The organism is Streptomyces sp. NPDC017246, from assembly GCF_044331325.1.
Lineage (GTDB): Bacteria > Actinomycetota > Actinomycetes > Streptomycetales > Streptomycetaceae > Streptomyces.
The window spans coordinates 55,781-285,356 of sequence record NZ_JBIRMW010000008.1; the positions used below are offsets into that span (position 1 = coordinate 55,781).

Sequence of the window (229,576 nt, forward strand, 5' to 3'; positions counted from 1 at the left end):
TGCCCTCGAACTCGTACTTGCCGTCCTTGTAGAACTCGGACGCGGCGACGTCGAGCGCGAGCGCGACGTCGGTGCCCGGGGTGTAGCCGGCCTCCTTGATGGCCTCGAGGATGAGGTCGAGGGCGGCGCGGTTCGACTCCAGGTTCGGGGCGAAGCCGCCCTCGTCGCCGAGGCCGGTGGAGAGGCCCTTGCGCTTCAGCACGCCCTTGAGCGTGTGGTAGATCTCGGCACCCCAGCGAAGGGCCTCGGAGAAGGACTCCGCGCCGATCGGGGCGATCATGAACTCCTGGATGTCGACGTTGGAGTCGGCGTGCGACCCACCGTTGAGGATGTTCATCATCGGAACGGGCAGGAGGTGCGCGTTCGGGCCGCCGAGGTAGCGGAAGAGCGGCAGGTCCGAGGCCTCGGAGGCGGCGTGGGCCACGGCGAGCGAGACGCCGAGGATGGCGTTGGCGCCGAGGGATCCCTTGTTCTCGGTGGCGTCCAGGTCGAACATCGCCTGGTCGATCAGGCGCTGCTCGGTGGCGTCGTAGCCGACGAGCTCCGGGCCGATCTGCTCGATGACGGCGAGGACGGCCTTCTCGACACCCTTGCCCAGGTAGCGGTTGGGGTCACCGTCGCGAAGCTCGATGGCCTCGAACGCACCGGTGGAGGCGCCGGACGGAACAGCAGCACGGCCGGTGCTGCCGTCGTCGAGGCCGACCTCGACCTCGACCGTGGGGTTGCCTCGGGAGTCCAGGATTTCCCGGGCTACGACGACGTCGATGGACGGCACGAGCATCTCCTTTTTGGGATGTGACGCTGGATGTGACGCATGGCCGGTGCAGGGTCGATCGGCCTTGCGACAAGAGCCTAACCGGCTCGGAGGCTCCGGCCAGCCGGGCGCCCGCCCCCTGGGACGAAAAAGGACCCAAGGGCATGCATCTGGGGACGAAGGCCCCCGGAACTACTGGACAGTAACCACAAAGACCCCGGAAATGGGGAACCCCGGCCCGGCGCGCACGGGGGAAGGGCGCGCCGGGTCGGGGTGGTCACCGCGGGAGGGTCGGAGGGGTCGCGCGAGCCGCCGGACTCACGCGATCCGCCGGGCCTACTTCAGGTGAAGCTGCTGGCCCGGGTAGATGAGGTCGGCGTTCTCGACGACGTCCTTGTTCAGCTCGAAGAGCTTGGCCCAGCCGCCCTTGACGCCCTGCGCCTGAGCGATCTTGCTGAGGGTGTCGCCGGCGACGACCTTGTACTCGCCGTCACCCTTCTTGACCTTCTTGCCGGTCGGGGTGGTGACCGTCTTCTTGGCGGCGGCCTTCGGCGCGGCCTGCGGCTGCGCGGCCTTCTTCGGGGCCTGGCGCTGCTCGCTGCGGGTGGTCGGCTGCTCGGCCTTCCGCTCCTGCTGCTGGGGGGCGCTCTGCTGGGGGGCGCTCTCGGCGGCGCCGCCGTCGTAGGAGGCACCGGAGAGACCCACGCCACAGGACGGCCAGGCGCCCTTGCCCTGGCCCGCGAGGACCTTCTCGGCGATGGCGATCTGCTGGGACTTCGACGCCTGGTTGGCGGTCGAGGCGTAGGCGGTGCCGCCGTACGCGGCCCAGGTGGAGGCCGAGAACTGCAGGCCGCCGTAGTAGCCGTTGCCCGTGTTGATGGACCAGTTGCCGCCGGACTCGCACGCGGCGACGGTGTCCCACTCGGAGACCGTGGCGGCCGAGGCGGTGCCCGCTGTCATCAGCGGGGCGGCCACGGCGACACCGGTGACGCCGACGAGCGTGACGACCTGGGTGGCCTTGGAGGGACGGCGGTGTTTGCCCTTACCGGAAAACAGCATGGAGATTCTCCTCACCGACGCCTGTGAGGTGAGCTGTCGGGTTCGGGCCGGAAGAGTTGCCCGGCCGCGTGTCCTAGCACGCGGCTTCACCCCAAGCCGGTCATCGGCCGTCTGTCTCAACGGCCGGGCCCGGCACTTACCTTGGGTCCCCCACTCCTGCCTTCGGCGCTTACGCGACGACTGTTCCCATCGGCCGACGGCAGGATTCGGCGTTTCGGTCGACGGGGCCCGCGGTGGCGAGCGGTGATGACCGTAGACACAGACCCACCGGAAGTTCAAAGAGGCGTATTGCGGAAATATCGCCCCTACTTGCCTTCCGGCGGGGGGTGTTTATGCAGGTGGGAGGTGACGGGAGCAAAGTTTGCGGGCGTGACACGCCAGTTGGGGCGAAGAGACCCATGTCTCACTTGCCCAGAACCGGACATTCAACCCCGAATCACTTCGCCTCGGTCAGCGAACCGTTCGTCAGGTCAAGGCTCTGACCAGGGAGGATGAGGTCCGGGTCGACGCCCACGGTCTTCTTGTTGGCGTCGTAGAGCGCGGTCCAGCCGCCGGGGAGTTCGTTCTGCTGTGCAATGTCGGACAGGCTGTCGCCCGGCTGCACCGTATACGGGTCCGACTTGCCCTGACTGTCCGTTGCGTCCGCATTCTTCGCTTCGTCAGCCACCGGCGTCACGTCGGGGTTTTCCGCGAGGTTGTCCTTGCCCGAGGCATGTCTACCGGATTCGGTAGAGCTGTCCTTCTTGTCGGTTTCCTCCGGAGCGGCGTCACCCCGGTGCTTACCGGTGCCGGGCGTGGCCGACGTCTCGTCACCCTCGGGCGTACCGGGCGTAAGGGACGTATCGGGCGTGCTAGGGGTGGTCGGAACCGTCGGGTCGGACGGGTCCGTCGGCGCGGAGGGACTCACCGGGGCCGTCGGCGAGACGGGGGTGGTGGGCGCGGTCGGCGACGCGGGCGCGGTCGGCGAGACCGGCCCCTTGGCCTTCCCGGCGGCCTCGTCGGCCTCTGTGGGGCTCTTGGAGGCCTCGGAGACGCCCGTGTTCCAGCTCGACTCGGGGACGGGGACCGCGGGGGTCGTGGGGACGGAGGTCGGACCCGGGTCCACCCCGGTGCCCTTCCCGTCGTTCTTCAGGCCGGCGATCGGCGCACAGGTGGCCCACTCGGTGCTGCCCTTGGCGAAGGCCTTCTCGGCCACCGCGATCTGCTGGGCGCGGCTGGCCAGGTCGGCGCTGGGCGCGTAGGCGAGGCCGCCGTTGCGCTCCCAGCTGTCCTGGGTGAACTGGAGCCCGCCGTACATGCCGTTGCCGAAGTTGGCGCTCCACTGACCGCCTGACTCGCATTCGGCGACGCGGTCCCACGTGGCCGCGTCGGCGGCGGACGCGGATCCGGTGGCGAGCAGAGGCAGCGCCATGGCGGATCCGGTCACGCCCGCGGCGACGACGATGGCGGGGGCCTGACGGGGGCGACGGTGTCGTCCGTTCCCGGAACGCATAGGAGCGCCTTTCGCGTGGCGGCTGAGACTGCGGCGAAACGTAGCCGCATTCGAACACTCATCACAAGTCGATGGACCCACGATCACGCGAAGATCACATTTCTGATGAGCCGTCAGCTCAAGAGATCCTCAACGGAGCCGTACGGAAGGGGTGAACTCCACCGGAAGCGTGCGCAATCCACGCATGATGAGCCCTCCGCGCCACCGCAGTTCGGCCGGATCGGCGGCAAGTCGCAGGTCCGGCAGACGAGTCAGCAGGGTGGCCAGCGCGGTCTGCCCTTCGAGGCGCGCGAGCGGTGCGCCCAGGCAGTAGTGGATGCCGTGTCCGTACCCGAGGTGCTGGTTGTCGCGCCGGGCGAGATCGAGGGTGTCGGGCCCCTCGAACCGCTCCGGGTCGCGGTCGGCGGCGGCGAGGACCACGAGCACCGGGTCGCCCGCCGGGATGTCCTGCCCGCCGATGGCCAGCGGCTGCGTCGCGTACCGCCAGGTGGCCATCTCCACGGGCCCGTCGTACCGCAGCAGCTCCTCGATGCCGGTCTCCAGGAGCCCGCTCTCCCCCGCCGCGACCGAGTCCTGGAGCCGCTCGCGCTGCTCGGGGTGGCGCAGGAGCTGGTACATCCCGTTGCCGATGAGGTTGACGGTGGTCTCGAAGCCGGCGAAGAGAAGGATGAAGGCCATGGCGGCGGCCTCGTTCTCGGTGAGGTGCTCGCCGTGGTCGGAGGCCTTGATCAGTCCCGAGATCAGGTCGTCCCCGGGCTCCTCGCGCTTGCGGTGGATCAGCTCGGCGAGATAGCCGCGCATCTTCTTCACCGACCGCGCGACCCCGCCGCGCGGCCCGCCGCCGTGCCGGATCATCATCCCGGCCCAGTCGCGGAAGTCGTCCTGGTCCTCCTCGGGCACGCCGAGCAGGTCGCAGATGGCGTAGATGGGGAGCGGGAACGCGAACTCGTGGATGAGGTCCGCGCTCCCCTTCTCCACGAAGGAGTCGATGAGCCGGTCGGTCAACTCCTGTACGCGCGGGGCGAACTCGGCGACCCGGCGCGGGGTGAAGGCCTTCGAGACGAGCCGGCGCAGCCGGGTGTGGTCCGGCGGGTCGATGTTGAGCAGGTGGGTCATCAGCTCGGCCTTGCGCTCGCCCGGAATGCCCGTCTTGCCCTTGGCGTGCGGGGACTCGGCGTGGTGCGCCGGGTTCTTGGAGAGCCGCTGGTCGGCCAGGGCCTGCCGGGCGTCCCCGTACCGCGTCACGAGCCAGGCCTCGACGCCGCTGGGCAGGGTCGTCCGGCGCACGGGCGCGTGCTCCCGGAGCCAGGCGTACGCGGGGTACGGATCGGCGGCGAACTCCCAGGTGAAGAGCTCGGGCGCGGGCTCGGGCGCGGGGCCCGGAAGCGGCTCGGACGCGGGGTCGGAAGCGGCGCCCGACGCGGGCTCGGAAGGGGGTTCGGAGGCGGGGCAGGTGCCGGGGGTGGTGCTCACCCCCCGACCGTACAGGGCGGCCCGGAAGCCGAGTTATGTGGAGATCCTGTGATCGTGGAGGGGGGCCGTGCCCTAGATTCTTGTCGGTGGATCCTCAGATGCTCAGAAGCACGTTCGCGGTCGTCGAAAGACGGGCCGAACACGCCGTCACCTTCTTCTACTCGCATCTTTTCTGGAACAACCCCGCCATGCGCGAACTGTTCCCCGAGGACATGCGGCCCCAGCGGGACCGGCTCTTCGCCGCGCTCACCCATGTGGTCACCCATGTGGAGGACCCGGGGCTCGCGGAGTACCTGGGCCGGCTCGGCCGCGACCACCGCAAGTTCCTCGCCTCCCCCGCGCTCTACGCCGCCGTCGGGGCGAGCCTCCTCGCCGCCTTCGCGCACGCCGCCGGGGCCGCCTGGACGCTGGAGGCCGAGAAGGCCTGGACCGAGGCGTACGGCCATGTCGCCGACCTCATGCTGGCGGGCGCCGAGGAGGCCGTCCGGGACGGGGAGCCGGCCTGGTGGGACGCGGACGTCGTCCGCCACGAGCGGTACGGCGAGGATCTGGCCGTCCTCACCCTGCGGCCCCGGCAGCCCCTCCCCTTCCTCCCCGGGCAGTACGTCAGCGTCAGCTCGCTGCGCGTCCCGCGTGTCTGGCGCACCTACTCCCTCGCCGACGCGCCCCGCCCGGACGGCACGGTCGAACTGCACGTGAGCCGGATCCCGGGCGGCGCGATGAGCACGGCGCTCGTCGACGAGACGGGCCCGGGCGAGACCCTGCGGCTCAGCTCCCCCGGCGGCGTCCTCACGGCGCGGACGGAGCCGGGCGGACTTCGTGCCTACATATGCGCCGGTACGGGCTGGGCGCCGGTGCGGGCCCTCCTCGCCGAGGCGGCGGAGGCCGAGCCTGAACTGAAGGGCCGGCTCTTCGTCGTGGCGCGCTCCAAGGAGTACCTGTACGGGCGGCGGGACGCCGAGGAGCTGAAGGAACGTCTCGGGGGGCTCAGCGTCACCTACATCACCTCCGCGCCCGGCCATCGCAAGGACCAGGCGACCGAGCGGCTCCTGCAGGCGCTGCGGGCCTGCGTCCACTGGGCCTCGCACGACGTCTACCTCGCCGGACCGCCGGGCTTCCTGACGGAGGTCGCCGAGGCGCTCGTGGAACTCGGCACCGATCCGGCCCGCATCCACCACGACATCCTGCCGCCGGTGGGCCGCTTCGCCGTCCGCCCGAACACCGCGGCCGAACGCCTCCTGGGCCCGCCCCCGCCGCTCTGGCACAACCCGGGGGCCCGGGTCCCGCGCGAACGGTAGCCGGGCATCACGCCGGTCAGGCGGGGACGCCCTCCGCCGCGCGGATCGCGTCACGGTACGTCCGGGCCGCCGCGCGCAGTGCGGCCTCCGGGTCCACTCCGGCCGCCTCCGCCCGGACCGCGAGGCCGAGCAGCTCGTACCCGATGTCCTCGCCCGCCGGCAGGTCCACGTCGAGACCCGCCGTCCGCACCCGGCCGCCGAGCTTCGCGGCGAGCGCGAGCCCCGGCTGTCCGAGCGGCACGCCGTCGGTGACGGACTCGCGCTGCTTCTCCACCGCCTTGGTGCGCAGCCAGTGCGCCTTGACCTCTTCCGGGGTCTCGGCGGTGTCGTCGCCGAAGACGTGCGGATGGCGGTGGATCAGCTTCTCGACCAGCGTTCCGGCGACATCGTCCACGGAGAACGGCTCCTCCGGGTCCTCCTCGGCGATCCGGGCGTGGAAGACGACCTGGAGGAGGACGTCCCCGAGCTCCTCGCGCAGCGCCTCCCGGTCACCGTCCTCGATCGCCTCGACGAGTTCGTACGCCTCCTCGACGCCGAACTTCACCAGCGCCTCGTGGGTCTGCTTCGAGGACCACGGGCACTCGCGCCGGATGCGGTCCATGATCTGCACGACGTCGAGGAGCCGGGCTCCGGGCAGGTCGTACGAGCCGGGCAGCAGCTCCAGGTCGGGCATGGCGAAGCGGCCCGAGCCGGCGAGCCGGGCGAGACCGTCGGTCAGCGCCCGGTCGCCCTCCCCGGAGGGCAGCAGCAGAACGGTCCGGTCCCCCGCGCAGGCCTCGACGAGCTCCTCGGCGGTGGGCCGGAGGTGCTCGACGGCGACCCCGGCCTCCCGCAGGTACGGCAGCTGGGGGTGGTGCTCGTCGGGGCAGAGCACCCGGTCCGCGGAGCGCAGCGCCTGCCAGGCGGGCCAGGACAGCAGTCCGGGCGCCACACGGTGGCTGGCGGTGAGCAGAACGATGCGGCCGGGGCTCTCAGAAGTCACCCCTTGAACTTACTCCGCCCCACGCACCGGCCGGGACGGGGCCGGTGCCCGGTGGGACGGGGCCGGGCGGCGCCCGGTGCGGGTCAGGCGACGCCCGGGACGGCCCCCGGGTCCTGGGTGAGCTGGCGGAGCCAGGGCGCGTCGCTGTTGGCGAGGCGGACCTGGGCGTCGTCCCAGGCGCCGTAGCGCGGGTTCACGTCGATGGCGAGGGCCTTGGAGGCGGCGGAGAAGACCTCCGTCAGCTTCTTCTGGCCCTCGGGGGTGTCCGTGACACCGAGCTTGGCGGCGATCTTGTTCATGAGGACGTTGCGGCGGACGACGTCGTCGATCTCGCCGGGGGCCACGCCCTGCTCCTGGAGGAGGACGGTGGCGAGCCGGTCCTCGCCGCCGCTCTCGCGGACGAAGGCGGTCCTGGTCTGCTGGAGCTCGCCGCGGGTGGCGGTCACGCCGTTGTCCGCGGCGACCTTGTCGACGACCCGGTCGAAGATCATGACGTTGAGCTTGCGGCGGGGCAGGTCGCCGGTGGCCTGGACGAGCTGGGCGGCCTGCGGGGAACGCTCCTGCGCGGCGCGCACGTCCTTCACCTGTGCCTGAAGGCTGGAGACGTCGATGCGTTCACCGCCGACGACGGCCGCCGCTCCTGGATGGGCGTCACTGCCGCAGGCGGTGAGCAGCGGGGCCGCGGCGAGCAGTGCGGCGGAGACGGTGAGCGCAGTGCGGCGGTGCAAAGGAGCCTCCCGGGCTGGTCGTGCGTCAGTTGAACGACCTTGCGGTGATCGATGGTAGGGAGTCGCCGGGGCCGGAGCCACTACTTCGGTGCGACTGTTTCCCACAACGACTCACCCGTACGCCGGGTGTCGGCCCGTACCAGTCCTGTCCCGGGCCCCTCGGGCGTCCCGCCGTGCGTCCCCTCGTGGGTCTCCTTCACCAGGTAGTGGGGCCGCCGCTTGACCTCGTAGTAGATGCGGCCGACGTACTCGCCGATCAGTCCGACCATCACCATCTGGACGCCGGCGAGGGCGGTGACGGCGACGAGGAGGGTGACGTAGCCGGGAGTGTCGACGCCGTTGACCAGGGCGTCGCCGACGATCCAGGCCGCGTAGCCGAGGGCGACGAGGACCAGCAGGAAGCCGAGGTGGACGGCGGCCCTGAGGGGTTTGTTGTTGAAGGAGAGGAGGCCGTCGAGGCCGTAGTTGAGGAGTTTGCCGAAGGTCCACTTGGAGCGGCCCTGCTCGCGGACCGCGTTCTCGTACGAGAACGTCGTCGTCCGGAATCCGACCCAGGAGAAGAGGCCCTTGGAGAAGCGGTTGTACTCGCCGAGGCCGAGGACCGCGTCGACGGTGCGGCGGGAGAGCAGCCGGAAGTCCCCGACGCCGTCGACGAGCTCGACGTCCACGAGGCGGTTGATCGCCCAGTAGTAGACGCGGGCGGTCAGGGTGCGGGTGACCCGGTCGCCCTCGCGGGTGCGGCGGGCGACGACCTGGTCGTACCCCTCGGCGTGCAGCGCGACCATGCGGTGCACCAGCTCGGGCGGGTGCTGGAGGTCGGCGTCCATGATGACGACGGCGTCGCCCGCGGCGTTGCGGAGGCCGGCCAGCATCGCCGCCTCCTTGCCGAAGTTGCGGCTGAAGGAGACGTACCGGACGTGTCGGGGGTCGCGCGCGGCGAGCTCCTGGAGGAGGGGGAGCGTCCCGTCCCGGCTTCCGTCGTCCACGTAGACGATCTCGAACGCGCCGTCGAGCTTGGCGAGTTCGTCGGTCACGTGGTCGTGGAAACGGGCGAGGACGTCCTCCTCGTTGAAGCACGGGACGACGATCGAGAGCAGCACGCGCCCCACGACAACGGAGCGGGGTGACCCGGCCGGTCCACCGGGATGGCCTTCAGACGACCATTCCGTGAACTGGGTGTCGGGGCCACCGTTTTCCCCCGCGGGCGCTGGCATATTCGAACCGTCATGCCGAACACGAAACGCCCGTACCCGCTCGCCGCCCTCCTCGCCGTGGTCGCCGTCTGCGGCGGGGACGCCGTCGCGCGGGTCTTCCCCTTCGGGCCGCGCCACCGGGCCGTCAACGACCTCGCGAACCAGTTCGTGCCGTTCCACGCGCACCTGTGGGACCTGCTGCGCGGCCGCGCCGACGGCGGGCTGCTGTTCGACTGGCAGGCGGGCTGGGGAACCGGCTTCCTCCCCGACTACGGCACCTATCTGTCGAGCCCCTTCGCCCCGCTGGTCGCGCTCTTCCCGCGCGGGGACATCGAGTACGCCGTGTACGCGATCACCGTCCTGAAGACGGCGACGGCGGCGGCCGCCATGACGTTTCTGCTGCGCCGCCTCGGCCCCGGCGTCTGGTGGTGGGCTTCGGTCCTGGGCGCCTCGTACGCGCTGTGCGGCTGGTCGCTCGCGGAGGGCACGTACAACCCGATGTGGCTGGACGGGCTGATCGCCTTCCCGCTGCTCTGTCTGGTGGGCGAGTGGGCGCGGGAGGGCCGGCGGCCGCTCCTCGGCCCGCTGGTGGTGGCGGTCTGCTGGATCGCCAACTTCTACACGGCGTACATGGCGACGCTCGGCGCGGCCCTCGTCCTCCTCGTCCGGCTCGCGGCGCCGGCCGCCGCCCACGGGGACGGCCGCAACGCCGGCACCGGAGACAGCCCCGCCGCCAGCCGCGGCACGGGCCTCGGGGACGGCCGCGGCCCCTCCCGGGGTGCCGTCGCCGGCCGTACGGTGCTGCGGGCCGCGCTGACCACCGGCATCGGGATCGCCCTCGCCGCCCCGGTCCTCGTCCCCGTCCTCCTCGGCTCCCGCCACGCCCACCCGGGCCTGGTCAGGGAGTTCGACCCGGCGCCCGCCACCGACGTCCTCGCCCGGCTGCTCCCGGTGACGTACAGCTTCGCGACCCCGGCGGCCTTCGTCTGCACGGCGGTGCTGCTCCTCGCGGGCGCGCTGCTGTTCCGCCGTGACGTCCCCGGCCGGGAGCGGTGGCTGTGGGCGGGCCTGTGCGGGGTGGTCCTGGCGTCGATGCAGTGGGGCCCGACCCATCTCCTCTGGCATGCGTTCGCCACCCCGAACGGCAGCCCGTACCGCCAGACCTTCGTCCTCTCCGGCGTCCTCGTCCTCGCCGCGTGGACGGGCTTCGCCCACGGCCTCCCGGACCGCCGGGCGCTCCTCGGCGGGGCGGCGGTCGTCCTCGCCCTGGCGGCCGGGGCGCTCCCGAGCCCCTTCCTCACCCCCTGGGCGCTGCTGCTCACCGGGGTGGGCCTGGCGGTGGTGGCGGGCGCGCTGCTGCTGCCGGGGCGGGGCCGGTACGGGGTGCTCGCCGCGTTCCTGGTGACCGGCACCCTGCTCGGGCAGGCGGCGGCGACGACGGCGTACGCGGACCGGGAGCGGCTCGTCCGGCTCGACGACTACCCGCCGTGGGGCGCGGAGCAGGAACGTCGGGCGGCGGCCCTCGCGGCGGCGGACGGCTGGCCCGCGTACCGCACGGACGCGGGGCTGCCCCGGGTCGCGGGCAACGACCCGCTGCTCCTGGGCGGCCAGGGTGCCGCGTACTACAGCAGCCACACCCCGGCGGTGCTGACGGAGACGCTGACCGCGCTGGGCGGCGGCTGGACCTCCCGGGGCCGGAACCTGCTGAGCCTGGACAACCCGGTGACGGACGCGCTGTTCGGGGTGGGGGCGCGATGGCGGGACGGGCGGACGGTCCGCTCGGAGCCGCTGCCCCTGGTGACGGTACGGCCGCCGGGCCCGGCCCCGGCGTACGGCGCGTCCCCCTTCCGCAACCAGGAACTCCTCCTGGGCGCCCGGGTGTACGGGGCTCCCCGGGCGGGCGCGTGCCCGGTCGGCACGGAGGTCTTCCTCTGGGCGCCGGACGTGACGGGCACGGCCCGCCTGGGCACGTACGAGACCCGTCTGCTCGGCGGGCCGCCGAAGCGGCGGGCGGCGCTGGTCTCCCTGGGAGAGCAGCGGGTGCCGGGGGCGAAACCCCTCGTCCCCGCTCCCGGCGGCGAACTCGCCTGTCTGGACCACGACCGCCTCCGTACGGCCCTGACGGCACTGCGGGCGCGGGCGGCGACGTCGATCACGATCACGTCCGACGGCCTCACGGCCACGCTGCCGCCCGGCACGACGGGCACGGCGGTGGTGGCCGCCCCGCGGATCGCGGGCTGGCACTGCGAGAACGCGGAGGCGGGGTCGTACGGCGGCCTGCTCGCGATCGGGGTCCACCCCGGCACCACCACGCTGACCTGCGCGTTCCGCCCTCCGGGTCTTCGGGCGGGGCTCGCGGCGGGGGCGGCGGGCCTGCTGCTCCTCACCCTGCGGACATGGCTCGGCGCCCGGTCGCGCCGGAGACCGGGCGACCCCGCGGAGGACGAAGCCCCCGGCCCCGCTCAGCCCGTGATCGTGACGACGCGCCAGCCCAACGCCCCCGAGACACCGGCCTGACCGTCGACGGCGAGCGAGAACTCGGCCGGCGCGCTCGCGATCCGGTGCGTCACGGGAACGCCGTCGCACCGCACGGCCCCCAACTCCTCACCACCGACGACGGGCACGATCGCCCCCTCGCCGGCACAGACGAGGGCCAGTTGGTAGGCGGCCCCCTTCTCCAGCGGGGAGCGGTGGTGCACCCCGTCCTCCACCCGCTCGGTCCCGGATTCCACGAACTCCGGATCGTCGGGGGAGATGGTGTCCAGCGCGTCCTTGACGCGCCTCTCGTACGCCGCTGCCACCGCAACGCCACCAGGCGGTGCGGATGCGGCGGGCGAGGCGGGTGCCGTGGACGCCGGAGCGGAGGACACGGGCGCGGCCGAGTCCGCGCCCGGGCCGGTGCACCCGACGCCTCCGATCCCGAGAAGCCCGAGTGCGGCCCCTGTCAGCAGATACGCGCGCAGCCTGGTCATCAGCAGCTCTCCCCCGTGTACGGATGTCCCCGAACCACGACGCTAGGCCACACCCCTCGGGCGCCGGACGGCAATACGGCTTCTCTGAGCAAGATTTGAGCAGCCGCCGGCCATCGACCACCCGACCCGCGACGGCCTTTCGGCCGTCAGGAGATGCGCCGCTCCCAGCGGACCTCGCCGTCCTCCACACGGTCCGTGGGTGTGAGGCCGGCCGCGCGGGCGACGGCCGCGGAGGCCGTGTGGCCGGGGTGGACATGGGCCACGATCGTCCGGGCGCCCCGCTCCACGAGCAGGGCGACCAGCGCCCCGGCCGCCTCCCGGGCGATCCCGCGCCCCTGCCACTCCGTGCCGATCACCCAGGCGACCTCCGCGACCCGTCCGTCCTCCGTGACCGTCGCCTGGACGGTCCCGGTGAGCCGGTCCTCGGCCCGGAGCCGTACGACCCAGTTGCACCAGACCGTCTCCGGGTCCGGCGAGCCCGCGACCAGGCGCTCGTACCTCGCCCGCAGTTCGGGCCCGGTGAGCGGGGCGCCGCCGATGAAGGCGTGCAGCGCGGGGTCGGCGAGGACCCCGGCCATCTCGTCGGCGTGCGCCACGGCCAGCGGTACGAGCTCCAGTCGCCCGGCGGGCACGGCCGCGGCCGCCTCCGCCCCGCTCACACGTTCCCCAGGAAGCCGGGGTCGGCCCCGTCGAGCCCCCTGCTCGTCTCCCGCTCGAACCCCAGGACCTCCGCCATCGTCACGATGCTCCGGCTGGTCGCGGCCAGGTCCCGGTGCGCCTCCTCCGACCACAGCGGCGGGTAGAGGGTGAGTCCCCGGTCGCCGTCCAGCTCACGGACCTCGTCCTGCCAGCCGGGCCAGCGCAGCCCCTCGTAGAACTCCGCCGTGCCGCCGGCAAGCATCCACGAGAGCCAGGCCGCGTATCCGGCGCCCAGCGCGTCCCAGCTCAGCGTGTCCGGCGCGAAGTACACCATCTCGCCGGGCTGCCCCGGCAGTCCCACCTGATCCGCGGGCCCGCCCTGGATGGCGAACACCCCGCCCAGGACGTCATGGGCCACGACGAGCCCCGCCTCGGGCCGCCGGCCGGGGTCGGCCTCGGTGGGGTAGCCGTTGACCCGCGCCAGAGACGGCATCCGCCGGGCGTTGTCGTCGGCCGGGCTGCCGTACACCCGCAGCCAGCCGTCGTCGACGAGCACCCCGCCGCTGTGCAGCACGAGCGCTCCCAGGAACGACCGCGCGGTCACCTGTGTCTGGAACAGGGCCGCCGCGCCGTGCCCGGCGTCGGCGTCGAGCACCTCGACGGGGACGGACGCCGCCCGCAGTCTCTCGTCGAGGGCCGGCCACGCCGGGTCCTCGACCTCGATCAACTCACTCAGTTCACGCATCCGGGCATGCTCGCACGCCCACCTGCTCCCGGATCCACGTCCCAGACTCCTTGATCGTTCCGCTTCCTCATGAGATCCCCCGTCGCCGTCGTGTCCGAACGAACAGCTCCGAGCCTAGGAAGGTCATGATCAGCGGGCTGTGCGCCCGGTGCGCGGATCCTTGACGCTCGGCGCACCGTCCGGCCGGTTCCGCAGCGCGCACGCGCGGAACTCGCTGGGGCTCACCCCGTACGCCTCCCGGAAGGACCGGCTGAACACCGCCGGACCGCTGAACCCCCACCGCGCCGCGATCGCCTGCACGGGCCACGTGCGGAACTCGGGCCGTTCCAGCTCGTCGCGACATCGTTCGAGCCGCCGGCGCCGGATACGGGCCTGCACGGTCTCCCCCTCCCCCGTGAAGAGCTGGTGGAGCGTGCGCACCGACAGGCTGTGGTGGGCCGCCACGGCGACGGGGGTCAGTTCCGGGTCGCCGAGGTTGTACTCGATGAAGACGTGGATCCGGCGGATCAGCGCCCGCGCCCGCACCTCGGCGGGGAGCCGCTCCTCCGTGTCCGTGCCGTGCGCCAGACAGGCCGCCGCGAGGTCGATGGCGGTGGTCCCCAAGCGGCGCAGCTCGTCCGGCGCGCACTCGCCGCCGTGTGCGACGAGCGAGCGCAGGAAGGCGACGAGGACCGCCGCCACGCCGCTGTCGCCCGGTATGCGCCGGGCGAGCAGCCCGTCGAGGCGGTTCGCCCGCACCGGCAGGACGTCGCGGGGCAGTTGCAGGATCACCAGCTGCCCGGGATCGCCCTCGGAGACGTACCGGGCGTCGGAGGGGCGGGAGGTGTCCCAGAAGACGAGGTCCCCGACCGCCGCGTCGCAGCTGTTCCCGTTCTGGACGAGGCTCATCGCCCCCTTGGTCACCAGTCCCAGCTGGTACTGCTCGGGATCACCCCGCCGGATCAGCGCGGGTGTGCGCCGCGAACGCAGCGGCGAGTAGGCGACCTTGGACACCTGGAGCTCGCCCAGGTCGAGGAGGGCCGCCTCGGCCGAGAAGTCGGCGGGCCGCTCGCTCGTCAGCATGGTGGGCATCACCTCCCGCGAGATCATGTCCGCGAACCACTCGAACCGCTCCCCGTGGGGCAGCTCCCCCGACGACACCACCGACCACATCTCTCGACTCCCCCGACTCGATCGTTACGACGGCGGCCAGGATGCAGGGGCACGAACGTATTCGCCTCAGGTTTTCGCGACCGGCGTGGCGCCGAGGTCCCGGGAGGTGCGATCCGGGCCGGGCGCTCACGGGGTCACCGGGGGCCGTGATCGGGGCGGGCGCTCAGAGGGTGTGGTCCGGCCAGGGGACGTCGGTGGCCACCGGGGCCGTGTAGTCGACGCCGGGCACGGAGAACCCGTAGAGGCGTCGGACCTCGGCGCGGAACCAGTCGAGGTCGGCCAGGCCGGAGACGGTCGCCGTGGTGGCGGTCTCCCAGCGTTCGGCGACGGCCGCCTGGATGTCGTCGGTCAGCTCGAAGGTGTCCAGCCGGACCCGGCCCTCGTCGTCCAGGGCGAGCGGCGCGGCGCCGGTGAGCTGGTCCCAGAGGGCGGCGAGCTGGTGGATCGGCGGGACGAGGCCGTCGCCGAGGACTCCGCGCAGCAGGCCGGTGTAGAGGGCGATACCGGGGATCGCGGTGGAGGACTGGGTGACGGCGGCGCCGTTGACGGAGGTCACGGCCCGCCCGCCGACCGTCTTGCCGAGCCGCTCGTCCAGGGTGCGGGCGGTGGCCTCCAGATGGGCCTTGGCCGCGCCGATGGTGCCCTGCCGGTAGATCGCCGCCGTCAGCGACGAGCCGATGTACGACAGCGCGGCGGTGGAGAAGCCGTCGGCGAGCAGTCCCCGCCCGGCGAGGTGGTCGATCCAGCGTTCCCAGTCCGCGCCGCCCATCACGGCCACGGTCTGCTCCACGTCGTCGCCCTCGGCCGGCCCGGTCTCGACCTCGCGGACCTCGGGAGCGCCCTCGTCGTCGAAAACGAGGGTCTTGGTGCGGTTCACCCCGCCGATCGGCTTGAGGACGGAGGCGTACGTGGTGCCGGTGTCGGGGTCGGTCCGCCGGGGCGCGGCCACGGAGTAGATCAGGTAGTCCAGCCGGCCGCCGAAACGCCGTTCGAGGAGGTCGGCGACCTGGTCCTTCATCGCGTCGGAGAACGCGTCGCCGTTGAGGAGGACCAGGTCCCGCCCGGCGGCCCTGGCGATGTCGGCGGTGGCGGCGGTGCGGTACCAGCCGGCCGTCGCGGTGCGCCGCGCGGTGGGGGCCTTCTCGAAGGAGACGCCGATACCGCGGACACCGGCGCGCTTGAGTCCGGCGAGGGTGGCCGCGAGGCCGTATCCGGCGGAGGAACCGATGACGAGGGCCACCGGCGCGTCGCCGTCCGGCGCGGCGACGGGCGCGGGGCAGGCCTCCCACATGTCGGCCACCGACTGCCCGCACCCTGCCGGGTGGGAGTCGAGAAAGAGGAAACCCCGATTGCGGGGAGTGAGAACGCGCTCGTTCACGATGGCAGTCCTTGGGTCGCCGGAACAGGGACACGGCGGCCGGCCGGGGCCCCGCGCCCTGCAAGTCTGCGCGAGCGGGCGCGCGGGTGGTTGCCCCGTCGGTAACAACGATCATGAGCCGGTCTTGGAGTGTTCCCACCACGGGCGGCCGGCGTCGCCGGGATTTCCGGCCGACGCTTCGGGGTGTCCGGCCGACGGTTCCGGGGGTTGGCGGGGGACGGTTCCGGGGGTTGGCGCCGTCCCCCGGCGTACGCCCCGGGCCGGGCCGGGCCGGGGCCGACGGGCCCGTGACAGGGTGACCGGATGACGACCGAACACCGGGCGGGTCCGCCCGGTCCCCCCGCGGCCCACGGAGATCTCCTCGCGGCGAGGACGCTCGTCTACGACCCCTGCGGTCTCGCCCTCTCCCCTCCCGTACCCGAACCCGAGTCCGCCGACTACGCCGCCCACGCCTTCACGCTCGACGGCCGCTCCGTACGGTTCCGGGTGGCGAAGACGACTCCCGCCAAGGCCGGTCAGTTCGTCACCGTGTGGAAGCGGTCCGCGGCCGGTCCCATCGAGCCGTTCGACGCACGGGACGGCATCGACCTCTTCGTCATCAGCTGCCGGGACCGGCACCACTTCGGTCAGTTCGTGTTCCCGGCGGAGGCACTCCGCCGGCACGGCGTGGTCGCGGAGAACGGCTCCGGCGGGAAGCGGGGATTCCGCGTCTACCCGCCCTGGGCGACCACCACGAACCGCCAGGCGGACCGTACGCGGACCTGGCAGCTGGACCACTTCCTGCACCTGCCGGAGGACGGCCGGCCCGTCGACCTGGCGCGGGCCCGCGAGCTCTACGGCCGCTGAGTCGTACCGCGCGGGCCGCCCGGCCGCCCGGTCATCGACGGCGCATCGCGCCGACCGTGGCGACGACCCACGCCACGACCCAGACCGCGCCGACCGCGAGGGCCACGAGCGCGGGTCCCGCCACGGGCGGCTGCGCCCCCAGTGAGGGGGCCACCCCGGCGGCCCGCGCGCCGAAGCCGACGACTCCGGCCGCGATCATCGCGATCCCGGCCCAGGAGACGCCGAGGACGCCCCACCGCACGTACCGGTGACGGAGCGGGCGGAGGAGGAGCAGCGCGACGAGGGCCATGGCGAGCCCGAGACCGGCGTTCCCCGACTGCGCGAGCATCACGTCGCCGACCTCGGCGTACGCCTCCGGGGGCGCGGGGAACCCGGGCATCCCGAGCTCGCCGCGCAGGGCGAGGTCGACCTTGGAGACGGTGTAGGCGAGGGCGCCGGCGGAGGCCGTGAGGGCGGCGACCCGACGGGCCGTCGTCGCGGATCCGGCCGGGGTCGGAGCCGGGGGGTCGGGGTCGACGAGCGGCACACGGTCGGGGTCGGCGGCCGGCGGCCGGCGGGTCACGGTGGGGGTCGGTGTCATGGCACGAGTCTCGGCGCGGCGCCCCGCACCCGGCATCGTCCCCACGGCCGGACCGCCTCCCCCGCACGGCGGAGGGAGGCGTCGTACGAGGCCGGCGCCACCACCTCACCCGACCCCGCCCCCTCGCTACCCGACCCCGCTCACGCCCCCTCGTGACCCCACCCCGCTCACGCCCCCTCGTGACCCCACCCCGTTCAGGCCTCGCGTCTGATCCCCGCGAGCAGGACGTCCAACGCGTTCACCGTCCGTTCCAGTGCCTCCGGGCCCTCGCTCCTGGCCAGCCACAGCGCCGCCTCGTTCATGGCGCCCGACAGCAGGCGCGCCAGCGGCTCGACGGGCTGTTCGGTGACGATGCCGGCCTCCACCAGGGCCTCCAGCGCTTCCGTGAGGTGCCGCGCCGAGGACTCCTCGTCCAGGGCTCGCCACTCCTCCCACCCCAGGACGGTCGGCGCGTCGACCAGCACGATCCGTCGTACGGCGGGGTCCGCGCCGGCCGCCAGGAAGGCCCGGCATCCGGCCCGCAGCTGCTCCCAGGGGTCGGCCTGTTCGTCCGCCGCCGCGGCGACCCGCTCCCCCAACTCCCCCTGGACCTCGGCGACCACCGCCCGGAAGAGGCCGGCCTTGCTGTCGAAGTGGTGGTAGGCCGCGCCCTTGGTGACCCCCGCGGCCCGGGCCACCTCCGCGAGGACGACGCCGTGGTAGCCGTCCTCGGCGAACCGCCGTCGCCCTTCGGCGAGGAGGGCCCGCCGGGTCGCCTCCCGCTGCTCCGCCCGGTTGCCCGCCGCCCGTTCGTCCGGCACAGCCGCACCACCCTTCCCATTTCGCATACCCGAGGTATGTTAGTCCCGACGGTTCACATACCTCGGGTATGCGAAAGCGGGCGCGCGGGCGCGCCGACGACGACGAGGAGTCATCCCATGACGACCGGACTCACCGGCTTCTATCCCGTGATCCGCACCGGCGACGTCGCCGCCGCGCGCGACTTCTACACCCGCCACCTCGGCTTCACCACGACCTTCGAGGCCGACTGGTACGTGAGCCTGCACCGCCCCGACGCGCCGCACTACGAGCTCGCCCTGCTCGACCACAGCCATCCGACGCTGCCCGAGGGCCACCGCACCCCCACCCGGGGCGGCCTGCTGCTCAACTTCGAGGTCGAGGACGTCGACGCGGAGCACCGCAGACTGATCGGCGAGGCCGGGCTCCCCGAACTCCTCTCCCTGCGCACCGAGGACTTCGGCCAGCGCCACTTCATCCTCGGCGCCCCGGACGGCGTCCTCGTCGATGTCATCACCACGATCCCGCCGACCGGGGAGTACGCCGCCCAGTACACCTCCACCGGCACGGGCCAGGCCTGATCGGCACGGGCGAGGCCTGATCGGCGGGGCGCCTCGGGAGAGCGCGTCGGCGTTCAGCGCGGCATCTCCTCAGGCCCTGGTCGCGCTGCCGAGGATCTTGGCCGGCGTGACGCGGACGACCACGCGTACGTGCTCCGGCGGGGCCTCCTCGTACTCCTTGCCGCCGCCCGGCCCGAGATACTCCTCGGCGATACGGACGGCCACCGCCCGGCCGGCGTCCTCGGTGACGGTGGCCGTGCCGCGTATCTCGACGTACAGGTCGGGGTCGGCGGGGTCGAAGACGGTCAGGCCGACGCGGGGGTCCCGGAGCATGTTCAGCGTCTTGCGCCGGCTCCGCGTGGTGGAGATCAGCAGCTCGTCGCCGTCGCGACTGACCCAGACCACCGAACTCTGCGGGCCGCCGTCGGGGTTGAGGGTGACCAGGACGGCCATGTGCGGCGCGTCGAGCAGACCGCGCACGGTGTCGTTCATCTCAAGAGGCATACCAGGGAGGCTAATCAGGCGGGCGGCCGAGGGCGCCGCCTCCCCGGCCTCCGGCGATCTCACGCACCGCGCATCGCGCGTCGCGCATCGCGGGCGTATCGCGGGCGTATCGAAAATCGCATACGCCCCCGCAACGGCCCGCCGTCTTCCATGGGGGCATGAACCACAACGCGTCCCTGACGGCACCGCCCCGCCGCACGCGCGGGATCGTGCTCCTCGGCCTGGCGGTCCTCGGCCTGGCGAGCGCCCTGTTCGTGGTGCGGCGGCCGCTCCTGATGTCCGCTCCGATGTGCATGGCCGGGCGGTGGCACGGCTGCTTCGACACGTTCAACGGCGTGGTGCTCATGACGCTGGTCACGCTGCCGCCGGCCGGGCTGGTGGCGTGGGCGCTGGCACGCCGCCGGCGCGCCGCCGGGGTCGCGTCGGCGGGGCGGCTGTCGCTGGCCGAGGTCGGCATGGTCCACGGGACGGTGCCGTTCCTGTGGCTGATCCTGATGCCGGGGGCCGCGCCCGGAATCGCGCCCGCCCGGGTGAGCCTGGTGCCGCTGCGGGACCTGGTCACGATGGGGTCGCTCGGGATCGCCGGCAATCTGCTGGCCTTCGCGGCGCTGGGTTTCTTCGCCCCGATGCGGTGGGCGGCCCTGGCGTCCGTACCGCGGATCCTGGCGCTGGGGGCGGGCTGCTCGGTCCTGGTCGAGACCGCGCAGTACGTCCTGCGGCTCGACCGGGTGTCCTCCGTGGACGACGTGCTGGTCAACGCCACCGGCGCCGTACTGGCCGGGCTGGCGTCGCGCCGCTGGTGGCGCACGGCGGCGGAGACGCCGTCGGACCGGCCCCGCCCCGTGACGGCACCGGTGGGCTGAGGCGGGCCTCCGGTGCGCACCCGCCGTCGTGTGCGTCGCATACGTCGGCGATATGCCGTGCTGCTTAGGCTTCCCCCATGCGCGTACTGATCGTCGAGGACGAGCCCTATCTGGCCGAGGCCGTCCGTGACGGTCTGCGTCTTGAGGCGATCGCGGCCGACATCGCCGCCGACGGCGACTCCGCCCTGGAGCTGCTCGGCGTCAACTCCTACGACCTCGCGGTCCTCGACCGCGACATCCCCGGCCCCTCGGGCGACGAGGTCGCCCGCCGGATCGTCGCCTCCGGCAGCGGCATCCCGATCCTGATGCTCACCGCCGCCGACCGGATCGACGACAAGGCCTCGGGGTTCGAGCTCGGCGCCGACGACTACCTCACCAAGCCGTTCGAGCTGCGGGAGCTCGTCCTGCGGCTGAGGGCACTCGACCGCAGACGCGCGTACGCCCGGCCCCCGGTCCGCGAGATCGCGGGCCTGCGGCTCGACCCCTTCCGCCGGGAGGTCTTCCGTGACGGGCGCTTCGTCGCGCTCACCCGGAAACAGTTCGCCGTGCTGGAGGTCCTCGTCGCCGCCGAGGGCGGGGTCGTCAGCGCCGAGGAGCTCCTCGAACGGGCCTGGGACGAGAACGCCGACCCCCTCACCAACGCCGTACGCATCACCGTCTCCGCCCTCCGCAAACGGCTCGGCGAACCATGGGCCATCGCCACGGTTCCCGGCGTCGGCTACCGGATCGACACCGGTCAGGACACGGGAGCGGGCGCCGGTCCGGACGCCGCGACGGGCGGTGCGGCCGAGGGCACCGGCGCGGCCGAGGACACCGGCGCGGCAGCCGGTACGGACGCCACCGGCCCCGGCCGGGACGCCACCGACCCCGGCCGTCCGCGTGGATAGACGCCCGGGGCCCAGCGCCCGGCTGAAACTGGCCCTCAGCTACGCCGGGTTCCTCGCCGTCGCCGGCGCGCTCCTGCTGGCCGTGGTGTGGGTGTTCCTGCTGCGCTACGTCCCCGACAACTCCCAGGGTCTGCTCGGGATCTCGCCCAACCGCTACCTCCTCGTGCGCACCTTCTTCCCCGCCGCGGCCGTGGCGATGGCCTTCCTGCTGGTGTTCGGCCTCCTCGGGGGGTGGCTCCTCGCCGGCCGGATGCTCGCGCCCCTCACCCGGATCACGGACGCGGCGCGGACGGCCGGGAACGGCTCGCTGTCCCACCGGATCCGGATGCCGGGCCGCCAGGACGAGTTCCGCGAACTCTCCGACGCGTTCGACTCGATGCTCGGGCAGCTGGAGTCCCACGTCGCCGAGCAGCAGAGGTTCGCGGCGAACGCCTCGCACGAACTGCGCACCCCGCTGGCCATCTCACGGACGCTCCTCGACGTCGCCCGCAAGGACCCCACGCGGGACCGGGACGAGCTCATCGAGCGCCTGCACACCGTCAACACGCGGGCGATCGACCTCACCGAGGCCCTCCTGCTGCTCAGCCGGGGCGACCGCGGAACCTTCGTCCGCGAGAGCGTCGACCTCTCCCTCGTCGCCGAAGAGGCCGCCGAGACGCTGCTGCCCGTCGCCGAACAGCGCCGGATCGCCCTCGACGTCACCGGCGGGGCGGCCCCGGCCTGCGGCTCCCCGGAGCTCCTGCTGCGCATGGTCGAGAACCTCGTCCAGAACGCCGTCGTCCACAACCTCCCCGCCGGCGGCACCGTGACGGTCCGGACCGGGACGGACGGCGACACGAGCGTGCTGCGGGTCGAGAACACGGGCCGCCTGCTGCCGCCGGAGCTGGTCCCGACCCTCACCGAACCCTTCCAGCGCGGAACGGAGCGCGTACGCACCGACGAGCACGCCGGTGTCGGCCTCGGCCTGGCCATCGTGCACAGCATCGTCCGCGCCCACGACGGGACCCTCGATCTCGCCCCCCGGCCGGCCGGCGGCCTCCTCGTCACGGTCCGGCTCCCGGCCGGCACCGGCCCCGCGAGGAACACCCCTTAGGCCTTCGGCCGGGAGCGGACACCGCCGGGGTCAGGCCGCGTGCAGGTCCGCCGCGTCCGCCGCGCAGTCCGGGCACTGCCCCGGTTCCGGGGCGCGGAAGGCCCGGCCGGGTGCTTGAGCGTCTCCGGGAGAGAGGCGAGCAGGGTCCGCCGTACGGCCTCCGGGGTCGCGCCCCGGGCGAACCACGCGTCGACGCCCGGGGCCAGGTGCCGCACGTCCCGCGCGGAGAGCAGCATGCGGGGATCGTGCCGCCGCAGGTCGAGAAGAAGCTCGGCGGCGGGCCCGTCGGGGAGGGCGCCCCCGGGCACGGCGCGGGTGGAGGCGGGCGCGGGTCCGGGTGCGGCGGGGGCGGGCGCGGGTCCAGGTCCGGCGGGCGCGGCCTCGCGTGCGGCCGTGGCCAGGGCGGCGGACCGGGCCTCGGGCGCGGCCGCGGGCGTGGGCACGGCTCCGCCCGCCGGCACACTCTCGGGCACCGGCCCGCCGTCGGGCACCAGCCCGGCCTCGGGCGCCCGCCCGGCCTCGGGCGCCCGCCCGGCCTCGCGTGCCCGCCCGCGCCCCGGCTCCACCCGCCCCCGCCCGTCAGCATCGGCCCCGGCCGTCACCCCGCCCGGCTGGTTGTACGACACCGTCCGGGTCTTGATCTCGCCGTTCGGCTGGCGCTCGCGCGTCCGGGACAGGTAGCCGTGCGCCTCCAGCTCGCGCAGGGCCCCGGCGATGCGCATCGTCCCCTCGGGGAAACGCCCGGCCAGGGCCTTGATGCCGACCGGCGAACCGGCGGGCAGCGACTGGATGTGGAGCGCCAGGCCGATCGCGAGCAGCGAGAGGTGCTCGCGCTGCGCGAGGTGGTTGCCGACGATCGTGTAGCGCGTGGTCTGCGGCAGGTTGGCGTGGATGACGCCCGTGCGGGAGGGGTGCGCGCTAAGGTGCTGAGTATCCATCGGGAAGTTGCTGCTTCCTGTGTGGTCAGGCCCTCGCCCAGGATTCCGAGTCCGGTCGAGGGCCGAACCATGTCCGGTCCGATCCAGGTCGCCGCGAGCACATGCCAGGCAACCACCCCAAGATCCAGCTCAGTTGGCAGAGTTCGCTCGTGTGGGTGACGCCCCCTCAGCTGGACCACTCACAGCAGGTGGGGAGGGGTGGGTACTTGCCCTCGGTCATTAAAAGGACGTCCGGACCGACCGGGTCGCGGCCCCCGACGACCCGGTCGCGAGCCCCGCGGAGTGCACACGCTGAGCGACGTACGCGACACTCTCCGCAGCATGACCAGTTGGAGTTACGAAGACGCCGGCCTGCCCACGGACGCGCTGCGGATCGAGAGCCTCACCCTCACCCCGGACCCGCCCGAGCCGGGCAGCGAGGTGAGGATGCTCATCAAGGGCACCGTCCAGGAGGCCGTCGAGGACGGCGCCTTCTACAACCTCACCGTCAAGCTGGGACTCATCAAGCTGCTGCACAAGCAGGTCGACCTCTTCGAGGAGATCCGCGAGGGCGCGCTGTCGGTGTCGCCCGACCCGGCCGGCGGGCCGATCAAGACGGGCGACGTGGAGCTGACGTACACCCTGAACCTCCCGAGGGAGACCCCGAGGGCCAGGTTCACTCTGGGGGTCCTCGCCTACAACGCCAACGAGGACGACCTGGCCACCCTCAAGTTCCGGGCCGACTTCACCCCGCCCCGCCCCTGAAGAGACGCTCACTCCCACGGCGCGGACGGCACGGAGACGGCCGTGCGCCCCGCGTACACGGCGGGCGGTCCGATGCGGAGGCGCCGGCCCGGCGGAAAGATTCCCGGTCCGGGTCGCAACCTCGGGGGGTGACGCACGTCTGGTGGGTTGAAGGCGCCCTTCAGCCGCTCCACCAGACCGTGTCCGTTCCACCTCGGGAGAAGCCCATGTCCAGCCACGCCAAGCGGAACCTCCGCCCCCGACCCAAGGTCCTGGGTGTCGTCACCGGTGTCGCGCTGCTCCTCGGCGGCGGCTTCGCCGCGCAGGCCTTCGCCGACTCCGGCGCCACGCCCGCCCCGGCCGCACCGAAGGTCACCGCTCCGGAGGCGGCCCCGGCGCCGGCCGCCGCGCCCGCCGACGCCCCGACCCCGGCCGCCGCCCCGAAGGTCGTCACGCCCGGCAAGCCCGCACCCGTGGCCGCACCCGCCCCCGCGCCGGCCCCCGAGCCGGTGACCGCACCCGCCCCGGCTCCGGCGGCTCCGGCCCCGGCGGTCCAGCCGACCGCCGCCCCCGCGCCCGCCCCGGCCGAGGACGCGCCCCGCGTCATCAAGCCCGGCACCCGCGTCGGGAAGTAACCCACAGCGGTAGCACCAGGAGGTGGCGACCGGGTCGGCCCGGGCTCGCGCGGGTCCGGGCCGGGCCGGTCGCCCCTCCCTCCCGCGACGGATCGAGGACAGCGCAGTTGTCGTACGCCATACCCGCCACCGCCACCGCCCCGCCGGGCACCGCCGTCGCGCCGTCGTGGTGGTCCCGCCTGCTCGCCCGTGTCTCCCGGACCGAGGACGCCCCAGGGCGCGTACGGGGGCGGCATCTGCGTGCGGTGGACATCGCCGCCGACCACGAGCCGCCGCCCACCCTCACCGAGCTCTACCGGGCCCGGCGCCTCGACATGGTGCGGCTCGCGCTCTTCCTCGTCGACGATCTGCACACCGCCGAGGACGTCGTCCAGGACGCCTTCGCCGCCGTGTGCCGGACGTACGGCACCTCCCTGAAAGGGCTCCAGGACCCGAGCGCGTACCTGCACACCGCCGTGGTCAACGCGGCCCGCTCCGTGCTCCGCAGGCGCCGCACCGCGCGCGCGTACACCCCGCCCCACCCGGGTGCCGAGGCTCCCGTCGACGAGGGCCTGCTGCTCGCCGAGGAGCACCGGAACGTGCTCGACGCGCTCGCGCGGCTGACCCGGCGCCAGCGCGAGGTCCTGGTGCTGCGCTACTGGTCCGAGCTGTCGGAGGCGCAGATCGCGCAGACGCTCGGGCTGTCGCGTGGCACGGTGAAGTCCACCGCGAGCCGTGCGCTCGACGCCCTGGAGAAGAAGCTGGAGGCGGGCCGATGAGACCGCGGGCCGAGGACTGTTCCACCACCGCCGAGGAGCGGCTGCGCGCCGCGTTCGCCGCCCGCGCCGCCCTCGTCACCCACCGGGACCTGCGACGCGACGCGCCCCCGCGGGGACGGAGTTGGGGACTGCGCCGGGTGCGGGGGGTCGCCCTCGCCGGGCTCGGGGCGGCCGCGGCCGTGGCGGCCGCGTGCCTCCTCGTCCTGGTGCCCGGCGTCGCGCCGGACCCGGCCCCGGTGCCGCCCGCCCGTTCCCCGGGGGTGGACGAACCCCAGGTCAGGCCCACACCGGCCCCCGCCCCGGCCACCCCGTCCGTCGCCGAGCCGGGAGCACCGGACCCCAAGCCCGTCGAGGAGCCGTAACGCGCGGGCGGGCACCCGTACATGCGAGAAGGGCCGGAACCCTGAGGTTCCGGCCCTTCTCGCAGATCCGGGATTCCGGTCGCGCGAACTACTTCGCGGGGACCTCTTCCAGGCAGAGCACGAACTTGTCCGACTCCAGCTGCTGCGCGAGCGCCGACAGCTCCGTGCCGCACTTGTTCACGTCGAAGGTGTCGTCGATGACCTTGACGACCTTGAACAGGTCGGCCTTGCCCGAGGAGCAGTCCGTGGTGTCGACCTTCGGGTCGTTGTCGGGACCCGTCACGGTGACGCACTCGCCGGCCTTGGCGTGCACGGGGGCGTCGCCGGTGAGGTACGGAAGACCGAGCTTCACGGCGAGGGCCACGGCGATCGCGACGACGACACCGCCGACCTTCTTGAGGAGGGCGCTGCCCTTCTTGGCCGGGGCCGCGGGCTGCTCGGGGGCGGCGGCGGGCTGCTCGGGGGAGAGGGGCGCGGACGGCGTCGTCATGAGGGATTCCTTGGGGACGCGGACATGATCAGACGCGAACGTTACATGCGCCAAATCCGACAAAAAGGATCATGAAGATCCAACTGCCGATCAGATGCCGAGTCGTGACCCTGCCAATCCGTCAGGAACGCCGCCCCAGCTGCCGCTGGTGCTCCAGCACCCTCCGCAAGTCAACCGGAAGCGGGTGATACGGGCCGTACGCGCGCTCCGCGTCGAACAGCAGCCGCTGGAGCTGATCCTGACCGGCCGCGTACTCACCCGTCGCCACCAGCAGCAGCGCGATCCGCTGACGGATGTCGAAGGACCTGGCCGGATCGCCCTCGCAGTACGGCAGCACCGCACGGAACTCGGTGAGCGCGGCCGCCGTCTCCCCCGACTGCTCCAGACAGAGAGCCGCGTCATAGCGGAACTGCAGGGTCTGCGGATCCGCGGGACCGGCCTCCGCGTCCCGGTCCGCCGCGAGCCGGCGCAACTCCGGGAGCGCGCGCCGGTACTGACCGTCGTCCATCAGCGTCGACGCGTACTGCTTGCGCAGGATGTGGACGATCGGCGACCGCTCGCCGTGCTCGGCCGCCGCGGCGGGCAGGATGCCGCCCAGGATGTCCACGGCCTGAGTGAGCGCCCCCTCCCCCAGCAGCCGCTTGACCTCGTCGACGGCGGCGGCGACATCGGGGCGGGCGGGGGCGGCGGGAGCAGGGGCCGGGGCGGGAACGGGAGTGGCGCCGGGGCGGCCGGCGGGCGGCGCGTACGACGACCTCGGGTCGGTCCGGGGGGCGGCGGGCGGCACGGCGGGCGCGAGGGGCGCCGGGGCCCGCACCGGAACCGCCGCCACGGGAACGGCCGCGCCGGCGAAGGCCGGTGCCGCCGTCGCCGGCCGGTCGGGCCAGGGCGCGTGCGGGCGGAGGAACGGCCGGGTCGGGTCCATCGGTCCCGCCGGGGCCCCGCGCGCGGGAAGCAGCGGCAGCAGGTGCTCGTACACCTCGTGCGCGCCGGAGGGCCGCTCCCGCGGATCCTTCGCGAGGAGCCGGAGGACGAGCGCTTCGAGGGGCTCGGGGACCTCGGGCCGCAGCTGCCGGAGCGCCACGGGAGCCTCGTACAGATGGCGGTGCAGGACACCGAGCGCGGTGGAACCGGCGAACGGCACGTTCCCGCTGAGGAGTTCGTGGAGGAGCACACCGAGCGCGTACAGGTCGGTGGAGGGTCCGACCGCGCCGCCCATGGCCTGCTCGGGCGCCATGTAGGCCGGACTGCCGATGGGGGAACCGGTGTGGGTGAGACGGGTGGTGTCACTGTCCAGGACGGAGGCGACACCGAGGTCCAGGACGAGGACCGACCCGTCGGGTCGGACCATCACGTTCCGCGGCTTGAGGTCGCGGTGCACGATCGGCACGGCATGGACGGCGGCCAGCACGGCGCACAGCTGCGCGGCGACGCTGACCGCCCACTCCCACGGGTACGGGTCGTGCTCGGCGAGATGGTCCGCGAGGTCGGCGCCGTCCACGTACTGCATGACGAGGAACAGGTCCTCGCCCTCGCTGCCCGCGTCGTGGACGGTGACCAGACCGGGGTGGTCGACATGCGCGGTCACCCGGCACTCGCGCACGAAACGGCGCCGCAGCTCGTCGGCGGCGGTGGCCGGGCCCGTCATGGTGGCCGGCCGGAGCAGCTTCACCGCGACCCGGCGGTCCAGCCTCCGGTCGTACGCCGTCCAGACCTGCCCCATGCCGCCCTGCCCGATGACGGTGGCGAGCTCGTAACGCCCGCCGATCACCCGCCCGTTCACGCCCGTCCCTCACCCTCTCCGGTGTGCCGGAGAAGATCGCTCAGCTCGTCGAGCTCGGCACGGACCTGGTCGATACGCGGGGCGCCGGGAGCGGGGACCGGGGCGGGGGCCTGGCCCGGCGCCGGAGCCGTCACGGCGGGCGGCGGATATCCGTAGCCGTACCCCGGCGGTGTCCCGTAGGGGTACGCCGACGGCGGGTGCGGCGGCGGGTGCGGCAGCGACAGGTGCGGCGGCGACGGAACCACGATCACGACCGGGGCGGGCTGGTGGTGCCGGATGTCGACCACCAGGAAATAGCAGGTCACGATCGCCATCTGCACGAGCAGGACCACCATGCCGACGGTGTTCATCCACGTGCCGGCGAACCGCTGCTCCAGCGGCACCACACAGCCGACGTTGAGCACCAACTGGACCCAGAAGAGCGCCCAGTCACGCCCCGCGCGCCGCATGATCGCGATCCGGAGCATCGCGACCCACGCGAGGAACCCCAGCGACAGCACGACCAGGACCGTGATCAGGACCCGGACGGTGACCGTGGCCGCCGACGGGCCCGCGGCCCGCGGAGGTGCGGGTGTGGGCACCTGACCGTACATACGACGCTCCCCCGGGACGGATGATCAGGCTATGAGGGTATGACGGTCTTCACCCGGGCTCCACACTTCCGTCGGCGAGACCGTCGTAGAGCCCCTGGACCAGCTGCTCGCCGAGCCGGGCGGCGAGACGCAGCGCCTCCTCGAACTCGGCCAGCGACCTGAAGTGGGCGCCGTGGCGGCGCTGGTCGGCCAGCGGCAGCCGGGGCAGCTGGAGACGGCGCACGTCCAGCCGGGCCGCCGTCGAGGCGAAGCTGCTGGCCTGCCGGTTGTTCGCGGTGCCCCGCAGGAAACCGGCGAGGAACCAGGGGTCCAGGGCGGCCGGGGCGGGCCGCAGCAGCTGGAGGTTGCGGCCGAGGGCCGCGCCCGCGGTGGCCGCGTCGACGACCCGGGCGACGGAGCCGCCGCCGAGGACGGGCACCACGACGTCTCCCTCGGCGACGAGAACGGGCTCCTCCGCCGGGCCGCCGCCGGGCAGCGCCCCGGACGGCGGGCCGCCGGACAGGACGTCGTGCTCGGTGAGGACGGGAACGTCTCCGCCGCCGACGGGCGCCGTGCCCGAGCCTCCGGTACGGAGCTGGAGGGCGCCGGTGCGGGCCAGTTCGCCGACGGTGGTGAGCGGGCGGGGCGCGGGGCGCGCGGGGACGGGAGTGGGGGCGAGGCCCTGGGTACGGCGCAGGGTCTCGTCCAGGCGGTCGCGGACGGCGGCCAGCTCGGGGGCGGTGCCGCCGGCGGCGGGGGCGGTGAGATAGCGCGCGGGGGCGAGGTCGACCTCGTCGTCGAGGAGTTCGATGACGGGGACGGCACGGGCCACGGACTCCTCGCCGCCCCGGCCCGCCCACGCGTCGAGGACCGTGTTCCGCAGGGTGGTCCAGGGGAGCTTGTCGCGGCCCGCGTCCGGGACGAGCCCGGCGGTGTCCACGAACAGGGTCTCCGCCGGGGGCCGCTGGTCGGCCCCGGGGCGGACGAGGACCCACAGGTGGAGCGGGATGCCGTACGGGGGTGCCGCCCCGGCCGGGAGGGCGACGACGGCCCGGAGCGCGCCCCGGCGCAGGAGGTCGGCGCGGATGCGGCGGCCGGAGCGCCGTGAGGCGACGGCGGGCGGCATGAGGAGGACGGCGGCTCCGCCTTCGCGGAGCCGGGCGAGCGCGTGCTGCACCCAGGCCAGTTCGGATTCCGTACGGGCCGGGAAGCCGTACTCCCAGCGGGGGTCGTAGGCGAGTTCGTCGTGCCCCCAGGTCCGCTCGTTGAACGGGGGGTGGCACAGGACCGCGTCGGCGGCCAGCTGCGGGAAGGCGTCGGCACGGAGGGTGTCGCCGGTGGCGGAGCGGATGTCGGCGTCGCCGTGGAGGGCGAGGCGCAGGGCCGTGAGGGCGGCCAGGTCGTGGTCGGTGTCCTGGGCGAACAGCGCGGTGGGATGCGGGACGGCGCGCAGTAGGCCTCCGGTGCCGCAGGCCGGGTCGACGACGGTGCCGAGGGGACGGCCGTCGGGGGCCGCGGCGGCGGCGAGCTCCGCCATGAGCTCGGCCAGCGGGGGCGGGGTGAGCGTGTACTGACGCGGGTTGGCGTCGAGGTGACGGCCGAGCAGGAACTCGAAGGCCTGGCGGGCGCCGCCCAGCTCGACGGCCAGCTCGACGGCGGCACGGAGCAGGGGGACGGCGGGGACGGTGTCGGCCGGGGTGGGGGTGTGAACAGACCTCGGCACGCCGAAGCGGGCGGTGAGGACCTCCTCGAAGACCCCGGGCAGGACCTCGCCGAGGCGGTCGTCGGGGAGCGCGGCCAGCTCGGTCCAGGCACCCGGCCGCTCCCGGAGGAGGAGCAGGACGCAGCCGGTCTGCACGAGGCCCGCGACGGTGCCGGAAGGGTGGCCGGCGAGCTGCTGCGAGACGCGCTCGCGGAGCGGTACTTCGGCGAGTTTTCCCTGCTCACGGAGCCACTTCTCGACATCGGCGAGGGAGAAGGAGGGACTGGTCTCGGTGCCGCCGACGGGCTTGGGGAAGTCGGCGTGGCGCCGGCGCCAGTTGCTGACGGCGGCCCTGCCGACCCCGGCGAGCCGGGCGATACCGGCGGCGGTGACCTCTGCCGTGCTCTCTTCGGGCACCTGTCCGTCTCCCCTCGTACGTGTGTGAACACACCGAGCATAGCGCCCGACCCGATTCACGGTGTGAGTGAACTCGAAACGCGTGCACGGTGTTGACTCGGTTCACAGCTTCTGCTGTGATTACTCCATCGGAACACGGAGTCCCGACAGTGGAGTCCTCACAGCGCCCGGAAGGTGCCACAGCCATGTCTCAGCAGCAGCGCAACTGGTTCGCCCGCCACAAGGTCCTCACCGCCGCCGGCGCGGTCGTCGCGGTCATCGCGATCGGCGCGGCGATGGGCGGGGGAGGCGACACCGAGTCCCCGAAGGCCGGCGCGAAGCAGGAGCAGCCCGCCAAGCAGGGCGGCGACAAGAAGGCGCAGGACAAGCCGAAGGTCGTCACGATCGACGGCGACGGCGACTTCGAGGTGGGCGGCGACGTGAAGCCCGGCCTCTACCGCTCCACGGGCAACAAGGACGCGGGATGCTACTGGGAGCGCGCCAAGGACGCCTCGGCCGACACCGACTCGATCCTCGCCAACGACAACGTGACGGGCACGAGCTACGTCGAGATCAAGGCGACGGACAAGCTCTTCAAGTCCTCGGGCTGCGGCACCTGGGAGGCCGTCGACACGAAGGCGAAGGGCACGCCGGGGACGACCCTCAAGGGCGACGGCGGCATGTTCAAGGTGGGCGTGGACATCGCCCCGGGCACGTACAGGTCCACGGGCAACAAGGACGCGGAGTGCTACTGGGAGCGCGCGAAGGACGCGACCCACGGCACGGACTCGATCCTGGCGAACGACAACGTCACGGGCACGGCGATCGTGAAGGTCAGCGCCTCCGACGGCTACTTCAAGTCCTCGGCCTGCGGCGACTGGAAGAAGACGGGCTGACACCCGACCGGGCCGGAACCCCCGTCGCCCGGGACCGAGATCGCCACGCGCCGGTCGCCGCTCCACCCGACGGCGAAGCCCCGCGCCCGGGCCCGGGCCGCGATCTCACCGGTGACGGACCGGACGCGGCCTAGGAGACATCGCATCGGGTCAGCGCGGAGACGTATTCGGCGCCGTGTGACCCGCACTCCACGAGGAACGCGCGGAAACCCGCGCCGTCCCGCCCGACGAGACCCGGTGCCCGCTCCCGAAGGGACCGCTCCAGCTCGCCGAAGTACCGCGGCCGCCCGAGGTCGACCCCGCTCGTGTCGAGCTGCCGGTCGACATGCCCGGCGAACCGGTCGCACCACTCCGCGAGCGGAACCGGAGCGTCGTCCGGCAGGTCACCCGTCGCCGACCTGCCGTACAACTCGATGAGCTCGGCGGCCTTGAAGGGGTAGTAGGTGCTCCCCGTCGGCTCCTCGTCGAAGAGATCCAAAAGCTCTTCCAGGGATTCCAGGAGCGCCTCGATCTCGTCGAGTCCCACGACGGCGTCCGGGGCGGCCAGGGTGGCGAGCACCGCGACGAGCCGGCCCGCACCGCAGTACCCACCCACCACCCCGTCCCACTCCGCGGAGAGCCCGGCCCCGACGACCGGGCCGAACCTGGCGCTCGCGCATCGCACGCTCCGGATCCGCACGGCACGGTCGTCACGCACGAGGCCCCTCCAGAGACAGCTCCGGCCGGCCCAGGTCGAGCAGGTCGGGGTCGTGGCGGACGAGCGCGCGCTCGAACGCCTCCCAGCCCTCCCAGCCCTCCCGCCCGACGAACGCGGCCTCGCGGTCCCCGACGGGCATCAGCACGGCCATCCCGCAGGCTCACGCCCTCTCTCTTCCACTGTTCTTCCGGTCTCTTCCGGCCGATGCCCCCAGCACAAAGGCCGTCCACCCGGTGTTCCGGATGGACGGCCCCATGTTCTCAGCTCTCAGCAGGACGCGACCGGGGTCAGTTCAGGCTCTCCAGGATCTCGGCGGGGGCCGGCACGTGCTCCCGGGCCTCGCCGTCGACGGTCCACGAGCCGTTCCACTCGATCCGCCGGACCCGCCCGTGACAGTTCTCGTACTCCACGAAGCTGCCCGGCGCGCCCTCCAGGAGCTCCAGCTCCCGGAGCAGCACGTCGGGGGTGGTGAAGCCGCGGAGGTCGCCTTCGCTGCCTCCGCCGGTCCTCGTGTTGTCGAACTCCATCCGGAGGAACGGAACGGCCTCACGGGTCATGTCCGCCGTGGATCTCGGGCTGGACGGCCACCACGGCGTCGAAGTCGTAACCTGAGTGGGAGAACCCGGGAACGACCTCGAACGCTCGGGGGTTCTCCCCGAGCCCGGCACGGTGCTCACCCGTACGGCCTGCTCGACGTCGACGGGGCGGGACGGGGGCGTACGGGTCACGGGGGGGGCTCCTCGAACGGTCGGAGGGCACCAACCTAGACGCGGAGAGGCTCCGCCGGCGCATGTGCCGGCGGAGCCTCTCCTGGGGTGCGGTGCGGAACTACTGCGACGGGATCGTCGCGACCGTCACCTGCCCGTCCATCAAGCACTCGACGAGGACGGAACTCCCCAGGGGGTGGATCCAGAAGTGCGGTCCGGCGTCGAGGATGTCGAGTGCGTGCCGCACCGCCACGCTCGCGGGCATGGTCACGGTCGGCATCAGCAGGTTTCCCCACATGACGGCCACCCGCTCCTCACGCTGCACGTACGGTGCGAGCAGTTCCGCCGCCATCCTCGTCCAGTGCTCCTCGTCGTCCCACAAGAGGCGGTCGTCGAACGGAGCAGACTCGAAGTCGATCACGTCGCCGGAGGCAGCCGGGAATCTGTTCAGCGTCGCCGCCGCCAGGGCGCGGTTCTCCGCGAGATCAAGCTTCACCACCTGTCGGCCGTCATCGTCACGGGGGTCGTTCACGAAGTCCGGAAGGTATTCAGGACGGCTCCCGTAAGGACTGTCTCCAGCCACGCGTTCCGCCTCCATGGGTCGAGATGCCTGCAACGGAAAAGGGCGCGCCCTGTGGGACAGGGCGCGCCCTCTTCATGACACGCCGGCCACCTCGGAGGTGGCCGGCCGGCGACGGTCAGCCGACCGTCATCCTTCGTTCTCCGCTCGGAGGACCTCCGCCTCGTCGAGGTTCATACCGATCATGTGCCGGAAGAAATCCGGGAACGACGGGTACCTCTCGACCTCCGCGCCGGCGATCCAGATCACCGGTGCCGGTCCGTCTCCCGACGTCACGGGCATCACGAAGAAGTCGATCGTCGTCGTAGACGCGGCGATCGGCAGGAGGGCGTCCCGATCGAGCCCGGAGCGCGTGAGCGCGTCGGGCTCCATCGAGTCCAGCAGCATCCGCGCCGTCTCCATGGCCGGGGAGCCGAGGAGCTCCCCGGTGCCGAAGACGTCGATGTCCTGGAAGAGCGCAGGCCATCCGTCGGCGGCGAGGAGGAACGACACGTAAGCGCCGTCGAGCTCGTGCCCGAGCCTCCCGGCCACCTCGCGGAGACGTTCCGCGTCCGCCGGGGGACGCGCCTCCTCGAAGCGCCAGAGCTCATCCGTGTCCGATGCCCGCACGCGTTCCTTGGCGGCCCGCATGCGGCGCATCTCGTCAGGCCAGTCGGTCATGGCGTATTCGCTTGATTCCTGTTGTCGACGATGACGAACTTCTTGGGCTTGCAGCCCACGGGACAGCGCTGCCCCTGGCCGGAAAGGCTGCTGTTGACCTTCAGGTCCATGTCGATCCAGGTCGGCGGCGTACCGTGACCCAGCCACATGGCGTCAGGCGCGTGCCCGGCCACCCCAGTGTAGGGAGTGCCCGCGGCTTCGGCCCGCTTGCGCTCCTTCTTCGCCTGCCGGGCCGCGTCGGCGCGGATCGCGCCTCCGGTGGAGACACGGCCCGTGGGGGACATCTTCCCCTTGGCGATGGCGTCGTTCGTCGCGTCCACGTACGCCTTGAACTGGTCCGCCTGGTCGTCCGTCGCCCATTCGGGGATACGGACCTCGGCCTCGCCGTTCACGTTGCAGTTGTGGACGAGGACCGCGGAGCCGGGATCGGCGCCGCCGGAACCGGACGCCGCGTCGGCGGTCGTCACCGAATCGCCCGCGAACACGAAGTACGTGTGCAGGCCCTCGATGCTCAGGTCGTACGTGGTCCTGTCGGCCGTGTACGACTTGACCTCGACGATCGCCGTCGGGCCGCCCTCGCCGTTCTGGAGCTTCTGGCCGACCCGGAGGTCGCCCGCCTGCGTCCAGGAGTTGCGGGTGGACTCGTAGAACTGGTGGTGCTTGGTGGTCTCGATCGTCTTCCGGCCGGCCTTCGCGACGATGGTGACGTCGACGTAGTCGCGGTCGGTCTTGGTGACGATGACCTGCTTGACCTCGTGGATCTCCTTGGTCTTCTTGCCGGGCTCGGCCGTGATGACCTTGTCGCCCGCCTTGACCTTGGAGATCTCCTTGGTCGTGCCGTCCGCCAGCAGGACCGGCGTCTTGCCGGTGAAGCTGTGCGGGGTTCCGCCGCGACGGATCGGGCAGCCGGGACCGGACGAGGCGCCCGGCGAGTCCTTCGCCTTCGGGCCCTTGCCCTTGCCCTTGGCTCCGAACGCGCCGCCCATGACGGCACCGATCGTCGCCGCCTTCGCGGCTCCGGCGACCGAGCAGCCCTCCTCGCTGTTGACACAGGAGGTGCCGTACTCGACCGCGCCCGAGAGGGCTTCCTCACCGGCGTTCTCCGCGACGTTCGTCGCGATCCTGCCGGCCGCGCCGGAGAGCAGCTTGCCCGCGGCGCTCGCCGCGAGACGGCCGCCGACGCCACCGGCGGCACCGGTCACGGCGCCGATGGCGACCGCGCCGAGGAATCCGCCGACCGACTTCGGGCCGTCGCTCATCGCGTAGCCGACGGCATTGCCCGCGGCGCCCGCGAGGGCGGCGCAGCCGATGGCTCCGACACCGGCCGTGATCGCGGTGCAGCCCGCGAAGACGGCGATTCCGACGGCGACCGAGGCGATGGTCGAGGCATGCTGCTTGACGAAGTTGGCTGTCGCCTTCGCCGCCTTCTTGACGGCTCTGCCGACCTTCTTGGCTGCCTTGACCACCTTGTTGGCGACGTGTTTGACGGCCTTGGCGACCTTGCGGACCGCCTTCTTCACATGCTTGACGACCTTGTGGGCGACACGTTTCACGGTCTTGTAGACCCGCTTGACGTATCTCTTCACCTTTCTGACGCTGTCGGCCACGTACCGGACGGTCTTTCTCACCGCCCGCTTGGCCCGCTTCACCACCTTCTTGACGGCCCTCTTGACGACCTTCGCGGCCTTCTTGACGACCTTGGCGACCTTCTTGACGGCCTTCTTGACGTGCTTGTAGGCCGACTTGACGGTCTTGGTGACCTTCTTCTTGACCTTCTTGACGATCTTGTCGGCCCAGCCCGGCCAGTGGCCGGTCGGGTCCATGCCCGTCATCGGGTTGCCGTCCGCGTACGCGTACCGGTTCGCCGAGATCGAGTTCGGGACCCCGCTGAGGGAGACGGTGTCACGGCTGTTGAACTGGCCGGTCTCCGGCGAGTACCAGCGCGCGGCCATGTTGACCTTCGCGGTCTCCGGGTCGGTCCAGCCGGACTGGTAGCCCAGCGAACCGAGCATCGACGCGGACTGGACGACCTTGCCGAACGGCGAGTAGGTCGTCGAGCCGGTCAGTGCCTCGCCCGTGGTGGTGAACTGCGCCACCACGTCCGTGTGCAGGTCGGTCAGCGCCAGCGCGGAGCTGACGGCGTTCTTCACACCGACCACGGCGCCCCCGGCGTCACGGCTGTAGGTCGACAGACCGTCCGAGGCCACCTCGTTGCCGTCGCCGCTGTACTTGAAGGCGTAGAGCTCGGTGCCCGTCTCGTCCTTGGCGTTCAGCACCCGGTCGAGACCGTCGTAGGTGTAGGTGCGGTTCCCTTCCTGGATGACACGGTTGAAGGCGTCCACCTTCATGGTCGTGACCCGGCTGGCCTCGTCCGTCACCGAGCTCAGCGTGCCGCGCGCGGTGTACGTGTAGGCGCTGTGGCCGTCCGACGTGAGCCGGTTGCGGGCGTCGTACGTGTAGGTGTCGCCACCCACCCGGGTCCGGTTGCCGGACGCGTCGTAGCCGTAGACCTCGTTCGTCGTCCCGTTGTTCCAGGACATGACGCGGTCGGCCCAGTCGTACGTGTACGTGTTGGCCGACGAACCGGCGAGCCCCGTCGTCGTCTTCGACGTCAGGTTGTCACTCGCGTCCCACCCGTAGGTGAAGGACGCGAGCGTCTTGCCGGTCGGCGAGGACAGCGTGTCGGTGGTCGGGCGCTCCAGCTTGTCGTAGCCGAAGCTGCGCTTCGCCTTGCCCGTGCCGTAGTCGATCGACGTCACGTTGCTGTTGACGTCGTAGCCGTACGTCGCCGTCGAGCCCGTCAGTCCGTCGTTGGCCGTCTTCAGGCGGCCGGCGGTGTCGTAGCCGAAGGTCGACGTGCCCGAGGCGTCGGTGCGGGAGGTCATCCCGCCGTCGCCGTCGTACGCGAAGGACGAGGAGCCCGAGGGCCCGTTCGCCGTGAGGAGCTGACCCCGGTCGTCGTAGGAGAAGGTGTTCTTCTCCGTGCCGAGTCCGGCGACGGCCGTGACCCGGTCGTCGGCGTCGTAGTCGTACGTGTGGTCGGCCGTGACGGCCTCCGCACCCGTACCCGACTGGCGGACCAGTCGGCTCTTCGCGTCGTACTCGAAGGAGACGTTCACCCCACCGGGAGAACGGGACTCCTTGATCCGGCCCGCACGGTCGTAGACGGCCGAGAAGGTCCGGTCCGCGAGGTTCGGATGGGTCGGCGTCGACGGCTCGATCTGCGACTCCGGCAGACCCCACGTGTTGTACGTCGTCAGGAACGGGTTGTTCCGTCCGTCGCTGAAGCGGGTCTGGTTGCCCGCCGCGTCGTACCCGTAGGTCGTGGTGATCGACTCGGTCGCGGAGACAGGCTCGACGACCTTCGTGATCAGACCCGAGGAGTCGTACGTGAAGGTCTTCGTGTGACCGCGGTGGTCGGTGGCCGAGACCATGTTGCCGGCCCGGTCGTAACCGGTGCTCGCCGTACGGAGCACGGCACCCGTCTCGTCCAGGTCGTCCGTCTTCACCAGCTGGCCGAAGCCGTCGTACGTGTTGCGGGTGCCGGTACCGTCGGGCTCGGTGACCGTGAGCGGCTGCCCGTCCATGTCGTAGGTGAAGCGCGAGACCTTGCCCGCGCCGTCGGTCACCTCGGTGACCTCACCCTCGGCGTTGTACTTGTACGACTCCGTGACGCCCTGCGGCGACACGATCCGGGACAGCTCGCCGCCCGGCGCGTTGTACTCGTTGATCGCCGTGTACGCCCGCTGGGTCGGCTGGCGCACGATGTCCGTGCTGGTCAGCTCGCGGCCCAGGTAGTCGTACGTCATCTCCTGGCGGGCGCCGTTCGGCCGGGTGGCCGACAGCTGGTCGCCGTTGGTGGAGTACGTGTACTTCGTCGTACCGCCGCCCGGCTCGCTGACCGAGGCCAGGTCTCCCAGCTGGGTGTACGAGTAGGTGGTGCGGTTGTCGAGCGGGTCGACCTCCGCCGTCACCTGGCCGAGCTTGTTGTACTCGTTGTACGAGGTGGCGCGGATCGGGGCGGACGCGCCCGGCGCGAGGTAGTCGGGAGACGTCGTGGACAGCTCCTGGCCCTCCGCGTCGTACGCCGTCGTCACCACGTTGCCGAGCGGGTCCGAGGACTCCGTCGGCTCACCGAACGTGTTGTACCCGGTCATCGTGACGGGCCGGACGGAGACCGGGGTCCCGCCGTTCTGCTCCGCCATGACGGCCGGCTCGGTGACCGAGGTCTGCTGGCCGAGCTCGTCGTAGCCGTAGTCGGTGACGTTGCCCGCGGTGTCCGTCTGGGACAGCGGCAGACCGCGCTGGTCCAGCTTCCAGGAGGTGGTGCGGACCGTGCTGCCCGCGGCCGGCAGGGTGCCGCCCTTGAGGGCGGTGATCTGCGCCGGGGTGAGCGCCTCCCCGTAGACCTGGACGTCGTCCAGGCCGCCGAGGTGGTTCTCCGCGTAGGTGCCCTTGTACCAGCGGCGGCCCAGCTGGAGGGGCCCGGTGGCCTCCCACGGGGTGGAGAAGGTCGCCGGGGTGCCGCTCGCGACACCGTTCACGTACAGCCGGATCTGGGAGCTCGCCTGGTCGTAGACGCCGACCAGGTGGGTCCAGGTGTTGACCGTGACGGCCGCGGTGCCCGACGAGGCACGCACGATGACCGGGTCGAAGGTGTCGGTGGCGTGCCGGTTGAAGGTCCAGCCGGAGGCGGTCGAGTAGTACAGCTGGAAGCCGGAGGCCTCCTTGCCGTCCTGCGCGACGAAGGTCCGGTTGGCCGCCGTGGAGGTCAGCTTGACCCAGGCGGAGACCGTGAAACTGCCGGTCGTGTTCACGACCGGCCCGGTGGTCTGCGCCCACGAGTTGGTGTCGCCGTCGAAGGCGGCGCTGCCGCTCCGGTCGGTGTTCCAGTGCATGCCGGTGCCGTGGCTGCCGGTGTTGTTGGCGCCGGAGGAGTCCGCGAGGCCGAAGCCCGTGGTCTCGTCCAGCTTGTAGCGGGCCACCGGGGCCGTGGTGCCGTCGTGGCTGGTGGTTCCGGTGATGTTGCCCAGCGCGTCGTACCGGGTGTCCGTGGTGGACACGGCACCCGTCGCCGGGTCGCGGTCCGTCTCGGTCACCACGTTGTCGTCGGGGTCGTAGCCGGTCTGCGTGGTCCTGGCGAGCCCGTTGGGGTCGAGGATCTCGGAGACCGTACGGTCGGCCGCGTCGACGGTGAAGGTGCTGCGGGTCTGCCCGTCGTTGGTGACCTGCTCGGTCAGGTTGCCGTCGGCGTCGTAGGTGTTCGCCTGCTCCGTGAAGGACTTGCCGGTCTGCGGGTCCTTGCGGACCACGGTGGCCGACAGGCCGTCGTCGGTGTAGGTGTACGCCGTCTGCCAGCCCATCGAGTCGGTGATCGACGCGAGGCGGCCGGCCGGGTCGTAGGCCCGGGATTCCTGGACGAGCGTCGTCGGAGCCGTCGGGTTGAACGGGTCGCCGGTGTAGTTGAGCAGGTTGGTGGTGAGCGGACGCTGCTCGCCGTCGAAGGTGTAGGTGTTCACGGTCCCCGCGGGGTCCGTCTCCTTCACCTTGTTGCCGTAGACGTCGTACTCGAACGACGTGGTGTCGCCGCCCGGGTCCGTCCTGGTCGCCAGCTGGTTGGTGGCGTCGTACGTCATCGATGTGACGCGCGCCGTGTCACCGCCGGTGAGGTCCTGGACCGACTGCGACAGGATGTTGCCGTCGGGGTCGTACCCCGTGGTCGTCTTCGCCTGGTGCTTCGCGCCGGTGACCCGGTTGGTGACGGACGGGGTCGTCTCGGTGAGGACCTGGTCGTTCTTGTCGTACGTCTGCGACGTGACGAGACCGCCCGGGTTCGCGTCCGAGACCTCCTTCTTGGAGATCTCCCGGCCCAGCTTGTCGTACGTGTACTCCACCGTGGCGCCGTTGGCGTCGGTGATCTTCGCCAGGTCTCCGTTGGCGAAGTAGGTGTACGTGGTCTTCCGGCCGCCGGGGGTGGTGACCTGCGACACGAGACCCGCCGGCGTGACCGCCGTACCGCCCTCCGCCGCCGGGGTGGTGGCGGTGGTGTACGTGGTCGAGGCGGTCCGGCCGTTGGGGTGACCGGCCACGGGGGGCGTGGTCACCGACAGCAGGTTGCCGCCCGTGTCGTAGGAGTAGCTCGTGAGGTAGGTGTTGTCCGTCGGACCGGTCGAGCGCCCGTCCCGCTCCGTGAGGATCAGGTCGTTGCGCAGGTCCATGGCCGGGAAGGCCGTGGTCGAGTCCGGGTAGAAGGTGTAGTAATCCGTCGAGCACTTGTTCGCGGCCGTGTCCTGGCAGGTGGTCTGGGAGACCGCGTTGCCGCGCACGTCGTGGCCGGTGATCGAGCGGTTGCCGTTGGCGTCCGTGATGGTGTGGAGGAAGCCGCCGGTGTCGTAGCCGTAGGTGGTGCGCTTGCCCTCGGTGTCGATCGCGGCGAGCAGGCGGTTGCCCATCTCGGCGTCGTAGACGTAGGTGAGGGTCTTGTCCTTCGGGTCGGTCAGCTTGACCGTCCGCACCGGGGCGACACCGGAGGACGCCTTGTAGGCGGACCAGTGGGTGGCGACGTCGGCTTCGGTGAGGCCCTTGGAGTGGACCGCGACCTCGGCGATGGAGCCGGTGAAGTAGCTGACGGCACCCGGCGAGCTGTACCAGTTGCTGCCGAAGCCTGCGCCGATGAACGTCCGCGAGGTCGTCTGGTCGTTCGGGGCGCCGGTGCAGGTTCCCTGCTGGACGCCGTCCAGGTAGAGCGCCTGCGTGGTGCCGGTGGCCGACAGGACGGCGTGGTGCCACTTGTCGTCCGTGACCGTGCCCGTGGAACCGAGGGTCGCCGCGCCGTTGCAGGTGGAGCTCCACCAGTGGCCGTGCAGCTTGTTGTCCGCGCCGACGTAGAGCAGGTCGCTCCAGCTGCCGGTGGGGGTGGTGGTGCTGTTCGGCGCGACGCTCTGGTCGCTCATGATCACGCCGGGTTCGGCCGTCTTGAACCAGAGCTCGACCGAGCGGTCGGGCTTGGCGTGCAGCGGTCCGTAGGGGATCTCCAGGAAGGAGTCGGTCCCGTCGAAGGTCGCCGCGGTCACGTCACCGACGCCGAAGGGGCCTTCGGTTCCCTGGATGACGTTGTTGTAGGTGCCGAAGCCGGTGTTGACCTGGTTGGCGGCCTGGGCCGCGGCCTGGGTGTCGTCCAGGCGCCAGTAGCCGGCCGGGGCGGTCCCCATCACCGCGGAGCGGTAGACCTGGGAGGAGCCGGTGATCGTGGCCGGGTTGAGCTTCCACGTACCGCCGTTGCCGTCGGTGGCCTGGAGGACCACGTCGTCGGTGGTGCCGTAGACGACCGAGGCCTGGGTCTTGCCGCCCGGGGTGGTGATCGACTGCAGCAGTCCGGCGGGCCGCTTGGCGGCCTGGTACTGCGTGGCGATCACGGAGGCGGTGAGCGGCTCGGAGAAGACGGCGACCTCGGCCATCTGGCCCGCGAAGTGCCCGAGCTGGTCGTTCGGGTTCATCGACGGCCAGCCGTCGGTGTTCACGCCCGCGCCGAGGGTGATGTAGGGCTGCACCCAGTCGTTGATCGTGCCCGCGAGGGCGCCCTGCGAGACACCGTCGAGGTACAGGGTCTGGGTGTTGGCCATGCCCGTGAGGACGGCGTTGTGCCACTGGCCGTCGGTGACGGTCGCGGTGGACGTGATCGTCGACATGCAGCCGGGCGACATGGCCAGGCAGCCGCGGAGCTTGCCGTCCGTGCCGACGTAGACCGCGGGGGTGTTCTTCGTGGTGTTGGCGACCGGGTTGGGGTCGCTCAGCGGCTTGTCGCCGTAGTAGAAGAGGACACCGCCGGCCTGTGTGGTCTTGAACCACAGCGAGACGGAGGTGTAGGAGGGCGTCGCGCCGGGGGCGCTCGGCATCTCCACGTACGACGTCGTGCCGTTGAAGGCGGCCGTCTTCTGGGTGGATCCGGCGAGCACCGAGGAGCTGCCCAGCGTCACGTTCTTGTACGTGGCGTTGTACTGGCCCTGGTTGGCGTCGATCGCGTCGGCCGCGAGCGTGCCGGAGGTCTCGCCCAGACGCCAGTAGGCGAACGGGTCGGCGTCCAGGACCGTGGTGCGGTAGTGGTTGCCGGTGGCGTAGGTGTACACGGTGCACTTGGACCAGTCGGCGGGCGGGCACACCTTGGTGAGCTGGTCACCGGTGTAGCCGTACTGCCAGGTCTGGGCCGTGTTCGCGTCGCCGGCGGTGGACGGGTCGGTGGCGACCGTCTGGACGTGCCAGGCGGTGGAACCGGCCGGCTGCGACCAGGCGAGGGTGAGCGAACGCTTCGACGTGTCGTTGGTGATCTTCGTCAGCCGCTTGTTCGCGTCGTACGCGAACGTCTCGGTGCGGCCGCCGAAGTCCTTGATCGCCTTGATCGCGTACGTACCGGCCGTCGCGGTCGCCTGGGTGAGCGCGTACTCCGTGAAGTCCTTGTCCGTCAGCGTGAAGCCGACCGCCGGGGAGACGGCGGGCGCCAGCCGGGCGTAGCGGCCCAGCGGCGGCACGAAGGTGCCGTCGGTGTTGCGGCCGAACGCGACCTGCTCACCACCGGGGTAGGTGATGACCACACTGATGACCGTGCCGGCGCCGTCCTTGACCTCGGTCGCCTTCATGTCGGCGATCGTCGACCAGCCCGCGCCGAAGGCGCCGTCGAGCCGGGGGTCGAGGCTGTTGTAGGAGCGGTCGATCTCCAGGGACGGGCCGATGACGGGAACGTCCGCGTCGGTGTCCTCGGTGGTGTAGTTGCCGTCCGACGGGTCGAACTCGTGGCCGTCGGTGTTCATCGACAGGCCCGAGGTGACCGGCGGCTGCGGCACGGCGGTGGTGAAGCGGCTCGAGTGGACGATCTCCGTCGTGCCGTCGCTGACGCCGACGAGCCACTCGTAGTTCTTCGACCACTTGAGCTTGCCCGCCGGGATCTTCCAGTTGCTCTTGGTCAGAGCGCCGGAGCTGACGACGAGCGCGGAGGTGTCACCGTCGTAGACCTCGAAGGTGTACGCGAGCGGGCTCGGTCCCTTGTCGGCGTCGCTCGCGTAGACGAGCAGCTCCGGCTGGAGGGTGTTGGCCTGGAAGTTCTCCGGCGGGTACGAGGCGTTGACCTGCGGCGCGGTGTTGGCCGTGTACGTCAGGTCGAGGGCCGGGCGGAAGCCGGCGGTCGCCGAGTTGTCGGAGTGGAACTTCTTCCAGTGCAGCATGTCGTTGGTCGGCGCGGTGAGCGCCAGACCGTAGTTCGCCGCACCGCCGGCGACCTGGTTGAACCAGGTCGTGTTCAGGCTCACCGGCATCTTCACGCCGACGGAGGCCGAGTTCGCCGTGTTGGAGCAGGAGGCTCCGGGGGCGGGCGTCGCCGATCCCATGGCCGCGCCGAAGCTCGGGCCCGGGTAGGCGGTCACCCCGGACGGCGTCCAGGACTGGGTGACCGGGTGCACCGAGAACGACTGGGCGGCGCAGGTCGAGGACCAGAGCGCGTAGACGTTCAGGGTGGCGGCGGTGACGCGCTTCCCGGCGAGCGTGGTGCCCAGCGAGGAGAACTGCAGGAACGAGTTGGTCTTGTTCGTGCCCGAGTCGTAGGAGCCGACCTTGATCTGCGTCTCGGTGGAGTGGTCGCCACCGATGGTGTTCTGCGTGTACGTGGAGTTCGACGCGGTCACCGTGGGGTCGACGGTCACCGGGTAGACCCGGGCCGGGTCGTCCAGCCACGCGCGGTCCGCGGTCATCCGCAGGGCCGGTGCGCCGTCCACCGTGACGAGCTCGTAGGTCACGGCCCGCGACCGGGCGGGGTCGCCCGAGCGGGGGTCGATCTTGGAGTCCTCCATGAACGCGTGCGGGACGGTCGCGGTGACCTTTCCGTTCGCGTCGGTGAACTCGACGTCGCCGTCGGCGGCCAGGCGGGGCGTGAGCCCCTTCACCGCGAGCGGGAAGGTCCAGGAGTTCCGCGCCTGCGGCGAGCGCAGGACGATGTTCTCCTTGAAGCCCTCCGCGAGCGGCACGAGCTGCACGTCGGTCTCGGGCAGGACGCCCGTGTAGGTCGCGGTGCCGTTGGCCGCGACGGTGGGCTCGGTCGTCGCGGCGCCCTGCAGGGCGTACGCGAGCGAGCGTCCCGCGCCGAAGTCGACGGAGGCGAGCTGCTCGTCGGCGGAGTCCGGGGCGAACTCGACGTCGAGGGAGTTGGCGGTCTGCTGGAGACGGCCGTCCTTGTCCTCGGTCAGGCGCGTGTCGATCGGCTTCCAGGAGCCGTCGGTGCCCTTGAAGTTCGTGCGGCCGGGGAAGTGGCGCACGGTGGTGGAGCCGTCGGCGTTGACGTAGAAGTCGGAGGTCGCCGTCGACTTCTTCGCGTCCCGCTTGCTGGTGCGGGCGTCGAAGCTCTTGGCGGTGCCCTTGGCGGCGCCGGTCTTCGAGGTGCCGGGGCTGTCGGTCTCCCGCTCGAACAGGGGGAGTTCGCCCTTGCCCTTGCCGGGCTTGCGGCCGGCGTCACCCTCGTTGCTGGTGACGTCCGACGAGGCCTGGTGGCTCTTGCCCCGGGCGGTGCCGCCCTGCTGGTCGGGGGTGTCGAGGGGGTTCTCGTGGAGCCACTTCCAGAGGCCCGAGAGGGACAGCTGAGGCATGCGCACCGGTTCGAGCGTGACGCCCGCGGCGAGCGCCGACTCGGTGGTGAGCATGAGGAACAGGGAGATCAGTACGGAAAGAGCCGTAGCCCTCAACCTGCGTCTGCCGGTGCGACCCGGCGGGAACAGGCGAGGGCTACGGACCCGGCGTATACGCATGGGCCAGCCTTTACTAACGCGATGCTTACAAAGCTTCGCGAGCCTGCCCGATGACCGATCGTCTGTTCACACCAGGGTCCCGATCTTTACTGGTGCTTTACCTTTAGGAAGGAACCCTTCCGGATGTATCGCCCGCAGGGGGATCAACCCTCGGCGGCCAGGCGCTCCACCGTCGACGCGATGTCGTCCTTCAGGGACGCCCCGGACGCCACCCGCACCAGGTTGTCGTGCGCGGCACCGCTCTTCCCGCCGACCGTCACGAACCGGACCTTCGGGTTCTTCTCCACCGCCGCCTCGGCGGCCGCCACCTGCGGGGCGCCCGAGGCCACGACGATCTCGCAGTCCCGCTGCACCAGACCGTTGAGGAACGGGCGGGCGTTCTCCACCGACTTCTCCCCCGTCACGGGCACGAACGTCACCCGGATGCGCTTGTCCAGGGACGCCGCCTGCATGCCCTCCCAGACGGGGGCCGCCGGCGCTCCGGTCACGATCCCCCGCTCGTCGGTGAGCAGACAGGCGTCGAAGTCCTCGTAGGCGCGGGCCCGTGTGTCGGGCGGGGTGCTCCGCGTCTCCGACCCGACGAACAGCCAGGTGCCGACGAGACCGAGGGCCAGGACGAGCACGGCCCCCAGGGCCCAGCCGGCCCGGCCGCGCAGCGCCCCCGCGGTGGCGGCGAGCAGACCGGAGACCCGGTTCCCGGACTCCGCCGCCTCCCTCTTGGCCGCCTCCCGCTCGGTGGCGCGCCAGGCACGACGGGTCTTCACCGGTCGGTCTCCTTCACGGTGAGGCAGTGCGCCGCCGCACCCAGGGTGGAGGTCGCGAGCAGCACGACGTCGAGGAGGTACGGGACGCCGTGGGTCTCCTCGGGGGTCAGCGCGATCTGGAAGCCCCAGCCGACGGAGACCGCCGTGAACAGCAGCGCGGCGAGCCAGTCGCCCCGCGCCCCGCGCCGGAAGGCGAGGGTGAGCGAGGGGACGAAGCCGAGGACGCCGAGACTGAGCAGCGGCACGAACACGAGCGCGATCCGGGCCGGCCGGCCCGGCAGCTCGTTGCGGCGCGGGGGCTCCGCGCCCTTGTCCAACTGGACGGCCTGGTTCACGATGCGCGAGACCTCTCACGGATGCGCACGCCAGGGGCGGGGCGCACGGGTGTACGACGGGGGACGCCGTACGGTACATCCCCCGCCGTGAAGATCACCCCCGGGGTCCGCTCCCCGGCGGAACCCCGTACGGGTCAGAGGGCGTGCCGCACCCACACATTGGGCTCGACATAGACCGCGTAACCGCGCGAGGCCTCGCAGTGGACGGGGACGAGCGCGCCCTCGACCTCGACCGGGCCGTCGGTGTCGAAGGGGAGGCCGGTCCACTTGCGCCACTGCTCGACGGAGCCGGAGACGGTCATCGACGCCGGGGCCACCGCCTCGATCACGCCGCCCGCGCGGACGTGGACGCGGAGCCACGGGTCGTGCGGCAGGCCGTCGGCCTCGCGGGTGCGGAAGGCGTACTCGTGGATGGAGGACTCGGCCTCCAGGTGCTTGCCGTTGGGACGGACCGGGGCGACCAGCTCGGAGAATCCGCGCCGGGCGACGTTGTCCCGCATGGCGGCCAGCATCCGGTGCGAGATGCCGTGGCCGAGGGCGCTCGTGTCGACCGTGATCTCGATGGCGCTGACGGTGTCCGCCTCCCGGCCGTGCTTCAGGTCGGAGAACGCCCAGAGCAGCACCTCGTCCCAGCCGCGGGCGGGCAGCTCACGGCGCCCGTCCACGTCGAGCCGGAAGGGGACGCTGAAGCCCCGGGCGACGACCTTGCCCTCGGTGTCGGTGGCGACGAGCACGAACTCCGGCAGCTCACGCACGATCCGTCCGATGTTCGCCCAGCCCACCGGGTCGTACATCATGAACTCGGGCCAGAGGTCCCGCATCCCCCACATCGGCCCTTCCAGTTCGGGGCGCTCGGCAAGGGTCGATATGTTCAGGTCCATGCGGGCATCGTAAAGATCATTTACGGCGCCGCCAATCGATTTTCCTGGATCTCGCGCGCCCTACGGGAGCTTCTGCTGCGGACAGCCGGCGAGGACCCGCTTCATCGCGTCCCGCTCCCCGCCCGTCACCCACACCCCGTACTTCTTCTTCACCGCGATCTGCCGGGCCACGTAGGTGCAGCGGTACGCCTTGTTCGGCGGCAGCCAGGTCGCCGCGTCGCCGTCGGACTTGCGGCGGTTCGTGGACGCGTCGACGGCGAGCAGGTTGAGCGGATCGTTGGCGAACCGGCGCCGTGTCCCCGCGTCCCACTTCTGCGCGCCCTTCTGCCAGGCGTCGGAGAGTGCGACGACATGGTCGATGTCGACCTTGCTGCGGCCCCGGACGTAGCCGACGGTCGTGCCGGTGTACGGGTCGTCGGTGAGGGTGCCGGAGGCGACCTTGCAGTGGCCGTCCGTGAACCGGACGCCGGCCAGGTCGCGCTTGAGGATGTCGTCACGGGTGCCGCAGCCGTTGCCGTCGACGTCCGCCCAGGCGCGGCCGAACTTCTCCCGTTCGTAACCGGTCTTCGGGGCCCGGCCCTTGACGGTGAGCGTGTCCACGGCGGCGAGGGCGCTGCCGCGCACGGCGGGCTTCCCGGCGCCCCTGCCGCCGGATTCCGGGGTGTCGGCCCCGGGCGAGCAGGCGGTGGTTATGAGCGCGGCGACGGCGAGTGCCGAGGCGGTCAGGGTCTTTCGATACGTCAACACCCTGGAATCCTAGGCCGGTCGACATCGGGGCCTTCGTACCCTTGGTCCCGAATCGGGCGGGTCGAAGGCCCCATCGGCCCGTCCCGTCACACCTTGCCGATGCCGAGGGTGTTCTCGGAGGGCAGCAGGCCGGAGCCGATCGCGGCCAGCCAGGGGCCGCCGAGCAGGTCGGCGAGGCGGGCGGTGCCGTCCGGTCCGAGGGCGTCCCAGGGGGCGGTGGCCAGCTCGTCCGTACGCCGCTCGACCTCGGCGCGCAGGGCGCGGCCGGCCTCGGTGGCCGTCCCGTCCGGCCGGAGGAGACCCCGGCCGGCCAGGCGGTCCCGGGCGGCGGCCCACTCCTCGCCGCTCCAGCCGCGGCTCTCGAAGACCGGCTCGGGCGCGGCGCCGATCGCCGCGAAGGAGACGAGCGCCTCGACGGGGTCGAGGCGGGCTTCGGCGAGCGCGGCGAGGTGCCCGTCGCCCCGGTGCTCACGGAGGATCGTCGCGGCCTGCCAGAGGGCGAGGTGCGGGGCCTCGGGCCGGGGCAGGGCGGCGTTGGCGGCGGCGAGCGGGCGGCCGTCGAGGGGGTCGGGGGCCGCCGTCGCCCCGTCGGCGGCGGTGCGGGCGAGGGCGGCGGCCTCGGCAAGTTCGGGGCTCGCGAGGAGCTCCTCGCCCAGGACGGCGCGGTACGTGCGGTCGACGGCGCGGAGCCGGGCGGCGAGGACGTCGGCCGGGGCGGCGGTCTCCCAGGCGGCGGGGACGTACCGGGCGGTCATCGCGGGGCTGAAGCTGTAGAAGGCCTCGGTGACCCGGTCCGCGCCGGCGGGGCCGAGGGGCGCGGCGCGCCAGGCGAAGTAGGAGGGCCAGCGTTCGGCGGTGTCGTAGCCGAGGGCGGCGGCCTCCTCGAAGGCCTCGGGGCCGTAGTAGAGCAGGGCGTGCAGGGGTTCGAGCAGGTGCCACATCTGACGTACGCGTCCGGGTTCCACGGTGCGTCCCTCCCGATATCTTGTCACTGACTAGATACTGCGCTCCCGCTCCGAACTTGTCAATGACTAGATAGGGGATACGCTGCTGCCCATGACGAGCCGGAGCACCTACCACCACGGCGACCTGCGGCAGGCCGTCCTCGCCGCCGCCCTCGACGTCATCGCCGCCGAGGGCCCCGGGGCGCTCAGCCTGCGCGACCTCGCACGCCGCGCGGGCGTCTCCCACGCCGCGCCCGCCCACCACTTCAAGGACCGGACCGGGCTCCTCACCGCCCTCGCCACCGAGGGGTACGAGCTCCTCGCCGCCACCCTCGCCGCCGCGCCCGACCTGCGCGAACGCGGCGTGCGGTACGTGCGCTTCGCGGTGGAGCACCCCGCCCACTTCCAGGTCATGTTCCAGCCCGGACTGCTGCGCGCCGACGACCCCGGCCTCCTCGCCGCCAAGGAGCACGCCTCCGCCGAACTCCGCGCCGGCGTCGCCGGCCTGACGTCCGCCGGCGACGCCCGTACGGCGGGCATCGCGGCCTGGTCCCTCGCCCACGGCTTCGCGACCCTGCTCCTCACCCACAACGTGACGGGCGCGGTGGGCGACCGGGACCCCGAGGAGTACTTCCGCTCCCTCACCGGCCTGCTCTTCACCGGCCAACTCCCGTCGGAGGGGCTGCCGGAGGGAAGTCCGGAGGAATAGCCGCGGGATGGCCGCCGGAAGATCACGACGACAGGCCGGCCCGGGAATAGCCCGCGCCGGTCAGCAATTGACGGATGACATGAGAACCACGAACACCCTCCGTCGCACCGCCATAGCCCTGCTCACCACGGCGACCATCGCCTTAGCCCCCACCGCCCTGGCCACCCCCGACCACGCGGGATCCGGATCGCCCTGGCGCGGCGCCTGGGCCGCTTCCCCGCAGGCGCCGAGCGCGCCGCTCGGCCCCAACTGGTCGCAGCAGGGCTTCGACAACCACACCGTGCGGCAGGTCGTCCGCGTCACCGCCGCCGGTACGCGGGCCCGGATCGAACTGAGCAACCGTTACGGCACCACCCCGCTGCGCATCACCGGCGCGACCGTCGCCCGTACGGCCGAGGGCGGCGCGGTGCGGGCGGGTTCGGTCCGCACCCTCCGCTTCGACGGACGGGCGTCCACCACGATCCCCGTCGGCGGCACGCTCCTCAGCGACGGTGCGCCGTTCCCGGTCGAGGCCTTCGAATCGCTGACCGTCACCCTGTACCTGGCGGGCGAGACCGGGCAGGCCACCTTCCACCAGTTCGCCGGGGCGACCTCCTACCGGGCCGACGGCGACCACCGCGCGGACGTGTCCGGCACGGCCTTCAAGGAGACCGGCACCTCCTGGTACTTCCTGTCGGGCGTCGAGGTCACGGGCGGCCGCGACACCGCCCGCCGCGACGGCATCGTCACCTTCGGCGACTCGATCACCGACGGCGTGGGCTCCGCGACCGACGCGGACAACCGCTACCCGGACGAGCTCGCCGAGCGCCTGGCCGCCGCGGGCAGCCCGCGCGCCGTCCTCAACCAGGGGATCGCCGGCAACCAGGTCGTCAACGACACGACGTGGGCGGGCGAGAAGGCCCTGACCCGCTTCCGCGAGGACGTACTGAACGAGCGGGGCGTCCGTACGGTCGTCCTCCTGGAGGGCATCAACGACATCGGCGGCAGCACGGTGAGCTTCCCCGCCGCGCCCACCCCCGACGTCTCCGTGGCCGCCCTGATCAAGGGCCACCGCACCCTGATCCGCCAGGCCCACGCGAAGGGCCTGAAGGTGATCGGCTCGACCCTGACCCCGGTCAAGGGCTCCTTCTACGACTCCCCCGCCAACGAGGCCAAGCGGGACGCCTTCAACGACTGGGTCCGCACCTCCGGCGCGTACGACGCGGTCGTCGACTTCGACCGCGCGGTCGCGGACCCGGCGGACCCGGACCGCATCCTCCCCGCCTACGACTCGGGCGACGCCCTCCACCCGAACGACGCGGGCTACCGCGCGATGGCCGCGGCGCTGGACCTGGACGAGCTGTAGTCGCCGGTCGGGGTGCACGGCGACCAGCCGCGCGCCCCGACCCGCGCGGCCTACAGCCCGCGCACCCCGACCCGCGCGGCCTACGACCCGAGGATCGTCGTCAGGAACTCGCCCGTCCACGCCAGCAGTTCGCGGCCGACCACCGGCTTTCCGCCGATCTTGCCCGCCGTCGGGCGCGGCACCAGGATCTGGTGGACCGCCGGCTTGATGACGGTCCGCGGGTGGAGCCGCTTCAGCCGCAGTTCCTGGGACTCGCGCAACTCCACCGGGGCGAAGCGGATGTTGCTGCCCTGGAGGACGATCTCGCCGACGCCGCACGCGCGGGCCAGCATCCGCAGGCCCGCCACCAGCAGGAGGTTCTCGACCGGCTCCGGCAGCTTGCCGTAGCGGTCGGTGAGCTCCTCGCGGACCGCCCTGATGTCCTCCTCCGAGTTCGCCGAGGCGATCGAGCGGTAGGCCTGGAGGCGGAGCCGCTCGCCGGGGGCGTAGTCGTGGGGCATGTGGGCGTCGACCGGGAGCTCGATCTTGACCTCCAGCGGGGCCTCCTCCTCCACCCCGCCCTCCATCTGCGCCCGGTAGTCCGCGACCGCCTCGCCGACCATCCGTACGTACAGGTCGAAGCCGACGCCCGCGATGTGGCCGGACTGTTCGCCGCCGAGCAGGTTGCCCGCGCCGCGGATCTCCAGGTCCTTCATCGCCACGTACATGCCGGCGCCCATCTCGGTGTGCTGGGCGATCGTCGCGAGCCGCTCGTGCGCGGTCTCGGTGAGCGGCTTCTCCGGCGGGTACAGGAAGTACGCGTAGCCCCGCTCCCGGCCACGGCCGACGCGACCGCGCAGCTGGTGGAGCTGCGAGAGGCCGAAGTTGTCGCCGCGCTCCACGATCAGGGTGTTGGCGTTGGAGATGTCGATGCCGGACTCGACGATCGTCGTGGAGACGAGGACGTCGAACTTCTTCTCCCAGAAGTCGACGACGACCTGCTCCAGGGCGGTCTCGCTCATCTGGCCGTGCGCCGTCGCGATCCGCGCCTCCGGCACGATCTCGCGCAGCCGCGCCGCCGCCCGGTCGATGGAGTCGACCCGGTTGTGGATGTAGAAGACCTGTCCCTCGCGCAGGAGTTCACGCCGGATCGCGGCGCCGATCTGCTTCTCCTCGTACGGGCCGACGAAGGTGAGGACGGGGTGCCGTTCCTCCGGCGGGGTGGTGATCGTGGACATCTCGCGGATGCCCGTCACCGCCATTTCGAGCGTACGGGGGATGGGCGTGGCCGACATGGTGAGGACGTCGACGTTGGCGCGGAGCTTCTTCAGCTGCTCCTTGTGCTCGACGCCGAAGCGCTGCTCCTCGTCGACGATGACCAGGCCGAGGTCCTTGAACTTGGTCTCGGAGGCGAAGAGGCGGTGGGTGCCGATGACGACGTCGACCGAGCCCTCCCGCATCCCCTCCAGGGTCGCCTTCGCCTCGGTGTCCGTCTGGAAGCGCGACAGTGCCCGCACCTTCACCGGGAACTGGGAGTACCGCTCGCTGAACGTGCCGAAGTGCTGCTGCACGAGCAGCGTCGTCGGGACGAGGACCGCGACCTGCTTGCCGTCCTGGACCGCCTTGAACGCCGCCCGTACCGCGATCTCCGTCTTGCCGTAGCCGACGTCGCCGCAGATCAGACGGTCCATGGGAACCGTCTTCTCCATGTCCTCCTTCACCTCGGCGATGGTGGACAGCTGGTCGGGCGTCTCCGCGTACGGGAAGGCGTCCTCCAGCTCGCGCTGCCACGGGGTGTCGGAGCCGAAGGCGTGGCCGGGGGCCGCCATCCGCGCCGAGTACAGCTTGATGAGGTCGGCGGCGATCTCCTTGACGGCCTTCTTGGCGCGCGCCTTCGTCTTCGTCCAGTCCGCGCCGCCGAGCCGGTGCAGGGTCGGCGCCTCGCCGCCCACGTACTTGGTGACCTGCTCCAGCTGGTCGGTCGGGATGTACAGCCGGTCGCCGGGCTGGCCGCGCTTGGCGGGGGCGTACTCGACGAGGAGGTACTCGCGGGTCGCGCCCTGCACGGTCCGCTGGACCATCTCCACGTACCGGCCGACACCGTGCTGCTCGTGGACGATGTAGTCGCCGACCTCCAGGGTCAGCGGGTCGATCGTCTTGCGGCGCTTGGCCGGCATCCGCTGGCCGTCCTTGCCGGCCGCCTTCTGGCCGGACAGGTCGGTCTCGGTGAGCACGGCGAGCTTGAGTGCCGTGTCGACGAAGCCGTAGTCGATGGAGCCGCAGGCGACGTGGACGACGGCCGGGGCGATCTCCGTCAGGTCCGCGTCGAGCCGGGCGGCGATGCCCTCGCCGCCGAGGACCTCGACGGTACGGGTGGCGGGGCCGTGGGCCTCCGTCACATAGACCGTGCGCCAGCCGTCGGCCAGCCAGCCCTTGGTGTCGGCGAGCGCGCGTGCGGTGTCGCCGCGGTACGACTCGGGGGCGCGCATCCCGAGGATGAGGGTGTCCGCGCCGGAGTCGTCGGCCGTCGCGTCCGCCGCGAACGGCGACACCGACCACCAGGCCATGTCCAGCTCGCGCGCCCGGTCCCGTACGTCCGCGATCCCCCACAGCGAGGCCGCGCCGACGTCGATCGGCGCCTCGCCGCCGCCGGCGGTGGCCGCCCAGGAGGCCTGGAGGAACTCCTGCGAGGTGGCCACCAGGTCCGCGGCCCGGGTCCGCACCCGCTCCGGGTCGCAGACCACCGCCATCGCGCCCTTCGGCAGCACGTCGATCAGGAGTTCCATGTCGTCGACGAGGACCGGCGCGAGGGACTCCATGCCCTCGACCGCGATCCCCTCCGCGATCTTGTTCAGGAGTTCGCCCAGCTCGGGGTGGGCCTCGGCCAGTGCCGCGGCCCGCTCCCGCACCTCGTCGGTGAGCAGCAGCTCACGGCAGGGCGGCGCCCACAGTCCGTGCTCGGCCACTTCCAGGGACCGCTGGTCGGCGACCTTGAAGTAGCGGATCTCCTCGACGTCGTCGCCCCAGAACTCGATCCGGAGCGGGTGCTCCTCGGTGGGCGGGAAGACGTCCAGGATGCCGCCGCGCACGGCGAACTCGCCGCGCTTCTCGACCAGCTCGACGCGCGAGTACGCGGCGGCCGCCAGGCCCTCCACGATCTCGTTCAGGTCGGCGGTCCCGCCGGACCGCAGTGCCACCGGCTCCAGGTCGCCGAGGCCCTTGACCTGCGGCTGGAGCACGGAGCGGATGGGCGCGACGACGACGCTGACGGGGCCGGCCGCCGGGTCGTCGTCCCTGGGGTGGGCCAGGCGGCGCAGTACGGCGAGCCGCCGGCCGACGGTGTCGGAGCGGGGGGAGAGCCGCTCGTGCGGCAGGGTCTCCCAGGAGGGGTACTCGGCGACGGTGTCCGGGTCGAGCAGCGTGCGCAGCGCGGCGGCGAGGTCCTCGGCCTCCCTCCCGGTCGCGGTCACCGCGAGCACCGGCCGCCCCGAGTCCCGGGCGAGCGCGGCGACGGCGAAGGGCCGTGCGGCCGCAGGGCCGACCAGGTCCACGTGCGGGCGGTTGCCGTCGGCGGCGGCCTTCACCGCCTCGGCGAGTGCGGCGTCCTTGACGACGGCGTCGAGCAGACCGTGCAGGCTCATGAAGCTTTCCATCCCGGTGGGTGACGGGGGCGGGCAACGCGAACAGCCCGACACGTGTCACGGGCCGGGGTGGTCCCGGACGCGTACGGCCCGGTGCGCCCCAGCCTACGACGTGCCACTGTCACGCGCCCGAAGGAAAGGTGCCACTCGGGAGTGACCCGGCCGGCACGCGGTCCGCGCCGGCCCCGGAACCGGACCCGGGCAGCCGTACGGCCCCGGTGGACCTGGCAGGGTCCACCGGGGCCGTACTCCCCCGTTCCGTCCCGTGACCGCTACTCGCTCGCGATCGCGTTCAGGACGTTCATCCGGCCCGCCCGGAACGCCGGCACCAGGGCCGCGAACAGGCCCACGAAGGCCGAGCCGACGAAGACGGTCAGGATCGTCGGCCAGGGGATCTCCAGGACCCCGAGACCCTCCAGGGCGAGCAGCTTCTGGGCCGCCGTGCCCCAGCCCATGCCCAGACCGAGGCCGAGCAGGGCGCCGAAGAGCGCGATGACCACCGACTCCAGTCGGATCATGCGGCGCAGCTGGCGGCGGGAGAGGCCGATGGCCCGCATGAGGCCGATCTCCCGGGTCCGCTCGACCACCGACAGCGCCAGGGTGTTCACGACGCCGAGGATCGCGACGACGATGGCCAGGGCGAGGAGCCCGTACACGATGTTGAGCAGCTGTCCGACCTGGTCCTTCAGCTCCTCCTTGTAGTCGGCCTGGTTGCTCACCTTGTACTGCGGGTACGGCGCGAGCGCGTCCTTGAGGGCCTGGTAGGCCTGGGTCTCCTGGCCGTCCTTCGCGCTGGCGAGGAGGAGCAGGCTCTGCGGCATCCGCTCGGCGGGCACGTACTCGGCGAGGGTGGTGACGTTGATGTACATCGCCCCCTTGTCGACCTGCCCGGTGTCGGCGGTGATCGCCACGACCTTCAGCTTCGCCTTCTCGCCGCCCTTGAAGGCGAGGGTCAGGACGTCGCCGAGCTTCACGCCGTGCTCGGTGGCGTAGTCGCTGCCGACGGACATCGCGCCCTTGCCGTAGGCGTCGGCGAGGGTGCCGGCGGTCGTCTCGCGGCGCAGGTCCTTCATGTACGACGGGTCGGTGGCGGCCAGGTCGGCCTTCGTGGTCTTCCCGCGCGGGTCGGTGACGGTGGCGTCGACCCACTTGTACTCGCTGACGTGGTCGATCCCGGGGGCCTTCTCCAGGGCGGCCTGGGCCTGCGGCACGACCGGCTGCCCGGTGCCGGACTGCACGATGAAGTCGGCGCCGACGGACCGGTCGAGCTCGTCGGTGGCCGAGGCGACCATCGAGGAACCGACCACCGACAGACAGGCGACGAGCGCGAGGCCGATCATCAGGGCGGCGGCGGTGGCGCCGGTGCGGCGCGGATTGCGGAGCGCGTTCCGCTCGGCCATCCGGCCGACCGGGCCGAAGATCCGCAGGACGACGACGCCCAGGGCGCGGACGACTCCGCCGGCGAGGAGCGGGCCGATGACGACGAAGCCGAGGAGGGTGAGGACGACGCCGAGTCCGAGCCAGAGGGAGCCGGGACCGGCCTCCGCGGCACGGGAGGCCGCCACCAGCGCGGCCGCTCCGGCGGCGGTGAGGGCGAGACCGATTCCGCCGCGCACCCGGCCGGCCCTGCCGTCGGCGGGGGTGCCCGCGTCGCGGAGGGCGGCCATCGGGGAGACCTTCCCGGCGCGGCGGGCCGGGATGTAGGCGGCGAGGACGGTGACGACGATGCCGAGGGTGAGTCCGACGACCGGGGTCGTCCACGCGACGGTGAGGTCGCGGGTGGAGAGTTCCATGCCCACCGCGGACATGAGCTTCATGAGTCCGACGGCGAGGCCGACGCCGGCTGCGACTCCGGCGACCGAGCCGAAGAGGCCGAGGAGCAGCGCCTCGACGAGGACGGAGCGGTTGACCTGCTTGCGGCTGGAGCCGATGGCCCGCATGAGGCCGATCTCGCGGGTGCGCTGGGCGACCAGCATGGAGAAGGTGTTGACGACGAGGAAGATGCCGACGAGGAAGGCGATGAAGGCGAAGCCGAGCATCGCGTACTTCATGACGTCGAGGAAGCCGGCGACGTCCTCGCGGCCCGCGTCGGCGGCCTCGGCGGCGGTCTGCAGCTTGTAGCCGTCGCCGATGGAGGCGGCGATGTTCCGCTTCAGGGTGTCGTCGCTGACGCCGCCCTTGGCGTCGGCCGTGACCTGTGTGAACAGGCCCTCCTTGCCGAGGAGTTCACGCTGCGCGGTGGCGGTGTCGAAGTAGACGATGGTGGCGCCGGGGTTGGTGACCTTGAACTCGACGATGCCGGAGATCTTCGCGGTGAAGTCACCGGTGACGGAGACCGTCCGCAGCTCGTCGCCGAGCTTCAGTCCGTGCTTCTCGGCGGTGGCGCCGTCGACGATCACCTCGGTGGGGCCGCGCGGCTCGTGGCCGGAGGCGATGTCCACCGAACGCAGCTCGTTGGTGCTCCAGTTGACGGCGATCGTCGGGGCGCCGCTGGTGGGGCCGACGTTCTTGTTCTTCGCGTCGACGACGGTGACGCTGGTCGAGATGACCGCGCCCTGCGCGGCCTGGACGCCCTCGGTCTTCCGGACCTTCTCGACGAGCGAGGCGGGGAAGGACTCGGGGCGGCCGGACTGCGGGGTCCCGTCCTCGACCGCAGCACCCTTGGGGCTGACGGTGACGTCGGAGGCGGTCGAGGCGAAGAGCTTGTCGAACGTCGTGTTCATGGTGTCGGTGAACACCAGGGTGCCGCTGACGAAGGCGACGGAGAGCAGGACGGCGACGGCGGAGAGCGCCATCCGCCCCTTGTGCGCGAAGAAGTTGCGCAGCGAGGTCTTCAGGACACTCATGACGTCCGCCCGCGCGCGTCGAAGTCCTTCATGCGGTCGAGGACGGCGTCGGCGGTGGGCCGGAGCATCTCGTCCACGATCCGCCCGTCGGCGAGGTAGAGGACCCGGTCCGCGTAGGAGGCGGCGACCGGGTCGTGGGTGACCATGACGATCGTCTGGCCCAGCTCGTCGACCGAGGTGCGGAGGAAGCCGAGGACCTCGGCGCCGGCCCGCGAGTCCAGGTTTCCGGTCGGCTCGTCCCCGAAGATGATCTCGGGCCGGGCGGCGAGCGCGCGGGCCACGGCCACACGCTGCTGCTGGCCGCCGGAGAGCTCGTTCGGGCGGTGCTTGAGCCGCTCGGAGAGGCCGACGGTGTCGACGACCCGGCGCAGCCACTCGGTGTCCGGCTTGCGGCCGGCGATGTCCATGGGGAGCGTGATGTTCTCGATCGCGCTCAGGGTGGGCAGCAGGTTGAAGGCCTGGAAGATGAAGCCGATCCGGTCCCGGCGCAGCTGCGTGAGCTTCTTGTCCTTGAGCCGGGTGATCTCGGTCTCGTCGAGGAAGATCTCGCCGCTGGTGACGGTGTCGAGTCCGGCGAGGCAGTGCATCAGGGTCGACTTGCCGGAACCCGAGGGTCCCATGATCGCGGTGAACTGTCCGCGGGCGATGTCGACGTCGACGGAGTCCAGCGCGACGACCCGGGTCTCCCCGGAGCCGTACGCCTTGACGACCTGACGCGCCCGCGCGGCGACGGCCGTACGCCCTCCAGTACCCCCGTGCCTGGGGATGGTCACAGCCGTGGTCACGGTCTTCTCCTCGGAGCAGTAAGCGGGTGGCGCACCGGGTGGTGTCGCGGTGCGTGGTGGAGCCGGTTTGTAAGTTCAAGTTAAGAAGCCGGATCGGCTCTTCTCCTCCTCCGCCGGGACGAACGGCCCCTGGCCCGTATGGGGGAGATGCCCCTAGGGGTTCCTCCACCCGTGGTCCGAGTGGGACCCTGAGCCGACACATTTAGGTGTACGAAGAATGGAGTTACGCGGTGACGGAGCCGTACGTGAAGGGAGTCGCGACCACGGGACCGGCCGCCCCACCCGCACGCCGCGGCCCGGTCGTCGCCGCACTCATGCTCGGCATGGGTCTCGCCGCCATCGACGGCACGATCGTCTCCACCGCCGTCCCCCAGATCGTCGGCGACCTCGGCGGGCTCGCCGTCTTCTCCTGGCTGTTCTCCGGCTATCTGCTCGCCGTCACCGTCACCCTGCCGGTCTACGGGAAGCTCAGCGACACCTTCGGCCGCAAGCCCGTCCTCGTCGCCGGAGTCGTCCTCTTCCTCATCGGCTCCCTGCTCTGCGCGGCGGCCTGGAACATGGCCTCCCTCATCGCCTTCCGCGTCGTCCAGGGCCTCGGCGGCGGCGCCCTCCAGGGCACGATCCAGACGATCGCCGCCGACCTGTACCCGCTGAGGGAACGCCCCAAGATCCAGGCGAAGCTCTCCTCCGTGTGGGCCGCCTCCTCCGTCGCGGGCCCGGCCGCCGGCGGCCTCCTCGCCGGGTACGCCGACTGGCGCTGGATCTTCCTCATCAACCTGCCGGTGGGTCTGGTCGCCCTCTGGCTGATCGTCCGTCACCTGAATGAACCGGAGCGGGTGGCGCCCCGCCCGCCCGGACAGCCCCTGCGGATCGACTGGGCCGGCGCCCTCGCGATCTTCGCCACCGGGGCCCTGCTCCTGACCGCGCTCGTCCAGGGCGGCGTCGCCTGGCCCTGGCTGTCCGCCCCGTCCCTCGGCCTCCTGGCCGGGGCGGCCGTGCTCGGCGCGGTGACGGTGCTCGTCGAACGGCGCGCGGCGGAGCCGATCATCCCCGGCTGGGTCTGGCGCCGCCGCACGATATCCGCCGTCAACCTCGCCCTCGGCGCGCTCGGCCTGCTCATGGTCGCGCCGACCGTGTTCCTGCCCACGTACGCCCAGTCCGTCCTGGGCCTCGGGCCGATCGCCGCCGGGTTCGTGCTCTCGGTGATGACCCTGAGCTGGCCCATCAGCGCCGCGTTCTCGAACCGGGTCTACGGCCGGATCGGCTTCCGCCTCACCGCCGTCATCGGCATCTCACTCGCGCTGGCCGTCCTCCTGGCCTTCCCGTTCCTGCCGTTCCCCGGGGAACCCTGGCAGCCCGCCCTCCTCATGCTGCTGCTCGGCGCGGCGCTCGGCCTCTTCCAACTCCCGCTGATCGTCGGCGTGCAGTCGACCGTCCCCTACGAGGAACGGGGCACGACCACCGCGTCCGTCCTGTTCTGCCGTCAGGTCGGCCAGAGCGTCGGCGCGGCGGTGTTCGGCGCCGTGGCCAACGGTGTCCTCGCCGCCCGCCTCGGCGGCAGCGGCGACCTGGACACCCTGGCCCGCGCCCTCGACGACCCCGCCTCCCTGACGGCCGAGGCCACGGACCACCTGCGTCGGGCGGTCGACGCGGCCGTGGACTACGTCTACCTCGGCGCGGCGGGCGCCGCCGCCCTCGCCCTCCTGGTCCTCCTCTTCCTCGCACCGCGCCGCTTCCCGGTCCTGAAGGAAGTGACGGGCGACGACCGGAACGAAGAGGCGCACGCCTGACGCGCCGCTCAGATGTCGCCCCGCACCAGGGCGTGCAGATGCTCGTCGTGCCACCCGTCGGCATGCAGCAGCGCACTGCGCATGGTGCCTTCGAGGGAGAATCCCGCCTTCTCCGCCACCCGGCAGGAGGCCGTGTTGGCCACCGAGTGACACAGCCGCAGGCGATGCAGGCCCAGATCGTCGAACGCCCACCGGCTGACCCGCCCGGTCGCCTCGACCGCGACGCCCCCGCCCCGCGCGGAGGGCAGCAGCCAGTAGAAGATCTCGGCCGTGCCCCCGGCGAGATCGATGTCGCCCCAGCCGATCAGCCCCGCCGCCGCACCGCCCGGCCGGGCGACGGCCCAGATCGCACTGAGCTCGTCCCGCCACCGCCCGCGCATGCGCTCGATCCTCTGAAGCGCCGCCTCGGGGGACTCCACCAGGAGACGGTTCCAATGACGGATCGCCGGGTCCCGGCCCGCCGCCACCAACGCGTCGGCGTCACCGGGCTCCCAGGGCCTCAGCTCCCACCCGCCGGGCAGCCCGAGCACGGGCTGCTCCATCCCGGCGAGACGACCGGCGGGAACGACGGGCGGCGGTACGGGCGAGGAGGAGATCATCGCGGCATCGTGCCACAACCCCTCGCGTACAGAAGCCTGCTGTACTACCCCGCCGAGGCGAGCCCGACGAACCCGGCCCACGCGTCCCGCGAGACCCGGAGGGCCGGACGGGCCACGTCCTTGGAGTCACGGACGTGGACGGCTCCCGCGCCGGCCGCGACCTCGATGCACTGGCCACCCTCGGTTCCGCTGTAGCTGCTCTTGAACCAGGCGAGGGAATCCGTGTTGTTCATAGCTCTCCCAGCAACTTCTCGATGAACTCAAGCGACTCTCGCGGGGTGAGAGCCTGCGACCGGATGATCCCATAGCGGGCGGAAGCAAGAACCGTCTGTTCGGGGTCGGTTGCCAGCGAGCTGGTGTTCTGCGCCTCGACGTAGAGGAACTTCTTGCCTTCCTTCCGCGTGACGACCGTGAACGGTCCGTTCACACCCGCGTTGTCCTCGCAGTCGGTCGGCATCACCTGGATCTCGACGTTCCGTCGCTGCCCGATCAGCAGCAGGTGCTCCAGCTGGCCGCGGAGGACACCATTGCCGCCGTACCGATGGCGCAGCACCGACTCATCCATGACGAAGCTCAGCAAAGGAGCGGGACGCCGGTCGAAGATGTCCTGTCGCGCGAGTCGGGCCGTCACTCGCTGTTCGATCGTCTCCTGATCCAGCGGTGGGCGTCGCATGGCCAGGAGGGCACGCATGTACTCCTCCGTCTGGAGCAGACCGTTGACCACCATCGTGTCGTACATCAGCAGCTCTATCGCCCGCTTCTCCAGCTGCGCCATCCCCTGGAAGAACGCCGGGTACTGCGCGTTCTCCAACTGTTCCTTCCACACCGTCAGCAGCCCGCCCGCGTCCAGCACTTCGTCCGACCGGTCGATGGCACGCGGTGGCGGAATCCTCCGGCCCTGCTCGAACGAGGCGATGGTGGAGGCCGAGTAGCCCACTCGCTTCCCGAACTCCTCCCGCTCCATCCCCGCCCGCGTGCGCAGCGTCTTCAGACTCTTCCCGAACGCCGCCACGACGCCCTGCCCGGACTTGTCCGCCGCCCGGCCACCGTCCGCCTCCGCTCCCGCCTCCGACGCCCCGCCCGCCTGCTCCTCCGCCACCGCGCCCCACCTCTCGTACCTGCACCGACACGGCACGTACAAGGTGATCACGTCGGTGCGTCACCACTGGTCACGCTACGCCACCAAGAGGAGCTTGGTGGGCATGACGAGTGACATCGACAGCCCCACGGACACCACCCAACTCTCGGGTGTCTCGCCTTACTTGACCGGCAGGATCTTCGCCCTGCGGTTCACCTCGACCGCCCGGGGCGCACGGCTCGCCCGCCGCCTCGTCGCCGTCCGGCTGGACGAGTGGGGCGTCCCGTACGGGACCGGGGCGCACGAGACCGTCGTCCTGGTCGCCGCCGAGCTGGCGACGAACGCCGTACGGCACGGGCACGTGCCGGGACGGGACTTCCGCCTCTCCCTGCGCGTCACCGACGGGCTCGCGCGGATCGAGGTGAGCGACACGCGGGCGGAGCGCGTACCGCCACGGCCCGGAGAACTCCCCGGCCCCGGTCCGGAACTCGCGGACGGGGGCCGGGGGCTGCTGCTCGTCGAAGGGCTCGCCGACCGCTGGGGCTGGTGCCCGAGGGTCGGTGCGCCGGGAAAGACGGTGTGGGCGGAGTGCGCCCTCACCGCCCTCACCGCCCGGCCCGACGGGCCTCGGACGGGCTAGAACGCGATGCCGCCCCGCCGCTTCCTGGGTGAGAGGCAGAACGGGTGCCCCGCCGGGTCGAGGACCACCCGCCACAGTTCGGGCCGGGGTTGGGGTTCCGGCACGGTGGCACCCCACTCCACGAGCCGGGCCACCGCCTCGTCCAGATCGTCGACGTCGAAGTCGAGGTGCAGCTGCTGCGGCACGTCCTGGCCGGGCCAGGACGGCGGCCGGTAGCCGTCGACCCGCTGGAACCCCATGAGCGGCCCGTCCTCACCACCACCGAGCCCCGCGAACTCCCCGTCCGAGCGCTCGTGGAGCGGAAGTCCGGTGGCCCGTCGGTAGAAGTCGGCGAGGGCCAGGGGATCGGCGCAGTCGAGATTGACCGCCGTCAGCTTCATGATCATGCCACCGAGTCTAGAAACGCCCGCCCGCCACAACCGAACTTCACGAGGGGCCGACCGACGCCCGGGGGCCGGAGGCCGAGCCGAGAGCTGAGGGCCGGGGGCCGAGGGGCCGAGAGCCGGGGCGGAAGGTCAACGTCCGGGGTACGCGAGGGGGCGCCCGGGCTGTCGCCCCCGGCGCCCGGCCCCCGCGCCCTACGCGTCCGCGTCCCCGGGCCCCGCCTCCGGGTCCGGCGTGCCCACCCGCCCCGTCAGCGCCGCCAGCGAGTTGCGGATGTGGTCCATGTGCGCGTGGATCTCGTCCCGCGCCTCCTCGTGCTCCCGCAGCACCCGCTCCGTCTCCCGCTCGGCCCGCTCCGCCTTCATCCTGGCCTCCGCGAGCAGTTCCGCCGCACGGGCCTCCGCGTTCTCCTGGCCGTGCCGGGCCTCTTCCTCGGTCTTCGCGAGCGACCGCCGGGCCTCCCCGAGCTTCGATTCCGCGGCGCCGGTCAGCTCCGCGTGCCGGGCGTCGAGCTCCGCCGCCCGGCCCTCCGCCGCACGCTCCGCCTCGTCCCGTACCGCCGACTGCTTCGCGCTCTGCTTCGCCAGGAGCTCCGCCGCGCGCCGTTCGGTCTCCTCGAAGACCTCCCGCGCCCCGGTCCTGCGCTCCTCGGCCTCGCGGCCCGCCTCCGTCGTCAGCTCCTCGGCCCGCCCCCGCGCCGTCTCCAGCGTCGTGCGGGCGGCCGCGTCGGCCGCCGCCCGGACGCCGTCCGCGTACGCCCGCGCCGACTCCGCCGCCTCCCGGCCCGCCGCCTCGGCGGCCTCCGCGAGGGACTGCGCCTCGGCCTCGGCGGACCGTACGAGCGTCTCGTCCTCCAGCTCGGCCAGTTCCAGGATCTTCCGCGCCCGGTCGCCGAGGGACTCGTACCGCTGCGGTGCGAGGGCCTCGACGGCCTCCCGCAGCCGGAGGGCCTCGGCCTCCATCTCCTTCACGAGGACGGTGAGCCGCGCCGCCCGCTCCCAGGCACCGTCACGGTCCCCGGACAGCGCGGCCAGGAGGCGGTCGACCTGCTCGGGCCGGTACCCGCGCCCCCGTCCTACAGCGAAACTCATTCCTGGCGCCCCTTCCCTGTGACCCGAACGTCCAGGATGCTTCATCAGAACGGACAAAAGGCGCCCAACGTGCATACACGTCGAGCGCCTTTCATCACATTCTGTCCAGGGGCGTCAGCGGGAAACCCCAGCCACTCCCCCTACAGCAGGCCGTCCCACATCTGCTCCAGGAGCACCGACCACCAGTTCTCCGGCGACGACAGCGCCGCCGGGTCCAGCATCGCCAACTGCGCCTGGAAATCGACCGTCCAGCGGCCCGCCTGCTCCGGGTTCAGCCCGAACCGCAGCCGCCACATCCGCCCGAGCAGCGCCATCGCACGCGTGAACTCCGGCAGCCCGGTGTTCACGAACTGCGGCGGCACCGACTGCCCGCCCGGACCGGCCTCCACCGGAACCGCCACGATGTGCGCCGTGCCGTACTGCACACAGATCGCCCGGCCGAAGTCCGAACCGAGCACCAGGTACGAGCTCGCGTCCGGCGCCGCCTGCACCTGCCTCTGCGCCGCCAGTTCGGCCAGCGTCGGCACCACGGGCACCGCGGGCTGCGCCCAGAAGAACGGCCCGAAGTCCGCCGGCAGACCCGCCCACACCAGCGTCCGCGCCACCAGCTCGGGCACACCCTGCCGGGACACCGCGCGCTGGTCGAATCGGAGCACGCCAGGACCGAACGCCCCGGCCAGCTCCTGCGCGATCGCCTCCGGCGGAACCGGCGGCGCCGGCTGCACCTGCGGCAGCGGCGCCCGCACCGGGGCGGGCCGCGCGGGACCGTCCGCGACCTGATGCAACTCACCCTGGTGGGTGAGAAGCTGCCGCATGCCCTGCTGACGGCCCGTGTGATCACGGCCGTACGGGGCGATGCTGGTGATCCGCGCCTGCGGCCAGGTCTCCCGGATCATCCGCGCGCAGTAACCGCCCGGCAGCTCACAGGACTCCAGCTCCGTGTGCAGTTCGAGCACCTGCTGCGGCGGCACGTTCATCGCGCGCAGCTCGTGCAGGATCTGCCACTCCGGATGCGGGGTGCCCGGCGCCGAACGCCGGATGATCTGCGCCTCGGAACCGTCGGGCGCGCGATAGCGCAGCACCGCCTGGTACCCGGGACCGACCGTCGGCTGACCCGCCGGCTGCGGATACCCGTACGCGGGGGGTACGGGACCCTGACCCGGCACCGGACCCGGCGCGGGCGGCGGTACGTGCCCACCGTGCACCGGCGGCGGCGGAGCCGGCGGCCCCGGAGGCCGCGGAGCCGCCGGACCGGCCGGACCCGGGTGGGCCAGCATCGTCGCGGCGTGCTCCATGCCGCCCGAGGACCCGCCGGGCACGCCCGGCGGCGGCGGGGGCGGCGGAGGCGCGCCCGGACCGCCCTGGCCCGGGTGGGCCAGCATCGTCGCGGCGTGGTGCACCGGCTGCGGCGGCGTCGGCGGACCGGGCGGGGCCGGAGCGGGCGGCGGACCGGGAGGACCCGGCCGGGCGGGCGGCTGAGGGCCCTCGGGCCCCAGCTGCGACACCAGTTGCGTGGGGATGTACGCCCCGGCGCCCGAGGAGCCACCCGGAACACCGGGCGCACTCGGAACACCCGGCGCACTCGGCGCACCCGGAACACCCGGGGCTCCCGGCGGCGGAGGCGGGGTCCCCGGACCGCGCCCGCCCTTCGGCGACAGCGCGGCCTTGCTGGTCGCGGCGTCCGCGATGTCCCTCGCCCCGCCCGGCGCGGAGGGCGCGGGCGGCGGAGGCGGCGGCACACCGGGACCGACCGGACCGGCCGGAGCCGCGGGACCGGCCTGCGGGGGCACGGGGGCCGGAGGGGCGGACGGAGCCGCCTGGACTCCGCCCGGCGCCGACGCGGCCGGATCGAGCCGCGGCGACACGGCGGTCGGGGGCAGCGCGCTGCCCCCCTTCATCAGAGCGGTCGGCGCGTCGGCACCCACCTGCGGCGGCGGGGTGTCCTCGTCGTCCGCCCCGGACAGCGCCGGCGCGAACACGGTCGCGGGCAGCGGCACCGCCCCGTCCGCGCCGCCGGAACTCGCGTTGGCGTCGGCCCACGGGCTGGGCGCGGGCGGAGGCGTCGCGGAGGCCGGGGCCACGGGCGCGGCGGCCGGCACGGGCGTGGGCACGGGCACGGGCGTCGGCGCGGGCGGAGCCGGCGGCGCGACCGGGGCAGGCGCCACAGGCGTCACAGGAGGCACGGCAGCCGCAGGAGGCACGGCAGCCGCAGGCGTCTCCGCCGGGACCCCGTCCATCGCCGTCGGCTCGTACGCGACACCGCCCGGCACCACGGAGACCCCCGCACCCTCCGACGCGGCGGAGGACACGGACAAGGACGACAGCGAAGACGAGGCCGAGGACGCGGAGGACGCCGACGAGGCGACCGAGGCCGAAGACCCCGCCTCCGCCACCGCCACCGGCTCCGACACATCGTCCACCGGAGCCGACGAACCCACGCTCTCCTGCGACACGTTCGGCTGCTTCGGCAGCCCGATCTTGTCCGCCGCGTCCTGCAACCACTCCGGCGGACTCAACAGGAACGACGTCTGGTTCAGATCGATCCGGGCCGCCGGAACGGCCGCCTGCGCCGGAACGTCCTCGGCGGTCCCGTACTCCTCCTCGTACCGGCGGATCACCTCGCCCACCGGCAGCCCCGGCCACAGCGTCGCCTCACCGCTGTCCCGGGCGATCACGAGCCGCTGACGCCCGCCGTCCGACGTCGGACCGCCCTCGCGGTCCTCCGCCCACACCACGAACCCCAGCTCGAACTCCCGCACCCGCACCTCACGGTGCTGATACGACGGAAGCTCACCGTTGATCCATTCCTCGGCGCGCTCCTGCGCCTGCGCGAACGTCACCACAGCCCACTCACTCCCCCACCGGGACCACGGGCACCGCACGCGCGAAGCCACCGTCCACCATCAGGTTCGCCACCGTCTCCAGCTCCGGCGGATTGCCCGCCAGACGCTGCAGAAACGCGTCGAAGTCCGCACCACAGGGCAGCAGCAGGCGCTCCACCCGCTCACCCACCGACCAGCCGGCCGCCACCTCGCCGGAGTCCCGGGCGTCGTCGTACGCGCAGAACCACACCGAACCGACCCCCTCACCCCGCACCTTCAGCGCGATCAGACCGCCCTGGACGAACGCGACGCCCAGATAGTCCTTGGTCAGGTGGTCACGGAGACACTTGTTGACATAGACGAGGTCGTTGACACCCGCCTCCTCCCGCACCGTGAAGAACGGCTGGTCGACCAGGAGCCCCAGCTCCGCGTCGAGCGCCGCACCCGCCGGAGCGCAGCCGCCCGCCGCCTTCAGGAACGAGCGGTACGCCCCCGGAAGCCGGTAGCCGAGATCCTCCTCGACCCCCAGAAGCTGCTGCTCCGACACCGACACCAGCCCCTTCGGCAGCCCGAAGTGCACCGGCCGGGTCTCCTGCAAGGGGCGCGTACCCCGCTTCGTGTGGTCCACGGCAGCCGTCGCCACCCCGCCGTGATGACGCAGCAGGGCCTTCACCTCGACCGGCACCAGCTCCATCCGGCGACTGCGCGCCACGTGGTGCCAGGTCCAGCCGTGCGGCGTCGCCACCGACGGAATCGTGTCCCACAGCTCATGACCGGTCGCCGCGATCGCCGCGTTCGCCGACACGTAGTCCGTGAGCCTCAGCTCGTCGACACCGAAACCCTCCGGCGGGTCGGCGATCTCCGCCGCCGCGCGCGCGTACGGCGAGAAGTCCGGGTGGCCGTACTCGTCCACCCGCACCCCTCTCGGGTGACGGGAAGCACGGACCGGGTCCGGGAAGTGCACGACCTGCCCGGCATAGGCCGCGTTCGGTGGCGCGGTGTCCTGCCCGAGCCGACCTGTCGTCATGGCGGTTGCCCCCTGCACTGGCGTCGCTGACTGCTACTACCCGCAGCCGCTGGCTGCTCCTGACTGATGCCGCACAGCCTATGCGCTGCCACAAGAGCCCGAACCGGCCCGATCCGACGGTGACCAAGTGTCACGACGCCATGACAGGTGCACCATGATTCCGACACACCGAAGCCACGTTTACGCGCCCCAGCTTCCCCATATGGCTCCCTATTTGGCAGGCTGTCCACGCAACTCGGGGGATTGCAGGAGGGGAAGAAACGCACCATGCACGCAGCACCTACGCCCACACAGGGTGACCCACGCCTCAACTGGAGCAGCAGCGCCGAAGCCACGCGCGCACCCTTACTGCGTCAGCGCCGTGACGGCATCCTCCCCACCGTCGGAGCCGCCCTCTCCGTACGCGGCGAGACGACCCTCACGTGCACCGCGGGCCGCGGCGACCGCCCGCCGGCCCTGCACGCCCTCGTCCAGGACTTCCTGGACACCCTCACCAGCGGCCAGCGCGAACGCTTCACCGGCCGCTGCCCAGAGGCGATCCTGCTCTCCCGGCACCTCACCGCCACCGAGAACGGACGCTCCAGACGAGCCCAGCGCAAACCACTCACCCCCGGCGAGGCCCGCCGCTCCCTCAAGCACGCCAAGCTCACCGCCCGACGCATCCGCGAGGACGGCGACCCCCTGCACGGCAGCTACGCCGCACCCTGCCGCTCCTGTACGGCGATGCTCGCCCACTTCGGCGTCCGCACCGTCGACCCCACCACGCCTGTCGAGAACGGCTGACCGCACTCCCATGCCCGACCACCTGAGCACGACGCGCTTCCCGGTCAACGTCGACGCCGCCCTCCGCGAGGCCGGCTGGCAGCCCGGCCGCTGGGACATCAAGCTCGCCGAAGAATGGGCCGACACCCTGCGCGCCCACATCTCCCCCGCGGGACACCGGCACAGCGTCTTCCCCGCCGCCGTCGAGGCTTGGGCCGAATTCGGCGGCCTGCGGATCACCGCGCCCGGTCACGGACGCCAGATAGCGCCCGCGGCCGTACGCTTCGACCCGCTCGCCGGACTCCACCTCTCGCGCACCCTCGCGGACCTCGGCCGCGCGCTGGAGACCGAACTCGCGCCGCTCGGCGAGGAGGGCGACCACCAGGCGATCCTCGCCATGGACGTCGAAGGGCGCGTCTACAGCCTCGACCACGCCGGCGACTGGTACCTCGGCAAGGACATCGACGCGGCGCTCTCGACCCTGATCACGGGCGCCCAGCCGCCCCGCCTGACGGCGGGGTGACCGTCACCCCCCGATGACCGGGGGCAGCGGCGCGGGACGGCCCGCTCAGTCCGCCGTCGCGGGAAGCACGGCCGACACCTTGAACCCACCGGCGTCGGTCGCCCCAGACACGAACACACCTCCGAGGCGCAGCACCCGCTCCCGCATCCCCACGAGCCCGTTCCCACCGCTCGGCAGACCCACATCGGCGGCCCCCGCGTCCGAAGGACACGGACCGTTCTCCACCTGCATCGCGACCTCGGCACCCCGGTGCGCCAGCCGCACCACGACCTCGGCACCCGCCGCGTGCTTGTGGACGTTCGTCAGCGCCTCCTGCACCACCCGGTACGCCGTCCGCTCCACCTCCGGCGGATACGCGCGCGCCTCCCCCGTCACCACGAGCTCCACGACCGCCCCCGCGAGCCGCGACTGCTCGCACAGGGCCTCCAGCGCGTCCAGACAGGGCCCGTCCTCCGCGGCGGCCTCGGCGGCGGCCGCGGCGGCCCGCCCCACGGCGGCCAACGGCACCGGGGCGGGGCCCACCGGAGCGGACCCCTCCCTCAGCACCCCCAGCATCTCGCGCAGCTCGGTCAGCGCCTGCCGCCCCATGTCCCCCACCAGAGCGGCGTTCCGCACCGCCTTCTGCGGATCCTTCAACGCCACCGCCTGCAGCGCCGCCGCGTGCACCACCATCAACGACACCCGGTGCGCCACGACGTCGTGCATCTCGCGCGCGATCCGCGTCCGCTCCTCCTGCCGCGCCCACTGCGCCCGCTGCTCCGCCCGGTCGGCGAGCAGCGACAGTTCCTGCTCCAGACTGTCGGCCCGCTCCCGCAGACTCTCCATGAGCCGGCGGCGTGCCCCTATGTAGAGGCCGAAGAGCAGCGGCGGCGCGTTGAGCCCGAGGGTCATGAACAACCCGACGACCGGCACGTACCAGCCACTGGGATCGAAGTCCTGCTGATCGACGTCGGCCTGCGCGACGTCCTGGCGCAGCCGCACCACGGTCACGACGAACACGGCCACCGTCGACATCCCGGCCAGCAGGGCGGTGATCCGCCGCGGCACCTCGGAGGCGGCGAGCGAGTAGAGCCCGACGATCCCCATGAGGAAGCCCATCTCGGCGGGCGCCACGGCGATCGAGACGAGCACGACACAGATGGGCCAGCGTCGCCGTACGAGCAGCACGGAGCCGACGACCAGCCCGAACAGCACTCCCAGGGGAACGGGCAGCGAGGCCTGCTCGGCGAACCCGACCCCTTCGAGTCCGCACTCGACCGCGGACAGCAGGGCGAGCCCCACGTCAAGAACGACGCTCCGCCGTCTCCCCCACCACCACCAGCTCCCCGCAGGAACGCTCACCGCGTCCCGGTCCGCCCCCGTTGTGGTCATACCCACCACCCTACGGGCGAGCCCCGGGCGAGTGCGGGGCTATACCGTCGCACGGAAGGTGCCTGGTACGGCATAGTGGAGGCCGCCGGGGAACGGGACCGACCTGATGTCCGTTTCAACCCTGTACGCCATCCCCTGTGGTGTAATTGGCAGCACTGAGGCTTTTGGTGCCTTATGTCCGGGTTCGAGTCCTGGCGGGGGAGCTTCTTCACTCGGGTCCTGACCGTCACGGTCAGGACCCGCACTCATGTCCGCCACCCTGCCCCCCGGTATCCTTCGTGCGTCCACCACCCAAAGCCGAAGGGCAATCCCGTGAGCGCCAATCGCCCGGCAGCCGTCGTCGTCCTCGCAGCGGGTGAGGGCACCCGCATGAAGTCGAAGACCCCCAAGGTCCTGCACGAGATCGCCGGCCGGTCCCTCGTCGGGCATGTCGTGTCCGCCGCACGGGAGTTGGAGCCCGAGCACCTCGTCGTGGTCGTCGGGCACGCCCGTGAGCAGGTCCGGGGGCACCTGGAGGAGCACTACGCCGGGACCCGTACCGCCGTCCAGGAGGAGCAGAACGGCACCGGACACGCGGTGCGGATGGCGCTGGAGGAGCTCGGGCGGGCGCCCGAGGGGACCGTCGTGGTCGTCTGCGGCGACACCCCGCTGCTGTCGGGCGAGACCCTGCGGGCCCTGGCCGACACCCACGCCGCCGACGGCAACGCCGTCACCGTGCTGAGCGCCGAGGTCCCGGACTCCACGGGGTACGGGCGGATCGTGCGGGACGGCTCCGGCGCCGTGACCGAGATCGTCGAGCACAAGGACGCCTCCGACGCGCAGCGCGCCATCCGCGAGATCAACTCCGGTGTGTTCGCGTTCGACGGGCAGCTGCTCGCGGACGCCCTGGGCAAGGTGCGGACGGACAACAGCCAGGGCGAGGAGTACCTCACCGACGTGCTGTCGATCCTGCGCGAGGCGGGACACCGGGTCGGCGCCTCCGTCGCGGCCGACCACCGCGAGATCCTCGGCATCAACAACCGCGTGCAGCTCGCCGAGGCCCGCGCCCTGCTGAACGTGCGGCTGATCGAGCGGGCGATGCTCGCCGGTGTGACCGTGGTCGACCCGGCGTCGGTGTTCGTGGACGTGACGGTGACCTTCGAGCCGGACGCCGTGATCCTGCCGGGAACGCAGCTGCTCGGTGCGACGCACATCTCCGAGGACGCCGAGGTCGGGCCGAACACCCGCCTGAAGGACACCCGCGTCGGCAGGGGCGCCCGGGTGGACAACACCGTCGCCGACTCCGCCGTGATCGGCGACAGCGCCTCCGTGGGGCCGTTCGCGTACCTCCGTCCGGGCACGAACCTGGGCGCGCGGTCCAAGGCCGGCACGTACGTCGAGATGAAGAACGCGACGGTCGGCGAGGGCACCAAGGTCCCCCATCTGTCGTACGTCGGTGACGCGACGATCGGCGAGTACACGAACATCGGCGCGGCGAGCGTCTTCGTGAACTACGACGGCGAGGCGAAGCACCACACCACGATCGGCTCCCACTGCCGGACCGGTTCGGACAACATGTTTGTGGCTCCCATCACGATCGGGGACGGTGCGTACACCGCCGCCGGGTCCGTGATCACCAAGGACGTGCCGGCGGGTTCGCTCGCCGTCGCCCGGGGCCAGCAGCGGAATATCGAGGGTTGGGTGGCCCGGAAGCGTCCCGGCAGCGCCGCCGCGCAGGCCGCTCAGGCCGCCGCTGGGGAGTCCGCCGGCGAAAGCTGACCGGAAACGGGTACGTCGAACTCGGCGTACCGTGATACGTGCACACAAATTCGGCTGGCTCGCACACGCGCACGACAGCTCGTGGATGGCGACCAGACAACACGTCTGAGGAGACAGTGCTGTGACCGGGATCAAGACGACCGGCGAGAAGAAGCTGATGCTCTTCTCCGGCCGCGCCCACCCCGAGCTGGCCGAGGAGGTCGCGCACCAGCTGGGTGTCGGCCTCGTTCCGACCAAGGCGTTCGACTTCGCCAACGGTGAGATCTACGTCCGCTTCCAGGAGTCGGCCCGTGGCGCGGACTGCTTCCTGATCCAGAGCCACACGGCTCCGATCAACAAGTGGATCATGGAACAGCTGATCATGATCGATGCGCTGAAGCGGGCCTCGGCCCGCAGCATCACCGTGATCATCCCGTCGTACGGCTACGCCCGCCAGGACAAGAAGCACCGCGGCCGCGAGCCGATCTCGGCGCGTCTGGTGGCGGACCTGCTGAAGACGTCGGGTGCGGACCGCATCCTGACCGTGGACCTGCACACGGACCAGATCCAGGGCTTCTTCGACGGCCCGGTGGACCACCTGTCGGCGCTGCCGGTGCTCGCGGACTACGTGGGTGCCAAGGTCGACCGTTCCAAGCTGACGATCGTCTCCCCGGACGCGGGCCGCGTGCGGGTCGCCGACCGCTGGTGCGACCGCCTGGACGCGCCGCTGGCGATCGTGCACAAGCGTCGTGACAAGGACGTCGCCAACCAGGTCACCGTGCACGAGGTCGTCGGTGACGTGAAGGGCCGCGTCTGTGTCCTGGTGGACGACATGGTCGACACCGGCGGCACGATCTGCGCCGCCGCCGACGCGCTGTTCGCGCACGGCGCGGAGGACGTCATCGTGACGGCCACGCACGGCATCCTGTCGGGTCCGGCCGCGGACCGTCTGAAGAACTCCAAGGTGAGCGAGTTCGTCTTCACGGACACGCTGCCGGTGCCGGGCGCCCTGGAGCTGGACAAGATCACGGTGCTGTCGATCGCGCCGACGATCGCGCGCGCGGTGCGTGAGGTGTTCGAGGACGGTTCGGTGACGAGCCTCTTCGAGGAGCACTGAGCCACGGCGCACAGCTGAGCCGCGAGGGCCGTTTCCCCGTTCGGGGGAGCGGCCCTCCGCCGTGTCCGGGAGGGGTGCCGGTGATCGAATTGGGTGGTGGGGCGGTGGGCCGGTAGACTGCCGTAGTTGCTCGGCGAGGGAGGCCGTACCCGTACGGATGTACAGGGTCACGGCGGTCCGTTATCGACGCGCTCTTCGTAGCAGGCCATCGCCAGTCGTGGCCGGGTGACCACATTTGTCGTCACCTTTCTACGAGGAGTGCACCATGTCCGAGGTCAAGCTCGCCGCTGCCGTCCGTACCGAGTTCGGCAAGGGCGCCGCCCGTGCGATCCGCCGCGCCAGCCAGGTTCCCGCCGTCGTCTACGGCCACGGCTCGGAGCCGGCGCACGTGACCCTCCCGGCCCACGAGCTGGCCCTGGCGCTGCGCACGCCGAACGTCCTGCTCTCCCTGGACGTCGACGGCAAGAACGAGCTGGCGATCCCGAAGGCCGTCCAGCGTGATGCCATCAAGGGCTTCCTCATCCACGTCGACCTGCTCCTCGTCAAGCGCGGCGAGAAGGTCACCGTCGAGATCCCCGTCCAGGCCGAGGGCGAGCTCAAGGCCGGCGGCAACCTGCTGGAGCACGTGCTCAGCACCCTCTCCATCGAGGCCGAGGCCACCCACATCCCCGAGGCCGTCACGGTCTCCGTGGAGGGCCTGGAGGCCGGTGCCTCCATCCTCGCCAAGGACATCGAGCTCCCCAAGGGCTCGACCCTGGTGACCGACGCCGACGCCGTGGTCCTGCAGGTCCTGGCCGCGCAGGCCGAGGAGCCGGCCGCCGACGCCGAGGCCACCGAGGGTGCCGAGGCCTGAGCCGTAGGCTCTGCCTGACGTGACGGGGTGACGGGCCGCACGGCCCGCCACCCCGTTTTCTCGTATGTGGACGTATCTGGACGAGGAGACCCGACGCACATGACCGACGACGCGAACGCGCCCTGGCTGATCGTCGGCCTGGGCAACCCGGGGCCCGAGTACGCGGCCAACCGGCACAACATCGGGTTCATGGCGGTGGACCTGCTCGCCGAGCGGATGCGCGGCTCGTTCAAGCGGGCGGGGAAGGCACAGGCGCAGGTCGTGGAGGGCCGGATGGGTCCGCCGGGGCCGGCGAGCCGTCGGGTGATCCTCGCGAAGCCGATGTCCTACATGAACCTGTCGGGCGGACCGGTGACGGCGCTGCGCGACTTCTACAAGGTGCCGACGGCGCACATCGTGGCGATCCACGACGAGCTGGACATCGACTACGGGGTGCTGCGGCTGAAGATCGGCGGCGGCGACAACGGGCACAACGGTCTGAAGTCGATGACGAAGGCGATGGGTGCGGAGTACCACCGGGTGCGGTGCGGGATCGGGCGTCCGCCGGGCCGGATGCAGGTGGCGGACTTCGTCCTGAAGGACTTCTCGTCGACGGAGCGCAAGGATCTGGACTGGTTCGTCGACCGGGCCGCGGACTCGGTGGAGTGCCTGGTGGCGGAGGGCCTGGAGCGGGCGCAGTCGGCGTACAACTCCTGACCTCGTCCCGCGCGGCGGGCGGACGGCCGCGGAGGCCGGAGGGCCTCTTGCGGTACGACTGTACGATCCCGGGTCATGACGCACGTCCGTAACGCCGCCATGGCCCTGGTCGCCCTTCTTCTCGTCGTCGCGGGCGCCTGGGCCTCCTGGAGCTCGGCCCAGCACGTCCTGCTCGCCAAGGGGCGGGAGCACGGCACGCTGACGGTGACCGGCTGCACCGAGGAGACGTGCAGCGGCCGCTACACCCCGGAGGACCCCTCCTCGACGCGCCGGTCGCTGACGATCGCGCGTTCGGTCGCGGCCGAGCCGGGCGTGACGATCCCGGTGGTGGTGAAGCCGGGGACGGACGAGGGTGTGCGGACGGGCTGGGGCGGCGGTCTGCACGCGTGGCTGCCGCTGGGCGGAGCGCTGCTGCTCGCGGCGCCCCTGATAGGCGGGGGCCTGCGGCTGCCGAGGACGGCGTGGTCGGCGGCGGGAGCGGGCGGGGCGCTCCTGGTGGCGGCTTTCTTCGCGCTCTGAGGGTTGCGGCCGGATGCCACCAGAACCCGGCGTGATCGTTATGGGCCTCTGGCATGGGGGCCGAGTCGGGCGATGGATAGGCTGCCCCCCTGCCACCCCCCACGGCATCCCTCATCCCATAGATGGACGACTGCACATGCGACGTTCTCTCATACCCGCCGCCGCGTTTGTCGCGGCCATGGCAGGCTCTCTCGCCCTCGCTCCCCTGGCTTCCGCGTCGGAGGGCCCCCAGCCGCTCCCGCTGCACCAGATCGAGGACCTTCCCCTGACCGCCGGGGAGTTCGGCGAGAAGGGCGACTGCCCGACCGTGCCGGCCGGCAAGGACGGCTGGCACTTCGTGCTGCCGGGCAGCGGCAAGGGCGACTCCGCCGTCTTCACCAAGCTGACGGTCGAGTTCCAGCCGGGTGGCATCCAGACCATCACGACCTTCGGCCCGCCGAGCGACAAGCACGCCTACGCGAGCTCCGAGCCGGGCGCCAAGCTGGTCGCCGCCTCCGCGGAGGTCTCCGGCCAGGTCAAGCAGGGCTGGTTCAACCTGTCCCACACCTGCCCCGCGACCCCGACCCCGACCGGCACCCCCTCGGGCACGCCGTCCGGGACTCCCTCGGGCACCCCGTCCCAGACGCCGTCCGAGACTCCCTCGGGCACCCCGTCGGAGACCGCGTCCGTGACCCCCACGGGCACGCCGAGCGAGTCCGTCTCCCCGACCGGGACCCCTGGCGCCTCCGAGACCCCCGGCGGCACCGGGTCGCCGTCCGCGACCACCCCCGGCACCGGTGCCACGGGCGGCACCGGCGGCACCGGCGGCGACCTCGCCGAGACGGGCTCCAGCGCCCCGGTCGGCGTCCTCGCCGCCGTCGCCGTGGCCCTCGCGGGTGCCGGCGCGTTCCTGGTGAGCCGTCGTCGCAAGGCCCAGCAGCACTGACGTACCCCGTCATGACGGTGCCCCCGTGGAGAGAACTCCACGGGGGCACCGTCCTGTGTACGGCAGGCGTCAGCCGGTGTTGCGGAGGCCCGCGGCCACGCCGTTCACGGTGAGGAGCAGGGCCCGCGCGAGCAGCGGGTCCGGGTCCTCGCCGCGCTCGGCGGCGGTGCGCTGGCGGTCGAGCAGGGCGACCTGGAGGTAGGAGATCGGGTCCAGGTAGGCGTCGCGGATGGCGAAGGTCTGCTGGAGGACCGGGTTGGAGTCCAGGAGCGTCTCGCCGCCGGTGACCTTGAGGACCTCGGCGACGGTCAGCGCGTGCTCGGCCTCGATGGTGTCGAAGACGTGCTTGAGCTCGTCGGGGACCAGGGTGTCGACGTAGTGGCGGGCGATCCGCAGGTCGGTCTTCGCGAGCGTCATCTCGACGTTGGAGAGGAAGTTGCGGAAGAAGCCCCAGCGCTCGTGCATCTCGCCGAGGACCGGGTCGAGGCCGGCCTCGCGCAGGGCCTTGAGACCGGAGCCGACACCGAACCAGCCGGGGACGATCTGGCGGGACTGGGTCCAGCCGAACACCCAGGGGATGGCGCGGAGTCCGTCGAGGGAGACGCCTGAGCCGGGGCGGCGGGAGGGCCGTGAGCCCAGGTGCAGGTCGGCGAGCTGGTCGACGGGGGTGGAGGCGAGGAAGTACGCCGGCAGGCCGGGGTCCTCGACGAGCTTGCGGTACGCGGTGTGGGCGGCGTCCGAGACGGTGTCCATGGCCGCGTCCCAGCGGGCCAGGGCCTCGTCGGACTGGCGCGGCGCGGTGTGCAGGGCGGAGGCCTGGAGCGTGGCCGCGACCGTCAGCTCCAGGTTCTCCCTGGCCAGGGACGGGATGAGGTACTTGTCGGAGATGACCTCGCCCTGCTCGGTGACCTTGATCTCGCCTTCGAGGGTGCCCCAGGGCTGGGCGAGGATCGCGTCGTGCGAGGGGCCGCCGCCGCGGCCGACGGTGCCGCCGCGGCCGTGGAAGAGGCGGAGCCGTACGCCGTAGCGGTGGGCGACGTCGCGCAGCCGGCGCTGGGCGCGGTGGATCTCCCACTGGGAGGTGGTGATGCCGCCGAACTTGGAGGAGTCCGAGTAGCCGAGCATGACCTCCTGGACGTCGCCGCGGAGCGAGACGAGGCGCCGGTAGGAGGGGTCGGCGAGCATGCCGTCGAGGATGACGTCGGCGGCCTTGAGCTCGTCGGTGGTCTCCAGGAGCGGCACGATGCCGATCTTGGCCCAGCCGCCGTGCAGGTCGATCAGTCCGGCCTCGCGGGCGAGGACGGCGGCGGCGAAGACGTCGTCGGCGCCCTGGCACATCGAGATGATGTAGGACTCGATGACCTCCGGGCCGAAGCGCTCGAAGGCCTCCTTGATGGTGTGGAAGACACCGAGGGTCTTCTCGCCGGCGGCGTCCAGCGGGGCCGGGGTCGGCGCGAGCGGGCGGCGCGAGCGCAGCTCCTTGGCGAGCAGCTTCCGCCGGTAGTCGCGCGGCATGTCGGCGTACCGCCAGGACTCCTCGCCGAGGCGGTCGAAGAGCTGGCCGAGGGCGTGGTGGTGGGCGTCGGCGTGCTCGCGGACGTCCATCGTGGCGAGCTGGAGGCCGAAGGCCGAGAGGGTGCGGATGGTGCGGTCCATCCGGCCGTCGGCGAAGAGGCCGCCGCGGTGCTCGCGCAGCGAGGTCTGGATCAGGGTGAGGTCGTGGACGAGCTCGGCGGTGCCGAGGTAGTCGCGGCCGTCCTGGTGGGGGGTGCCGGCGGCGAGGCGCTCGCGGGTGTTGACGAGCTTCTGCCGGATGCAGGTGGCCTTGAGCCGGTAGGGCTCCTCGGCGTTGAGGCGCTTGTAGCGGGGGCTGATCTCCGGGAGGAGATCCAGGTCGCGCTGGAGGGAGTCCAGGAGTTCCTGGGTGGCTCCGGCGTAGCGGATGGAGTTGGAGAGGAGTCCGCGCAGGTAGTCGACGAGTTCGAGGGCGTCGGTGATGCCGTGCTCGTGCTGGAGGATCAGGATGTCCCTGGTCACCTGGGGGGTGACGTTGGGGTTGCCGTCGCGGTCGCCGCCGATCCAGGTGCCGAAGGTGAGCGGGCGGGTGCCGGAGGGCAGTTCGACGCCGACGCGCTCCAGCTCGGCGGCGAGGTCCTCCAGGACGTCGCCGACGGCGCCGGCGTGCAGCTCGTCGAGGTAGTAGATGGCGTTGCGGGCCTCGTCGGCGGGCTCGGGGCGGACGACCCGGAGCTCGTCGGTCTGCCAGATGAGGTCGATGTTCTCGGCGAGCCGCAGGTCGAGGCGGCGCCGGTCGGCCTCGATGAGCGGGGTCTCCAGGAGGGCGGCGATCCGGCGCAGCTTGTTGAGGACGGAGCGGCGGGCCGCCTCGGTGGGGTGCGCGGTGAAGACGGGCCGGACGTTGAGGTTCTTGACCGTCTCGCGGACGTGCTCGGGGTCGCCGTCCTTGAGCATGTCGGCGGTGCGGGCGAGGAGGCCGCCCTCGGCGGCGCGCTTCTCGCGCATCTCGCGGCCGCGGTGGACCTGCTCGGTGACGTTCGCCAGGTGGAAGTAGGTGGAGAAGGCGCGGACGAGCTTGGCGGCTGTCTCCAGCTCGACTCCGCGGAGCAGCTCGGCGGCGGCCTCGCCGTCCTCGCGGGTGAGGCTGCGGACCCGCTCGACGAGGTCGAGGAGCTCGTGGCCCTCCTGGCGGACGAGGGTTTCGCCGAGGAGATCGCCCAGTCGGCGGATGTCGGCGCGCAGCTCGGTGCTGGCGGTGGGGGTCTGGTCGGCACTGCTCACAGGTGCGGCTCCTTGCAGTGTTTGAGCACGTCTGGAGGGGTTCTGGAGGCTTGCGGACCGCGCTGTCCGACGCACCCAGGATAGGTGTCCACATTGTGGTCGACGGGCAGGGCCCTCTTGCGCCCCCTTGCCGCGCGCCCCGGCGCTGCCATACTTACGACGCCGTAGGTTACGGAAGCGTAGCCAAGCGCCCCTTTCCTACCGTTCCGCTCTCATTCCTTCCTCATTCCTTCCTCATCCCTTCATCCCCAGGGGACACCCATGACCACAAGCCCCGAGTTGCTCGAAGCCGAACAGGACCTGCCCTCCGCCACGCTCGGCGGGGACAAGAAGCGATCGATCGAGCAGATCACGCTGCTGCTGTTCATCACGGTGCCCTTCATCGCCCTGGTCGCGGCCGTGCCGCTGGCCTGGAGCTGGGGCGGCGTGTCCTGGCTCGATCTGGGACTGCTGGTGGCGATGTACTACATCGGCTGCCACGGCATCACGATCGGCTACCACCGCTACTTCACCCATGGCTCCTTCAAGGCCAAGCGGCCGCTGCGGATCGCTCTGGCGATCATGGGCTCGCTGGCGGTGGAGGGTCCGCTGGTGCGCTGGGTGGCGGACCACCGCAAGCACCACAAGTTCTCCGACGCCGAGGGCGACCCGCACTCGCCGTGGCGCTTCGGCGAGACCGTGCCGGCCCTGATGAAGGGGCTGTGGTGGGCGCACATCGGCTGGATGTTCGACGAGGAGCGCACGCCGCAGGAGAAGTACGCGCCCGATCTGATCAAGGACCCGGCGATCCGGCGGATCTCCCGCGACTTCATCTTCTGGACGATGCTGTCCCTGGCGATCCCGCCGCTGGTGGGCGGTCTGGTGACGATGTCGTGGTGGGGCGCGTTCACCGCGTTCTTCTGGGGCTCCCTGGTGCGGGTCGCGCTGCTGCACCACGTGACCTGGTCGATCAACTCGATCTGCCACGCGGTGGGCAAGCGTCCCTTCAAGTCCCGGGACCGTTCGGGCAACGTGTGGTGGCTGGCGGTGCTGTCCTGCGGCGAGTCCTGGCACAACCTGCACCACGCGGATCCGACGTCGGCGCGGCACGGGGTGCTGCGCGGCCAGGTCGACTCCAGCGCGCGGCTGATCCGCTGGTTCGAGCTGGCGGGCTGGGCGAGCGACGTGCGCTGGCCCGCGAAGGCCCGCATCGAAGCCCGGCGCCAGAGCCCGTCCGCAGACGCGGCATGATGGAAGACGTGGCGATCGACGGCAGGACCAGTGGCACCGGCAGCGGCGAGCAGAAGCCCCGGCGGGGTCGCCGGGTGCGGATGACGGGCGCGGAGCGCCGGGAGCAGCTGCTGGACATCGGCCGCACGCTCTTCGCCGAGAAGGGCTTCGAGGGCACGTCGGTGGAGGAGATCGCGGCGAAGGCCGGGGTCTCCAAGCCGGTGGTGTACGAGCACTTCGGCGGCAAGGAGGGGCTGTACGCGGTCGTCGTCGACCGGGAGATGCGTCAGCTCCTCGACGGGGTGACGGGGGCGCTGACGGCGGGGCATCCGCGGGAGCTCCTGGAGCAGGCGGCGTTCGCGCTGCTCGACTACATCGAGAACTACACGGACGGTTTCCGGATCCTCGTACGGGACTCTCCGGTGGCGCAGTCGACGGGGACGTTCGCGTCGCTGATCAGTGACATCGCCACGCAGGTGGAGGACATCCTGGGCCTGGAGTTCAAGGCCCGCGGTTTCGACCCGAAGCTGGCGCCGCTGTACGCGCAGGCGCTGGTGGGCAGTGTGGCGCTGACCGGTCAGTGGTGGCTGGACGTCCGCAAGCCGAAGAAGGCGGAGGTCGCGGCCCATCTGGTGAATCTGGCGTGGCACGGTCTGGACGGTCTGGAGCCGAAGCCCCGGTTGATAGGGCACCGCAAGAACTGACGCGGCGCGGTGGTGCCGAGGCGGGACGGAAGAACACACCGGACGGTCTGATTCGGCCGGCAAACCCCTGGCGCTCTGTCAGCCCACGAGTAGAATCGTGTTCAACATCCGGGGGGGTGTTCCGACCGTCCTACGAGGTCGTCTCCGCGTGCCTTCCGTCATGCGCTGACGCCGTTCGACGCCTGTGCGAACCCCCCTGGCTGGTTCCGTTGAACCTCTGATCCCTGGGGGGGATCTTTTTGTTCTTCCTGCACTCCAAGCGTGCCCGCCGTGTCGCCGGCTGCACCGCTCTCGCCCTCTCCGCGGGCATGCTCCTCGCGGGCCCCGCGTCCGCCGACTCGCCGGCGCCGCGTCCGGCCGTCGAGAAGCCGGTGGCGGCCCCGAGCGGTCCGTCGAAGCGGATCGTGCCGCAGGCGGACGGTGCCCGGTCCGCCGGGATCGCCGGCGCCACCGCCGCCGCCATCGCGCCGCGCGCGGACCTCGACGGTGACGGTACGAGCGACCTGCTCTACCGGACCGGCGGCTCGGTCTTCTCGGTGTCGACCACGGCCGACTCCGCCGAGTTCTCCGCGAATGCCGAGTTCGTCAAGGACATCATTCCGATCGGTGACCAGGACAAGAACGGCAGCGGTCCCGAAATCCTGACGCTGTCGAAGTTCGGCGCGCTGTCCCTCTTCGGGGACGCGACCACGTCGTACGCCGGTCACCGCTGGACCGGCGCCGGCTGGCAGATCTACAACAAGATCTTCTCGCCCGGCGACATCAGCGGTGACGGCCGCGCGGACGTCCTGGCCCGTACGCCCTCCGGCGAGCTGTGGGTCTACGTCTCCACCGGCTCGCCCTCCGCCCCGTTCCACGCGCGCCAGAAGGTCGGCAACGGCTGGCAGGCCTACGACCAGCTGATCGGCCTCGGCGACAGCGACGGCGACGGCCTGGGCGACTTCCTCGCCCGTACGCCCACCGGCGGTCTCTACTACTACGGGAGCACCGGCAGCCCGTACTCGGTGAAGCGGGCCAAGTCGGTCGGTCAGGGCTGGCAGCAGTACAACCAGATCGTCGGTATCGACGACGACAACCGCAACGGTGTCCCCGACCTCCTCGCGCGCGGCAACGACGGCACGCTGTGGGAGTACTTCGGCACCGGCGGCGGCGGCTTCTCGGCCCGTAAGCAGGTGGGCGCCGTCGGCGCCTGGTCCGGCGCCGACCAGCTGAGCGGTGCGGGCAACGTCCCGGCGCACGGCAAGGAGGGCGTGGTCGCCCGCGACAAGGCCGGCACGCTCTTCTGGTACAACTCGCTGAACACGGGCAAGCTCGCCCCCCGCGCCCAGATCAGCAGCGACGGCGGGTGGAACGGCGCCACCCTCTTCGAGGTCAACTCGCTGGGCCGCGACGGGATCTCGGACACCCTGGAGATCTACCAGGGCCGTCTCTACAGCGGCGAGACCGACTTCGGCGGCGGCTGGAGCGGCATCAACCAGATCGCCGGCCCCGGCGACCTGAACGGTGACGGCACCGGGGACTTCGTGGCCCGGGACCGCTCCGGCGTGCTCTGGCTGTACCGGAGCAACTACGACGGCACCTCGCTCCACGCCCGTGTGAAGATCGGTGGCGGCTGGGACGGGTACGACCGGATCGTCGGCTCGGGCGACTACAGCGGCGACGGTCTCAACGACCTGGTGGCGCGGGCCAAGGACGGCAACCTGTACCTGTACCAGGGCACCGGTCAGGCCGGGTACCCGTTCAAGGCCCGCGTCAAGATCGGCGGCGGCTGGAACGTCTACCCGAAGATCGTCGCCCCCGGTGACGTCACGGGTGACGGCAAGGCAGACCTGCTCGCGGTGAACGCGGGCGGCGAGCTGTTCCGCTACTCCGGCAACGGCGAGGCGGACAACGTCTTCAAGCCGCGCGTCTCGATCGGTCGCGGCTACCAGATCTACAACGGTCTGTACTAGTCGTACCGCGCACGGCCAAGGGCGCCCCGCACCGGAACTCCGGTGCGGGGCGTCCGCGTGTGTCAGGCGGGTTTTCGGGCGACGGCGAAGATCCGGCGGAAGGGGAAGACCGTGCCGTGCGGGCCGGACGGGTAGGCCTCGCGGAGGAGGGCGCGGTACTGGCCGAGGAAGGCGTCGATCGCCTCCTGGTCGTCGCCCAGGGTGGTGAGGACGGGCCGCAGGGCCGTTCCCTTGACCCAGTCGAGGACGGGGTCCTCGCCCTGGAGCAGCTGGCAGTACGTGGTCTCCCAGACATCCGTCTCGCAGCCGAGGTCGGTGAGGCGGGTGAGGTAGTCGGAGGCGTCGAGGATGTGGACGAAGCGGCGGCCCTGGTCGCCGAGGCGGGCGCGCCACTCGGGGGTGTCGCAGAGTTCGCCGAGCAGGGCGTGGCTGGGCGAGGTGAAGTTGCCGGGGACCTGGAAGGCGAGGGTGCCGCCGGGGTGGAGGCCGTCGATCCAGTCGGCGAAGGACTCGGGGTGGTTGGGGACCCACTGGAGGGCCGCGTTGGAGACGATCAGGTCGTAGGGCTCGGTGGGGGTCCAGTGGGCGGCGTCGGCGGGCCGGAAGTCGATCCAGCCGCCGCCCCTGGTGGTGCCGGACCAGTCCTTCTCGGCCTGTTCCAGCATCTCGGGCGAGAGGTCGAAGCCGGTGATGTGGGCGTCGGCCCACCGGTCGGCGAGGAGGACCGTCACGTTGCCGGGGCCGCAGCCGAGGTCGGCGATGCGGGCGGGCCGGTCCTGGGCGGGCAGGTGCGGTATTCGGGTGAGCAGGTCGAGGAAGGGCCGGGTGCGGTGCCCGGAGTGCCGGAGGTACTGCTGTGGATCCCATGTCGGCGCGGATGGTGCGGCGGATTCCACGGAATGCATGTTCGAAGCCCCCTTGCTGGAACGAGTTGCCGAAGCGGAACGGAGTTCCGGCCGGGTCCCTTCCCCATAGTCCAGGGAAATATATCTTGAAGTCAAGATACTTGACATCGAGAAACTCGAATACAAGAGACTTTATGTCAACAGACCCTCTACACTGATCGTCATGGAGGACGAGGTCGACCGACTGGTCGCAGCATGGCGCCGCGAGCGCCCCGACCTCGACGTGGAACCGCTCGAGGTGCTCAGCCGCGTCTCGCGGCTCGCCCGGCACCTCGACCGCGCCCGTCGACTCGCCTTCTCCGAGCACCAGCTGGAGCCCTGGGAGTTCGACGTCCTCACCTCCCTGCGCCGCGCCGGCGCCCCCTACCAGCTCTCCCCCGGCCAGCTCCTGACCCAGACCCTGGTCACCTCCGGCACCATGACCAACCGCATCGACCGGCTCACCAAGAAGGGTCTCGTCGAGCGGCTCCCCGACCCCAGCGACCGCCGCGGCGTCCTGGTCCGGCTCACCCCCGAGGGCCGCGACCGCGCCGACGAGGCACTGGCCGGGCTCCTCGCCCAGGAGCGCGCCATCCTGGCCCAGCTCTCCCGCGGCCAGCGCGGCGAACTCGCCGGGCTGCTACGCCAGCTGACCGCCCCGTTCGACAACGTCCCCGGATAGTCCGGCCAGGGGCGCCTCGCCCAGCTGAGCCGGTCCCACGCCCGCCCGCCGGGCCAGCGCCACCGCCGCCAGGGTCGAGTGCACGCCCAGCTTCCCCAGCACGTTCTGCATATGTGTACGGACGGTGTGCGGGGAGAGGAAGAGCCGCTCCGCGACGGCCTTGCGGCCCAGACCCGCCACCATGCAGCGCAGCACCTCCCGCTCGCGCGGGGTCAGCGCCTCCACCAGCCGCTCGCTGTCCGTCCGGTGCTTGCGGGCAGCCGTCAGCTCCCGCAGGACGCCGGTGAGCAGCGCGGGCGGCAGATGCGTCTCGTCCCGCAGCACCCCCCTGACCACGGCGAGCAGCCGCTGGAGCGAGCAGTCCTTGGCCACCCAGCCGGAGGCGCCGGCCTGGAGGGCGAGGGCGGCCCGGTGCGCGTCGTCCTTCTCCGCGAGGACGACCGTACGGACCGCGGGCTGGAGTTGGCGGACCCCCGCGACCAGGGAGATCCCGTCGACGACGCCCTCGGCGTCGTCCGGCACCGCGCGGGCCACGGCCCCCGGGGGCCCCGCGCCCAGCTCGGCGTCGACGAGCAGCACGTCGAATCTGCGCCCCTCCGCCGCGCCGCGTTCCAGGCAGCGCAGAGCCGCCGGGCCGCTTCCCGCGGCGGAGACGTCGACATCGGGCTCGGCCGCGAGTGCGGCGGCCAGCGATTCGGCGAAGACGCGGTGGTCGTCCACCACGAGGACACGGATACGTGCCACGGGCACCCCCAAGTGTCGAGAAACGGAACCGACGCGGGCACGGCGCCGGAGGCGGGTCCGTCATCCACGCGGCCGCCGCCGTGCGTTGACTGTTACCCCCGCTCACGGCGCCGTACCCGACCGGGTCTCGCCCCCTGAACAGCACCGGCCCCCACCGGCGCTGCCCAACAGAGTAGGGGCGGGGCGCCACGGTGGGGGCCGATTCGCGGAACTGTCCGAAGTCGTACCGGCGTACGAGGGGTGTCGGAGGCCCGCGACGGGGGTGTCAGAGCCGGCGGGCACCCGCCGAGGGGACGGCCGGGAAGATCCCGGGGGCCGCGTACCCGGCCTCGGCGAAGGCCTTCCCGACGGCGGCCGCGACCTCGTCCGCCCGGTCGGTGTCGACGAGGACGAGGGCCGAGCCGCCGAAGCCTCCGCCGGTCATCCGGGCGCCGAGCGCCCCGGCGGCGTTCGCGGCCTCGACGACGAGGTCCAGTTCGGGGCAGGAGACGCGGAGATCGTCCCGGAGGGAGGCGTGCCCCTCGGTGAGGACGGGGCCGACGGCCCGGGTGTCCCCGGCGTCGAGCAGGGCGATCGTCCGCTCCACACGGGCGTTGTCGGTGACGACGTGCCGCACATAGCGAAGAATCGTCTCGTCGTTCAGGCGTGCGAGCGATTCGGGCAGATGCGCGGCGCTCACGTCACGCAGGGCACGGGCGCCGAGCGCCCGCGCACCGGCTTCGCAACCGGCGCGCCGCTCGGCGTACGCGCCGTCCCCGAGCGCGTGCTTCACCCGCGTGTCGACCACGAGCAGCCGCAGCCCCTCACGGGCCGGGTCGAAGGGGACCTGACGGTACGAGAGGTCCCGGGTGTCCAGATGGAGGGCGTGGCCCTCCTCGGCGCAGGCGGAGGCCATCTGGTCCATGACCCCGCAGGGGACGCCGACGAAGGCGTTCTCGGCGCGCTGGGCGAGCCGGGCGAGCTCGGGCCGGGACAGCCCGAGCCCGAACAGGTCGTTCAGCGCCAGCGCGGTGACGACCTCCAGGGCCGCCGAGGAGGAGAGCCCGGCGCCGGTCGGCACGGTCGAGGTGAGATGGACGTCCGCGCCCGTCACCGGGTGCCCGGCCTCCCGCAGCGCCCAGACCACACCCGCCGGGTAGGCGGCCCAGCCGCCGCCGGAGAGCGGTGCGAGGGAGTCGACCTCCAGCTGGACGATGCCGCCGTCGATGTCGGCGGAGTGCAGACGCAGCACCCCGTCGTCGCGGCGGGAGACGGCGGCGACGGTGGTGTGCGGCAGCGCGAGCGGCAGCACGAAGCCGTCGTTGAAGTCGGTGTACTCACCGATCAGGTTGACCCGCCCGGGGGCGGCCCAGACACCGTCGGGTGCGGCGCCGTACAGCGCCTCGAAGTCGGCGGCGACGCTCACGCGCGTCCCTCCTCGTCGTGGAAGGCGGTCCGGCGGGCGAAGGCCCAGGCGTCGGCGACGACGTCCGCCAGGTCGGGTCGGGAGGGCGTCCAGCCGAGCCGCTCGCGGGCGGCGTCGGCGGAGGCCACGAGGACCGCGGGGTCCCCGGCGCGGCGCGCGGCGGTGATCTCCGGGACGGGGTGCCCGGTGACCTTGCGTACGGTCTCGACGACCTCGCGGACGGAGAAGCCGTTGCCGTTGCCCAGGTTGCAGATCAGGTGCTCGCCGGCCGGCACGGTGTCCCCGGTCATGGCGTCGAGCGCCAGGAGGTGGGCCTCGGCGAGGTCGGCGACGTGGATGTAGTCGCGGACGCAGGTGCCGTCCGGGGTCGGGTAGTCCTCGCCGTACACGGAGATCGCCTCGCGCCGGCCCAGGGCGACCTGGAGGACGAGCGGGATCAGGTGCGACTCGGGTGCGTGGCGCTCGCCGAGCATGCCGTACGCCCCGGCCACGTTGAAGTAGCGCAGCGAGACGGCGGCCAGTCCGTGGGCGCCGCACTCCCCGCCGATCATGTGGTCGACGGCGAGCTTGCTCGCCCCGTAGGGGCTGGTGGGGGCGGTCGGCGCGGTCTCGGTGATCGGCACGGTCGCCGGCTCGCCGTAGGTCGCGGCGGTGGAGGAGAAGACCAGCCTGCGGACCCCGGCGGCGCGCATCGCGGCGAGCAGGGCCATGGTGCCGCCGACGTTGTTCTCCCAGTACTTCTCCGGCCGGGCGACGGACTCGCCGACCTGGGAGAAGGCGGCGAAGTGCAGGACGCCGTCGTAGGAGTCGTCCAGCCAGGTCGCCGCGTCCTGGACGCGGCCGCGGACGAACTCGGCGCCCTCCGGGACCGCTTCGGCGAAGCCGGTGGAGAGGTCGTCGAGGACGGTGACCCGGTGGCCACGCTCCAGGAGATGGGCGGCGACGACGCTGCCCACGTATCCGGCCCCGCCCGTCACCAGGTACTTCCGCGTCATGCGTGTGCCACCTCTCGGAGTCGTCGGGCCGCGTCCTCCGGCCGTACGTCGTTCATGAACGCGCCCATGCCGGACTCGGTGCCCGCGAGGAACTTCAGCTTGCCGGAGGCCCGTCGGACGGTGAAGAGCTCCAGGTGGAGTCCGAAGTCCTCCCGCCGGGCGTCCGTGAACGGCGCCTGGTGCCAGGCGGCGATGTAGGGCGTCGGCGGTTCGTCCGGGCCGAAGATCCGGTCGAACCGCTTCAAGAGTTCCAGGTAGACCTGTGCGCACTCTGTGCGGGCGGCCCCGTCGAGGGCGAGGAGGTCGGGCACCCGCCGCTTGGGATGGAGGTGCACCTCGTACGGCCAGTGCGCGGCGTACGGCACGAAGGCGATCCAGTGCTCGGTCTCCAGGACGACCCGGTCGCCGTCGGCGCGCTCGCGGTCGACGACGTCGTCGAAGAGGTTCCGTCCGGTCTCGGCCCGGTGCTCGTCGATCCGGCGGCGCATGGCGGCGGTCCGGGGGGCGACGTAGGGGAAGGCGTAGATCTGGCCGTGCGCGTGGGGCAGGGTGACGCCGATCTCGGCGCCCCGGTTCTCGAAGCAGTAGACCTGCTCGACGCCGGGGAGCGCGGAGAGCGCGGCGGTGCGGTCGGTCCAGGCGTCGAGGACGAGCGCGACCCGCTCCTCGGAGAGGTCCGCGAAGGACAGCGTGTGGTCGTCGGTGAAGCAGACGACCTCGCAGCGGCCGACGCCGCCGGAGAGGGAGGGGAAGCGGTTCTCGAAGACCGCCACCTCGTAGCTCTCTTCGGGGATCTCGCTCTCGCGGCCGTCCCGGGCGGGGCAGAGCGGGCAGGCGTCGGCCGGCGGGAGGTAGGTGCGGGCCTGCCGGTGCGAGGCGACGGCGACGTGGTCGCCGGTGAGGGCGTCGTACCGGATCTCGGAGCGGGAGACGACGGGGGTGAGGGGGCGCGGGTCGACGGCGGTTCGGACGGCGTCGTCACGCGTGTCGTAGTAGATCAGCTCGCGCCCGTCGGCGAGCGTGGTGACGGTCTTCTTCACGGGGTGCCCTCCGGCGGATCAAACATAAACACGCACAAGGAATCACATTCAAACATCCCCGTCAACGCCGAAGCCCGCCCCCACGCGGAGTGGGACCGGACTTCGGAACAACCTCGGGTCAGAAGGGCCCCCGCGGCCCCGGCACCGCGCGGTCGAGCAGCCCCGTACGGGCCGCGAGAGCCGCCGCCTCCAGACGGGAGCCCACCCCCAGCTTCATCAGGACCCGCTGCACATGCGTCCGCGCGGTACTCGGCGCGATCCCCATCCCGGCCGCGATCAGCCGGGTGTCCTCCCCCTCCGCGACCCGGACGAGGACCTCCACCTCCCGCTGCGTCAGCAGCCGCAGCAGCCGCTGCCCCTCGTCGTCCGGCTGCGCCGAGGGATGCAGCAGCTCGGCGAAGGCCGACTGGAGCAGCTGCGGCGCCACCGCCGACTCCCCCGCCCTGGCCTTCACCAGGGCGCGCTCGACACCCTCGATGCGCTCGTCGTGCCGGACATAGCCCGAGGCCCCGGCGGCGAAGGCCGCCGCGATCCCGCGCGGCGACGGCACCGGACCGAGCACCACGACCGCCACCTGCGGCCGCTCCCGCTTGATCCGCACGACCGCGTCGAAGGCCCCCGGTTCGGCCGGGGCCGCCGTGCCCAGGAGACAGACCTCCGGCGCCCGGCTCACCACGAGCTCCGCCGCGCCCGCCACCGGCGCGGCCGCCGCGAGCACCCGGTGCCCGCGCAGCTTCAGCGCCGAGGCGAGCGCCTCCGCGAGCAGGCGGTGGTCGTCCACCACCACGAGCCGTACGCCCATCCCGGTCATCCCCCATCCTCCGGGCCCGCCGCTCCCTGGCAACCCTGACCCGGCAAGCTACACGCTCCCCCGCCCCGCATCGCCCCAACCGTGATCACGGGACCCGCCGGGGCGGTGAATTCCCCCCTCCCGGTGACGAACCGGCCCGCCCGCGGACACCGCAACCGACCGACGACTCCTCGGCCCCGGGCCGGGCGCACCCGGCGAGGAAACGCGTGGGCCCCTCCGGATCACCGGAGGGGCCCACGTCGTTCCTGCCGTCCGTCAGGGCGTGACGGCGAAGGAGACCATCAGGTACTTCTTGTCCGTGGTGGTCCCCCTCGGCTTGCTGATCGAGGTCTCCGCGATGATCAGCCGCCCGTCGCCGTAGAGCATCTCCGCGCTACTGAGGCTGAAGCTGGTCTCGACGGTCCGGATCGAGCGCTCCCCCGGGTTCTCCAGGAGCACCGTCTCCTTCATCGTGCCGCCGTGGATCGACACGATCCTGCCGCCCTTGTCGTACGGCGGCTCCTTGTACGCGATGAGGTCGCCCCCGTCCATGCGGAGCGGGACCAGGGTGTACCTGTCGCCCGCGTCCGCCTTCTCCGGCGCGGTCCGCCCGGTGGCCAGGTCGAAGGCGATGATCTCGTTCGTCTCGTCGCCGTACTCGCCGGACGAGCCCTCGTGATCCTCGGTCGGCACGTACAGCCGGCCGTTGCCGACGAGCGCCCCCCGGCAGGCCTCGACCCTGGTCGAGCGGCAGCGGGCCGCGTAATGGTCGGCGTCCGCCGTGATCTTCGCCTTCAGCTTCCCGGTCTTCTCGTCGACGGAGAAGAAGTCCGAGATGCCGCTGCCGTCGCCGGCGCTCTCACCGACGTCGGCCGCGACGACCAGCGGCTTGGTGGAGATGATCGACGCGTACTCCACCCCGGTCGGCATCTTGAACTGCGAGAGCGGGGCGCCCGACACCGGGTCGAGGTTCTGGATCATCACGTACTGGGAGCCGTACGGACCGCACTTGCGGACCGCGACGAGACCCGCACCGCCGCCGTACCCCAGGTCGTAGCAGTTCTCGTCGTTGGCCTGCGGCTTCCAGCGGGGGTTGCCGTTGTTGGCGTCGAAGGCGGCGCCGCCGTCGGTGCCGCCGGCCGCGACCGTGTTCCCGCTGAGCGTGACCTCGGAGAACCGGACCTTCTGGTCACCGGCGGTGCCGCCGGTGATCGAGGTGGACCACAGCAGCTTGCCGGTGTTCAGGTCGACCATGCCGACCTCGGTGCAGAACTGGTAGTAGCGCGGCGCGACCCGCTTCTTGGCCTCGAAGAGGATCGGCACCTTGTTGTCCGCGGTCTTGTGCCGGGAGGCGCCGCAGACCTGACCGGTCAGGGGCAGCGTCCACAGGACGGTGCCCTTGTCGCGGTCGTAGCCGACGACCGAGTTGACGCCCGTCTTCACGTACGCCGTGTCGGTGAGCCACGAACCGGAGACGTCGGTGAGGTCCGCGACCTTCGGCACCTCGACCGAGAACGCCATCGTCGCCTTGGTGTTCGCGGGCGCCTTCTCCTTGCCGCCGCCGCCCAGACCACTGTTGGAGCCGCCGGTCTGCCCGGCGTCGCCGCCCGTGCCCTGCGAGGTGCCGCCCGTGCCCTTGGCGTCCCCGCCCTTTCCGTCGCCCTCGGAGCCGGCGTACCAGATGCCGGCCCCGACGATCAGGACGACGGCGACGACGGCCGCGATGACGATCTGCAGCTGCGCCGACAGCTTCTTCCCACCACCGGGCGCGGGCGCCGGGGCGGGCTGCTGGTAGCCGCCGTAGGACTGCTGCGGCTGGGTCGGATAGCCGTACGGGGGCTGCACGGGCTGCTGGTAGCCGCCGCCGTGGGGCTGCTGCGGGTCGCCGTAGCCCTGCTGCTGCTCGCCGTACGGCTGCTGCGGCGGCGTGGGCGGCTGCTGCGGGTAGCCGTAGCCCTGGTCCTGCTGCTGCGGGTAACCGTAGGGCTGCGGCGGCGTCGCAGGGGAGCCGTACGGCTGCTGCGGCGGCGTCGCCGGGGGCTGCTGCGGGTAGCCGTAGCCCGGCTCCGGCTGCGGCGCCTGCTGCGGATAGCCGTAACCGGGCTCCGGCTGCGGCGGCGTCGGCGCGCCGAAGCCGCCCTGCGGATCCGGGGGCTGGTTCGGTGGGGGTGGCTGCGTCATCGGTCCGTGCACCTCACTTGCTGAACGCCATCATCGTCTTGACCTGCTTCTCTTCCTTGTCGTTCGACGCGGAGACGCGCCCGCTCGCCACGACGAAGGTGCCGGCGCCGTAGGCGTAGCCCGCGCTGTAGAAGCTGTTCTCGACCTGGGCCGTCGACGCCGGGTGCTGGAGCAGGACCTTCGGAGCGCCGCCGGTCGGGGCGATCGTCGCGACGGCGCCGCCCGTGTCGTACGACGGGTCCACGTACACCAGGACCTCGGAGCCCTCCATGCGCAGCGGCGTCATCGACTGCTCACCCGGCGCCTTGGAACGCCACTTGGCCTTGCCGTTCTTCAGATCGAAGGCGACGACCTCGTTGGGAGTGCCGTACGAGGTCTCGGTGGCCATGTAGAAGGTGTTCGCGTCGGCCGCGACACCCGTGCAGCCCTGCAGGTTCTTGCCGAAGATGATCAGACCGCCACCGCACGCCGGGGCGAACTTGTCCTTGCCGCCCTGGATCTGCGAGCGCAGCGAACCGTTGGCGTTGAGCGCGAAGATGGTCCACTTCTTCTGCTCGCGCTGGGTGGCGGAGACGACCAGCGGGTCGATCGAGTAGACCCGGTCCACCTCCCAGTCGGCCTCCAGCTTGAAGGTCCACTTGGGCTTGCCCGTGGTCGGGTCGACCTGGCTGACGCCCTGGATCTTCTTGGTGGTGCTGCCCGACGGGCAGTCCACGGCGGCGATCAGCTTGCTGCCGCCCGCGTACGCGAAGGGCTTGCAGCCGGTCGTCGCCCCGGTGAAGAGCTGCCTGCCGTCGGTCAGGGAGAAGCCGTAGGAGCTGCTCGTGCCGGCGACGGTCACCGTGTTGCCGCTGATGGACAGGGTGTTGTCCGAGAAGGCGAACAGGCCCTTGGGCTTGGGCACGGCCTTCTTCCAGCCGGTCTTGCCCGTCTTCAGGTCGACCTGGACGAGCGAGGTGCACTTGGCGCCGTCCTTGGCGCTCTCGGCGTAGGCGAAGACCATCAGCCCGCTCGGCGAGGGGTCGGACGGCGCCGCGCACAGCTCGAACGGCACGTCGACGTGCCACTTCGCGGCGCCGTCGCCCAGGCCGTAGCCGTCGATGCTCTTGTACATGGCCTTGACGGCGATGTCGCCGACGATCCACGGGCCGTAGACGTCGGCGCCGTTGCGGGGCAGGTCGACGTCGTTCTTGAGCAGCCAGTTGACCTTGGCCTCGCCGTCCTTGCGGCCGGCGTTGAGGTCGTCCTCGCCCTTGTCGCCGTCACCCGTGCCGTCGCCCTGGTCCACCGACTCGGAGGGCTTGGGGGCGCCGGAGGAGGACGTGGCGGAGGAGGTCGGACCCGCGATCGGGTCGTCCTTGTCGTCACCGCCGACGACGGCCCAGGTGGTGACGGCGGCCACCAGGACGGCCGCCGCGGCCACGATCGCGACGAGACCGGTCCGGCCCTTGAGGGGACCGCCGCCGCCTGCGGGCGGCGGGGTGGGCGCACCCGGGTACATCGGCTGGGTGGGGTAACCGCCGTACGGGTTCTGCTGCTGGCCGTACGGACCCGGCTGCTGCTGCGGGTAACCGGGCTGCTGGCCCTGCTGCGGGTAGCCGTACGGAGGCTGCTGCGGGGGCTGCTGCCCGTACGGACCGGGCTGGCCCTGCTGCGGGTATCCGTAACCGGGCTGCGGCTGCTGCCCGTACGGTCCCGGCGCGGTGGGCGGCACTCCCGGCGGCCCGGCCGGCGGCGGCGGGGTCTGCGGTGCCTGCGGCGGCACGGGCGGCGTGCCCTGGTGCGGGCCCTGGTTCGGATCCTGGGGAGCTCCGAAGCCCCCCGGCGGCTGGTTGCTGGGCGGCTGGGTCATCAGCGGTTCCCCCTTGACGTGAGCGGGTTTTCTTTCTACCACTCACGTGCCGGCGCAAAAGCGACCGGTCCACCCCTTGTACCCAAGGGAGGACCGGCCTGTGATGCCCTCGTTATGCGTCCTCCGCCAGTTCGAGCCAGCGCATCTCCAATTCGTCGCGCTCCCCCACGAGTTCCCGGAGCTCCGCGTCGAGCTTCGCGACCTTCTCGAAATCGGTGGCGTTGTCGGCGATCTGCGCGTGCAGCTTGGCCTCCTTCTGGGAGACCTTGTCGAGCTGCCGCTCGACCTTCTGCAGCTCCTTCTTCGCGGCGCGGGAGTCCGCGGCGGAGACCCCGGGCTTCGTCTGCGCGGGCGCGGCGGCGGGCGTCGGGACGGCCGCCTCGATCATCTTCCGGCGCCGCTCCAGGTACTCGTCGATACCGCGCGGCAGCATCCGCAGCGTCTGGTCGCCGAGCAGTGCGAGCGTCCGGTCGGTGGTGCGCTCGATGAAGAACCGGTCGTGGGAGATGACGACCATGGAGCCCGGCCAGCCGTCGAGGAGGTCCTCCAGCTGGGTGAGGGTCTCGATGTCGAGGTCGTTGGTGGGCTCGTCGAGGAAGAGGACGTTCGGCTCGTCCATCAGCAGCCGGAGCAGCTGGAGGCGGCGGCGCTCACCGCCGGAGAGGTCGCCGACGGGCGTCCACTGCTTCTCCTTGGAGAAGCCGAACTGCTCGCAGAGCTGTCCGGCCGTCATCTCGCGGCCCTTGCCGAGGTCGACCCGGTCGCGGATCTGCTGGACGGCCTCCAGGACCCTCAGGGTGGCGGGGAGTTCGGTGACGTCCTGGGAGAGGTAGGCGAGCCGGACGGTCTTGCCGACCGTGACGGTGCCGGCCGCGGGCTGGGTCTCGCCCTGGGTGACGGCCGCGTCGGCGAGGGCGCGTAGGAGTGAGGTCTTGCCCGCGCCGTTGACGCCGACGAGACCGATGCGGTCGCCGGGGCCGAGCTGCCAGGTGAGGTGCTGGAGGAGCGTCTTGGGACCGGCGGTGACGGTCACGTCCTCCAGGTCGAAGACGGTCTTGCCGAGCCGGGCGTTGGCGAACTTCATCAGCTCGGAGGTGTCGCGCGGCGGCGGCACGTCGGCGATCAGCTCGTTGGCGGCCTCGATGCGGTAGCGCGGCTTGGAGGTACGGGCGGGGGCACCGCGCCGCAGCCAGGCCAGCTCCTTGCGCATCAGGTTCTGCCGCTTGCTCTCCTCGGTGGCGGCGATGCGCTCCCGCTCGGCGCGCGCGAAGACGTAGTCGGAGTAGCCGCCCTCGTACTCGTGCACGTCACCGCGCTGCACGTCCCACATGCGGGTGCAGACCTGGTCGAGGAACCAGCGGTCGTGGGTGACGCAGACGAGCGCGGAGCGGCGCTCCTGGAGGTGCTTGGCGAGCCAGGCGATGCCCTCGACGTCGAGGTGGTTGGTGGGCTCGTCGAGGACGAGCAGGTCCTGGTCGTCGATGAGGAGCTTCGCCAGCGCGATCCGGCGGCGCTCGCCACCGGAGAGCGGGCCGATGACGGTGTCGAGACCGTTCTCGAAGCCGGGCAGGTCGAGCCCGCCGAAGAGCCCGGTGAGCACGTCGCGGATCTTGGCGCTGCCGGCCCACTCGTGATCGGCCATGACGCCGATGACCTCGTGCCGGATGGTGGCCTTCGGGTCGAGCGAGTCGTGCTGCGTGAGGACGCCGAGGCGCAGCCCGCCACTGTGGGTGACGCGGCCGGTGTCGGCCTCCTCCAGCTTGGCGAGCATCCGGATGAGGGTGGTCTTGCCGTCGCCGTTGCGGCCCACGACTCCGATCCGCTCCCCTTCGGAGACTCCGAGCGAGACCCCGTCGAGGAGGGCACGGGTGCCGTAGACCTTGCTGACGGCCTCGACATTGACCAGATTGACGGCCACGTTGACTCCTGTACGGGGTGATCGATCGACGTTCCAGGGTACGTCCCTGACCGCGGCCGTCGACGACGAGCGCCTCGACGGCCCGCCCCGCCGTCAGCCGTGCCGCCGCCCGCGCCCCGCCCGCTCCACCAGGAGCCAGCCCGCCAGGGCCAGGGCGACGGCCGCCGGGGCCGTGACGGGGACGGCGATCAGGGTGGCCGAGTGGCCCGTCAGCAGCCCGGCGAAGCCCGTCAGCGAGAGGCCGAGGACGCCCAGCAGGGCGAGGGTGATGCCGACGGCCGCGACCGGGCCGCCCTCACCGGTCGCCGGGACGGCCGGAACCGGGGCCTCGAAGCGGCGGAAGGCGGCGACCAGCAGGGCCGTGAGGACGGCCGCGGCCGCGAACCGCAGCGGGACCTGCGCCCACCACGCGCCCGTCGCCGGGGCCGGCAGCTCCCGCCCGAGGCCGAGCATCGCCCCGTACACCCCGAGCATGGCCGTCAGGTGCCAGAGGAAGGCCGTCATCGCGATCCCGTTGGCGGCGACCACCGCCCGCCACACCGAGGCGCGGGCGACGAGCCGCGCCCCCGGGCCCCTCAGCAGCTCGACCGCGCCGACCAGCCACAGGCCGTGACAGAGCAGGGCGAGGGTCGGCGGAGCCATGTTGGAGACCTTCTCGCCGGGCATCCCCACCATCGACAGCGGGTACGGCCCGAGGGCGACGAGCGCGGTCGCGCCGAGCAGACCCGCGCCGGCGAGCAGCGCGGGGCGGCGGATCATGCCGTCGGCGCGCAGGAAGCCGAGCTGGTGCACCGCGAGCCACACGAACGCGAAGTTCAGGAACTCGACGAACGGGACGTGCGCCGCGAACCGCAGCACGTCCACCGCGACCGCGCCGCCCGCGAGCACCGCGAACGCGCCCCACCCCCACCGCTCGTGCAGCCGCAGCAGCGGCGGGGTGAACGCGACCATCGCCAGGTAGATCCCGATGAACCAGAGCGGCTGGGTGACCAGCCGCAGCGCGACCCCGGTGAGGCCGCCGTCGGCCCCCGACAGCTGGAGGACGAGCGCGGCGGCGCCCCAGACCCCGACGAAGACCATCGTCGGCCGCAGCAGCCGCTGGAGCCGGGCCCGCAGGAAGGCCGCGTACTGCGGGCGGGAGCGGTGGGCGAGGGCGTGCGAGAAGCCGCCGACGAAGAAGAACACCGGCATCACCTGGAACAGCCAGGTCACCACCTGGAGCTCCGGCACGACGGCGAGGAGGTTCCCGACCTGCCCGTCGGCGGTGACGGCGGCCATCAGCCAGTGCCCGAGCACCACGACACCGAGCGAGGCGACCCGGAGCAGGTCGACGTAACGGTCCCGGCTCGCCGGCGTCGCGGCGGCGAGGTCACGCGCGCTCGGGCGGCTTCTGCTGCTTTCCATGCCGGTACGGTCCCGCGGGGGAGCCGGTGGCCGACAGGGCGCGGATACTCAACCGGCGGGTGAGTACCCGTCACGGCGCTGCTCGCGCCACTCGCGCGCGGCTACCGCGGCGCCGCGGTAGCCGGCGATCATCAGGAAGACGAGGCCCGCGGCGGCGAACCAGTACCAGAACCCGTCGAGCGGCGGATCCTCGGAGCGGAGGTCCGTCACGCCGTACGCGGCGAAGAACACGAACTGGGCGCCGTTGCCCAGCATCCTCCGCAAGGGGCGGGACTCCGGCCTCCGCAGGTGCTTGATGTGCTTGATCATGCGATACCCCGGGCCCTGCCGGGCCGACGGGCCCGGGACGGCAGATGAAGAGGGCCGGAAGGTGTCAGGCCGGCAGGACGACCGCGCCCCGCGCCGGGGACGTCGCCGTGCGCGCGGTGCGACAGGTTCCGGAGGCGGTCAGGGCGGCGGCGACCGTCTCCGCGGCCTCCGCGTCCTTCACCAGGAACGCCGTCGTCGGACCCGAGCCGGAGACCAGGGCCGCGAGTGCCCCCGCGTCCGTGCCCGCCGCCAGGGCCGCGGCCAGCGAGGGGCGCAGGGAGAGCGCCGCCGGCTGGAGGTCGTTGGCGAGGGCGGCCGCGAGGGCGGCCGTGTCGCCGGTGCGCAGGGCGTCCAGGAGGACCGGGGAGGCCGCCGGTTCGGGGACCTCGACGCCCTCGGTGAGCCGGTCGAACTCGCCGAACACCACCGGGGTCGAGAGCCCGCCGTCGGCGACCGCGAACACCCAGTGGAAGTCGCCGCCGACCGGCAGCGCGGTGAGCTTCTCGCCGCGCCCGGTGCCGAGTGCCGCCCCGCCGACCAGGCTGAAGGGCACGTCGCTGCCGAGCTCGGCGCAGATCTCCAGGAGTTCCTCGCGGGAGGAGTCCAGGCCCCACAGCGCGTCGCAGGCGAGCAGGGCGCCCGCGCCGTCCGCGCTGCCGCCGGCCATGCCGCCGGCGACCGGGATGTCCTTGGCGATGTGCAGGTGCACGTCCGGGGAGATGCCGTGCCGGGCGGCGAGCAGCTCGGCGGCCCGGGCGGCCAGGTTGCTGCGGTCGAGCGGCACCTTGTCGGCGTCCGGGCCCTCGCAGGTGACGGTCAGCCCGGCGGCGGGGGTCGCGGTGACCTCGTCGTACAGGGACACGGCGAGGAAGACGTTGGCCAGGTCGTGGAAGCCGTCGGGGCGGGCGGCGCCCACCGCGAGCTGGACGTTGACCTTGGCGGGGACGCGGACGGTGACGCTTCCCGCGGCGGTCACGCCTTCGCCTCCGCGATCCGGGCGAACTCCTCCACCGTCAGCGCCTCGCCGCGCGCCTGCGGCGAGATCCCGGCCTTCACCAGGGCCTCCTCCGCCGCCGCGGGCGAGCCCGCCCAGGTCGCGAGGGCCGCGCGCAGGGTCTTGCGGCGCTGCGCGAAGGCCGCGTCGACGACGGCGAAGACCTCCTTGCGGGTGGCGGTGGTCGCCAGGGGTTCGCTGCGGCGGACCAGGGCGACGAGCCCGGAGTCGACGTTCGGCGCGGGCCAGAAGACGTTGCGGCCGATGGAACCGGCGCGCTTGACCTCCGCGTACCAGTTCGCCTTCACCGACGGCACGCCGTACACCTTGTTGCCCGGCTTGGCGGCCAGCCGGTCGGCGACCTCCGCCTGGACCATGACGAGGGTCCGCTCGATGCTCGGGAACCGCTCCAGCATGTGGAGCAGGACGGGCACGGCGACGTTGTACGGCAGGTTCGCGACGAGCGCGGTCGGCGCCGGTCCCGGCAGCTCCTGGACCTGCATCGCGTCGGAGTGCACGAGCGCGAAGCGGTCGGCGCGCGCGGGCATGCGGGCGGCGATCGTGGCGGGCAGCGCGGCGGCGAGCACGTCGTCGATCTCGACGGCCGTCACCCGGTCCGCGGCCTCCAGGAGGGCGAGGGTGAGGGAGCCGAGTCCGGGCCCCACCTCCACGACCACGTCGTCGGGCCGCACCTCGGCCGTGCGGACGATCCGCCGGACGGTGTTGGCGTCGATGACGAAGTTCTGGCCCTTCTGCTTCGTGGGGCGTACGCCGAGGGCGGCGGCCAGCTCACGGATGTCGGCGGGGCCGAGGAGGGCGTCGGGGCTTTCGGGGCCGGTGGTGGTGCTCACCGGTACAGCCTACGGGGCGCCCGTGGGGCAGCCCTACGACTCACCCCGCCTCACGCCGTCTCACCTCGTCTCACCCCGTCTCACCCCGTCTCACCCGTGCAGCCGCCTGCCGCAGTGGGGCCACGGGCTCGCCCCCCGCTGCACGTAGAGCTTCTTCGCCCGGAACGTCTGCTCGGCGGCGGGCGCGTTCTGCGCGGTGCCGCTGCCGCCGAGGGACCGCCAGGTGCCGGGGTCGAACTGGTAGAGCCCGCCGTACGTCCCCGAGGGGTCGACGGCGTCCGGACGCCCGCCGGACTCGCAGGCGGCGAGCGCGCCCCAGTCGAGGCCGTCGGCTCCGGTGACGGAGGTCGGCAGCGCCCTGGTGCCGACCCGCACCAGACGGCTGACGGGTTCGCGGACGATCTCCTCGCCGATCCGGCGGGGCCTCTGCCGGACGCCGTTGACGGTCCGCAGGCTGTACGTGACGCGGCGCACGCCGGCGGAGCCCTGCCGTTCGACGACCTCGGTACCGGCGAACAGCTCGGGGTCGCGGGTCCGCTCCACGGCGTACGGCACGGCCTCCTCGCGCGTCTGCTTCGAGCCGGTGATCCGCAGCACCGTGACCGTCTGGCCGTCGCGCGGGAAGGAGCCGGGGGCGACGGAGGTGGCGTCCTGCGCGGAGAGGGTGATCCCCGCCTCGGCGAGCGCCTCCCGGACGGTGGCGGCGTTCGTGCGGACGGTCCGCTCGCGTCCGTCGGCGAGGAAGGTGACCGCCCGCTCGGTCCGCACGTCGAGGGAGAGGCCCTGGCGTGAGATGGCGGCGCCCCGGGAGACGGAGAGGTACGCGCCCTCCGCGCGGACCCCGAGCTGGCGCAGCGCCCCCTCGACGGTCCGTGCGGTCGTCCACACCTGACGGCGCTGCCCGTCCACGGTGAGGGCGACCGGGCGACCGTAGCGGACGACGATCTCGTCGCCGCTGGCCAGCGCCTCGGCGGGGGCCGGGGCGACGATGTCATGGGCGCCGACGGCCAGGCCCTCGTCGGCGAGGAGCTCGTCGACGTCGTCGGCGAAGGTGTGCAGGGTGCGCGGGACGCCGTCGACGGAGAGCCGGACGGCCTTGTCGTCGGCGACGAAGGCACTGGTGCCGCCGGCGAGGAAGGCGACGACGAGGGCCTGCGGGACGAGCCGGCGCAGGCTCTCCCCGGCGGGCCCGGACGCCTTGCGGCGCCTGGCGGCACGCCGGGAGCCGGCACGGGAGCCCTGTCCGGGGACGGCGGCGTACCCCTGTCCGGGGGCGGGGCCGTCGCCCCCGTCGGCGCCGGAGCCGTACCCACGGCCGGGGGCTGGGCCGTAGCCCCGCTCGCCGCCGGCTCCGGGGGTCGTGCCGGTCCCGGCGGTGGGGACGACGAGCGGCGCCGCCTGGGTCGGCTGCTCGTGGACGGGGAGGGTCGCGCCCCGCCGCCCCGCTCGGTGACTGCCCTGGGAAGTGCTCACGAGGCCGGGACCCTAGCCCCGGGCCGCGTCACCCAGCGGAGCGACGCGACCACTACACGTAATCGTTATGGATCAGTAGTCGAAGGCGCGGGCCGTGTTCACCGCGATCGCCTCGGCCATCTCGTTATCCCCGATCCCGCGCACCTCCGCCATCGCCCGGAGGGTGACCGGGATCAGATAGGGGGCGTTCGGGCGGCCGCGGTAGGGCGCCGGCGTGAGGAAGGGGGCGTCGGTCTCGACGAGGACGAGCTCCAGCGGGGCGACGGCGAGCGCGTCCCTGAGGTGCTGGGCGTTCTTGAAGGTGACGTTGCCGGCGAAGGACATGTAGTAGCCCTTCGCGGCGCAGATCTCGGCCATGGCGGCGTCGCCGGAGTAGCAGTGGAAGACGGTCCGCTCGGGGGCGCCCTCCTCGTCCAGGACGCGCAGCACGTCGGCGTGGGCCTCGCGGTCGTGGATGACGAGCGCCTTGCCGTGCCGCTTGGCGATCTCGATGTGCGCGCGGAAGGAACGCTCCTGCGCGGCGATGCCCTCGGGGCCCGTACGGAAGAAGTCGAGGCCGGTCTCGCCGACGCCGCGGACGTACGGAAGGGCGGCGAGCCGGTCGATCTCGGTGAGCGCGTCGTCCAGGGCGGCGTCCCCGCCGCCCTCGCGGGCTCCCTGCCGGGACCAGCCGTCGGGGTCGCCGAGGACGATCCGGGGCGCTTCGTTGGGGTGCAGGGCCACGGCCGCGTGCACGTGCTCGTGGGCGGCGGCGGTCTCCGCGGCCCACCGGGAGCCCTTCACGTCGCAGCCGACCTGCACGACCGTGGTCACCCCGACGGCGGCGGCCTTGACCAGGGCCTCCTCGACGGTCCCGGACTGGAGGTCCAGGTGGGTGTGCGAGTCCGCGACCTCCACGAGGAGGGGTTCGGGCAGCGGCGGCGGGGCGTCCTTGGCACTCATGACCCCGATCGTACGAGGGTCATGAGTGCCCGTGCGCGCGGTTACCCGTAGGGCCGGGGCCGGCGCCGGGAGCCGGTCACTGGTGGCGCCTGAAGGGGTGCAGCAGGTCGGAAAGGTGCCAGTGGTGCGGCACCGGCGGCTCGTCGGTCCCCTCCGTCAGGTCCTGCCCGATGGGGCCGGCCATTCCGATCGGCTTGGTCTCCTTGGATCCGCGCCGGTGCTTCTCCGTCGCGGCGATCAGGTCGAGCACGGACGACACCTGCCCCGCGCGCATGATCCGGACGACGTGGCCGCCGCAGTTCATGCAGGTGGGACTGGACAGCGGGGACGGAACCCGCTCCCCGTCGGCCTTGTAGACGACGAAATTGTGGCCGGCGGCGTCGACGTGGTGCTCAATGTCGTACGCCTGCTCCCAGCCGTATCCACAGCGCATGCAGGCAAAGGCGTACGCCTCATGGGCGACGGATATGCCGGTGCCGGTGATCTCGGACATTCCAGCTCCTCTCCACTGATCCAGTGGACGCCTTTTCGGGCCGGAGCGCATCAGCGCGGGGCGAACCATGGAAGGTATTTGGGACTTCCCTTGCCAAGGGCCCTTCCAGGGGTCCCCGCGCCGGGTCCGCCTTTGCCTTTCAGGTTAGTCCTTTACCGTTTCCGGGGACCGGTCCAGCCGCATTCTTTGCCGCCACCACCGCATCGAAGACCTCCCGCTTGGGAAGCCCCGCGTCGGCGGCGACCGCGGCGATCGCCTCCTTGCGCCGCTCCCCCGCCTCCTCGCGCACCCGCACCCTGCGCACCAGCTCCTCCGCGGAGAGCTCGGCGGGTCCGGTCTCGGGGGCGCCCTCGACGACGACGGTGATCTCGCCCCGCACGCCCTCGGCCGCCCAGGCCGCGAGCTCGGCCAGCGGGCCGCGCTTGACCTCCTCGTACGTCTTGGTCAGCTCGCGGCAGACGGCGGCCCGGCGCTCGGCGCCGAAGACCTCGGCCATCGCGGCGAGCGTGTCGTCGAGCCGGTGCGGGGCCTCGAAGTAGACGAGGGTGCGGCGCTCGTCGGCGACCTCACGCAGCCGCCCGAGACGCTCGCCCGCCTTCCGCGGCAGGAAGCCCTCGAAGCAGAAGCGGTCCACGGGCAGCCCGGAGAGGGCGAGCGCGGTGAGGACGGCGGACGGGCCGGGGACGGCCGTCACCTTGATGTCCTGCTCGACGGCGGCGGCGACGAGCCGGTAGCCGGGGTCCGAGACGGACGGCATGCCCGCGTCGGTCACGAGGAGCACCCGGGCGCCGCCCACCAGGGCCTCGACGAGTTCCGGCGTACGGGCCGACTCGTTGCCCTCGAAGTAGGAGACGACCCTGCCCGTGGTGTGGATGCCGAGGGCCCGGGTCAGTCCGCGCAGCCTCCGGGTGTCCTCGGCGGCCACGATGTCCGCGTTCTCCAGTTCGGTGGCGAGTCGGGGCGGAGCGTCCGCGATGTCACCGATGGGGGTCCCTGCGAGTACCAGCGTTCCTGTCACACGGCCCATCCTCCCAGCCCGGAGAGGCGACGTGCACAGGCGCGTTCCCTACGATGGCGCGGTGACCAGTACCGCACCCGAGGCCCTGGAGGGCCAGCACCCCATGGCAGAGCCCGTGGCAGAGCCCTCTTCGTGGCAAAAGCGGCTGCGGCGTTTCGGCTATGTGCCGCCCGCCGGCAGCTCCGCCCGCATCGGGCTGCGACAGCGGCTCGTCCCCTCGTACACCCGGCCGTCCGAGCGCCTCATGTCGCTCCTCGGCCTGGGCCCCGACCGGGCCGAGCGGCTCTGGCGGCTGATGGCCTGGGGCGGTCCGCTCCTGGTCACGGCGGTCGCGGGGCTGCTGAGGTTCTGGAACCTGGGCAAGCCGCACGCGGTGATATTCGACGAGACGTACTACGCCAAGGACTCGTGGGCCCTGATCAACCAGGGGTACGAGGGGGCCTGGCCGAAGGACATCGACAAGACGATCCTGAACGACCCCGGCGCGGTGCTGATCCCCACCGACCCCGGGTATGTCGTCCACCCCCCGATGGGCAAGTGGATGATCGGCCTCGGCGAGAAGATGTTCGGCTTCGAGCCGTTCGGCTGGCGCTTCATGGTGGCGCTGCTCGGCACGCTGTCGGTCCTGATGCTGTGCCGGATCGGCCGGCGGCTCTTCCGCTCGACGTTCCTGGGCTGCCTGGCGGGCCTGCTGCTCGCCGTCGACGGTCTGCACTTCGTGATGAGCCGCACCGCGCTCCTCGACCAGGTGCTGATGTTCTTCGTACTCGCCTCCTTCGGCTGCCTGGTCCTCGACCGCGACCGGACCCGGAAGCGGCTCGCGGGCGCGCTCCCCGAGGACGAGGAGGGGGTGCTGCGGCCCGACGCGGAGATCGCGGAGACCCTGCGCCTGGGGTGGCGGCCGTGGCGGATCGCGGCCGGCGTGATGCTGGGCCTCGCGGCGGCGACCAAGTGGAACGGTCTGTACGTCATGGTGGGCTTCGGCCTGATGACGGTCCTGTGGGACGTCGGCGGGCGCCGTACGGCCGGCGCCGTCCGCCCGTACCTCGCGGTGATCAAGAAGGACCTGGTCCCGGCGTTCGTGTCGGTGGTGCCGGTGGCCATCGCCACCTACCTGGTGACCTGGACCGGCTGGATCGTCAGCGACAAGGGCTACTTCCGGCACTGGGCCGCCGACCAGGACAAGCTGGACGGCGGCGGGACCTGGGGCTGGCTGCCGCAGTGGCTGCGCAGCCTCTGGCACTACGAGTCCGAGGTCTACTCCTTCCACGTGGGCCTGACCTCGCCGCACACGTACGAGTCGAACCCCTGGTCCTGGATCGTCCTCGGCCGCCCCGTCTCGTACTTCTACGAGTCCCCCGCCCCCGGCACCGGCGGCTGCCCGGCGTCCGCGAAGGGGAAGTGCGCCGCGGAGGTCCTGGCCCTCGGCACCCCGCTGCTCTGGTGGGCCGCGTGCCTCGCGATCCTCTACATCCTCTGGCGCTGGGCCTTCCGCCGCGACTGGCGCGCGGGCGCCATCGCGTGCGGGATCGCCGCCGGCTGGGTCCCGTGGTTCCTCTACCAGGAACGCACGATCTTCCTCTTCTACGCGGTGGTATTCGTTCCGTTCCTGTGTCTGGCCGTGGCGATGATGCTGGGCGCGATCATCGGCCCGGCGGGTTCATCGGAAAGACGCCGCACATTCGGCGCGGTGGCGGCGGGCTGCATCGTCCTGCTCATCGTCTGGAATTTCATCTATTTCTGGCCCATCTACACCGGCACTCCCATTCCGCTGGACCAGTGGCGCAATCGGATGTGGCTCGACACCTGGGTGTAGCGGGGGAATTGCGACGAGAGGGCGCGACCGACGGTCGCGCCCTCTCGGTTGTTGTCGGTGGCTGCCGGCGACCACGAGGGCGCCCCCTCCCTCGGTTTCGCGGGATTCGTACAACCATCCGTACGACTCAGGGGTCATGTAGGGCGAGTGCGCCGCAGGCGCGTTCGTTTCGTCTCCAGGGGGACCCGCATGACTCACCACATATCGCTGCGTGCCCGCGCGCTTCCGGCCGTGGCCCTCGCCGGGCTGCTCGTGCCCGTCGCCGCGGGCGCGGCACCCGCTTCCGCCGCCACCGCGCCGCAGGTCAGCTGCACGTCCGGCAAGGCCGGGCTCGCCGCCAAGCTTCAGAGGGACATCACCGCCGCCCTCGCCACGCGCGGCGGTACCGTCGCCGTCGGCCTGCGCGACCGCACCACGAACACCACCTGCACTCTGCGCGCGACGACCGCGTACGACTCGGCCAGCGTCGTGAAGGTGACCGTCCTCGCCACGCTCCTCTGGGACGCCAAGAAGACCAACCGGTATCTGACCTCACGCGAGTCCGGCCTCGCCACGGCCATGATCACCAAGTCCGACAACGCGGCCACCACCTCCCTGTGGAACCAGCTCGGCGTCACCAAGGTGAAGGGCTTCCTGGCGGCCGCCGGCATGACGCGGACGGTGCCGGGGTCCGGCGGCTACTGGGGGCTCACCCGGATCAACGTCACCGACGAGCAGCGGCTGCTCTCGCTGATCACCGCCAAGAACACCGTCCTGACCGACGGCTCCCGCACCTACATCCTCAAGCTCATGGGGCAGGTCGTCACCTCGCAGAAGTGGGGGACGCCCGCCGGCGCGCCCTCCTCGGTGTCCGTGCACGTCAAGAACGGCTGGCTGCAGCGCGCCACCCGCGGCTGGCGCGTGCACAGCATCGGCGCGTTCAAGGGCGGCGGCCACGACTACACCGTCACCGTGCTCACCGACGGCAACAGCACGATGAACTACGGCGTGGCCACGATCCAGGCCGTGTCCAAGGTGATCCACCGGGATCTGATCCCGACCGCGTACGCCGCGTCCCGCTACATGCCGACCGTCACTCCCAAGGAGGCGTTCGTCGCGGTGCCCATGCGCTGAGGACTGCCGGCGGACGTCCGACAGCGATCTCCGGCCGCCCCGCCCTCCGGCAGGCCCCAAGTGTGACGGAGAAGACGGAAGTTGCTCGACACACTCAAGTGACGGCTGCTTGACTCGAGGGTCCACACGGGGAGGGAATCGCAGTCATGCGCAGTGGAGCCAAGGTCGCGATAGTCGGGGGTGTGTTCGCCGTCGTGGCGGGCGGGGTCGGGTACGGGGGCTACAACCTCTGGAACGGCGTCACGGGCGGTGAGACGTCCGTCGGGACCAAGGCCGGCGACGCGCCCAGAACCGGGCCCGTCACGGGCGAGGAAGTCACGTCCACCGCGCGGGACTTCCTGGCGGCCTGGGCCGCCGGGGAGCCGGAGAAGGCCGGGCAGCTGACGAATGACCCGGTCTCGGCAGGTCCGGCCGTGGCGGCCTACCGCGACGGCGCGCGCGTCACGGAGGCCGTGATCACGCCGGGGACGCCGGTCGGGGCGACCGTGCCGTTCACGGTCAAGGCCACGATCACGTACGAGGACGTGTCGAAGCCCTGGTCGTACAGCTCCCGGCTGACCGTGGTCCGGGGGCAGACCACCGGCCGGGCGCTCGTGAAGTGGGCGCCGTCCGTGCTCCACCCGAAGCTCCTCACCGCCGACGCCACGGTGCGTACGGGCGTCGCGAAGACGGCCCCCGTGAAGGCCGTCGACCGGAACGGCGGCGAGCTGACGGCCGCGAAGTACCCCTCCCTGAGGCCCATTCTGGACACCCTGCGCGAGCGGTACGGGGCGAAGGCGGGCGGAGAGACCGGCGTCGAGACGTGGATCGACTCGGGCAACGCGTCCGTGCCCGACTCCACCCTCCTCGTCCTGTCGACGGGCCGGCCCGGGACGCTGAGGACCACGATCGACGCGGACGTCCAGGCGGCGGCGGAGAAGGCGGTCAAGGAGTACGAAAGCGCCTCGGTGGCCGCGATCGAGCCGTCGACGGGCGCGATCCGGGCAGTCGCCAACAACCCGGCCACGGACTACAACATCGCGTTCCAGGGGGCTCAGGCCCCCGGCTCGACGATGAAGATCGTCACGGCCGCGATGATGATGCAGAACGGTCTGGCGACGCCCGAGACCAAGGTCGAGTGTCCTTCCACCGTCCTGTCGAGGAGCGCCACCTTCCAGAACCTCAAGAAGTTCAGCATCAGCGACGGCACTCTCACCGAGGCCTTCCGCCGGTCCTGCAACACCGCCTTCATCAAGGCGATCAGCACCCTCAGCGACAAGGGAATCGCCGACACCGCCCTCGGCGACACCGCCCGCGACTCCTTCGGCATCGGCCAGACCTGGCAGGTGGGCGTCCCGGCGGCGGACGGCAGCGTCCCCGAGTCGGCCGGCAGCGAGACACCCGCCTCGTACATCGGCCAGGGCAAGATCACGATGAGTGCCCTGAACGTCGCCTCGCTCTCCGCGACCGTGAAGAACGGCGGTTTCCTCCAGCCGTACCTGGTGGCGCGGGACCTCGACGACCGCGAGTTCGCCAAGGCCGAACCGCTCTCCCGCTCCGTCGCCTCGGGGCTGCGGACGATGATGAACGCGGCGGCGACGGCGCCGGACGGCACCGCGGTCCGCGCGATGTCCGGACTCGCCTCCCCGAAGGGCGCGAAGACCGGCTCCGCCGAGGTCGACGCGCAGGCCACCTCCAACAGCTGGTTCACCGGCTACTCCGGCGACCTCGCCGCGGCCGCGGTGGTCCAGGAGGGCGGCCACGGCGGCGACGCCGCGGGACCGGTGGTGGCGAAGGTGCTGCGGGCCGGCTGACCCACCCCTCGGAACCCGGTCGCGTGGCCAGTACAGCTACCGCTAGCGTGCGGGCCATGACCGCTGACGACATCACCTCCCTCGCCCACCCCCGGTTCGCCGCCGCGCTCGACGCGTCGGGGCTCGACGTCGAGATCCGCCGCTTCCCGGACGAGACCCGCACCGCGCAGCAGGCCGCCGAGGCCATCGGCTGCGCGGTGTCGGAGATCGTGAAGTCGCTGATCTTCGCGGCCGACGGCGTGCCGGTCCTGGTCCTGATGGACGGCGCCTCCCGGGTGGACGTCGAGCGGGTACGGGAGGAGCTGGGCGCCGAGAAGGTGACCCGGGCGGACGCGAAGGTGGTCCGGGAGACCACCGGGTACGCGATCGGGGGCGTCCCGCCGTTCGGGCACCTCACCCGGACGCGGGTCCTCGCCGACCGGGGCCTCCTCGACCACGCGGTCGTGTGGGCGGCGGCGGGCACGCCGCACACGGTCTTCGCCCTCGACCCGAAGACCCTGGTCGCCCACGCCGGCGGCACCCTGGTGGACGTCCGCGAGCCCTCGGCGTGACCCCGGTCGTCACCCTCGCCGTCCTCGTCGCCGCCGTCACCCACGCGAGCTGGAACGCGATCGCGCACCACATCAAGGACCAGCTCGTCTCGTTCACCCTGATCTCGGGCGGCGGCCTCCTGATCTCCGTGGTCGCCGCCTGCTTCGCGCCCCTGCCGGCGGCGGGGGCGTGGCCGTACCTGGTGGTCTCGGCGCTGCTGCACATCGGCTACATGGCCCTGCTCATGCGCTCGTTCACGCTCGGCGACTTCGGCCAGATGTATCCGATCGCCCGCGGTACGGCCCCGCTGATCGTGACGGCCCTCGCGGCGGTCTTCGTCGACGAGATCCCGGGCGGCTGGCAGCTGCTCGGGGTCGCGGTGGCGTGCGCGGGCCTGTCGGGGCTGGCCGTGTGGGGCATCCGGGGCCGGGGCGGCCGGCCGCCGTGGCCGGCGCTGCTCGCGGCGGGGGCGACGGGCCTCTCGATCGCCCTGTACACGGTGGTGGACGGCGTCGGGGTGCGGGCCTCGGGCTCCCCGCTGGGCTACATCGCGTGGCTGATGATCCTGCAGGGCCTGGCGATCCCGGCGTACGCCCTCTGGACCCGCCGCGCCGCGCTCCTCCCCCAGCTCCGCCCGCACGCGGCCCGGGGCCTGCTGGGCGCCGCCCTCTCGGTCAGTGCCTACGCCCTGGTCCTCTGGGCCCAGACGAAGGCCCCCCTGGCCCCGATCGCCGCCCTCCGCGAGTCCTCGATCATCGTGGGCGCGGCGATAGGAGCCCTCTTCTTCAAGGAGCGCTTCGGCGGCCCGAGGGTCGCGGCGGCGGGCCTGATGGTGGTGGGCATCGGGCTGATGCTGCACGCGGGCTGAGGCGGCCGGTCGCCCGCGCGGGGGCGGGCACCACGCGCGGGCCCGACACCCCCTCAGTCCCCCAGTACCTCCGCGAAGTGGGTGTTCACGGCGAGCAGGCCGCCGTCCACGCGGAGGACCGTGCCGGTGATCCAGGAGGCGTCCGGGGAGGCCAGGAAGGCCACCGCCGCCGCCACGTCCTCCGGGGTGCCCACGCGGGACAGGGGGTAGACGCGGTCGGCCAGGGCCGCCAGTTGGGGGGCCTTGCCCTCCCAGGCCGTCGTGGCGATCGTGCCGGGGTTGATCTGGTTCACCCGGACGCCGCGCGGCGCCGCGTCGCCCGCCAGGGTGCGGGTGAGGGACGCGAGGCCGGCCTTCGCCGCGCTGTAGGCGTGATTGCCGAAGTCCGCCTCGGCGTTGACCGAGCCGATGGTCACGATCGCCCCGCGTCCACCGGCCTCGGCCAGGTGCGGGAGCGCCGCCCGGGAGCAGCGGACGGCGCCCATGAAGGTGATGTCGTGCTGGCTGCTCCAGATCTCGTCCGGCTCGTCCTCGAAGCGGTCCCGGTCGGGGGCCACGGGGCCGAAGGCGTTGTTGACCAGGACGTCCAGGCGGCCGAAGGTCCGCACGGCGTAGGCCGTCGCCTCGTCCACCGACGTCTGGTCGCCCACGTCGCAGTACCGGTACTCCGCGCCCGGTATCTCCGCCGCCGTCCTGCGCGCCTCCGCCTCGTCGACGTCCGTGACCAGGACGCGCGCCCCTTCCGCCGCGAGGCGTCGCGCCGTGGCCGCGCCGATGCCGCGCGCCGCGCCCGTGATCAGTACCGCGTATCCGCCGAAGCGTTCCCTCAGGTCCATGGGATCGATCTCAGCATCCGGGCCCCTCCCCGCGCCAGCCGTCCGTGACATCCCGTTCATCAATCGCCGTCTCCTCCTTGTGCGAAGAAATCGCGGCCACGGCAATTCGGCCAGGACCGGAAGACTTTGACACACCCCTGGCGCGAATAACACGATCGTCTTCGCCGACGACCACGCATTTCATCAGGGGGAAACCACGTCTTCGTACCAGTCCGGCGTAGAGGAAATAGCCGAGTCCCTTTCCTCCCGGAGCTTCGAGCTGATCTCCGGCGACAAGGTGAAGCAGCTTCTCGTCCAGCGGTCCGCGACCGCCCTCGACGATCTGGAGCCCTTCCGCGAGAGCTGGACCCGGATGCCGCTGGACAGCTACATGGCGGACGGCGGCCGCTACCGCCGGCGCCGGCACGCCACGCTGAGCGCGCCCCGGGCGAGCGCCGACTACGTCGTCGAGGAGCACCGGCCGCACTACCAGGGGCTCGACTACAACACGCTCAACGGCGGTGTGGCCCGGTGGCGATGATCGGCCGCTCGAACGCCACCGGCGGCGAGAGCACCGTCTTCAACCTGGACAGGCAGCCGGTCGAGAAGTTCTCCCTGACCGACCCGCTCGACCTGGCTCTCGTCAACGACGAGCGCGTCTACCACGGCGTCTCGCCGATCGAGCAGATCGATCCCGCCACCCCGGCCTCGCGCGACGTGCTGGTCATCACCTACCGTCACAAGCCCTGATGTCAGACGCGGTTGCGAGGGGGCGGCGGCGTCCGCGGAGGCACGCCCCCTCGCAGCCGCTCACCCTTTGAGCGATAAGACGGGAAGAACGGGTACATGGGTCAGCTCATCGCCGTGGCGGTCATCACCATTCTGGCTGTCATCAGCCCCGGCGCGGATTTCGCGATGACCGTCCGCAACAGCTATCTGTACGGCAGGACGGCCGGCGTTCTCGCTGCGGTCGGAATTGCCCTGGGCGTGCTCGTCCACGTCACTTATACGATGCTGGGCGTGGGACTTCTGGTGTCCCGGACCCCGATGCTTTTCACGGCGATGAAACTGATCGGCGCCGCTTATCTGGTGTACATCGGGTACAAGACGTTCGTCACCAAGGCGCAGGTGGACATCGACCTCTCCGACGACGGCGGGCTCTCGAAGGCCGGCGCGCTGCGCACCGGCTTCCTGACGAACGCGCTCAACCCGAAGACGATGCTGTTCGTGCTGAGCACGTACACGCAGGTCGTCAGCGCCGACACCCCTGTCTTCCAGCAGGTCGGCTACGGGCTCTTCATGTCGTTCGCCCACCTGGCCTGGTTCGCGCTGGCCGCGGTCCTCTTCTCCAACCAGAGCCTGCGGTCCCGCCTGTTGAAGCGGCAGACGGTGCTCAACAAGGTCATCGGCACCGTGCTCGTCGGCCTGGGGATGGTGCTCGCGCTGACGCCCTCCATGGCGTGACGGCGGGTCCTCAGTCGGTGGAGACCCGCTCCACGCGCGGCTCGGCGATCGCCCGGTAGTCCTCCGCCGACAGGGCGATCGAGCGGTCCAGCCGCGCCGCGTTGAAGTAGAACTCGGTGTGCGTCAACAGGTCGGGGTCGACGAGCAGTTCGAGCCGCTCGTCGAAGGCGAAGGGCAGGATCGTGCCGCTCGGCGAACCCGCGAGGTCCTCCGCGATCTCCGGGGAGGCGAACGAGACGTACGTGCCGCCGTACAGCGCCTTCACCGCGCCCAGGTCGATCCGCCGGTCACCGGGGACGACGACGAGGGCGAAGCGCTTCTCCTTCTTGCCGATCTTCACCATGGCGATGATGCACTTGGCCGCCTCGGAGAGGGTGTGGCCCCGCAGCGCGCTGACCGCCTCGGTGCCGCCCTCGGGGGCGTGCTCGATCACCCGGTACGCGGCCCCGCGCTCGTCCAGCAGGGCGAGCAGCTTCTCGTAGGTGGCGTTGTCGTTCATGGCGTTCCTCCGTGTTGCCGGGTTTTTCAACTGATTTCGTACGAGGGCGCGTTGACCCTACGCCCGTTGTCCAGCTGCCTGAGCAGCACGACACCCGCGCCGTCGAGTTCGTACAGCACCCGTACACCCGCCCTGCGACGGCGCACCACTCCCGCGGCCACCAGGGAGGTGAGGTGTTCGGAGACGGTGCTCGGGGCGAGTCCGAGCGTCGCCGCGAGGTCCGATGTGGTGGTCGGCGCGAGGAGAGCGCGGACGACGCCGGCCCGGCTGCGGCCGAGCAGGATCTCCAGCCGGTCGCCGCGCGCGGATTCGTCGGCCCGGCCGCCTGCCCGCCCACCGGTCCGTCCGCCGGCCGGTCCTCCCGACGGTGTCTCGGCGGCGAGTACGGCGGCCCCCTCCGCCTGGTACGACACGGCCGTCACACCGTTCGGGGCGCAGGCGAGGAGGGACGCCCCCGGCCGAACACCAGGGGTACGAGCACGATGCGGGACACTCCGGTCACCGCCGCGACCCTGCCCGCCGCGGCACCGCCGGGCGCGAACCCTCCGGAGGCCCCGACGTTCAGCCGCAGGACGTCGCCGCGCCGCGAGAGCCGCCCGCTCAGGGTGCCGAGGAGCCGGTCCGGGCCCTGAGTGGCGAGGACGCGGGCCCGGAGGAGGATGTCGTCCTCCGTGACGGCCCGCAGGGACACCTCGTACGGGTCCAGGGCGGCCTGCCGGTAGCGGGGGAGGAAGGCGGCGAGTTCGGCGATCCGCGCCGCCGGATCCACGTACAGCGGGCGCACCTCGACGGGGACGCCCCGCGGGAACCACTGCTCCAGCTCCTCGCGCACCCGGGCCGGGGACACGGCACGGAGCAACGCGATCTCCTCCGCGAGGTCGGCCCGCCGGGCCGAGGACGGGACGGGGAGGAGGAACGGCGGGAGGGTTCCGCCGCCGGCCCGGTGGAGGTGGACGAGCCACCCCGGGATAACGATGTCGGCCCGCATCAGCGCACGCCGCGCGGCCCGGCCCCAGTTGGTGTACGGCCAGGGAGCGAGCCCCCGGTGCGAGGACAGCAGTCCGATGCTGCCGAAGGTCTCCCAGAGTCTGCTGTCGGCGATCCGAATGGTCCCGCGTTCGGAAGTCGTCAACGGAATCTCGATCACATGCGCCCCCGTGCGCCTGGTCCACCGGACGGTGGAGCGGCCACACGCTAACTCCCTGATGATCATGGTCCGGTGCGTCGGCGGCTCAGAATGTCAGGTCGGGGGCGGTGCGGCCCGCTCAGTGGCCCGGGTCCGTCACCGACCGCACCGCCCTCACCAGCGACTGTGCGCGCGGATCCGCCGTGACCGTCTTGCGCATGCCGTTCGTCACGTAGCCGAAGGCGATCCCGGAGTCGGGGTCCGCGAAGCCGAGCGAGCCGCCGCGGCCGGGATGCCCGAAGGACGACGGGCCGAACAGCGGCGAGGCCGGGCCGTGCAGCATGTGGCCGAGGCCGAAGCGGGTGCCGACGAGCAGCACCCGGTCCGCGCCCGCCGACTCCTCGGTCCGCGCCAGCGTGAGGCTCTCGGGGGTGAGGAGGCGCCCGGCGCCGTCCACGGGGCCGAGGGTGGCCGCGTAGAAGTGGGCGAGGGCGCGGGCGGTCGCCACACCGGCCGAGCCGGGCAGCTCGGCGGCCCGGTACACCGGGTCGTTCTCGTCGGGCTTGGGGTCGATCACCCCGAAGGCACGGCGGGTGAGGGAGGCCGGGTCTTGGTACGCCTCGGTGACGGAGCGCTTGGGACGGAGCTTGAGGGCGCCGCTGCCGGGCGGTTCGATCTCCTCGACGGGGCCGAGGCGGCCGACGCGGTGGGCCTCCGCGTCCGGAAGTCCGATCCACAGGTCGAGGCCGAGGGGGCCGGTGATCTCCTCGGCGACCCACCGGCCGATGGTGCGGCCGGTGACCCGGTGGACCAGGCCGGAGAGCAGCCAGCTGAAGGTGTGGGCGTGGTAGCCGTGGGCGGTGCCGGGCTCCCAGACGGGGGCCTGGGCGGCCACGGCGCGGGTCGAGTTCTCCAGGTCGACGGCCTCGGCGAGGGTGAGCGGCCGGTCGAGGACGGGGACGCCGGCCCGGTGCGCGAGCAGCTGCCGTACGGTCACGCGGTCCTTGCCGGCGGCCTTGAACTCGGTCCAGTACGCGGCCACCGGGGCGTCCAGGTCGAGCAGACCGCGCTGGTGGAGCAGCAGGGGGACGACGGCGGCGACGCCCTTGGTGGCCGAGCGGACGACCTGGGCGGTGTCCTCGGCCCACGGCACGTCGCCCTCGACGTCCCTGGCGCCCGCCCACAGGTCGACGACGGGCACGCCGTCGTGGTGGACGGCGACGGCCGCGCCCCGCTCGCCGCGCTGTTCGAAGTTGCGCAGGAACGCGTCCCTGACCGGCTCCCAGCCCGCCGCCACCGTGCCCTGGACGTCCACGTCCCCACTCCTCACTCGCCGATCCGACCCCCCATGGTGCAACGCGGGCGGCAAGGGCCGGATTCCGGGGGTGTCAGACGACGGAACCCGGTACGAAGCCGAACGGCAGCTCCAGGCGGTGCCGGGCCATCAGCTCCTCGTCGGCGAGGATCTCGCCGGTCCGCCCGTCGGCGGCGATGACGCCCTCGCTGAGGATCACCGCGCGCGGGCAGAGCTCCAGGGCGTACGGCAGGTCGTGGGTGACCATGAGGACGGTGACGTCGAGCGCCCGGAGGATGTCGGCGAGCTCGCGGCGCGAGGCCGGGTCCAGGTTGGAGGAGGGCTCGTCGAGGACGAGGATCTCCGGCTCCATGGCGAGGACGGTCGCGACGGCGACCCTGCGGCGCTGTCCGAAGGAGAGGTGGTGCGGAGGCCGGTCCGCGTACTCCGCCATCCCGACGCGGTCGAGGGCCGTGCGGACGACGGCCTCCAGCTCGGCGCCCCGGAGGCCCGCCGCCGCCGGGCCGAAGGCGACGTCCTCGCGGACGGTCGGCATGAACAGCTGGTCGTCGGGGTCCTGGAAGACGATGCCGACCTTGCGCCTGATCTCGGCGAGGTGCTTCTTGCCGACGGGGAGCCCGGCGACGGTGACACCGCCCGCGCCGCCGGTGAGGATGCCGTTGAGGTGGAGGACCAGGGTGGTCTTGCCGGCGCCGTTGGGGCCGAGCAGGGCGACCCGCTCGCCGCGCCCGACGGTCAGGTCGACGCCGAAGAGGGCCTGGTGGCCGTCGGGGTACGCGTACGCGAGGCCGGTCACTTCGAGCGAGGGGGCGGTCATAGGGTCCATCCCAGGAGGCAGATCAGGAGTGCGGTGAGCGGGAGCGCGGCGGCGTACGTCCACTGGGCGCGGGTCGCGGTCGCCTCGTCGATGACCGGCATGGTGCCCGTGTAGCCCCGGCTGACCATCGCGAGATGGACCCGTTCCCCGCGCTCGTACGAGCGGATGAAGAGCGCGCCCGCCGACTTGGCGAGGACGCCCCAGTGGCGGACGCCCCGCGCCTCGAAGCCGCGCGAGCGGCGGGCGACGGACATCCGGCGCATCTCGTCGGTGATGACATCGCCGTACCGGATCATGAACGAGGCGATCTGGACGAGCAGCGGGGGCAGCTTGAGCCGCTGGAGCCCGAGGAGCAGGGCGCGCAGTTCGGTGGTGGAGGCGAGGAGGACGGAGGCGGCGACGCCGAGGGTGCCCTTGGCGAGGACGTTCCAGGCGCCCCACAGTCCGGGGACGCTCAGCGACACCCCGAGAACGGTGGTCCGCTCGCCGGGGACCACGAAGGGCATGAGCACCGCGAACGCGACGAACGGCACCTCGATGAGGAGCCGCTTGAGCAGGAAGCCGGCCGGGACCCGGGCCTTCGCCGCGACGACCGCGAGGAGCGCGGCGTAGGCGGCGAAGGCCCAGACGGCCTCGCGGGGGGTCGAGACGACCACCACGACGAAGCCGAGGACCGCGGCGAGCTTGGTGTGCGGGGGCAGCTCGTGGACCGGCGAGTGCGCGTGCCGGTAGAGCTTGTGGGCGTGCCCCGCTCCCATGTCAGGCCGTCGCTTCGGCGTGGGTACGGCGTCGGCGGACGACCCAGAAGGCGCCGGTGCCGACGGCGAGGGTGGCACCCACGCCGATCACGCCGGCCAGGCCGCCGGAGAGCCGGGGGGCCTCGACGCCCTTGACGCCGTAGTCGGCGAGGGGGGAGCCGGCGGCGGCGTGGTCCTCGGCCTTGGCGTCGATGCCCTTGTCGGCGGCGACCTTCTCCAGGCCGTCGGGGCTGGCGGAGGCGTAGAAGGAGACGAAGCCGGCGAGGACGAGGGCGGTGACGAGACCACCGATCCACACCTTCCTCGGGGAGCGGGAGCGGGAGCCGGCCGCGGGCCCGGGAGCGGCGGCCGGTGCCGCGTCGACCAGCTCGCCGCCGACGCGGAGCTTGAGGGGGGCGGTCAGTCCGCGGGCGCCGTGGACCAGGTCGGGGCGGACGGCGACGACCGCGCCGACGGTCAGCATGGTGATGACGGCCTCGCCGATGCCGATGAGGGTGTGTACGCCGACCATGGCCGTGAGGACCTTGGCGACCGGTACGTGGGTGGTGCCGCCGAGCGCGTAGAGGGCGGTGAACGCGGTGGCGGCGGCCGGTACGGAGACGAGCGCGGCGACGAAGGAGGCCGCGGTCACCGAGGCGCGGGTGCGCGGCAGCAGCAGGACGAGGCCGCGGAAGAGCGCGTAGGCGACGACGACGGTGACGACACCCATGACGCTGATGTTCACGCCGAGGGCGGTGAGGCCGCCGTCGGCGAAGAGGATGCCCTGCATGAGCAGGACGACGGCGATGCACAGGACGCCGGTCCAGGGGCCGACGAGGATCGCCGCGAGCGCGCCGCCGAGGAGGTGTCCGCTGGTCCCGGCGGCGACCGGGAAGTTCAGCATCTGCACGGCGAAGATGAAGGCCGCGACGAGGCCGGCGAGGGGGGCCGTCCGCTCGTCCAGCTCCCGCCGTGCCCCGCGCAGGCTCACGGCGACGGCGCCGGCGGCGACGACACCGGCGGCGACCGATACAGGGGCGTTGATGAATCCGTCAGGTACATGCACGTCCCGAATGATGAGCGCTCTTGCGAAGGACTTGCAAGAGCGCACGCATCACAGAACAGCGGCGCCCGGGGGCGCGTGACCCCGCCCACACTCGTATCCGCCCAGGCATGACCTGGGCCCCACTGGGAAATAGTGGGACATTAGGTATAGCGAGGACTGAAGGAAACGGCTGTGAGGAGCACTTCCATGCGCGCCCTGGATGACCGTGAAGTCGAGGACCACGCCAAAGGACGGATCATCAGCGACGCCCCGCTCTCCCGCCCCGTCCCCGTCGACCTCCGCTACGACCCGGAGTTCTCTCCCGCGACCGTCCGCTTCGTCTTCCCCGGCGACGTCGAATGGTCCTTCCCCCGCGGCCTCCTGGAGACCGGACTGCGCGCCCCGACGCGCCGCGGCGACATAGGCGTCTGGCCCTGCGGCCGGGTCCAGACGGTCGTCGAGCTCCACCGGGACGACGGGGTCACCGTCGTCCAGTTCGACACCACCGCCCTGACCCGCTTCCTGAACCACACGTACGCCGCCGGCACGTCGATGTCGACACGCTGACGGCGTACACACGGACCGACCCTCAGGGCCTCGAAGCCCTGGGACTCCGAGGCCCTGAGGCTCCGAGGATCAGACCTTCACGAGGTCCGGCTTCGAGCCCGGGGCCTCGTCCGTGGCCCGGGCGAGACCCTCGCCCTCCACATCCACGTTCGGCAGGATCCGGTCCAGCCACTTCGGCAGCCACCAGGCCTTGTGCCCGAGGAGCGCCAGCACGGCCGGGACGATCGCCATACGGACCACGAAGGCGTCGAAGAGGACCGCGACGGCCAGGCCGAAGCCGATCATCTTGATCATCTGGTCCGTCATCCCGATGAAGCCGGAGAAGACCGCGATCATGATCACCGCGGCGGCGGTGACGACCCGGGCGCTGTGCCGGAAGCCGGTCACGATCGCCTCCCCGGGACGCTCCCCGTGGACGTACGCCTCACGCATCCGGGTGACGAGGAAGACCTCGTAGTCCATCGCGAGACCGAAGACGACACCCACCATGAAGATCGGCATCATCGACATGATCGGGCCGGTCTGCTCGACCCCGAAGAGGCTTCCGAGCCAGCCCCACTGGAAGACCGCGACGACCGCGCCGAGGGCCGCGACCACCGAGAGCAGGAAGCCGAGGGCCGCCTTCAGCGGGACGAGGACCGAGCGGAAGACCAGGGTCAGGAGCAGGAAGGCCAGGCCGACGACGAGGGCCAGGTACGGCACCAGGGCGTCGTTCATCTTCTGCGAGAAGTCGATGTTCATCGCGGTGGCGCCGGTGACGAGCACGTCGTCGCCGGTGGCGTCCCGGATGTCGTGGACGAGGCTCTCGGTGGCCTCCGAGGACGGGCGGTCCTTCGGGACCACCGTGATCATCGCGGCGTCGCCGGCCTTGTTCGGGGTCGCCGGGGTGACGGCGGCCCAGCCTTCGAGGCCCTTGATGGTGGAGACGGTCCTGTCGGCGGTCGCCTTGTCGCCGTCCACGACGACGAGGAGCGGGCCGTTGAAGCCGGGGCCGAAGCCGTCCGAGAGCGTGTCGTACGCCCGGCGCTCGGTGGTGGAGGTCGGCTTCACGCCGTCGTCCGGGAGGCCCATCTCCAGGGAGGCGGCGGGCAGCGCGATCGCGCCGAGGCCGAGGACGCCGATCAGCAGCACCATGACGGGGCGGCGGATGACGAAGCGGGCCCAGCGGGTGCCGCCGTTCGGCTTGTCGGCCTTCTTGTCGGCCTTCTTGTCGCCCGTCGAGGCGGCGGCGCCGGCCTTCGCGGCCTTGCGCTGCTTGCGGCCGACGACCTTGTCGCCGGCGAAGCCGAGCAGTGCCGGGATCAGGGTGAGCGCGATCAGCACGGCGATCACGACCGTGCCGGCGGCGGCGAAGCCCATCTTCGTCAGCATCGGGATGTTGACGACGGCGAGGCCGACCAGGGCGATGACGACGGTGAGTCCGGCGAAGACGACGGCGGAGCCCGCGGTGCCGACCGCGCGGCCGGCGGCGTCCTCCTTCTCGCGGCCCTCGGCCAGCTCCGCGCGGTAGCGGGAGACGATGAAGAGGGCGTAGTCGATGCCGACCGCGAGGCCGATCATCATCGCGAGGGTGGAGGTGGTGGAGCCGAGGTCGAGGACGTTCGCGAGCGCCGCGATCGACGAGACTCCGATGCCGACGCCGATGATCGCCGTGAGCAGCGGAAGTCCGGCGGCGACGAGGGAGCCGAAGGTCAGGACGAGGACGATGCCGGCGATGACGACACCGACGATCTCGCCCGCGCCGGTCTCCGGCATGGTCTGGAGGGCGTCACCGCCGACCTCGACGGTCAGCCCCTTGCCCTGCGCGTTGTGCCCGGCCTGGGTGAGCGCCTCGCGCGTCTCGTCGGTCAGCTCCATCGAGTTGACCTTGTAGGCGACGGAGACGTAGGCGGTGGAGCCGTTCTGGGAGACGGCCTTCGCGGTGTACGGGTCGGTGACCGAGACGATCTGGTCCGAGCCGGACTTCAGTGCGGAGACGGTCTCCTCGACGACGGCCTTGTGCGCCGGGTCGGTCATCTTCTGGCCCTCGGGGGCCTTGAAGACGACGCGGGCGGTGGCGCCGTCGGCGCCGGCGCCCGGGAAGCGCTCTTCGAGCAGGTCGAAGGCGCGCTGGGCCTCGGTTCCGGGAATCGAGAAGGAGCCGGAGGTCGGTGCGGGCGCGGTGGCGGCGCCGATCCCGGCGACCGCCAGGAGGGCCACCCAGAGGAGGGCGACGAGCCGTCGGCGCCGGAAGGCGGAACGGCCCAGCTTGTACAGGAACGTGGCCACGGGGGCGTACTCCCATTTCGTGGTGGGTCAGGGCATGGGGAGCCGGCCCGACGGCGTGAGCGGTGCGACGTCAGGTGGTGCGGGTACCGCGGGTACTGCGCTGGGGAGGTGGCTCTAGACGCCGAGTGAGGGGAGCACGACGGCGTCGACATAGGCGCTGAGGAAGGCGCGGTCGACCGGCTGATCCTCGATCAGCGGGCGGGCGATGAACGCACCGATCAGCATGTGCGGGACGAGCTTCAGCGCCGGGTTACCGGCGTCGATCTCGCCCCTGCGGACCGCTCGGCGCAGCACTTCTTGGAGGCCGTTCATCTCGGGTTCGATGAGCAGCTCGCGCAGCGCCCGGTGCAGTTCGGGGTTGGTGTGGACGGCATGGGCCAGGCCCCGCATCAGCGCGGAGTCCTTCTCCATCTGACAGTCGTCGGTCCGGTCGAAGATCTCCCGGAAGTCGCCGCGCAGCGAGCCGGTGTCGATCTGCGAGAGATCGGCGGGCTTGTTGTCGCGCAGCGCCCTGGCGACCAGCTCGGGCTTGCTCCCCCACTGGCGGTAGAGGGTGGCCTTGCTGGAGTGGGTGCGGGCGGCGACGGCGTCCATGGTGAGGGCGTCGTAGCCGACCTCTCGCAGGAGGTCGAGCACGGCTCCGTACAGCTCGGACTCACGCTCTGGGGTGAGCCTGCTGCGGGCCATGACCGGACTCCTGTCGAACGAAACGGTTTCGTACAGTAAGAAGATACCCCCGCCCCCAGCGAAACGAAACCGTTTCGTACGTGTCCTGGGCCACACCGGAGCCGTCACCTGTACGAAGACGCCCGCAAACACGTACGAGTTGCCACACCCCCTCCACGCGGAAAGCATGAGGAGGTGAGTGACGACGTCGCGTATCTCCGTTTTCCGCACCTCCACGACGACCTGCTGTGCTTCGCCGCCGAGGACGATCTGTGGATCGCCCCGCTCGTCCCCGAGGGCCACCGCCCCGGCCGGGCCTGGCGCCTCACCGTCGACCGGACACGGGTCGGCCACCCGCGCTTCTCGCCGGACGGGCGCCACATCGCGTACACGAACTGGCGCAGCCTCGACCCCGAGATCCATCTCGTCCCCATCGACGGAGGAGCCGCCCGCCGGCTCACCCACTGGGGCTCCACCGACACCCGGGTCTGCGGCTGGACACCCCCCGACAAGGACGGCCGCTCCGACATCCTCGCCGTCTCCTCGCACGGACAGCCCTTCTCCTACTACTCCTGGGCCTACACCGTGCACACCGACGGCTCCCCCGGCAGCCGCCTGCCCTGGGGCCCGGTCTCCGACATCGCCGTCACCGAGGACGGCTGCGCGAACGAGGGCGAACGCCGCACCCTCCTCCTCACCGGAAAACCGCCGCACGAACCCGCCGCGTGGAAGCGCTACCTCGGCGGCGCCACCGGCCGGCTCTGGCTGCACGGCGAACGGCTGCTGCCCGACATCGGCGGCCACCTCGACTGCCCCATGGCCGTCGACGGCCGGATCGCCTTCCTCTCCGACCACGAGGGCATCGGCAACCTCTACTCCTGCCTGCCCGACGGCACCGACCTGCTCCGGCACACCGACCACGACGAGTTCTACGCCCGGCACGCCTCCAGCGACGGACGCCGGGTCGTCTACCAGTGCGCCGGCGACCTGTGGGTCGTCGACACCCTCGCCCCCGGCTCCCGCCCCCGGAAACTGGAGGTGCGGCTCGGCGGCCAGCGCGTCGGCCGGCGCTCCTACCAGGTGCCCGCCGCCCACCACGTCGACGCGGTCTCCGTCGACGAGACCGGCCGCGCCAGCGCCGTCTCCGTACGCGGCAGCCTGTACTGGCTGACCCACCGCGACGGCCCCGCCCGCACCATCATCGACTCCCCCGGCGTCCGGGTCAGGCTCCCCGAGATGCTCGGCAGCGGCGGCCAGGTCGCCTACGTCACCGACGCCGAGGGCGAGGACGCCGTCGAGGTCGCCTACCTGCCGCGCGCCAGCGGCGACCGGCCGCCCCGCCGCCTCGCCTCCGGCGACCTCGGCCGGGTCGAGGAACTCGTCGCCGACCCCGACGGCGAGCGGCTCGCCATCGCCTCCCACGACGGCCGGCTCCTCCTCCTCGACGCGACCGAGGACTCCAACGGCGAGGTCACCGAACTCATCCGGTCCGTCAACGGACCCGTCCGCGACCTCGCCTTCTCCCCCGACGGCGCCTGGCTCACCTGGTCCCACCCCGGCATCGGCCGCTCCCTGCGCTCCATCAAGATGGCCCGGATCTCCGGCCCCGGCGCCCGGACCGTCGTCGACGTCACCAACGGCCGCTTCGAGGACGAGAACCCCGTCTTCACCCGGGACGGCCGCTACCTCGCCTTCCTCTCCTGGCGGGGCTTCGACCCGGTGTACGACGTGCACACCGGCGACCTGTCCTTCCCGCTCGGCTGCCGCCCCTACCTCGTACCGCTCTCCTCCGCCACGCCCTCCCCCTTCGCGCTGCTCCCCGACGGACGGCCGGCGGCCGGCGGACTCGACCCCGCCGACGACGACACCGAGGCCGCCGACGGCACGGTCACCGTCGAGATCGAGGGACTCCCCGACCGGGTCACCCCCTTCCCCGTCAGCGCCTCCAAGTACTCCGCCCTGCACCCGGTCAGCGGCGGCGGCCTGGTCTGGCTGCGCTGGCCCATCTCGGGCGCGCTCGGCGAGACCTTCGCCAACCCGGCCGACACCTCGGGCCGCCCCACCCTCGAATACTTCTCCATCACCAAGGCCCGCAAGAGCGAACTCGCCAAGGACCTCGACTGGTTCGCGGTCAGCGGCGACGGCACCCGGCTCGTCGTCGCCGACGAGGGCGAACTGCGGGCCGTGCCCGCCACCGAGTCCGGGGACGGCGACTCCACCGTCTACCTGGACCTGCGGCGCATCCTCCACGACGTCGACCCGGGCGCCGAGTGGCGGCAGGCCTTCGACGAGGCCGGCCGGATCGTCCGCGCCTACTTCTGGGAGCCGGGCATGGGCGGGGTCGACTGGACGGCGGTCCTCGACCAGTACCGGCCACTCGTCGAACGGGTCGCATCCCCCGACGAGTTCGCCGACCTGCTCCGGGAGGTGATGGGCGAACTGGGCACCTCCCACGCGTACGTCACCCCCGCCCGCCGCAACGAGGGACCGCCGCACTACCAGCGGCCGATGGGCCTCCTCGGCGCGAACCTCGTCCCCCGCGAGGCCGGCTGGACCGTGAAGCGCATCCTGCCCGGCGAGTCCTCCGACTCCAAGGCCCGCTCCCCGCTCGCCGGCACCGGCATCCGCGAGGGCGCCGTCCTCACCCATGTCGACGGCCGCCCCGTGGACACGGTCGCCGGCCCGTACCCGCTGCTCTCCGGCACCGGCGGCACCACCGTCGAACTCACCTTCACCCCCGCCGAGGGCGAGGGCCGGGCCCGCCGCGTCGCCGTCGTCCCGCTCGTCGACGACCGGCCGCTGCGCTACCAGGACTGGGTCGCCAAACGCCGGGCGGTCGTACGGGAGATCAGCGGCGGCCGCTGCGGGTACCTCCACATCCCCGACATGGGCGGCTCCGGCTGGGCCCAGTTCAACCGCGACCTGCGCATGGAGGTCTCCCGGCCGGCCCTCATCGTCGACGTACGCGGCAACGCCGGCGGCAACATCAGCGAGCTCGTCATAGAGAAACTCACCCGCAAGATCCTCGGCTGGGACCTCACCCGCAACGCCCAGCCCGTCGCCTACGCCTCCAACGCCCCGCGCGGCCCCGTCGTCGCCCTCGCCGACGAGGCCACCTCCTCCGACGGCGACATGATCACCGCCGCGTTCAAACTCCTCGGCCTGGGACCCGTCGTCGGCCAGCGCACCTGGGGCGGAGTCGTCGGCATGACCGGCCGCCACCGGCTCGGCGACGGCACCCAGATCACGGTCCCGATGAACGCGGCCTGGTTCCCCGAGTACGGCTGGTCCCTGGAGAACCACGGCGTCGAACCGGACCTCGCGATCCTGCGCACCCCCCTCGACTGGGCCGAGGGCCGGCACGCCCAGCTCGACGACGCCGTCCACGTCGCCCTCGCCCTGCTCGCGGAAACCCCGGCGGCGAGCCCCCCGGGCTACGAGGGCCTCCCGAACCGCTCACGCCCGAAGCTGCCGCCGAGGGAAACGAAGGAGAACGGGAACGAACCCGACTGACCGGGAACGGGCCGGCGGGCGTCGGCCCGCGGGCCGATGCCCGTGGGCCGCGAACCGCAGCCGGCGAGCCGCACCCCGCCGGAGGCGCTACGCGGCGGTTCGGCCGAGGCTGTCGGCCAGGTCCAGCTCGTAGGACGTCCCCGCCGCCCCGTCGAGCGTCACGCTCCCGACCGCCCCGAAACCGACCCGCCCGAGCACGGCCCTCGACCCGTCGTTGTCGAGGGTCGTGACGGCGGTCAGCCGGCTCAGCGCGTACTCCTCGCGCGCCAGCCGGCACACCTCCCGCACCCCGGCCGTCGCCACGCCCCGCCCGGTCGCCTTCTCGGCCACCCGGTAGCCCAGCTCGGCGGCCCCGTCGGCGACGTCGACCAGGTTGAACCGCCCGAGGATCTCCCCGCCCTCCCCCACGAGCACGTGGAAGTGGATCGTCCCGGTCTCCTGCTCGTCGAGCAGCGCCCGGTGCCGCTCCTCGAAGTCGGTGAAGTACGCGTCGCCCCGGTCGGGCACGGACGCGGCGAAGTACGCCCGGTTCTCCCGCTCGAAGGCGAGCAGGGCGGTGGCGTGATCGGATCGCAAGCGCTCAAGTACGGCCATGGTCGCCACCGTACGAAGATCCGCCGCCGGACACGTACAACTTTTCGGTCCATCGAGCGTCTGACCCGGTGTGGCGCACCGTGCGCCGGATCCCCGGAAGGAACGCGTACGTGTCGCACGCCCCCACGGACCGTCGTCCGGTCGCCGCGCCCTTCTCCCTGGTCAGGGAGGAGGACGACCACGTCTGGGGCGACTTCGCCGAGGTGGAGGGCCTCTTCGGCGAGCCCTCGCGCGGGATGTACGAGCTGTTCGGCTGGACCCCGGAACCGACCGGGGCCGGGGCCGCGGCACCGGCCCCGTCCCCCGCCTCGGCACCTGCCGCGGCCTCGACCCCGGAGTGGCTCGGCAGCACCCTCTGGCTGGTCCCCGAGGACGAGACGCTCGACGCCTGGCGCCTCGCGGACGCCGAGGCCCTCCGCCCGCGGACGGCGGCGGGGAGTCTCGTCCTCGTCGGGGAGGACGACTGCGAGGGCCCGCCCGAGAGCCACCGCGGCGCCGTACGGATCCACGACGGGGCCCGATGGCTGGGCTCGTGCCGGGAGTTCGCCGCCGTCCTGCCCGCACCGTCGGCCGCGCCTCCGCTCGTCCTGCGCGGCCTCGCGCCGAGCGAGGAGCTGCGGCGGGCGCTCACGACCGGGACCCGGAGGGCTCTGAAGCTGGAGAAGGCCGTCCTGGAACTCCGGGACGCGCACGGCGCGCCCCTGACCAGCCGGCTGCTGTGGGCCGTCGTCACCGCGTGGCGCCCCTCCGCCCTCGGCCCCGGCCTGCTCGACGTGGAGCTCGACGGCTCCTTCGTCGACCCCGTACCCGAGTTCGCCCGCCCGGTCTGGGAGCGCTGGCTCGCCGGTCCGCCGGCCGAGTCGAACGCCTGGGCCGGGCTCGACACCCGGCGGCGGGGGGCCTGGCACGACCTCGTGCGGGAGCGGGCCTGTCACCGCTCGGTCGGGGACCGGCCGGCGGGGACCGCGTACGAGCTCGACGGGCGGCACGTCACCGACGTGCCGAGCCTCTGGCTCGCGCTCGGCGAGGCCGTGAACGGGCCCGGCGGCTACTTCGGCGGATGCCTCCAGGCACTCCACGACTGCCTGGGCGGCGGCTTCGGCTTCACCGCCCCGTCCACCCTGACCTGGCGGGACTCCGACGTCGCCCGCACCCACCTCTCCCGGGTGCTGTCCCCGGACGGCGAGCCGTACGACCTCTTCGAGGTGACGGTCCACGCCCTGGAGGAGGACGGGATGAGGGTCGTACGGGCATGAGCGCGCGGACGCAGGCGGAGGCGCACCCGGTCAACCGGGTGCGCCTCCTCGACACAGCATGCGAAGGACGGACGCTTCAGGCGTCGTAGTCCCGGTCGAGACGGTCCTGGGCCTCCGGCTCGGCCCTGCGCGTCTCGTCCTCGGAGCGGCCCCGGCCCTGGGAGGCGCGCTCGGACGCCTCGTCCCTCGCCTTGCCCGCGGCCTGCTTGGCCTGCTTGGCCTGCTGCTTCAGCTGCTCCGACTTGTCCTTGAACTGGTCTGCCATGCCCATGGAAGTTCACTCCTAGGAAGGGTGAGAGGGGGCCGGGGGCGGTGTGCCCCGCCGGCCTCGACCAGCCTCGCACGGGCGAACATTCCACGCATTTCGATCGGATACGCTCCGCTACCGCGCCGCGGAACCTCCCCTCTGCGCGCCGTGGAACCTCACGTCACCGCGCCGCGGAACCCCCCGACCGGGCCTCCTCGTCCGCCGCGCCGCCCGCGCCCACGAGTCCCTTGGACACCGAGCCGAGCCGCGGCTCGAAGCGCCTCATCTCGCGCTGCCCGACGGTCGCGATCATCCCGGGCAGATAGCCCCGGACCGACTGCATCCCGCGCAGCCACCACTGCGCGTACACATGCGGGGAGCGCCGCTCGATGCCCGCGACGATCCGGTCGACGGCCGGGCCGAGGGGGTACGTGCGGTTCGCCGGCCACGGCAGCCGCGAGCGCAGCTCCCGCATGACGTCGTCCTGGTCGGCGCCCCGCACCATGTCCGTGTCGGTCCAGGACAGGTAGCCGACGCCGACCTTGACGCCCTTGTACGCGACCTCGGCGCGCAGGCTGTGCGCGAAGGCCTCGACGCCCGACTTGGACGCGCAGTACGCCGTCATCATCGGGGCGGGGGTCAGGGCGGCGAGCGAGGCGATCTGGAGGAAGTACCCCCGCGACTCCATGAGGACCGGCAGGAACGCCCGTCCCGTCACCGCGCCGCCGATCAGGTTCACCTCGATGACCCGCCGCCAGGCGGCCGGGTCGGACTCGGCGAACGGACCTCCCGCCGCGACACCGGCGTTGGCGACGACGATGTCGACCTTCCCGAACCGCTCCTTCACCTCGGCCGCGACCTTGGCCATCGCCTCGTGGTCGGTGACATCGGCGTGCCACCAGTCGGCCTCGGTGTGCAGCCGGCCGGCGACCTCCTTGAGCTGCTCCGGCTCCAGGCCGACGAGCGCGATCTTCGCGCCGCGCGCGGAGAGCTTGCGGGCGAGGAGCTCCCCGACGCCGCGGGCGCCTCCGGTGACGACCGCGACCTGTCCTTCCAGGCTCACCCGGCTCATGCCTTCTCCTTCACTTCCAGGTACGTGTCGGTCAGTTCACGGATCCGCGCGGTGACGGCCTCGGGGGCCTCGACCGGCGTCATATGTCCCATACCCGCCAGTTCGAGGAGTCCCACACACTGCGGGAGCGCCTCGGCCATGGCGCGGGAGTGGACGGGCGGGGTGAGCCGGTCGGCGGTGCCGACGACGACGGCGACGGGCAGGTCGAGCGCCCGGACTCCCGCTTCCAGGTCGAGCTCGGAGAGGACCCCGGACCAGCCGACGCGTGCCCCGCGCGGGCAGGCGTGCACGATCCGGGCACAGGCGTCGACCCGTTCGGGCGCCGAACCGGGGCCCATGGTCGCGTACTTGAGGATCTTCCTGGAGACGGCGTTGACCGGTCCGAGCGGGGCCTTCGCCCCGAGGACGCCCCGGGTCAGCCGGGTGCGCCGGTCGCTGGGCCGGCCGGGTACGACGGTGGCCTCGGCGGTCAGCCGCGAGGGGCCGGTGGAGCAGAGCAGCGCGGCGGCGGCGTGCTCCCGGAAGCCGGGTCGGTCGGCGGCCGCCATGAGGGTCATGCCGCCCATGGAGTGCCCGGCGAGGACGGCCTTCTCGCCGGGGGCGAGGGTGGTCGCGAGGACCGCTTCGAGGTCGTCGGCGAGGGCCCGGGTGGCGTATCCGGAGGGTCCGGCGGGGGCCGGGGACCGGCCGTGGCCGCGCTGGTCGTAGGCGATGACGCGGTGGTCGGCGGCGAGGGCCCGTATCTGCTCGGCCCAGAAGGCGATGGAGCAGGTCCAGCCGTGGGCGAGGACGACGGCGGGCGCGCCCTCGGGGCCGTACACCTCGACGTGGATCGGGGCGCCGTCGGCGGAGACGGCGGTGAGTTCGCGGGAGGAGGGCAGCGAGGTCAGGTGCCGGTTCACTGGGCGGCCTCCGTCTTCCGGGACGTGCCGCGGGTCTTCGCGGCGGCGGGCTTCGCGGGCTTGGGTGCGCGGATGACCTCGTACTCGGAGAGGTCGACCTGCCGGGTCTCGCGCCGGAACTCGCCCGTCGTGCCCGGCCACAGCGTGGTGTTGCGGCCGTTGGCGTCGAGGTACCAGCTCTCGCAGCCGCCCGCCTTCCAGACGGTCCGCTCCATCCGGGCCTGGACCTTGCGGTTCCAGGCGCCGACGGCGGAGGGCCGGACGGCGAGGGCGGCGCGCCCGCCGAGCACGTGGAGCTGGCGCAGGTAGTCGGCCATGTAGTTCAGCTGGGACTCGATCATCAGGATCATCGAGGAGTTCCCGAGGCCGGTGTTGGGGCCGATGACGGTCATGAAGTTGGGGAAGCCGGCGGCGGTGGCGCCGCGCAGGGCCTCCATGCCGCCCTTCCAGGTCTCGGCGAGGGTCCGACCCTCGGCGCCGACGACCCGCTCGGCGATCGGCATGTCGGTGACGTGGAAGCCGGTGCCGAAGACGATCGCGTCGACCTCGGTCTCTGTGCCGTCGGCGGCGACCAGGGTCGAGCCGCGCACCTCGCGCAGACCGGAGGCGACGACGTCGACGTTGGGCCGGGCGACGGCCGGGTAGTAGGTGCTGGAGAGCAGGATGCGCTTGCAGCCGATGCGGTACGAGGGTGTCAGCTTGGCGCGGAGCACCGGGTCCTTGACGGCCTTGGCGATGTTGGCCTTGGCGAGCTTCTCGACGAGTCCGAGTTCGTTCGGGTGCTTGGTGAAGGCGCCGACCTGGAGTTCGCGGATGCCCCAGAGGAGGCCGCGGCGCAGGGTGCCGGTGACGGGCACGGCGCGGTGGAGCCAGCGCTCGGGGCCGCTGATGGCCCGGTCCATGCGGCGCATGACCCAGGGGGGCGTGCGCTGGAAGAGGGTGAGCTTCTCCACCTGGGGCTGGATCGCGGGCACGATCTGGATGGCGGAGGCGCCGGTGCCGATCATGGCGACGCGCTTGCCGGTGAGGTCGTAGTCGTGGTCCCAGCGGGCGGAGTGGAAGACCTTGCCGGGGAAGTCGGCGAGTCCCGGGATGTCCGGGATCTTGGGGTCGGAGAGCGGACCGGTGGCGGAGACGACGACGTCGGCGCTGAAGCTGCCCCGGCCGGTCTCGATCTCCCAGCGGAGCGCCTCGGCGTCCCACTCCATCCGCCGCACCTCGTGGCCGAGCCGGAGGTGGGGGCGGATCCCGAAGGTGTCCGTGACATGCTCCAGGTAGGCGCGGATGTGGCGCTGTCCGGAGAAGGTCCGCGGCCAGTCGGGGTTGGGCGCGAAGGAGAAGGAGTAGAGGTGGGAGGGGACGTCGCAGGCGCAGCCGGGGTAGCTGTTGTCCCGCCATGTGCCGCCCACGGAGTCGGCCCGTTCCAGGACCACGAAGTCGGTGATTCCCTCGCGGCGCAGCCGGACGGCCGCCCCGAGGCCACCGAATCCCGATCCGATCACCGCCACCCGTACGTGCTCGTGCTTCGCCATGCCGCCGCCTCCCGTGCGCCTGGCCAATCCCGCCAGCAATCACTGGCACAGTCGGGACTGTAGAGCAGCTCCATACCGAGCGGTAGGGGTACGGCGAGGGAAAGTTACCGGCGGTACAACATAGGCTGGCGTGCGTGGCAGAAGGATCAGACGAAGGATCAGGACCCGACACGGTGACCCCCGAGGGCGTACGCGAGTACCGCATGGAAGAACTGGCGGCCGCCGCCGGCATCACCGTGCGCACCCTCCGCTTCTACCGCGAGCGCGGCCTGATCCCGCCGCCCCGCCGCGAGGGCCGCATCGCCTGGTACGACGAACAGCACCTGGCCCGGCTGCGCACCATCGCCGCCCTCCTGGAACGCGGCCACACCCTCAACGGCATCGCCGACCTCACCACCGCCTTCGAGAGCGGGCGCAACGTCCGCGAGGTCCTGGCCCTCGGCGCCCCCAGCGAGGAGGAGCCCGTCCGCCTCACCCCCGAGGAGCTCGCCGACCACTTCGCCGGCGAGGTCACCCCGGAGAATCTCGCCGCCGCCCTCGACCTCGGCTACCTCGTCACCGACGGCGAGGAGATCATCCACATCAGCCGCCGGCTGCTCGACGTCTCCGCCGCCCTCGTCCGCGAGGGCGTCCCGCTCGCCGAGGTCCTCAAGGCGGGCGCCCGCGTCCGCGAGCACGCCGACGCCCTCGCGGAACTCTTCACCGACCTGCTGCGCACCCACGCCGCCGAGGACGACCTGTGGCGGCTGCGCCCCCTCGCGAAGAGCGTGGTGGAGGCCGAACTGTCGATGGCACTCGACCGGCGCCTGCGCCCCGGAGGCCCCGCCTGAGGCCCGGACGGAGGACCCGGATCCCCCGGATCCCCGACCTCATGATCGCCTGACAGGTTCTTCGAAAGTTCTTCATCACCTCGGTCCTACGGTCGGTCCACCCACCGAGGAACGGGAGAACCGATGAGGACGAAGCGGGTGCTGCTGGCCGCGGCGGCTTCGGTCGTGGCGTTCGCGCTGACCGGCTGCGGCGGCGGAGGCGACGAGGGCGGGAGGATCCCCACGGCCGGTGACGCGAGCACCTCCGGCACGTCCGGCGGTACGTCCGCCGGTACGGGCACGGGGACGGCCACCGGCGGGACCGGGTCCGGCAAGGACGAGGTCGCCGTGTACGTCGAGGGCAGGCGCGCCTGGGTGAAGTGCCTGCGCGAGAACGGCATCGACGCCCCCGACCCCGACGCGAACGGCCAGGTCGAACTCGGCGACGCCGGGGCTCTCAAGAAGAACCCGACCTTCATCAAGGCCTCGCAGAAGTGCGCGCCGCTCGGTCCGCCGGTCCCCAAGGAGATCGAGCGCAGGCTCGCGCCCAAGCTCACCCCCGAACAGATCAAGACCCAGTTCACGTACGCCGAGTGCATGCAGAAGAACGGCGCACCCGACTTCCCCGACCCCGAGCCCGACGGCAACGTGTACGGGGACGTCCAGTGGGACTCGACCACGGCCGCCGCCAAGCGGGCCGCACGCACCTGCGCCCCGATCATCGGCGACCCGGTCGAGCAGGGCCCGGGCAAGGGCTGAGCGATGAGCGGCATGTTCACGGACAGGGACGCGGACGGCGGGCCGGACAGGGACACGGCCGGTGAGCCGGCGGCCGGAGGGACGGAGGCGGAGCCGACGCGGGAGGGGACGGCTCCACGCCGCGCCCCCGGCCGCGGGCGGAGCCGTACCGTCCTCGTCGCGGCCGCCGTCGTGGTGGTCACGGCGGTCGCCGTGGTCGGCGCGCTGGGCCTCGGCGGCGGCGGGGACGAGGGCACCGCCGCCCCGCCCCGGGCGGGTTCCGCGGTCGCCGTCACCCGGACGACCCTCGTCGAACGGAGCAGGGTCGAGGGCACGTTGGGGTACGGGCCCGAGATACCGCTGCCGGTCAAGGCGGCCGGCACGGTCACCTGGCTCCCGGAGGCGGGCGCGACCGCCGAGCGCGGGGACACCCTGCTGCGGGTGGACGACCGGCCGGTGGTGCTGCTCTACGGCCCGCTGCCGATGTACCGCGAACTGGGCCTGACGGCGGAGCCCACGACGGCCCCGGAGCCCGGCGCCCCGACGCCACCGGCGCCGGGAGGCACCGGACGAAAGGGCTCCGGGCAGCGTTCAAGTCAACCCCCTCGCCATGCCCTTTTGGGCCTTCTTCGACCCTAGCGCCGAACGTCTCAACTGTCCGCCGTGCGGGGAGAGATACGTCCGTGAGGGTGGGTCACGCTCACGCCATGACCGAACCCACGCGATACAGCACCCCACCGGTTGAACTGCCGCTGCAACTGGACCCGGAGCCCGCCCCGGTCGAAGGGTGTGCCGGCTGCGTCGAGTTGGCTGCTGTACGGAACCGCTCTCGGGTCGTGGGCGACTGGACGACCGTGAGCGACTGCAACGTCTACATGCGGCGCCACCCCGAGGGGCACTGATGGTCGTCACCCGGGCGGACATCGGCAAGTCGGTGAAGGACGGCGCCGGGCGGGTCGGCACCCTGCGTGACGTGATCCGGGACTACGAGGACCCTGCCGTACTGCCAGGCAGGCGCCGGAAGAGCCCTACGGCCTTCCTGCGACCCAAGGGCGGGGGTCGTGAGCGGCTGGTCCCGCCGGCCAGCGTGCATCGCGTGTAGCAACCCCTATGACGGCCCCTCCGGCGACGGTGAACAACACAGCCGGACGGGGCTTTCCACTGCCGCTCCCTACAGGTCGAAGACGGCAGTCACGGGAGCGTGATCGCTCCACCGCTCCGCGTGGCTCGCCGCCCGCTCCACGTACGCCTTCACCGCACGCTCCGCCAGGCGAGGCGAACTGACAATGAGGTCAATCCGCCAGCCGCTGTCGTTGTCGAAGGCACGCCCGCGGTAGGACCACCAGGAGTACGGGCCCTCCTGCTCGGGGTGGAGGGCGCGCACGACGTCCACGTACCCGCCGTCCTCCTCGTCGAGGACCCGCCCCAGCCACTCCCGCTCCTCGGGCAGGAAGCCGGCGTTCTTCTTGTTGGCCTTCCAGTTCTTGAGGTCGGCCTCCTGGTGGGCGATGTTCCAGTCGCCGCAGACGACGACCTCGCGCCCGTCGGCGGCGGCCCGGATCCTGAGCTCCTTGAGGTACGGCAGGAACTCGCCCATGAACCGGTACTTCTCGTCCTGGCGGTCGGTGCCGACCTCGCCGGAGGGGAGGTAGAGGCTGGCGACGGTCACGCCGGGCAGGTCGGCCTCGACGTACCGGCCGCTGCCGTCGAACTCGCTCGATCCGAAGCCCACGCGCACCCGGTCGGGCTCGCGGCGCGTGTAGAGGGAGACTCCGGCGCGGCCCTTGGCGGCGGCGGGCGCGTGGACGGTGAACCAGCCCTCGGGCGCCTTCACCTCCACGGGCAGCTGCGCCTCCTCGGCGCGCACCTCCTGCAGGCAGACGGCATCGGCGGAGGTCCCGCCCAGCCACTCGACGAACCCCTTCTTGGCGGCGGCGCGGAGCCCGTTGACATTCACGCTGGTGACAGTGAGCATCCCGGGAGAATACCGACACCGGGGCACTGCATACATGTACGATACTCCGCATGAACATCCAGCCCACGCCCTATGACCACCCCGACGCCGTCGAACTGAACGACGCGGTGCAGGCTGAGTACGCCGTCCGCTACGACGACGAGGGCGATGTCACACCGCTGGACGCCGGGATGTTCGTCCCTCCCCGAGGCCTCTACCTCCTCGCGTACGACCCCGAGGGCAGGCCCGTGGCCACCGGCGGCTGGCGCACCCAGGACAAGAACGACGAGGGCTACTCGGACGGCGACGCCGAGCTGAAGCGGATGTACGTGATCCCCGAGGCCCGCGGTCTCGGCCTGGCCCGCCGCATCCTGGCCGCCCTGGAATCCGACGCCCGCACGGCCGGCCGGACCCGCATGGTCCTGGAAACGGGCATCGCCCAGCCGGAGGCGATAGCCCTCTACACCTCCAGCGGCTACGAACTCTGCGTAAAGTTCGGCCACTACCGCGACTACCCCAGCAGCCGCTGCTTCGCGAAGCCCCTGACCTGAGAGCACTCCGGGGGCGCCTCCGCGCCGCCCCCACCAGGACCCGGAAAAGCGAAAGTCCCGCCCGATCTTGCGATCGGACGGGACTCTCGGTGTCTGTGGACCTGTGGGGATTTGAACCCCAGACCCCCTCGATGCGAACGAGGTGCGCTACCAGACTGCGCCACAGGCCCTTGCGACGTGTGAAACATTAGCATCCCGACCGGCTCAGGCAAAAATCCATTCCCTCGCAGGTCAGCCGGGGGCCGTCACGGGCCCCCGGTGGGTCATTCGTTCGCCGCCCGGGGGCGGTCGTCGTCCGCGTACTGGTCGAAGAGCGGGGTGCGGCCGTGGTCGCGGTTGCGGCGGGGCTGGGCGGTGCGCTGGCGGGGGGCCGGCGACGGGGCGGGGGCCGGGTCGGCCACCGTGGAGGAGCGGGCCGCGCTCCAGGTCTCCGGGTCCGTGATGTCGATGCCGCTCGTGGCGCGCGGGGCGACCGGGGCGGTGACGTACGTGGGGAGCGGGACCGGGACCGGGTCCCAGCTGTCGCCGCGGGCCGGGCCGCGGTCGCGCTGCTGGTCGACCCACTCCGCGTGGTCGGTCTGCTCGACCAGGGCGCGCCGGTCCGCCTCCTGCGGGGAGGGGGCCGATGCGGCGTCGGGCTGCGGTTCGGGCGTGGGCGCCGGGCGCCGGCTCTCGCGCAGCCGGGCGGCCGCCGCCTCGGCGCGCCGCCGGTCCATCACATAGACGAAGCGACGGCGTTCCTGGACCCGCAGATGCACGATGTACGCACTGAGGAGCAGCGCCGGGACGGCCGGTACCCACAGGAAGGTGACCCCGCCGACGGCCGCGACGACCGCGCCGAGGGTGAAGCCGGCGAAGAGGAGCGTCGTGGTACGTCGGCGCCGCGCGAGGACCTTGCCCCGGCGGGCGCGCTCGGCGGCGGCACCCGAGGGGCGGGCCGGCGCGGGATGCGGCGCCGGTTCCGGTTCGGGTTCCGGGACTTCCAGGCGCGCTTCCGTCCTGGCCGCGGGCGCGGAGAAGGCCCGGACGTCGACCGAGCTCAAATGCTCGGTCTCCGCGTCCGGGTCCACGTCGGGCGTCGGACCCTCCGCCGCTCGGTCCCGTTCCTTGAGCTCCTTGGCGTACCGGCGCTCCATGCCCGCCCGTCCGGAAAGCAGCCGGATGGCGGTGCTGAAGCGTTCCGTCGGACGGGCTTCGTTCAGCTCGTCCTGCCTGCGGAGCCACATCGGTACCAAGTAGGCGGCCCAGGCCCCGACGATGACTGCGTAGATGAGGCCGCTGCTGCTCACGCCTCACACGGTAGAGGGGTTCACGGGAAGGCATCGGCCAATTGGCCCGGTGTGTCGCACGATCTGGCTGATATCACTGAACTTTTTTGTGATTGGTCAGATCGATTGCATGCCAACTGGCGATTGAATTCGAACACTTATCTCATTCTTGCCTGATGCCAGCGGCGCAACAGCCCCTCCGGCACCTCCTCCGCCGTCAGCGCGAAGACCAGATGATCCCGCCACGCGCCGTCGATGTGGAGGTAGCGGGGCCGCAGCCCCTCCTCGCGGAACCCCAGCTTCTCCACGACCCGCCGCGAAGGCCCGTTCTCCGGACGGATGCACACCTCCATCCGGTGCAGCCCGACCGCCCGGAAGCAGTGGTCGACCGCGAGCGCGACCGCCGTCGGCATCACCCCGCGCCCGGCCACCTCGCTGTCCACCCAGTAGCCCACGTGCCCGGAGCACATCGACCCCCAAGTGATCCCGGCGACCGTCAACTGTCCGACGAGCCGCCCCCGGTACTCGATCACGAACGGCAGCATCCGGCCCGCGTTCGCCTCCGACCGCAGATGGCGGACCATCTGACGGTACGTCGGCCGCTGCGCCACCGGCCCGCCCGGAGGCGCCGGCGGAACCGTCGCCTCCCAGGGCCGCAGCCACTCGCGGTTGCGCCGGTTCACCTCGCGCCAGGCCGCGTGGTCCCGCATCTTTATCGGACGGAGCAGCACCTCGCCGTCGACGAGGACCACCGGCCAGGACGGGATCACGACGGTCTCGGGTGGTCGCCGCCGCGGATCTGGTCGACGGCGTGCCGGAGGATCGGCTCCAGGACGGCGAGCCCGTCCCGTACCCCGCCGGGGGACCCGGGCAGGTTCACGATCAGCGTGCCGCCCGCGACTCCCGCGAGGCCCCGCGAGAGCGCCGCCGTCGGCACCTTCTCCCGGCCGTACGCCCGGATCGCCTCCGGGATGCCCGGGATCTCCCGCTCCAGGACCCGCCGGGTCACCTCGGGCGTCTCGTCGGTGGGTGAGATGCCCGTACCGCCGGTGGTCACGACGGCGTCGTACCCGGCGGCGACCGCGGCCCGCAGGGCCGCCTCGACCGGCGCCCCGTCCGGGACGACCTGCGGGCCGTCCACGGCGAAGCCCATCCGGGTCAGGCCCTCGACGATCAGCGGGCCGCCCTTGTCCTCGTAGACGCCGGCGGCCGCCCGGTTCGAGGCGGTGACGACGAGCGCGGCGTACGGGGCGGGGAGCGCACCGCCGACACCCGCGTCGAGCACCGCCGGGGCGTGCCCCTCGTGCGCGTGCCCCTCGTGCGCGTGCTCCTTGTGCGCGTGCTCCTCGTGCTCGTGCACGCCCGAGACCCGGCCCCCGCGCGTCACGACCCGCTCCGCGTCCAGTGGCCCGACTTCCCGCCCGTCTTCTCCTCCACCCGTACGTCGGAGATGACCGCGCCCTTGTCGACCGCCTTCACCATGTCGACCACCGTCAGGGCCGCCACCGAGACCGCCGTGAGGGCCTCCATCTCGACGCCCGTGCGGTCCGTGGTCTTCACCGTCGCCAGGATCTCGACCGCGTCGTCCGTGACCGCCAGGTCCAGCGTCACTCCGGACACGGCCAGCGGATGGCAGAGCGGGATGAGCTCCGGGGTCTTCTTGGCGCCCATGATCCCGGCGATCCGGGCGGTGGCGAGCGCGTCACCCTTCGGGACGCCCTCGCCGCGCAGCAGCTCGATCACGCGCGGCGAGACGAGAACCCGCCCGCTGGCCCGCGCCGTACGGGACGTGACGTCCTTCGCCGATACGTCGACCATGCGGGCAGCGCCCGCCTCGTCGATGTGGGTGAGACCTTGCTGCGTGCTCATCGCCGTGACACTCCCGGTCGCTGTGTGGGACGACACCGTACCCCCACCCTCGCCCCCTCAGCCGAGGAGGACCACTTCCAGGACGGCGCCCGGCTCCACGCTCTCCGTCTCCTCCGGGACCACGAGCAGGCAGTCCGCGTGCGCGAGGGCCGCGATCAGATGGGAACCCGCACCGCCCACCGGGGTGACGGTGCCCGCCTCCGGGTCGTACGTCCCCCGGAGGTACTGCCGGCGCCCGGCGGGTGACGACAGCGCCTTGTCGGCCACCAGCTCCGCCCGCGCCCGGAGCCGGTGCAGGTCCTCGACGCCCATCAGGGCCCGGATCGCCGGCCGGACGAACAGCTCGAAGGAGACGTACGAGGAGACCGGGTTGCCCGGCAGCGCGAGCAGCGGGATCTGCTCGGCGCCGACCGCGCCGAAGCCCTGCGGCTTGCCCGGCTGCATCGCCAGCTTGCGGAAGTCGACCTGACCATCGGCGGTCAGCGCCTCCTTCACCACGTCGTACGCGCCGACGCTCACCCCGCCCGTGGTCACGATCAGATCGGCCCGGATGAGCTGGTCCTCGATGGTGGCGCGCAGCGACTCCGCGTCGTCGGCGACGGCCCCCACCCGGTAGGCGAGGGCTCCGGCGTCCCGCGCGGCCGCCGCGAGCGCGAAGCTGTTGGAGTCGTGGATCTGGCCCTCGCCCAGCGGCTCGCCGGGCTGGACCAGCTCGCTTCCGGTGGACATGACGACCACCCGGGGGCGGGGCCGGACCCGGACCGTGCCGCGCCCGATCGCGGCGAGCAGCCCGATCTGCGGCGGCCCGAGGACCGTGCCGGCCGCGAGGGCCAGCTCCCCGGCCCGGACGTCGCTGCCCCGGGTGCGGACGTGCGCTCCGGCCTCGGCGGCACGGTGCACCCGGACCTCGCCGGCCGCTCCCTCGGGGGCGGCGCTCGCGGCGGTCATGCCGGTGGCCGCGCCGCCGCCCGTACCGCCGTCGGTCCACTCGACGGGGACGACGGCCTCGGCGCCGGGCGGCAGCGGGGCGCCGGTCATGATCCGGGCGGCCTGGCCGGGGCCGACCTCGGGCAGGCCGCCGGCGCCCGCCGCGACGTCACCGACGACGGTGAGGACGGCGGGGAACTCCTCGGTGGCACCGGCGACATCGGCGACCCGGACCGCGTACCCGTCCATGGAGCTGTTGTCGAAGGGGGGCAGCGCGACCGGCACCGTCACGTCCTCGACGAGGACGCAGCCCTGCGCGTCGAGGAGTTGCAGCTCGATGGGTTCGAGGGGGCCGACCGTGGCGAGGATGTCGGCCAGGTGCTCGTCCACGGACCACAGACCGCGCGCGGGCCCCGCGCAGGGGTCCGCGGCTCCCCGCTCGTCGCCGTGGTCGTGCTCGTGGTCGTCGTGCCCGTCGTGGGACGGCGACGGTGCCGCGCTGCTGCTCAAGGTGCTACATCTCCTCGCTGACGTATCTCCGGAGCCAGGCCCGGAAGTCCGGTCCCAGATCTTCACGTTCGCACGCGAGTCTGACAATGGCACGCAGATAGTCACCGCGGTCACCGGTGTCATAGCGGCGCCCCTTGAAGACGACACCGTGCACCGGGCCGCCGATCTTCTCGTCGGAGGCGAGTTTCTGCAGGGCGTCGGTCAGCTGGATCTCCCCGCCGCGGCCCGGCTCGGTCTCCCGCAGCATCCCGAAGACGGCCGGATCGAGCACGTAGCGGCCGATGATCGCGTAGTTGCTGGGCGCCTCGCCGGCGTCCGGCTTCTCGACCAGGTCGGTCACCTTCACGACGTCCGAGTCGATGGTCGCCTCGACCGCGGCGCAGCCGTACAGGTGGATCTGCGAGGGTTCGACCTCCATGAGGGCGATCACGCTTCCGCCCTCCCGCTCCTGGACCTCCACCATCCGCGAGAGCAGCGGGTCGCGGGGGTCGATCAGGTCGTCGCCGAGGAGGACCGCGAAGGGCTGCTCGCCGACGTGCGGGGCGGCGCAGAGCACGGCGTGGCCGAGGCCGCGCGGGGCGCCCTGGCGCACGTAGTGCATGGTGGCGAGGTCGCTGGACTCCTGGACCTTGGAGAGGCGTTCGGCGTCGCCCTTCCGGCTCAGGGCCTCCTCCAGCTCGTAGTTCCGGTCGAAGTGGTCCTCCAGGGGACGCTTGTTCCGGCCGGTGATCATCAGGACGTCGGAGAGTCCGGCCGCGACGGCCTCCTCGACGACGTACTGGATGGCCGGCTTGTCGACGACCGGCAGCATCTCCTTCGGCGTCGCCTTGGTCGCCGGGAGGAAGCGGGTACCGAGGCCGGCGGCCGGGATGACAGCCTTGCTGATCCGGCCGAGGCTGGGGAGCGACTGATTCATGCGGTGCACCTTAGTCGTTCGGAATGAGAGAAAGATGTGACTCCGATTAACTTCCTCCGCATAAAGACAGATACGAGAGTTTCGCGAATTCACGGAGGACCGTCATGACACCGGAGATGTCCGAAAAGACCGTGCTGCGCAGTCGACTTCTGGCCGCTCGTGCCGCCCTGAGCGCCGAGTCCCTGGCACACACGGCCGAATCCCTCGCCCGCAGGGGACTGGAACTGGCCGAACTCGCCGAGGCGTCCACGGTCGCCGCCTATGTGTCGGTGGGCCGCGAGCCGGGCACGCGCGCCCTGCTCGACGCCCTCCACGCGCGCGGGGTGCGGGTCCTGCTCCCCGTCCTGCTCCCCGACAACGACCTGGACTGGGCGGCGTACGAGGGTCCGGAGCGGCTCGCGAAGGCCGGCCGGGGGCTCCTCGAACCGGTCGGGCCCCGGCTCGGCCCCGAGGCCGTGTGCACCGCCGACGCCGTCCTGCTGCCGGGCCTCGCGGTCGACGGGCGCGGGATGCGGCTCGGCCGGGGCGGCGGCTCGTACGACCGGGTGCTCGCCCGGCTCGCGCGCGCGGGCACCGACCCGGCCCTCGTGGTGCTCCTGTACGCGGACGAGGTGGTCGCCCGGGTCCCGGAGGAACCGCACGACCACCCCGTGCACGCGGTGGTGACCCCGGAGGGGGTCACCCGCTTCACGCCCTGATCAGGGCTTCAGCGTCAGCGTGTCCTTCGTCGCCGCGTCGACCGCCGCCTTGCCGTAGGCCCAGTCGTACAGGTCGCCCTTCGCCCAGGCGTCCGTCTGGTCGGTGTAGTTCGCGTGGAAGGCGTGCCCGGAGGCTCCGGTCAGGTTGATCCACCGGGACTTGTCCCAGTCGCCGACGTTGACCACCATCCGCATCGACGGCACCCAGATGACCTCGTAGCCGCCGGCCGCGTTCCAGCCGGTGGCGTCGACGGCCGCCTCGCCGCCGCCGAGGTTCCACGGGCCGCGGTTGAGGAGCTGCTGCACGACGCCGGGTCCGGCGGTGCCGAGGGTCTGGTTCTTCAGGGTCAGCTGGTGCAGCCGGCCCCAGCTCCAGGTGGAGACGTCCTTGCCGAGCTTGGCGGTCAGCTCCCAGCGCGCGTCCTTCATGGCGCGGGCGAGCAGCTGGTCACGGGTCTCGGTGGCCTGGTCGGTGCGGTTGCCGGGGGTGACCCACCACTCGCTCTTCTCCTGCTTGAGGAGCGGGCGGACCACCTCGTACCAGCGGTCGCCGCCGTCCGGCTGCGCCGATTCGGGGTCGCGCTGGCCGCATTCCCGTACGAGCTTGTTCTGCTCGTCGACCGGGCCGGTGGCGTCGGCCGGGCGGACGTTGATGCAGTCGCCCTCGGGGCGCAGTTCCTTGGGCAGCTTGTTGCCGAAGGACAGCTTGAGGACGTTGCGCCAGACCGCGTTGAAGTAGGCGGCGGCGGCCGAGTCGGGCTCCTGGGTGTAGTCCCAGCCCTCGAGCAGCTTCTGCGCCTCGCGGACGTACGGGTCGGAGATGTCGATCTTCAGCAGGAGCGGGTTGAGCAGCGTCGCGATCTCGCTGCGGTTGTCCGTCTGCATGGTCCGCATGTCGTCCGGCGAGATCTTTCCGCCGTCCTTGGTCTTCGACTCGATGAGGTCGTTGATCCGCTGGCTGCGCGAGCCGTAGCCCCAGTCCTTGGTGAGCAGGTCGGGGTAGGTCTTGGAGTCGATCACGGCCTGGTTGGCGGTGACGATGTAGCCGCGCTCGGGGTCGTACTCGTACGGCAGCTGCTCGAAGGGGATGTAGCCCTTCCACTTGTACGAGGAGTCCCAGCCGGGCGCGGGCAGGGTGCCGTCGCCCTTGGTGCGCTGCGGGATCTTGCCGGGGGACTGGTAGCCGATGTGGCCCTCGGTGTCGGCGTAGATCAGGTTCTGGGACGGGACCTCGAAGTTCTTCGCGGCGGCCCGGAACTGCTCGAAGTTCTTGGCGCGGTCGAGGGCGAAGATCGCGTCCATCGACCTGCCCGGCTGGAGCGCGGTCCACTGGAGGGAGACGCCGTAGCCGGTGCCGCGGTCGGGGGCGGCGTTGCCGACGGGGGCCTTCTGGCCGACCTTCTCCAGTTCGGAGGAGCGGTCGGAGACGAGCGGGCCGTGGTCGGTGGATCGGACGGTGATCTTCCGGTCGTCGCCGCCGGCGACCTTGATGATCTCGTCGCGGACCGTGAAGGGCTCGACCTTGCCGTCGACGAGGTAGCCGTCGGGGCCGATCTTCTCCAGGTAGAGGTCGGTCACGTCGGCGCCGAGGTTGGTGAGACCCCAGGCGATCTTGTCGTTGTGTCCGATGATCACACCGGGCATGCCGGAGAAGGTGTAGCCGGAGACGTCGAAACGGCAGGTCGCCGAGACCGAGCGGCAGTGCAGGCCCATCTGGTACCAGAGGGACGGCAGCTGCGGCGCGAGGTGCGGGTCGTTGGCGAGCAGCGGCTTGCCGGAGGTCGTGTACTGCCCGGAGACGACCCAGGAGTTCGAGCCGATGCCGTTGCCGTTGGGGCCGAGGAGCGCGGGGATGCCGTCCAGGACCTCGGAGAGCGCGCCCAGCTGGGACTGCGTACCGGAGTCGGAGGAGCCGGACGAACCCGTGCCGCCGGGGCCGGAGCCCGGGGTCTCCCCGGTGGTCGCGCCGTCGCCCTCGGTGGCCTCGGCCTTCGGGTCGAACTTCCCGGTGGACTCGTCGACCGCGCCCCGGTCGACGATCGGCTGGTGGAGCGCGTACGGGTAGTCCGGGTACAGCTGCTTGATCTGGCTCGCGCTCATCCGGCTCGTCATCAGCGAGCGGTCGATCTCGTCCTGCATGTTGCCGCGCAGGTCCCAGGCCATCGCCTTGAGCCAGGCCACCGAGTCGACCGGCGTCCACGGCTCGATCGCGTAGTCGTTGGTGAAGCCCAGGGCCGCGTACTCGACGGAGATGTCGGCGGGGTCCCGGTCCTTCAGATAGGCGTTGACGCCCTCCGCGTAGGCCTGGAGGTACTTCTTCGTCTCCGGCGACAGGACCTTGTCGTACTCCTCCTGCGCGACCCGGCGCCAGCCGAGCGTGCGCAGGAAGGAGTCGGTCTCGACCTGGCTCTCGCCGAACATCTCGGAGAGCCGGCCCGCGGTCACGTGCCGCCGGACGTCCATCTCGTAGAAGCGGTCCTGCGCCTGGACGTAGCCCTGGGCGCGGAAGAGGTCCGACTCGTTGTCCGCGTAGATCTGCGGAACGCCGTTCGCGTCGCGTTTGACGTCGACCGTGCCGGACAGTCTGTCGAGCCGGATCTCGCCCGCGGTCTGCGGGAACGAGGCCCGGACGGTGCTCACACCCCAGTACCCGCCGTATCCGACGCCCGCGACCAGGGCGAGGACCAGGACGAGGAGGATCAGGCGGGCGCGCCGCCCTTTCTTCTTGGCGGGAGGCGCGGTCGTGTTGGAGGGCATCGCTGTCCTTCGAGGGGCAGGGTGGTCCTGGAGTACGGGAGCAACCTTAGGCGCAGCGTCCGGACGGCCCGGACGCGGTGTCAGGAAGAGAACCGTACTGGTGAGCGAGGAGACGCAAAGAAGGCGTCAAGAAAACGTTAAAGATTAGGTAAGGTAACGAAGTGTCGGCCGCTGGAGGAACGATCCAGCTGCCTGTGACGGCTGCTGGAAGAACGATCCAGCCGCATGTGAGGGGAAGGAACGGCCACTGACTGTCCACCAGCTCAACGAACTCCTGCTCATCAGCTCCCTCGTGCTGCTGATCGCGGTCGCGGCCGTACGGATCTCGTCCCGGAGCGGACTCCCCAGCCTCCTGCTCTACCTCGGCATCGGCGTCGCCATCGGCCAGGACGGCATCGGCAACGTCGCCTTCGACAACGCGGAACTGACGCAGGTCATCGGCTACGCCGCCCTCGTCGTGATCCTCGCCGAGGGTGGCCTCGGCACGAAGTGGAAGGAGATCAAGCCGGCCCTTCCCGCCGCGGTCGTCCTCTCCACCGTCGGCGTCGCGGTGAGCGTGGGCATCACGGCGGCGGCCGCCCACTACCTCGTCGGCCTCGACTGGCGACAGGCCCTGATCATCGGCGCCGTCGTCTCCTCCACCGACGCCGCGGCGGTCTTCTCCGTACTGCGCAAGGTGCCCCTGCCCTCACGGGTCACCGGTGTCCTGGAGGCCGAGTCCGGCTTCAACGACGCCCCCGTCGTGATCCTCGTCGTCGCCTTCTCCACCGCCGGACCGGTCGACGACTGGTACGTCCTCGTCGGCACGATCGCCCTCGAACTCGCCATCGGCGTCGCCGTCGGCCTCACCGTCGGCTTCCTCGGCGCCTACGGGCTGCGGCACGTCGCCCTGCCCGCCTCCGGCCTCTACCCGATCGCCGTCATGGCCATCGCCGTCGTCGCCTACGCCGCCGGCGCCATGGCCCACGGCTCCGGCTTCCTCGCCGTCTACCTCGCCTCGATGGTCCTCGGCAACGCCAAGCTGCCGCACGCGCCCGCGAACCGCGGCTTCGCCGAGGGACTCGGCTGGATCGCCCAGATCGGCATGTTCGTCCTGCTCGGCCTGCTCGTCACCCCGCACGAGCTCGTCCGCGACTTCTGGCCCGCCGTCGTCATCGGCCTGGTCCTGACGGTGGTCGCACGGCCCATGGAAGTGCTGGTCAGCCTGCTGCCCTTCCGCATCCCCTGGCAGGAACAGGCCCTGATGTCCTGGGCCGGCCTGCGCGGAGCCGTCCCCATCATCCTCGCGACCATCCCGATGGTGTCCGACATCGAGGGCAGCGAGCGGATCTTCAACATCGTCTTCGTGCTCGTCGTCGTCTACACCCTCGTCCAGGGCCCGACCCTGCCGTGGCTGGCGAAGGCCCTGAACCTCGCCGACTCCGGAGAGGCCGCCGACCTCGGCGTCGAGTCCGCGCCCCTGGAGCGGCTGCGCGGCCATCTCCTCTCCGTCGCGATCCCGAAGCACTCCCGGATGCACGGCGTCGAGGTCGCCGAGCTGCGGCTCCCCGCCGGGGCGGCCGTCACCCTCGTCGTACGGGAGGAGGCGAGCTTCGTCCCGGGGCCCGCGACCGTCCTGCGGCGCGGCGACGAGCTCCTCGTCGTCGCCACCGACCCGGTGCGGGACGCCACCGAGCGGCGGCTGCGCGCGGTCGGCCAGGGCGGCAAGCTCGCCGGCTGGCTGGGCACGGGCGGCGCCACGGCGGCCTCGGCCCCGTCGGGAACGGCACTGCGCTTTCACCGCTCAGGTGAGCACCACCAGCGAACATCCGATTAATCCGAGGCATTAATTCAGGGGCAGGAGCGTTTTCCCAGGCAGGAAGGCGCTCCTCCCTGTACCATGAAGGCACACCTGATCGAACCAACTCTGCCTGACGCAGAGCTGGCGCGACCGTATGGCGGCCGTGGCGCCCCTCCGCAGTGGGGCCGGCCCGGTATCTACCGCAGTGACGCGCATGAGGACAGCTCTCGGCGACACCCGCACCACAGTGCCGGGGGCGCGCTACCAGGCGGCAGAAAGGCCAGGACCGTGGCGTCCACGGTCATCTCGGACAAGCGGCCCGGCTACGGGCAGCTTCTGCGCACACCCGGTGCGTTGTCCTTCCTGCTCCCCGGCTTCGCCGCCCGGCAGCCCTTCGCGATGCTGACCATCGGCATCGTCCTGCTCGTCCAGCACACCACCGGATCCTTCGGCAGCGCCGGCGCGGTCGCCGCCGTCACCGGTGTCTCCATGGCGCTGTTCGCCCCGCAGAGCGGAAAGCTCGCCGACCGCTTCGGCCAGCGCGCCGTGCTGATCCCCGGCGTCCTCGTCCACACCGCGTCCGTCGTCCTGCTCGTGGTGCTCGCCCTGAGCGGCGCCCCGCTCTGGGCCCTGTTCCTGGCCGCCGTGCCCGCCGGCGCCTCCGTGCCGCAGGTCGGGCCGATGGTCCGGGCCCGCTGGGCCGCCAAGCTCGACGGCACCCCGCTGATGCCGACGGCCGCGGCCTTCGAGTCCGTGACCGACGAGTTCACCTTCGTCGTCGGCCCCGTCCTCGCGACCGCCCTGTGCACCGGCGTCCACCCGGCCGCCGGCCTGATCGCCGAGGCCGCCCTCACCCTCTTCGGCGGACTCTTCTTCGCCGCGCAGCGCGCCACCCAGCCCGCCTTCGGCATCTCCTCGGCCGGCGCGGGCGAGCCGCGCCGCTCGGCCCTCTCCATCCCCGGCGTCCGGGTCCTCGTCGTCGCCTTCCTCGGCATCGGCTCCGTCTTCGGCGGCATGCAGGTCTCCCTCACGGCCTTCAGCGAGGAGATCGGCAACCCCGGCGCCAACGGCCTGCTGTACGGGGTCTTCGCCGCCGGCAACATGCTCGCGGGCATCGCCATGGGCGCCGTCGCCTGGAAGGTCGGCCCCCGCCGCCGGCTGATCCTCGGCTACGCCGGCCTCACGGTCGCCGCTTCGCTGCTGTGGACCACCCACTCGGTGCTGCTCCTCGGCGCCCTCGGTCTGGTCGTGGGCCTGTGCATCGCCCCCGCCCTGATCACCGGCTACACGATCGTCGAGACGCTGATCCCGGCGTCCTCCCGTACCGAGGCCTTCACCTGGCTCACCGGCGCCGTCGCGCTCGGCCAGGCCGCGGCCGTCACGGTCGCCGGCCGCCTCGCCGACGCCCACGGCGCGAGCACCGGATTCCTGGTGCCGATGGCGGGCACCGCGCTCGCCCTGGCCACGCTCCTCGCCCTGCGCTCGCGCCTCACGCCGCGTGAGACGAGCCGGGTCGCGGCGCGTGGTATCGGTCACCGCGTGCCGGTGGCGGTGGACTGAACCCGCGGAATACGTCACTATGGATTGTCGTTAGCACTCGATGAGTGTGAGTGCCAGGAGGAAGACAAGTGCCGACCTACCAGTACCAGTGCACCGAGTGCGGCGAAGGCCTCGAGGCGGTGCAGAAGTTCACCGATGACGCGCTGACCGAGTGCCCCCAGTGCGAGGGCCGCCTGAAGAAGGTGTTCTCGGCCGTCGGCATCGTCTTCAAGGGATCCGGCTTCTACCGGAACGACAGCCGCGGCTCGTCGTCCAGCAGCTCGCCGGCCGCGTCGAAGTCCTCGACCCCGTCCACGTCGGACGCGAAGCCGGCCGCGTCGACGTCCTCGTCGTCCTCTTCCGCCTCCTCGACGTCCTCGTCGAGCACCGGAAGCTCGGCCGCCTGACCTGATTCAGGACAACATCCGCACGTTCTTCACCGAGGGCCCCGTCGTACGCGACGGGGCCCTCGGTGTTTCCCGGGGCCCCGCATAGGGTGATCGTCATGGCGACCCAAGGCGCGTACGCGGACATCGGTGTGATCGGCGGCTCCGGCTTCTACTCCTTCCTGGAGGACGTCACAGAGGTGTCCGTCGACACTCCGTACGGCAGCCCGAGCGACTCCCTCTTCCTCGGCGAGATCGCCGGCCGGCGGGTCGCCTTCCTCCCGCGGCACGGCCGGAGCCACAGCGTCCCGCCCCACCGCATCAACTACCGCGCCAACCTCTGGGCGCTGCGCTCCGTGGGCGTCCGGCAGATCCTCGGGCCCTGCGCCGTCGGCGGGCTCCGCGAGGAGTACGGGCCGGGCACCCTCGTCGTCCCCGACCAGCTCGTCGACCGTACGAAGGCCCGGGCGCAGACCTACTTCGACGGGGAGCGGCGGGCCGACGGGGCTCTGCCCCGCGTCGTCCACGTGACCTTCGCCGACCCCTACTGCCCGGACGGGCGGCGGGTCGCGGTCAAGGCCGCCAGGGGACAGGGCTGGGAGCCCGTCGACGGCGGCACGATGGTGGTGATCGAGGGACCCCGCTTCTCCACCCGGGCCGAGTCCCGGTGGCACGCGGCGGCCGGCTGGTCGGTCGTCGGCATGACCGGCCACCCGGAGGCCGTCCTCGCCCGCGAGCTGGGGCTCTGCTACACCTCGCTCGCGCTCGTCACCGACCTGGACGCGGGCGCCGAGACCGGTGACGGCGTCTCCCACACCGAGGTACTGCGGGTGTTCGGCGAGAACGTGGGACGGCTGCGGGAGGTGCTCTTCGACGCGGTGGGCGCGCTGCCGGCGACCCTCGACCGGGACTGCCTGTGCACCGAAGCGCACGACGGCTGGGACCTGGGGATCGAACTGCCGTAAACCCCCTGGGAGAGTGAGGGAGTTGTCCACAGGCGGCGGGTGATCCCCAGCCCGGAGCGGGGAGTCGGCGCGGCCCGGAGAGTGGGAGCCGAACCCACTCCCGACCAGGACGGCGGCAGTCCACGATGACGCACACCTTCCCCTCCTCCCCCGTTCCGGCGCCGTGCGTGGTGCCGGTCTTCGAGCCGCTACGGGTGCGGGGCACCCGGCACCGCCTGCGCAGGGCCCTGCGCCGGGCACGGTGGGTGCCGCCGGTGCTCCTCGCGCTCGTGGCGGCGGCCCTCGCCGTCGCCGGCGGCACCCCGCGCCCGGGGACTCCGGGGGACCCCGTCCCCACCGTCGCCGCCCGCGTCCGGCCGCCCGCCGCCGTCCCGCTCGTGTCCGCGCCGGTACGGATCGCCGACGCCGCGACCGTACGGCTGCTGCGTCCCGGCGACCGGGTCGACGTGATCGCCGCGCCCGACTCCCCGCTCGGTGCGGCGGGTGAGGCCCGGGTGGTCGCGACGGACGCCCGAGTGGCCGAGGTTCCGCACCCGGACGAGACCCGTCCGGACGGAGGGGCGCTCATCGTCCTGTCCGTGCCCCGGTCGACGGCGACGGCGCTCGCCGGCGCCGGTGTCACGTCCCCCTTGGCGGTGACGATGTGCTGATTCGCACTGACTCCCTGTCAAGTCACCGTTCCGTGTGTACGGATTGGACGCCTCTGCGCCGTTCGCGGCCTAATGGCACGGCACACAGCAGCACAAGCGACGAAAGGCACCTCGGTGGCCGAGAAGAAGGAAAGTTTGCTGGGCGGCTTCAAAGCCTTCCTGATGCGCGGCAACGTGATCGACCTGGCCGTGGCCGTCGTCATCGGTGCCGCGTTCACCAACATCGTGAACTCGGTGGTCAAGGGCATCATCAACCCGCTCGTGGGCGCCTTCGGCACGAAGGACCTGGAGAGCTACTCGTCCTGCATCAAGGACTCGTGCGTGGTCGTCGACGGCGAGGTGCAGGGCATTCAGATCCAGTGGGGCCTGGTCCTCAGCGCGATCCTGAGCTTCCTGATCACCGCGGCCGTCGTCTACTTCCTGATGGTCCTGCCGATGGCGAAGATCCTCGCGAAGCGCGCCGCGCACGACAAGGCGAAGGAAGGCGTCGCGGAGACCATGGAGATCAGCGAGCTGGAGGTCCTCAAGGAGATCCGCGACCACCTCGTCTCGCAGCGCGGCCCCGTCACGGGCACGGGGTCGGGCACGGGCACGGGGTCGGGCACGGGCGGCGGATCCGGGACGCACCCCACCTCCTGACCGGCGACCCACGCCGGTGTCAGAGGTGGTGCGGCGGCTTCTCGTCGAGGAAGCGCGCGAGGTCGGCGGCGCTGTCGCCGCCGGCCGGAGGCCGCTCGCCCCATCCACGGTCCGTGTCGTCCGCGGACTGCTGGTCCAGCGGATCGTCGAAGACGAGTACCGGCTTCGGACTGTTCCTGGGGCTGGGACGTACGCCGGGCTGCTTCGCGTCTCGCGGTCCGTGGGCGGGGGCGGTACTCATACCTCAAGGGTACGCCCGCTCCCCCACCCCGTACCCCTCTGATCTGCGCTCTTCCTCGCCGCCGAACGGCCCTCGGCCCAGCGGCCCCCGCCTCGGCGGTCCTTCGGGTCGGAGGCCTTCGGGTCGGAGGCCTTCGGGTGGGAGGCCTTCGGGTCGGAGGCCTTCGGGTGGGAGGCCTTCGGGTGGGAGGCCTTCGGGTCAGCGGTCCTTCGGGTCGACCAGCCAGAGGCCGAGCACCACCAGGAACGACAGGACGAGGAAGCCCGCGCCCCACCACGCGGTGCCGGTGTTGCCCGCCATCCACTCGTCCACCACGATCGTCAGCCCCCACAGCTGGCCGATGACGACCGTGAGCGCCAGCGCGAGACGCGCCGACAGCTTCGAGGAGCGCTCCGGCTCCTGCTCCGTACCGGCGCCCGGTCCCGGCCCGGTGTGCCGGACCCGGGGATCGCCGTACCCGCTGGTGGGACGGATCTGCGGATAGCGCTCGTGCACCGGCCGGTTCAGCCGAGGCTGTGCGCTGCCCGGGGTGTACGCGGGGGGCCGGGGGGCCTCCGGAGCGGCCGGTGGCACGGGGGTCCTCGCCGACTCCGGGGCCTCCGGATCGCGGGGGAAGGCGCTCTCGGTCATGTCCGCTCACTCCTCTCCGCCGACGGGCGCTGTGCGGAGGTGCCGGGGCAGCCCAGGCGGTCGGCGAGTTCGGGCCGGTCGTCGCCGAGCTGGCGGCAGAGGCCCTCCCGGGCGCTCTCGCCGGAGCGGGCCGTGCCGATCGCCCAGACGCTGCCGTCGGTCTCCTCCACGAGGACCACCTTCGGCAGTCCCCGGGGCGGCGGACCCGCGGTGACCTCTCCCGTGCGGGCGTCGAAGACGCCTTCGTGGCAGGGGCAGTACAGCTCGCCCTCGCTGCCCCGGTCCTTGCGCCAGAGCACCGCGCAGGCGAGGTGGGTGCAGACCGCGGAGTAGCCGGCGAGGGTGCCGTCCTCCAGGCGGACGGCGACCGCGCGGTCCTCGGAGCCGGGGTAGCGGAAGGCCAGGGACTCGCCCGGCAGGATCCGGTCGGCGATCCTCTTCGCCTCGGGCGGCCCGTCGCTGTCCCCGTGCCGGTGCAGGATGCCGGAGGCCACGGCGACACCGCCGACGGCGAGGCCGCCGGAGACGGTGGCGACGATCCGCAGATAGTCGCGGCGGGTGGTCAGCGAGTCGGCGGCGATCCGGTCGTGGAGCGCTTCCCGGGCAGCGTCGGAACGGGGGTCCGGAGCGGGCGGCCGGGGGTCGGTGACGCTCAACGGACATCCCTTCCATTGATCTCGACGACGGGCAGCCCGCCGGGTACCGGCCACTGGACCTTGTCCGCGGGGACGACCATCGCCACACCGGTGGTGACGGTGGTGGAGCCGAAGGTGAAGGAGTCGGCGACCTGGACGCCGGGGCGTTCGGCCTGGAGCTCTTCGAGCGTTCCGTAGAAGAGGGCGCCGGTGGGGCAGACGGTGGCGCACATCGGGGCGAGGCCGTAGGCGGTGCGGTCGTAGCAGAGGTTGCACTTCATCTGGAGCTTCGCCTGGAGGTCGATCTTGGGGACGCCGAACGGGCAGGCGTTGACGCAGTTGGCGCAGCCGATGCAGCGGGTGGTGTCGGCCTGCTGCACGACGCCGTCCGCGGTGACGAGGATGGCGTCGGCGGGGCAGACCTCGGCGCAGGGGGCGACGGGGTCCTCGCAGTGCATGCAGACGGTGGGGAGGGAGGCGACGGAGTGGCCCTCGTCGGGGTAGTCGAGGTGGATCATCGACTTGCCGCGGTGGGAGTCGCATTCCCGGCAGGCGGAGACGCAGGCCTGGCAGCCGATGCAGCGGCCCGGGTCGATGAAGATCGTGCGGCCCATCATGTGCGGGTCAGCTCCTCTCCGCGGTGCCGCGGCCCTGGGGTGAGGTGGGGGGCAGCGGGTCGGTGCGGGAGACCTGGGTCTCCGGGTAGGCCGGGTGTCCGGGTGCGGTGGGCGGTGCGGGGACCTCGTCGATCCGCGGGGCGGCCTCGATCCGGGCGGCGCAGACCTTGTACTCCGGGATCTTGGAGCGCGGGTCGAGGGCGTCGATGGTGAGGGCGTTGGCCGCCGTGGGGACGGGCCAGTGGTACGGGATGAAGACGGTGTCGGGGCGGATGGCCTCGGTGACCAGGGCGGGGAAGACCTCGCTGCCGCGGCGGGTGACGACCCGGACGGGGTCGCCGTTGCGGAAGCCGTGGGAGGGGTGGACCTCGACCCAGGGGCGCGGGGTCTGTTCGACGAGGGCGCCGAGGCGGCGGGTCTGGTTGCCGGAGAGGAAGTGGGCGACGGTGCGGCCGGTGGTCAGCGAGAGGGGGTACTCCTCGCTGTACGGGTCCATGGGCGGGTGCCATTCGACGACCTGCAGATGGATCGCGCCGTCGGGGTGGTAGCTGCGGCCGTCCTCGAAGAGGCGGGGGGTGCCGGGGTGTTCGGTGCTGGGGCACGGCCAGGCGATGCCGCCGGTCTCCTCCAGCCGGTCGTAGGTGATGCCGTAGTAGTCGTTGACGGTTCCGGCGGAGGCGATCCGGAGTTCCTCGAAGACGGAGCGGGAGTCGGGGAACTCGAACTTGTCGCCCGCGCCGAGCCGCCGGGCGAGTTCGCACATGACCCAGGTGTCGGTGCGGACGCCGGCCGGGGGTTCCTGGGCCTTGTTGTGCTTGACGACCCGGGCCTCGGCGTTGGCCATGACGCCCTCGTCCTCGGCCCAGACGGTGACGGGGAAGACCACGTGCGCGTTGGCCGCGGTCTCGGAGAGGAAGAAGTCGAACTGGGCGTGGAATTCGAGGGTGTCGTAGCCGTCCTTGACGGTGGCGTAGTGGGGCAGCGAGACGAAGGGGTTGTTGCAGATGCCGACGAGTCCGCGGATCTCCTTGCGCTGCATCTGCCAGACCATCTCCATCATGGAGGTGCCGGCGGCGGGGAGTTCGGCCTCGTCGATGCCCCAGATCTCGCAGATCTGGCGGCGGTGCTCGGGGTTGGTGATGGAGCGGCCGCCGGGGAGGAGGTCGGACTTCTGGCCGTGCTCGCGGCCGCCCTGGCCGTTGCCCTGGCCGGTGATGGTGCCGTAGCCGGCGCCCGGCTTGCCGATGTTCCCCGTGGCCACGCACAGGTTGATGATGCTGAGGCAGTTCTCGACGCCCTGGGAGTGGTGCTCGACTCCGCGGGCGTGCCAGGCCATGGAGCGGCCCGCTCCCGCGAACATGCGGGCGACCTGGACGATCTGTTCCTCGGGGACGCCGCAGATCTGGGCCGACCGGGCGGGCGGGTACTCGGCGACGGTCCTCCGGACCTCCTCCCATCCGGTGGCGTGGGCGGCGAGGTAGGCCTCGTCGGTGAGTCCCTCGGCGACGACGACGTGGAGGACGGCGTTGAAGAAGGCGGAGTCGGTGCCGGGCTTGAGGGCGACGTGGATGTCGGCGGTGCGCGCGATCGCGGTCTCGCGCGGGTCGACGACGATCAGGGTGGCGCCCCGGTCGCGGGCTCCCCACAGGTACTGGGTCATGACGGGGAAGCACTCGCCGACGTTGGAGCCCGCGATGAGGAGGCAGTCGGTGAGGAGGATGTCGGAGAAGGGATTGCCCGCGCGGTCGATGCCGAAGGCCAGCTTGTTGGCCCCCGCGGCGGAGACCATGCAGAGACGTCCGTTGTAGTCGACGTGGCGGGACTTCAGGGCGACCCGGGCGAACTTGCCGACGAGGTAGGTCTTCTCGGAGAAGAGGCTGGCGCCGCCGAGGAGGCCGAAGGCGTCGTTGCCGTACTCGCCCTGGATGCGGCGGATCTCGGCGACGGTGTGGTCGAGGGCCTCGTCCCAGCCGACCTCCCGGAACTCCTCGTCGCGGTTGCGGCGCATGAGGGGCGCGGTGAGCCGGTCGGGGTGGTTGACCTGCTGGTAGGCGTTGATGCCCTTGGGGCAGAGCCGCATCCGGTTGATGTCGTGGTTGCGGGGTTCGACGCCGAAGACCTTGCCGCCGCGGTCGACGCGGAGGTACATGCCGCACTGGACGCCGCAGAAGCAGCAGTGGGTGGGGACGAGGGTCTCGCCGTTCTGGTCGGCGTGCCAGCGGTCGGCGGGGATCCCGCCGGCGTCGCGGAAGTTGCGGGTGCCGGGCGGGGCGAGGGAGGGGTCGAGCGGCAGCGCCCGGTTCGGTTCGGTCGCGGTCACTTGAAGCCCTTCTTCACGTGGTCGAGGTAGGCGGTGCCGCGCAGGACGCGCTTGCAGCGGGGGCAGTACTCGGCCCACTGGTCGAAGCCGAGGTCGAGGTCGCGCATGGTGCCCCGGAGGTTCTCCACGTACGGGGCGGTGTCGATGGGCTCGTGGCAGCGGCGGCAGGCGAGCACCTCCTCGTCCTTGCGGCGGGAGGTGTACTTGAAGAGCTGCATGCCGACGGCGGCGGGCCGCTGGACGATGTGGAAGAACTTCCCGAAGGGGATGTAGATGAGGGTGAAGACGACCGACACCATGTGGAGGATCGCGAGGAACTCGTAGCCGCCGCCGTGCAGGAAGATCGACGAGAAGGTGAGCAGCAGCCCGGTCACGGAGACGACGATGAGGGCGAGCAGCGGCACCAGGTCGTAGGCGAAGCGCTGGCCGGTGATGGCGCCGCGGTCCTTCATCCGGCGCCAGAGGAAGTAGCCCGCGCCGGGGATGACCAGGACGGCGGCGATGTCGAGGCCGTGGAACATGAGCCGGCCGAGCACGCCGAGGGCGTCGAAGCCGAGGATCTTGAAGCCCCAGATCCGCATCTCGTAGCCGGGGCCCGAGCCGGTGGAGGAGGTGAAGGTGAACCAGCCCCAGGTCAGCGGGAAGGTGATCGCGGCGGCCAGCAGACAGCCCCAGAAGATGAGCTGGTGGGCGGCCCAGCGGGCGTGGGAGCGGGCGCCGAGGAACTTCTGGAAGCCGAGGTAGGTGGCGATCATCCGGGGCAGGGCGGTGGGCGCCTTGCGGAAGTTCTCGACGGAGAAGAAGGAGCGCCGGCCCTGCTTGAAGAGGCGGCGGGCGCCGGGGGCGGAGATCCAGACCGTGTAGCGGTAGGCGACGCCGAAGGCGAGGAAGACCGTGGCGACGGCGTAGGGCAGCAGGGCCGAGTCGAAGTCGCGGAGCAGACGGCTGCCGAGGACGATCGCGAGGATCAGCAGCACGGAGACGGCGGTGCCCGTGAGGGCGGCGCGGCGGCGCACGGCGGCCGGGGTCTGCGGCGGGGGCCCGGCGACGGCCGGTTCTCCCGGGGCGGGGTCGCCGGGAGCGGGGGCGCCCGGTGTGGGATCGCCCGGCGGAGGTGTCGGCGCGGCTGTCTGCGGTGGCTCGGTCACGCGGCCACGGTAAGGCCATACGGGCGCTTTTGACCTGTTTTGCACAACTCTGGGGTGAGGGCGTCGCCCGGACGGGGTTTCAGGTGCCGCCCGGGCCGCCTCAGACGGCGTGCAGGCCGTGGCCCCGGAAGATCTCACGGACGCCGGCGACCTGCTCGGGCGACGGGGACGGCGTGTCGTGCAGGGTGAACGGCATGGCGAGTGCCTGCCACTTCGCTTCGCCGAGCTTGCGGAAGGGGAGGATGTCCATAGGGGAGACGTGGAGTGGACCGAGCCCTCGGAGGGGCGCCGGGTCGCCACGGCGGCCGGGGTCGCGGCGGCCCGGTCGTCGTTGTTGCCGTAGGCGGGGAAGACGCCCTCGACCGTGTAGTCGGTGGCCGGGCCGGACTCGTCGCGATGCACGGTGACCCGGGCGTACGTGATCGCGGCCAGCAAGTCGACGGCGACCGAGAGACCGGCGATGCCGAAGGCCACGGTGCGGCGCACGTCGCGGTCGTGGAGGGCCGTCTCGATGCGCTCGTACGCGCACTTGCCCCGCACCGGCCGGATCGGCTCCCGCGTGGCAGACGGGTCCGGGAACCGGAGCCTCTGATGTGCTGGGGTCATGACACAACCGTTCCTCCCCCTCACCGCACGTTCCCGCGAGGAGTCGCACCGGGCCTCGACGCCCCTTGAGCTCTTCTTCGACCTGTGTTTCGTCGTCGCCGTCGCCCAGGCGGGCGCGGAGCTCGTGCACGCCGTGGCCGAGGGCCACGCGGGCGAGGGGATCATCAACTACGCGATGATCTTCTTCGCCATCTGGTGGGCGTGGATGAACTTCACCTGGTTCGCCTCGGCCTACGACAACGACGACGTCCTGTACCGCGTCGTCACCCTCGTCCAGATCGCGGGCGTCCTCGTCCTCGCGGCCGGTGTCTCACGGGCCTTCGCGGAGCACGACTTCCTCGTCGTCTACCTCGGTTACCTGGTCATGCGGCTCGCGCTCGCCACGCAGTGGCTGCGCGCCGCCCACCACGCCACCGACCCCGCCGAACGGACGATGTGCCGGCGGTACGCGGGCGGGGTCGCCGCCTGTCAGATCGGCTGGCTCGCGCTGCTCCTCGCACCGGAGCCGGCCCGTCCGTGGGTCTTCCTCGTCATGGCACTGGCCGAGATGGCCGTACCCCTGTACGCGGAGAGGGTCGCGCCCAGCACCTGGCACCCGCACCACATCGCCGAGCGGTACGGCCTGTTCACCATCATCGTGCTCGGCGAGACCGTCGCCGCCGCGACCGTCGCGGTGAAGACCGGGATCGCCGAGAACGACGCCCTCGGCGAGGTGCTGCCGATCGCCGCCGGCGGGCTGCTGCTCGTCTTCGCCGCCTGGTGGATCTACTTCGTCGTCCCCGCCCACGACCGGCTGACCTCCAGCCGCCAGGGCTTCCTGTGGGGCTACGGCCATTACGTGATCTTCGCGTCGGCGGCGGCCGTGGGCGCCGGTCTGGAGATCGCGGTGGAGCAGGCCGTGGGCAAGGCCCACATCTCCACGCTCGCCGCCTCGGCCTCGGTGACGATCCCCTCGGCCGTGTTCCTCCTGTCCGTGTGGCTGCTCCACGCCCGCTACTTCAAGGTCGGCCTCGCCCAGCAGCTCGTGCTGCCGGTCTCGGCGCTCGCGATCCTGCTGTCCTCCTTCGCCGGCCGCTGGGCGGTCCTGACCGCCGGTCTCGTCGCGGCGGCCACGGTCGCGGTCGGGGTGACCCTGACGGCCGGGAACCCGGCGACCGGCGGGGGCGCCCGGGCGCGTACGGCGACCGGCTGAACCGGCGTGCCCCGCGCGACAGTCCGGCCCCCGGCCCTCCGTCTCCTCGGCTCCGAGCGCCGAACCGGGCGGCGTGGTAGGCAGGGACCATGACACAGCCCGAGCGGACGCGCGGCCAGGACGGCATCACCGATGTGAGCGGGCTGCGGGTGGGGCACGCGCGCGTGGGCGGGGCCGGGGCGTTGAGCGGCACCACGGTGGTGCTCGCCCCGCCGGGCGGGGTCGTCGCCGCCGTGGACGTACGGGGCGGCGGGCCGGGTACGCGGGAGACGGACGCGCTCGACCCGAGGAACGTCGTCCAGCGGATCGACGCGGTCGTGCTGACCGGCGGCAGCGCGTACGGCCTGGACTCGGCCGCCGGGGTGATGGCCTGGCTGGAGGAGCGGCACCGGGGCGTACGGGTGGGCCCCGATCCGTCCCACGTGGTGCCGGTGGTGCCCGCCGCCTGTGTCTTCGACCTGGGCAGGGGCGGCGACTTCACGGCCCGGCCCGACGCGTCGACGGGCCGCGCGGCGGTGGAGGCCGCCGACGCGAGCGGTGACCACGCGCGCGTGGAGACGGGCGCGGTCGGCGCGGGCACGGGCGCCGTGGTCGGCGGTCTCCGGGGCGGGGTGGGCACGGCGAGCACCGTTCTGGAGTCGGGGATCACGGTCGGCGCGCTGGTGGTGGTGAACGCGGTGGGCTCGGCCGTCGATCCGACGACGGGTGTCCTGTACGGGAGTTACTACGAAGAGGGCCGGCCCTCCTTCCCCGGAGCCGCGGTGCACGAGGCGGCGGTGCGGCGCCTCGCCGAGGCACGGGCGGCGGCCGCCCCTCCCCCGCTGAACACGACGCTCGCCGTCGTCGCCACGGATGCCGTACTGACCCGCGCTCAGGCGCGGAAGGTCGCCGGCACGGCGCACGACGGCCTCGCGCGCGCCCTGCGGCCGGTGCACCTGATGAACGACGGGGACACCGTCTTCGCGCTCGCCACCGGGGCTCGCGAACTCCCCGAGGGCCCGGGCCCGCTCGCCCTGAACGAGGTCCTGGCGGCCGGCGCCGACCTGGTGACCCGGGCGATCGTCCGGGCGGTGCTCGCCGCCCCCGGAGGCCGGCGCGGGCCGGGCGGGGACTTCCCCTCGTACGGCGAGCTCTACGGAACGCGTTCGGAGCCGTACTCCCGGTAAGCTCAAGGGAGTTGGGCGAAATCACCCGGGACGGGGCGGGAACTTCCCCCGCGAGCCCTTCGTTTTCCTGAACCCCGGACACGATGTCAGACCCAGGGACTACGTTAAGCAAGCACCAAGTGACATGCGGCGACGGCCTGGAGACCCTCTTGAACGATCCGCAGGATCCTCACGATCCCTACGAGACGACCGAGACGCACCTTGAGCGACTCCTCGGCCGGGCGCTCAACTCCTTCGACCTGCCCGACTCGACCGTCGAGCGCCTCGGTACGGCGCTCGCACACTCCAGCGCGCTGCACTCCTCGCACCACAGCGCGTCGCTGCACCGCTCCACCTACCGCCACACGTATCTGCTGAGCGACGGCTCGGCCCTCAGCCTCTGGGAGCTCACGCACAACGCCGGCCGGGACGGCGCCGAGCAGTACGAGCTCTACACCGAGGAGTCGGAGGCCCGGCTCGCGGCCTCCCGCCTCCCGACCGGGCCCCTGCCGGGCTGGACCGCGGAGCGTTCCGACGGCCGCGCCCTCGACGAGGACGACGACCTGGAGCTGCTGAGCGCACTGCTCGCCCGCCCCATACCCGCCCAGCCCCGGATGTACGTGCCGGACAACTCCGCCGACCACGCGCGCCGCGTCCTGCGGCGCGCGGAGAACGCGGACAGGCCGGGCGAGCGGACGGCCCGCCGGCTGCGGCTGGCCTTCGCGCACCACATCACCCAGGCCTTCGGGCGCCACTGCCCGGTGGAGGGTGGCCGGGACGCCGGCTTCACCCTCTACGAGCACCAGTTCCTGCTGCTCGACGGCAGCGAGGTCAGCCTCTGGGAGGTCGAGCACACGGCGACGCCTGACGGCCGCCACATGTGCGAGGTGTACGAGGACGAGCGCGCGGCCCGCGGGGCCATGGAGTCCCGCTCCCGGGTCCGCTGACGCCGTGGTGCCCGGGCCGCCCCGGGCACCACGCCGCCCCCTGGGTCCCGGGCGCTCAGACCAGCGCGGGAGCGGCGGCCTCGACCAGGCGGCGGATGGCGAACTCGCGGTTGGACCGGGTCTGTTCGCGGTACGTCTCCGGCAGGTCCGGCATCGCGAGAAGCCGGTCGCAGGTGGCCAGCGAGGCGGCGTGGTCACCCACCCAGTACGCGGTGATCGAGTACTCGAAGAGCAGCCCCCAGCGGTACACCCACGGCTGGAGGAACAGCAGGTCGGCCTCCGGCTGCTTCCGGTCGAGGACCGAGGAGACCACCGCGTGCGCGGTCCGGTAGCGGCCCAGTTTCCGCAGTCGGCCCGACAGCTCGTAGCAGGCCTCCAGCCGCTCCGGCCGTGACTCCCAGGCCCGCGACAGCGCGTCCATCCCGGCCGGCCAGTCGCCGGAGTCGGCGCGCAGGACACCGGACTGGAACAGGGAGTAGTAGACCTCCTCGACCCAGCCGCCCATGGCCGCGCGCCGCTCGTAGAGCGCGACGGCCTCCTCGGTGCGGCCGAGGTCCCGCATCGTCTGCGCCAGATAGAAGACGGTGCGGGGATTCGACGGGTCGCGCTCCAGCTCGGCGCCCAGGAGCCGGGCGTCGCGCTCGAACTTGTCGTGACGGGAGCCGCCGTCGGCGTAGTCCTCGATGACGAGGGCGTCGAGGTTCTCCTGGACGTGGTCCCGGTCGGCCGTCAGGTACTCATGGGTGACACCCTCGTACCGCCAGGGCAGACCACCTCTGACCAGGCGTTTGATGCGGTACTCCAGGGCACCCTCGTGCTTGATCATGTACGCGTCGGCGGTGAGCTCGGGCAGGGGACCCTCCTGCCGGAGGACGTGGTCGGCGTCGAGGAGCAGGAGATAGTCGGCCCGGTCGCGGGCGAGCCCGATGTTCAGGCTGCGGTTGTGGCCGAAGTTCACCCACGGCTCCTCGCGCAGCTCGCCGGGGATGCCGTCGAGGGCGCTCCGGATGAGCTCCTGGGTCCCGTCGGTGGACCCGGTGTCCGAGATGACCCAGGTGTCCACGAGACCGCGGACGGAGGCGAGGCAGCGCTCGATGACGGCGGCCTCGTTCTTGACGATCATGCACAGGCAGACGGACGGCTTCACGGCAACACCACTTCCGGTGGGGGCGGGAGGAGCTGGCGGGTGGGCGACCCTACGGACGCCGGTCCGGAACCTGGGGTCGGCGCGCCGATGGGCGGGCCGAAGTTCGCCGTCGTGCACGCACCCAATCGGATAGGGGCGATAGGCCATGGCGTTAGCGCTGCCGCCGAACCGTCAAGCCCCCGCGAGCACGATCCGATGATCCGACAAAGGGAGCACGCAGGTGCTTCCCCGGACATCACTCGCACCGGCCGTCGAGCCGGTGGAGGAAGGAGCATGCATGCGTCCTGTTACCAGGACCAGGACCCCGCTGGGCCCGCTCCCGCGGCGGCGCGCGTGGCTCGGCGGCGGGGCGATCGCCTCGGTCGCCCTCGTACTCACGGGCTTCGCGGCCCCGCCAGCCGCCGCGTTCGGCAAGACCCTCACCTTCGGACCGACGGGCGTGACCACCGCCGGTCCGCCCCCGGGCCACCACTGCGAGCAGCGGCCCCCGCACGAGAACGACGGCCCGCCGCCGTGGGAGCAGGGCCCCCACCCGCACGGCGGCCCGCACCGCACCGCGGACGGCGCGGCGCCGACGGCCGACCTCGATCAGTTCCTGGACGAGACGGTCCGCCCCCTCGTGGAGGACCCGAGCGCGGCGCAGCGCACGATGGCGGGCGGCCACGACGACTGCCAGTCCGGCCCGCCGGGCCCGCCCGGCCCCACGGGCCCGAAGGGCCCCAAGGGAGACACGGGCGCGACAGGCGCGACCGGAGCGACGGGTGCCACAGGCGCGACCGGCGCCACTGGTGCCACAGGCGCGACCGGCGCCACGGGCGAGACCGGGGCCACGGGTGCCACGGGAGCGACCGGTGAGACCGGGGCCACGGGCGCCACCGGAGCGACCGGAGCGACCGGCGAAACCGGAGCTACGGGTGCCACCGGCGCCACGGGTGCGACGGGTGCGACGGGTGCCACCGGCGAGACCGGGGCCACGGGCGCCACCGGAGCTACAGGTGCCACCGGCACCACTGGCGCTACAGGAGCTACCGGCGCCACGGGTGCCACCGGAGCGACTGGCGCCACAGGCGCGACGGGTGCCACGGGTGCGACCGGCGCCACCGGTGCGACCGGCGCCACCGGTGCCACCGGCGCGTCCTCCTGCTACGAGATCGACACCTTCGCCCCCTCGAACACCGAGGAGTTCAGCGCCGCCCTCATCAACGGGAAGGCGTACGCCGGTCGGGCCACGACCTCAGGTGGACCGATCACCTGGGTCGACCTGACCGACACCCTGCCCAACGGCCAGCCCTCGAACTACCCCGCCAACGCCTGCGGCATCTCCTTCACGGACCAGGGCAACGACGCCTACATCAAGGTGGTGACCACCTCCGGGGCCGTCTGGCAGACCCACGGGACCACCAACGGCGCGACCTTCATCTGGATCGAGGCCTGGACGGCTCAGTCGCCCATTCCGGCACTGCGGTCCCATCCGGGGAAGGAGTTCAAGGGCGACCTCGCCTTCAGCGGGCAGCCGAACCGCCTCCCGCGAACTCTGAAGCGTTCCTGACGGAACGGTGAAACACGAGGGGCGGTGCGCTCACCGAGACCGCACCGCCCCTCAAGCCCCCGTCGCCGCGACCGGCCCGGGGCCACCCGGGGCCACCCCGGGCAAGGCGAAGGGCCCTGGCCCCGGGACGAATCCCGGGACCAGGGCCCTGCCACGACCGCACTTTCTACGTGAGCGCCCCGTGCGCGAACGGCTCAGTGCGCGAGCGCCGCTTCCTTCTCGATCACGACGCCTTCGTCGTCACCGCCACCCTCCAGGTGCTGCTTCGGCTTCGACGGAAGCGCGAACATCACCAGGAAGATCACGGCGAGCACGCCCGCGACCCAGCCCATCGCGTTCTGGAAGGCGTCCGTGAACGCCGCTCCCGCCTCGGCCGGGGACTTCGGGGCGGGCTTGCCGTCGATCACGCCGAAGAAGACCACCGACACCAGGCCGAGGCCGAGCGCGTTGCCCATCTGCCCGGTGGTGTTGATCAGGCCCGAGGCCGATCCGGCGTGCTCCTTCGGCACGTCCGACAGCACCGCGTCCGTCAGCGGCGCCACGATCAGGCCCATGCCGAGACCCATGACGACCAGCGGCGGAATCATCTGCCAGGACGCGATGTCCGTCCCGTAACGGCCCGCCTCGAAGAGGTAGAGCAGCACGCCCGCGATCATCGTCAGCGCGCCCGCCTGGAGCACCTTCCGGCCGAAGCGCGGCACCAGCTTCTGCACCGAGAGACCCGCGGCCGTCGAGACCGCGATGGAGAACGGCACACCGGTCAGACCCGCCCGCAGCGGGCTCCAGCCGAGGCCGATCTGCATGTACAGCGTCCAGACCAGGAAGAAGATGCCCATCACGACACCGAAGGTCAGCTGCACCGCGATACCCGCCGCGAAGCTCTTCACCTTGAACAGCGACAGCTCGACGAGCGGCGAGCCGTCCTTCTTCGTCTTGTACTTCTCGTACGCGATGAGCGCGGCGAAGACGACCAGGCTGCCGGCCATCATCAGGTGGCCCCACAGCGGCCAGTCCAGCTCACGGCCGCGCGTCAGCGGGTAGATCAGCATCAGCAGCGCGGCCGTCACCAGGAGCACGCCGACGATGTCGAGCCGGAGCGCCTTCGGCGCCTTCGACTCGGTGATGAACTTCCGGCCCAGGAGCAGGCCCGCGATGCCGACCGGCAGGTTGATCAGGAAGATCGGGCGCCACTCCAGGCCCGCGATGTTCCACTGCGTGAGCAGCGCGCCGAGGAGCGGGCCCGAGACCGCGCCCAGACCGATGATCGCGCCGAACAGGCCGAAGACCTTGCCGCGCTCGTGCGCCGGGAAGGTGACGTGGATGATCGACAGGACCTGCGGCACCATCATCGCGGCCGCCGCGCCCTGGAGGAGGCGGGAGCCGACCAGCATCTCCTGGTTGGCCGCGAAGCCGCAGAGCGCGGAGGCGAGGGTGAAGCCCGCCGTGCCGAGGAGGAAGAGGCGCTTGCGCCCGTAGATGTCACCGAGTCGGCCACCGGTGATCAGCCCGGCGGCGAACGCGAGCGCGTACCCGGCGGTGATCCACTGGATGGCGCCGAAGGAGGCGCCGAGGTCCCGCTCGATGCTGGGGATCGCGATGTTGACGATCGTGGCGTCGACCAGGTCCATGAAGGCGGCCGTCATGACGATGGCCAGGGCTATCCAGCGCCGCTTGTCGCTCGTGTCGGTGGGGGCCGCGTCCGTGGTGACGCCGGCGTCGTGTGCACTCATACGAAGAAGATAAAGGCCATCTAGGTCAAATGACGTCCTAGATGACCCTCATGCTGAAACGCATGACGGACACCCCGGTACGACTCCTGAATCTGCTCTCGCTCCTCCAGACCCCGCGTGAGTGGCCCGGAAGCGAACTCGCCGAACGGCTCTCGGTCTCCGCCCGCACGATCCGCCGGGACATCGACCGGCTCCGGGACCTCGGCTATCCCGTCGAGGCGACGCTCGGCGCGGTCGGCGGCTACCGGCTCGTCGCCGGTACGGCCATGCCGCCGCTCCTCCTCGACGACGAGGAGGCCGTCGCCATCGCGGTCGGCCTGCGGGCGGGGGCCGGGCACGCGATCGAGGGCGTGGAGGAGGCGTCCGTACGGGCCCTGGCGAAGCTGGAGCAGGTACTGCCGGCCCGGCTGCGGCACCGGGTCTCGACCCTCCAGAACGCCACGATCCCGCTGACGCGTGGCGACGGCGCCACGGTCACCCCCGCCACGCTCACCACCCTGGCGGGCACGGTCACCGGCCGGGAGAAGCTGCGCTTCGGCTACCGGGCGGGCGACGGGGCCGAGTCGAAGCGTCTGGTCGAGCCCTACCGGCTCGTCTCCACGGGACGCCGGTGGTACCTCGTGGCGTACGACCTCGGGCGGGAGGACTGGCGCACCTTCCGGGTGGACCGGGTGACCGACCCGCTCGCCACAGGGGCCCGCTTCAGCCCCCGCGAGCTGCCCGCGGGGGACGCGGCGCAGCTCCTGGTCCGCTCCATGTCGCGGGCTCAGCCGGAGCTCGACCTGGACGTCACGTTCGACGCCCCCGCCGACTTCGTGACGGCCCGCCTCCCGTCCCACCTGGTCCCCACCGCGACGGGTCCCGCCACCTGCCGTCTCCGCACGCGCTCGACGGACTCCGTCGAATGGCTGGCCCTCCGCCTGGCCCTGGTGGACGCCCCCTTCGCCATCCACGGCCCGGAGGCCCTGCTCACCTACGTGGAGGACCTGGGCACGAGACTGACGCAAGCGGCGACCCGCGGCTGACGACGGGCGCGGATACGGGCACGGGGGCTGCGCCCGGGCGCGGCTTGGCCGAGTGCGGGCGCGGCTTGGCCGAGTGCGGGCGCGGCTTGGCCGAGTGCGGCTGCGCCCGGGCGCAGCCGCAAAGACCGGGGACACCCGGGGACGCCAAGGGCCCGGGGGCACCGAGACGGCACCCCCCGGCTCTGGCAGCCGGCCGCCCTAGGCCACCGCGTCGAAGCCCGTGTCGTGGGCCATCTTCTTCAGTTCCAGGAGCGCGTGCTTCTCGATCTGGCGGATCCGCTCGCGCGTCAGGCCGTGCTGCTTGCCGACCTCCGTGAGCGTCCGCTCGCGCCCGTCCTCGATCCCGTACCGCATACGGATGATCGAGGCCGTCCGGTGGTCGAGCTTGGCGATGAGGTCGTCGAGCTCCTCGCTGCGCAGCAGCGTGAGCACCGACTGCTCGGGCGAGATCGCCGACGTGTCCTCGAGGAGGTCGCCGAACTGCGTCTCGCCCCCGTCGTCCACGGACATGTTCAGCGAGACCGGGTCCCGCGCCCAGTCCAGGACGTCGACGACCCGCTCGGGCTTCGTGTCCAGCTCGGCCGCGATCTCCGCGGGCTCGGGCTCACGGCCGTGCTCGCGGTTGAACTCGCGCTGGACCCGGCGGATCCGGCCGAGCTCCTCCACCAGGTGGACGGGGAGCCGGATGGTGCGGGACTGGTCGGCGATGGACCGGGTGATGGCCTGGCGTATCCACCACGTCGCGTACGTGGAGAACTTGAAGCCCTTCGCGTAGTCGAACTTCTCGACCGCGCGCACCAGGCCCGCGTTCCCTTCCTGGATCAGGTCGAGCAGCGGCAGCCCGCTGCGCGGATAGCGCCGCGCCACGGCCACCACGAGCCGCAGGTTGGACTTGATGAAGAGGTCCTTGGCGCGCTCGCCGTCGGCGACCAGCGCTTCGAGCTCCTCACGGGACGCCCCACCGGCTTCGCTCTCCACCTCTCCGTCGAGGATCTGCTGGGCGTACACGCCCGCCTCGATCGTCTGGGAGAGCTCGACCTCCTTGGCGGCGTCGAGCAGGGGCGTACGCGCGATCTCGTCGAGGTACATGCCGACCAGGTCGCGGTCGGCGATCTCCCCGCCCACGGCGCGAACGCTGCTTGCCCGGCCGGCCCCGCTCTTGGCGGAGGTCTGACGACGGGCGACGGCACGGGTTGCCATGCGTGCTCCCTTGCTGAGTAGGTCGCGACACCTTTTCGGGTGCCCTGCATCCGACGGAAACAACGACTGGAATCCGGACAGAATTCCCACCCGGCACATGGATTTTCGCGATCATGCAGTATCCTGCGCCGCCGCCGCCCCTTCGGGCATGCTTCCGGCACCCACGTAGGCGCAGGTCAGACCGGGCACGGAGGGTGATGCGGCGCCGCTCGCAAGGTTCACGACCACACCGTCGGTGAGACTGCGATCACATGCGGCGCCATCCCTGAAGACGTCGGGACGGGCCATCGGGTTGCCCACCCGGGGGCGACGTCGTGACGACCTGCACGACGGAGCCTCGGCAGCCCGTACGAGAGAGCCGGATCGGCCTCGCGGACTAGGTCCCGGGCGCCTCGCGGACTAGGTCCCGAGCCCGTTACGCCCCACCCCTGCCCCGCCCTAGCGTCGGTCCCATGAGCGACGCATCCGGCACCGAAGCATCCGGCACCCTCGACGAAGCCCTCGAACGCCTCCACACCACGGGCCCCGAGCGCAACGGCTGGCTCACCAACCATGCCCCGATGGCCGTCGAGGCCCTGGTCCGCAACGGCCGGGCCTCGACCGTGCACCGCTGGCTCGACCGCTACGCGCACAAGCTGGAGGAGCTGCCGCCGCCGTCCCGCCCCGTCACCGCCGACGTCTGGCGCGAGGCGCTCGGGGACCCGGTCCGGATCACCGACTGGACCCGTTTCTTCACGCACGAGCTCGACGAGCGCCCCTGGCGGGAGGTCCTCGCCGAGTGGTGGCCCCGGCTGCTGCCGGGGATCGCGGCCTCGGCGACGCATCCCGTGATCCGTACCGGTCATGCCGTACGGACCCTCCTGGCCTCCGGGAACGCGGGAGCGACCGCGCCGCGGCGCGCCGAGCTGGCGCACGCGCTCGGCTACTGGGCGGCCCGCAGTCAGGTGCTGCCGCCCCTCACCCCGCTCGCCGTGGCACCGACGGCGGCGGCCGCGCTGGACGCCGTACCGCCGGTTCCGGTGCAGGAGGGCGGGATCAGGGACCGGCTCGCCCAGCTGACGGCGGTCCCGGTCTGGGGTGCGGCGCCGGACCCCGACACGGCGAAGGCCCTGCTCACCGAGCTGGTGACGGCGGCCACGCACCGGTACGCCTCGCACGGCCACGGCGAGCCGATCATGCTCGTGCACGCGGCGACCGCGCCGAACGCGGTCCTGCGCGCCCTGCCCGCGCTCCCCCGCGAGCTGTGGGCGCCGAGTCTGGCGGCGGCCTGGGCGGCGGCGGCCGCGGTGACCGCCGCGTACACCCCGGCGGAGCCCGCCGCCCTGGCGCCGACCTCCCTCACCGCCGAGGAGGTCTTCGAGCGGGCGGCGGCGCACGGCGGCGACCACACGATCAAGTTCACCGACACGGCGCTGGACGTGGGCGATCCGCTCGCGCTCGCCGCCGCCGTCCGCTCGATCGAGCTGAACCCGCCGGTCTTCTGACCGCCGGGGCCGGCCGCGACCTACCCGAACTGCACCGACCGCTTGGCGAGCCCCATCCAGAAGCCGTCGATGACGGACCGCTCCGCGTCGAGGTCGCCGGCCGCGTCCGCCGCGCCCATCGTGACGAACAGCGGGGCGAAGTGCTCCGTCCGCGGATGGGCGAGGCGCCCGGCCGGCGACTTGTGCGCGAAGTCCAGGAGGGCGTCGACGTCGTGCGCGGCGAGGGCCTCGTGCCCCCAGGCGTCGAACTCGGCGGACCAGCCCGGCACCCCGCCGCCGGTGTGGCGGAGCGCGGCGAGGTTGTGGGTGAAGAAGCCGCTGCCCACGATCAGCACGCCCTCGTCGCGGAGCGGGGCGAGCCTGCGCCCGATGTCCATGAGGCGGCGGGGGTCGAGGGTGGGCATGGAGATCTGGAGTACGGGGATGTCGGCGCCCGGGAACATCTCGACGAGCGGCACGTACGCGCCGTGGTCGAGGCCCCGGTCGGGGATGTCCTGCACGGGCGTGCCGGGCGCGCGGAGCAGCTTGCGGACGGACTCGGCGAGCGCGGGCGCGCCGGGAGCCGCGTACTGGACGCGGTAGTAGTGCTCGGGGAAGCCCCAGAAGTCGTAGACGAGGGGGACGGTGTCGGTGGCGCCGAGCGCCAGCGGGGCCTCTTCCCAGTGTGCGGAGACCATGAGGATCGCCTTGGGGCGCGGGAGGTCCGCGGACCAGGCGGCGAGCTCACCGGGCCAGACGGGGTCGTCGGCGAGTGGCGGGGCACCGTGGGACAGGTAGAGGGCGGGCATGCGTTCCAGCGTGGCGTCCATGGCGACCACCTCCGACTTCCTCAGTTCTTGAAACTTCAAGCTCACCGTTCAGCAGTAGCGTAGACCGATATAGTTCAACTTTCAAGAATGAGTCGTAGGATTGGGCACCATGGGAGACATGACCGAACCCCGCTGGCTCAGTGACGAGGAGCAGCGCGTCTGGCGCGCGTATCTGCACGCCACCACGCTCCTCGAGGACCACCTCGACCGCCAGCTGCAACGTGACGCCGGAATGCCGCACATCTACTACGGGCTGCTCGTCCAGCTCTCCCAGGCCCCCCGCCACCGGCTGCGGATGACCGAGCTGGCCAAGAGCGCCAAGATCACCCGCTCCCGCCTCTCCCACGCGATCGCCCGGCTGGAGAAGAGCGGCTGGGTGCGGCGCGAGACCTGCGCCTCCGACAAGCGCGGCCAGTTCGCCCGGCTGACGGACGAGGGGATGGAGGTCCTCCGGCAGAACGCCCCGGGTCATGTGCGGGCGGTCCGCCAGGCCCTCTTCGACCGGCTGTCCTCCGAGCAGGTGGAGCAGCTCGGCACCATCATGCGCGTCATGGCCCAGGGCCTCGAACCCGCGGACGCGGACGCGGACCTGCCCTGGCTCCGCTGACCGGACCCCGGAACACGCACCCGGACACGGAAGCGGCCCCGCCCCGGCTCCCCCGACCGGGACCCCCGGAACACGCACCACCGGACACGGGTACGGACCTGCCCCGGCTCCGCCGAGCGGAACCGGGGCAGGTCCGTACCGGGACCACGTGAGTCGTCCGTACCGGAACAGCGTGGATCAGTGGGCGATGACCGGCACCTTCACCTCGTCGTCCGCGCCCTTGCCGGACCCGGCCACGACACCCATGTCCGGCTTGCCGGTGTTGATCAGAACGAAGGCGATCGTGGCCGAGACGACCAGGATGCCGACGGCCCACCAGATGGCCGCCGTGTAGCCCTCGACCATGCCCTGGAGCTGGAGCAGCTTCTGCCCGGCCGGGGTGGTCGCGCCCGCCGCGTTGTCCGTCAGGTACGCGGTGGTCGCCGAGGCGGCGATCGTGTTCAGCAGGGCCGTACCGATGGCACCGCCGACCTGCTGCGAGGTGTTGACCATCGCGGAGGCCACACCGGCGTCCCGCGGGTCCACGCCGAGCGTCGCGAGCGACATGGCCGGCATGAACGCCGTACCCATGCCCAGACCCAGCAGCAGCTGCGCGGGCAGGATCAGACCGGCGTACGAGGTGCCGATCTCCAGCTGCGTGAGCAGCAGCATGCCGACACCGGCGGTCAGGAAGCCGGGGGCCATGAGCATGCGCGGCGGGACGCGGGTCATCAGCCGCGTACCGATCTGCGTCGAGCCGATGATCATGCCCGCGATCATCGGGAGGAACGCGAAGCCCGTCATGACCGGCGAGTAGCCCTTCACGACCTGGAGGTAGTAGGTCAGGAAGAGGAACAGGCCGAACATCGAGATGACGGCGAGACCCAGCGACAGGTAGACACCACCGCGGTTGCGGTCGGTCAGGACGCGCAGCGGCAGCAGCGGGGACTTCACCTTCGACTCCGTGAGCACGAAGGCGAGGAGCAGCACCGCGGAGCCGACGAAGAGGCCGATCGTGCCGGCGTCGCTCCAGCCCTCGGACTCGGCGCGGGTGAAGCCGTAGACGAGCGCGACCAGACCCAGGGTGGACAGGATCACGCCGGGGATGTCGAGGGTGGAACGGTTGCGGCCGCTCGCGGGCTCACGGATCACCAGGTACGCGCCGACGGCGGCGACGATGGCGAACGGGATGTTGACGAAGAAGGTCCAGCGCCAGTTCAGGTACTCGGTGAGGAAGCCGCCGAGGATCAGACCCACGGCGCCGCCGCCACCGGCGATCGCGCCGTAGATGCCGAAGGCCTTGGCGCGCTCCTTGGCGTCGGTGAAGGTCACGGCGAGCAGCGAGAGCGCGGCGGGCGCGAGGAGCGCGCCGAAGGCGCCCTGGAGCGCGCGGGCACCGAGCATCATGGCCTCGCCGGTCGCGGCGCCGCCGAGGGCGGAGGCGAGGGCGAAGCCGATCAGGCCGACGACGAAGGTGCGCTTACGGCCCCACAGGTCGGCGATACGGCCGCCGAAGAGGAGCAGACCGCCGAAGGCGAGGGCGTAGGCGGTGATGACCCACTGCCGGTTGCCGTCCGAGATCCCGAGGTCCTGCTGGGCGGAGGGCAGGGCGATGTTCACGATCGTCGCGTCGAGCACGACCATCAGCTGGGCGAGGGCGATGAAGACGAGCGCTTTCCAGCGGCCCGGGTCGGCGTGGGTCACGGTGTGGTCGGGGACTTTCGGCATGGGGGTAGCCACCTCTTGGCGCGTACGGGTGAGAAAAGGACGAAAGGAGTGCGGGTTACGTCAGCGGGTGCGGGCGAACGCCCTGGGAGCGCGTCACGACGTGCGTGACGTGCGCGACGGGCAGGAGTCGCGCCTCAGGTCCTCCAGGGTCGCGGCCGTCCCGGGCAGCTCGGAGCGCGCGGGCGCCTCCAGGCCGTCGAGGAACAGCTGCAGATGGCGATGGACGAACTGGTCGAAGTTGGTGCCGCAGGCCGTTCCCGGCAGCGGGCGGGTCAGTTGCGAGACCGCCACCATCAGGTCGCCGACGCCGACGTCGGCACGGAGCCGGCCGGCCCGCTGGGCACGGTCGACGAGCGACTGGACGGCTTCCTCCACGCGCTCGCGCTCGACCGTCAGGTCGGGGTGGTCCTGGTCGAAGGCGCCGTCGAGCATCGGGCACAGGGCGCCGATGCGTTCGCCGGCGGCGGCGTGGGTGAAGCGCCGGAGGGCGGCGAAGCTGTCGTCCTCCTCCTCCACGGCCCGTTCGGCGAGTTCGGTGACGCGGGCCATGATCGAGAGCACGACCTCGCGGACGAGGTCGGTGCGCTCGGGGAAGTTCCGGTAGAGGGTGGCGTTCCCGACGCTGGCCCGGCGTGCGATCTCGTCGTACGGCACCTGGGGGCCGAACTCGACGAACATCTCACGGGCCGCCGCCACGAGCCGCTCGCGGTTGCGCAGGGCGTCGGCGCGCGGGCGGGGTACGCGGCGGGCGGGCGCGGTATCGGCGACGTCGCTGGTCACGCCACGGCCTCCTCACAGGTCGGGAACACGGAACACGGACAGGGTTTCGAGTTCCCGCGGATCGCGCGGGGACTCGGAGACTCGGTGCGGGCCCGGGGGCCCGGTGCGAGCTCGGTGCGACACCTCTCGGAGGCATCCGGGGAAGTACTCCCCACTTCGCTCGACACAGTGCTAAACGGGGAGCGCGTCCCCGGTTATTTCCCGACCTCCTGTGACCTGGACCACAGCCCCCGCCCCCGGTCGCATACCCACGATCGGGCCACCCGGCGCGCGCACCGGAACCACCCGTCACAGGCTGATCGCACAGCGCGGCCCCGCGACCACCGGAAGGGGCCGTGCCGCCGACCTGCCCCCACCGGAGAGGCGCCCGTATGCAGCACCCCCGCCGACGGATACGCAGACCCGTCGCCCTGGCCGCGACCACGGCGCTCTCCCTCGCGCTGCTCGCCTCCGCGAGCACCACCCTCCCCGGGCCCGCCCCGGCCTCGGCGGGCCCCGTGGCCGCCGCGCCCGGCGGCGCCCAGCTGGGGCCGTGCCGCATCGCCACCACGATGGGCGTGCAGATGTCGGAGGGGCTGCCCACCGCCCCCGGATACGTACGCTCCACGGGCCAGGTCAGGGCCCTCAACCTGATGATCGACTTCCCCGACGCCGCCGGTGACGGCACGGCGATGAGCCGCTTCCGCGAGTTCTTCCCGCAGACCGCCGACTGGTTCCACATCAGCTCGTACGGGCGACTGCGCTACCTGGCCGAGGCGCCGATACCCGACTGGCTGCGGATGCCCAAGGCGTTCTCGGAGTACGGGATCGAGCGCGGCTCACCGTACGAACCGGGCTACCGCTCCCTCGTCCAGGACATCGTCAAGGCGGCCGACAGCCAGGTGGACTTCAGCGCGTACGACCTGGTCAACATCCTGGTCACGCCGAACGCCGGGCCCTCCGCCCTCGACACCGTCCTGTCCGTGACCTTCTCCGGCAACGACGAGGCCCCGTACGCGGACGGCGTGCCGCTCGCCAACACGTCCTTCGTCTACAGCCGCCAGGACGACGGCTCCGGCAGCTTCGCCGAGACCGGCTACCGGGTCCTGCCCCACGAGAACGGGCACGTCTTCGGCCTTCCCGACCTGTACACCTCGGACGGCGGCGGCACCGTCGGGCACTGGGACATCATGTCCGAGGACTGGGGCGCCAACAACGACCTGCTCGGCTGGCACAAGTGGAAGCTGGGCTGGCTCGACAACGACCAGATCGGCTGCGCGTCCAGCCCCGGCACCGGCGACTACACCCTCACCCCGCTCGCGGTCACGGGCGGCCCCAAGCTCGCGTTCGTCCCGCTCTCCGACACCTCCGGGTACGCGGTCGAGGTCCGCAGCAAGGACGGCAACGACGAGGCGGTCTGCGAGCAGGGCGTCCTGGTCTACCGGGTGGATTCCGACGTGGACACCGGCCACGGCCCGGTGACCGTGTCCGACAGCGAGCACGCGAGCGGCGGCTGCACACGGCGCGCCAACGTCCACGCGGAACTGTCGGACGCCCCGTACCGCCCCGGCGAAACGTTCACGGACCGCGCCAACGGCATCCGGATCAGCGTGCTCGACGAGGACGAGAACGGCACGTACCGGGTCCGGATCACCCGCCGCTGACGCAATTCCGGCGCCGGACCGTCAACCGCCGCTGACGCACCGCCCGGCGCCGGACCGTCAACCGCCGCTGAACAGCTCGCCCCGCAACTCCCGCTTGAGGATCTTCCCGGTCGGGTTCCGGGGCAGCTCCCCCTCCCGTACGAGGACCTGCGAGGGCACCTTGAAGGCGGCGAGACGCGCGCCCACGTGCGCGCGCAGCTCCTCGGTCCCGGCGGCGGCGCCGGGCCGCAGCCGGACGACGGCCGCGACCTCCTCGCCCAGGAGCGGGTGCGGCACGCCGAGCACAGCCGCGTCGACCACGTCCGGGTGCTGGTGCAGCACGCCCTCGACCTCGACGCAGTACACGTTCTCGCCGCCCCTGATCACCATGTCGGTGAGCCGGTCGACGATGCTGACCCGCCCCTCCGCGTCCACCCGCGCGAGGTCCCCGGTCCTGAACCACCCGTCCTCGCCGAACGCGGCACGGGTCGCCTCCTCGTTCCCCCAGTAGCCCCGGACCAGCGCCTGCCCGCGCAGCCACAGCTCGCCGACGCCCTCGGCGTCCGGCCGGTCGATCCGCACCTCGGTGGTGGGCGAGGGCCGGCCGACGCTCCCGGGGTGGGCGCGGTACTCGGCGCCGACGTTCGAGAGGACTCCGCCGCTGGTCTCGGTCAGCCCGTAGCCGTTGCGGGGCTCCAGCCGCTCCCCGTACCCGGCGGTGATCCCGTCGACGATCCCGGGCGGGGCGGCCGCGCCACCGGTGCTGAGGAGCGTGAGGCTGTCCAGCCCGTCGCCGGTGGAGCGGGCGAGATCGAGCAGCTGGAGGGCGGTGGTGGGCACGCCCGCGTAGTGCGTGACCCGGTGCTCCCGGATCAGTCCGAGTGCCCGGCCCGCGTCCCACTTCCGCATCATGACCAGGGTTCCGCCGGCCGCCATCACCCCGTAGAAGGAGGTGAACGCGGCCACGTGGAAGAAGGGGAACGTGGTCAGCGACACGGGCGCGGGCCCCGTCCCGGGCACGTCACCGCGCGCGAGGGCCGCGGCGGCGGCGAAGAACCGGGGGTTCATGGCGGCCCCGGCCTGCGCGAGCTGGGTGGCGACGGCGCCCTTGGGCCGCCCGGTGGTGCCGGAGGTGTAGATGATCGTGGCGTCGTGCTCGGGCAGGACGTCGACGACGGGCGGCCCGAGGAAGGGATCGGTGTCGGCGGCGTACGTCACGAAGCCGTCCGCCGGCTCACCCCGGACGGCCTGCTCGCGGACGTCCTCGGGCCCGTCGGGGAAGACGATTCCGGGCACCCCGTTCCGGGCGGCCCACGCCCGCACCCGACCGGCCCGGTCCCCGTCCACGAGCAGCACGCCCGGCGTGCAGTCGTCGAGCGCGTACGTGAACTCGTCCTCGGTCCACCAGGCGTTGAGGGGCACGGCGACGAGGCCGGCCAGCTGCGCGGCCCAGAAGGCGGTCTGCCACTCGGGGCGGTTCCGCATGGCCACCACGGCCCGGTCCCCCGGCCGCAGCCCGTACTCCCCGACGAGCCGCCGGGCGAGCCCGCACGCCTCGTCGAAGAACTCCCGGTACGTCGTCCGCGCGTCCTCGGAGACGAGGAACACCTGGTCCCCGTATCCCCAGACGACCTCCACGAACTCCCGCAGGGTCCGCGGCCCGGAGGCGTACACCCCCTCGCTCACCGCGAAGGGAGCACCGGGCGCGGTCAGCCGCGCTTCCACCACGAGGACCTCCTCAAGCGCCTGCTCACCTGCGCCGCGACGCTATGCCTCGCCCCTCATCGGGTCAACCCCGGGTGGCCGGGGGCAGCGGGGCGCCGGTCGGAATCAGGGACCGGGAGCCGGGGGCCGGGTGCCGGGTGCCGGGGGCCGGGAGGGCATCTGTGCTCGGGGTCCGCGACGCCATCCGTGCTCGGGGTCGGCAACCGCATCCGCGCTCGGGGGCCGCAGCGGCATCCGCGCTCGGGGTCGGCTCAGCCGTTCCTCCCCGTGAAGATGCGCTGCCTGCGGTGCAGGAGGCCGGAGGCCACGGCGCCGGCGAGCGCGAGCGTCAGCAGAACGGCGAGGGACGGGTTGATGTAGCCGGGGATGACGACGTCGTAGTCGCGGCCGTTCGACGCCTCGCAGACGAGCCGCAGCGGGACGAAGTCCCCTCGGCGGCCGACGAGTACGGGTACGTCTCCGGGGCGCCGCGCCTCGCACGCCTCGGCCTGCTCCTGCTCCTCGGTGAGGAGGACGTGGAGGAGCCCCCACAGATAGAGGGCGGTTCCGGCGGCGACCGCGGCCAGGGACACGTCCCGGCAGAACCGGGCCGGGGTGTACCGGCGGAGGGTCCCCGGCGAGAGCCGTGAGCAGAGGTACACGGTGAGCGCCATCAGGATCGCCGCGCCGGCGAACAGGCCGACGAAGAGCCCGCCGACGTCGTGCCCCTGCCAGGGGTTGGATGCCATGACCACGGCCACGGCCCGTCAGGCCTCACGGCCGGCGCGGTCGCGCTGCCCGGGCGCGGGCAGGCGGCTCGGGACGGACCGGCGGGTCGGGGCCGGCCGGTGGGTCGGTATCTCCGCGCGGCCCCCCGACCGCGGTCTTCCGTCGGCCCACAGGGGTGCCACCGGGACAGATGCCGCCATCTCCTCGACCATGGATGTCCTTCCCTCGCGATCGCAGTCGGTGCCGGTGTCGGTGTCGTCGACACCCGAGGAAACGGTCGGAAGCCCCCCAACCCACCCCGCTCGAAGGCCCGTTGGGACCCTCACCCGGAACCTAGGCCATCCGGCGGGCACGCGACACGGGATGGCGCCACATGGCGCACGATGGCGCACAGTGGCGCCATTTGACTTGCAATGGCGCCACGCTGGTGCCACTATTGCGTCATGGACCTCACCCCGTACGTAGACAACCTCCGCCACGAGCTCGGTGTGGCCGCCCAGGCGGGCGGGGACGAAGCCCGTGCCCTGGCCGAGCGGCTGACCGGTCAGCTCGAGTCGGCCGCCCGTCTGACCCTGCTCAACGCCCTGTCGGACGCGATGGACGAGGTCACCCGCGATCTGGCTCCCGGCTCGGTCGACCTGCGGCTCCGCGGCCTGAACCCGGAGTTCGTGGTGACGCCACCGCCCACCGCCGAGCTCTTCGCCGAGGCCGACACCGCGGTCCAGGCCCCGCCGCCCCCGCCCGCGCCCCTGGTCGAGGGCGAGGAGGGTGGCGCCACCTCGCGCATCAACTTCCGCCCGCCGGCCCAGCTCAAGGTCCGGGTCGAGGAGGCCGCGAGCCGCGAGGGTCTCTCGGTCAACGCCTGGCTGGTCCGGGCCGTGGCCGCCGCCCTGGAGCCCGGCGCGGCGAGCCGCCCCCGGAAGGGCCCGACGGGCCCGAGCCCCTCCGTCGGGCAGGGCTTCACGGGCTGGGTCCGCTAGCCGCACCGGGGCCACCTCACCGTCACAACACGGCACTTCACCCGAGCACACACTCCACGAGCCAGAGGACGGCACAGCCATGCCTACTTTCGAAACCCCCGAGCCCCTCTCCGCCACCGTCGAGATCGAGATGGGGCGGGCCAGGATCGTCGCGGGTGAGCGCACCGACACCGTGGTCGAGGTGACGCCGAGCGACCCCGGCGACAAGCTGGACGTCCAGGCCGCCGCGGACACCAAGGTCACCTGCGCCGGCGGCAAGCTGCTGGTCAAGGGCCCCAAGAAGCGCTCGCTCTTCGGCAAGATCGGCTCGGTGGACGTGACCGTCGAGCTGCCCACGGGCTCGGAGCTGACCGGCAGCACCGGTCTCGGCGAGCTGATCGGCGAGGGGCGGTTCGGCGACTGCCGCCTCACGACCGCCGCCGGGGACATCCAGCTGGACGAGGCCGCGGCCGTACGGCTGAAGACCTCGCACGGCGACATCCTCGTGGACCGCACGACGGGCGAGACCGAGATCCAGGGCTCGGGCCGGGTGCGCGTCGGCCGGATCGACGGATCCGCGACCGTCAAGAACCTCAACGGCGAGACCGTGATCGGCGAGGTCGGCGGGGAGCTGCGGGTGAACTCGTCCAACGGGCCCATCAGCGTCGTACGCGCCAAGTCCTCGGTCACCGCCAAGACCGCGAGCGGCACCATCCGCCTCGACGAGGTCGTCCGCGGCCGGATCACCCTGGACTCCGCCGCCGGCGGCCTGGAGATCGGCATCGCCGAGGGCACGGCGGCCTGGCTCGACGTCCGGTCCACGGCCGGCCGCGTACGCAACGAGCTGGGTACGGCGGACGGCCCGGGGCAGTCCGAGGAGACGGTCGAGGTCCGGGGCCGCACGAGCGTCGGCGACATCGTCATCCGCCGCGCGTAGCCCCGGAGCACGACGGCGTACGCATCGCCCTACGGCGTACGCACCGTACGCATCGCCCCACGGCGTACGCACCGCACCACACCGCACCACACCGCATCACAACGCGTCGCATCGCAACGAGGGGAGGGAGAGCCCGATGGACCGCGCACCACAGACCAGCACCAGCGCCACCCACACCGTCCCAGGCTCCCCCGGCACCCCCGCCGCACCCGGCGCCTCCGCCACGCCCACCCCGCCCACCACGCCCACCACCCCCGGCGCCGTCAGTTCCTTCGTCCGGTTCGTGATCCTCGGCGGCGGAGTCGGTCTCGCCTCCAGCGCGGCCGTGGCCCTGCTGTCCGCCTTGCTGCCGTTCGCCCTGGCCAACGCGTTGATCGCCGTGGTCTCGACGGTCCTCGCCACCGAGTTGCACGCCCGGTTCACCTTCGCGTCGGAGCAGCGACCCGCCGGGCGCGGCGGCCTGCTCCGCTGCGGACTCCGCCACCACCTGCAGTCCGCCGGGACGGCCACGGCCGCCTTCGCCGTCACCACGCTGGCGGTGCTCGCCCTGCACGCGTTCGACAGCGCGCCCGGTCTCGCCGTCGAGCAGACCGTCTACCTCTCGGCCTCGGCCCTCGCCGGTATCGGCCGCTTCCTGACGCTGCGCCTGTACGTCTTCGCCACCACCCGCAAGCAGCCCGCCCCGGTCACCGTCGCCCTGCAGGCGTCCCCGACCCGCCGCGACCTGCTCACCACCGCGTCCTGAACCGGGCCCCGGGGGCTGTGGTGCCATAGCGGCGCCCGGGCAGCACCCCGGCGACGAGGCATCACCACCCCGACACCCGGGCACCCCCGCACCCCGCACCCCGCACCCCGGCTACAACGCATCACCGCGCCCACACAAGCCGAACACCGCCGAGGCGCCATCCCGTGCTGCCCAGGCACGGGAACCCCCTCCCCCTCGCCCTCTCCCTCCTCCCCTCCCTCCTCCACCACCACCCTCACCACCACAGACCCGACAGGAGCCCCACCGTGGCTACGTTCCTCTCCAGACTGGGCCGCCTCGCCTTCCGGCGCCGGGGGGTGATGGTGCTGCTCTGGCTGCTGGTCTTCGGCGGCATGGGCTTCGCCGCCTCGGCAGCGCCGACTCCGCCGGCCGACACGTTCTCGATGCCGGGTACCGAGTCGCAGGAGGCCTTCGACCTGCTGACCGAGAAGTTCCCGGACGCGAGCGCCGACGGCGCCCGTGCCCGGGTCGTCGTCCGGGCTCCCGGCGGGTCGAAGATCACGGCGCCCGCGCAGCGGACCGTGGTCGAGCGGCTCGTCGGCGCCCTGAGGACCTCGTCCCCGCAGGTGGTGGGCGTGGCCGACCCGTACAGGTCGCCCGACGTCAGCATCAGCGAGGACGGGACGACGGCCTACCTGGTGGTGACGTACAGGGTCCCCGCGATGGAGGTCGACGACGCGGCGCACACCGCCCTCGACGGCGCCGTCGCGCAGGCCGAGAAGTCGGGGCTCACCGTCGAGGCCGGCGGTGACGCCGTGAAGATCGAGCAGGCGATGGGCGGCACCGGCGAGCAGATCGGCATCCTGGTCTCCGCGTTCGTCCTCGTGCTGACCTTCGGCTCGATGATCGCCGCCGGAATGCCGCTGATCACCGCGCTGATCGGTGTCGGGATCGGCATCTCGGGCATCACCGCGCTCGGTTCCACGCTGGGCCTGTCCGGCACCACGTCGACGCTCGCGATGATGATCGGCCTCGCGGTCGGCATCGACTACGCGCTGTTCATCGTGTCCCGGTTCCGCGCCGAACGGACCGACGGCCGTACGCCCGAAGAGGCGGCGGGGCGGGCGGTCGGCACCGCGGGCTCGGCCGTCGTCTTCGCCGGACTCACGGTGGTCGTCGCCCTCGCCGGGCTCGCCGTGGTGGACATCCCGATGCTCACCAAGATGGGCCTCGCCGCGGCCGGCACGGTCGCCGTCGCCGTACTCGTCGCGATCACCCTGGTCCCCGCCCTCCTCGGCTTCGCGCCGGTCAAGGTGATGGCCCGCAGGGGACGCCTGCGGTACGCCGTCAAGCCGCTGTCGGAGCGCAAGCGGCGCAGGGCCGCCAGGCACGAGGCGAAGCAGGCCGGGCGGAACGAGGCCAACCTGGGCTCCCGCTGGGCCGGTTGCGTCCTGCGTCACCCCGTGGCCGTCCTGCTCGTCGGCGTGGTCGGTCTCGGCACGATCGCCGTACCGGCCGCGAGCCTGGAACTCGGCCTGCCGGGCGAGGGCCAGATGTCGACCGAGACCACTCAGCGCAGGGCGTACGACCTGCTCTCGGAGTCCTTCGGCCCCGGGTTCAACGGTCCCCTGATGGTCACCGTGCAGGCGAAGGACGCCAAGGCCGCGGGCGACGAGATCGGCAAGGTCCTCGGAAGGACGGACGGCGTGGCCTCGGTCTCACCGGCCACCGCCAACAATGCGGGCGACACGGCGATCCTCACCGTCGTCCCGGAGACGGGTCCGACCGAGAAGAAGACCGAGCAGCTGGTCCACGCCCTCCGCGACACCGCCGGCGACCTGGAGCGGAGCACGGCGTCCCGGATCCTCGTGTCCGGCCAGACGGCCATGTTCATCGACTTCTCGCAGACCCTCGACGACGCCCTGCTGCCGTACCTGGCCCTGGTCGTGGGCCTCGCCTTCCTGCTCCTGATGGTGGTCTTCCGCTCGGTCCTGGTCCCGCTCAAGGCGGCCCTCGGCTTCCTGCTCTCGGTGACCGCCGCCCTCGGCGCCGTCGTGGCGGTCTTCCAGTGGGGCTGGCTCGCGGACCTCTTCGGCATCGACGCACCGGGCCCGATCATGAGCACGATGCCGATCTTCATGATCGGCGTGGTCTTCGGCCTGGCGATGGACTACGAGGTCTTCCTGGTCAGCCGGATGCGCGAGTCGTACGCCCACGGGGCACGCCCGGCGGAAGCGGTCGTCGACGGCTTCCGCTACGGGGGCCGGGTGGTCGCCGCGGCCGCGGTCATCATGATGAGCGTCTTCTCCGGCTTCATCGTGGAGGACAACGACTTCGTCAAGATGATCGGCTTCGCCCTGGCCATCGCCGTCCTCTTCGACGCGTTCGTCGTCCGTATGGCGATCGTGCCCGCGCTCTTCGCGCTGCTCGGCAGGTCGGCGTGGTGGCTGCCGAAGTGGCTGGACCGGCTCCTGCCCCGGGTGGACGTCGAGGGCGAGAAGCTCGGCGCGCCGCAGACGGCGGAGCACCCGCACCGGGAGCGCACTCTGGTCGGCTGAGCGCCACACGGCGCCACTGGAAGGCGCCTCCGCACCGGCTCGAACCGACGCGGAGGCGCCTTCCGTCTTGTGGGGCGGTACGCCATCGAGGCACCGGAACCACAAAACCCCAGGTCAGGGCAGCGACGCCACATGGCGACACAATTGGCAGCATGAGTGGCGCCATAAAGTCTCGACATGGCGCCAACCCTGTGCCACGATGATGGCGCAAGCACAGCACGACATGGCGCCACATCAGCGCCACCCCACCGGCCACCACACCACGGCCCGAGCCGACGACCCACCGCCCCACACTCTTCTCTCCCGCCCCTCCCTCTCCCCTCCCCCACCCGAAGAGAAAGGCCCGCCCAGCATGAACACCGCGACCGCGACCACAGCGGCCACCAGCACGCGCTCCGCGGCGATCTCCGCGACCGGCCTGCGCAAGTCGTACGGCGACAAGGTGGTGCTCGACGGCATCGACCTGCGGATCCCCGAGGGCACGGTCTTCGCCCTGCTCGGCCCCAACGGAGCGGGCAAGACCACGACGGTGGAGATCCTCTCCACGCTGATCACGGCCGACGGCGGCGAGGCGCGGATCGGCGGCCACGACGTGGCGGCCGAGGCCGGCGCGGTACGCGGCCGGATCGGCGTCACCGGACAGTTCGCCGCCGTCGACGGGCTGCTGACCGCCGAGGAGAACCTGATCCTCATGGCGGACCTGCACCACCTGAGCCGCGACGAGGGCCGACGCCGCACCGCGGAGCTCCTGGAGCGGTTCGAGCTGACCGAGGCGGCCCGCAAGAACGTCGCCACCTTCTCCGGCGGTATGCGCCGCAAGCTCGACCTGGCGATGACGCTGGTCGGCCGGCCGCGGATCATCTTCCTCGACGAGCCGACCACGGGCCTGGACCCGCGCAGCCGCCGCGTCATGTGGGAGCTCATCCGGGACCTGGTCACGGAGCAGGGCGTGACGATCTTCCTCACCACGCAGTACCTGGAGGAGGCCGACCACCTCGCCGACCGCATCGCGGTCCTGGACCACGGCAGGTTCGTCGCCGAGGGCACCGCGGAGGAGCTGAAGCGGCTGATCCCCGGCGGGCACGTCCGCGTCCGCTTCGCGGACGAGACGAGCCTCGCCGCCGCGGCCGGACTGTTCGGCGTCGCCACCCGCGACGACGAGTCGCTCACCCTGCAGATCCCCAGCGACGGCTCGGTCACCAACCTCCGCGCCGTGCTCGACGCCCTCGACGGCAGCGGGGTGCGGGCCGAGTCGCTCACCGTGCACACCCCGGACCTCGACGACGTCTTCCTCACCCTCACGGGCCGGCAGAACACCCCCACCACCCAGAAGGAGTCGACCCGATGAGCACCGCGACCCTCACCCCGGCCAAGACGGCCGAGCCGGCCAAGGCCCGCTCGTACGCCCTGCGCGACTCCATGACGATGCTGCGGCGCAACCTCAAGCGCCTGCAGCGCTATCCGTCGCTGACGATCACGATCGTCGTGATGCCCATCGTGATGCTGCTGCTGTTCGTGTACGTCTTCGGCGGCGCGCTCGGCACCGGCATCGGGACCGGCACGGACCGCGGCGACTACACGAACTACGTGGTGCCGGGCATCATCCTGATGGCGGTGACGTCAGGGGCGATCACGACGGCCATCTCGGTCTGCACCGACATGACGGAGGGCATCGTCAAGCGCTTCCGCACGATGTCGGTCTCGCGCGGCTCGATCCTGACGGGACACGTTCTCGCGAGCGTCATCCAGGTCGCGGCGATCCTGGTCCTGGTCACCGGCGTCTCCTTCGCGGTGGGCTTCCGGCCCGACGCCTCGCCCGTCGAGTGGCTGGCCGCCACGGGCCTGCTCCTCTTCCTGTCCTTCGGCCTGAGCTGGGTGTCCGCGGCGATGGGCATCGGCGCCAAGACGGTCGAGGCGGCGAGCAACGCCCCGATGCCGCTGACCTTCCTGCCCTTCCTCGGCAGCGCGGTCGTCACCCCGGAGTCGATGCCGACCGCCCTGCGCTGGTTCGCCGAGTACCAGCCCTTCACCCCGATCAACGAGACCCTGCGCGGCCTGCTGCTCGGCACGGAGATCGGCAACGACGGCTGGATCGCCCTGGCCTGGTGCACGGCCCTCGCGGCGATCGGCTACCTGTGGTCCCGCTCCGCCTTCAACCGCGAGACCACCCGCTGACCGGCCGACGGGGCACCAGCGAAACGCCATCGAAGGGGCGACTCCCGAACAACTCCGGGAGCCGCCCCTCCCCCGTCCCCCGCCCAAGAACCACACCTCAGCGAACCACCACCACCGTCCGCTAGGCTGTCCCCGGTACCTCTCGCCTTCGTAGCTCAGGGGATAGAGCACCGCTCTCCTAAAGCGGGTGTCGCAGGTTCGAATCCTGCCGGGGGCACCATGCAGTACCGCTCTGACCTGGGGTCTATCCCTCAGGGAGGGGTCTCACTCGGCCTCGGACGTCCCGTCCGGGGCCGTTTGCGTGCGCGCTGCGTGAGCGGACGGGGCGGCAGCCCCCGAAATTTCCCCCAACCGATCAGCATCATTCGGCACGGCGCGAGGGGCGCGCGCACGCGGGACGAGGCGGGCAGCGGCCTCGGCGATCGCAAGATCCGCCTCGGGGAGCAGGCTCGTGTACGTGTCCGCCGTGATGGTGATCGAGGAGTGGCCGAGCATCTCCTGGATGTCCTTCAGGTCGGCGCCGGCCGCGTGGGCGAGGGTCGCCGCGCCGTGGCGCAGGTCGTGGAGGCGGACCGGCGGGAGGCCGATCTCCTCGTACAGCTCGATGAAGCGGCGGGTGACGTTGGCCGGGTGGAGCAGCTCCCCGTTCTCGCGCGTGAAGACGCGGCCGGTCTCCACCCAGGCGGTCCCCCACTCCTCACGCTCCTCGTCCTGCCGAGCCCGGTGCCGGCGCAGGACCTCGACCGTGTCGGCGTCCAGGGCGATGGTGCGCGCGCCCGCGTCGGTCTTGGGGTCGTCCTCGTAGACCTCCCAGCCGTCGACGACGAGCTGCTTGGCGACGGTGATGAGGCCGGCGTCGAGGTGGGTGTCGGTCCACTTCTGCCCGCACGCCTCGCCGCGTCGGAGCCCGCGGAACGCGATGAGGTGGAAGAGGGCGTACAGCCGGTCGTCCGCCGCGTGGTCGAGGAACTGGCCGGTGTGTTCCGGCGTCCAGACCATGACCGGTGAGGGCCGTTCGCCCGTGCGCTGCCAGTGCAGGACGCGCTCCTGGGTCCAGACCTGCGCCTTGGGGCGCTTGCCCGCCTCCAGCTCGACGTGCGCGGCCGGGTTGAAGGTGATCAGCTGCTGCGCGATCGCGGAGTTCAGGGCCGCGCGCAGGGTGGAACGGACTCGCTGCCGCGTGGCCGGGCCGACGATCCGGCGATACGGCTCCATCTCGGCGATGGCCGCCTTCATCGCCTTCCGCCGGGCGCGCGGCTCGCGGCCCTTCCACGGAATCCGGGCCAGTTCTTCCACCGCCTTGCGCCGAGCGGCGTTGCCTTCGGCTATCTCGACATTGGCCTCGGCGATGGCCTCGAACATCTCGGAGAGGTGGGAGACACGAAGGCGGTCGAGCCGCAGGTGCCCGATCCGCGGCTTGAGGTGGACGCGGATGTTGCTCTCGTCGCGACTGATGGCGCTCTGGCGCCCCTTCTTACCGGCCAGCCACATGTCCAGCCAGTCGCCGACGGTGAGCCGGCTGGTGAGGTCCAGACCGTGGCTGAGACGGCGCCGGGTCGCCTCGATGTTTGGCAGCGGCGCCTTCTCCGTGGCCACCGTCTCCAGGAGGTGGGCGATCTGGGCCAGCCCCTCGGGGTCGTCGGACTCGGCGAGCCCCAGGAGAGCGCGCACGTGGTCGAGGTCGGCCTGGGCTTCCTTGAGGGTCTCGTAGCCGGCGCGGCTGAAGGAGCGTCGGGTGCCGTCCTCGCGGGGCGGGAGCTCCTGGCGGATCGAGTAGGAGCCATGCTTGCGGGTCGAGAGCTTGGGGCAGTTCTTGCCGAGCGGCTTGCCAGTCTTGGGGTCACGGCAGTAGCAGCGGCGGTGGGTGGAGCCCTTCAAAGGCGTTCCTCCGGGGTGGGGTCGGATTCGGGTTCGCGCGGGTCGACGTCGTTCAGTGCGGGTGGCAGGTCGGGTGGGGTGGCGCCCTCTTCGCGGAGTTCGCGGCGGAGGTGGCGGAGTCTGTACTTGGCGGAGATGGCCTGCTCCGCGTAGGCGGCCTGCTTGCGTTCGGCCTCCTCCCGCTGGGCGCGGCTGGTGGCCTGCTTGGCCGCGAAGCGGGCGTTCTCCTCCTCTTCGAGGGCGGCGAGTGCGGTGCGGGCGAGGCTGGCGTGGTGTTCGAAGTCGGGGACGAGGCCGGCGTCGTGTCCGGGTACTTCTGCCTCACCGGTGAAGCGCCGCAGGGCGTCCCAGGTGGGCACGAGCCTCTGGAAGGGGAGTTCCTGGGTCTCCTCGACGTAGCCGACGGGGAAGATCAGGTGGGCCGGATAGGTCTCCAGGGCGGCGGCCAGGACGATGACGTCCACCAGCGGGAGGACGGCGCGACGGCCGGACTCCATGTTGGCGATCACGTTCCGCGGGATGGGATGCCCCAGCTCCTCGCAGCGGTCCGCCAGGTCCTGTGCGCTCCACCCCATCTCCTTCCTTCTCCGCCGGACTTCTCCGGCCACGTTGGCCTTGACCCGGTCCACCCACTCGGGGAAGTCGTCCGCTTCATCGCCCATATCGCGTTGCGTCATGCAGACACATTAGCTTCCCCATCATGGTTCTTGTTGGCCTGGAGCCGGACATGAGAGCCGTGTTCGCCGAGGGCTGTGACGAGAGGGGGCGCCGCGTGCGCGACGACATCACGGAAACCGGCCCGAAGGGCATGAGCCGGGAGGAGCTGCTGGCCCTACCGGTAGCCGTTGACCTGGACACGGGCAACCGCGCGTTAGGTCTCGGGCGGAGCAAGGGCTACGAGCTGGCGAAGCGGGGCGAGTACCCGCGCAGGGTTCTGCGGCTGGGAAACGCGTACCGCGTGGTGACGGCCGATCTGCTCAGCCTGTTGGGGCTGGCCGCTTGAGAGCGGAGAAAGGTAGCAGACGGTTCTGCGCTGAGCTGACACAGAATCGCTGGACTGTCGCCGGGGGTGGACGTACGGTTCGTGGTCCCTCGCCGGGCCTGCTGCCCGCGAGAAGGAGAAGGGCCCCCGGCGGTGCGACGCCGGAGGCCCGAGCAACCCCGAACGGCCCTGGAAGAACCAACCCGGCGGCAAGGGCGTGCGAGCCCGCCACCACCAGACGAGGAGCTGCCCCGTGGAACACCCCGAAACCCAGCCCTATTCCGCCCCCGACAAGCCCGAGTGGCCGCCGACCGCCCTCCCTGGCAAGCCCGGTGAGTACACCGGTCGACTTTCTGCCGCCGACGTCATCGAGGACGTACGGGAGGCCGAGCCCGCGGAGGAGAAGGCCCCCGAGCCGACCGTCGGATCGGCCCTTCTAGACGAACTGCGTCGCCAGATGGCGAAGTTCGTGATCCTCCCCTCGCCGGAGGCGCTGGACGCCGTCACGCTGTGGGTGGCGGCCACCCACCTGCAGACGGCCTGGCAGCACGCCCCGCGCCTCGCGGTGGTCGGCCCCGCGAAGCGCTGCGGCAAGTCCCGCCTGCTGGACGTGGTCACCGAGACCGTCCACGACCCGCTGATCACGGTTAACGCCTCGGCCGCCGCCGTGTTCCGGTCGATCACGGAGAACCCGCCGACGCTGCTGGTCGACGAGGCCGACACCCTCTTCGGGTCCGCGAAGGTGGCGGAGAAGAACGAGGAGATGCGCGGCCTGCTCAACGCCGGCCACCAGCGCAACCGCCCGACCCTGCGGGTCTCCGGCCCGAACCACGAGGTGTCGAAGTTCCCGACCTTCGCCATGGCCGCCCTCGCCGGGATCGGGGACCTGCCCGACACAATCATGGACCGGTCGGTCGTGATCCGGATGCGGCGCCGCAGGCCGGGCGAGAAGGTCGCCGAGTTCCGCACCGTACGGGACACCCCCGCCCTGCACGCCGTACGGGACCAGCTCGTGGCCTGGCTCGCCCCGCTGCACGCCACCGCGATGGACCTCACCCCAGTGATGCCGGTAGAGGACCGGGCCGCCGACACCTGGGAGCCGCTGGTCGCCGTCGCCGACCTCGCTGGCGGCGCCTGGCCCGAGGCCGCGCGTGCCGCCTGCCTGGCGATGACCAGGCACGAGGCCGAGCAGGACCAGGACAACAGCGCCCCCTGAACCTCCGGCTCCTGGCCGACATCCGCCGCGCCTTCGCCGCCGAAGGGAATCCGGCCCTGCTCCGTACCGGCCGCCTGCTCGGCATCCTCAACGAGGACACCGAGTCGCCCTGGCCGGAGTACAAGGACAAGGGCCTGACCGCACGCGGCCTGCAGCTCCTGCTGAAGGACTACGGGATCAGCGCGTCAAGCCACCGTTTCCCCGACGGCTTCCAGGCCAGGGGCTTCGCGCGTGAGCAGTTCGCCGACGCCTGGAACCGGTACTGCCCCGAGCCCGCACCGGCCACCGAGCTGCTGCTCCTGCCAGCACCCACGACCGGCGCCTGACCCGCCACGACCCGTCCCGACCCGTCGCCGTGCAGGTCAGGGCCGGGACGGGTCATCTGCCCGTGACGGGTCGACCCGATGCCGCCGCACCGACCCGTACCCGCCCTGACCAGGCACGCGACGGGTCGCGACAGGTCACCCGCCACGCTCCCCGTCGAGCCCGGCGGTCACGCCCTTACCCACCTGGAGACCACCCCCTTGCACTTCCCTGCCCCAAGCACCCCGGCAGCGATACGCAGCATCCGCGCCCGCATCGCGCGGCTCACCTCGACCACCGAGGGCCAGGCCCTCAAACAGAAAGGCGATCCTGACGACGCTCGCCGAGCACCCGCACCCACTGGGAGTCGGCGCGTGACCCGCACAGGACGCATCCTCCTCGTCCTCGGCCTGGTGGCCGTCGTCCTCATGGCCTTCCGGGTCTCATGGAACGCCCTGTCCGACGTGGCCCGCGCCATCGGCGCCGACTCCACCGCCGCCTTTCTCTACCCGATCGTGGTCGACGGGCTCATGGCCCTCGCGCTGATCGCCACGCTCGTGCTGACCGGCATCGACCGGAAGTTCGCGCTGCGGGTCCTGGCGACCTACACGATCGCCAGCCTCCTGCTGAACTACGTGCACGGCCTCGTACCGGCCCTCCACACCGACTCGATCCAGTGGGGCCGACTGACCGACTTGAACTACGCGAACTGGGCCCTCGTGCTGCTGGCGACCTCGCTCCCGGTCGGGTCGATCTACTTCGGGTCGGACCTCGTGGCCAAGGTGCTGCACCACAACACCGAGTCGGCCGACTCCCCCGAAACGGCCTCTACCCAGTCGGCCGGCGAACAGGTCCCGCAGTCGACGCCTGACCGGGCCGAATCGGTTCCCGAGCAGCTGACCGAGTCGACTCCCGTGAAGGCCACCGAGGCACCCGACCTGCGGTCGGCCAAGGGAGACAAGTCGGCCCCCGCGGCCCGGCCTCCCCGGTCGGCCACCGTGGCGGAGTCGACCGGAGTCGCCCGCCGTCGAGCGACCGGCCAGGTCCCCGCCACCAAGTCGACTACCGACCACACCGGCATCACGCCCGAACTCCTCGACCGGGCCCGACTCCTGACCGTCGACTGGCCCGACGACCAGCTCACCGCCGTGGGACTGCGTACCGAGCTACGGATCGGCCAGAAGCCCTCCCGACTCCTGCGCGACCAACTGCAGGCCGACCGCACCCGTCAAGTCCAACCCGTCACGGTCAACGCCTTCGAAGCCGGGTCACTCGACGAAGCCGCCTCCCCCGCGCGCACCGTCTGACCTCGCCCTTCGGCGCATCCCGTGTCCCCGTGCAACCGAGCACGGGGACACGGGGGCCTCACACAGCCAAGCACCCAGCACCCCACGGAGAACCGATCCATGCACGACCCTCACCGCGAACTCCCCACCACTCAGGAGGAGACGATCAGCAGCCTCAACCGCGCAGCAAGTTGTCGGGTAAGGAGTCCTTACCCGGCCTCCGCCCCAGGGGAGGCGGAGGCATCCGGCGCCGAGGGGGCACCGGGGTCGGCCGGCCCGGGGGAGCCGACTCGGGGAGAAGCCCCACAACCGCCCACGCCGCGCCGCCGCCTTCGCGAATCCACGCTGCGCGAAAAGCGCGTCCACCCCCGCTACAGCGACGACGAGTTCGCCCTCCTCGCGAAAGCCGCCGCCCTCAGCCGCATGCCTGTCGGTGGCTATGTCGCCGAGACCTCGCTGGCCGCCGCCCGTGCGGATGATCCCACCGCCGCGGTGGCCGACTACCGGGCCATGGTCAAGGCGCTGATGGCGGCCAACGGGCAGCTCGGCAAGATCGGCGGCAACCTCAACCAGCTCGCATGGCATCTCAACAAGGACGGCGCGTGGCCCGCACTGGACCTCGTGCAAAGGCTGCTGGACCGGGTCGAAGCGTCGATCGCCGATGTGGACGTGGCCGTCGCTCAGGTGACCTCAGGGCGGTGAGCACGTGATTCCGAAGATCATCCTTGGCAAGAGTGCTCGCGCCACCCGTCGCCTCATCGGCTACCTGTACGGACCGGGCAGCGCCAACGAGCACGCCGACCCGCACCTGGTCGCGTCCTGGAACGGCTTCGCACCCGACCCCGGACGCAGCCCCCACCGCAACCCCAGGGACGTCGAGGACCAGCTCGCCGCACAGCTCGACCAGCCCGTGAAGATGCTCGGCGACAAGGCCCCGACGACCACGGTGTGGCACTGCCCGGTCCGGGCCGCGCCCGAGGACCCGATCCTGTCCGACGCCGACTGGGCGGACATCGCCCGCCGGATCGTGGCCGCCGCCGGCATCGCCCCCGAAGGCGACGAGGAAGCCTGCCGCTGGGTGGCGGTCCGCCACGCTGACGACCACATCCACATCGCCGCCACCCTCGTACGCCAGGACGGCCGCCGCCCCCGCCGCGACCACGACATCCGCGCCGTCCAGCGCGAAGCCCGAAAGATCGAAGCCGACCTCGGCCTGCGCCGCCTCAACCCCGGAGACGGCACCGCCGCCAAACGCCCCACCAGCAAGGAACACTTCAAGGCCAAGCGCCAGGGCCAGGACACCACGACCCGCGAGATCCTGCGCATACGCGTCCGCCAAGCAGTGGCCGCCGCCTCCACCGAGACCGAGTTCTTCGCCCTGCTGGAGGCGACCGGCGTGAACGTGCGCCCCAAGATCGGCCCGTCCGGCGACGTCCTCGGCTACAGCGTCGCCCTGCCCGGCGACCTCAACAAGCACGGCGAGCCGGTGTGGTTCTCAGGCTCCACCCTCGCCGGCGACCTCTCCCTGCCCAAGATCCGCCACCGCCTCACCGACACCAGCCCCGAACCGGCCACCGCCCGGCCGGCCGACCCGTGGCACCAGGCCACCGCCGCCATCGAACGCATCCCGGACCACCTCACCCACGGAGACGACCACATCGCTCAAGGCCAGCTCGTCGCCCTCGGCGGAACCCTCGACCTACTGCCCCTCACCGCACCAGCCGCCGCGAGGAGCGAGCTCGAACGGGCCGCCGCCCTCTTCGAGCGCGCCACCCGCTCCCGCATCACCGCCGACCTCGACAGCTCCCGCGTCCTGCGCCGCAGCGTCCAGACGATCCTTCGCACCCCCGCTGCTGCAGGAGACGGGGCCGGGCTGGCGATGCTCCTGGACGCAGCGCTCATCGCCGTGGCGTTCGCAAGGCACTGGCACCGCACGCACCAGCACGCCCAGCAGCAGGCGGCAGCCGAGCAGGCCCTCGTCCACCTCCAGACCGCCTACGCACACGTCGCCGCCCCGGTCCTGAACGACCTCGCCCGCCGCGCCCCCGGTATCCAGACCAAGCAGCGTTACGCCCGCCACCTCCAGCAGGCCGTCCCCGAGCACGCCGATCGCATCCTGAAGGACCCCGCCTGGGACGCCCTCGCCACCGTTCTCGCCGACGCGGAGACAGCCGGCCACAACCCGTCCACCCTCCTCGACCAAGCCCTCGGCCAACGCGCTCTCGATGACGCCCGCAACCCAGCGCGTGCCCTGACCTGGCGCATCCACCGCCTCGGGCAACGCCACGCACCCGGCCCCCTCGCCCAGGCAGCCATGGCCCGCAGCACCACACGGCTCCCTGCCACCCCGGTCCACCCGCCAGCGGCCAGACCGACCGCCGTACAGCAGCCGCAGGTGCGGCGGCGTTGACCGACCCTCGTGTTCCCCGAGGGAACAGGGAAAGCGTTCCCTCGGGGAACACCCAATGCCGCGAAGTTAGGCGTTATCAGTGCAGGTCAACCGGGTTCCCGGGATTGATGATTCTGGGCTCTACGGTGCTGGGGCGCCGGTAGGCAGGAACGGTCCGAGAAGGCCGTTCCGAGGTCGAGGTTCTCTTGCACTGCAAGCCTGTTACCAGCGTCGTTGCCCCTGCCGCCTCCGTCGCCGACGGGGTTTTCGCCCCCGGTCACCTGGGCGGGCTCACTGCGTGCATACCGTTCGATCTCGTCGACGCGGTGCTGGCGGAGACCGGAACGGTGCAGCGTCGGCTGCGGGCGCTGCCCTCGCGGGTCGGTGTGTACTTCCTGCTGGCGCTGGGACTCTTCCCGCACCTGGGCTATGCCAAGGTCTGGAGCAAGCTCGTCTCCGGCCTGGGTGGAGATAGGGCACCCGCCCCCTCGGAGAAGGCTCTGCGTGACCTGCGACGGCGCCTTGGGCCCGCTCCGATGAAGGCTCTCTTCGACGTGGTGGCCGGCCCCTTGGCCCAACCGCGGACGCCCGGGACGCGGTACCGGCGATGGCGCACCGTAGCGTTCGACGGCTGTAGTTCCTTCAAGGTGCCTGACCTGGAGCGCAACCGTGGGTGGCTGGGCAGGCCCCGGCTGCGGCTGGGGTGGGGCGGGTACCCCACGCTGCGGCTGATGACGCTGATCGAGACCGGAAGCCGCGGGCTGCTGGGAGCCGCCTTCGGGCCGAAGACCCGTGGTGAGTCCCACTACGCCAGGCAGCTGCTGCGCCGGCTGCGGCCGGACATGCTGGTCCTGGCCGACCGCGGGTTCGACGATGGCAGGCTGCTGACTGAGATCGCCGAGACCGGAGCTCAGTTCTTGGTCCGCCTCACCTCCAGCCGCCGTCTCGCGGCTACGGACCGGTTGCCGGACGGGTCCTATCTGACTCGCATCCGCACGCTGACGGTCCGCGTCATCGAGGCCGACGTACGTGCGACCTGCGCCGACGGCACCACGCTGCGGGAGGGCTACCGACTGGTCACCACGTTGCTGGACTACGACGTGGACCCCGCGCCGGCCCTGGTCGAGCTCTACCGCGAACGCTGGGAAATCGAGACGGCCTACTACGCCTTACGCCACACCATGCTGGAGGGACGGGTGCTGCGGTCGGGGGACCCCCACGGTGTTGAGCAGGAAATGTGGGCGCTGTTGACGCTCTACCAGGTCCTGCGGACCGTCATGGTCGACGCCGTCGAGTCGGTGCCCGGCACCGATCCCGACCGGGCCAGCTTCACCGTCGCCGTGGAGGCGGCCCGCGACCAAGTCGTCGGCGCGCGCGAGGTCCTGGAAAGCGACGGTGGCCTCGTCGGCGGCATCGGACGGGCACTGCTTGCCCACCTCCTGCCCGCCCGACGCCCCCGAATCAGCTCCCGGAAGGTCAAGGCGCCACTGTCCCGGTACGCCAGGACCGAGGACGGAAGGCCACTGGCCAGCACGGACATCAGATCCGTCACCATCACCGTCCACGCCGTACGCCCCCTCACCCCCGCCTTCGTCTCCCGCCGTCACCCCTACCCTCGTCCGCCCCGGCCGGTCGTCCTGCGACCGCCCTCCTACGTCGAGCGTGCCTTCGCCTTCCTCAGACGCCACCCAGGGCGTCCCTGGAGCGCGAAGGACCTCGCGCTGGCCCTGGCCGTGGAGAACGTCGACAGCTTCCGCGTCGTGGCAGCACGATGGGCGCGAGAGGGCCTGATCAGGAGAGCCCACGACGGTGGATACGTCCTCGTGGACGATGCCGCGTACGTACCCTCGGAGGCTCCCGCATTGCCAGCGGTGGACCCGAGGCTCTCCCGAATCGAGGCCACCCTGATCGTCCTGCGGTCCCGGCCCGGATACGCCTGGCGTCCCGACGAGGTCGCACCGGCCCTCGGCATCACGAACATCGCGAGCTTCAGGGTGCAGATGGCGTACTGGGCACGACAGGGGCGGGTCACCAGGAGCAGCAGAGGCCGCTACACCTCTCAGTCGGCTGAAAACCCCTTGACCTCGTCCGACACCGCCTAACTTCGCGGCATTGGGGGAACACCCGATTCGTTCCCTCTGGGAACGGGCGCGTCCCGCCGAGGCAGACCAGTAATCCTTGTGCGTTTGCACGGCCGACTCCCGTATCGTCGCCAGGGTGACCGACGCGAACGTGGCGGACAGGACGCACCTCCCCACAGACGATCTTGCCGAGCTGATCCGGGCATACGACATCGGCGAAGTGCTGGACCGACAGCACCTGGCCGATGGCCTCATGAACGTGAACTGGCGGCTGGACACCCGGGCCGGGAGGTTCGCCCTCAAGCGGGTCACGGACGTGCCGCTCGATCGACTGCGTCGCAACCTCTCGGTCCTTCCCGTCCTGGCTTCGTACGGCGTCCCCGTATGTGCCCCGCTCCCCACCGTCCACGGCGATGTGATCGCCGAGGTCGGCGGTGGCGTCTACTGCCTGTTTTCCTGGTCGGCCGGGGAACACGTTCGCGGAACCGGCCTGTCGCAGGCGCAGACGGCCGAGCTCGGTGCCCACCTCGCGCGACTCCATGCGGCACTCGGCCGTGCCGTCGAGGAGGCCGGGATGCCCACCGTGCCAGCGTCGGTCACCGCTGATGTGACCGAGGTCGGCCGAGCCGTCCAGAAGGCGGACTGGCTTGCTGCAGCCGTGTCGGCCCGGGGTGCGGGTGACGCTTTCGACAGGGCTGCCGGTACGGCCCTTGAAGAGCGGAAGATCCTCCTCGACAAGCACGCCCACCTGCGCCCCGAGGGAGATGTCCCCGCTGGGCCGCACGGCTGGACCCACGGTGACTTCCAGTACCGGAACCTCCTCTGGGCGGACGGTGAGCTGGTCGCCGTTCTGGACTGGGACCGGCTCGGCGTCCGCCCGTACGCGGAGGAAGTCGTCCGAACGGCGCAGGTGCAGTTCGGGGTGGACGGTGTCTTCGACCTGGAGCGGGTGACGGCGTTCGTGGCCGGCTACCGGTCGGTGATCCCGTTGCAGCCGGCCGACCTGGCCGACGCCGCGCGCCGCCTGTGGTGGAAGCGGATGACGGACTTCTGGCAGCTCGAGTTCCACTACGACCGGGGCGACCGCTCCTGCGACGAGCTGTTCCTCGCCGACGAGGCGCTCCTTCACTGGTGGACGGAGCGGCTCGACGTGGTGGAGCAGGCGTTCGCCGGGTCTGCCTAGATCCCCAGCTCCCGGAGCTCGGGCAGGCACGACCGTGTGAACGTGACCGCCCGGCGCCGGGCCCTCATGCCAAGCGCCTCGTGGTCCGCCTCCCGGATCGCGCGCGCCCACGTCTCGGGGCCGACTGTGCTCGGCAGGACGATTCCGGCGTCGCCGATGGCTTCGGGGATGCCTCCCCGGTCGGTCCCGATGCTCGGGACGCCGTGGAGCGCGGCCTCGACGATCACGCGGGGGAAGGCATCTTCCACGGTGGACGGGACCAGCAGCAGGCGATGGCTGCGGTACAGAGGCCCCATGTCGTACACGCGGGGCACGTACGTCACGTTCGGGTAAGCGGCGAAGTCGGCGGCCGTGTCCCACCAGCCTTCGACCAAGGTGAAGTGCTGTTCCGGCATGATCCGGATGAGCTGGTGCAGTAGCTCGGATCCCTTGGCGGGGATGGGGTTGATCATGAGGACGGACGCGGTGCGGGCCTCGCCCGAGCCCTCCCCGGGCAGCGCAAACGGTGGGTACATCACGGCGAGGTGGGTGCCAGGCGCGTGGGGTGCGCGTGCCCGGACGAAATCCGACACGGCGAGGCCGTAGTGGGGTCGGCCGGCGAGGACCCCCAGGCCGGTGGCGGAAACGGAGTGCAGGAGGCTGGCGACGAGCGCGGTCGGTCTGGCCTGCGCGGCGAGCTGCGCCGAGCCTTCCTGCGAGGTGAACACGACATCGGGGCTGAGGTCTGCCAGGAGGCTGCCCAGCGCGTGCTCCACGTTGTTCTGCATGAACGCCGCGCACTCGACCCCGTTCCACCGGTAGCGCAGGGTGCCGTCCGCCTCGTCGTACGCGACGCGATGCCTGTCGAGGTGGGCGTGCATGCCGGGGAGCTGGGTGGCTCCGTCCCAGGGCGCCTCGTGTGAGCCGAGGTAGGTGACGTGCCAGCCGGCGGCGGCAAGTTCCTCGGCGAGGAGCTGCTGGGTGACCTCGGCGCCGCCGATGAGGAACGGGGGCGGGGTGCGGCGCCAGGCGAACAGGGCGGTGGGCATCTTCCTTCACCTCGCCCAGAAGGTGACGAGGGCTTCCACGGCTTGGGCCACATCGTCCGGGCCTGCGTCGGCGGCCAGGACCGTGAGCTCTCGCGTCGCGGGCCGACGGGGCGTGTGGACGAAGTAGTCGCGGGCGTGGCGGAGGAAGCCCGGCTCGTGGAGGAAGTACTCGGACTCGGCGGCGGTGTGGCCGGCGGTCTTGCGGCGGAGGTGGAGCGTCTCCGCCGGTACGTCGAGGTAGAGGGTGTGGTCGGGGCACAGGAAGGAAAGCGTCTTGAGGCGGTCGCGGAGCTGGTGGTGGACGCCATACCCGAACAGGGCGTCCAGGGCGTACGCGTGGGCGAGGAGGGTGTCCACGGAGCGGTCGAGGATGACGAGCTGCCTGCCGCTCGCGGCGGCTTCGGCGACGCGGGTCGCCTCGATCTCCATGAACCTCTCGAAGGCGGCGAGTTGGGCAGCCGCCGAGTCGGTACGGGCCGGAGGGATATCGTCGCGGTGGGCGATGTGCTTGACGTAGCAGTCGGAGACGAACGCCCGCGAGCCGAGGGCGGTCTGGCGGAGGTGGCGTATCGCCGTGGACTTGCCTGCGTAGGAGGGTCCCTCCAGGGCGATGATCAGCACGTCGACTCCTCCATCCTGTAGAAGCGTTCGGCGTAGAGGCCGGGCCCGTCGACGAGGTCGGCCGCCGTGGTGAAGGCGTGCCGGATCGGCCGGTACATCTTCCGCGCTGGGTGCATCTGCGAGCCGTGCATCCGCAGGACGGTGACCTTGTCCAGGACGACGTCGGTGATGTCGACCAGCTCGGGCCGCATCGTCGCCCCCGTACGTGTACGGAACAGGTGCTGGTCGCAGCCGGCGAGCGCGTACGTGGACCAGAAGGCCAGGTCCTCCCAGAACCAGGTGCAGCCGAGGCGGACGGCCGCCTCGTGGACGAGGAGGTGGTCGGGGTGGCGGGTGACGGCGGCGGGCGCGAGGAGTTCGGCGCCGGGGTGGGCCGCGGCGACCCGACCGAGCTCCTCGGTGACCTGGTCAAGTACCTGTGGGTCGTAGGGACGGTATGGCGGCTCGGCGTCCTTGTGGCCGAGGAGGTGTCGGCGGGTGGCGAACGGCGCGAGCGCGGCGGCACCCTCCCGGTCGCGCAGCTCGGACACGGTGTCGACGTCGGCGTACGTGACCTCCAGGGCGGGGTGCACGCTCCGGGACCGGGTGAAAACGGTGGCCACGGTCAGCGGTCGGGGGCGGGCGAGGAAGGTTCCGGAGGCGGAGAGGGCGAAGTCGTCGTGGTGGGGCTCGATAACGAGGACCGGGCGGCCGACGGGGGTGCGCGCCTCGATGTAGTACGGGACGCGGGTGTGGGGTGCGGTCACCTCCAGGACGTTGTGGTCGTGGTTCCGGTGGCGGGCGGCGAGCTGCCGGGTGTGCGTCTGGTGGGCACGGTGGAGGTCGTCGGGGAAGGTGTAGATGCCGTGCCCGTCCGGCACCGGCAGGTCGACCAGGGGCTGGGGCTGCACAGGAGTCTCCTTCGTCATCGCACGGTCGTCTCGTACCAGTGGCGCCACATGCGGGGCGACCGGAGGCGCAGGCGGGCGGTCACGGGGTTCTGCCACCAGAGCATCCGCAGGCTCGACCACTGGTCGTAGCGGCGGGTCGACGGGCGCACGCGCAGCTCGTCGAGGATGGTCACGGGCCGGTCGGTGGCCTGGCCGTGGGCGGTGAGGCGGGCGAAGAACTCCACGTCCTCGCTCATGAACAGGTCGTCCCGGTACCCACCGATGTGGTGGAAGGCGTCGGCGGTGCAGAACTGGTTGACGCCCTGGGCCCCGCCGCGCCGGGTGCGGTAGTGGTCCCAGTAGGCGCACAGCAGGCGGGCGCCGAGCCGTTCCGGGGTGTAGAGCGGCGGGATGGCGCCACCGACGGCCCCGGCGTCCATAACGGCAGCAGCAGCGGTGACCGCCTCCAGGGGCAGAGCCACGTCCGCGTCGGTGAAGAAGAGCCGGCCGCTGCGGGCAGCTGCCGCTCCTGTTGCGGACCCGGCCGATGTTGCGGACGGACTCGGTGACGACTCGGACACCGAAGGAGGAGGCCATGTCGGCGGTGGCGTCGGTACTGGCGTTGTCGACGACGATCACCTCTCCCGTACGGCCGGTGATCTCTTCCCAGCGGGTGAGTGAGGCGAGAACGGAGGGCAGGTAGCGGGGCAGGTAGGCGACCTCGTTGAAGGCCGGGATCACTACCGACAGGGCGGGGGTGCTCATCAGCGCGTCCTTTCCGGGTGGCGCGTACGGAAGAGGTGCGGGGTCCGCCGGCTGAGGTCGTCCAGGCGACGGGACCACAAGGCGCGGTCGTCGCCAGGGGAGAAATGCGCCCAGGAGCGCAGGGTGTGGAAGACGACCCAGGCGCCCAGCAGGTGGTGATCGAGGGCAAGGGGGTAGGCGTCGGTGACCGTGCGGGCCCGGAGGGTCGAGAGGGCGTCGGTCATGACGAGGGTCTGGGCGACGTCGGATTCGCGGGGACCGGCTGCGGCGTCGGTGAAGTCGACCAGGTGGCGGATGGCTCGGGGGCCGGTGATCACGACGTTGTCGCCGTGCAGGTCGCCGTGGCACCACACGGGCGCCGTGTGGGCGGCGTCGGCGATGGCGGCCAGCGCGGGCGCGATGCGGTCGAGGCTGCTGGGCGGGCAGCGGCGGCCCAGTGAGGTGACCTGCTCGTGGAGGGGCCGGCGCGGGGCCCACGGCCGGACGGGTGCCCGGTGCAGGCGGCCGAGCAGGCCGGCCAGGTCTTTCAGAGCTCGCTCGTCGGAGATCCGGCCGGAGCGCATGGCGCTTCCGAGGGTGAGCGAGCCGAGGTCGGCGGTGACGAGGGCGGTCGCCTCGTGGCCTGGAACGTGCCCATATCCGATGAGGGCCGGTACGGGGACGTGGTCGGCCACGGCCCGGATGGCGGCGCTCTCCGTGATCGCGTTGCGGCGTGCGGTCGCCGCGTACAGCTTGATCACGACACTGCGTCCGTCGGCCAGGCCCGCCCGGTACACGACGGTGCGCGTACGTGTGGACAGCCGGCGGGCGGTGCGGGCCGGTACCCCGGTCAGGGCGAGGGCGGCACGCGAGACAACGGCCGGGACTGCCCCAGTCACCGCACACCCGCCGGTTCCACGCCGACGGCACCCAGACGCCGGACGTGACGCATGGCCCCTTCCAGGTGCCGTCGGTATTCGACGACTTCCTCCGTGACGGAGCAGTCGGCCTGCCACGGCTTCTCGGCGCCGACGAAGTGCACGAGGGCGGCGGCCGGATCGGGCTTCGGTGACCGCGTGACGACCCGGCGTACCCAGTTCCCGCGCTCCAGGAATCGGCCGACCTCGAACCGGTTGAAACCGCCGGCCACCGGGCGCACCCGGCCGGAGCGCAGCAGCCACAGGTTCAGGGCGTCCTGGTCGTTGTGGAGGATGTGGCGCCGGGCGTGGATCAGGGCCTGCTCGACGCCTCGGCGGATGCGGGGCATGTGGTCGGTGTGGGTCCAGAGCACGCCCGCGTTGAAGTACGGGCGTCCGCGCAGATGGGGCCAGCGCTCGGCGGCTCCTGGCAGCGCCGGGCACTCGCCGACGGCCGGGTTGAACTCGTCCCGCACCGCGCCGGTCTCGTCCGACGTCAGGGAGCCGAGCGGCTCGCTCACGTCTCCGCGTACGAGCACGTCGGCGTCCACGTAGATCAGGTAGGGACGGCGCACGAAGCTCGGCGTGAACTCGAACCTCAGATAGGTGGTAACGGTGATGTACGAGGCGTCTGCCATGCGCGAGGAGCGCAGAGGGGCGCATCGACGGAGGTCGAAGGAGCCGAAGCCGGCCCGCTTGGCGAGGTCGGCGAGGAGGAGGGCCTGCGACGGGGCCAGGTCGAGGGTGAGCACCCGTACGGCAGCTTCGCGGCGGGCCGCCGGGGTGAGGCTGTCGGCCAGGCCGGCGAGGGCGGCGAGGCCGGGGACGAGGTACTGCTGGTCGATGCAGAGGCCGAACGCGTACACGGCGACTTCGCCTTTCGGGCGTGGTGCACGGGCGTGACGGAAGGTCCGCAGCGAGCGCGGTCGCTCACGGCGTGTCCGTGGCTTCGGAGCGGGCGAGGATTTCGAGGCTGTCGGGGTCGTCGGTCTCCCAGTGGGGGCCACCGCCGGTCGGCGGCCGCAGCACCCACACGGTGCCGCCGGCGCGGACGTCGGTGACGACCGCCCGCCGTCCGCCGCCGTCCCGAACGAGGTCGCCGACCCAGGCGCGCCGGGCGCTCACGAGCCGTCCTCCCCGTACGTGCCCGTCTGCGTGAACCAGCCGGAGGCCGCGTCCGCGATGTCGCGGCGACGACGGACCTGGCCGGGGGTTCGACGGGTCGGGGTACCGCTCGACGCGTCCGCGAGGAACCCTCCCCGGTCGCGGAGGAGAACTCCGAGAGTCGCGAACTGGGCGGCGTCGGCGGCGACATGCGTCAGGCCGCTGACGACGACACCGCGGATCATTCCGGCGGACAGGGCGGCCGTGACGGCCTGCCAGCCCGGCCGCTCCATGAGCGGCAGCGACGGGGCAGGGTCGGACCAGACGCCGGCGACGTGCCAGTGCCGGGCGTCGGCGTAGTAGCGCCCACGCTCCTCGCTCTCACCGAGGGCGGTGGAGGTGGTGGCGCAGGAGTAGACGGCGACGGGTACGTGCCCGAGGCCGCCGGGCGGGTTGGTCGGCATACCCACAAGGCTGCTGGGCTGCGGAGTCGGGGCCCAGGCACGGCCCGTCGCAGTGGAGAGACTCCGTATCCGGTCGGACCGCCACGCCGCGTGGCAGCGGAAGCAGGGGCGCCTGAAGGTGTGCCACGCCCCGTAGCAGTCGCGCTGATGGCGCGCCCGTACCTACTACGGACCGTGGTACTTCGGCTCGTAGGTCAACGCACGCCGAGGGGTACGCCCGCGGAGTTCGCCAGTCCTCGCAGTCGGTTGACGGACACCCCGGCGAGTCGACTGATGATGACGCCGGGAAGCATCTGGTGACGCACCCATCCCGGGGCCATCGCGCAGACGGCCTGGAGGGTGTCGGCTGCGGCCTCCCACCGTCGGCATTCGACCTGGGTGAGCGCTACGTCCAGGCCGTAGCGGGCCCGGGTGGCCAGGGGCACCGTGTCGTCCAAGCGAACGGTGTCCATGAGCCGCAGCGCTCCAGCCGTATCACCGAGGGCCACGGCGATACTCATGGCCTGCGTTGCGGCGTACATCGGTCCGTACGGCTGGGCGTGCGCGCCACGGGCATGTTCGTCCCCGATTCGGGCGGCGACGGCGTGCGCCTGGGAGAGGTACTCGCGGGCGTTGTCCGAGCTCGCACCGCCCCGGGACGCGGCGACGGCGGCGTTCGTGACGAGCTGCCCGTACACGCTCAGCCGGTTCGGGTCGTGCTCGCTCATCTTGGGCTCGATCCGGTCGGCTTGTGCTGCGGCAAGGAGGAAGCCCTGCTTGGTCCGGCCGTCGCGGAGGTTGACCCACGCGGTGGTGGCGGCAAGGTGCGCGTCACGAAGATCATCTCCGCTCTGCACGGCGATCTGGCGTCCGTACGTCAACGCCGCATACGCCAGATCTCGCGATCCGAGCACGTTGGCGGCCATGCCTGCCGTCTGGAAGGTGTCGATCAAGACGCCGGCGGCGGCCTCCCGCTCATCGAGGCCGGCCATGTCGAACCTGGCCCGCGCTTCGGGGAGCAGCCGCCCCATCAAGAGTGCCGAGCTCGGTGTACCGGCCTCCCCAGTACGCGGCGTCCGCCCGGCGTACGGCAACACGGAGCTCTTCGACGGTGCCCGGCTCGACCTCGGCGGGGGTGCCGATGGCCGCGTCGTGGGTGGCCGCGGAGACCAGGCGCAACGCGGCCCGCTCGTCACGGTCCATGGACCGCCGTGGCGCCTGCTGACCAAGGAGCACGGCGATGTCCGTGCCGAGCGCGTCGGCAATCGACAGCAGGGACGGCAGGGAAGCCGTTCCGCCGCGTTCGAGCTTGCGGACCACGCCGACGGACACGCCAGCCGCCTCCGCCAACTGCTCCTGTGTCATGCCGCCGCGCAGCGCCTTCAAGCGCTCAGAGGTGGTGTACTCCGACCACTGCATGCTCCAGAACCTCCGCGTGATGAGCCCCACACGGACAGTACTGGCTGGAGCGGTGGAGCCGACAGCCTTTGATCAGACCGCAGTTGGGTTCACGCCGCGAGCACCGCTGTGACACCGAGGAGGGCCTCCAACTCGGCCACGGCCTCACCCTCGTCCGTGACGTGGACCGTGGCGATGCCCAGACCGGCGGCCGGCGGAAGGTTCACCGCGTGATCGTCCACGAACACGCACTGCTCGGCGGGCAGCCCGATCCACTCCAGGGCGAGTTCGTAGATCGCAGGATCGGGCTTCGCCATGCCGACCAGCTCGGAGACGACGTGCACGTCGAACAGGTCCCAGATGCCGACGTGTTCGTACGGGTTGAACGGGTCGAGGCCAAAGCTGTTCGAGAGCAGCGCGAGCCGGTGACCAGCGGCACGCGCGAGCGCGACCATCCGGCGAGCCGGAGGCACCCCGGCCCACGCCCGCCCCATCAGGTTCACCGGATCCCCGTGCCCACCCAGCAGAGCGGCCGTGCCCTCGTTCCACTCGGCCTGCCCGATCTCCCCGACCTCTAGAGCTGCGTACAGAGGCCGGCCCTCAGGGTGTTCGTTGAGAGTGCTGCGCCACGCGCCCGGAGCCAGCCCTTCTGACACGCACCAGGCGCGGTGGACATCGATCGGGCTGGCGGTAAGCACCCCGGCGAAGTCGAGGATCAGGCCGCGCCTGTCGGCGACATCAGTCCTGTGCGGCATCCGGTGATCGTTCCTTCCCTGATGGGTTCTCTCGGCGACGCTATCGCGCATGGACCGCGCGGACGGGCGAAGCCTCCCTCACCGATTCGCGCGAGCACCTGGCGCCCCATCCGAAAAAACTTCTGGGCTGAGGAACGCTCGATGGCAGCCAGGGGCCGTTCATCCGTGTACTCGACCATCAGCTGGGCGGAGCCAGGCTCCTGGACCAGGCCACCAGCTACCTCACCCTGAGCGCCGACCTCCTCGACCACGCCGCGACACCAACGCCGTCGAACACCGGCTCTACGCCAAAGCAGCCCGCGGGTCTTACCTCGCCGGATGGCCTACGACAAGGGCCTTCGCTCCCTCGGCCGGCGCTTCTACGTCGAAGCCCTCCGCAGCGCCCACAACGTCCAGGACAACGGCTCGGCGCCTTCGTCCTCGCCAAGATGGGCATCCACGTCTCCAACGCTGGCGACACCGCCGCTCGCGTGAGACTCATCGAGACCGCCCCCGCGCCCCTCCCCACCAGCAGCCCCTGGTACCTCCACCTCGGGTTCACCCGCCAACAGATTAGGGGCAGGTCACCCCCTCGCCGCCACCCTTCGTGGAGAAGGTCCAACCCCCTCGCCTGGATGGGCCTCCTTGGCGCCCACCTGCGGTTGGTACGCCTCAGGTATTGGAACGGGCGCGACGGCGCGCGGGACCCTCAGTTGACGCACCGGCAACAAAGAAGGCGTTCCTTCCAAGAGGCGAGTCCTGGCTGAAGCTTCGCCCAGTTCAAGGTCTCCCACGATTGTCCGCCCCAACACCTCTGCAAGGAGCGGGGGGGTCGCGTTACCCACCATCCGTCGGCCGGCGCGGAACGGGTGGTCGATGCGCCATTCGTCGGGGAAGGTCTGCAAGCGCATCTGCTCCCGCACGGACAGGGGCCGATTGTCCCAGTGGAACGGCCCAGTGCTCGGTCCGGGAGACGCCGGCAAGGTCCAGGACGGCCGATCCTTGGCCAGCTTCAGCAGAAACGACCAATACCGGGTTCGCCAGCCGAAAAGTTCCTCCCCGTCACCACGGGCCGTGAGATGGAGGTAGTTGCCGCCTTCGGGGATGGAAGGCAACAACGCCGCCCACTGACCTGTGGCGGACGGCTTCTCGTTCTCTTCGAGATCCCAGAGCACATCCCAGGCCCGCATCGGGTTGTCCGCGTGGGTGGCCTCCGGCAGGTGGACCTCCGCACCGTCCCGGTAGGCGATGCCGATGGCCCGGCGCCGGTGCTGTGGCACCCCGAAGTCGGCCGCGTCAACAACCTCGGCCACCAGCCGGTAGGAAGTGCCATGCCGGTCATTGATGCCCGCGAGTCCCTCGTCGATGACCTCGGAGGCATTGTCGTTGCCTCGCAGGAACCCCTCGACGTTCTCGATGAGCAATGCCTTTGGGAGGAAACTCTCAACCAGGTCGAGCATCCCGTGCACACATTTAGCCCGGTCGTCTTGCATGCCGCTACGGGCCGTCGAAGCCCACTGCGCGGCCTTGGAGAAAGGCTGACACGGCGGTCCCCCCGCGATGAGTTCGAGTTCGCCGGGCTTCATGCCCAGCGCCCGGGGTACGAGTTGCTGGGCAGCCGTGTTGACGTCTCCATCGCCGGGCAGGGCCCATCCCGGCCGATTGGCCGCGAGTACAGATCTGGCGTCGGCGTCGAGTTCCACGCACGCGACGGTGTCCAGCCCTGCCCGCTCCAGACCTACGTCAAGGCCACCCGCTCCGGTGAAGAGGGAAAGCACCTTCCCCATAGGCCGAGTTCGGGCTGACGATCGTGCGGCGGTCAACGGAGGCACTCCCCGAAGTTGATCTGCTCAGAGTCTTGACACAGGGAGCTCACCGGAGAAAACCTCGATTGTCAAGGCAGTCCGGCAGCTGCACGGACGTCAGCGGCGGAGAATATCCGAACGCGCGTTCGAAAAGCGACCAATGTCCCACCGATGGGCTAACTTCTTCCTACGCAAATGAGGGGGGTTGCCCATGGACTATGACGGTTGGAACAGAACGCTCGCGGAACACTTCTTCGCCACCCGCGAAGCGGCAACCCCTGTGTACCTGTCAGTGGATGATGCCCTGCTGGCCGACCTGCTGGCCAGTCGGACCAAGGTCGCCGTAGCTCCCCCGGCTGCCGCTGACGACTTCCGGGCCGCCATCAGGAGCGTAGTCTTCGGCCGCAACCCCTTCGACGGCGTCGCCTCCCGCGCTCGCCAGTGGCGACGGAAAGGGGCCGTTGGCACTCCTCCGTTCATCGCTGTGCTCGCGGCGACGGTGCTCGCCGCCTCCCGAATGAACCGCTCCGAGGACACCACGCTCGGCAGGTTCTCCTACTACGGCCCGTTCCGCGATCTGCTCGGCCTGTACGAAGGCTCAGGCATGCCGGACGGCTATGACGTGATCGTCCCAACTCTGTGGGATCACCTGAAGTGGTGGCTGATCGAGCATCAGCGGGGCCATCGCGGCCTGCCCTCCGCCATTCCCCATCCGACCCAGGTCAACATCGGCTGGTCCCTGTCCCAAGCTGTTCTGGTCGGATCCGACCGCGTACAGGTCGGGCTGTTCCTGTCAACGATCGGAGCGCAGCCGGGAGATTCCGTCCCCGAAGCGGAACTCCTCGCCCGGTTTCAGGAGTGGGTGCGGCTCAATCGGCCGAGCCCGCGAATCCAGCGCGCTCTGGCATCGCCGCAGCTGCGACCAATCCTGGCGAGCATCCTGCAGCAGGAACTCACCCACTATGACGGGCTCCCGAGAAACGCTGCTGGGCTGCCGTGTGTGCCTCTTTCTCTCACAACCGAAGCCGGCGGTTTCCCGTACGGCATCGCAGCCCGCGTTCCCTCCCGCCTCCGTCTCGAATCGCTCAGCCTGAACGGCGACGTCATCAGGGTTCCCTCAGGCGCAGAATGGCTACCTCTCGCACCTCCGGACCAGAAGGTCACCCCGGGGACGGCGCTTGAACTGGCCGCCGACGCCGCTACCTTGATACTCCCCGCCCGCGACCTCTACGTCCTCCAGGCCAACGACCTGGTCGGGAAGTGGACGTCCGTCAATACAGCGGAAGTCGGGGTACCGCATCGGGTATTGGTGAAGAATGCCTACGCAGCACAGGCCGAGGCGGTGATGCTCGCCTGTGGATCAGACGCCGTGCGCCAGCCCCGCAGGGTTCAGGTGCCGCCCGGCTGGACATTGTTCAGCGGCTACACACCGACCCGATCCGCGACGGTCCCCGGCGTCGTCGGCCCGTTGGCCCCGCTGCACCAGCAGTTGGCTCGCCTGTCCGGCGGCCTCCGCATCGATGGCGGCAGACAGACCTTCCTCCTCGGGTACGCACCCGACCTGGTTCTGCCAGCGACTCCCGGTGACCATCCTCGCACTGTCACCATCAACGGGGTCCCTTTGCCGCCGGTTTGCCCGGCCGCGACAGACACGATCACGATCCGGCTGGCGGATCTGGTGCACTCCGTCGGCGAGCACCAGATCGAGGTCGGGAATCGCAAGCTCGTCTTCACCCTGGTCGAGCGCTACCGGGAGAGCGTTGCCCTGCCACTGCTAGCGCTCCCTCCAAGGAGCGACAAGCTGGCCACCATCCCCAGCAGGATGCAGAAAACGGTAAGTCCGTCGGTGCGTGCCCCTTGGCTGCCGCCCGGTCATTTATCCGGCTCGTTCTTCGGGAGCTACCATCGCGACCCGCTTCCTTCGATGAGTCTCCTGCGCATCGGCGGCTCGATCTACGCCCTAGGCGGGAATCGCCTCGCTGCCCAGCTCGTCCCCGAAGTGCCGGCCTGGATCGCATCCATGGACCACGTACCTCACGCGATCGACGTCGAACCGCTGCTCGATGCTCTGCCTTTCCAAGCTCTATGGGTGCTTCAGGTGACCAGTTCCCGGAACGCCAGGGTCCGGCGGGCCCCGGTCATCCAAGCCGGCACGCATGGCGCGCCTTCAGGGAGCTGGAATCTTCTCAGCCAAGCCGACTGGCGCAGGCTGACCTCGGGAGACATCACCGCCCCGGTGGCCTGTGCACAAGACTGGGCCGACTACACGTCAGGGAAATGAATCGTGCATGACGAGCTGCTCCTGTGGTGCTCCGAACGCGGTGCCGGGAGCCTCGATGCCTTCCGCGACACGTACGCGTGGCTGGAGGAGGGCGAGCAGAAGAGTTCCGCGCCGGACTGGCGCATCGCGCTGTACAACCTGCAGGTTCTCGGTCACGCCGAAGTGGACTGGGAGGCCCGGACCTGGAGCGTGACGCCACCGGTCCTCACCACCATGCCCAATTCCGGAGGACACGCCCTCCTGGTGGGGCAAAGGCCGCTCTGGCTCATGCAGCGGCTGGAACGGCTGCACGAGGACCCTGGCTCCGACATCGCCGCCCTCGCACAGTCCGTGATGCCGCTTCCGCCATTTCGGCAGGCTGACGGCCCGTCGGTGCGGATGGTGACACTGGCGGATCCCGAGGACTGCCGCGCTCTCTGCCAGGCACTCGGCATCGCCTTCGAGGACCGTGCTGCGGATCAACTCGCCCGGCGTCTTCCCCGCTTCCAAGAAATGCTTGCCGAGCGTGGCGTACAGCGGGGGCCTGGCGGCATCGAGCCGCAGAAAATGTCCGAGGGAGGAAGTGACATCTGGACAGATGTCGAAGGCCACGGCGAGCCGCCTCTCCACGGCGCCTACCGATATCAGCGTTACAACACCCACCGCTATATCTACTGGATCGGCATGAGCGGCTTCATCGCCGACAAGCGCACGGTGGTGTACGCCGAACTCGCTCGCGCAAAACGCTGGGTGCTGCGCTACAACCCGCTGCGGCGGGAACTTTATGCCCCGAAACGCATGCAGCTACCACATCTCCACGCCCGCGCTGCCGTGCTGCGCAGTGGGCTGCTGCCGCAACTCACCGCGCTCAACCCTCAGACAGCGTCCGCCGAGCAGTCGAATCCTGAGCACAAGAGCTACGTCAAATACGTCAACATCGACGAGTCATTCGCCAGGCAAGTGGCCGAATCCCTATACCAGGAACTTCGACTCGTCCCTTGAATCCGAACCTCGTGAGGATCTCCATGTCTGGCATCTCTCCGACGGCTGTCCACGGCCAACTCGCCGACTACTTCCAGCGGTACTACGACACCGCCTACTCCCTTCGCGACTCATCGGTGGGCGAGGAACTCAGAGCACTGCTCCGCACTCCCGGGGTTCTCTTTCAGGAGCCATACCTGGAGCTGTTGCCCCAGTACGTGCAGTCATCCCAGACCCTGGAAGAGCTGACGGCGGAGATAGGTCTGCCGGAGTTCTCCGGGCTTCTGGGAGCCGGTCTGCTCCGGGGAATCCCCAGGCTCTACACCCACCAGGCGGACGCGCTGAGGTCAAACCAACAGGGCCGAGACATCGTGGTGACGTCTGGAACCGGTTCCGGAAAGACCGAGGCCTTCCTCATCCCGGTGCTAGCCAGGCTGACCAATGAATCGCGTCGGTGGGCAGCAGCGGAGCCCCAGGATGCCCAGCGGCCCTGGTGGCGCACGTCACGGGACTGGCAGGCCCAACGCAACAGCAGCGGTCGGCCCGCGGCCATGCGAGCCATGTTCCTCTATCCGATGAACGCGCTGGTGGAGGACCAGCTGATCAGGTTGCGACGCAGCCTGGACGGACCGGACGTACGCAGCTGGTTCGACAGGCACCGTAACGGCAACCGCTTCCACTTCGGACGCTACACCGGCCGCACCCCGGTCGCCGGCCCGCTGGAACTAGCCGCCAAGCCGAACTCATCCAAAATGAAGGAATTGCGCAGGACTCTGGCCTCGATGGAGGACCGAAGCCGCCAGCTGGAGCAGCGCATCGCGGGCGGCCTCGTGAAGGACGAGGAAGCCCGCTACTTCCTCCAGCGTCCATTCGGGGCCGAGATGCGTTCTCGCTGGGACATGCAGGTCGCTCCCCCGGACATCCTCATCACCAACTACAGCATGCTCAACATCATGCTCATGCGCCGAGATGAGGATCCCATCTTCGATCAGACCCGCGCCTGGCTGAACAGTTCCAAGGACCACGTCTTCAGCCTGGTCGTGGACGAACTCCACATGTACAGGGGGACTCAGGGCACCGAGGTTTCCTACCTCCTGCGCAAGCTCATCGACCGGCTCGGGCTGTCCACCGACTCCGACCAGCTGTCCGTGATCGCCACCTCCGCTTCCATGGATCCGGAGAACCCGGTGGACCGGAAGTTTCTGAGCGACTTCTTCGGACGGTCAGCCGACCGCTTCTCCGTGCTGGCAGGTGAACGCGTCCGGACCAAGGGCAGGACCGATCTCATGCCCTGGGCGGACACCGGTGGCCAAGGAACAGTGGCCCTGCCGCCACTTCCTGACCGGCACGCGGCACTCCAGGCCGCGTTCAGAGCGAGCGACGAGGACGACTCCCCCCGAGCGAAGCCGCTGACCGACGTGTCCGCCAGGCTCTTCCCTGACCTCGCACCCGACAAGGCGCTGGACGCCACCGACGCACTCATCTCGCGCCTCGATGGGGAGGCGGATGTCGGCTCGCGATTCCGGCTCCACCTGTTCTTCCGGAACGTCACCGGCATGTGGGCGTGTGCGGATCGCAACTGCTCGGAGGTCCAACCGCGCGCCGCGGAGCCACCGGCGGACCGGCTGGTCGGAAAGCTCTATAGTCGGCCCAGGTATGCCTGTGAATGCGGTGCTCGTGTCCTGGAGTTGCTGTACTGCGACACGTGCGGAGAGGTCTTCCTCGGCGGATTCAATTCTCCGATCATCGGCCACGATCCCACCAGGCGCTACCTGGTCTCCACCGCAACCGATCTCGAATCCCTCCCGGATAAAGCGCGCTTCGATCGCACCGCCGATGTGTACAGCGTCTTCCTGCCCACTGCGGGAGAACGCTCCGATCTCGACGTATCGCCACACAAACACAAGGGTGGCCGACCGGGAGCGAAGAATCGGCCGGAATACACGTTCACCTTTGTTCCGGCTGTGCTGGATCCCGCGAGCGGCAAGGTCGGCAGCTACCCGGACGAGGAGAACAACGGCTACCTGCTGGTGGCGCAAAGTCAACCCCAGGGCCACCTCGGGAAGGTCCGTGCCTTTCCCACGGTCTGTCCCTGCTGCGGGGAAGACAAGGAGATCTTCAAGAACGTCCGCCAGTTCGAGGACCCATCGCGGTCCAGGTCCCCCATCCGCACCATGGGTACAGGTTTTGAGAAGTCCAACCAGGTCCTGACCGATGCCCTCAAGAGGCAGCTGCAGACGAAGATCGTCGTCTTCTCGGATAGTCGGCAGGACGCGGCCCGCATCTCGGCGGGCCTGGAGCGATCGCACTATCAGGACCTGGTCAGACAGCTCGTGATCGCCACCCTCGACCATCCGGTGGATCTCGTGGCCCAGGCAGCAGAGTTCTTCAAGGGGAACCAGGCAGGCCAGGCCGCGCTAACCCAGCTCGCTGCGACTGGTTCACCCGATCTTGTTCCAGCGGTGGTCGCCTTGGCCCATAACAGCCTCACTCCCGAGCACGAACGCGTGCTGGCGGACTACCGGGCTCAGCAGAGGGGCCCGACGCTTGTCGAACTCGGCAACGGAGTCAGCGCGCAAGCGGTCGCATACGGCGTGCATCCCGGTGGACCCTCGTTTTCGCTGAGCAAAAGCACCGAGTCACGGAGCTGGACCGATCTCTACGACTGGACCAGTGGCGTCCCGGTCCAGCGGCCAGATGCTTCCCTCACCAACGATCTGCGCGTCCTGAGCTCCGAAATCCACCGGACGGTGCAGGCGCAGGTCCAGCAGGCGGTCTTCGCGGGAGGCGGCCGCGACCTGGAGTCGCTCGGCATCGGCCATGCAGCTCAGGACCTCACCTTCAAGAGCCGGTTGCTGGATGACGAGGTCTTCCGCCAGGTATGCCTGTCCGCGCTGAGGCTGCTGGGAGTACGCCGCCAGTTCCAGGAGCAGAGGCCTGAGCCGCCGGCAAATCTGCACACGGCAGCGAGGAAATACATCAGCGCCGTCGCACAGCGTCACGATGTGTTCCCGGACGCACTGGTCCAAGAAGTGAAGAATGCACTGGGTCTGAGCGACGCGGAGCCCCGGATCGAAGGGCAGAAAATCAGGATCGTCCTGGCCGGCGGGACAGAATGGCGCTGTGAACGCTGTACCAGAAGGCACCTGCACGGCTCCGCAGGCGTCTGTGCCTTCTGCCGCAGCTCACATCTCGTCGCCGAACCCCTCGACCCGGGTTCCGTCACTCTGGACGACTACTACACTTTCCTGGCCCGCGAAGCCGGGGTCCCCTTCAGGCTCCACTGCGAAGAGCTGACAGGCCAGACCGACAACGATGACGCGCAGGCCCGGCAAGCCCTCTTCCAGTCGGTCTTTCTGAGCGGTCAGGACATCGAGTTGGTTGATGAGGTCGACCTACTCAGCGTCACCACCACGATGGAGGCCGGCGTCGACATCGGCGCGCTCCGTGCGGTGGTAATGGCGAACATGCCACCACAGCGCTTCAACTACCAGCAGCGGGTGGGCCGGGCCGGCCGCCGACTCGACCACCTGTCCATCGCCCTAACCCTCTGCCGTGGCACCAGGACCCATGACGACCACTACTTCCAGCACCCCTACCGCATCACCGGCGACCCCTCGCCGAGCCCATACGTGGATCTCGATCGCCTGGAGATCCTGCGCCGCTGCTACGCCGCAAGTCTGCTGACTCTCGCCTTCCGGTCGGTCGAGGGAACGCCCGACTGGGATCCGGGACGCAATGTCCACGGGCCCTTCGGGACCGTCAGTGGATGGCCTCAGGTACGGGATGACGTCCGTACCTGGCTGGCCGGGAACGACATCGCCAAAAGACACGCGGGCCAGGTTCTCCTACAAGGGGCGTCTCCTGGCGCGCCTTCGGTGGATGCTCTGGTGTCTTGGGCCACTTCCAGCCTCTACTCCGAGATCGAGGAGGTGGCGACGAACGCGCCGGACGCGGGTCCGCTCAGCCAGTCGCTCGCAGAGCACGGGGTGCTCCCCATGTTCGGGTTCCCCACCCGGGTCCGCAACCTGCACCATCAAAGGCCGCACGGGCCGGAACTCACCGACGTCATCGACCGGGACATCGACATCGCCATCTCGGAATGGGCACCTGGCGGTGAAGTGGTCAAGGACAAGGCGTTGCACACAGCAGTCGGCCTCGTGACGTACGAGCCCGCGGGCGGGCAGTGGCTGCCAGGCAAGGCTCCGGACAGTGATCGTCTCATGGTGGGCATCTGTGCCAAGTGCCTCTCCGTCGATCTCCGCGAATCCGAGCATTCGTGTCCGGTGTGTGGGGCCACCGCAGGAGAAGCCGGTGACTACCGGATGCTCCCGTCGTGTCAACCGCTCGGATTTCGCACCAGCTACAAGGCTCAGGATTACGACGGCACCTTCGAGTTCACACCACGCGCGTTCTCCGCGCGCCTCACCCTCGACACCACATCAGCGCTCGTCCCACGCTGGACTAAGGCCGCTGAATTCAGGAGTGGCGAGGGACGCATCGTGGTGGTCAACGCGGGAACTGGTGAGGGATACCAGTTCGGCAAGGTCAAGGGACACGACGGTCTGCTAGAAACGAAACTCCTGGCTGATGCCGACCGGGCGAGAGATCTGGGCCTGCCCACTCGGCCTTCGGTCAGCAATGAGGAGAAGCTGGCACTGGCCTCGGCGAAACTGACCGACGTCCTCTTGGTCGGCCTCCGCGAGCAACCCGCCGATCTGGCCCTTGACCCGAGACGCATGGCCGCAAGGGCCGCTTGGCTCTCACTCGGTACGGTTTTCAAACTCGCTGCCGTCAGGCTACTGGACATCGACGGAAGAGAACTCTCGGCGGGCCTGTACCCCGTCCGGGGGGAAGCGGAAGGCAGTGTCCAGGCACAAGTCTTCCTCTCGGACACGCTGGAGAACGGTGCCGGGTATTCGACCTGGCTGGGGAAGCGCCCTGCCGAATTCCTGCTCGCCGCGCGTGAGGTCGCGGCCGATCTCACCCGCCACCGCTCCGGCAGCTTGATGGCCGCGCCGTGCGACTCGTCCTGCTACGACTGCCTGCGGGACTACAGCAACAGCGCCTACCACCCGCTGCTCGATTGGCGCCTTGCCACACAGATGGTCGAGCTCCTCGATGGAGGGAACCTGGACTTCGCCGCTGAGGAGGTCTATGCATTCCAGCGAGCCGAGCAGTTCGCCAGAAGCTTCTCGCACTGGAAGGCCGATTCCTCCCATGGCTTGCCAGTCCTGAAAGACACCCAGCACGAGGATCTCGCTGTCCTCATCACCCATCCTCTCGAGTCCTGGACCGGTCCCGCCCGCTCCAAGCGGGTGACCGGAGCGCTGGCCTCGCTGGAGGCAGAGGGCTACGAGGTGTTCGAGTCCTTCGGAAACCCGGTCCTGGGCAGCGAACCACCGCAGCGCGCAGTCGTCGCGGTCGATACGTTCGAGCTGCTTCGGCGGCCCGGCTGGATCGAGTCGAGACTGCAGAGCCTCTTCGACTGACCAGCCGAGCAGTGGGCAGGGCCATCATTCTCTGCCCCTGCCCACTGCCAGCGGGTCCACGGCCGGGCACAGAGAAACATACGACTGGAATACGCTGATGCATTTTCTTGTAGTGCCTCGCAGCGAGGGCTTCACCGTGCCGTCCAATCTTCCGGCACTCGTTCTTCGGCGCGAGCTCTGGGATGACTTTGGATTCGAAACCATGTTCGATGCATATCTCTACCCATCCCGGACAGAGGCATCCATCGACCTGGGATCCGTCAAGATCATCAAGAGAGGGCAACGCGGCGGCGCCACGGAGATGCCCGGCAGTTTCGCCCAGCTCGATGAAAATTACTGCTCACTCGGGCAGGCATTTTCCTACTACGAAGCACTGCACGGACTTCCCGGTGAATTGCGCGACAGTATCCTGTTTGGGCTCCGCGACATCGCCATCGACCCCTCACTCAGGGAATCGTTCGCCAACGAGCCGGCGATGGCCGCCTCACTCCTGCGCTACGGGAACGCCGAACTCGCACTGAGAGACGCCACAGCCCTGCTTGGAGGCGCGACAGCCCCGCGAGACAGCGCGCTCGCGTTCACGTTCAGAACGAGTGTCGGAGGGGAAGCCTTCTCCATTCACTTTGGTTTCGCGGACCGCCACCCCCTCCCCGGCCGCATCAACGTCGTCGTGGGTTATAACGGATGCGGAAAAACGCAGCTCCTCGCCAACCTAGCCAACACTGCGCATGCAGACCTCACCGACCGAGCCGACGAGAGCTTCGTTCGGCGGTATGGGGAATTCCCCGAAGGGGCCGATGCGCCGCGATTCTCCTCGGTCATAGCCATCTCTTACAGTGCTTTCGACACGTTCGACCTGCCTGGGAAGAACCGACAGGAAGAGGACCGGCTGGAAGCCAGCGGCGAGGTTTCCGGATACACTTACTGCGGCCTTCGGAGATACGATCGCAGTATCGGTTCGGACGTGCGCCGCACCGGATCACTTAAGGGTGCCGAGGAGATCCAGGGTGACATCATGTCTGCCCTCGTCAGGGCCAGTACCCCCGAGCGTAAACAGAGACTCGTGGCCGCCCTCTCTCCACTGAGCCGAGAGCCCTCGTTCAAACGGGTCGAGCTCTCCGACACCTTCGCTCTCGACAGCGATTCGTGGCAGGATTCCTTTTCGGGCCTCAGTACCGGGCACAAACTCGTACTCAACATTGTCGTGCAGCTTGCGGCCCACCTGGAGCCCGGATCACTGGTTCTCATCGACGAGCCCGAATCCCACCTACACCCCCCGCTCTTGGCCGCCCTAATCAAGAGCATCAACATATCTTTGGAACAGTTCGACTCCTACGCCGTGATGGCAACGCACTCCCCGGTCCTTCTCCAGGAAGTTCCCAGACGTTACGTCAGAGTTCTGCAGCGATTCGGAGATCTCACACTCGTTGCCACCCCTGAGATCGAAACTTTCGCTGAAAATGTAGGATTGCTCACACGCCACGTATTCAACTTGGACAGCAGCGCGACCGACTATCACTCAACTCTCCGGTCCATGCAGGAGAGTTTCCCCCTGGATGAGATCATGGAACTGTTCGATGGCGAGATGAGTGCGCAGTCCATTTCTTACCTGACGAGCATCCGTCGCGATCGGTCTGGGAGATGATTCGACTTCCCCGCCCGGACAGGGACCGCCTGGCCGATCTTGACCTCGCTGTGAGTCGGAGGCGTCCGTCCTCTCGACGGGTCCTCATGGGCGTGCGCACGGGAATCATCGACGCTTACGGCGACTACGAGGACGTGCTGCGGGATATTCGCCGATTCACATCGCTTGCCAACGGTTCTGATGCACTCACCAAGGTGCTTCTGGGAAATTACGCGCTTCTGGACAGGGGTCGCCCCCTGGAGGAACTCAGGAACTCAATCTTCCGGACAGCACTGTCCCACAACTATCGGTGCCCGCTGTGCGAAAGAGCCCAGGTCTGCGCCCTCGATCACTTCCTCCCAAAAAAACACTTCCCAGAATATTCAATCCTAGCCGACAACCTTATCCCTGTTTGCGAAAGATGCAATCGCCTAAAGGGCGATGAGTGCGACAGGGCAGACGGCCTGCTCATGTTTCACGCATACTTCGACGAATTCCCGAACAAAGAAATACTAGTCGCGGAAATAGGCGTCGATAGCACCGTCTCGATCAGATACTCCTTGCGTCGCTCCGATGAAATTGACGATTTCACCTTTCAGAGAGTCGAGAAGCAATTCGAGACGCTTGGCCTTTTCGATTTCTACCAGATGGAGGCCGTGGCCGAGCTAACGGATCAGGTTGATCTATATGATGAAACATACGATTCTTTTGGTGATTCGGGGTTGCGATCGACTCTTGATGCTTTGACTCGAGGAGCCGAAAGGAAGGGCATAAACCACTGGAAGGCGGCACTTTATCGTGCCCTATCTAGAAATGCAGAATTCTGCAGCGGTGGCTATCGAAAGCTGCTCCCGACGCCGATGGGCTAACGACATCATTGGGCAGCCAGCCGCATCGCGGAACGAGGCCCCCAGATTCCTCCCTACACGCTTCGCGGACCCGACCGGGATCCGGTGCCCATTCAGCCAGGTCGGCATCTGCTCACGTGCGTGAGCGCTGCGTGAGCGGACGACGCAAGACGAGTCGCCATACGGTGGATCTCTACTCATCCTGCAAGACGCTGATCAGGCAGAACAGCACCGCGCGGCACGGACTAGAACCGACCGGCACGGATTCGATCCCACTCCTAAAGCGGGTGTCGCAGGTTCGAATCCTGCCGGGGGCACAAGCACAAAGGCCACACCTAAACGTTTAGGTGTGGCCTTTGGCATCCAGGTCTGACATCAACGACCGCGATCAGGGACGACCGGGCTAGCCAGTAGCCCCATCTCCCGTCAGGGCCGTATAGGCCGCTTCGGCCCGACGAGCCTCGGGGACGTGCGCGGGCGCGTGTGCGAGGAAGGCGCCGGTGGAGCCGGAGAAGGTGATCGTGCCCCGGGTGAGGGCCGTGACGTGGTCCGCTTCCTCGGCCAGGTCGGCCACGTCGTGCGTCGAGAGGAGGACGCGTACCTCCCGGGAGGCGAGCCCGATGACGAGGTCCCGGAAGACGCGGCGCTGCGTCGGGTCCATGCCGGCCGTGGGCTCGTCGAGGAGCAGGACCTCGGCTCCGTGGACCAGGGCGGAGGCGACACCGACGCGGCGAAGCTGACCACCGGAGAGCCGCTTGGTCTTCATGTCGGCGTGCTCGGTCATCCGGACCTGTTCCAGTGCGCCTGTGGAGGCGTCCCAGGCGGCACGACGGCTCATCCCCTTCAGCCATCCCGTGTAGGCGACCTGCTCGCGCGCCGTGAGGCCGGTCATGGCGGTGACGGTCTGCGGCATCCAGGCCACCTTCGTGCGGTACGCCCTGGAGTCGGAGGACAGACGTCCGAGCCGTACCGAGCCCTGACTCGGCTGGTTCACCCCCGCGGCCAGCTTCAGCGCGGTCGTCTTTCCGGCTCCGTTGGGGCCGAGAAGAATCGTGAAGCCGTCGGGGACGGTGTAGCTGAGACCGGAGAGGATGCTGCGAGAACGGCGCCCGTACGCGTAGGAGACGGCGTCAAGTTCGATGGACACGGGGCTGACGGCCCTTTCAGGAGATGGGACGGCGACGGGTGTGCCGGAGTGCGACCAGGCCGCAGAGGAAGACCGCCAGGCAGAAGAAGAACGTGGGCAGGTAGCCGGCGGGGTGGAGGGTGACCGCCCAGGGCCAGGGGCGGTAGAAGTCGCGGTAGCCGACGAAGGCGGCGGTGAACACCCAGGCGACGGGGGCGACGGTCGCGGCCTGTGGGTGGACCGCGCCCGCGAGCAGCATGAGCCCGGTCAGGAACAGTGTGTTCCGGCCGGCTTCGTACGCCGTCGGAGAGCCCGCGAGTGCACCGATGGTCCCGGCGGCCGATACCGCCACGGCGACCGTGAGCAGGGCGAGGGCCACGTCGTACCACTGGACGGGGCGCACGGGCAGGTCCTCGGCCTCGGGCAGCCGCTGGGCGAGGCTGTGCGCGAGGGTTCCCGTCACGATCAGGGGGGTGAGGTGCATGAGGAAGAGGAGGTTTCCGCCGGAGCTGATCAGTCCGGGCAGGGCCACCGACTCTCCGTGGGCGACGGCGGCGAGCAGCGTGAACGCGAGAAGGCCGGGCAGGACGACCGTGGTGAGGCGGCGTCCCTTGTACCACCAGATCACGAGTCCTCCCCCTGGGGGCCGGTCGCGGCAGGGACGCCGGCCGGCCGCTTCGGCATGCCACGGCACGCCTTCGCCTTCTCCTGCTCGAACCAGGCCGTGCGCTGTGCGGCGGTGGGCAGTGCTCGGCCCTTCGCGGCGCGTTCCTTCACCTTCGCCAGGACCTCGGCTCCGTTCGCGAACTGGGCGTACTCGCCGGAACGCCAGCGAAGGTAGGGGTCCTGGGCGTCGACGGTGTACGCGGCCCACAGCATCGCAGCGTCACGGTTGATGATCCAGGCGGTGCGTGTGCCGGGAGTGATCGTGGCGGGAAAGGAGCAGGGGAAGGTGACGGAGCCGAGCAGGACGGCGTAGCGGATGCCCGCGATGCGGCCGTCGGGCCCCGCCGTCTCCGCCTGGGCGGTCAGCGGCAGCCACCAGGTGGAGGTGGTCGAGCGGGGGCGGGTGCTGGCGCGCTCGTACAGCAGACCGTCGGTGACGGTGCTCGGGACGGAGACGTTGACCCCCGCGGCTTCCAGCTTCTCCAGCGATTCGACGACTTCGGACCGCACGTCGTCGAGCCGCTCGACCGCGCCCCCGGTCTCGGCCATACACACCCGGGGCGCCTCACCGGCGCAGCGGACGGGGGCGTGGCCCGCGCTGACTGGCCCGTCGGCAATGCCCCAGCCAGAGGCCGTACGCGCGCTCAGGACGAGGGTCGTGACCGTCGCGGCGGTCGCGAGGAGCCTTAGCGGCAGGCGGCGGGGGGCAGGGTTCCACCAGGCGGCGACGGCGACGGCCACGGCAGTGGCGACGAGGAAGGGGAGGAGAACGGTGGCGAGGGAATAGCGCTCACCGAAGGCGACGCTCGTATCGAGCTGTCCCGAGAGGTGCCGGGGCCAGAGAGGGTCGCTGTACGCGGACGACTTGTTGATCATGTAGTAGGCGGCGACGGCGCCGACCGGTGCAGCGATCTCGCGCGGGGCAAGATGCCCGAGCACGCAACCGACAACGGCGTACGCGCACACGATGCCCATCCCCATGACGAGGGGGAGTAGGGCGGTCGGCGTGGGCACGAGCCGGGTCTCGACCAGCCGCATGCCGACGGGCAGCAGCAGGATCGCCCAGCCGGCCCCCACGGCGGGCGCGAGCGCCTGTCCGGCCACGCGCCATCGGGCCCGGCTGGGAGCAAGGTCCCAGACCCGGTCCCGCTTCAGCCGCCCGCCTTCCCAAGTCGCGAGGCCGAGGGTGATGCCGTACGCGAAGGCGTAGAAGTAGTTCAGGGCGAGGGCCACTTGCTCGGCGGCCCAGAGCGGCCCGCCGATCACCTCCTCGTACGAGTCCTCGAAGTGCAGGGCGTAGAAGAAGTAGAAGGCGACGATGCCGCCCCAGACCGGCGCGGTCCAGAGGGCGGCGGAGGAGCGCAGGAGGGCTCGGAACTTCACAGGGGCACCGATCTCGCATGGGGGACGGGCCGGGGAGGCGGAACAGCTCTCCCGGCCCGCGCTTGCAGTTCAGCCGGGCCGTCGGTCGACCCCGGTCGTTTGTCAGTCGGCCAGAGCCGTGTCGACGTAGACCCTCTTTACGGACATCGTCGCCCTGATGGTCGACGAACCGTTGATCTGCGGGATGGTGAAGTACCGCTTGTCGCCGCCTTCGTAGTGAACGTTCCACCAGGCTCGTGTGCTGGCGTCCGGACCGGTGAAGCAGTTGTAGTAGGTCTGCGTCCCCATGTCCTTGTCGAGGCTGAAGGGAATCGACTGCCAGAGCTTCACGCCAGCGGACTTGCCGCCTCCCTGGTCGACCACGCACCCGATGAACTGGACCTCTGTGTAATCGTTGTCATCCCAGTGGCGGGACTCGAAATTTCCCGGCCCCCAGCCGCCGATCGCTCCGTCCCAGTTCATGGGCCCTATCTGTCCGGGCTCCGGAGTGGAGTACAGCTCGATGAGCCCCGGATCGTTCGGATTCGTGACGTAGGCGTCTCTGCTCTTGGGTTGAGTGCCCTTGGCGTTGGCCGAGGTGATGGTGCCGACGAGTGTGGTCGCTGCCAGCGCCGCGATCAGCACGGCACGTACCTGCGAGGTGCGCGTCATGAGTTCTGCCCCCCCTGGGCTCGGAGTGTTTGCCGGGGCCATTCGATGGGCACTCCTGGAAACCGTCTGTGACGGAAGCCACGCTTCCGGTGAAAGCGGGGAATCTTGACCAGAAGTATCTTCGTGATGGCGGGAAGGTGTCCCTCTCATGACGAGCCAGGTGGCGGAGTCGAAGTGTGACGTGCCCAACCGGCGACCGTCAGCCAAGACCGGTGGCACCGCAGCTCGTTGGCGCTTGGCGGGTGGTCCGCAGCCGCCAGGGAACCAGTCGGCTGGTCAACGCATGGCTGTACTGGCGAAAGTCTTGCCGGCGAGGTGAGCCGAATGCGTGCGCGATGCGTGAGCGGACGGGCCAGCACCAGGCAACACACGCAGGATCAGGCCCCGTGCCGCGCGGCGCTGATCAGGCAGAACAGCACCGCGAGGCACGGTCTGGAACCGCCCGGCGCGGATTCGATCCCACTCCTAAAGCGGGTGTCGCAGGTTCGAATCCTGCCGGGGGCACAAGGGAAAAGAGCACCTACCAATATTGGTAGGTGCTCTTTGACGTCCACGGCCGACATCAACGGCAGCGGTCAGGGACGACCCCGGGCTGAATTCGCTGATCACCCGAGAGCAGGCTCCGCATCATGGCTGACTGGCCACTTCCCTGCCCCGACTGCGAGCGGCCTATGGAGTGGAAGGGCTTCGTGCTGAGCAGGCGCGAGGAGGATGACCAACGGGTCTGCCGCTCCCTGTGGCTCTGTCAGGACCGAACCCTTTGGTGGCACTGGGCCGACCGCCAAGACGAACCGCTGGAGCTCTGTCCCTTCCCCGACTTGGTCCGCTGACGTCCACGGTCGCCGGGTATCGTCCGGTCCGGTCGATCAGTGGACAGGGGGTGGAATGCACAACGAGCGGCACGACGAGCGGCTGTCGGTACGATCCGCTGATGTCTTCGGAAGAGCCGCGCGTCGTCTGGTCCCTGCAGGGGTACAGCAAGGTGGACGAATTCCTGCGTACCGAGTTTCCCATCAGCCGCGAGCAGGTTCCGTTGCTTCGGGAATTGATCGGGCCGGACGCCGACGATCCCTGGATGTATCTCGGCTACGACGTGCCCGTCGAGGTGTGGCCCGCGCTGGACGCGATTCTGCGGTGCGGGCCGCCCGATCCCTCGCTCGACTATCAGACGGGGGCCTGCGCGGCCGATTGATCGGATGCCTTCCCCGGGGGTGGGGTCAGCGGAGTTCCTCCGGGCAGGCTGTGCCGCGGGAGAGTTTGTACGGGGCCGCCAGGCGGTAGACGCCCGGTTTCGGGGCGAGCAGTTCCGTCCATTCGTCGCCCTCCGCGTCCACCTCCGTCTTGAAGAGGCAGCCCTCGTCGTTGGCGAAGGCCTTGGGGATTTCCGTGTCCGATTCCTCGCGGGCGAGCTTGGACGCTTCCGTCTCCTGCGGGGGTTCGATCTTGCCGCCGTCCGCGTCCATGAGCGCGAGCCACGGGGAGTACGGGACGCGGATGAGGACGCGGCCGGGGGTGCCGACGCGGATCACCACCTCGTTCTCCTCCGCGCTCAGGACCTCGGCCGGCGGGTTCGCGAGGGGGGTCGGGTTCTCGACCTCGTACAGGCGCCAGTTCTCGTCCGACCAGATCTGCTCCAGGTAGGGCAGGCCCTCGCCGACCAGTTCCGCCTCCTGCTCGGCGCCCGAGTCGGGGGCGCCGGTGGGCAGGACGACGTAGTGGACGGCCCAGCGGTCCAGCCACTCCTGGTAGTTCACGGCGTTCAGGGTGTCGTCGTAGAAGAGCGGGTTGCGCTCCATGTCCGCCTGACGGTTCCAGCCGCGCGCGAGGTTGATGTACGGGCTCAGCGCCGAGGACTCGCGGTGGCTGGACGCCGGTACGACCTCCACCCGCGCCTTGCCCGCGTCCCGGACCTGGAGCTGGTTGATCAGCGGTGCGAGCTCGCGCGCCCAGGAGGCGTCCGGGGCGGTGCGGATGACGTCGTCGACGCCCTTGAAGCCGATCCAGAAGTTCAGGCCGGCGAAGGCGAGCAGCAGCGCGTACCAGCGGCGGGAGCGCGGTGCCGTGTACGGCAGGGCCGCGAGCAGCACGACGCCCGCGAAGAGCATCGGGAGCCGCGAGATGTTCGAGCCGATCTGCGAGTCGATCAGCCAGGTCAGCAGGGTGCCGATGGTGTACACGGCCGCCGCGGTACGGACCGTCCGCCAGTCCTTCGGGACGAGGAGGAAGGTCAGGACGCCGAAGAGCAGCGGCAGCGCCGTCGAGCCGAAGGCCATCGGCTGGGTGCCCGAGAAGGGGAAGAGCCAGGAGGACAGGGCGACGACCGCCACCGGGGCCAGGCCCAGCGCGTACGCTCCCGGGCGCCGGCGGTTCAGGAACAGCGCCGCCGCCGCGACCCCCAGGAAGAGTCCCGCGACCGGGCTGCACGCCGTCGCCAGGCCGGCGAGCGGCGCCGCCACCGCGGCCTTCAGCCAGCGCTTGCGGCGCCAGCGGTGCGGCCAGCAGAACACGGCCGCGACCGCGCCGACGGCGAACATCATGCCGAGGCCGAAGGTCACCCGCCCGGACAGGGCGTTGCAGAGGAACGCGAAGACGCCCGCGATCGAGCAGGCGAGCGGGTTGCGGACCGCCCGTACCCGCACCAGGATCAGCGCGGTCAGCGCGGCCGACAGCGTCCCGGCGATCATCATCGTGCTGCGCACGCCGAGCAGGGACATCAGGTACGGGGACACGACGCTGTACGAGACCGGGTGCATCCCGCCGTACCAGGCCAGGTTGTACGCCGAGTCCGGGTGACGGCCGACGAACTCGGCCCACGCGTCCTGTGCCGCCAGGTCCCCGCCGCTGTTCGCGAAGAAGAAGAACCACAGGATGTGGGTGACGGCCGCGAGTCCGGTGGCGGCCATGACGGTGTAGCGACGCTTCCGCCGCGGGGCCGCCTCGGCCGGGGCCGCCGGGTTCGCGGCGGCGGGCCGCTGCGCCGGAAGAACTATTCGCGAAGGGGAAGAGTGGTCCTCGGCGACGCCGACCGGGTCGCCGTCGCCGCGCCCGTCCCCGTTCCCCGTCGTGGAGGAGGCGGAGCCGGCCTCAGGGCCTCCGGGGCGGCCGAGGCCGTCCGGGGCGGAGTCGGGATCTGGGTCCGCGCGGTCGGCGCGTGTCGGCTCGGCGGTGGTCACTGCGGCCCTTTCCCGTGCTGCCCGTCTCTCTTCTCACGTGTGTCACGCGCGATTCTCGTCCCCCGGAAACGCTAACAGCAGGGCGCCCCGGAGAACCGGGGCGCCCAGCCGAGCGGGTGGCTTCTCAGCCCACGCGGGTCAGCTTCTTGTCGAAGCCGGGCTCCACCAGGTCCGCCTGGAGCGCGACCGGGGAGCTGACCTTGCCCGCGCCGGTGCCGATCGACACCTGGCCGACGATGTCGCCGGCCTTGCCGGTGTGCGGGACGGCCTTGCCGCCGCCGGTGAGCGCCAGCTTCACCTGGAGACCCGGCCAGCCGATCGCCTTGAGCTCCTTGGTGGCCACGACCGGGGTCCGGCCGCCGAGGCCGTCGTCGATGTAGCCGAGGACCTGGCCCTTGCGGACCACGGCGGCCGAGGTGACGTCCTTCTGGGCCTGCTGGATGATCTTGTAGCTGTTGTCGATGGCCAGCTGGAGCTTCTCGCCCAGCTGCTCGGCGTCCTTGGCCCCCATCACGATGCCGAGGATGCGGCGGTTCTTGCCGTCGACGACGGTGTTCGCCGACCAGAGCAGGTTGCCGCCGGCCGGGGTGGAGGAGCCGGTCTTGATGCCGCCCACACCCGGCTTGAGCAGGATGTTGTTGTTGTTCTCGATCCGGCCCGGGAGGCCGTCCACCGTCACGTTCGGCATGTTCACGATCTTGCGGAACACGTCGTACTGCATGACCGCCTTCGCCAGCTTCAGCTGGTCCTGCGGGGTCGACACGGTGCTGTCGAGCAGACCCGACGGGTCGGTGTACGTGGACTGGGTCATCCCCAGGTCCTTCGCGGCGGCGTTCATCTTCTCGACGAACGCGGCTTCCGAACCGGCGTCCCAGCGGGCGAGCAGCCGGGCCACGTTGTTCGCGGAGGGGATCATCAGGAGCTCCAGGAGCTCCTTCTCCGTGTACGTCTGGCCCTCCTGGACCCTCGCCGTCGACTCGTGCTCCGCCTTGCCCTGCTCGGCGGCCTTCTTGTCGATCTCGATCTCGGGGCCCTGCTGGCTCCCCTTGAGCGGGTGGTCGCGGAGGATCACGTACGCCGTCATCGTCTTCGTGACGCTCGCGATCGGAGCCGGCTTCTGCGCCCCGTACGTGCCCATCGAGCCGACGCCCTCGACCTCGACGGCGCCCTGCCCCTCGTTGGGGAACGGCAGCTTCAGCTCACCGCCACCGAAGGTGAACGTCGGCGCGGCCGACAGCGTCAGAACGGGCGCGGGCAGCGGGCGGACCATCTGCACGATCGCAAAGACGATCAGGACGAGCAGGACCAGCGGGGTCCAGATCCGCACCCGGCGCATGGTCGTCCGCAGCGTGGTCGGCGGCGGGGGCGGCGTGTTCGTCAGTTCGGCGAGCAGATCGAGCGGGGGCAGTGGCGGCAGCGGCTGCTGCCGGGTGCGCTCCGGCTCGGTGAGAGCCGGAGCGGGCGTCGGAACCGCGGCCGGCGTCGGCTTCGGGACCGGCGTCGGCTTCGGCTTCGTGACGGGGGTGGGGGCCGGGGCGGCGGACGCGGCGGGCTTCGGGACCTCGGGCGCCCTGGGGGGCCTGGAGGCCTCCTGGGCCTTCTGCTCGGCCGGGATGTCCGCGCGCAGCGGTACGAAGGTGCTCGTGCGCTCGCTGTCGGAGTCCGCGGCCAGGGAGGGCGGAAGCTTCAGCGCGGTCGTCGGCTGGTCGACGGGGGGCGCCGTGGGCAGCCGTACCGCCTTGAACATGGTCGTCGGCTGGTCGACCGGCTGGTCGACCGGCTGGTCGACCGGCTGGTCGACCGGCTGGTCGTCGTCCCCGTCGTCCTCCGCGGAGTCCGCGGGACCGGAGGAGTCGCCAGAGGTGGAGGAGTCGTCAGGGCCGGTGGAGTCGGCGGGCTCTTCGGGCGCCGGCTTCCGCTCGTCCGACGGCTTCCGCGACGCGAACCAGGACGCGGGCGCGGCCTCGGACGCCGCCCCGGTGGAGGCCTTCGCCCCGCCGGCCTCTTCGTCGGACGCGTCGCCGGACTCGTCGGCCGGCTCGTCGCCGGACTTCTCGACGACCGCCTCGACGGCGTCCTCGCCCGAATCCTCGACCGAGTCCACAACCGAGTCCTCGACGGGCTCCTCGTCCGCGTCGTCGTCCGCCTCGGGCTCGTCGTCCTCCGGCTCGCCCTCGTCGTCGTCCGCGTCCTCGCCGGACCCCTCCGACTCGGACTCGGACTCGGGCTCGGGCTCGGACTCGGACTCGTCCTCGGCGGACTCAGCGGACGCCTCGGCCGCGACGTCCACGGACGCGACGTCCTCGACCGCCTCGCGCTCCGCGGAATCCTCGCCCCCGCTCTCCGCCTCCGCCTCCGTCTCATCCGACGTGGCAGGCGCCGTCGCCACCCAAGCCGCTACAGCGGCCTTCAGACGCTCGCTCCCGGGCTCCGGAGCCTCCTTCGGCTCCGGCTCCGGCGTTGCCGCCGGAGCGTCGTCCTCCGGGGCCCTCGGGGCCAGCGTCTTGAAGACGGCCGTCGGCTGGTCGACCTGAACCGACGAAACCGGAGCCGACGACGAGGCGTCTGACTCACGGAGCACGGAAAGCCGAGGATCCCGGCCGCCGCCGCCCGAGGCCGTCGTCTCCTGAGACGACCCCTGCTGCTCCGCCTTGTCGGGGGACTCGCCCGCCACCGTGCCTCCTCCATGGTCATGCGTACGTACGGACCATGTACCGGTCCGTGTACCAGTGTCCTGTGTGAACCCCTTGGCTCCCGTGCTAGACGAGAACGACATACCTACTGGTTCCCGGATGAACCACCCAGGCACTCTCGACAGATGAATGTGAGAGGGGTCACCCTGTCATTCATCCACGCGGGGAGGCATGGATGGGCAGGAGCCGCAGAACCATTCCGGAGGAGCTTCTGCTGCTCGCTCTGGACCCGACCACGGGTACCACAGCGCAGCCGCAGTCGCTCGACCTCGGCCTGGCCGGTGCACAGCTAGTGGAGCTGGCGCTGGCAGGCCGGATAGCCCCTGACGGGGATCGTATCGCCGTGGTGATGCCACGGCCGACCGGAGATCCGACCTTGGACTCCGCACTGGAGCTGCTGCGCAGGCGTGGCAGCCCGGTTCGGGCCGTCCACTGGATCGGCGGACCCCGACTGGGGCTTCGCCAGACGTATCTCTCGCATCTGGAGCGATGCGGCATGGTGCATGCCGTGGAGGGCCAGATGTGCGGGGTGTTGCCGACGACTCGCTACCAGGCGACGGAAACGGCGATCAGTCGGGAGATCCGTTCCCGGCTGGACAGTGCGATCCGCACCGGCGTACCGCCGGACCCGCGGACCGCGGCGCTTGCCGCGCTGGCCCACGCGGTCGGACTCGGGAAGCACCTCTACCCCGGTAACGAAGGACGGTCGTCGCGGTCCCGGCTGCGCGATCTGATCCGGCACGACCCGATGGGCGGACTCGTGGCACACGCCGTGATGGACGTCCAGAACGGCGCGGCGGCACAGCCGCGCCGAAGCGCCGCGGGTGTCCCGGCGCAGCCTCGCGGCAACATGGCCCGCGCGGCGGCGCACTGAGCATTCCGCACGCAAGGAACCAACCCGGGAGCCGCACAAGTGTGCGGGGCGGTCAGGACGGCCGCCCCGCACACGCACGTTCACTTTCCGGCGTCACGCCCGGTGGGACCGTGTTCCCCGGCGCATACGTTGTGGTCGTTTCCCAGCGCACACCCGGCCTTTGGTGGCAGTCTGCCAAGCGGTAGATACTCACAGCTACGCAGCAGACAGCCGGAGGTGCAGTTTCCGTGGCGTCCAACGTCAACCCCACCGTCAGGCGACGCCGATTGGGCCAGGAGCTGCGCAAGCTCCGGGAAGCGAAGAACATGACGGCCGAGCAGGTCGCCGAGCGTCTTCTCGTCTCCCAGTCCAAGATCAGCCGGCTGGAGAACGGCCGTCGCTCCATCAGCCAGCGCGATGTGCGCGACCTGTGCGGCGTGTACGAGGTCGAGGACGAGCGCATGGTCGACTCGCTCATGCAGATGGCCAAGGACTCCCGCCAGCAGGGCTGGTGGCACGCCTTCGGCGACATCCCGTACAGCGTCTACATCGGCCTGGAGACGGACGCGGAGAGCCTGCGGATGTACGAGCCGCAGATCATCCCGGGGCTGCTCCAGACGCACTCCTACGCGGAGGCCGTGATCTCCGGCGCGCTGCCGGAGTCGACGCCCGCGGACATCGACAAGAGGGTCACCGTCCGCACCCGCCGCCAGGAGCGGATCCGGGACGAGGAGCGTCCGCTGCGCCTGTGGGCGGTCATCGACGAGGGTGCGCTGCACCGGATCGTCGGCAGCAGGCAGTTGATGGTGGAGCAGTTGGAGCACCTCGTCGAGCAGTCGCATCTGCCGCATGTCACGGTGCAGGTGATCCCGTTCGAGATGGGCGCGCATCCGGGGATCAGCGGCCAGTACTCGATCCTGGAGTTCCCTGACACGTCCGACTCCAGCGTCGTCTACATCGAGGGCGTGACGAGCGATCTGTACCTGGAGAAGGCGCAGGACGTGGGCAAGTACAGCGTCATGTACGAGCACCTCAGGGCGCAGGCGCTGAACGTCGAGCAGACCCGTGACTTCATCTCGGAGATGGTGAAGAAGCACGCCAGGGGCTGATCCTGGGCGCTCGCAAAGGCAGCGGGGCAGGCACCGTACACCGCGTACTCGCTCCCACGGAAGCTCAGTTGGAATATGCCACTCGGACGTGTGAACGCCGGTCCCACCGGACGGGGCCGGCGAGTAGCGTCGATCAAGCCGGCAAGAACGTTGGCGCGACACACCACTGGCAGAACCGGAGCTGAGCAGCATGGCGATTATTCAGGGTGGCACCGACACCTGGACGAAGTCCTCGTACTCCGGAGGGAACGGGGCCTGCGTCGAAGTGAAGTCTCCCCTCGTGGCCGCGATCGCGGTGCGGGACTCCAAGGCCCCCGAGGGACCGTCCCTCTCTTTCGGACCGGGATCGTGGAACGCCTTCGTCGGAGAGGTGAGCAACGGGGCTCTCTGAGCCCCGCCGCTCGATCCGTCGGCGCACGCGCCACCAGCGTTACCAGCAGGAGCAGCAGGAGCAGCAGGAGCAGCAGAACCAGCACCACCAGCGTGACGAAAGAGCCCTCTCGACCGGTCCGCCGTCCTGGCCGAGGGGGCTCGGCCTTTCCCGGACCCGCTACCGCAGCCGGTCGACGTAGAGGTCCGTTCCCGGGACCGTCGGGATGAACGGCGCGACCAGTTCCACCCGTCCGTCGTCCCCGCCCAGGGTTTCCAGGTCGGCGAAGTGCTCCGTCCAGCATTCGGCGGGGTTCCGTTCCAGGAACCACAGCAGGGTCAGCCGGGTGTCGACGCCCTCGACCTGTTTCACGTACGTCATGCGGTCGCCGGGCAGCGGGGTCGGGCGGAAGACCGTGACCATCGCCGCCGGTGAGCCGGCGAGGCGGCGGGGGAGCTCCCTGCTCCGCAGGCGTTCGAGGAGGGCGGCGCGCTCCTCCGGGCCCTCCGTGTCGACGACCTGGAGGATCAGCCCGGCGTAGGGGTGGTCGAGGGCGTGGAAGTCGCGCGGGCCGGCCGCTCCGTCGCGGTAGACGGTCGCCTCGTGGTCCTGGAAGGCGGTGAAGACGTGCGTCCGCTCCTGGTGGACGCGGGCGTCGCGGTTGAGCCGTTTGTTGATGCCGACGGTCCACTTCATGTGTTCGTCGTAGCGGCCCTCGGTGATCCAGTAGGTGGAGAGGTAGCAGCCGGCGGTGACGGGGCGGGCGACGGCGGATTTCTCCGGGCCGCGCAGTTGCTGGAGTTCACGGGTGGCGACCCAGCGGCGGCCGGCGTACATCCAGGGCATGGCCATGGCTCCGGCGTAGTAGTGGTCGTCCTCGTACCAGCGGTTGTACGCGTACTCGTGGCCCGGGTGCGGCTCGACCATGGTGATCAGCGCGTGGCCGGGGCGGACCCCGTACGGGCCGACGGAGGCCAGTTCCGCGTATGTCTCGCTGCGGGTCTCCTCGCTCACTTCGTACCCCTTCCCATGTCGGTGACGGAGACCTACTCTGACGGACCGTCAGATACTTGGCCAGGGCCGGGACACAGGACTCCGGACCGGGCCGGGGTCACGTCGAGAGGGGTCCGGATGTTGCTCCAGGGGAAGACCGTCGTCGTGTCGGGCGTCGGCGCCGGTCTCGGCCGCCGCGTCGCCGAGACGGTCGTACGGGACGGGGGCAACGCGGTCCTCGGCGCGCGCACCGAGGCCAACCTCGCCAAGTCCGCCGCCGAGATCGACCCGGAGGGCGGCCGCACCGCGTACCGGGTCACGGACATCACCGACGAGGGGCAGTGCGAGGCCCTCGCCGCGCTCGCGGTCGAGCGATTCGGCGGGGTCGACGCGGTGGTCCACGTCGCCGCCTGGGACTCCTACTTCGGCGGCCTCGAGGACGCCGACTTCGCGACCTGGCAGGGGGTTCTGGACGTCAATCTGCTCGGGACGCTGCGGATGACCCGGGCCTGTCTGCCGGCGCTCAAGGAGCGCGGGGGTTCGGTGGTCCTGATCGGCACGCAGTCGGCGGTGGCCTCGCCCTCGCAGGTGCGGCAGGCGGCGTACGCGGCCTCGAAGGGGGCGCTGACCTCGGCGATGTACTCCCTGGCGCACGAGCTCGGGCCGCACCGCATCCGGGTCAACACCGTGCTGCCGGGCTGGATGTGGGGGCCGCCGGTGGAGGCGTACGTCCGGTTCGCGGCGCACGGCGAGGGGGTGCCGGAGGCGGACGTGCTCGCCCGGCTCACCGAGCGGATGGCGCTGCCGGAGCTCGCGACGGACGGGGACGTGGCGGAGGCGGCGGTCTTCCTGGCCTCGGACCGGGCGCGGGCGATCACGGGACAGTCGTTGCTGGTCAACGCGGGTGAGCTGATGCGCTGACCCCACTCCGAGCCGCCCCTACAAGTTCATGGATATGAACAAGGGTCAGTAAACAGAACGATTTTACTGCCCCTTGACCCTCCATTGCATTGTCCCTGCCTTGCAACTCGCCGCACCATGAACGGCGTTCACAAGGCGGACCAGACCCCTGGAGGGGGCTCTCCATGAACAGTCTCGACTGGACCGTGCTCATCGGCTACTTCGGCGTGATGGTCGCGATCGGCGTCTGGTCCCACAAGCGCGTGGACACCGTCTCCGACTTCTTCACCGCCGGCGGCCGGATGCCCTGGTGGCTCTCCGGCATCTCCCACCACATGTCGGGCTACAGCGCCGTCATGTTCACCGGGTACGCGGGCATCGCCTTCACGTACGGAGTCACCTCCTACGTCACCTGGTCCTTCCCCATCGCGATCGGCATCGCCATCGGCGCCCATCTCTTCGCGCCCCGGCTCAACCGGCTGCGCTCCCGCCTGCGGGTCGCCTCCCCGCTCGAATACCTCAAGGACCGCTACAACCTCCCCACCCAGCAGGCCCTCGCCTGGTCCGGCGTCCTCCTGAAGATCGTCGACGTCGGCGCCAAGTGGGCCGCCATCGCCACCCTGCTCTCCGTCTTCACCGGCATCTCCCTCAACCAGGGCATTCTCATCACCGGCGTCGTCACCGGCGTCTACTGCACGGTCGGCGGACTCTGGGCCGACGCCCTCACCGAACTCGGCCAGTTCGTCATCCAGCTCCTCGCCGGCGTCGCGATGCTCGTCGCCGTCCTCGGCAAGCTCGGTGGCTTCAGCGCGCTGTGGACCGTCTGGGACCGGCCCGAGCTCCAGGGCCACACCGCGCCCACGGCCGGCCCGTACACCCTGACCTTCCTCCTCGCGTACCTCTTCATCAAGACCTTCGAGTACAGCGGCGGCATGTGGAACCAGGCCCAGCGCTACATGGCCACCCCCAACGCCCGCGAGGCCACCCGCTCCGGCCGGCTCTCCGCGGTGCTGTGGTTCGTCTGGCCGCTCGTCCTCTTCTTCCCCATGTGGGTCGCGCCGCTGCTCGTCGACCCGAAGAAGCCCGACGCCTCCGACTCGTACGCCCTGATGACCGAGCAGCTGCTCCCGCACGGCCTCCTCGGCCTCGTCGTCGTCGGCTTCTTCTCGCACACCATGGCCATGTGCTCCTCCGACGCCAACGCCATCGCGGCCGTCTTCACCCGGGACATCGCCCCCGCCCTCAGCAAGGCCGCCCGGAGCTGGACGCAGCAGGCCGGACTGCTCGCCGCCCGCTGGTCGACGGTCGCCTTCCTCGCCCTGTCGATGGCGGTCGCCACCCAGGTCAACTCCCCCACCTTCAAGGACATCATCACCGTCGTCATCAAGTGGGTCGCCGGGCTCATGGGGCCCATCGCGATCCCCTTCATGCTGGGGCTGCTCCGCACCTTCCGGAAGTCGGGCCCGACCGCGGCACTGGTCTCCTGGGCGGCCGGACTCTTCGTCTTCTGGCTCACCAACTACGGCCTCGACGGCATCGAGCTCCAGATCCAGATCGTCTCGCCGCTCGCCACGTCCCTCGTCCTGTACGTCCTCATCGGTCTGATCCGGCCCGAGGACACCCCGGAGCGGGACGCGCTCCTGGACCGGATCGGCTCGGACGGCGACGGGGACGGCGACGGCACCGGTGCCGCCCGGGTGCCCGCCCAGGGCGGTCCCGAGCGGGCCGCCGATCAGCCCCTCGGGTAACGCGCGAGCCAGCCCGGCGAGGACTCCTCGGGGCCGTGCAGGGCCGCGCCCTGGGTCATCTCCATCGAGAAGTCGTCCGCGAGCTCCAGGACCGTCGCACGGCCCTCCAGTTCGGCCAGCCAGGCCGGCGGGAGGGCCGTCTCGCCGTGCAGGGCGCCGAGCAGCGCGCCCGTGAGCGCCCCGGTCACCGCGGAGGGCCCGTCGTGGTTCACCGCGAGCCGCAGCCCGTGCCGTACGTCCTCGCCGACCAGGGCGCAGTAGACGGCCGCCGCCAGCTGCCCCTCGGCCCGGTCCTCGGCCGCGCCGAGGGCGGCCACCCGCTCGGGGTCGGGAACCCCTTCCCGTACGGCTCCGAGGGCGCGGCCGAGCGCCTCGGTGACCGGCTCGTGGCCGGCGCGCTCCGCCAGCTGCTCCAGGGCCCGCTCGACGGCGGCCTCCACGGAGCCGCCGCGGGCGAGGCCGTGGACGACGACGGCGAAGGCCCCCGCGGCGAGTCCGGCGGCCGGGGCGCCGTGGGTCTGCGCGGCGCACTCCACGGCGAGCTGGCAGACGAGCTGCGGTTCCCAGCCGACGAGCAGCCCGAAGGGGGCGGAGCGGACGAGGGCGCCGGAGTCGGCGGCCTCCGGGTTCTTGGGCTTGTCGAGGGTGCCGAGCCGCTCGTCGCCCAGGCCGGTGAGGCAGGCGCGGGGCGGGTTGCGGCGGGCGTAGAGCCACTCCTCGTGGGCGAGCCAGCCGTTGTCCTTGCGGCGCTCGTCGGGGCCCCAGTCGCGCTGGGTCGCGGCCCAGCGCAGATGGGCCCGGTGGACGTCGGTGGGCGGGTGCCAGGCGCCGGTGTCGCGGCGGACCTGGGCGCGGATCAGGCCGTCGACGGTGAACAGGCCCATCTGGGTCGCGGCGGTGACGGCGCCGCGGCGGCCGAAGGCGGGCACGGGCTCGGTGAGTCCGTCAGGTCCGTGGGCCTCCCGGAGCTCGGCGAGGCCGAGTCCGCCGGCGCCGGCGCCGAGCGCGTCGCCGAGGGCTCCGCCGAGCAGACAGCCCCGTACGCGGGCGCGGAAGTCCTGCTGTTCGGCGCGGCCCCACACGGCCGCGGCTGTCGT

General features: G+C 71.4%; 203 protein-coding genes, 3 tRNA genes, 3 pseudogenes and 1 riboswitch (2 of these 210 cut by a window edge). Of the genes and pseudogenes, 86 read left to right on the forward strand and 123 right to left on the reverse strand.

The features are described from left to right. From eno to ACH4MY_RS19900, 4 genes are all read right to left on the reverse strand, one after another. A protein-coding gene (eno, locus tag ACH4MY_RS19885) for a phosphopyruvate hydratase (protein ID WP_398004756.1) crosses the window boundary here: on the reverse strand, positions 1–781 show its 5' portion. 506 nt of this gene lie to the left of the window's left edge; the window shows 781 of its 1,287 coding nt (coding positions 1–781); the start codon lies at positions 779–781; its stop codon lies off the left edge, out of view. Positions 782–1,090: 309 nt separating this feature from the next. Then, entirely contained in the window at positions 1,091–1,813 is a 723-nt protein-coding gene (locus tag ACH4MY_RS19890; RefSeq protein WP_398004758.1) for a transglycosylase family protein, read from the reverse strand. 3 nt (positions 1,814–1,816) lie between these two features. Then, positions 1,817–1,991: riboswitch (cyclic di-AMP (ydaO/yuaA leader) on the reverse strand. Between the two features lie 258 nt (positions 1,992–2,249). Further along, entirely contained in the window at positions 2,250–3,305 is a 1,056-nt protein-coding gene (locus ACH4MY_RS19895) for a transglycosylase family protein (RefSeq protein WP_398004760.1), read from the reverse strand. A 129-nt stretch (positions 3,306–3,434) separates the two neighbouring features. After that, positions 3,435–4,778: a cytochrome P450 gene (locus tag ACH4MY_RS19900; protein ID WP_398004762.1), complete on the reverse strand. Its 1,344-nt coding sequence runs from the start codon at positions 4,776–4,778 to the stop codon at positions 3,435–3,437. Positions 4,779–4,876: 98 nt separating this feature from the next. Here ACH4MY_RS19900 and ACH4MY_RS19905 point away from each other — a divergent pair, with 98 nt between their 5' ends. Then, entirely contained in the window at positions 4,877–6,076 is a 1,200-nt protein-coding gene (locus ACH4MY_RS19905; protein ID WP_398004764.1) for a globin domain-containing protein, read from the forward strand. Between the two features lie 16 nt (positions 6,077–6,092). Here ACH4MY_RS19905 and ACH4MY_RS19910 read toward each other — a convergent pair whose 3' ends face one another. From ACH4MY_RS19910 to ACH4MY_RS19920, 3 genes are all read right to left on the reverse strand, one after another. Further along, positions 6,093–7,058: a nucleoside triphosphate pyrophosphohydrolase gene (locus tag ACH4MY_RS19910; protein WP_398004766.1), complete on the reverse strand. Its 966-nt coding sequence runs from the start codon at positions 7,056–7,058 to the stop codon at positions 6,093–6,095. Between the two features lie 83 nt (positions 7,059–7,141). Then, the gene (locus tag ACH4MY_RS19915; RefSeq protein ID WP_398004768.1) at positions 7,142–7,786 is read right to left on the reverse strand and encodes a SurA N-terminal domain-containing protein; all 645 of its coding nucleotides are present in this window, start codon (positions 7,784–7,786) and stop codon (positions 7,142–7,144) included. Between the two features lie 80 nt (positions 7,787–7,866). After that, on the reverse strand, positions 7,867–8,886 hold the full coding sequence (locus ACH4MY_RS19920) for a glycosyltransferase family 2 protein (RefSeq protein ID WP_398004770.1): 1,020 nt from the start codon (positions 8,884–8,886) through the stop codon (positions 7,867–7,869). Positions 8,887–9,012: 126 nt separating this feature from the next. Between ACH4MY_RS19920 and ACH4MY_RS19925 the strand changes: the two genes are divergently transcribed. Further along, positions 9,013–11,496, forward strand: coding sequence for a YfhO family protein (locus tag ACH4MY_RS19925; RefSeq protein ID WP_398004772.1), 2,484 nt, complete (start codon positions 9,013–9,015; stop codon positions 11,494–11,496). Here ACH4MY_RS19925 and ACH4MY_RS19930 read toward each other — a convergent pair. The 5 genes from ACH4MY_RS19930 to fabV form a co-directional block, all read right to left on the reverse strand. Further along, on the reverse strand, positions 11,442–11,951 hold the full coding sequence (locus ACH4MY_RS19930) for a hypothetical protein (RefSeq protein WP_398004774.1): 510 nt from the start codon (positions 11,949–11,951) through the stop codon (positions 11,442–11,444). The genes ACH4MY_RS19925 and ACH4MY_RS19930 overlap by 55 nt on opposite strands. A 146-nt stretch (positions 11,952–12,097) precedes the next feature. Further along, on the reverse strand, positions 12,098–12,610 hold the full coding sequence (locus ACH4MY_RS19935; RefSeq protein ID WP_398004776.1) for a GNAT family N-acetyltransferase: 513 nt from the start codon (positions 12,608–12,610) through the stop codon (positions 12,098–12,100). Next, a complete protein-coding gene (locus ACH4MY_RS19940; protein WP_398004778.1) occupies positions 12,607–13,335 on the reverse strand; it encodes a DUF2625 domain-containing protein in 729 nt (242 codons plus the stop codon). Before ACH4MY_RS19940 ends, ACH4MY_RS19935 begins: the two co-directional genes overlap by 4 nt. A gap of 129 nt (positions 13,336–13,464) precedes the next feature. Then, the gene (locus ACH4MY_RS19945; RefSeq protein ID WP_398004780.1) at positions 13,465–14,487 is read right to left on the reverse strand and encodes an AraC family transcriptional regulator; all 1,023 of its coding nucleotides are present in this window, start codon (positions 14,485–14,487) and stop codon (positions 13,465–13,467) included. Between the two features lie 163 nt (positions 14,488–14,650). Continuing rightward, positions 14,651–15,865, reverse strand: coding sequence for an enoyl-[acyl-carrier-protein] reductase FabV (fabV, locus tag ACH4MY_RS19950; RefSeq protein ID WP_398004782.1), 1,215 nt, complete (start codon positions 15,863–15,865; stop codon positions 14,651–14,653). 303 nt (positions 15,866–16,168) lie between these two features. Between fabV and ACH4MY_RS19955 the strand changes: the two genes are divergently transcribed. Next, positions 16,169–16,711 (forward strand): MepB family protein, encoded by a 543-nt coding sequence (locus tag ACH4MY_RS19955; protein ID WP_398004784.1) that lies wholly within the window; start codon positions 16,169–16,171, stop codon positions 16,709–16,711. Positions 16,712–16,742: 31 nt separating this feature from the next. Here the strand turns inward: ACH4MY_RS19955 and ACH4MY_RS19960 are convergent, their stop codons facing one another. Beyond that, the gene (locus ACH4MY_RS19960; protein WP_398004786.1) at positions 16,743–17,291 is read right to left on the reverse strand and encodes a hypothetical protein; all 549 of its coding nucleotides are present in this window, start codon (positions 17,289–17,291) and stop codon (positions 16,743–16,745) included. A gap of 194 nt (positions 17,292–17,485) precedes the next feature. Continuing rightward, a complete protein-coding gene (locus tag ACH4MY_RS19965) occupies positions 17,486–18,091 on the reverse strand; it encodes a TetR/AcrR family transcriptional regulator (RefSeq protein WP_398004788.1) in 606 nt (201 codons plus the stop codon). 117 nt (positions 18,092–18,208) lie between these two features. On the opposite strand from ACH4MY_RS19965, the gene ACH4MY_RS19970 reads away from it, so the two are divergent. Further along, complete coding sequence (locus ACH4MY_RS19970) at positions 18,209–18,649, forward strand: VOC family protein (RefSeq protein ID WP_398004789.1); 441 nt, start codon at positions 18,209–18,211, stop codon at positions 18,647–18,649. A 69-nt stretch (positions 18,650–18,718) separates the two neighbouring features. On the opposite strand, the gene ACH4MY_RS19975 is transcribed toward ACH4MY_RS19970, so the two are convergent. Beyond that, positions 18,719–19,132, reverse strand: a complete 414-nt coding sequence (locus ACH4MY_RS19975) for a PPOX class F420-dependent oxidoreductase (RefSeq protein WP_398004791.1) — start codon at positions 19,130–19,132, stop codon at positions 18,719–18,721. A gap of 158 nt (positions 19,133–19,290) precedes the next feature. Here ACH4MY_RS19975 and ACH4MY_RS19980 point away from each other — a divergent pair, with 158 nt between their 5' ends. The 3 genes from ACH4MY_RS19980 to ACH4MY_RS19990 all read left to right on the forward strand — a co-directional run bounded on the left by ACH4MY_RS19980 (position 19,291) and on the right by ACH4MY_RS19990 (position 21,975). Further along, positions 19,291–19,995, forward strand: a complete 705-nt coding sequence (locus ACH4MY_RS19980) for a VanZ family protein (RefSeq protein WP_398004793.1) — start codon at positions 19,291–19,293, stop codon at positions 19,993–19,995. A gap of 77 nt (positions 19,996–20,072) precedes the next feature. Next, positions 20,073–20,882 carry a response regulator transcription factor gene (locus ACH4MY_RS19985; protein WP_398004795.1) on the forward strand — a complete coding sequence of 270 codons (810 nt, stop codon included), beginning with the start codon at positions 20,073–20,075 and terminating at the stop codon, positions 20,880–20,882. Continuing rightward, positions 20,875–21,975 (forward strand): sensor histidine kinase, encoded by a 1,101-nt coding sequence (locus ACH4MY_RS19990; RefSeq protein ID WP_398004797.1) that lies wholly within the window; start codon positions 20,875–20,877, stop codon positions 21,973–21,975. The genes ACH4MY_RS19985 and ACH4MY_RS19990 overlap by 8 nt, the downstream gene beginning before the upstream one ends. Here ACH4MY_RS19990 and ACH4MY_RS19995 read toward each other — a convergent pair. Further along, entirely contained in the window at positions 21,972–22,913 is a 942-nt protein-coding gene (locus tag ACH4MY_RS19995) for a helix-turn-helix domain-containing protein (RefSeq protein ID WP_398004799.1), read from the reverse strand. The two genes, ACH4MY_RS19990 and ACH4MY_RS19995, sit on opposite strands and share 4 nt — an antisense overlap. A gap of 321 nt (positions 22,914–23,234) precedes the next feature. Between ACH4MY_RS19995 and ACH4MY_RS20000 the strand changes: the two genes are divergently transcribed. The 4 genes from ACH4MY_RS20000 (at position 23,235) to ACH4MY_RS20015 (ending at position 25,391) form a co-directional block, all read left to right on the forward strand. Beyond that, positions 23,235–23,657 carry an ML domain-containing protein gene (locus ACH4MY_RS20000; RefSeq protein ID WP_398004801.1) on the forward strand — a complete coding sequence of 141 codons (423 nt, stop codon included), beginning with the start codon at positions 23,235–23,237 and terminating at the stop codon, positions 23,655–23,657. A 206-nt stretch (positions 23,658–23,863) separates the two neighbouring features. Beyond that, the gene (locus ACH4MY_RS20005; RefSeq protein WP_398004803.1) at positions 23,864–24,271 is read left to right on the forward strand and encodes a hypothetical protein; all 408 of its coding nucleotides are present in this window, start codon (positions 23,864–23,866) and stop codon (positions 24,269–24,271) included. A gap of 107 nt (positions 24,272–24,378) precedes the next feature. Next, positions 24,379–25,029: an RNA polymerase sigma factor gene (locus ACH4MY_RS20010; protein WP_398004805.1), complete on the forward strand. Its 651-nt coding sequence runs from the start codon at positions 24,379–24,381 to the stop codon at positions 25,027–25,029. Further along, the gene (locus ACH4MY_RS20015; protein ID WP_398004807.1) at positions 25,026–25,391 is read left to right on the forward strand and encodes a hypothetical protein; all 366 of its coding nucleotides are present in this window, start codon (positions 25,026–25,028) and stop codon (positions 25,389–25,391) included. Before ACH4MY_RS20010 ends, ACH4MY_RS20015 begins: the two co-directional genes overlap by 4 nt. 88 nt (positions 25,392–25,479) lie before the next feature. Here ACH4MY_RS20015 and ACH4MY_RS20020 read toward each other — a convergent pair whose 3' ends face one another. From ACH4MY_RS20020 to ACH4MY_RS20035, 4 genes are all read right to left on the reverse strand, one after another. Further along, entirely contained in the window at positions 25,480–25,881 is a 402-nt protein-coding gene (locus tag ACH4MY_RS20020; protein ID WP_398004808.1) for a hypothetical protein, read from the reverse strand. Between the two features lie 121 nt (positions 25,882–26,002). After that, the gene (locus ACH4MY_RS20025; RefSeq protein WP_398004810.1) at positions 26,003–27,664 is read right to left on the reverse strand and encodes a protein kinase; all 1,662 of its coding nucleotides are present in this window, start codon (positions 27,662–27,664) and stop codon (positions 26,003–26,005) included. Continuing rightward, entirely contained in the window at positions 27,661–28,257 is a 597-nt protein-coding gene (locus ACH4MY_RS20030; RefSeq protein ID WP_398004812.1) for a hypothetical protein, read from the reverse strand. Before ACH4MY_RS20030 ends, ACH4MY_RS20025 begins: the two co-directional genes overlap by 4 nt. Before the next feature lie 49 nt (positions 28,258–28,306). Next, positions 28,307–30,355, reverse strand: coding sequence for an N-6 DNA methylase (locus ACH4MY_RS20035; RefSeq protein ID WP_398004814.1), 2,049 nt, complete (start codon positions 30,353–30,355; stop codon positions 28,307–28,309). Between the two features lie 185 nt (positions 30,356–30,540). Between ACH4MY_RS20035 and ACH4MY_RS20040 the strand changes: the two genes are divergently transcribed. Then, positions 30,541–31,230, forward strand: coding sequence for a hypothetical protein (locus tag ACH4MY_RS20040; RefSeq protein WP_398004816.1), 690 nt, complete (start codon positions 30,541–30,543; stop codon positions 31,228–31,230). A 130-nt stretch (positions 31,231–31,360) separates the two neighbouring features. On the opposite strand, the gene ACH4MY_RS20045 is transcribed toward ACH4MY_RS20040, so the two are convergent. The 11 genes from ACH4MY_RS20045 to ACH4MY_RS20095 all read right to left on the reverse strand — a co-directional run bounded on the left by ACH4MY_RS20045 (position 31,361) and on the right by ACH4MY_RS20095 (position 48,326). Further along, positions 31,361–31,927 carry a hypothetical protein gene (locus ACH4MY_RS20045; RefSeq protein WP_398004818.1) on the reverse strand — a complete coding sequence of 189 codons (567 nt, stop codon included), beginning with the start codon at positions 31,925–31,927 and terminating at the stop codon, positions 31,361–31,363. Next, positions 31,920–32,066 (reverse strand): hypothetical protein, encoded by a 147-nt coding sequence (locus tag ACH4MY_RS20050; protein WP_398004820.1) that lies wholly within the window; start codon positions 32,064–32,066, stop codon positions 31,920–31,922. Before ACH4MY_RS20050 ends, ACH4MY_RS20045 begins: the two co-directional genes overlap by 8 nt. 148 nt (positions 32,067–32,214) lie before the next feature. Next, positions 32,215–32,484, reverse strand: a complete 270-nt coding sequence (locus tag ACH4MY_RS20055) for a hypothetical protein (RefSeq protein WP_398004822.1) — start codon at positions 32,482–32,484, stop codon at positions 32,215–32,217. Between the two features lie 271 nt (positions 32,485–32,755). Next, positions 32,756–33,232, reverse strand: a complete 477-nt coding sequence (locus tag ACH4MY_RS20060; RefSeq protein ID WP_398004823.1) for a hypothetical protein — start codon at positions 33,230–33,232, stop codon at positions 32,756–32,758. A 111-nt stretch (positions 33,233–33,343) separates the two neighbouring features. Then, positions 33,344–33,874 carry an SMI1/KNR4 family protein gene (locus ACH4MY_RS20065; protein WP_398004825.1) on the reverse strand — a complete coding sequence of 177 codons (531 nt, stop codon included), beginning with the start codon at positions 33,872–33,874 and terminating at the stop codon, positions 33,344–33,346. Continuing rightward, the gene (locus tag ACH4MY_RS20070) at positions 33,871–44,553 is read right to left on the reverse strand and encodes a LamG-like jellyroll fold domain-containing protein (protein ID WP_398004827.1); all 10,683 of its coding nucleotides are present in this window, start codon (positions 44,551–44,553) and stop codon (positions 33,871–33,873) included. Before ACH4MY_RS20070 ends, ACH4MY_RS20065 begins: the two co-directional genes overlap by 4 nt. 248 nt (positions 44,554–44,801) lie before the next feature. Continuing rightward, a complete protein-coding gene (locus ACH4MY_RS20075; protein ID WP_398004829.1) occupies positions 44,802–45,422 on the reverse strand; it encodes a BMP family ABC transporter substrate-binding protein in 621 nt (206 codons plus the stop codon). After that, positions 45,419–45,757 (reverse strand): hypothetical protein, encoded by a 339-nt coding sequence (locus tag ACH4MY_RS20080; protein WP_398004831.1) that lies wholly within the window; start codon positions 45,755–45,757, stop codon positions 45,419–45,421. Before ACH4MY_RS20080 ends, ACH4MY_RS20075 begins: the two co-directional genes overlap by 4 nt. A gap of 134 nt (positions 45,758–45,891) precedes the next feature. Beyond that, positions 45,892–46,638 carry an N-acetyltransferase gene (locus ACH4MY_RS20085; protein WP_398004833.1) on the reverse strand — a complete coding sequence of 249 codons (747 nt, stop codon included), beginning with the start codon at positions 46,636–46,638 and terminating at the stop codon, positions 45,892–45,894. A 60-nt stretch (positions 46,639–46,698) separates the two neighbouring features. Next, a complete protein-coding gene (locus ACH4MY_RS20090; RefSeq protein WP_398004835.1) occupies positions 46,699–47,385 on the reverse strand; it encodes an HNH endonuclease family protein in 687 nt (228 codons plus the stop codon). Positions 47,386–47,471: 86 nt separating this feature from the next. Next, positions 47,472–48,326 (reverse strand): hypothetical protein, encoded by an 855-nt coding sequence (locus ACH4MY_RS20095; protein WP_398005300.1) that lies wholly within the window; start codon positions 48,324–48,326, stop codon positions 47,472–47,474. Positions 48,327–48,441: 115 nt separating this feature from the next. Here ACH4MY_RS20095 and ACH4MY_RS20100 point away from each other — a divergent pair, with 115 nt between their 5' ends. Further along, positions 48,442–49,038: a TetR/AcrR family transcriptional regulator gene (locus ACH4MY_RS20100; protein ID WP_398004836.1), complete on the forward strand. Its 597-nt coding sequence runs from the start codon at positions 48,442–48,444 to the stop codon at positions 49,036–49,038. 79 nt (positions 49,039–49,117) lie between these two features. Next, positions 49,118–50,383, forward strand: coding sequence for an SGNH/GDSL hydrolase family protein (locus ACH4MY_RS20105; protein WP_398004838.1), 1,266 nt, complete (start codon positions 49,118–49,120; stop codon positions 50,381–50,383). Positions 50,384–50,463: 80 nt separating this feature from the next. On the opposite strand, the gene mfd is transcribed toward ACH4MY_RS20105, so the two are convergent. From mfd to ACH4MY_RS20120, 3 genes are all read right to left on the reverse strand, one after another. After that, positions 50,464–54,003, reverse strand: a complete 3,540-nt coding sequence (gene mfd / locus ACH4MY_RS20110) for a transcription-repair coupling factor (RefSeq protein ID WP_398004839.1) — start codon at positions 54,001–54,003, stop codon at positions 50,464–50,466. 272 nt (positions 54,004–54,275) lie between these two features. Continuing rightward, a complete protein-coding gene (locus ACH4MY_RS20115; RefSeq protein ID WP_398004841.1) occupies positions 54,276–56,849 on the reverse strand; it encodes an ABC transporter permease in 2,574 nt (857 codons plus the stop codon). Next, positions 56,846–57,634 (reverse strand): ABC transporter ATP-binding protein, encoded by a 789-nt coding sequence (locus ACH4MY_RS20120; protein ID WP_398004843.1) that lies wholly within the window; start codon positions 57,632–57,634, stop codon positions 56,846–56,848. Before ACH4MY_RS20120 ends, ACH4MY_RS20115 begins: the two co-directional genes overlap by 4 nt. A 314-nt stretch (positions 57,635–57,948) precedes the next feature. Between ACH4MY_RS20120 and ACH4MY_RS20125 the strand changes: the two genes are divergently transcribed. Continuing rightward, positions 57,949–59,424: an MFS transporter gene (locus ACH4MY_RS20125; protein WP_398005301.1), complete on the forward strand. Its 1,476-nt coding sequence runs from the start codon at positions 57,949–57,951 to the stop codon at positions 59,422–59,424. Positions 59,425–59,432: 8 nt separating this feature from the next. Here ACH4MY_RS20125 and ACH4MY_RS20130 read toward each other — a convergent pair whose 3' ends face one another. Genes ACH4MY_RS20130 through ACH4MY_RS20140 form a run of 3 tightly spaced genes read right to left on the reverse strand, consistent with a single transcriptional unit; the run spans position 59,433 to position 61,122 of the window. After that, positions 59,433–60,023, reverse strand: a complete 591-nt coding sequence (locus ACH4MY_RS20130) for a GNAT family N-acetyltransferase (protein ID WP_398004845.1) — start codon at positions 60,021–60,023, stop codon at positions 59,433–59,435. A gap of 44 nt (positions 60,024–60,067) precedes the next feature. Continuing rightward, a complete protein-coding gene (locus ACH4MY_RS20135) occupies positions 60,068–60,256 on the reverse strand; it encodes a DUF397 domain-containing protein (protein ID WP_398004847.1) in 189 nt (62 codons plus the stop codon). After that, positions 60,253–61,122 carry a helix-turn-helix domain-containing protein gene (locus ACH4MY_RS20140; protein WP_398004849.1) on the reverse strand — a complete coding sequence of 290 codons (870 nt, stop codon included), beginning with the start codon at positions 61,120–61,122 and terminating at the stop codon, positions 60,253–60,255. Before ACH4MY_RS20140 ends, ACH4MY_RS20135 begins: the two co-directional genes overlap by 4 nt. 103 nt (positions 61,123–61,225) lie before the next feature. On the opposite strand from ACH4MY_RS20140, the gene ACH4MY_RS20145 reads away from it, so the two are divergent. Next, positions 61,226–61,741 carry an ATP-binding protein gene (locus ACH4MY_RS20145; RefSeq protein WP_398004851.1) on the forward strand — a complete coding sequence of 172 codons (516 nt, stop codon included), beginning with the start codon at positions 61,226–61,228 and terminating at the stop codon, positions 61,739–61,741. On the opposite strand, the gene ACH4MY_RS20150 is transcribed toward ACH4MY_RS20145, so the two are convergent. The 4 genes from ACH4MY_RS20150 to ACH4MY_RS20165 all read right to left on the reverse strand — a co-directional run bounded on the left by ACH4MY_RS20150 (position 61,738) and on the right by ACH4MY_RS20165 (position 67,065). Then, positions 61,738–62,127, reverse strand: coding sequence for a VOC family protein (locus tag ACH4MY_RS20150; protein WP_398004853.1), 390 nt, complete (start codon positions 62,125–62,127; stop codon positions 61,738–61,740). The genes ACH4MY_RS20145 and ACH4MY_RS20150 overlap by 4 nt on opposite strands. Before the next feature lie 192 nt (positions 62,128–62,319). Then, positions 62,320–63,216: a cellulose-binding protein gene (locus ACH4MY_RS20155; protein WP_398004855.1), complete on the reverse strand. Its 897-nt coding sequence runs from the start codon at positions 63,214–63,216 to the stop codon at positions 62,320–62,322. Between the two features lie 140 nt (positions 63,217–63,356). Beyond that, entirely contained in the window at positions 63,357–66,059 is a 2,703-nt protein-coding gene (locus ACH4MY_RS20160; protein ID WP_398004857.1) for an SUKH-4 family immunity protein, read from the reverse strand. 7 nt (positions 66,060–66,066) lie between these two features. Further along, a complete protein-coding gene (locus ACH4MY_RS20165; protein ID WP_398004859.1) occupies positions 66,067–67,065 on the reverse strand; it encodes an SMI1/KNR4 family protein in 999 nt (332 codons plus the stop codon). Positions 67,066–67,332: 267 nt separating this feature from the next. Here ACH4MY_RS20165 and ACH4MY_RS20170 point away from each other — a divergent pair, with 267 nt between their 5' ends. Then, a complete protein-coding gene (locus tag ACH4MY_RS20170; RefSeq protein ID WP_398004861.1) occupies positions 67,333–67,848 on the forward strand; it encodes a YwqJ-related putative deaminase in 516 nt (171 codons plus the stop codon). 10 nt (positions 67,849–67,858) lie between these two features. Beyond that, positions 67,859–68,350, forward strand: a complete 492-nt coding sequence (locus ACH4MY_RS20175; RefSeq protein ID WP_398004863.1) for an SUKH-3 domain-containing protein — start codon at positions 67,859–67,861, stop codon at positions 68,348–68,350. 45 nt (positions 68,351–68,395) lie between these two features. On the opposite strand, the gene ACH4MY_RS20180 is transcribed toward ACH4MY_RS20175, so the two are convergent. Beyond that, complete coding sequence (locus tag ACH4MY_RS20180) at positions 68,396–69,721, reverse strand: sensor histidine kinase (protein ID WP_398004865.1); 1,326 nt, start codon at positions 69,719–69,721, stop codon at positions 68,396–68,398. Between the two features lie 131 nt (positions 69,722–69,852). Between ACH4MY_RS20180 and ACH4MY_RS20185 the strand changes: the two genes are divergently transcribed. The 7 genes from ACH4MY_RS20185 to ACH4MY_RS20215 all read left to right on the forward strand — a co-directional run bounded on the left by ACH4MY_RS20185 (position 69,853) and on the right by ACH4MY_RS20215 (position 75,568). Next, positions 69,853–69,924: transfer RNA gene (locus ACH4MY_RS20185), tRNA-Gln, on the forward strand. Between the two features lie 109 nt (positions 69,925–70,033). Further along, complete coding sequence (gene glmU, locus ACH4MY_RS20190; RefSeq protein ID WP_398004867.1) at positions 70,034–71,479, forward strand: bifunctional UDP-N-acetylglucosamine diphosphorylase/glucosamine-1-phosphate N-acetyltransferase GlmU; 1,446 nt, start codon at positions 70,034–70,036, stop codon at positions 71,477–71,479. Positions 71,480–71,600: 121 nt separating this feature from the next. Continuing rightward, positions 71,601–72,575 (forward strand): ribose-phosphate diphosphokinase, encoded by a 975-nt coding sequence (locus ACH4MY_RS20195; RefSeq protein WP_017241154.1) that lies wholly within the window; start codon positions 71,601–71,603, stop codon positions 72,573–72,575. 265 nt (positions 72,576–72,840) lie between these two features. Then, positions 72,841–73,428 (forward strand): 50S ribosomal protein L25/general stress protein Ctc, encoded by a 588-nt coding sequence (locus ACH4MY_RS20200; protein ID WP_398004869.1) that lies wholly within the window; start codon positions 72,841–72,843, stop codon positions 73,426–73,428. Positions 73,429–73,527: 99 nt separating this feature from the next. Then, complete coding sequence (gene pth / locus ACH4MY_RS20205) at positions 73,528–74,124, forward strand: aminoacyl-tRNA hydrolase (RefSeq protein WP_398004871.1); 597 nt, start codon at positions 73,528–73,530, stop codon at positions 74,122–74,124. A 75-nt stretch (positions 74,125–74,199) separates the two neighbouring features. Then, positions 74,200–74,643, forward strand: a complete 444-nt coding sequence (locus ACH4MY_RS20210) for a hypothetical protein (protein ID WP_398004873.1) — start codon at positions 74,200–74,202, stop codon at positions 74,641–74,643. Between the two features lie 136 nt (positions 74,644–74,779). Continuing rightward, positions 74,780–75,568 carry an LPXTG cell wall anchor domain-containing protein gene (locus ACH4MY_RS20215; RefSeq protein ID WP_398004875.1) on the forward strand — a complete coding sequence of 263 codons (789 nt, stop codon included), beginning with the start codon at positions 74,780–74,782 and terminating at the stop codon, positions 75,566–75,568. 69 nt (positions 75,569–75,637) lie between these two features. Here ACH4MY_RS20215 and ppc read toward each other — a convergent pair whose 3' ends face one another. Then, entirely contained in the window at positions 75,638–78,367 is a 2,730-nt protein-coding gene (ppc, locus tag ACH4MY_RS20220) for a phosphoenolpyruvate carboxylase (protein WP_398004877.1), read from the reverse strand. Positions 78,368–78,628: 261 nt separating this feature from the next. On the opposite strand from ppc, the gene ACH4MY_RS20225 reads away from it, so the two are divergent. The 3 genes from ACH4MY_RS20225 (at position 78,629) to ACH4MY_RS20235 (ending at position 82,232) form a co-directional block, all read left to right on the forward strand. Then, positions 78,629–79,597: an acyl-CoA desaturase gene (locus tag ACH4MY_RS20225; protein ID WP_398004879.1), complete on the forward strand. Its 969-nt coding sequence runs from the start codon at positions 78,629–78,631 to the stop codon at positions 79,595–79,597. Then, the gene (locus ACH4MY_RS20230) at positions 79,597–80,280 is read left to right on the forward strand and encodes a TetR/AcrR family transcriptional regulator (protein ID WP_030315379.1); all 684 of its coding nucleotides are present in this window, start codon (positions 79,597–79,599) and stop codon (positions 80,278–80,280) included. Before ACH4MY_RS20225 ends, ACH4MY_RS20230 begins: the two co-directional genes overlap by 1 nt. 239 nt (positions 80,281–80,519) lie before the next feature. Further along, positions 80,520–82,232, forward strand: a complete 1,713-nt coding sequence (locus tag ACH4MY_RS20235) for an FG-GAP repeat domain-containing protein (protein ID WP_398004881.1) — start codon at positions 80,520–80,522, stop codon at positions 82,230–82,232. A 62-nt stretch (positions 82,233–82,294) separates the two neighbouring features. Here ACH4MY_RS20235 and ACH4MY_RS20240 read toward each other — a convergent pair whose 3' ends face one another. Then, a complete protein-coding gene (locus ACH4MY_RS20240; protein ID WP_398004883.1) occupies positions 82,295–83,137 on the reverse strand; it encodes a trans-aconitate 2-methyltransferase in 843 nt (280 codons plus the stop codon). A gap of 163 nt (positions 83,138–83,300) precedes the next feature. On the opposite strand from ACH4MY_RS20240, the gene ACH4MY_RS20245 reads away from it, so the two are divergent. Beyond that, complete coding sequence (locus ACH4MY_RS20245) at positions 83,301–83,798, forward strand: MarR family winged helix-turn-helix transcriptional regulator (RefSeq protein WP_398004885.1); 498 nt, start codon at positions 83,301–83,303, stop codon at positions 83,796–83,798. Here ACH4MY_RS20245 and ACH4MY_RS20250 read toward each other — a convergent pair. The 16 genes from ACH4MY_RS20250 to rsmI form a co-directional block, all read right to left on the reverse strand. Next, a complete protein-coding gene (locus tag ACH4MY_RS20250; protein ID WP_398004886.1) occupies positions 83,757–84,542 on the reverse strand; it encodes a LuxR C-terminal-related transcriptional regulator in 786 nt (261 codons plus the stop codon). The genes ACH4MY_RS20245 and ACH4MY_RS20250 overlap by 42 nt on opposite strands. Before the next feature lie 265 nt (positions 84,543–84,807). Further along, complete coding sequence (gene galK / locus ACH4MY_RS20255) at positions 84,808–85,947, reverse strand: galactokinase (protein WP_398004887.1); 1,140 nt, start codon at positions 85,945–85,947, stop codon at positions 84,808–84,810. Continuing rightward, on the reverse strand, positions 85,944–86,942 hold the full coding sequence (gene galE, locus ACH4MY_RS20260) for a UDP-glucose 4-epimerase GalE (RefSeq protein ID WP_398004889.1): 999 nt from the start codon (positions 86,940–86,942) through the stop codon (positions 85,944–85,946). The genes galK and galE overlap by 4 nt, the downstream gene beginning before the upstream one ends. Continuing rightward, a complete protein-coding gene (gene galT / locus ACH4MY_RS20265; RefSeq protein ID WP_398004891.1) occupies positions 86,939–87,982 on the reverse strand; it encodes a galactose-1-phosphate uridylyltransferase in 1,044 nt (347 codons plus the stop codon). The genes galE and galT overlap by 4 nt, the downstream gene beginning before the upstream one ends. A gap of 118 nt (positions 87,983–88,100) precedes the next feature. Then, complete coding sequence (locus ACH4MY_RS20270) at positions 88,101–88,784, reverse strand: response regulator transcription factor (RefSeq protein WP_398005302.1); 684 nt, start codon at positions 88,782–88,784, stop codon at positions 88,101–88,103. Positions 88,785–89,048: 264 nt separating this feature from the next. Then, entirely contained in the window at positions 89,049–90,953 is a 1,905-nt protein-coding gene (locus ACH4MY_RS20275) for a PQQ-binding-like beta-propeller repeat protein (protein WP_398004893.1), read from the reverse strand. A gap of 13 nt (positions 90,954–90,966) precedes the next feature. Next, entirely contained in the window at positions 90,967–92,805 is a 1,839-nt protein-coding gene (locus ACH4MY_RS20280) for a PQQ-binding-like beta-propeller repeat protein (protein WP_398004895.1), read from the reverse strand. 112 nt (positions 92,806–92,917) lie between these two features. After that, positions 92,918–94,723: an ABC-F family ATP-binding cassette domain-containing protein gene (locus ACH4MY_RS20285; protein WP_398004897.1), complete on the reverse strand. Its 1,806-nt coding sequence runs from the start codon at positions 94,721–94,723 to the stop codon at positions 92,918–92,920. Positions 94,724–94,816: 93 nt separating this feature from the next. After that, the gene (locus ACH4MY_RS20290; protein WP_398004899.1) at positions 94,817–96,127 is read right to left on the reverse strand and encodes an acyltransferase; all 1,311 of its coding nucleotides are present in this window, start codon (positions 96,125–96,127) and stop codon (positions 94,817–94,819) included. A gap of 48 nt (positions 96,128–96,175) precedes the next feature. Then, complete coding sequence (locus tag ACH4MY_RS20295) at positions 96,176–96,436, reverse strand: hypothetical protein (protein ID WP_398004901.1); 261 nt, start codon at positions 96,434–96,436, stop codon at positions 96,176–96,178. A 64-nt stretch (positions 96,437–96,500) separates the two neighbouring features. Next, positions 96,501–97,412: a 4-(cytidine 5'-diphospho)-2-C-methyl-D-erythritol kinase gene (locus ACH4MY_RS20300; protein ID WP_398004903.1), complete on the reverse strand. Its 912-nt coding sequence runs from the start codon at positions 97,410–97,412 to the stop codon at positions 96,501–96,503. Beyond that, on the reverse strand, positions 97,409–98,281 hold the full coding sequence (gene rsmA, locus ACH4MY_RS20305) for a 16S rRNA (adenine(1518)-N(6)/adenine(1519)-N(6))-dimethyltransferase RsmA (protein WP_398004905.1): 873 nt from the start codon (positions 98,279–98,281) through the stop codon (positions 97,409–97,411). Before rsmA ends, ACH4MY_RS20300 begins: the two co-directional genes overlap by 4 nt. A gap of 90 nt (positions 98,282–98,371) precedes the next feature. Continuing rightward, positions 98,372–99,754: a ubiquitin-like domain-containing protein gene (locus ACH4MY_RS20310; RefSeq protein WP_398004907.1), complete on the reverse strand. Its 1,383-nt coding sequence runs from the start codon at positions 99,752–99,754 to the stop codon at positions 98,372–98,374. Positions 99,755–99,826: 72 nt separating this feature from the next. Further along, positions 99,827–100,696 carry a TatD family hydrolase gene (locus tag ACH4MY_RS20315; RefSeq protein WP_398004909.1) on the reverse strand — a complete coding sequence of 290 codons (870 nt, stop codon included), beginning with the start codon at positions 100,694–100,696 and terminating at the stop codon, positions 99,827–99,829. Positions 100,697–100,772: 76 nt separating this feature from the next. Next, positions 100,773–101,189, reverse strand: coding sequence for a hypothetical protein (locus ACH4MY_RS20320; protein WP_398004911.1), 417 nt, complete (start codon positions 101,187–101,189; stop codon positions 100,773–100,775). Positions 101,190–101,328: 139 nt separating this feature from the next. Next, a complete protein-coding gene (gene rsmI / locus ACH4MY_RS20325) occupies positions 101,329–102,216 on the reverse strand; it encodes a 16S rRNA (cytidine(1402)-2'-O)-methyltransferase (protein WP_398004913.1) in 888 nt (295 codons plus the stop codon). 52 nt (positions 102,217–102,268) lie between these two features. Between rsmI and ACH4MY_RS20330 the strand changes: the two genes are divergently transcribed. The 5 genes from ACH4MY_RS20330 to ACH4MY_RS20350 all read left to right on the forward strand — a co-directional run bounded on the left by ACH4MY_RS20330 (position 102,269) and on the right by ACH4MY_RS20350 (position 108,328). Then, the gene (locus ACH4MY_RS20330; RefSeq protein WP_398004915.1) at positions 102,269–104,023 is read left to right on the forward strand and encodes a dolichyl-phosphate-mannose--protein mannosyltransferase; all 1,755 of its coding nucleotides are present in this window, start codon (positions 102,269–102,271) and stop codon (positions 104,021–104,023) included. 189 nt (positions 104,024–104,212) lie between these two features. Continuing rightward, complete coding sequence (locus ACH4MY_RS20335) at positions 104,213–105,136, forward strand: serine hydrolase (protein ID WP_398004917.1); 924 nt, start codon at positions 104,213–104,215, stop codon at positions 105,134–105,136. Between the two features lie 146 nt (positions 105,137–105,282). Then, on the forward strand, positions 105,283–106,929 hold the full coding sequence (locus ACH4MY_RS20340; protein ID WP_398004919.1) for a penicillin-binding transpeptidase domain-containing protein: 1,647 nt from the start codon (positions 105,283–105,285) through the stop codon (positions 106,927–106,929). A gap of 56 nt (positions 106,930–106,985) precedes the next feature. Then, a complete protein-coding gene (locus ACH4MY_RS20345; RefSeq protein WP_398004921.1) occupies positions 106,986–107,480 on the forward strand; it encodes a YbaK/EbsC family protein in 495 nt (164 codons plus the stop codon). Beyond that, the gene (locus tag ACH4MY_RS20350) at positions 107,477–108,328 is read left to right on the forward strand and encodes an EamA family transporter (protein ID WP_398004923.1); all 852 of its coding nucleotides are present in this window, start codon (positions 107,477–107,479) and stop codon (positions 108,326–108,328) included. The genes ACH4MY_RS20345 and ACH4MY_RS20350 overlap by 4 nt, the downstream gene beginning before the upstream one ends. Positions 108,329–108,381: 53 nt before the next feature. Here the strand turns inward: ACH4MY_RS20350 and ACH4MY_RS20355 are convergent, their stop codons facing one another. Continuing rightward, positions 108,382–109,164 (reverse strand): SDR family NAD(P)-dependent oxidoreductase, encoded by a 783-nt coding sequence (locus ACH4MY_RS20355; RefSeq protein ID WP_398004925.1) that lies wholly within the window; start codon positions 109,162–109,164, stop codon positions 108,382–108,384. Positions 109,165–109,441: 277 nt separating this feature from the next. Between ACH4MY_RS20355 and ACH4MY_RS20360 the strand changes: the two genes are divergently transcribed. The 3 genes from ACH4MY_RS20360 (at position 109,442) to ACH4MY_RS20370 (ending at position 110,607) form a co-directional block, all read left to right on the forward strand. Continuing rightward, positions 109,442–109,684 carry a 2OG-Fe dioxygenase family protein gene (locus tag ACH4MY_RS20360; RefSeq protein ID WP_398004927.1) on the forward strand — a complete coding sequence of 81 codons (243 nt, stop codon included), beginning with the start codon at positions 109,442–109,444 and terminating at the stop codon, positions 109,682–109,684. Continuing rightward, on the forward strand, positions 109,681–109,893 hold the full coding sequence (locus ACH4MY_RS20365) for a 2OG-Fe dioxygenase family protein (RefSeq protein ID WP_398005303.1): 213 nt from the start codon (positions 109,681–109,683) through the stop codon (positions 109,891–109,893). The genes ACH4MY_RS20360 and ACH4MY_RS20365 overlap by 4 nt, the downstream gene beginning before the upstream one ends. 96 nt (positions 109,894–109,989) lie before the next feature. Continuing rightward, positions 109,990–110,607 (forward strand): LysE family translocator, encoded by a 618-nt coding sequence (locus ACH4MY_RS20370; RefSeq protein WP_398004929.1) that lies wholly within the window; start codon positions 109,990–109,992, stop codon positions 110,605–110,607. 10 nt (positions 110,608–110,617) lie between these two features. Here ACH4MY_RS20370 and ACH4MY_RS20375 read toward each other — a convergent pair whose 3' ends face one another. The 7 genes from ACH4MY_RS20375 to ACH4MY_RS20405 form a co-directional block, all read right to left on the reverse strand. Further along, positions 110,618–111,106, reverse strand: coding sequence for a YbaK/EbsC family protein (locus ACH4MY_RS20375; protein WP_398004931.1), 489 nt, complete (start codon positions 111,104–111,106; stop codon positions 110,618–110,620). A gap of 26 nt (positions 111,107–111,132) precedes the next feature. After that, a complete protein-coding gene (locus ACH4MY_RS20380) occupies positions 111,133–111,519 on the reverse strand; it encodes a helix-turn-helix domain-containing protein (protein WP_398004933.1) in 387 nt (128 codons plus the stop codon). A gap of 5 nt (positions 111,520–111,524) precedes the next feature. After that, on the reverse strand, positions 111,525–112,238 hold the full coding sequence (locus ACH4MY_RS20385; RefSeq protein ID WP_398004935.1) for a hypothetical protein: 714 nt from the start codon (positions 112,236–112,238) through the stop codon (positions 111,525–111,527). A 133-nt stretch (positions 112,239–112,371) separates the two neighbouring features. Beyond that, entirely contained in the window at positions 112,372–113,547 is a 1,176-nt protein-coding gene (locus ACH4MY_RS20390) for a serine hydrolase domain-containing protein (protein WP_398004937.1), read from the reverse strand. A 73-nt stretch (positions 113,548–113,620) separates the two neighbouring features. Then, positions 113,621–114,364, reverse strand: a complete 744-nt coding sequence (locus tag ACH4MY_RS20395) for an energy-coupling factor ABC transporter ATP-binding protein (RefSeq protein ID WP_398004939.1) — start codon at positions 114,362–114,364, stop codon at positions 113,621–113,623. Then, complete coding sequence (gene cbiQ, locus ACH4MY_RS20400; protein WP_398004941.1) at positions 114,361–115,122, reverse strand: cobalt ECF transporter T component CbiQ; 762 nt, start codon at positions 115,120–115,122, stop codon at positions 114,361–114,363. Before cbiQ ends, ACH4MY_RS20395 begins: the two co-directional genes overlap by 4 nt. Position 115,123: 1 nt before the next feature. Next, positions 115,124–116,167: an energy-coupling factor ABC transporter permease gene (locus tag ACH4MY_RS20405; RefSeq protein ID WP_398004943.1), complete on the reverse strand. Its 1,044-nt coding sequence runs from the start codon at positions 116,165–116,167 to the stop codon at positions 115,124–115,126. 186 nt (positions 116,168–116,353) lie between these two features. On the opposite strand from ACH4MY_RS20405, the gene ACH4MY_RS20410 reads away from it, so the two are divergent. Further along, complete coding sequence (locus ACH4MY_RS20410; protein WP_398004945.1) at positions 116,354–116,713, forward strand: SsgA family sporulation/cell division regulator; 360 nt, start codon at positions 116,354–116,356, stop codon at positions 116,711–116,713. Between the two features lie 69 nt (positions 116,714–116,782). Here ACH4MY_RS20410 and ACH4MY_RS20415 read toward each other — a convergent pair whose 3' ends face one another. Next, a complete protein-coding gene (locus ACH4MY_RS20415) occupies positions 116,783–118,981 on the reverse strand; it encodes an MMPL family transporter (RefSeq protein WP_398004946.1) in 2,199 nt (732 codons plus the stop codon). Between the two features lie 114 nt (positions 118,982–119,095). Beyond that, positions 119,096–119,668 (reverse strand): TetR/AcrR family transcriptional regulator, encoded by a 573-nt coding sequence (locus tag ACH4MY_RS20420; protein ID WP_398004948.1) that lies wholly within the window; start codon positions 119,666–119,668, stop codon positions 119,096–119,098. A 174-nt stretch (positions 119,669–119,842) separates the two neighbouring features. Here ACH4MY_RS20420 and ACH4MY_RS20425 point away from each other — a divergent pair, with 174 nt between their 5' ends. Further along, the gene (locus ACH4MY_RS20425; RefSeq protein WP_398004950.1) at positions 119,843–123,160 is read left to right on the forward strand and encodes a S41 family peptidase; all 3,318 of its coding nucleotides are present in this window, start codon (positions 119,843–119,845) and stop codon (positions 123,158–123,160) included. Positions 123,161–123,247: 87 nt separating this feature from the next. On the opposite strand, the gene ACH4MY_RS20430 is transcribed toward ACH4MY_RS20425, so the two are convergent. After that, entirely contained in the window at positions 123,248–123,754 is a 507-nt protein-coding gene (locus ACH4MY_RS20430; RefSeq protein ID WP_398004952.1) for a GNAT family N-acetyltransferase, read from the reverse strand. 110 nt (positions 123,755–123,864) lie between these two features. Here ACH4MY_RS20430 and ACH4MY_RS20435 point away from each other — a divergent pair, with 110 nt between their 5' ends. Then, entirely contained in the window at positions 123,865–125,010 is a 1,146-nt protein-coding gene (locus tag ACH4MY_RS20435; RefSeq protein ID WP_398004954.1) for a hypothetical protein, read from the forward strand. A gap of 76 nt (positions 125,011–125,086) precedes the next feature. Here the strand turns inward: ACH4MY_RS20435 and ACH4MY_RS20440 are convergent, their stop codons facing one another. The 4 genes from ACH4MY_RS20440 to ACH4MY_RS20455 form a co-directional block, all read right to left on the reverse strand. Continuing rightward, on the reverse strand, positions 125,087–125,281 hold the full coding sequence (locus tag ACH4MY_RS20440; protein ID WP_398004956.1) for a hypothetical protein: 195 nt from the start codon (positions 125,279–125,281) through the stop codon (positions 125,087–125,089). Positions 125,282–125,438: 157 nt separating this feature from the next. Next, positions 125,439–126,329 (reverse strand): SDR family oxidoreductase, encoded by an 891-nt coding sequence (locus ACH4MY_RS20445; protein ID WP_398004958.1) that lies wholly within the window; start codon positions 126,327–126,329, stop codon positions 125,439–125,441. Continuing rightward, positions 126,326–127,231 carry an alpha/beta fold hydrolase gene (locus ACH4MY_RS20450; RefSeq protein WP_398004960.1) on the reverse strand — a complete coding sequence of 302 codons (906 nt, stop codon included), beginning with the start codon at positions 127,229–127,231 and terminating at the stop codon, positions 126,326–126,328. Before ACH4MY_RS20450 ends, ACH4MY_RS20445 begins: the two co-directional genes overlap by 4 nt. Continuing rightward, positions 127,228–128,763: a flavin-containing monooxygenase gene (locus ACH4MY_RS20455; protein WP_398004962.1), complete on the reverse strand. Its 1,536-nt coding sequence runs from the start codon at positions 128,761–128,763 to the stop codon at positions 127,228–127,230. Before ACH4MY_RS20455 ends, ACH4MY_RS20450 begins: the two co-directional genes overlap by 4 nt. A gap of 203 nt (positions 128,764–128,966) precedes the next feature. On the opposite strand from ACH4MY_RS20455, the gene ACH4MY_RS20460 reads away from it, so the two are divergent. From ACH4MY_RS20460 to ACH4MY_RS20480, 5 genes are all read left to right on the forward strand, one after another. Further along, on the forward strand, positions 128,967–129,593 hold the full coding sequence (locus ACH4MY_RS20460) for a MerR family transcriptional regulator (RefSeq protein WP_398005304.1): 627 nt from the start codon (positions 128,967–128,969) through the stop codon (positions 129,591–129,593). A gap of 123 nt (positions 129,594–129,716) precedes the next feature. Next, a complete protein-coding gene (locus ACH4MY_RS20465) occupies positions 129,717–130,331 on the forward strand; it encodes a hypothetical protein (protein WP_398004964.1) in 615 nt (204 codons plus the stop codon). Between the two features lie 3 nt (positions 130,332–130,334). Beyond that, positions 130,335–130,949: a hypothetical protein gene (locus tag ACH4MY_RS20470; protein ID WP_398004966.1), complete on the forward strand. Its 615-nt coding sequence runs from the start codon at positions 130,335–130,337 to the stop codon at positions 130,947–130,949. 68 nt (positions 130,950–131,017) lie between these two features. Next, positions 131,018–131,212: a hypothetical protein gene (locus ACH4MY_RS20475; protein ID WP_398004968.1), complete on the forward strand. Its 195-nt coding sequence runs from the start codon at positions 131,018–131,020 to the stop codon at positions 131,210–131,212. Continuing rightward, a complete protein-coding gene (locus tag ACH4MY_RS20480) occupies positions 131,212–131,412 on the forward strand; it encodes a hypothetical protein (protein ID WP_398004970.1) in 201 nt (66 codons plus the stop codon). Before ACH4MY_RS20475 ends, ACH4MY_RS20480 begins: the two co-directional genes overlap by 1 nt. Before the next feature lie 69 nt (positions 131,413–131,481). On the opposite strand, the gene ACH4MY_RS20485 is transcribed toward ACH4MY_RS20480, so the two are convergent. Beyond that, positions 131,482–132,285: an exodeoxyribonuclease III gene (locus tag ACH4MY_RS20485; protein ID WP_398004972.1), complete on the reverse strand. Its 804-nt coding sequence runs from the start codon at positions 132,283–132,285 to the stop codon at positions 131,482–131,484. A 50-nt stretch (positions 132,286–132,335) separates the two neighbouring features. Between ACH4MY_RS20485 and ACH4MY_RS20490 the strand changes: the two genes are divergently transcribed. Further along, a complete protein-coding gene (locus tag ACH4MY_RS20490) occupies positions 132,336–132,815 on the forward strand; it encodes a GNAT family N-acetyltransferase (RefSeq protein ID WP_398004974.1) in 480 nt (159 codons plus the stop codon). Positions 132,816–132,911: 96 nt separating this feature from the next. Here ACH4MY_RS20490 and ACH4MY_RS20495 read toward each other — a convergent pair. From ACH4MY_RS20495 to galU, 7 genes are all read right to left on the reverse strand, one after another. Next, positions 132,912–132,985 (reverse strand) — tRNA-Ala (locus ACH4MY_RS20495). Positions 132,986–133,078: 93 nt separating this feature from the next. Beyond that, positions 133,079–134,104 carry a gephyrin-like molybdotransferase receptor GlpR gene (glpR, locus tag ACH4MY_RS20500; RefSeq protein ID WP_398004976.1) on the reverse strand — a complete coding sequence of 342 codons (1,026 nt, stop codon included), beginning with the start codon at positions 134,102–134,104 and terminating at the stop codon, positions 133,079–133,081. A 137-nt stretch (positions 134,105–134,241) separates the two neighbouring features. After that, positions 134,242–134,853, reverse strand: coding sequence for a GNAT family N-acetyltransferase (locus tag ACH4MY_RS20505; protein ID WP_398004978.1), 612 nt, complete (start codon positions 134,851–134,853; stop codon positions 134,242–134,244). Further along, positions 134,850–135,368 carry a molybdenum cofactor biosynthesis protein B gene (locus ACH4MY_RS20510; RefSeq protein ID WP_398005305.1) on the reverse strand — a complete coding sequence of 173 codons (519 nt, stop codon included), beginning with the start codon at positions 135,366–135,368 and terminating at the stop codon, positions 134,850–134,852. Before ACH4MY_RS20510 ends, ACH4MY_RS20505 begins: the two co-directional genes overlap by 4 nt. 98 nt (positions 135,369–135,466) lie before the next feature. After that, on the reverse strand, positions 135,467–135,952 hold the full coding sequence (gene moaC / locus ACH4MY_RS20515) for a cyclic pyranopterin monophosphate synthase MoaC (protein ID WP_398004980.1): 486 nt from the start codon (positions 135,950–135,952) through the stop codon (positions 135,467–135,469). Positions 135,953–136,009: 57 nt separating this feature from the next. Next, positions 136,010–137,389 carry a gephyrin-like molybdotransferase Glp gene (gene glp, locus ACH4MY_RS20520; RefSeq protein ID WP_398004982.1) on the reverse strand — a complete coding sequence of 460 codons (1,380 nt, stop codon included), beginning with the start codon at positions 137,387–137,389 and terminating at the stop codon, positions 136,010–136,012. A 4-nt stretch (positions 137,390–137,393) separates the two neighbouring features. Further along, positions 137,394–138,305 (reverse strand): UTP--glucose-1-phosphate uridylyltransferase GalU, encoded by a 912-nt coding sequence (gene galU, locus ACH4MY_RS20525; RefSeq protein ID WP_398004984.1) that lies wholly within the window; start codon positions 138,303–138,305, stop codon positions 137,394–137,396. 104 nt (positions 138,306–138,409) lie between these two features. Between galU and ACH4MY_RS20530 the strand changes: the two genes are divergently transcribed. Next, positions 138,410–139,003: a 5-formyltetrahydrofolate cyclo-ligase gene (locus tag ACH4MY_RS20530; RefSeq protein WP_398004986.1), complete on the forward strand. Its 594-nt coding sequence runs from the start codon at positions 138,410–138,412 to the stop codon at positions 139,001–139,003. Here the strand turns inward: ACH4MY_RS20530 and ACH4MY_RS20535 are convergent, their stop codons facing one another. Next, on the reverse strand, positions 139,004–141,760 hold the full coding sequence (locus ACH4MY_RS20535) for a penicillin acylase family protein (protein WP_398004988.1): 2,757 nt from the start codon (positions 141,758–141,760) through the stop codon (positions 139,004–139,006). A 292-nt stretch (positions 141,761–142,052) separates the two neighbouring features. Here ACH4MY_RS20535 and ACH4MY_RS20540 point away from each other — a divergent pair, with 292 nt between their 5' ends. The 6 genes from ACH4MY_RS20540 to mscL all read left to right on the forward strand — a co-directional run bounded on the left by ACH4MY_RS20540 (position 142,053) and on the right by mscL (position 147,719). Then, positions 142,053–143,576, forward strand: a complete 1,524-nt coding sequence (locus ACH4MY_RS20540) for a potassium/proton antiporter (RefSeq protein ID WP_398004990.1) — start codon at positions 142,053–142,055, stop codon at positions 143,574–143,576. Between the two features lie 252 nt (positions 143,577–143,828). Then, on the forward strand, positions 143,829–145,100 hold the full coding sequence (locus ACH4MY_RS20545) for an MFS transporter (RefSeq protein ID WP_398004992.1): 1,272 nt from the start codon (positions 143,829–143,831) through the stop codon (positions 145,098–145,100). Positions 145,101–145,168: 68 nt separating this feature from the next. Continuing rightward, positions 145,169–145,486: an FmdB family zinc ribbon protein gene (locus tag ACH4MY_RS20550; protein WP_398004994.1), complete on the forward strand. Its 318-nt coding sequence runs from the start codon at positions 145,169–145,171 to the stop codon at positions 145,484–145,486. A gap of 98 nt (positions 145,487–145,584) precedes the next feature. Further along, positions 145,585–146,430 carry an S-methyl-5'-thioadenosine phosphorylase gene (locus ACH4MY_RS20555; RefSeq protein ID WP_398004996.1) on the forward strand — a complete coding sequence of 282 codons (846 nt, stop codon included), beginning with the start codon at positions 145,585–145,587 and terminating at the stop codon, positions 146,428–146,430. A 125-nt stretch (positions 146,431–146,555) separates the two neighbouring features. Continuing rightward, positions 146,556–147,080, forward strand: coding sequence for a hypothetical protein (locus tag ACH4MY_RS20560; RefSeq protein WP_398004998.1), 525 nt, complete (start codon positions 146,556–146,558; stop codon positions 147,078–147,080). Between the two features lie 114 nt (positions 147,081–147,194). Next, entirely contained in the window at positions 147,195–147,719 is a 525-nt protein-coding gene (gene mscL, locus ACH4MY_RS20565; protein WP_398005000.1) for a large conductance mechanosensitive channel protein MscL, read from the forward strand. 19 nt (positions 147,720–147,738) lie between these two features. Here the strand turns inward: mscL and ACH4MY_RS20570 are convergent, their stop codons facing one another. The 8 genes and pseudogenes from ACH4MY_RS20570 to ACH4MY_RS20605 all read right to left on the reverse strand — a co-directional run. Continuing rightward, complete coding sequence (locus ACH4MY_RS20570) at positions 147,739–147,960, reverse strand: hypothetical protein (protein ID WP_364290775.1); 222 nt, start codon at positions 147,958–147,960, stop codon at positions 147,739–147,741. Between the two features lie 198 nt (positions 147,961–148,158). Next, positions 148,159–148,590 carry a hypothetical protein gene (locus ACH4MY_RS20575; protein WP_398005003.1) on the reverse strand — a complete coding sequence of 144 codons (432 nt, stop codon included), beginning with the start codon at positions 148,588–148,590 and terminating at the stop codon, positions 148,159–148,161. Continuing rightward, positions 148,587–149,246 (reverse strand): ubiquinol-cytochrome c reductase iron-sulfur subunit, encoded by a 660-nt coding sequence (locus ACH4MY_RS20580; protein WP_398005005.1) that lies wholly within the window; start codon positions 149,244–149,246, stop codon positions 148,587–148,589. Before ACH4MY_RS20580 ends, ACH4MY_RS20575 begins: the two co-directional genes overlap by 4 nt. Further along, complete coding sequence (locus ACH4MY_RS20585) at positions 149,243–149,842, reverse strand: 4Fe-4S dicluster domain-containing protein (RefSeq protein ID WP_125751250.1); 600 nt, start codon at positions 149,840–149,842, stop codon at positions 149,243–149,245. The genes ACH4MY_RS20580 and ACH4MY_RS20585 overlap by 4 nt, the downstream gene beginning before the upstream one ends. A 7-nt stretch (positions 149,843–149,849) precedes the next feature. Continuing rightward, positions 149,850–152,162 (reverse strand): molybdopterin oxidoreductase family protein, encoded by a 2,313-nt coding sequence (locus ACH4MY_RS20590; RefSeq protein WP_398005007.1) that lies wholly within the window; start codon positions 152,160–152,162, stop codon positions 149,850–149,852. Beyond that, the gene (locus tag ACH4MY_RS20595) at positions 152,159–153,310 is read right to left on the reverse strand and encodes an MFS transporter (protein ID WP_398005306.1); all 1,152 of its coding nucleotides are present in this window, start codon (positions 153,308–153,310) and stop codon (positions 152,159–152,161) included. The genes ACH4MY_RS20590 and ACH4MY_RS20595 overlap by 4 nt, the downstream gene beginning before the upstream one ends. A gap of 100 nt (positions 153,311–153,410) precedes the next feature. Then, the gene (locus ACH4MY_RS20600) at positions 153,411–153,560 is read right to left on the reverse strand and encodes a hypothetical protein (RefSeq protein WP_398005314.1); all 150 of its coding nucleotides are present in this window, start codon (positions 153,558–153,560) and stop codon (positions 153,411–153,413) included. 68 nt (positions 153,561–153,628) lie between these two features. After that, a pseudogene (locus ACH4MY_RS20605) lies at positions 153,629–153,841 on the reverse strand (pyruvate formate lyase family protein); the annotation flags it as partial. A 73-nt stretch (positions 153,842–153,914) separates the two neighbouring features. On the opposite strand from ACH4MY_RS20605, the gene ACH4MY_RS20610 reads away from it, so the two are divergent. From ACH4MY_RS20610 to ACH4MY_RS20620, 3 genes are all read left to right on the forward strand, one after another. After that, entirely contained in the window at positions 153,915–155,108 is a 1,194-nt protein-coding gene (locus tag ACH4MY_RS20610; protein WP_398005009.1) for a low temperature requirement protein A, read from the forward strand. Positions 155,109–155,197: 89 nt separating this feature from the next. Beyond that, positions 155,198–156,274, forward strand: a complete 1,077-nt coding sequence (locus ACH4MY_RS20615; protein WP_398005011.1) for a P1 family peptidase — start codon at positions 155,198–155,200, stop codon at positions 156,272–156,274. Positions 156,275–156,357: 83 nt separating this feature from the next. Further along, positions 156,358–157,200 carry a DUF6227 family protein gene (locus ACH4MY_RS20620; protein ID WP_398005013.1) on the forward strand — a complete coding sequence of 281 codons (843 nt, stop codon included), beginning with the start codon at positions 156,358–156,360 and terminating at the stop codon, positions 157,198–157,200. Between the two features lie 55 nt (positions 157,201–157,255). On the opposite strand, the gene ACH4MY_RS20625 is transcribed toward ACH4MY_RS20620, so the two are convergent. Next, positions 157,256–158,347, reverse strand: a complete 1,092-nt coding sequence (locus tag ACH4MY_RS20625; protein ID WP_398005015.1) for a glycosyltransferase — start codon at positions 158,345–158,347, stop codon at positions 157,256–157,258. 277 nt (positions 158,348–158,624) lie between these two features. Here ACH4MY_RS20625 and ACH4MY_RS20630 point away from each other — a divergent pair, with 277 nt between their 5' ends. Beyond that, positions 158,625–159,896, forward strand: coding sequence for a hypothetical protein (locus tag ACH4MY_RS20630; protein WP_398005017.1), 1,272 nt, complete (start codon positions 158,625–158,627; stop codon positions 159,894–159,896). 194 nt (positions 159,897–160,090) lie between these two features. On the opposite strand, the gene ACH4MY_RS20635 is transcribed toward ACH4MY_RS20630, so the two are convergent. Further along, the gene (locus ACH4MY_RS20635; protein ID WP_398005019.1) at positions 160,091–161,626 is read right to left on the reverse strand and encodes an MFS transporter; all 1,536 of its coding nucleotides are present in this window, start codon (positions 161,624–161,626) and stop codon (positions 160,091–160,093) included. Positions 161,627–161,688: 62 nt separating this feature from the next. Between ACH4MY_RS20635 and ACH4MY_RS20640 the strand changes: the two genes are divergently transcribed. Next, entirely contained in the window at positions 161,689–162,651 is a 963-nt protein-coding gene (locus ACH4MY_RS20640) for a helix-turn-helix transcriptional regulator (RefSeq protein WP_398005021.1), read from the forward strand. Between the two features lie 198 nt (positions 162,652–162,849). Here the strand turns inward: ACH4MY_RS20640 and ACH4MY_RS20645 are convergent, their stop codons facing one another. Then, complete coding sequence (locus tag ACH4MY_RS20645; RefSeq protein WP_398005023.1) at positions 162,850–163,851, reverse strand: RNA polymerase sigma factor RpoD/SigA; 1,002 nt, start codon at positions 163,849–163,851, stop codon at positions 162,850–162,852. Positions 163,852–164,303: 452 nt separating this feature from the next. On the opposite strand from ACH4MY_RS20645, the gene ACH4MY_RS20650 reads away from it, so the two are divergent. Then, positions 164,304–165,335: a questin oxidase family protein gene (locus tag ACH4MY_RS20650; RefSeq protein ID WP_398005025.1), complete on the forward strand. Its 1,032-nt coding sequence runs from the start codon at positions 164,304–164,306 to the stop codon at positions 165,333–165,335. A gap of 20 nt (positions 165,336–165,355) precedes the next feature. On the opposite strand, the gene ACH4MY_RS20655 is transcribed toward ACH4MY_RS20650, so the two are convergent. After that, a complete protein-coding gene (locus ACH4MY_RS20655; protein ID WP_398005027.1) occupies positions 165,356–166,144 on the reverse strand; it encodes a dioxygenase in 789 nt (262 codons plus the stop codon). A gap of 118 nt (positions 166,145–166,262) precedes the next feature. Between ACH4MY_RS20655 and ACH4MY_RS20660 the strand changes: the two genes are divergently transcribed. Next, the gene (locus tag ACH4MY_RS20660; RefSeq protein ID WP_398005029.1) at positions 166,263–166,751 is read left to right on the forward strand and encodes a MarR family winged helix-turn-helix transcriptional regulator; all 489 of its coding nucleotides are present in this window, start codon (positions 166,263–166,265) and stop codon (positions 166,749–166,751) included. A 177-nt stretch (positions 166,752–166,928) separates the two neighbouring features. On the opposite strand, the gene ACH4MY_RS20665 is transcribed toward ACH4MY_RS20660, so the two are convergent. Together ACH4MY_RS20665 and ACH4MY_RS20670 are read right to left on the reverse strand one after the other, a co-directional pair. Further along, positions 166,929–168,458: an MFS transporter gene (locus ACH4MY_RS20665; RefSeq protein ID WP_398005031.1), complete on the reverse strand. Its 1,530-nt coding sequence runs from the start codon at positions 168,456–168,458 to the stop codon at positions 166,929–166,931. Between the two features lie 93 nt (positions 168,459–168,551). After that, positions 168,552–169,238: a TetR/AcrR family transcriptional regulator gene (locus ACH4MY_RS20670; protein WP_398005033.1), complete on the reverse strand. Its 687-nt coding sequence runs from the start codon at positions 169,236–169,238 to the stop codon at positions 168,552–168,554. A gap of 371 nt (positions 169,239–169,609) precedes the next feature. Between ACH4MY_RS20670 and ACH4MY_RS20675 the strand changes: the two genes are divergently transcribed. Continuing rightward, positions 169,610–170,881, forward strand: a complete 1,272-nt coding sequence (locus tag ACH4MY_RS20675) for a M6 family metalloprotease domain-containing protein (RefSeq protein WP_398005035.1) — start codon at positions 169,610–169,612, stop codon at positions 170,879–170,881. A gap of 57 nt (positions 170,882–170,938) precedes the next feature. Here ACH4MY_RS20675 and ACH4MY_RS20680 read toward each other — a convergent pair whose 3' ends face one another. Next, complete coding sequence (locus tag ACH4MY_RS20680) at positions 170,939–172,588, reverse strand: class I adenylate-forming enzyme family protein (protein ID WP_398005037.1); 1,650 nt, start codon at positions 172,586–172,588, stop codon at positions 170,939–170,941. A 248-nt stretch (positions 172,589–172,836) separates the two neighbouring features. After that, entirely contained in the window at positions 172,837–173,313 is a 477-nt protein-coding gene (locus ACH4MY_RS20685; RefSeq protein ID WP_398005039.1) for a hypothetical protein, read from the reverse strand. 423 nt (positions 173,314–173,736) lie between these two features. Between ACH4MY_RS20685 and ACH4MY_RS20690 the strand changes: the two genes are divergently transcribed. From ACH4MY_RS20690 to ACH4MY_RS20720, 7 genes are all read left to right on the forward strand, one after another. Continuing rightward, complete coding sequence (locus tag ACH4MY_RS20690) at positions 173,737–174,273, forward strand: hypothetical protein (RefSeq protein WP_398005041.1); 537 nt, start codon at positions 173,737–173,739, stop codon at positions 174,271–174,273. A 79-nt stretch (positions 174,274–174,352) separates the two neighbouring features. Next, positions 174,353–175,189 (forward strand): DUF4097 family beta strand repeat-containing protein, encoded by an 837-nt coding sequence (locus ACH4MY_RS20695; RefSeq protein WP_398005043.1) that lies wholly within the window; start codon positions 174,353–174,355, stop codon positions 175,187–175,189. Positions 175,190–175,325: 136 nt separating this feature from the next. Continuing rightward, positions 175,326–175,934, forward strand: coding sequence for a hypothetical protein (locus tag ACH4MY_RS20700; RefSeq protein WP_398005045.1), 609 nt, complete (start codon positions 175,326–175,328; stop codon positions 175,932–175,934). A 266-nt stretch (positions 175,935–176,200) separates the two neighbouring features. Further along, complete coding sequence (locus ACH4MY_RS20705) at positions 176,201–178,453, forward strand: MMPL family transporter (protein ID WP_398005047.1); 2,253 nt, start codon at positions 176,201–176,203, stop codon at positions 178,451–178,453. Between the two features lie 352 nt (positions 178,454–178,805). Continuing rightward, positions 178,806–179,801 (forward strand): ATP-binding cassette domain-containing protein, encoded by a 996-nt coding sequence (locus ACH4MY_RS20710; protein WP_398005049.1) that lies wholly within the window; start codon positions 178,806–178,808, stop codon positions 179,799–179,801. Further along, on the forward strand, positions 179,798–180,628 hold the full coding sequence (locus tag ACH4MY_RS20715) for an ABC transporter permease (RefSeq protein WP_398005051.1): 831 nt from the start codon (positions 179,798–179,800) through the stop codon (positions 180,626–180,628). Before ACH4MY_RS20710 ends, ACH4MY_RS20715 begins: the two co-directional genes overlap by 4 nt. A 144-nt stretch (positions 180,629–180,772) precedes the next feature. Further along, positions 180,773–180,848 (forward strand) — tRNA-Arg (locus tag ACH4MY_RS20720). Between the two features lie 44 nt (positions 180,849–180,892). Here ACH4MY_RS20720 and xerC read toward each other — a convergent pair. After that, entirely contained in the window at positions 180,893–182,506 is a 1,614-nt protein-coding gene (gene xerC, locus ACH4MY_RS20725; protein ID WP_398005053.1) for a tyrosine recombinase XerC, read from the reverse strand. Continuing rightward, the gene (locus tag ACH4MY_RS20730; RefSeq protein ID WP_398005307.1) at positions 182,503–183,168 is read right to left on the reverse strand and encodes a helix-turn-helix domain-containing protein; all 666 of its coding nucleotides are present in this window, start codon (positions 183,166–183,168) and stop codon (positions 182,503–182,505) included. The genes xerC and ACH4MY_RS20730 overlap by 4 nt, the downstream gene beginning before the upstream one ends. A 146-nt stretch (positions 183,169–183,314) precedes the next feature. Here ACH4MY_RS20730 and ACH4MY_RS20735 point away from each other — a divergent pair, with 146 nt between their 5' ends. From ACH4MY_RS20735 to ACH4MY_RS20765, 7 genes and pseudogenes are all read left to right on the forward strand, one after another. Beyond that, on the forward strand, positions 183,315–183,509 hold the full coding sequence (locus ACH4MY_RS20735; RefSeq protein ID WP_398005308.1) for a hypothetical protein: 195 nt from the start codon (positions 183,315–183,317) through the stop codon (positions 183,507–183,509). A 436-nt stretch (positions 183,510–183,945) separates the two neighbouring features. After that, a pseudogene (locus ACH4MY_RS20740) lies at positions 183,946–185,030 on the forward strand (DUF3631 domain-containing protein). 351 nt (positions 185,031–185,381) lie between these two features. Then, positions 185,382–186,314 carry a DUF2637 domain-containing protein gene (locus ACH4MY_RS20745; protein ID WP_398005055.1) on the forward strand — a complete coding sequence of 311 codons (933 nt, stop codon included), beginning with the start codon at positions 185,382–185,384 and terminating at the stop codon, positions 186,312–186,314. A 99-nt stretch (positions 186,315–186,413) separates the two neighbouring features. Continuing rightward, the gene (locus ACH4MY_RS20750; RefSeq protein ID WP_398005057.1) at positions 186,414–186,995 is read left to right on the forward strand and encodes a plasmid mobilization protein; all 582 of its coding nucleotides are present in this window, start codon (positions 186,414–186,416) and stop codon (positions 186,993–186,995) included. Between the two features lie 4 nt (positions 186,996–186,999). Next, the gene (locus tag ACH4MY_RS20755; protein WP_398005059.1) at positions 187,000–188,703 is read left to right on the forward strand and encodes a mobilization protein; all 1,704 of its coding nucleotides are present in this window, start codon (positions 187,000–187,002) and stop codon (positions 188,701–188,703) included. 185 nt (positions 188,704–188,888) lie between these two features. After that, positions 188,889–190,784, forward strand: a complete 1,896-nt coding sequence (locus ACH4MY_RS20760) for an IS4 family transposase (protein WP_398005061.1) — start codon at positions 188,889–188,891, stop codon at positions 190,782–190,784. Positions 190,785–190,860: 76 nt separating this feature from the next. Continuing rightward, positions 190,861–191,946 (forward strand): phosphotransferase, encoded by a 1,086-nt coding sequence (locus ACH4MY_RS20765; protein ID WP_398005063.1) that lies wholly within the window; start codon positions 190,861–190,863, stop codon positions 191,944–191,946. Here the strand turns inward: ACH4MY_RS20765 and ACH4MY_RS20770 are convergent. The 13 genes and pseudogenes from ACH4MY_RS20770 to ACH4MY_RS20830 all read right to left on the reverse strand — a co-directional run bounded on the left by ACH4MY_RS20770 (position 191,943) and on the right by ACH4MY_RS20830 (position 201,591). After that, positions 191,943–192,974: a glycosyltransferase gene (locus ACH4MY_RS20770; protein WP_398005065.1), complete on the reverse strand. Its 1,032-nt coding sequence runs from the start codon at positions 192,972–192,974 to the stop codon at positions 191,943–191,945. The genes ACH4MY_RS20765 and ACH4MY_RS20770 overlap by 4 nt on opposite strands. Before the next feature lie 6 nt (positions 192,975–192,980). Further along, positions 192,981–193,595 carry an AAA family ATPase gene (locus tag ACH4MY_RS20775; RefSeq protein WP_398005067.1) on the reverse strand — a complete coding sequence of 205 codons (615 nt, stop codon included), beginning with the start codon at positions 193,593–193,595 and terminating at the stop codon, positions 192,981–192,983. After that, on the reverse strand, positions 193,589–194,503 hold the full coding sequence (locus tag ACH4MY_RS20780; protein WP_398005309.1) for a PIG-L deacetylase family protein: 915 nt from the start codon (positions 194,501–194,503) through the stop codon (positions 193,589–193,591). Before ACH4MY_RS20780 ends, ACH4MY_RS20775 begins: the two co-directional genes overlap by 7 nt. Then, positions 194,500–194,946, reverse strand: coding sequence for a hypothetical protein (locus tag ACH4MY_RS20785; RefSeq protein WP_398005315.1), 447 nt, complete (start codon positions 194,944–194,946; stop codon positions 194,500–194,502). Before ACH4MY_RS20785 ends, ACH4MY_RS20780 begins: the two co-directional genes overlap by 4 nt. Positions 194,947–195,052: 106 nt before the next feature. Further along, positions 195,053–195,229: pseudogene (locus tag ACH4MY_RS20790) on the reverse strand (glycosyltransferase family 2 protein); the annotation flags it as partial. After that, on the reverse strand, positions 195,229–196,107 hold the full coding sequence (locus tag ACH4MY_RS20795; RefSeq protein ID WP_398005069.1) for a phosphotransferase: 879 nt from the start codon (positions 196,105–196,107) through the stop codon (positions 195,229–195,231). The gene ACH4MY_RS20795 and the pseudogene ACH4MY_RS20790, both read right to left, overlap by 1 nt. Then, positions 196,104–196,991 (reverse strand): glycosyltransferase family 8 protein, encoded by an 888-nt coding sequence (locus ACH4MY_RS20800; protein ID WP_398005071.1) that lies wholly within the window; start codon positions 196,989–196,991, stop codon positions 196,104–196,106. The genes ACH4MY_RS20795 and ACH4MY_RS20800 overlap by 4 nt, the downstream gene beginning before the upstream one ends. Before the next feature lie 64 nt (positions 196,992–197,055). Continuing rightward, complete coding sequence (locus ACH4MY_RS20805) at positions 197,056–197,250, reverse strand: hypothetical protein (protein ID WP_398005073.1); 195 nt, start codon at positions 197,248–197,250, stop codon at positions 197,056–197,058. Next, entirely contained in the window at positions 197,247–197,693 is a 447-nt protein-coding gene (locus ACH4MY_RS20810) for a recombinase family protein (protein ID WP_398005075.1), read from the reverse strand. The genes ACH4MY_RS20805 and ACH4MY_RS20810 overlap by 4 nt, the downstream gene beginning before the upstream one ends. Positions 197,694–197,887: 194 nt before the next feature. After that, positions 197,888–198,664 carry a hypothetical protein gene (locus ACH4MY_RS20815; RefSeq protein ID WP_398005077.1) on the reverse strand — a complete coding sequence of 259 codons (777 nt, stop codon included), beginning with the start codon at positions 198,662–198,664 and terminating at the stop codon, positions 197,888–197,890. Beyond that, a complete protein-coding gene (locus ACH4MY_RS20820) occupies positions 198,648–199,091 on the reverse strand; it encodes a helix-turn-helix domain-containing protein (protein WP_398005079.1) in 444 nt (147 codons plus the stop codon). Before ACH4MY_RS20820 ends, ACH4MY_RS20815 begins: the two co-directional genes overlap by 17 nt. An 89-nt stretch (positions 199,092–199,180) precedes the next feature. Further along, on the reverse strand, positions 199,181–199,825 hold the full coding sequence (locus ACH4MY_RS20825; protein ID WP_398005310.1) for an HAD-IA family hydrolase: 645 nt from the start codon (positions 199,823–199,825) through the stop codon (positions 199,181–199,183). A 563-nt stretch (positions 199,826–200,388) separates the two neighbouring features. Beyond that, positions 200,389–201,591: a DNA cytosine methyltransferase gene (locus tag ACH4MY_RS20830; protein WP_398005081.1), complete on the reverse strand. Its 1,203-nt coding sequence runs from the start codon at positions 201,589–201,591 to the stop codon at positions 200,389–200,391. A gap of 229 nt (positions 201,592–201,820) precedes the next feature. Between ACH4MY_RS20830 and ACH4MY_RS20835 the strand changes: the two genes are divergently transcribed. From ACH4MY_RS20835 to ACH4MY_RS20855, 5 genes are all read left to right on the forward strand, one after another. After that, positions 201,821–203,890: a hypothetical protein gene (locus tag ACH4MY_RS20835; RefSeq protein ID WP_398005083.1), complete on the forward strand. Its 2,070-nt coding sequence runs from the start codon at positions 201,821–201,823 to the stop codon at positions 203,888–203,890. A 3-nt stretch (positions 203,891–203,893) separates the two neighbouring features. Further along, entirely contained in the window at positions 203,894–204,871 is a 978-nt protein-coding gene (locus ACH4MY_RS20840) for a hypothetical protein (RefSeq protein WP_398005085.1), read from the forward strand. A 23-nt stretch (positions 204,872–204,894) separates the two neighbouring features. Continuing rightward, the gene (locus tag ACH4MY_RS20845) at positions 204,895–210,342 is read left to right on the forward strand and encodes a DEAD/DEAH box helicase (protein ID WP_398005087.1); all 5,448 of its coding nucleotides are present in this window, start codon (positions 204,895–204,897) and stop codon (positions 210,340–210,342) included. A 112-nt stretch (positions 210,343–210,454) separates the two neighbouring features. Then, the gene (locus ACH4MY_RS20850; protein ID WP_398005089.1) at positions 210,455–211,987 is read left to right on the forward strand and encodes an AAA family ATPase; all 1,533 of its coding nucleotides are present in this window, start codon (positions 210,455–210,457) and stop codon (positions 211,985–211,987) included. 86 nt (positions 211,988–212,073) lie between these two features. Beyond that, positions 212,074–212,835 (forward strand): HNH endonuclease, encoded by a 762-nt coding sequence (locus tag ACH4MY_RS20855; RefSeq protein ID WP_398005091.1) that lies wholly within the window; start codon positions 212,074–212,076, stop codon positions 212,833–212,835. Between the two features lie 382 nt (positions 212,836–213,217). Here the strand turns inward: ACH4MY_RS20855 and ACH4MY_RS20860 are convergent, their stop codons facing one another. The 4 genes from ACH4MY_RS20860 to ACH4MY_RS20875 form a co-directional block, all read right to left on the reverse strand. Further along, complete coding sequence (locus ACH4MY_RS20860; protein WP_398005093.1) at positions 213,218–213,961, reverse strand: ABC transporter ATP-binding protein; 744 nt, start codon at positions 213,959–213,961, stop codon at positions 213,218–213,220. A gap of 16 nt (positions 213,962–213,977) precedes the next feature. After that, positions 213,978–214,568: a hypothetical protein gene (locus ACH4MY_RS20865; RefSeq protein ID WP_398005095.1), complete on the reverse strand. Its 591-nt coding sequence runs from the start codon at positions 214,566–214,568 to the stop codon at positions 213,978–213,980. Then, on the reverse strand, positions 214,565–215,989 hold the full coding sequence (locus ACH4MY_RS20870; RefSeq protein WP_398005097.1) for a hypothetical protein: 1,425 nt from the start codon (positions 215,987–215,989) through the stop codon (positions 214,565–214,567). Before ACH4MY_RS20870 ends, ACH4MY_RS20865 begins: the two co-directional genes overlap by 4 nt. Before the next feature lie 102 nt (positions 215,990–216,091). Continuing rightward, complete coding sequence (locus ACH4MY_RS20875; RefSeq protein ID WP_398005099.1) at positions 216,092–216,640, reverse strand: hypothetical protein; 549 nt, start codon at positions 216,638–216,640, stop codon at positions 216,092–216,094. 931 nt (positions 216,641–217,571) lie between these two features. Between ACH4MY_RS20875 and ACH4MY_RS20880 the strand changes: the two genes are divergently transcribed. Beyond that, complete coding sequence (locus ACH4MY_RS20880; RefSeq protein WP_398005101.1) at positions 217,572–217,832, forward strand: hypothetical protein; 261 nt, start codon at positions 217,572–217,574, stop codon at positions 217,830–217,832. A 25-nt stretch (positions 217,833–217,857) separates the two neighbouring features. On the opposite strand, the gene ACH4MY_RS20885 is transcribed toward ACH4MY_RS20880, so the two are convergent. Continuing rightward, positions 217,858–219,813 carry an MFS transporter gene (locus ACH4MY_RS20885; protein WP_398005103.1) on the reverse strand — a complete coding sequence of 652 codons (1,956 nt, stop codon included), beginning with the start codon at positions 219,811–219,813 and terminating at the stop codon, positions 217,858–217,860. A gap of 124 nt (positions 219,814–219,937) precedes the next feature. Next, the gene (locus ACH4MY_RS20890; RefSeq protein WP_398005105.1) at positions 219,938–222,487 is read right to left on the reverse strand and encodes a serine hydrolase; all 2,550 of its coding nucleotides are present in this window, start codon (positions 222,485–222,487) and stop codon (positions 219,938–219,940) included. 194 nt (positions 222,488–222,681) lie between these two features. Here ACH4MY_RS20890 and ACH4MY_RS20895 point away from each other — a divergent pair, with 194 nt between their 5' ends. The 3 genes from ACH4MY_RS20895 (at position 222,682) to ACH4MY_RS20905 (ending at position 224,859) form a co-directional block, all read left to right on the forward strand. Next, entirely contained in the window at positions 222,682–223,380 is a 699-nt protein-coding gene (locus tag ACH4MY_RS20895; protein WP_395361108.1) for a GPP34 family phosphoprotein, read from the forward strand. Between the two features lie 227 nt (positions 223,381–223,607). Continuing rightward, positions 223,608–224,468, forward strand: a complete 861-nt coding sequence (locus ACH4MY_RS20900; protein WP_398005107.1) for a helix-turn-helix domain-containing protein — start codon at positions 223,608–223,610, stop codon at positions 224,466–224,468. A 190-nt stretch (positions 224,469–224,658) separates the two neighbouring features. After that, the gene (locus tag ACH4MY_RS20905) at positions 224,659–224,859 is read left to right on the forward strand and encodes a DUF397 domain-containing protein (protein ID WP_266892984.1); all 201 of its coding nucleotides are present in this window, start codon (positions 224,659–224,661) and stop codon (positions 224,857–224,859) included. A 159-nt stretch (positions 224,860–225,018) separates the two neighbouring features. Here the strand turns inward: ACH4MY_RS20905 and ACH4MY_RS20910 are convergent, their stop codons facing one another. Next, positions 225,019–225,852 (reverse strand): hypothetical protein, encoded by an 834-nt coding sequence (locus tag ACH4MY_RS20910; protein WP_398005109.1) that lies wholly within the window; start codon positions 225,850–225,852, stop codon positions 225,019–225,021. Positions 225,853–225,969: 117 nt separating this feature from the next. On the opposite strand from ACH4MY_RS20910, the gene ACH4MY_RS20915 reads away from it, so the two are divergent. Both ACH4MY_RS20915 and ACH4MY_RS20920 read left to right on the forward strand, forming a co-directional pair. Further along, positions 225,970–226,752 (forward strand): SDR family oxidoreductase, encoded by a 783-nt coding sequence (locus tag ACH4MY_RS20915; RefSeq protein WP_398005111.1) that lies wholly within the window; start codon positions 225,970–225,972, stop codon positions 226,750–226,752. Positions 226,753–226,916: 164 nt separating this feature from the next. Then, complete coding sequence (locus ACH4MY_RS20920; protein ID WP_398005113.1) at positions 226,917–228,479, forward strand: sodium:solute symporter family protein; 1,563 nt, start codon at positions 226,917–226,919, stop codon at positions 228,477–228,479. Here ACH4MY_RS20920 and ACH4MY_RS20925 read toward each other — a convergent pair. Further along, positions 228,464–229,576, reverse strand: partial view of an ADP-ribosylglycohydrolase family protein gene (locus ACH4MY_RS20925; RefSeq protein ID WP_398005115.1) — the 3' portion only. Its footprint extends 6 nt past the window's final position; only the last 1,113 of its 1,119 coding nucleotides appear in the window; its start codon lies beyond the right edge, outside the window; its stop codon occupies positions 228,464–228,466. The genes ACH4MY_RS20920 and ACH4MY_RS20925 overlap by 16 nt on opposite strands.

Bases quoted from the DNA above. Each gene is read 5' to 3' on its own strand.
- ACH4MY_RS19890 (WP_398004758.1), bottom strand. From the start codon at position 1,813: ATGCTGTTTTCCGGTAAGGGCAAACACCGCCGTCCCTCCAAGGCCACC.
- ACH4MY_RS19895 (WP_398004760.1), bottom strand. From the start codon at position 3,305: ATGCGTTCCGGGAACGGACGACACCGTCGCCCCCGTCAGGCCCCCGCC.
- ACH4MY_RS19905 (WP_398004764.1), top strand. From the start codon at position 4,877: ATGCTCAGAAGCACGTTCGCGGTCGTCGAAAGACGGGCCGAACACGCC.
- ACH4MY_RS19925 (WP_398004772.1), top strand. From the start codon at position 9,013: ATGCCGAACACGAAACGCCCGTACCCGCTCGCCGCCCTCCTCGCCGTG.
- ACH4MY_RS19930 (WP_398004774.1), bottom strand. From the start codon at position 11,951: ATGACCAGGCTGCGCGCGTATCTGCTGACAGGGGCCGCACTCGGGCTT.
- ACH4MY_RS19940 (WP_398004778.1), bottom strand. From the start codon at position 13,335: ATGCGTGAACTGAGTGAGTTGATCGAGGTCGAGGACCCGGCGTGGCCG.
- ACH4MY_RS19945 (WP_398004780.1), bottom strand. From the start codon at position 14,487: ATGTGGTCGGTGGTGTCGTCGGGGGAGCTGCCCCACGGGGAGCGGTTC.
- ACH4MY_RS19955 (WP_398004784.1), top strand. From the start codon at position 16,169: ATGACGACCGAACACCGGGCGGGTCCGCCCGGTCCCCCCGCGGCCCAC.
- ACH4MY_RS19960 (WP_398004786.1), bottom strand. From the start codon at position 17,291: ATGACACCGACCCCCACCGTGACCCGCCGGCCGCCGGCCGCCGACCCC.
- ACH4MY_RS19970 (WP_398004789.1), top strand. From the start codon at position 18,209: ATGACGACCGGACTCACCGGCTTCTATCCCGTGATCCGCACCGGCGAC.
- ACH4MY_RS19975 (WP_398004791.1), bottom strand. From the start codon at position 19,132: ATGCCTCTTGAGATGAACGACACCGTGCGCGGTCTGCTCGACGCGCCG.
- ACH4MY_RS19980 (WP_398004793.1), top strand. From the start codon at position 19,291: ATGAACCACAACGCGTCCCTGACGGCACCGCCCCGCCGCACGCGCGGG.
- ACH4MY_RS19985 (WP_398004795.1), top strand. From the start codon at position 20,073: ATGCGCGTACTGATCGTCGAGGACGAGCCCTATCTGGCCGAGGCCGTC.
- ACH4MY_RS19995 (WP_398004799.1), bottom strand. From the start codon at position 22,913: ATGGATACTCAGCACCTTAGCGCGCACCCCTCCCGCACGGGCGTCATC.
- ACH4MY_RS20000 (WP_398004801.1), top strand. From the start codon at position 23,235: ATGACCAGTTGGAGTTACGAAGACGCCGGCCTGCCCACGGACGCGCTG.
- ACH4MY_RS20005 (WP_398004803.1), top strand. From the start codon at position 23,864: ATGTCCAGCCACGCCAAGCGGAACCTCCGCCCCCGACCCAAGGTCCTG.
- ACH4MY_RS20015 (WP_398004807.1), top strand. From the start codon at position 25,026: ATGAGACCGCGGGCCGAGGACTGTTCCACCACCGCCGAGGAGCGGCTG.
- ACH4MY_RS20020 (WP_398004808.1), bottom strand. From the start codon at position 25,881: ATGACGACGCCGTCCGCGCCCCTCTCCCCCGAGCAGCCCGCCGCCGCC.
- ACH4MY_RS20030 (WP_398004812.1), bottom strand. From the start codon at position 28,257: ATGTACGGTCAGGTGCCCACACCCGCACCTCCGCGGGCCGCGGGCCCG.
- ACH4MY_RS20040 (WP_398004816.1), top strand. From the start codon at position 30,541: ATGTCTCAGCAGCAGCGCAACTGGTTCGCCCGCCACAAGGTCCTCACC.
- ACH4MY_RS20050 (WP_398004820.1), bottom strand. From the start codon at position 32,066: ATGCCCGTCGGGGACCGCGAGGCCGCGTTCGTCGGGCGGGAGGGCTGG.
- ACH4MY_RS20055 (WP_398004822.1), bottom strand. From the start codon at position 32,484: ATGACCCGTGAGGCCGTTCCGTTCCTCCGGATGGAGTTCGACAACACG.
- ACH4MY_RS20060 (WP_398004823.1), bottom strand. From the start codon at position 33,232: ATGGAGGCGGAACGCGTGGCTGGAGACAGTCCTTACGGGAGCCGTCCT.
- ACH4MY_RS20065 (WP_398004825.1), bottom strand. From the start codon at position 33,874: ATGACCGACTGGCCTGACGAGATGCGCCGCATGCGGGCCGCCAAGGAA.
- ACH4MY_RS20070 (WP_398004827.1), bottom strand. From the start codon at position 44,553: ATGCTCACCACCGAGTCGGCGCTCGCCGCGGGCGTCACGCTCGAACCG.
- ACH4MY_RS20085 (WP_398004833.1), bottom strand. From the start codon at position 46,638: ATGGACCTGAACATATCGACCCTTGCCGAGCGCCCCGAACTGGAAGGG.
- ACH4MY_RS20095 (WP_398005300.1), bottom strand. From the start codon at position 48,326: ATGTGGCACCTGCTCGAACCCCTGCACGCCCTGCTCTACTACGGCCCC.
- ACH4MY_RS20100 (WP_398004836.1), top strand. From the start codon at position 48,442: ATGACGAGCCGGAGCACCTACCACCACGGCGACCTGCGGCAGGCCGTC.
- ACH4MY_RS20105 (WP_398004838.1), top strand. From the start codon at position 49,118: ATGAGAACCACGAACACCCTCCGTCGCACCGCCATAGCCCTGCTCACC.
- mfd (WP_398004839.1), bottom strand. From the start codon at position 54,003: ATGAGCCTGCACGGTCTGCTCGACGCCGTCGTCAAGGACGCCGCACTC.
- ACH4MY_RS20115 (WP_398004841.1), bottom strand. From the start codon at position 56,849: ATGAGTGTCCTGAAGACCTCGCTGCGCAACTTCTTCGCGCACAAGGGG.
- ACH4MY_RS20125 (WP_398005301.1), top strand. From the start codon at position 57,949: ATGCTCGGCATGGGTCTCGCCGCCATCGACGGCACGATCGTCTCCACC.
- ACH4MY_RS20130 (WP_398004845.1), bottom strand. From the start codon at position 60,023: ATGATCTCCTCCTCGCCCGTACCGCCGCCCGTCGTTCCCGCCGGTCGT.
- ACH4MY_RS20135 (WP_398004847.1), bottom strand. From the start codon at position 60,256: ATGAACAACACGGATTCCCTCGCCTGGTTCAAGAGCAGCTACAGCGGA.
- ACH4MY_RS20145 (WP_398004851.1), top strand. From the start codon at position 61,226: ATGACGAGTGACATCGACAGCCCCACGGACACCACCCAACTCTCGGGT.
- ACH4MY_RS20150 (WP_398004853.1), bottom strand. From the start codon at position 62,127: ATGATCATGAAGCTGACGGCGGTCAATCTCGACTGCGCCGATCCCCTG.
- ACH4MY_RS20155 (WP_398004855.1), bottom strand. From the start codon at position 63,216: ATGAGTTTCGCTGTAGGACGGGGGCGCGGGTACCGGCCCGAGCAGGTC.
- ACH4MY_RS20165 (WP_398004859.1), bottom strand. From the start codon at position 67,065: ATGACGACAGGTCGGCTCGGGCAGGACACCGCGCCACCGAACGCGGCC.
- ACH4MY_RS20170 (WP_398004861.1), top strand. From the start codon at position 67,333: ATGCACGCAGCACCTACGCCCACACAGGGTGACCCACGCCTCAACTGG.
- ACH4MY_RS20175 (WP_398004863.1), top strand. From the start codon at position 67,859: ATGCCCGACCACCTGAGCACGACGCGCTTCCCGGTCAACGTCGACGCC.
- ACH4MY_RS20180 (WP_398004865.1), bottom strand. From the start codon at position 69,721: ATGACCACAACGGGGGCGGACCGGGACGCGGTGAGCGTTCCTGCGGGG.
- ACH4MY_RS20200 (WP_398004869.1), top strand. From the start codon at position 72,841: ATGTCCGAGGTCAAGCTCGCCGCTGCCGTCCGTACCGAGTTCGGCAAG.
- pth (WP_398004871.1), top strand. From the start codon at position 73,528: ATGACCGACGACGCGAACGCGCCCTGGCTGATCGTCGGCCTGGGCAAC.
- ACH4MY_RS20210 (WP_398004873.1), top strand. From the start codon at position 74,200: ATGACGCACGTCCGTAACGCCGCCATGGCCCTGGTCGCCCTTCTTCTC.
- ACH4MY_RS20215 (WP_398004875.1), top strand. From the start codon at position 74,780: ATGCGACGTTCTCTCATACCCGCCGCCGCGTTTGTCGCGGCCATGGCA.
- ACH4MY_RS20225 (WP_398004879.1), top strand. From the start codon at position 78,629: ATGACCACAAGCCCCGAGTTGCTCGAAGCCGAACAGGACCTGCCCTCC.
- ACH4MY_RS20230 (WP_030315379.1), top strand. From the start codon at position 79,597: ATGGAAGACGTGGCGATCGACGGCAGGACCAGTGGCACCGGCAGCGGC.
- ACH4MY_RS20240 (WP_398004883.1), bottom strand. From the start codon at position 83,137: ATGCATTCCGTGGAATCCGCCGCACCATCCGCGCCGACATGGGATCCA.
- ACH4MY_RS20245 (WP_398004885.1), top strand. From the start codon at position 83,301: ATGGAGGACGAGGTCGACCGACTGGTCGCAGCATGGCGCCGCGAGCGC.
- galE (WP_398004889.1), bottom strand. From the start codon at position 86,942: ATGACGCGGAAGTACCTGGTGACGGGCGGGGCCGGATACGTGGGCAGC.
- ACH4MY_RS20270 (WP_398005302.1), bottom strand. From the start codon at position 88,784: ATGGGCGTACGGCTCGTGGTGGTGGACGACCACCGCCTGCTCGCGGAG.
- ACH4MY_RS20275 (WP_398004893.1), bottom strand. From the start codon at position 90,953: ATGACGCAGCCACCCCCACCGAACCAGCCCCCGGATCCGCAGGGCGGC.
- ACH4MY_RS20280 (WP_398004895.1), bottom strand. From the start codon at position 92,805: ATGACCCAGCCGCCCAGCAACCAGCCGCCGGGGGGCTTCGGAGCTCCC.
- ACH4MY_RS20290 (WP_398004899.1), bottom strand. From the start codon at position 96,127: ATGGAAAGCAGCAGAAGCCGCCCGAGCGCGCGTGACCTCGCCGCCGCG.
- ACH4MY_RS20295 (WP_398004901.1), bottom strand. From the start codon at position 96,436: ATGATCAAGCACATCAAGCACCTGCGGAGGCCGGAGTCCCGCCCCTTG.
- ACH4MY_RS20315 (WP_398004909.1), bottom strand. From the start codon at position 100,696: ATGAGTGCCAAGGACGCCCCGCCGCCGCTGCCCGAACCCCTCCTCGTG.
- ACH4MY_RS20320 (WP_398004911.1), bottom strand. From the start codon at position 101,189: ATGTCCGAGATCACCGGCACCGGCATATCCGTCGCCCATGAGGCGTAC.
- rsmI (WP_398004913.1), bottom strand. From the start codon at position 102,216: ATGGGCCGTGTGACAGGAACGCTGGTACTCGCAGGGACCCCCATCGGT.
- ACH4MY_RS20335 (WP_398004917.1), top strand. From the start codon at position 104,213: ATGACTCACCACATATCGCTGCGTGCCCGCGCGCTTCCGGCCGTGGCC.
- ACH4MY_RS20340 (WP_398004919.1), top strand. From the start codon at position 105,283: ATGCGCAGTGGAGCCAAGGTCGCGATAGTCGGGGGTGTGTTCGCCGTC.
- ACH4MY_RS20345 (WP_398004921.1), top strand. From the start codon at position 106,986: ATGACCGCTGACGACATCACCTCCCTCGCCCACCCCCGGTTCGCCGCC.
- ACH4MY_RS20355 (WP_398004925.1), bottom strand. From the start codon at position 109,164: ATGGACCTGAGGGAACGCTTCGGCGGATACGCGGTACTGATCACGGGC.
- ACH4MY_RS20365 (WP_398005303.1), top strand. From the start codon at position 109,681: ATGATCGGCCGCTCGAACGCCACCGGCGGCGAGAGCACCGTCTTCAAC.
- ACH4MY_RS20370 (WP_398004929.1), top strand. From the start codon at position 109,990: ATGGGTCAGCTCATCGCCGTGGCGGTCATCACCATTCTGGCTGTCATC.
- ACH4MY_RS20375 (WP_398004931.1), bottom strand. From the start codon at position 111,106: ATGAACGACAACGCCACCTACGAGAAGCTGCTCGCCCTGCTGGACGAG.
- ACH4MY_RS20395 (WP_398004939.1), bottom strand. From the start codon at position 114,364: ATGACCGCCCCCTCGCTCGAAGTGACCGGCCTCGCGTACGCGTACCCC.
- cbiQ (WP_398004941.1), bottom strand. From the start codon at position 115,122: ATGGGAGCGGGGCACGCCCACAAGCTCTACCGGCACGCGCACTCGCCG.
- ACH4MY_RS20410 (WP_398004945.1), top strand. From the start codon at position 116,354: ATGCGCGCCCTGGATGACCGTGAAGTCGAGGACCACGCCAAAGGACGG.
- ACH4MY_RS20420 (WP_398004948.1), bottom strand. From the start codon at position 119,668: ATGGCCCGCAGCAGGCTCACCCCAGAGCGTGAGTCCGAGCTGTACGGA.
- ACH4MY_RS20430 (WP_398004952.1), bottom strand. From the start codon at position 123,754: ATGGCCGTACTTGAGCGCTTGCGATCCGATCACGCCACCGCCCTGCTC.
- ACH4MY_RS20440 (WP_398004956.1), bottom strand. From the start codon at position 125,281: ATGGGCATGGCAGACCAGTTCAAGGACAAGTCGGAGCAGCTGAAGCAG.
- ACH4MY_RS20445 (WP_398004958.1), bottom strand. From the start codon at position 126,329: ATGAGCCGGGTGAGCCTGGAAGGACAGGTCGCGGTCGTCACCGGAGGC.
- ACH4MY_RS20455 (WP_398004962.1), bottom strand. From the start codon at position 128,763: ATGGCGAAGCACGAGCACGTACGGGTGGCGGTGATCGGATCGGGATTC.
- ACH4MY_RS20460 (WP_398005304.1), top strand. From the start codon at position 128,967: ATGGAAGAACTGGCGGCCGCCGCCGGCATCACCGTGCGCACCCTCCGC.
- ACH4MY_RS20465 (WP_398004964.1), top strand. From the start codon at position 129,717: ATGAGGACGAAGCGGGTGCTGCTGGCCGCGGCGGCTTCGGTCGTGGCG.
- ACH4MY_RS20470 (WP_398004966.1), top strand. From the start codon at position 130,335: ATGAGCGGCATGTTCACGGACAGGGACGCGGACGGCGGGCCGGACAGG.
- ACH4MY_RS20475 (WP_398004968.1), top strand. From the start codon at position 131,018: ATGACCGAACCCACGCGATACAGCACCCCACCGGTTGAACTGCCGCTG.
- ACH4MY_RS20480 (WP_398004970.1), top strand. From the start codon at position 131,212: ATGGTCGTCACCCGGGCGGACATCGGCAAGTCGGTGAAGGACGGCGCC.
- ACH4MY_RS20485 (WP_398004972.1), bottom strand. From the start codon at position 132,285: ATGCTCACTGTCACCAGCGTGAATGTCAACGGGCTCCGCGCCGCCGCC.
- ACH4MY_RS20490 (WP_398004974.1), top strand. From the start codon at position 132,336: ATGAACATCCAGCCCACGCCCTATGACCACCCCGACGCCGTCGAACTG.
- moaC (WP_398004980.1), bottom strand. From the start codon at position 135,952: ATGAGCACGCAGCAAGGTCTCACCCACATCGACGAGGCGGGCGCTGCC.
- galU (WP_398004984.1), bottom strand. From the start codon at position 138,305: ATGAATCAGTCGCTCCCCAGCCTCGGCCGGATCAGCAAGGCTGTCATC.
- ACH4MY_RS20530 (WP_398004986.1), top strand. From the start codon at position 138,410: ATGACACCGGAGATGTCCGAAAAGACCGTGCTGCGCAGTCGACTTCTG.
- ACH4MY_RS20535 (WP_398004988.1), bottom strand. From the start codon at position 141,760: ATGCCCTCCAACACGACCGCGCCTCCCGCCAAGAAGAAAGGGCGGCGC.
- ACH4MY_RS20555 (WP_398004996.1), top strand. From the start codon at position 145,585: ATGGCGACCCAAGGCGCGTACGCGGACATCGGTGTGATCGGCGGCTCC.
- ACH4MY_RS20560 (WP_398004998.1), top strand. From the start codon at position 146,556: ATGACGCACACCTTCCCCTCCTCCCCCGTTCCGGCGCCGTGCGTGGTG.
- ACH4MY_RS20570 (WP_364290775.1), bottom strand. From the start codon at position 147,960: ATGAGTACCGCCCCCGCCCACGGACCGCGAGACGCGAAGCAGCCCGGC.
- ACH4MY_RS20575 (WP_398005003.1), bottom strand. From the start codon at position 148,590: ATGACCGAGAGCGCCTTCCCCCGCGATCCGGAGGCCCCGGAGTCGGCG.
- ACH4MY_RS20585 (WP_125751250.1), bottom strand. From the start codon at position 149,842: ATGATGGGCCGCACGATCTTCATCGACCCGGGCCGCTGCATCGGCTGC.
- ACH4MY_RS20600 (WP_398005314.1), bottom strand. From the start codon at position 153,560: ATGGACATCCTCCCCTTCCGCAAGCTCGGCGAAGCGAAGTGGCAGGCA.
- ACH4MY_RS20610 (WP_398005009.1), top strand. From the start codon at position 153,915: ATGACACAACCGTTCCTCCCCCTCACCGCACGTTCCCGCGAGGAGTCG.
- ACH4MY_RS20615 (WP_398005011.1), top strand. From the start codon at position 155,198: ATGACACAGCCCGAGCGGACGCGCGGCCAGGACGGCATCACCGATGTG.
- ACH4MY_RS20620 (WP_398005013.1), top strand. From the start codon at position 156,358: ATGTCAGACCCAGGGACTACGTTAAGCAAGCACCAAGTGACATGCGGC.
- ACH4MY_RS20630 (WP_398005017.1), top strand. From the start codon at position 158,625: ATGCGTCCTGTTACCAGGACCAGGACCCCGCTGGGCCCGCTCCCGCGG.
- ACH4MY_RS20635 (WP_398005019.1), bottom strand. From the start codon at position 161,626: ATGAGTGCACACGACGCCGGCGTCACCACGGACGCGGCCCCCACCGAC.
- ACH4MY_RS20640 (WP_398005021.1), top strand. From the start codon at position 161,689: ATGACGGACACCCCGGTACGACTCCTGAATCTGCTCTCGCTCCTCCAG.
- ACH4MY_RS20645 (WP_398005023.1), bottom strand. From the start codon at position 163,851: ATGGCAACCCGTGCCGTCGCCCGTCGTCAGACCTCCGCCAAGAGCGGG.
- ACH4MY_RS20650 (WP_398005025.1), top strand. From the start codon at position 164,304: ATGAGCGACGCATCCGGCACCGAAGCATCCGGCACCCTCGACGAAGCC.
- ACH4MY_RS20655 (WP_398005027.1), bottom strand. From the start codon at position 166,144: ATGGACGCCACGCTGGAACGCATGCCCGCCCTCTACCTGTCCCACGGT.
- ACH4MY_RS20660 (WP_398005029.1), top strand. From the start codon at position 166,263: ATGACCGAACCCCGCTGGCTCAGTGACGAGGAGCAGCGCGTCTGGCGC.
- ACH4MY_RS20665 (WP_398005031.1), bottom strand. From the start codon at position 168,458: ATGCCGAAAGTCCCCGACCACACCGTGACCCACGCCGACCCGGGCCGC.
- ACH4MY_RS20675 (WP_398005035.1), top strand. From the start codon at position 169,610: ATGCAGCACCCCCGCCGACGGATACGCAGACCCGTCGCCCTGGCCGCG.
- ACH4MY_RS20685 (WP_398005039.1), bottom strand. From the start codon at position 173,313: ATGGCATCCAACCCCTGGCAGGGGCACGACGTCGGCGGGCTCTTCGTC.
- ACH4MY_RS20690 (WP_398005041.1), top strand. From the start codon at position 173,737: ATGGACCTCACCCCGTACGTAGACAACCTCCGCCACGAGCTCGGTGTG.
- ACH4MY_RS20695 (WP_398005043.1), top strand. From the start codon at position 174,353: ATGCCTACTTTCGAAACCCCCGAGCCCCTCTCCGCCACCGTCGAGATC.
- ACH4MY_RS20700 (WP_398005045.1), top strand. From the start codon at position 175,326: ATGGACCGCGCACCACAGACCAGCACCAGCGCCACCCACACCGTCCCA.
- ACH4MY_RS20710 (WP_398005049.1), top strand. From the start codon at position 178,806: ATGAACACCGCGACCGCGACCACAGCGGCCACCAGCACGCGCTCCGCG.
- ACH4MY_RS20715 (WP_398005051.1), top strand. From the start codon at position 179,798: ATGAGCACCGCGACCCTCACCCCGGCCAAGACGGCCGAGCCGGCCAAG.
- ACH4MY_RS20730 (WP_398005307.1), bottom strand. From the start codon at position 183,168: ATGGGCGATGAAGCGGACGACTTCCCCGAGTGGGTGGACCGGGTCAAG.
- ACH4MY_RS20735 (WP_398005308.1), top strand. From the start codon at position 183,315: ATGAGCCGGGAGGAGCTGCTGGCCCTACCGGTAGCCGTTGACCTGGAC.
- ACH4MY_RS20750 (WP_398005057.1), top strand. From the start codon at position 186,414: ATGCACGACCCTCACCGCGAACTCCCCACCACTCAGGAGGAGACGATC.
- ACH4MY_RS20770 (WP_398005065.1), bottom strand. From the start codon at position 192,974: ATGCCCACCGCCCTGTTCGCCTGGCGCCGCACCCCGCCCCCGTTCCTC.
- ACH4MY_RS20780 (WP_398005309.1), bottom strand. From the start codon at position 194,503: ATGACGAAGGAGACTCCTGTGCAGCCCCAGCCCCTGGTCGACCTGCCG.
- ACH4MY_RS20810 (WP_398005075.1), bottom strand. From the start codon at position 197,693: ATGCCGACCAACCCGCCCGGCGGCCTCGGGCACGTACCCGTCGCCGTC.
- ACH4MY_RS20815 (WP_398005077.1), bottom strand. From the start codon at position 198,664: ATGGCCGGCCTCGATGAGCGGGAGGCCGCCGCCGGCGTCTTGATCGAC.
- ACH4MY_RS20820 (WP_398005079.1), bottom strand. From the start codon at position 199,091: ATGCAGTGGTCGGAGTACACCACCTCTGAGCGCTTGAAGGCGCTGCGC.
- ACH4MY_RS20825 (WP_398005310.1), bottom strand. From the start codon at position 199,825: ATGCCGCACAGGACTGATGTCGCCGACAGGCGCGGCCTGATCCTCGAC.
- ACH4MY_RS20830 (WP_398005081.1), bottom strand. From the start codon at position 201,591: ATGGGGAAGGTGCTTTCCCTCTTCACCGGAGCGGGTGGCCTTGACGTA.
- ACH4MY_RS20835 (WP_398005083.1), top strand. From the start codon at position 201,821: ATGGACTATGACGGTTGGAACAGAACGCTCGCGGAACACTTCTTCGCC.
- ACH4MY_RS20845 (WP_398005087.1), top strand. From the start codon at position 204,895: ATGTCTGGCATCTCTCCGACGGCTGTCCACGGCCAACTCGCCGACTAC.
- ACH4MY_RS20855 (WP_398005091.1), top strand. From the start codon at position 212,074: ATGGGCGTGCGCACGGGAATCATCGACGCTTACGGCGACTACGAGGAC.
- ACH4MY_RS20875 (WP_398005099.1), bottom strand. From the start codon at position 216,640: ATGACGCGCACCTCGCAGGTACGTGCCGTGCTGATCGCGGCGCTGGCA.
- ACH4MY_RS20880 (WP_398005101.1), top strand. From the start codon at position 217,572: ATGTCTTCGGAAGAGCCGCGCGTCGTCTGGTCCCTGCAGGGGTACAGC.
- ACH4MY_RS20895 (WP_395361108.1), top strand. From the start codon at position 222,682: ATGGGCAGGAGCCGCAGAACCATTCCGGAGGAGCTTCTGCTGCTCGCT.
- ACH4MY_RS20905 (WP_266892984.1), top strand. From the start codon at position 224,659: ATGGCGATTATTCAGGGTGGCACCGACACCTGGACGAAGTCCTCGTAC.
- ACH4MY_RS20915 (WP_398005111.1), top strand. From the start codon at position 225,970: ATGTTGCTCCAGGGGAAGACCGTCGTCGTGTCGGGCGTCGGCGCCGGT.
- ACH4MY_RS20920 (WP_398005113.1), top strand. From the start codon at position 226,917: ATGAACAGTCTCGACTGGACCGTGCTCATCGGCTACTTCGGCGTGATG.